A 230,686-nucleotide genomic window follows, 5' to 3' on the forward strand; every position below is an offset into this window, starting at 1 on the left:
GTTTCGCAGCAATATGGTATCCGGTTGGTGAGCCTTTTGAAATTCAACCGTACAACAAGCCGCAACTACCCTATTCAAACCGGCCAGGTACTGTTTCTGAACAAAAAGCGGCCTCGCAAGCAGCCTATCGAGATCGTTGCGCCGCCACAGCCGACTACGCCCGCCAAAAGGGATTCGATCATCGCCACGGCCGGCGCAACGGTCGTTCCCGAAAAAGCACCTGTTTCTGCTACCACATCGCCGACCGCCGCGAACAGTAATGTTCCGAGCAATCCATCCGGTCGCAAGAAATACACACCGGTTTTAGTGGAAAAAAATGAAAGCGGCGCAGCAAAGGAAACTGAACCCGCCGCGACGCCTGCCGGAACTGTCGCTTCTACCGGAAAAGCTACAACCAATGCAGCCGGCCTGTACAAACCGTCCGCTCCGGCTACCAAAACCCCTGTCGCAGGGACGCCTGTCGCAGTGACACCTGCCGCAGGGACGCCTGCCAATACCAACGACCGCGTGGTTATTATTACGCAGGATGATACCAACAGCACATTCAAATCAAACGATGAGGATAAATCGGCCGGTAAATCCAGCACAGCTAGCAAAGTTGTGACACCAAGTGCTACCCGTACGACCGCGTCCTCCGGCTCCGTATACACCCGGATGCGTTCGGAACGCGCCGAAGTCGAAAAAGAAACTCCTACGAAAAAAGAGACCGAGCCCGCCAAATGGAGCAGCGCCGGAGAAAAAGATGAGGTCACCGCTTCGGCGGCTACGAGTTACCATACGGTACAACCCGGCGACACCTATTTCGGCATTGCGAGCAAGTACAATCTCTCATTGCGTGAATTGCTGACCATCAACAACCGTTCCGCGCAAAGCCGCCTGGTATCGGGCCAACGACTGCTTGTATCAAAAACAGGTGAAGAAACGGCGCGTGCCGAGACTCCTGAGCCAAGCAAAGTAGCAGTAGAACGCCCAGCTCCTGCCTCAACTTTTAGAACACCGGAAGAGATTAAGGAGGAAACACGCCTTTCGGCAACGCCTGGGAGTGAATTCCATACCGTTCAAAGCGGACAGACTTATTACAGCATTTCAAAAGCTTACAATATTTCCATCAAGGAACTGCTCGAATTAAATAACCTGAATGATTCGGATCGCTTGAAATCTGGTCAGAAACTGCGTGTGCGAAGAGGAGAAGGAGGTGAAACAGAGGCTGGAAACCAGCCGTCAGCTGCACAAACACACACCGTCGCGCCAGGCGAAACGCTCTTCCGCATTGCTCAAAACTACCATACAAACGTGGAAGACATCAAGAAATTAAACAATATGTCCGGAAACAGTGTTATGGTGGGACAAAAACTTAAAATACCTCAGCAATAGGCTGTTCGATTATGATTCTCATTGAAAATACGTGCATTAGCGACGACATCGAAGACCAGGAGTTTGTCTGTAATCTAGACAAATGCAAAGGCGCATGCTGTGTGGAGGGGGATTCCGGCGCCCCGCTGGATGAGGGTGAACTCGCGATTCTCGATGAGATCTATCCCCAAGTCGCACCATACCTGACAGAGGCAGGCAAAGAGGTGATCGCCGCGGAAGGCACCTGGACCAAAGACTGGGACGGCGACTACGTGACCCCCGTCATTAATGGTCGTGAATGCGCCTACGCCATTTACGACCAGAAGGGCATTCTCAAATGCGGCATCGAGGAAGCTTACAACGATGGCAAGATCAGCTATAAAAAACCGATTTCCTGCCATTTGTATCCGATCCGGGTTACTAAATATGAGCAGTACCACGCGCTCAACTACGACCGCTGGGAAATATGCAGCCCCGCATGCAGCTTGGGTCAGCAACTGAAAGTCCCGGTTTACAAATTCCTGAAAGACCCGCTTATCCGCGCTTATGGTGAGGATTGGTACCGCCAGCTTTCACACGAAATCGACGAAAGACAACAGGCCCGCGTCAACGAGCATGAAAAAGGGAAATGACTTTTTCAATGACGTTTACGACGTGGTAAGGCAAATACCGCCGGGGCGTGCGACGTCGTATGGAGCCATAGCGGCATACCTCGGACAGAAACGCGGCGCCCGGCAGGTGGGCTGGGCAATGGGCGGCAGTTACCATGAAGAAGGACTTCCGGCCCACCGTGTGGTAAACAAAGCCGGCGAGCTCAGTGCCAGCCAGCTTTTCGAGACGCCAACCACCATGCAGGAGAGGCTCGAAAGCGAGGGCGTGAAAGTAGAAAACAACCGCATTGTAAACTGGGAGCAATGCTTCTGGGATCCCGAAAAAGAATTGCATTGACATAAAAAATCCCGGTCTTTTGTAGAGACCGGGATTTTTTATGGGCTTCGCGCTCATTGCAGCGAGATTACTTTGGAACTGGTGCTCTCGATGTTCACTTCCTTTACCTTTTTATCTTTCTTGTGGGATAGTTCAAAATAGTAAGTTCCGTCGTTCATTTCGTCGAGATTGAACACGCGACGGTACTTCGTATCATGATCGTTGAACACCTCCGAATAATAGATCTTACCGGCTTTGTCTTTCAACACCACGCGCAGTCTTTCATTTTCGCTTTTATCTACCGACAACCGCACTTTATTGCTGTCGCCGACTTTGTACAATGCAGCGTCAAAAGTCACCGCGCTGGCGGCTCCTTTTTCTTCTTTACTTTTCTTTTTGTCTGCCGCAAAAGAGGTGAAAGACAATGTGAGCGCGAAGGCGCTGGTCAGGATGGAAACAATGGAGATTTTCATGGCTATAAGTATTTAAAGTTTGGATCTGTACAATCGCACAGTTGACTTTAAATAAAAAAAGGATGTGCCAAACTTGGTTTCGATAACCAAACTTCGGCACATCCAACTATTAATACACTGATGATGAGCAGCTTACTATTATTTTCAAAAATTTTCCTTCTACTCCTTGTCGGATAGGAGGCTGTTCAGAACCGAACATTTGTGCCTGAAACCGAACGCTTTAAAGCGGCACGCAGGCGTGCGGCACGCCCACGTGGTTGCACGGGTTAAATTTTTCCTCTGCTTTCGTTCGCAATTTTCTGGATCATCGGCAGCCTGCTAGCGGGTATCGGATGGCGATAGTCCCAAAAAGCCGAAACGCATACGATCTTCCATTGCCCGCCGATTTTTTCCAGCAGCCTTACTTCCTTGCTATGGTGAAAATTCTTTTCTGACTTATCGCTGTTAAACTGGTCCCAGGTAAGATAGGCTACATCGTCGTCGTAGAACTTGAAAATCATATTCTTACGCTCCACGATCGGGTGGCTGGATACAGGTTCGGGATTATCCTGAATATATTTTCCAACCTGCTTGTTGATATCCGCCCAGCCTACATTGGAATCAAAGGTGCCATCATCATTGCTCCAAGCCTGAAAGGCATAGTCTGTCTGTGCATAATTCGCCTTCCAGGCAGCAAAGTCCCGGGCGAAGAATGACTTTGTTTCATTCTCTATGACTGCTTTAATTGCTTGTTTTTCCTTTTCAAGATTGGCTTGACGGCTAGCTTCCTCTTCTGCGGCTTTGTCCTTGCAGGATACACAGAATATCATGCACAACAACATAACTGACAGTGTTTTCATATTGCAAAAGTTTAGTTTGTTAAATAAATAACCGAACTCAATCTTTCAACAAAACATCCATCAGGTGGCATGAGATACACGCCTGATTTTATCAGAAAGTTAATATTTTTTTGAATATATGCAAGAAAAAGCCCTGAAAATGTGTAACCGTTTCCAGGGCCGATGCATTTTAACGCCTTTGATGTTGTAACCAGCTCTTCTCTACGCCTGCGGGACATAGCGCCGGGCGGTGCGGTCGTGCAATAACCAGAGACCTATAAAAGTGATTAACCCATTGATAATAAGCCGCTCAAATCCAAATTTATATCCATTAAACCATTCAGCTGAATGGTCATTGATAATGTAGGTCAATATGGGGGCGAGGATACACACGAAAGGAACGAAGCGGTCTTTCACCGGGCGTTTCAGGAAAGCTCCGAAAGAGAACAGCCCAAGTAATGGCCCGTAGGTATAACCGGCGAGGTCGAACACTGCCGTAATCACCTCTTTATTATTCATCCGGTTAAAAATCAGGATGACCAGATAGAAAACCACCGAAAAGCCTACGTGCACCCAGAACTTGATCGAGGAGCGTTTTGCTTCCGGCTGCTTCTCGATATTCATGAAATCGATACAGAATGCGGTAGTCAATGCGGTAAGGGCCGAATCGGAGCTGGCATAAGTAGCCGCCGTAATGCCCAGAAGGAAAGTAATACCGACAACCAATCCCAGGTGGTTCAACGCGAGCATCGGATAGAAATCGTCCGTTTTCGCAGGCGTGGGTATGCCTTGCGCCTCTGCATATACGTAAAGCAGCGCACCGAGCGACAGAAAAAGGAAGTTTACGATCACCAGCACCACCACAAACCAGAACATATTCTTCTGCGCTTCACCGATGTTTTTGCAGGTTAAATTTTTCTGCATTAAATCCTGGTCGAGGCCGGTCATGACAATCGCGATAAAAACCCCCGCGAAGAACTGCTTGAAGAAATTTTTAGGATCGTTGGTATCCCAATAAAATATTTTGGAATACCCGCTTTTCTGAACGCTGGTCCAGATATCGCCGATTCCATTCAGATTGAGCTCGCTGGATACGAGAATGATCGTCAGAATGACGGCGGTAATGAGGAAAAAGGTTTGCAGCGTGTCGGTAACGATGATCGTTTTGACCCCGCCTTTGAATGTATAAATCCAGATCAGGAAAATCGTAATGGCGACCGCCACCTCGAATGGAATGCCCAGCGGCTTGAACAATGCAAGCTGCAATACCTGCGCAGCCACGTACAAACGCACCGCAGACCCGATCGTACGTGAGAGCAGAAAGAAGCCGGAACCTGTCTTGTAAGACCAGAACCCAAAGCGCTGTTCGAGGTAAGAATAGATGGAAATCAGATTCAGCCGGTAGTACAGCGGCATGAGTACCGTGCCAATCACCAGGTATCCCAGAATATACCCTATTACCACCTGAAAGTAGGAAAACTGGATATTTACCACCGCGCCCGGGACAGACACAAACGTGACGCCCGACAGCGAAGTGCCGATCATACCAAACGCCACCAGGTACCACGGCGACTGCCGGTTGGCCGTGAAAAAAGTATTGGTATCCGCACCCCTGGAAGTAAAAATGGACACTGTGATCAGCATTCCAAAGTAAACGACCAATATCACCAGGGAAATGTAAGGGTTCATCAAAGTGGGTATTTGGGGATTCAGGAGTGGATTAAAAGGCGCTTAAAAGCTTCGGATAGTCTCCGTTTTTAATTAGATTTGCTAATCAAACAGAAATTTGGTTGTTATGCAAGCGCTCACAGAAACAGAGCTGGAAATTCTGGAAGAAACGGTAGATACGGACATTAAAAAGCTGGTAATCTACAATGACGACGTGAATACCTTCGATTGGGTGATCGATACACTGGTCGAAGTTTGTGGTCATAGCAATGAGCAGGCTGAACAATGCACGATAATTATCCATTATAAAGGCAAATGCTCCGTTAAGGAAGGATCTTTTGAGGAGCTGGCCGGGATGCGCAACGAAATATGCAGGAGAGGCATTTCAGCCGAGGTGCATTAGGCCCCCTACCGCATTGCCAGCATCAACAAAACGGGTTTTGATGTCCTTTCAAACCCCATCACTCAGCATCTTCTCATGAACTACCCCTCACGTCTTATTGAGGAAGCCGTTGCCGAAATTTCCCGTCTGCCGGGGATTGGCAAAAAAACAGCATTGCGCCTGGCATTACATTTGCTGAAAAGGGACGAGGAGCAAACACGCTCGCTGTCCGATGCGCTGCTGAACATGCGTACTAAAACTACTTACTGCACCCGCTGCCACAACATCGCCGACGACGTACTTTGCAATATTTGCAACAATAACAAGCGCGACCAGACGACCATATGCGTCGTGGTGGACACACGCGACGTGCTGGCTATCGAATCCACAAACCAGTACCGGGGCGTGTACCACGTGCTCGGCGGCATTATCTCCCCATTGGAGGGCATCGGCCCGTCGGACCTCGAAATTGATTCATTAATGTCGCGGGTGGGCGAGCGGGAAGGTGAAGACGCTGTTCAGGAAGTAATATTGGCATTGAGTCCGACGATGGAAGGCGACACCACCGCTTTTTACCTGCAAAAAAAGTTAAAGGCCACGGGAGTCAAAATAAGCACTATCGCAAGAGGTATCCCCATTGGCGGAGACCTGGAATATGCGGACGAGATCACACTCGGCCGCAGCATTGTAAGCCGGGTGGCTTACGATTAACACTAAACACTTATTGTACTGTTATGAATAGAACAGACTTTTTGAAAACACTCGCCGGCAGCGCACTCACTGTGAGCGCATTGGCTGAGCAGTCACTTGCCGGAGTGTCGCACGCAGGAACATCCAATACCATATTAGCGGAAACAGCTCCATTCAAACAAGCTCCGCTTCCTTACGATTTCGGCGCGTTGGAGCCCAGCATCGACAAGCTGACGATGGAAATTCACTACGGTAAACACCACGCGGCATACGTCAAAAATCTCAATGACGCTGTAAAAGGAACCGAATGGGAGAAAAAATCCCTGCAAGATATTATCAAATCGATCAGCAAAGCACCGGCTGCGGTGCGCAACAACGGCGGCGGCCACTGGAACCACACTTTCTTCTGGGAAGTAATGGGCCCTAAAAAGAGCGCTGCGCCAACCGGTGCTGTGGCCGATGCAATTAATGGCCAGTTCGGGTCATTCGATAAGTTCAAAGAAGAGTTCGGGAAAGCCGGAGCTACGCGTTTCGGTTCGGGCTGGGCATGGCTCGTTGCCAAAGGCGGAAAACTCGCCGTAGGTTCAACGCCCAACCAGGATAACCCATTAATGGATGTTTCCGATTTCAAAGGAACGCCAATCCTCGCCCTCGACGTTTGGGAGCACGCCTATTACCTGCATTACCAAAACAAACGCCCGGATTACATCAAGGCATTCTGGGATGTAGTGAACTGGGAAAAAGTCGCTGAGAATCTTAAAAAGGCTTAAATAGGGAGGAAGGGGAGAATGGAGGAAAGGGAGGATGGAATGCTGATCAAGTCATTCCGTCCTCCCTTTCGTTTTTATTTCAAAACCCTCCCCTTCTTCCCTTTCCTCCTTCCTCCCTTTCCTCCCTACAAAAACTAGTTACAATACGCCCCAATGACCTTATAAGCCTGCTGATAACCCAGCTCGCCTGCTTTACTCAGATCAAGACAGCCGTCGTTGATTTCCCCCAGGCTGTTTTTAACAATTCCTCTTAAATAATAAGCTTCCGGATAGTCGGAACGGAGTTTGATCGAGCTGGTAAAATCCAGCACAGCGCCCATTTGGTCGCCCGATGCCGAGCGGATCATTGCACGAGAGAAATAGGCATTGGAATAGGTAGGGTTGAGTTCAACGGCCGTGGTAAGATCGGCCAGAGCCCCTTTGAGCTCCCCTACTTTCGATTTCGCAAGCGCGCGCACGTAATATGCCTCTGCACGCTCGTTCGTGAGACTTTCGATCTTCAAGTGCGTCTGTACCTGGTCGCGCAGCTCGTCGAGTTTCTCTTTGTTGATCTTACCTGTGAATGCGTTCTTCTTGGGATCACCGGTATAGGCGTTTTTCACCTCAATGGCTTTGGAAAGATCGGCAATCGCACCACGAGGGTCGTTCAGCTTTCCTTTTGCGAATCCGCGGCCATAATAGGCATTGTAATTTTCAGGGTCAAGCTGGATGGTCTTGTCAAAGTCGATGATAGCACCCTGAAAATCATCGATTTTATTTTTAGCAAAACCGCGGTTGCTGTAATACTCGCTGTCATTCGGGCTCAACTCGATGGCACGGGTAAAATCGGCGGCAGCACCCTGATAATCCCCAAGTTCGAGTTTGGCCAGACCTCTGCCCGCATAGGCACCGGTGCGTTTTGGGCTAAGCTCAATTACGCGCGTGAAGTCCGCAAGGCTGCCGGCGTATTCCTGCAAATCCTGTTTGCAATTGCCTCTCGCATACAATGCCGCAAGCTCATCGGGGTTCAGCGCCAGCGCGTGGTCGAGATCGATAAGGGCATTTCTGTGGTTTTTCAATTTGGCGTAACTCACTCCCCGATTGTAGTAAGCCTTAGGCTCCTCGGGATTGAGTTCGATCGATTTGGAATAATCTTCGATGGCCGAACGGAAGTCTTCCTGCAAACTTTTGCTTACGCCCCGGCTTTGATAATAAAGCGCTTCCTTAGGATTCAGCTCGATGGCCTTGTCGTAATCCTGCATCGCACCCCGGTAGTCTTTGAGGTTGGCCTTGGCGAGCCCTCGGTTGAAATAGCTGGGCGCGTGGTCAGGACTCATGGAAATTACCGATGTATAGGCCTGCATTGCCCCATTGAAATCACCCGTCCCGGCTTTGGTATTACCGTCTTCGAAGTACTCGGCTGCTGAACGTTGGGCGAAAACGGGGCAATGGAAGATAAATGCAAAGAGAAATGAAATGCCCGTAAATTGAAGTCTCATGAATGTAAACCTTTTCCTCAAATCAATGTTTTTTAAATAGTGTATAAAAGTATTCAAAATCCGAGTCAGCATCAAAAAAAGAAAAGCCCTATTTTTGGAATGGCTCCGATCCCCATCTATTCACCAGAACCACACCAGTTATGTCGTCGACAACGAAGAAAATATCACTTGTTTTATTGCTCCTGATAGCCGGCGCGGCGGTTTATTTTGCGTTTTTCAAATCGCCCGTGCAGCAACGCAGCGACCTTGCCGAGTCCCCTGCTGCGCAGGAATCTGTTTACCTGCCGCTCACGGACCTTACGGGCAAAGAAGTAGCCATGGACGAGAACAAAATCGCCTTCGTGAACGTGTGGGCAACCTGGTGCGGGCCTTGTAACATGGAAATGCCAGGCATTCAGACGCTTTACAACAAATACAAAGATCACAGCAAAATCGCATTCTACATTATTTCCGACGAAGATGCGGAAACCGTGAACCCGTTCATCGCTCGAAAGGGATACCAATTGCCATTCTATCAATATGCAGGCCCCTACCCTTCGGCCCTCGACGGCAATGCAATTCCGAGGACGTACATTATATATAAAGGCAAAATTCTAGCGCAGGAAATAGGCGCTTCGCAGTGGGACCGACCAGAGGTGATCGAACTGATCGAGAAGCAGTTGGCCGAGATATAAAACAGAAAAGGCGTCACACAAATGCGTGACGCCTTTATATAAAATTTCAGGTTTGCTTATTCAACGATGAAGCTACCTTTCATCAGCGCGTAATGGCCTGGGAAGCTGCAAATGTAGGTGTAAGTTCCTTTTGCAGGAGCTGTGAATTCGATGGTATCGCTTTCGCCACCGCCTACCAGCTTGGTATTCGCCAGAATGCTGGCTTTTTCTGATGCAGGGATATAATCGGTTTCACGTGCAGCAGCAGCTTTCGAGCCGAACGCAGCTACGTCGGTACCTGGTTTCAGCAGAACCCAGTTGTGGCCCATAGCAGCTTTCGCAAGTTTACCTGAGTGAGTCAGCGTAAGTTTCACTTTTTGTCCAGCCTTCACTTTGATCTCTTTCAGGTCGAACTGCATTGCATCACTTCCTTTGATCACGATCGCCTTAGCTTGCTTCACATCGCTTGCTACTTCTTTTGCAGGAGATGTTTTAGCCGAAACAGGGTTCAATGTAACTGCTCCGAAAGCCAAAACTGAGGCAAGAAGCATTACGCCATACTTGGTCCTTTTCATATTCTGAGTATTAGTAAACTTGTGTTGGTTAAGATTAACTGGTGCAATTTACGACACGGGTTCTGAAAAATGCAATCCATTAACAATTGTTTGAACTTAAAAGAGGATCTTATATTGGTCGCGGACAGCCCTTCCGACGCAAATAACCGATAACACCATCATATAGTGGTTGATATCCACCGGATCCATCGGCAGTGGCAGCTTCCCCGACTTGGTCGAAAGCGCCAGCAACATCATGGAAAACAACGTCCATAATGCACTCTTCTGGCGGTTCGCGAGGCCGACGCAGGAGATCAGCAATGCTACCAGAATGCAAAATGCCTTGATGATCAATCCCACATATTCCACCCGGAACCAGGTAATGCAATAAAACAGCAGTGCCCCCAGACCGACGGTTGAATAGAACAGGTATTTACCGCTATCGTAGCGCATGATCAGGCACCATGACGCAGTGACCAGGCACATTGCACCGAGCGTCATTTCCCCAGCCCCGAATATTTCGCGCGCCATCTCCAATCCTTCTACACCGGCATAAAACAATAGGTCAGTCAGGGCGACCAGCGAAATACTCCCGAAGAAAATGCCCCAGAGCCACCTGATCAGAACGGGTTGCTGCCTGAAATACCGGAAGAAGACAAATAAACTGGTGATCGTTAGAACGAGGTTGGAAAATATATGCGGATTCAGAAATATGTTCATAAACAGCCATCCATGTAGTCAAAAAAGCAATTTACAAATTATGCCTACATTTTGCTACTTCGTGCTTTTCGTCCTACTTTTACCGAAAAAACTGATTTACCAACATGAGCGTTTTAGTTAATAAAAACTCCAAGATTATAGTTCAGGGATTTACCGGTTCGGAGGGCTCGTTCCACGCCCAGCAAATGATTGAATACGGTACGAATGTCGTAGGTGGTGTTACGCCTGGCAAAGGTGGGCTTTCTCATTTGGAAAGACCTGTTTTTAACACAGTTGACCTTGCCGTACGCGCTACCGGTGCAGACGTTTCGATCATTTTTGTTCCACCGGCTTTTGCCGCTGACGCGATCATGGAAGCTGCTGATGCTGGTATCGGCGTGATCGTTTGTATCACCGAGGGTATCCCAACCAAGGACATGATGCAGGCGAAAGAATATATCAAAGGGAAAAACACGCGCCTGATCGGCCCTAACTGCCCTGGAATTATCACTGCCGAAGAATGTAAAGTGGGTATCATGCCAGGCTTTATCTTCAAAAAAGGAACGATCGGTCTGGTATCGAAATCGGGTACGCTTACGTACGAAGCGGTAGATCAGTTGTCACGCGCAGGACTGGGCCAGACTACGGCGATCGGTATCGGCGGTGACCCTATCATCGGTACAACCACCAAAGAAGCGGTTGAGCTTTTGATGAACGACGACGAGACGGAAGCGATCGTTATGATCGGTGAAATCGGCGGAAGCATGGAAGCGGACGCTGCCGCATATATCAGATCAACCGGCAATAAAAAGCCCGTTGTAGGTTTCATCGCCGGCCAGACTGCTCCGAAAGGACGCCGTATGGGCCATGCGGGTGCGATCATCGGCGGCGCGGACGATACTGCGGAAGCGAAAATCAGAATTATGAAAGAGTCGGGCATCTTCGTAGCAGAATCACCTGCATTGATCGGCGAAACGATGCTTCTGGCACTTGGAAAGAAATAATCATTGCTAACTGACTTTGATCAAAGGGCTGGGGAAACCCAGCCTTTTTTGTACCGATGAAGTCCATATTTCCGGCTGTTTTTTGGGCTTTTTTCACGGCAGTAACCTTGGCAGGGTCATTGGCGGAGGGCGCGGCAAAGGTTAACCCGCCGAGCCAGTTCTTTCCGGTATACAATTACCAGGACGACTGGCTTGTATACAGTGAGCAGTACAAAAACTACGTCCCGTTTTCACAGGGCGTAAATGAAGGAACCCGCTTCGCAAGCATTTATATCGATCTGGTCAAAAACAGGAGGTATTCCCTGCTTGTCCATTCCGAAAGCGAGAGCTATCTTTTTCTCGAAGGCGCATTGCAAAACCGCATCGCGGCGGGCAAATGGCAAGAACTTAACCTCGATAGTCTGCACCGTCTGTACCGTAAAGACGAACTTCTTCTAACTATTTATGGCAGCCCCGGCATTGCCGACAAGACGGTATTTATCTGCAACAAGAAAAAGCTTACCGACTCCGAAACTATCTCACCGGCGCGATCCGGGTTCATTAATATCAAGCCGGTTACCTTTACGCCTTTCGGAACATTTGCGGGTATCGCATTGATCATTATTCTGATCTTGAATGCATGGATTTTCAATCTGAACCCGCTTTCTTTTATCCGTTTGATAAATCCTATTGAATTTTTCAACAACGACCCGCGCGACCAGCTATCGAAGATCAATAAGCCTTACAGCAACACCGTAATCTTCTTTGTCGCGATCAGTTCGATGATGATGGGCTTTACGGTGATTTATCTGTCTGCAAATAGGCTTAACCTCTTCTCCGTCAGTACAATTTTATCCGAAAAGGCAAACACGCTACAAATCCTGGGAGACTTTTGTATCCTTTCCCTGATCTTCTTCCTGCTTGTATACGCCAAGTACATATTCATGGTTCTGGCGGGCAATATGCTCAATCTGGACAAGCAAGTCGACATTATTTTCCTCAAAATCGTACAGTCGTCGTACCTCTTTTACGCACTGGTGTTTCTCGTCATTTTCGGCTTGTACTCCAACCACATCAACTGGCTGGAAGCAAGTAGGCCGTACGTGCTTCTGCCGTTCCTTTTTTTCTACATCGCCCGGTTTGTGGGATTATATGTTGTAGCCAAGCCGACCGGCTCGTTGATTAATCTCTATTTATTTTCTTACCTTTGTGTCATCGAAATAATCCCGCTCATCGTGAGTATGAAATTTGCTTTATAGTCAGGAAACATGAATTGGGAATAAACTAATGAGGATTATACATGAGTGATACCATCAATTTTGATCAGGACCGGCTTAAAAAAGTAACCAGTCTTTTGGTAAGTCAATCCCGACCAGCAGACGAGAATTCACCTTACTACGAATTAGCCAGAAAGTACAATATCAAGGTTGATTTCCGGCCCTTCATACAGGTCGACGGAGTTTCCTACAAAGACTTTCGCAAGCAAAAAGTCAACATCCTGGACCATACGGCCGTTATTTTCACAAGCCGTAACGCGATTGACCATTTTTTCCGTATTTGTAACGAAGGTCGGGTCGAAGTACCCGCTACGATGAAATATTTCTGTATCTCGGAGCAAACGGCTAATTATCTTCAGAAATACATTGTGATCCGCAAGAGAAAGATCTTTACAGGCACCAAAACCGCTGCCGAGCTGATCGAACTCATGCGCAAGCATAAGAAAGAGAAATTCCTGTACCCATGCTCCGATGTCAGAAAGAACGACATTCCCGAGTTTGCGGATACCGAAGAATTCCATTTCACGGAAGCAACTATGTATCAGACAGGTTCTGCTGATTTGTCGGACCTGGAAGATGTGTACTACGATATCATCGCATTTTTCAGTCCGTCGGGGATCAAATCGCTTTTTGACAACTTCCCGGACTTCAAACAGAACAACACCCGCATTGCCGCTTTTGGCCCCACGACTGCAAAAGCAGTAGAAGACGCCGGGCTCTTCCTGGACATTCAGGCTCCACTGCCGAATGCACCTTCGATGACAGGCGCACTCGACCTGTATATCCGCAAAGCGAACAACGTATAAACAGCATTACAAAGCCGCGAAAAGCCCCGGAAAAAATCCGGGGCTTTTTCATGTTTATATCAATTTTTTTAAGCAATATGCGTTATCAATCTAAATCCGAAAGCATATCAGCGTGATCCTTAAATCTATTCCTGCGGCATGATTTTGACTTTTACTACCCGAAGTACCAGATATATCCGGCCCTTTGCATTATTGCTTTTCTTACCGCTCTGCGCCATTGCCCAGAAAGACGCGCAATTCAGTTTGTTTTCGCTGAACCAGCTTTACCTGAACCCGGCAGCGGCAGGCTCCGATGGCCTGACTAAGTTTCAGCTCACGCACAGGACTCAATACGCAGGTTATCAAGGCACTAACATCGACGATGCAGGCGGAGCACTTTCAACGCAGCTTTTTTCATTCAGCATGCCGGTCAAGAATTTCGGCATCGGTTTCTACGCGCTGAACGACAAGAGCGGCCCCAGGACAGATCAGGACTTCAAACTTTCGGCTGCCTATCATATTCCGCTCGGCGGAGGGAAGCTCGGGGTGGGTGTCAGCGCAGGGTTGTTCCGTCAGGCGATCGATTATGGCAAACTAAGGGCCCGCGACCCGGACGATCCTTTGATACAGACTGGTACAATCTCTGAAATCAACCCGGATTTTTCAGTTGGAGCGCGTTATGAAAATGAGACATTCTATGCAGGTCTGTCACTTAACCACTTCCTGAAACCCAAATACCAGCTCGGCTCCGAAACCGGCACGAATCCGCTGCCGCGTACACTTTATTTTAATGCGGGCGTAAACCTCGAACTTGGCTACCTGCTGGATATTCAACCGATTGTGCTCGTCAAATCGGATATCAATACGGTGTCAGTAGAGGGCGGTGCCACACTCACTTATAACAAACGTTACTGGATTGGCGGTACCTACCGGCAACAGGATACCTACTTCATCATCATGGGCGGCATTTATCTGCTGGCAGATCAGTCTTTGCGGCTCTCGGGCGCGTATGACATGGTCGTAGGCGGCAATAAATCCAAGTCGCCTTCTTCCTTCGAGGTAATGCTTTCGTATGCCCTGCCTTCACCGAAATTTGGCAAAAAGGCCCCTATCCGCACGCCCCGGTTTCGCTTTTAGCAAATTCGCTTAAACGCTGTTGGATATAGTAATATTTTATCATCAAATTATTAAAAATCCAAGATTTGGATGTCAAATCGACATTTTTTGCAAACCTCTTGGTAAGTCGTGTGAATCAGTTTGCGAAACTTTGATTTATATTTGTAAAATGTTCGGCTTCCATACCAATTGCATTTTTCTTACGTTAAGTCGATAAACACCTGATTTAGTAATCGATCCGTGAAGATTTCAGTACTGAAATCAAGCAGCACTCAATCTGACAGGCGTTCACATTTTGTTTTATTTCAAGTATACTAGATATCATTCGTTGACGTTTTTAGGCTAGCATTTTATTATCAAAATTTACAAAACCACTATGAATGTGAAAGTGTTCTATCGGGATGGAGTCAAAAGCCTGCTTCTGGTAGCCGCATTGATGCTCTTGCAAAGCTGCGGTTTTCTTAAGAGCAAGTTTGGCAAGGGAGGAAAAGAAGAAAGCGGTATTCAAAACGGTGAAATCACTGCTACTGCCCGTAAAGGATTCAAGCAGACCACGCCCGCCGGGATGGTCGTGATCCCCTCAGGTTCTTTTGTAATGGGCCAGGCAGACGAAGACATCGCTTCCTCCATGAACAACATGAACCGTCGGGTGACTATCAGTTCATTTTTTATGGATGACACTGAGATCACCAACAACGAATATCGTCAGTTCGTGAACGCGCTGCTGGTTGACTCCGTATCTGTACTGGGCGAAGAAGAAATCATGGCCAAGTACTATCCTGATACAACCGTTTGGAAAAAAGACTTTGCTTACTCCAACGGAGATCCATTCGTAGAATATTATTACCAGCACCCAGGCTTCGACACCTATCCGGTGGTAGGAGTTAGCTGGATCGCCGCCACATACTTTTCCGCATGGCGCACCAACCTGCTCCATGACTTCCAGAACAAAGAAGGACAGTTCAACTCAACAGGCTTCCGCCTCCCGACCGAAGCTGAATGGGAGTGGGCTGCCAGAGGCGGACGAGCGGTTGCCAAATACCCCTGGGGTAACCCTTACACCATGAATGCGAAAGGTTGCTTCCTGGCAAACTTCAAACCGCAACGTGGTAACTACGACGCGGACGGTTATCCGTACACCGGCCCGGCCAATGCCTACAATCCGAACGATTTCGGGCTTTACAATATGGCAGGAAACGTGGCTGAATGGACGTCAGATGCTTACACCGACAATGCTACCGCGATTGTATGGGATATGAACCCGAAATACAGCGATCCTAACGAACCCCGCAAAGTGGTGAAAGGCGGTTCATGGAAAGACATTGCTTATTACCTGCAAACCGGTACACGTACCTACGAGTTTGAAACAGAAACCCGTGCATTCATCGGCTTCCGTTGCGTAATGGATAATGTAAACGACCGCGGAGGAGCTCGTGCCCGTCGTCGCTAGTCAAGACTTTCACATTCAGAGAAGCAGCGTTTTTACACTGCTTCTTTTTTACGATCTGACCGAATCAATCCAACACTTTACTTACTATAATTTTTTCACTGTAACCGATTTCAATTCACATGGCTAAGAGTAGCGGACCTAATTTTTTTTGGGATAAACTTGTACCAACAATATACAGTGCGGGTGCTGCCGTCGTAATTTTAGGAGCTTTGGCAAAAATTCAACACTGGGATTTTGGTGGCCCTCTTTTGACAGCAGGGTTGGGAACCGAGGTTCTGATATTTTTGCTTTACGCATTGCAAACTTTGACCCAGTCGACAGATAGAGATCCGGATTGGACCAGAGTTTACCCTGAACTTGCCGATGATTACAGCGGACCGGCCATCTCAAGAAGCTCAGCCCCTAGCAGCAATATCACTGCCAAACTGGATAACATGCTCGACAATGCTAAAATCTCTCCTGAGATTTTCGATAGTCTTGGCAAAGGTTTCAGAAATCTGTCTGAAACAGTAGGCAAAATCACCGACCTTACCGACGCGACCGTTGCTACAAACGACTACGCAAGAAATGTTAAGAGCGCTTCAACGGCGATCAATGACATGAATAAGTCTTACGGAATTGCCATCAACGCAATGTCTTCGATGGCTGATGCGACGAAAGATGCGCAATCCTACCGTGACCAGTTCCAGCAAATCACCAAAAACATGGGTGCATTGAACGCTGTGTACGAACTAGAATTGCAAGACACGACCAAACACCTGAAGGCTATGAACGCTTTCTACGGTAACCTGACGGCAGCTATGGAAAACATGGCTGATGCCACGAAGGAATCACAAGTATTTAAGAGCGAAATGGCGAGATTGACCAACAACATCTCATCATTGAACGGCATTTACGGAAACATGCTGACCGCGATGCGTGGTGGCAATGCGTAACAGCGCTCGGACGATGACTCTGTGATCCCGTTTAGGGTACAGAGTCATTGTTGTTAGTTAAATAATTCGATCACTGAAACTGATTACACAACAATATGGCAGGTGGAAAAGAAACACCCCGTCAAAAGATGATTGGAATGATGTATCTGGTACTTACGGCGATGCTCGCATTGCAGGTAAGTTCGGCTATCATCGAAAAATTCATCCTACTGAACAATTCCCTGGAATTATCCTCCGGAGCAGCTAACAAAATCAATCAGGAAACGGTACTTAAAATCAAGGCCGCGGTTGAAAAATCGGGTAACCGTTCAGCTGACGTCGCAGTGATCAAGCAAGCTGATGAAGTCCGTAAGCTTTCATCGGATATGACCAACCAACTGAATGCCCTGAAACAGGAGATCATTACAAGGGCTGGTGGAGGCTTTAACGAAGAAGGCGGCATCAAAAACCCGCAAGAAGAAGCCAAAGTGGCGGAACTGATGATTGGTGTAAGAAAAAATGGTAAAGCCTACCAATTGAAGCAAACACTGAACTCTTACTCGACATCGCTTAACAACTATTCTCCCAACAAATTCCCGGGACTCGCGTTGGACGGTCGCGAAGACCCTGTTGCAAAAGGGAATAAAGATCAGCGTAACAAAGACTTTGCAGAGCTGAATTTCGAATCTACACCTGTTGCAGCTGCATTGGCGGTACTGAGCCAGAAACAAACCGACATCCGTCGAATGGAAGGTGAAGTATTGAATTACCTTGCAAGTAAAGTAGGTGCTGCGGATATCAAATTCGACCGCGTATTGGCCATGGTAAGTGCCGATGCTAAGACCGTGGTAGCAGGTACTAAATTCAAAGGACAAATGTTCATAGCGGCGTCAGCTTCGGGTATTACCCCTCGCATGAGCCTGAACGGATCGCCTGTTAAAGTTGAGAACGGTGTAGGTATCATCGAATTCACTGCACAAGGCGGTGGCTATAATGCGGAAGGCCTTGCCAAGAGAGAGCTTCGCGGACAGATCACCATCCCTACCCCATCCGGCAAAGACACCACTTATACCATGACCCAGGAATACTTTGTGGTGAAGCCTTCCTACCAGATCGAAACAGGAACATTGCCTCCATTGTATTTGGGATGCGCCAACAAACTGAGCATCCAGAGCCCCGCGCTCGGTCCGCTTTGGGCGCCTAGCTTTTCGACTGACGGTGGTGAGATCATTCAAAGTGGCCAAAAAGGAAAATTCACGATCGTACCTAGCAAAGCAAGCTTGAATATCACGGTAAGCAATGCAGGTAGTGTATTGGGTTCTGAACCTTTCCGCGTAAACCGTGTACCAAAACCCTCTCTGGAAGTACGTGTAAATGGTGCTGTATTTGACGAACGTCGTGGAGCCCCTGCTTCTGGTGCAAGAAGCATCCAGATAGTTGCAGTTCCCGATGAAAGTTTCAAGAACTTCTCTCCTGAGGACGCGAAGTTCCGTGTATCACAGGTTGAGATTTCCCTGGCCCGGGGGGCAAGAAGAATTAACGGTGTGACGCTAAACGGCGGAGGTGGTTCTATTTCCTCCCTCGCTTCGCAAGCGCAGCCTGGCGACCGCTATGTAATTTCAATTCTGAAAGTGGAACGTCAGAACTTTAAGGGCGCTGTAAGCGAGGTAGAAATGGGTAACCAAACTCGCAGTGTGACGCTATACTAATCCAGCACTTTTAGTCGTTGATTGGACAATACAACTTTATGTATGATATGAGAAGAATGAACGGAAAAACGATTGCATGGTCTTTGCTGTCGCTGTCTCTTGCAAGTACTGCCGCATTTGCGCAGGAGAAAGAGGATTCGACTGCGAATCAGTTCTCGTCACGCCCGATCGCTGACGGTGACGTGATGATGAAAAGAACGCTCTGGAGACGGGTCGATTTGAAAGAAAAGCAGAACATTTCCATGTTCTCTAAAAACAATGAGATCACACGTTACTTGTTGGATGCGGCGAAAGCAGGTTTGATCGATGCTTATACAAATGATTCCTGCGCGACCAAAATCGGTGGTGACGATCTTCACAAACGCATCCTGATACCTAACCAGACGGCGGGTCTTTCCGAAGAGGAAATTGCGGCAGGTTTCGGAGAACCTGCCAAAGCAGATGGTTGGGATTCAAAAAAAGCCAAAACAGATCCTAGCAAACAAGCGGCTACGCCTGACGACGGCTGGGGCAATGCCAAAAAGGATACTAAAAAAGAAGCTGAACCGGTAGACGACGGCTGGGGTCCTCCTAAGAAAAAATCTTCGAAAAAAGGCGCTAAAACCGAGGTTGCTAAAGAAGAACCAAAGGTTGAAGCACCAAAACCTGACAGCACTTCTTTCGAAACGCAGCAGGTGGCTGCATCAGAAGAAGAATATTTCCCTGATCAGTTGAGCATACTCGAAGTAAAAGAAGACTGGGTTTTCGATAAGAAACGTTCACGCCTGTATAACGATATCCAGACAATCACGATCGTCCTTCCTTCTGATCAGACTGCCACAGGACTCGAATTGCCCGTAGCTTCCTTCCGCTGGAAAGATGTTGAAAGACTTTTCAGAAGCGATCCTAAGAAATATATCTGGTATAACACCCACAATACCGCCCAAAACAAGAACCTCGCGGATGCATTCGATCTTCGCTTGTTCTACGGACGGATCACCAAGTTCTCCAATGCCAACGATAAGGCTTTCCTCGACATCTACAACGGCGAAAAAGAGGCTCTTATCAAATCCCTGAACTACGAACAGGAACTGATGGAACTGGAACACGGTCTTTGGGAATACTAAGACAAACTCCTATCAAAAATGCGAAAGAGCTTCCGGTTGGAAGCTCTTTTTGTTTACGGGTACATTACCTCGGGTCGGTGCAGTGCTATAAATGCATTCGAATCGCTCATTGTTGCTCCTCGTATCCGGCAAGAAAAAAGGTCATTAGAGTGGACGTTCCCAATCTAATGACCCTATTCATTCAATTTCTTGCTAACCTGCTGAATTTGCTATTTTCTTTTCAAGCTCAATTTCAATTTGCCCGCTGTTTTTACTTGTGTGTCTGTCAGGCCCAGGGCGGCAATTGTTTTGTTGTAGTCTTTGAGAATTTCAGCGCTCAACCGGCCACCGGTTGCGATTTCACCTGGAATAATTACCACACGAATATCCTGGAAAGTTCTCTTAGGAGCAGTAGCCTGATTCTCGCTCCAATCTGTGGGTAACAGCTCGACAAAGAATGTCTTGTTTTGAACAGCGTGAACAAATGTGAATGAGCTCACCTTCCCACCGCCGAAGCTGATAAGACCCGGCATAGGCCAGTAAACGTCCACTGCTTTCAGGTATACTAACACCACAGAAGAACTCAAAGCGCTATCCAGGTCGGGGGTAAGGTTCTCCATACCTGTAATGAAACCTCCGGTACTGTCTGTATCAACTGGTCCGGTTGAAAGAATTAATGCCGAGCTGCTGGCTCCGTCATCTCCTTTATCACCTTTGGGGCCCGCCGCCCCGGCCGGTCCCTGAGCTCCGGCGGCACCAGCCGGACCAACGGCTCCGTCGTCGCCTTTGCAACTTACCATAGCAATCATCAACACCACAGAGGCAAATAGTAATAATTTTTTGAACATAACTCTTAAAGTTTAGAAAGTGATTAATTAGAAACTACACAGGTCAATACGCTGATAAATCCGGTTCTGATGAGGATAGACGCGTTTAACGCATAAATTATACAAAAAAAACTACTATTCCTTTCGGGTATCCAAAGAATCGATTTGTGCTTCCAGTGTACGGTAATGAGTCATCTCGCGAAGCATCGCCACATTACCATCCGGTAGCTTCATCTCTACCGACCAATTCATGGAGGCAGCCAGCTGGAAGATCATTAATTGTACCTGGTTGCCCGCTATGCGCGGCAAATCGCTTTCCATGGCTTTGTCGTTCATCGTTTGCTTGGCCTCATTCAGAATAGCGGTATAATCGTCGCTCTGGAAACGGTTCAGCCAGCCTTGCTCGATGTCGTAAAACTTGTAGTCGGTGTCGATCGACAGGATTTCAGGAGCGGGGAAGAAATCAATAACGAGTTTACGTTCGCCATCGGGACGATGGAATTTCATTTTACCAAAATCATAGCCTACCAACACTTTGGCTTTGGCGATAATCAGGGCTTTTTTCTTATCATTGATCAGGTTCCAGATATTCTTGTCATTCTGGTAATTGTAGATTTCGGTAAAATAGCCTTCGGCCATTACCACTTTAAATACTTTTTCGATCCGCTCGATCAGGACGGTAGCCTCCTGCGTAGACACATATTTCTTCGACCTCCTGTTCTGCAACCAGGTATTCAACGCAGCGCCGGCCAGGCCCCCGGCAATAAGGGTAATGATCAAAAAAAATAGTGTAGTGGAATCCATATCTCTATTTTTGTACTGATTAAAATTCAAATAAAAACGGCACAATGCCAAATAGCCCACAGAAATATCTGGTGACCGTGGCTGGTCCTACGGCGGTCGGAAAAACTGCATTGTCAATTAAACTTGCCCGGGACCTTGGTACCGAAATCATATCCGCTGATTCCCGCCAGTTCTTCCGTGAACTGAGCATCGGCACCGCCAAGCCAACACCGGATGAACTAGCGCAAGCGACGCATCATTTCATAGATTCCCATTCAATTTCGGAGGTATACAGCGCCGGCGACTTCGAACGCGACGCATTAACGCTGCTTGGGCAGCTTTTTCAGGAGCGTGATATTGTAGTCATGACGGGCGGTTCCGGCTTTTACGTCAAAGCCGTCCTCGATGGCCTCGACGACCTGCCCGCCCCTCTCCCCGGCTTGCGCGAGACGCTTATGCAGAAACTGAACGACAACGGACTTTCGCCGCTCCAAGAAGAAATACGCCTGGTCGACCCGGAATTCGCGGCTTCATCCGAGATAGCAAACCCTCAGCGCGTAGTTCGCGCGCTGGAAGTGTTTCACACCTCCGGTAAGCCCATCAGCCAGTTTAAAACAAATAACGCGCGCGGCAGGCCGTTTCAGCCCATTAATGTCGCCCTGGATCGCGATCGTGCGGAGCTCTATCAACGAATAGATCAGCGAATGGATATGATGCTGCAAGAAGGGTTGGTAGAAGAGGCAAAAAGCGTAATCGCGTACAGAGAGCACCACGCGCTTAAAACAGTAGGATACCGCGAAGTTTACAGCTATCTCGACGGTGAGTATAATGAGAAGGAAATGGTGCGGCTTTTAAAACAAAACTCGCGCCGGTATGCCAAGCGGCAGCTTACCTGGTTCAGGCATCAGGGGAATTTCGAATGGTTTCACCCCGACGAATATGACCGAATACTCCAATATGTACGGTCGCAGGCAGGTTTATTTTAAAAGCATTTGACGGAGCGCAGATTCCGTCAAATGCCGAGGGGTATCAGTCTTCGAGCTCGCGGTAGGCCAGAATACCTCCCAGGACATTGCGCACGTTCGAAAAGCCCTGAGATTCCAGGTAGCGGGCAGCTTTACCACTGCGGGCACCCGAGCGGCAATGAATGATGATCTCTTCATCCTTGATCGCTTCCAACTCATCCAGGTGATCAGGAAGTTCGCCCAGCGGGATCAAAATCGCGCCGAGGTTATCCTCTTCATATTCGTGTTCTTCGCGAACATCGTAAAAGTGCAGGTCTTCGCCCTTTTCAAGACGTTCTTTCAATTCTTCAACGGTAATATCCATATTTCAAAAATTTGTGACGACTCAGTCTATTTAGAGATTAACATTTTTTGTACAAAAGAACGTTTCCCGTCCATTGCCTTAAAGATATAAATACCCTGATTTAAATGTTCAACCGTAGCGGATTGCTGATTGCGTACGGGTTCCAGGGCGTGCACCAGGTTGCCGCCGGTACTGTAAACTTCGATCTTTTTAAGCGATCTATTGTTCCAGCGGACTTCACCTCTGGCCGGGTTCGGGTAAAAAATAGCATTCACGGCATCCACCGGCTCATTGCCTGTAATTATGCCCTGTGCTTTTTTGCCCAGGTAAGGACGGATCATGATCGAACCTTTCAATGAAGTCTCCTTCGCCCATTCGGTCCCGAGATTGTAATACACCGCGCTACTGCCCAAAAACGAATTGCGGTCGAAGCCCACGGTTACGGGCTGGTCGTTGATCTGTAACCAACCCACATAGAAAGTATCGGCCACCGCTACGGGAACCGCGAATGCATAATCGATAAAACCGTCGCGTGCAGCCGGGTACCGCACCGCGACAGAGCGCTGGGCGATAACCTGGTCGGGCTTGCCGCCTTTGCTGTTATAAATCTGGATCGTAAAGCCTTGTCCGGAAATGTCTTTGTTGAAAGAAACCATCGACATCCGTACCCCTCCGATGGTGTCGGCCTTGGCCAATACATACCGTACGGCTACGCGGCCGAGCTTCTGGTTCACTTGCACACCATATTCCGCACTGCCATCGTCGTAGGCGAAGTAGTCTGTCAATGCGGCCCTCACCGTAATGGTGTCGTTCGTTTTGAGGTTCGCCCCAGGGATGGTATCCGTCGTAGCCACGAAAAACTTGCTGATCAAATGCAGACTGTCGAGCTGAGCGGCTGCATTAACAGGCGCAATTTTAGCCCTCAAAGGCTGAGATTTCAATGCCTGAACAACAATAGAACGTTGCACAACGCGCGCGAACTCGGTCCCGCGTTGCGCGTCCGTGAGCGTGTAGGTGCTCGTAAGGACATTGAAGTTGTTGAAATGGTTAACGATATCGGTCTTCACGGAGTCGGCAGTGGCTGCTGCCGGGCTCACGCGGTATTGCCGCAAGGGCATTGCCGTGTATTTTTTCAGAATATTGGAAACCGGTTTCCGCATCGCGACATCGAACAGATAGGGCTGCTTGACCGATCTTTTTGTATTTAAATACACATAGTCCAAATGCCAGGTATCATAGGGGCCGGAGCTCCGGCCATAAGACCTGAACCGGAACTGGAATGCGTCGTGCAGGTAACTGGGGTCTTTGATGGCAACAAATTGCTGGTGAAACAGGGTATCTACCTTATATCCCTGCTGCGTCCAGACGGGCACCCATTCCTGTGTTTTACTAAAAAATTCCAGCTGTAAATAGTCGCTGGAATCAGGCAGCTCGCCAAGGCCTTTCGCAGCCCAGTAAAAACTGAGGTAGACGGAATCGGCAGCTGCCTTGCCGTTCAGATTGATCGGTTGAGACGTAAGTGTATCTGTGTAGCCTTGCGTTAGCGGGTTCACCAGGTTGTAGGGGAAACCATTGGCATTCAGTCCATCGAACGTTGCCACATTAACCGACGGATGGGAGTTGGTAAGTGTATTATTAATATAAACTCCGCTTCCCGGCAGCCAGTATCTCGTATTAGGTGAAAGGGTTTTGGTAGTAGAAAAATCATCGAAAAAGGGGAGGTTCAATGAGGCCTGGGTGCGGAGATTTTCTACGCCCGCCTCCTCGCTTCCCTCGCCGTACCTTGCCTGATCGATCGGTACGATGCGTAACTGAGCAAGCGCGACCTGGCTTTGCACCATGGCCAGCACACAAACCCAAATAAAAATCCTGTGTGTGAAGAACTTTTTACTGCTCCGGTTGATTCTCATTATCCGTCGTTTCAGGCGCCTGCGGGGTCACCCACAAGTCGATTACGTCCCCTATTCTTACCTTATTTCCCGCATCGGGGTTCTGCCGTACGATCGAGCCCGGCGCCTGGCCTTCCTCGGCCGGCACTTCCATTACCTGCCCTACCTTCAAACCCGCCCCCACAATCGCTATTTTCGCTTCATCGAGAGGCATCCCGATCACCGACGGCGTTTCAAACTGTGCTGTACCGAGCCCTTCCCCCAATTCCAGGTCGATTTTCGTTCCCTTAGCGATGGGCTGGCCCGGCAGGATCTCCTTCCCATTATATAATTGCCTCAAAACTGCATTCTGCGCCATATCCGGAACATAGGAAATATTCCCTTCTTCCAGGCCCACGCTTTTCAGCAACATCTGCGCACTGCGGTGCGTCATATCCGTGAGCTTCGGCATTTTGATCAAAGGCGCAGTGCGCGAAACCACTGTTACGTAGATTTTCCGGCCTTCCTTCACTTTCGAACCTGGCAATGGATATTGCGAGATAATGGTCAATGCAGGTACATTGGTCACAAAAGTACAATCGACCTCGTAGCGCAGGTCCCGGTCGCCAAGGAAATCTTCAAGGTCCTCCACACTCTTCTTTTTCAGGTCGGGCACAGTAATGGCCTCACCATGATTGGTTGTAAAAGGCAGATATACGAAGAAAAACCCCAGAAAAAGGACCAAAAGCAGCGAGACAATGATTCCGATGTGTATGAAAAGATCAGTTCTGGACTGTGTACTTATTTTGGCCATGAATGTATTTAGATGCGCTTTGGGATTTAAAACGGGTAAAAATAAACGTAATATTCCAAGATGCCAATATGCTAAACCGCATACGAACCGAGAATTCTCTTAATGTATTTGCCCAGAATATCGAATTCCAGGTTTACCGTGTCTCCCGCATTTAACGAATGAAAATTGGTAAAGTTATAGGTATAGGGGATAATAGCCACTCTGAACGTGTTTTCACCCGAGTTAAAAACCGTGAGACTCACACCATTAATGCAGATAGAACCCTTTTCAACAGTAATATTGCCGGTCGAAGCATCGTATTCAAAATCAAAAAGCCAGCTCCCGTCGCGCTCCTGCACCTGCGTACACCTGGCGGTCTGGTCCACATGGCCCTGCACGATATGCCCGTCGAAACGTCCGTTCGCGGGCATACAGCGTTCGAGATTTACTTTGCTACCCGACACAAGGTCGCCCAGGTTCGTTTTTAAAAGCGTTTCTTCGATAGCTGTTACCTGATATTGATCTCCTTCGACGGCTACTACTGTTAAACAAACGCCATTATGGCTGATGCTCTGATCTATTTTAAACTCGCTGGCAAGTGCTGACTGAAAGGTGAAGGTCTTATTGGTACCTTCCGTTTCGACTTTCAACACTTCCGCGGTCGTTTCGACGATTCCTGTAAACATTCCGATGTTGATTTAAAATGCAAAGTTACAATTTCTCAACCGCTCTCCCACCCGGTAAAATTCCCGCGATGGCATTATTCATGTCCAACTGCTTTTCAATTAGGCATTCTTTGCGAACTTTGCGGGAAATAAGCGCTGCGGAATTCCTGGTAAGGTGCTTGTAATCCAAATCTGTTAATGAAAAAAGTCCTATTTATTGATCGCGATGGAACGATCATCGTTGAGCCACCCACCGATTTTCAGGTAGATTCACTGGAAAAGCTCGAATTCCTGCCCAAAGCCATTTCCGCGTTGCGTAAAATCGCGGATGAAACCGATTATGAACTGGTCATGGTAACCAACCAGGACGGACTCGGCACCGATTCTTTCCCGGAAGACACTTTCTGGCCTGCTCAGAATAAGATGGTCAAGACGCTTGAAGGCGAAGACATCCGTTTCGCGGACGTGCATATCGACCGCAGCTTTCCCGAAGACAACCTTCCTACCCGCAAACCGGGCATCGGAATGCTTACTTCTTATTTTTCCAATGAATATGATCTGGCCAACAGCTACGTTATCGGCGACCGCCTTACCGACGTCCAACTGGCTGTAAATCTAGGTGCTAAGGCGATTCTTTTCCGCTCCGAATTGCCGGAGGAAGGCGTTAGCGATGAGATGAACCAAACTACCGCTTTGGTAACCAGCGACTGGGACGCGATTTACGAGCATTTAAAACTCCCTTCACGCAAAGCATCTGTTGAAAGAAATACCAAGGAAACACAGATTAAAGTCGACCTGAATCTCGATGGCAGCGGCCGCTCCGACATTCACACCGGCCTCGGCTTCTTCGACCATATGCTCGACCAGCTCGCCCGCCATTCCGGCGCCGATTTGTCGATCCACGTCGAAGGTGACCTCCACATCGATGAGCATCACACTATTGAGGACACTGCCCTTGCATTGGGTGAAGCCTACCGCCAGGCGATCGGCGACAAACGGGGAATCAGCCGCTACGGCTTCCTGCTGCCAATGGACGAAGCTTTGGCACAAGTAGCGATCGATTTCTCCGGCCGTCCGTGGATCGTGTGGGACGCCGAGTTCAAAAGAGAGAAGATCGGAGAAATGCCGACTGAGATGTTTTTTCACTTTTTCAAGTCATTCTCAGACACTTCACTTTCAAACCTGAACATCAAAGTGGAAGGCGACAACGAGCACCACAAGATCGAATCGATTTTCAAAGCGTTTGCCAAGGCGATTAAAATGGCTGTTAAACGCGATCTTAAAGCGCTGGATTTCATGCCATCGACGAAAGGAGTACTTTAATTTTTTGTAAATAGCGAGCCGAAATCGCATTTTTTAGCTATTTTTGCCCATCTTACGTTGCATTATAATCGAGTACAACTATGACAATGACCGTTATTATGATTGCCTTTTATATCGTTCTGTTGAGCAGCGCGTTCCTTGTGGGGCGTTGGTTGGAGAACAATGAAAAGCAATGGAAAACGAATAAGTAAGGGTTGTTTATACGACCCTTTTTTATTTGTTTCGCTTAAAAGCTCAACAGAAAAATCGTTTTAAGGTCACACTAAAAAGTGACCTGTCGAACGTTTTAGACGCGTTGAGTGTTACCTTGGTTCTTGAAAAACTGTTTTTCCCGTGTTCAGATCACTTTGTCTCATACTACTTACGGCCTTCCTCATCTGTAAAGCCACAGATGTTGCCAGCTTGCTGCTGGCCAAGGAAAAGGCATCTGTGGTTTGTGATTCAGAAACCTGTGACAATGAAGAAAAAACAGAGGTCGAAAAACTGAACGACGACCAGCTACTGATTTCACATAGCGTACAATTTGACCGCTCCGTTGCACTAATACCGGTCAAAAGCTCATTCTTCTACACCGCGAATTTCGATAACGAAATTTACCGCAATCTGCTTTCTCCGCCTCCGGAGCTCATCTGATTTCTTTGATCCAAACTCGTTTGAGTTCGTTACCGTCGTAACACGATGCGGTATTTCCGTGTCATTACGCACGTTTTCTCCTATTATTTATTCCATATTCTAATCAAGAAATCATGATCAGGGCTTATAAGCAGTTATTCGAAAACAACAAAAAATGGGCAGAAGAAACGACGAAGGAAAATCCGGAGTTCTTCTCAAACCTCGCGAAAGGACAATCTCCTAAATTCCTCTGGATCGGCTGCTCAGATAGCCGCGTGCCGGCCAACCAACTTACCGGCACCCAGCCCGGCGATATCTTCGTACATCGCAATATCGCCAACATGGTGATCCACACGGATATCAGCATGCTCAGCGTGCTCGACTACTCTGTGAACGTGCTTGGAGTAGAGCATATTCTGGTGTGCGGACATTACGGCTGCGGCGGGGTGATTACCGCAATGGGCAATAAGCAGGTAGGCCTGATCGATAACTGGTTGCGCCACATCAAAGACGTGTACCGTTTGCATGCGAAGGAACTGAACGAAATTGAAGATCCCAAAACGAGAGCCGACCGCTTCGTCGAAATCAACGTTCAGGAGCAGGTACGCGACCTTGCCAAAACGACCATCGTGCAAACTGCGTGGGCTAACGGCAAGCCGCTGCAACTCCACGGTGTCGTTTACGATATCGGCAACGGTATACTAAAGGACATGGACGTGACGATCGACGCCACCAACTTTGCCGACGACGTATACCGTCTTGACATACCGCAATTAGTATAATCAGCGGTTCTGCATTCCGAGTAGTCCAATTTATGATCCTTACTGACTCAATCGTATGTCATTGAATAATAAAAATTTGTTCGCCAATCTTAAATACGATTTACCTTCCGGGCTTGTCGTATCCCTGGTAGCGCTGCCGTTATGCCTCGGTATTGCGCTAGCCTCGACCGGCCGCTCCGATCTTCTTTTTTCGGGTGTTATTGCCGGAATCGTAGGCGGAATCGTAGTAGGCTCACTGAGCGGCTCCTCCCTGGGTGTGGCAGGTCCGGCAGCGGGTCTGGTTGTGATTGTACTCAATGCGCTCGATACACTGGGCAGCTTCGAGGCTTTTTTGCTCGCCGTTGTTTTTGCAGGTGCCATACAAATGATCGCCGGCTTGCTCAAAGCGGGTATTATCGGCTATTACTTCCCTTCATCGGTGATCAAGGGAATGCTGGCAGCCATTGGTATTACACTTATTTTAAAGGAAATACCACATGCATTCGGTTACGATGCCGACTTTATGGGTGATGAGGCGTTTGCACAAAGGGATGGCCGCAATACATTCTCCGAGGTATATTACTCACTCCGCTACAATAGCACCGGCGCGATCATCATCTCGTTGGTTTCGCTTGCCATGCTCATCTTGTTCGATAAGCCGTTCATGAAGAAAATACAGCTGTTCCGTTATATTCCGGGCGCTTTGTTCGTCGTATTGACCGGCGTTATCCTGAACCTTGTATTCGGTGCCGTGGCACCGCAATGGGTTTTGACAGGCGAACACATGGTACAGCTTCCGGTTGCTTCGAGCGCCTCCGAGTTTTTTAGTTTCTTTAAAACACCGGATTTCTCTGCAATCAGCAAGCCTGAGGTTTACACAGTGGCCTTAACATTAGCCATCGTGGCCAGCCTTGAAACATTGCTTTCGGTAGAAGCCACCGACCGCCTCGATCCGTTCAAGCGCAGCACGCCCACCAACCGCGAGTTGATGGCTCAGGGCGCAGGCAACATGATTTCCGGCCTGATCGGCGGGTTGCCTATTACCCAAGTAATCGTCCGCAGCTCCGCGAATATCGATTCGGGCGGCCGTACAAGAATGAGTACCATCATTCACGGTACCATTCTGCTTATTTCAGCGGTGTTTATTGCTCAATATCTCAACTACATCCCGCTTGCATCGCTGGCAGCGATCCTGTTGATGGTGGGCTACAAGCTGTCCAAATTCGAATTGTACAAAGGAATGTACAAGCTCGGCCTGGAACAGTTCATACCATTCGTTGTAACCATTATCGCCATCCTCAGCACCGACTTGCTGAAAGGGATTGGTATCGGTATGGTCGTCGCGATCTATTTTATTCTGAGAAAGAATTACAAGCATTCCTACCATTATATCAAGGAAGAGCACCGCGACGGCGAGGTGATCACGCTGCAACTTTCCGAAGAAGTAACCTTCCTGAACAAAGGCAGCATCAGCGCCACGCTGGATAACCTGCCCGACGGCGCTACCGTGGTGATCGACGGCTCCAAATCGATGAACATCGATTACGACGTACTCGAAATCATCCAGGATTTCAAAAAACACCAGGCGCCGCTACGCAATATCACTGTGGAAACACGAGGTGTAGGCGAAGTGGAAGCAGTGGGAGCTCATTAGCATTAACCATTTATAAAACGAAGGCCCGCCTCCTGACGGAAGCGGGCCTTTTCGTTTGTAATAAGTCGATAAGCAGGCTAACTCAATTTTTTTGCTTTAACCGCTGGATCAGCATATCGTTGAATGTACGTTCGGCCTTGTACAATTCGATTACCTGGCTCGCAGTGATTACCTTTAAAAACTTGCTCTGATATTCTTTTTCCAGATCGAGTTCCTTCTGGCGAAGTTCCTGAACCTCTTTCAGGTTACTCAGTACCGCTTCATCGTTCTGGCCCTCCGCTTTTTTGTCGTTGATGATCTTGCGCTGCGCCCGGTGAATTTCTCGCCTTTGCTGAGAATATTCATTGTACATCGGCCAAAAACCGGTGGACTGCTCGGGCGTGAGGTTGAGGCGGTTGGTAATGATTGCCACCTTAGCATCCTGAATTTTCTTTATTTCTTCCTCGGAACGGCGTTGGGCCTGCGCTGTCGTTGACATTGCGCCGAAGAATAGGAGTAAAAGAGCAAAAGTGTTCCGATACCGTTTGAATTCAAATTGTAAGTTCATTTCGATTGTTCGTTAGGGTCAAATCTTCTCCGGGGCAACCATAACCTCCTCCAACTGCTGGCGAAGAACATCGTCTTCCAGGCCATCCAGATAATTCAGCACCGTCGAATCCGATTCGAAGGCTTTCTGAACCACCTTGTGTTCGCTCAGATCGTAATAGCTAATGTCCTGATCTTCCAGGTAAGTGATGATAGAGGCATTACTGATGCCGCTCAAAGGCTCCTGCCCCAGCGATCCCTGGCGCTCCGGTACGGTTACCCACACGAGCACGAGAATCAGTGCAGATGCTGCGGCCAAGCCAACAGAACGTTGCCACGACCAGCTTACGAGGGGTTTGCGCACGGGCTCCGCGGGGATCCGGGACTGGATCATTTGCGGCAGCTTGTCAAAATAACCTTCCGGCACGGAAAAGGGCGTCTCCCTCTTCAGATCATCCAGCCGTATACGTTTTTTGTCCATGATTATTTATATTTCCTGTCTTGTGAAGGTTTGACCAATGAGAATGCAAATAGTTTAATCCGTGTCGTTCAAAAAATCCTCAATTTTTTTCGAAGCCCAATGATATGAAGCTTTTAATGCCCCTACCGACGTTCCGGTGATCTCCGAAATCTCTTCATAGGGTAAATCTTCAAAATATTTGAGGTTAAATACCAACCTTTGCTTTTCTGGTAATTTTAATATTGCTTTCTGCAATTTGAGCTGAATAGCGTCACCGCTTACTTCCGGATCCGCTTCCAGCTTTTCACTGAGTTCGTTCTCGACGTCGTAGATCGGGATGAAATATTTCCGTCGCTTTTTGTTGAGAAAATTAATGGCTTCGTTGCTCGCAATGCGGTAAAGCCAGGTATAAAGCTTGGCATCGCCGCGGAAATTCTCCAGAGCCGTCCACGCTTTTATAAATACATCCTGGGTAATGTCATTGGCATCATCATGATCGACCACCATCTTCCTTACCAGCCAATAAACTTTTTGCTGGTACTTCCGTACCAACTGATTGAAAGCGTTCCTCCGCGTTTCGGGATTTTGAAAAAGAGATAATAATTCTTCGTCGGACATTTAATCAGTGTTAACCTGATCTTTTTTATAGCAACCTGCTTGACCAATAATTGTACCTGAGCCCAAAGGCAACGCCGGTCAATAATAGTTTATTTTTTGATTCAGGACAAATAAAAAGAGCCCTGCCTTTCAGGCCGGGCTCTTTTTCCGTCGACCTAAGTCGACGGAGAGCGATGATATTACTTGCGTGCAATCGCGCGTTTTGCGGCTTCTACGATATGTTTTGCATCCAGGCCGTATTTTTCCAGCAACTGCGCTGGCGTGCCGCTTTCTCCGAAGCTGTCGTTCACCGCTACATATTCCTGCGGAACGAGCTTGTTTTTAACGATAACCTGCGCAACGCTGTCACCCAAACCACCGATGCGGTTGTGCTCTTCGGCAGTTACCACGCAGCCGGTTTTTTCAATCGATTTCAGGATCGCTTCTTCGTCCAGGGGTTTGATTGTGTGGATATTGATGATCTCGGCATTGATACCCTCGGCTTCAAGGATCTCCCCAGCCTGGATCGCTTCCCATACCATGTGACCGGTAGCGAAGATACTTACGTCGGTACCTTCGTTGACCATCCAAGCTTTTCCAATCTCAAATTTCTGATCGGCATCTGTAAAAATCGGGATTACCGGACGACCGAAACGCAGGTAAACCGGCCCGTCGTACTCAGCAATCGCGATGGTAGCCGCTTTCGTCTGGTTGTAATCGCAAGGGTTGATCACCGTCATGCCCGGAAGCATTTTCATCATCCCGATATCTTCGAGAATCTGGTGGGTTGCACCGTCTTCTCCCAACGTAAGACCTGCGTGTGAAGCACAGATTTTTACGTTTTTATTGGAATATGCTACGCTCTGACGAATCTGGTCATAAACGCGGCCTGTCGCGAAGTTCGCGAAAGTAGTAGCAAATGGAATTTTACCTCCGATAGTCAAACCAGCTGAAAGGCCGATCATATTTGCCTCGGAAATACCGCATTGAATAAAACGCTCAGGGTTTTCTTTGATAAACGGTTCGAGTTTCAAAGAACCAACGAGGTCGGCACAAAGCGCCACGACGTTGGGATTTTGCTGCCCCAGCACGTGCATTCCGGCACCGAAGCCCGAACGCGTATCTTTCTTCTCAGTGAAAGTGTATTTTTTCATTTTGAATATTGTCTGTTTATGAAACCGCGTGCATTGCTGCCGCTGGTCCGGATATTAATAATCTCCCAAAGTTTCGTCAAGCTGAGCCAGTGCCGCCGCCAATTGTTCGTCGTTAGGCGCAACACCGTGCCATTTGTGGCTGCCCATCATGAAGTCGACGCCGTAGCCCATGCCTGTGTGGAGCAATACCATGATCGGTCTGCCATGTCCCAGACGGCCTTTGGCTTCGTACAGGCCTTTCAGCACTGCCGCCATGTCGTTTCCTTCTTCGATAGAGATTACTTCCCATCCGAATGCCTCATATTTGGCACCCAAATCGCGGTTGTTCATTACCTTCACGGTAGGGCCATCGATTTGCTGACCGTTCAGGTCGATAAACGCTATCAGGTTGTCTACCTGGTGGTGTGGCGCGAAAGTAGCAGCCTCCCAAACCTGGCCTTCCTGCTGCTCGCCATCGCCCATCAGTACGTATACTATTCCTTTGTCGTTGTTCAGTTTCTTAGCTGTTGCCGCCCCCAATGCTACCGACAATCCCTGGCCCAGTGAGCCCGACGCGATACGGATACCTTCGAGGTGTTCGTGCGTGGTAGGGTGTCCTTGCAGGCGTGAATTCAGCTTGCGGAATGTAGCCAGCTCCGATACAGGGAAATATCCCTTGCGTGCCAATACGCTGTACCAAACCGGGGAAATGTGACCGTTCGAAAGGAAGAAAAGGTCTTCGTCCTTACCGTCCATATCGAATACGACTTTGCCGTCCTGCTCTTTAAGCTTCATACGCTCAAAGTACAATGCTACCAACAAGTCGGTGCATCCCAGCGACCCGCCAGGGTGCCCCGACTGACAACCATGTACCATTCGTACGATGTCCCTGCGAACCTGGGATGCTACTTTTTCTAATTGTTCAATTTCCATTTTTATTTATTTTCTATTGGACTGTCCTTAATCGGCTTACCCGAAGCGGGACCATTTAGGCGGCGTAAATGTCCTGCTATTCGGAATGTTAAAATGACTGATTATTATTCAGTTTTTCCAAGAATTTGATCAGTGTGTTTCGACGATTCCACTTTGGAAATAATCTCCTCAATGATCCCTTTTTTGTTGATGACGAAAGTTGTACGGAGTAAACCCATGTAGGTTCGTCCAAACGTTGTTTTTTCTCCCCAAACTCCGTAAGCCTCAATCATTTTATGCTCCGTGTCAGCCAGGAGAGGGAAGGGGAGGCCATGCTTTTTGATAAATCTCTGATGCGATTTTTCACTATCCGGGCTTACCCCGAACACCTTATAACCCTTTTTCAGGAGCGCTCCGTAGTTGTCGCGGATGTTGCAGGCCTGATTGGTGCAGGTAGGTGTGTTATCTTTGGGATAAAAGTACAAAACAACTTTCTCTCCCTTCAAATCCGACAGCTTTACTTGGTTTCCATCCTGATCTTTTACTGAAAATGCGGGTGCGGGGTCACCGACTTGTAGGCCCATAATTTATCTTTTGCGTTTTCTGGTTTTCTTAGGTTTAACAACCAGATCTACCAATTCGGTTTGCAAGATAGTACTATTTCCCGCCCTATCCGTCACTTCCAACACCAGTTCTCCTTCAAATGGCTGAGTATCATCCAGTTTTTCCGACCAGATATAGCCCTTTTTGAAATCATAATTCAACAAAACCCACTGACCGTTCACCAATGCCTTGAAATTCGCAATCCCCGACATGCCGTCGCCTACGTACCCGCGTATGCGATGCTTGCTATGCTCGACGAGCCGTACCCTTGGAGGTACCGTATCGCTCTGAACGACAAACGTGCCGAGCTCGCGCGTATCGAAACGGATCATGTCGCCGTCCCATTTCCCGCCCAGAAAGCGGTAATCGCCGTTCAGGTAGCGATACATGAAAGTCCGGGACTTATCCTCCGGCAGCTTTTCGGGCGTGAGAGCGACGTGAATGTAGTCGTTCAATGCAGTACCCCGGTTATTAATGGTTAACGCATTAAAATTCCGCTGCCCCATCAGGAACAGCGTGTCGAACAAGCTGGTATTCTCAAAATCCACAGACCATTTGGCCTCTTTGAATGACGAGACAATGCCCGGCATCACCTGACTCCGCAGAAAGGTCTTCACCGTGGTAGTGCCAATTTTCACGGAATCCGGCATTTCTTTCCTCAAATCAGTCAAAAAAACCGCTGATTCGCCTGCGTACAGGTTAGGCGCTTTCCTCTCTTCTTTTCCTTTAATATAAAATGTCGCCGACGGTTCCTGGCTGCGGTAGTATTTCGCTTTAACTACCAATGTATTCTCCCGGATTTCGGTTTGCACATATTCCGGGTTCACCTCGGTATTGAACACCGGCAGCGGGGGGTTTTGCGGCTCGCCCTTAATATTAAATATCAGCTCCGAGAAGTTTTCATAGGAATCCGAGATGCGCACTTTTACCTCGTGGCTCAGAGTATCTGCGATATTCAACTTCCCGTTGATCGCATTGGTTTTATATAAATTAAACTGATTCCCGTCGGGAACGTAGCATTTCAGAAAACGCTGGCCGGTCGCCTGCTCCGTTTCATAGTCGATGAGGTTGTTATAATCGCGGGTCGAGGCATTGGGGAATACTTCAATATTGTAAGAAAACACTTCCTGCCCGTCCATTTTAATTTCGATGCATTGTAACCCGTAACGAAAACCGGTGCCGGTCATCTGGTCGAACGCGATAAGATCCAGGCCGACAATGCCCGTGGCCGAAACCTGTTCGGGCAAACGCCAGGTGCCGTCTTTCAGTTTGACAGGCGCGTAAACCCTGCGATCAAACTGCCCGTTGACGCGCCCATTAATATCCATAGGACGAATGGCCAGGTTCACGAATTTCGGCGGGGTAACATCTTTGATTTCGTTAAACCCGAAATACAACGGATTGAGATAATTATCCTTCGAATCGCGAACCTCAAAGTGTAAGTGCGGCCCCGCTGAACCGCCCGTATTCCCGGAAAGTGCGATTACCTCCCCTTTCTTGAATACAAACTGGCCTGCTTCCGGGAAGAGGTCTATTTCAAATGTCTGCTTTTTATATTGTTCCTGCCGGACCCACGTCGCCAGCGGATCACTGAATTTCAGCAAATGTCCGTAAACCGTCGTTTGTCCATTCGGATGGCGCAAATAGATTACGTTACCATAGCCGGTGCGCTGCACAGCTACTTTGTAAATATAACCTTCTGCTGCCGCGTACACGGGCAAGCCCTCACGCTGCTGCGTACGAATGTCGAGCCCGGCGTGAAAGTGATTGCTGCGCAAATCACCCAGGCCGCCTGCCAGTGAGTTGGGCAACCCCGGACGGATCGGAAACTGGTAATAACCCTTTGGATACGATTGCTTTTGGGCCAAAGAATCCTTTGCAACACCTGCTAAACCCAATACAAACAACCCTGAACGGACAAATGCCCGAAAATAATGACGCATGAAAAAGTGCATGAATAGTCGGTAGCCCCGACCGGGTGATATGAAGAGTACGGTTTACTTAACGAACAGTTCGAGCATCTTCTTGCCTTCAATCGAGGCGGTCAGCTTGTCGCCGACCTTCACCGGACCAACGCCTTTGGGAGTGCCGGTGAAAATCAAGTCTCCTTTTTTGAGCATGAAGAACTTAGAAACAAAGGAAATCAGGTAATTGATGCGGTAGATCATCATCGACGAATTACCGTTCTGCCGCGTCTCATCATTCACATCGAGGCTAAAATTGACGTTCTGAATGTCCGCAAAATCCGAAACCGGAACAAATTCCGAAACCGGTGCCGAGCCGTTGAATGCCTTCGCGAGCTCCCAGGGAAGCCCTTTGGCCTTCAGCTCGGATTGCAGATCGCGGGCAGTGAAGTCGATCCCGATCCCGATTTCACTGTAATATTTATGAGCGAACTTCTCTTCGATGTTTTTCCCCACTTTATCGATCTTTACCACGAGCTCTACTTCATAATGAACATCTTTTGAGAAATCGGGATAATAAAAGTCATCTCCGAGGCGGATCTGTGCGGTTTCAGGTTTCAGAAATATGACCGGGGAATCGGGTGTCTGGTTGTTCAGTTCGGCGATATGCTCTGCGTAATTCCGGCCTACACAAATAATTTTCATCAGGGGTAAATGCTAATTTAAAAGGAATGAACATCAGGGACAAAGCTACTTACAAAGCCGGGGCCTCACAATATTTGTCACAATTTTTCAGCCCGAATGCAGTTAAAATAGAAATGCGACGGTTAGTGCCGACGTCTCGTCGGTGCACGCTAAGATCCGGCGTTCCGTCGGCGAAAACGCTCACAAAAAAAAATTAAGCTATTTTTGAACTCAGTAATCAGGCCATATTCCGCTTACGCATGAAGAAGTACCTTTCCCAATCCCTTTCCTGCACCATTTTTACAATCCTGATCACTACATTATTATTCTCCTGCGACGTATTCCGCACAACACCCGAACGCCATAGTTCATCACGCAGTACAACCTCACGAGGACGCACTTCTCCGTCCCGCAGGCCGCCTGCCCGCAAACCGGTGGCAAAAGCTCCCGCCAGAAAACCTGCGCCCACGCGAAGCACCACACCTACCTACTCCCGCCCCGGCTCTGTCAATACAGCGAACATCCCGGAGGTCGTGCAAATCGCGCGTACCTACACCGGCACACCCTACCGCTCGGGCGGCAACGACAAAGACGGTATCGACTGCTCCGGCCTGATCTGCCAGGTATATTCCGAAATGGGCGTTAAAGTGCCCCGCATTTCGTGGCAGCAATCCGAATTCGGACAGGAAGTGGGCAGCGTAGCCGAAATTAAACCCGGTGACTGGCTCTTTTTCGTACCTGAGGCTGGCAAGGAAGGTTACGTATCCCACGCAGGCATTGTCACCGACGTCCGCGGAAGGGACGAGATCATATTTATCCACGCCTCCACCTCGCGCGGCGTACGTGAGGACAACCTGTTTTCGACCTATTTTAAAGGGCGTTTCGTAAAAGCCATGCGGCCATTTTGAGTCCGGCCGGCCGTTCACTAACCCTGCCTGCGTAAAATTGAATACAACCATAGGGGTAGCATGGAATATGATTGTCCTTTTCGAAATTTGCAGTCATAACTCAGTTTCCTCTCCGCAACATGCAAAACCCCATTGCCCCTCCGCCTCAGTACGGCGACCGGACTTTAACCATGCAGGCCAGTCCGGGTATTCCCGTCTACATTTACGCCACCGTTTTTGCTTCATTTTGCGTAATCACCGGACTCATCTGGGACATTTGCTGGCACATGAGCATTGGCCGCGACGGGTTGCTATCGCCGCCGCACCTCGTTATTTACCTGGGCGCCGTAGTGGCAGGACTGTTTTCGGGTTATGAGATCTTGAGAAAAACATTTTGGGGAAGTGATATTGAAAAAGCGGCCAGCGTCAAAATCTGGGGCTTTTTTTACAGCTCGCTCGGGTCGCTGTTCTGCGTTTGGGGAGCGCTGTCCATGCTTACCTCCGCTCCTTTCGACGATTGGTGGCACAATACCTATGGTCTCGACGTAACGATCCTCTCCCCTCCGCATACTGTGCTCATTCTGGGCATTATCGGCATCCAGTTCGGCGCGATGATCAGTGTCATTGCAGTGAAGAACCAGATGAAATTGCTCGGCAGTTTTGGCCAGGGAAAGACGAAGGCATTAGACAAAACACTTTTCTGGCTATTTGCATTATCCGCCGGCTTTCTGCTAACCATCTGGTTCACGTTAATATCCGAGGAATTGGGTAGAATGCGCACGCACAAGTCGAGCTACTACATATTTGCCGGGGCTGCATTTCCACTGCTGCTGATAGCCGTTGGCAAGGCCGTTTCGCACAAATGGGCCGTTACAGCCGTCGCCGGCGTTTACACTGCATTAATGCTCGGCACACTATGGATCATTCCACTTTTCCCTGCCGAGCCCAAACTTGGGCCGATCCTGAACCATATTACCCACTATCAGGGCTTTCATTTCCCATTGCTGCTGCTCGCCCCGGCCGTTGTGATCGATATCCTTCGGTACCGCTTCGCGCATTGGAGTGATTGGAAACTCACTTTGCTGCTTGGCATCGGATTCCTGGCCGTATTTTTTGTGGTTCAATGGTTTTTCGGCGGATTTCTGATGGAATCGCCCTATGCGCGTAACTGGTTTTTCGGGAGCCATTACTGGTATTTCGGGAATGATCCGAACTGGGAGTACCGCTACAAATTCGGCCGCTGGATGGTCGAGGAAACGCCGGCACTGCTCAAAGGGTTGGGCATTGCACTGGTATTAACATTAATCTCAACCCGCATCGGATTGGCGTGGGGCAACTGGATGCACAAGATTCAACGATGAAAAAATATCTGTACCTCATTCTCTTATTGCTGCAAAGCGTAGCCACGTATGCCCACGTGGGCAGCGCGGGTGTACAAATGCAGGCGCAGGCCGGCTCGTACAAGGTGCTTGTAAGCATTACACCGCCGGATGTTATTCCGGGAACCGCGCAGGTTTCGGTTTTTATTGAATACGGCGAGGCTCGGAAAGTGTCGGTCCGGCCGATTTACTTTTACTCGGGCGACAAAGGCGCGCCTACTTCCGATCCGCTGGCGCCTGTTGCGGGCCAGAAGGGCCAGTTTCAGGGAGCGGTTTGGCTCATGGAACCAGGTTCGTCGAGCGCACAGATCAGCATTGAGGGTATCCAGGGAGATGCATCGTTGATCATCCCCATCGTTGCCGTTTCAACTGCGGAACGCGATATGCCCAAAGGGCTTGGTATTAGCCTCAGTATTCTCGGATTACTGCTTTTCCTGCTCATGATCACGACCATCGGTGCCAGTGTGAGCGACGGCCTTTTAAAGCCCGGCCAAAGCCTTACTCCGGCCCAGAAACGGAAGCGATGGATCAATATGGGCATCGCCACGGCCGTATGTTCATTGATTTTGTATGGCGGAAGCAGCTGGTGGGATAGCTGGGCAGCCGAGTACAAACAGTGGTTGTACAAGCCGTTGAAAGCCAAAACCGCGATCATCGAAGCAGATTCCCAACGGGTTTTCCAACTAAAAATCGACACCACCAACTGGGACCACCGGATGAAAAGAAGTATGCTGAGCACATTGATCCCCGATCATGGAAAGATCATGCATACATTCCTCGTGCGCACGCCTACACTCGATGCATTCGCGCACGTCCATCCCGACCGTAGGGATAGCCTGACATTTGAAGCTGTATTGCCGGATCTGCCGGCCGGAAAATACCTGGTTTACTCCGACATTGTACAGTACTCCGGTTTTGCCGAAACGATCGTCGATACGCTGGTGATCAATACCAAACCGTCAAAACGCATAAGTAAGGCACTGTCAGAAGACGATACCTATATCATTACAGATCCGCTAGATACGCCCGGCAAGGTGCCGATGGGCGAAAATGTTGTCATTTGTGGAAAACCCGGAACCAAAACCGTGTTCAAAGACGGCTCCTATGCTATCTGGGAGGGCAAGCCGGATAAGGCGCTCGAAGCGGGAAAACCTTATCAGCTTAATTTTGAAATATTCAACCCGGACAACAGTCCCTGCTTCCCGGAACCTTACCTGGGAATGCTTGGGCATGCGGTAATCGTACGCTCCGACGGTTCGGTTTATATTCACCTGCACCCTAGCGGCTCCTATTCGATGGCCGCCGGCCAATCGTTTGAAAACCGCATTTCGGATACTGCCCACGTAGCCAAATGGCCCCAAGCCAACGTTTTCCGTGATAGCATCGACCGGCACCTGGCCAATTTAAAAGCCATGCCGACCATAGACCGCGAAATATTCCTGATGAAGGAAATGGGCATGTATAACGTCACCGAAGGCGGCATGACCGGCATGGATCACGCTACCCGCATTTCGTTCCCCTACGCATTTCCGAAAGGCGGCCAGTACCGGATATTCCTTCAAATCAAAAGAAACGAAAAAGTGTTGACCGGCGCCTTCGATGTGAAAGTTACCGATCCTGTCACATTGTAGCGTTTCAGAAGAGCGCAGCGATCTTTTCGTAAGAGAGGTCGCTGTAATCGTTTATATACAGGTTGCAGGGCGGCAATTCCTCCCGCGTGTGCGAGCTTAGCACGCCTACCACACGCATACCTGCATTGAGTGCTGCCGAAACACCCGAGAATGAATCTTCAAATACAACACACTGGTCCGGACTAACTCCCAGGTTCCTGGCGGAGGTAAGGTATACTTCCGGATCGGGCTTGTGCTTTTTCACATCTTCGCTCGCCAAAACAGAGCCTAGCATCTCTTGAATAGGCACTTTACTCAGAATGAGGTCCAGGTTGGCCCGGGGTGCAGACGTAGCGACTCCGAGTACCGCCCCATTCGCTTTCAAATCGTGCATAAACCCGACAATGCCTGTGATAGGCTCCACATAAGGCTCATACAGTTCACGGAAAAGCCCTTCTTTTTCCTCTTCCATTTTCAACAACTCCTCTCCTTCAACCACTCGCTGCAAAAAGTGGCTTAAAATGTAGCTGTTACTTTTTCCGTACATGTGCTGGGCAAATTCCTCTTCAGTAGGAGAAAGGTTTCGTTTCGAAAAAAACTCGCGGAATGCGCGGGAGTGGTAGGGGTTTGTATGGACAATCACCCCGTCCATATCAAAAATGACTGCTAATTTCTCTTTCATCCCGCAAAGTTAACATCGGATAATCTTCCTGAAAATGAAATGCAGAACTAAAAATGAATACAATCATTGAAATAGTTTGATAACTTAAATTCAAACTTTTTATAACCAGGTGACATTTTTACTAACCATTCTATTAAATTTACCTGCAATGGCTCACACTACTTCTTCAAAACATCCTTAAATTCAACGTTATAATAAAGGCCTCCCGAATTACCCGATCCAATTTCCGATCAATTAATTGCGTATATGAATGAATTAGAACGAGCAGGCAATGGAGTCGATAGTCGTGCACTTTCGAAGCCAAAAACGCTCACTTCCCTTGAAGTGTATGATCAATTCGGGGCCATGGCGTATGGCATTATACTACAAATCCTGCCTCAGGTGCATTTGGCACAAGAAGTACTGGTAAGTGTATTTTCATCCCCGCAATTACAGTCCTGCAATAGTTACCCCTTTACTTTTGCCGCATGCGTGATCAAGCTGGCGCGGGCCAAAGCAGTGGAGGCGAAGCGCAAACTGACCGCTCTTGCACCCGCGGGAGCCGAGTATGCACACGGCGACGCCTCTCCGCAAATCATTTTTGACCTCGCATTCCGCCAGGGGTTCACACCCGATGAGGTGGCAGGCAAGTTGAACATATCGAAGGCCGAAGTGCTTCGTTCTTTTCACGAGTTTTTCAAATCATATCGCAACGCATAAATATTACACCCATTGAGCAAACAGGAATTTATCGAGAGCGGTATTCTCGAATCACATTTAATGGGACTCGCCAACGAAGAAGAACAGCAGCTCGTTGCGGAAATGATGCTGTCGGACCGTAAAATGTCCGAATATGTAAATGAACTTGAAGTAGATATCAAAAGCTACTTTGCGGAAGGGTCGGTGTCGCCGCCCGACGCTGTGAGGGAAATCATACTGCTGAGAAGCATCCGTGAGAAAAAGGGCCGGAGCAGCTACGATGTGGGAGAAACCGTCGATGCGAAGCAGTTCCTCGATGTAGAGGTGAACGACACGCACATAAAAGTGCACAAGTTTTGGCGCCCCGCATTTATTGCCGTTTTCATTCTTTCCAAAATATTCCTGATCGCCGGTTTGTATTTCTATTTCAAATCGGTAGCACAGCAGGAGGAGATCGAAAAGATCAAAACTGAAATGCAAGTGAACAATAAATAAAAAATATTAACCTGTACACACGAAAGCCGGCGGACATTGCGGTCCGACCGGCTTTTTCCATTCTCTGGCCATCCTATTTCAGGAATGCGCGAAGCATCCAGGCCATTTTCTCATGCTCTCTCAATAAGCCTGTTACGTAGTCGCTCGATCCGAGGTCTTTGTAGGTATCCGCGAACTCGGTTACCAACGGGCGAAGGAGGCGAATGATCGTCTCATGGTCGTCGAGCAAATTTTGCAGTTGGGTCTTCGGTTCGGTCGTGTATTCCGGTTCGAGCAAGTCGGTCAGTTTCAGAATATCCACCAGGCGGGCTTCCGAGTAGTGGCCGATGGCGCGGATACGCTCTGCGATGTCGTCCAGGATCACCTGCAATTGCTCGTATTGCCCTTCAAAAAGCTTGTGCAATTCGAAGAAATTCATCCCGCCGATATTCCAGTGGTAGTTACGGGTTTTGGTGTAAAGTACAAACTCATTGGCGAGCAACTTGTTCAACTGGTAGGCGACGGCCTGAGTATGCTCGTCCGATATTCCGATGTTGGTTTTCATGCGTCTTTATATTAGGTATAGTTGATTGTGTTGATTCATATACGTAACCAAAGCTAATCGGTAAAAAGTTGCTCTGCAATGTCAAAGATTGCGTTTTTAATGACTTTTTTAACCACAGGAAAATTGCTGCACGATATATCGTTACCAAAGCCCTGTTCTTCCGTATAGGTAGGAAAGAATTGTTATATTTGTTAACCTATCTTTTATGAAAGACAGCGAAAGAATCAGTAATCTGGAAGAGATGCTCGCCGAAATTCTCATGCGCCTCGACCGCGTCGACGCCGAACTTGTACAACTGGGTAAGGGACAATCTCAAACGATTGGCCGGATGGACACGTTGGAAGAAAACATGCGAGACCTGGACAAACACATGTTTCGGCTTAATGACCGGCAAACACTGGTTGAGGAGACCATGCGCGACATTTCAGCGACAAACAGAATTATCTTCGAAAGAATGGCCACCAAAGATGATCTGAGATCGATGGCCACCAAAGATGACCTGGCTAAACTTTTCGAATTCATGATGGATCGCTTCGATAAAACAGATGCCCGATTCGATGATATCCTTAAGCGCCTGGATGATCTTGGAAGGTAGAGAGACGGCGACAGGCCAGATAGTCTAAAACCATAGTTATTTATTAGTTTTCAGTATATTATGTTCCCATTCCGCGTAGGCCAGGGCTACGATGTTCATCAATTGGTAGAAGGCCGGCCGTTCTGGCTCGGCGGTATTTTGATCCCCCACACACATGGTGCCAAAGGGCATTCCGACGCCGACGTGGTTTGCCACGTGATGTGCGACGCGCTCCTCGGTGCAGCCAATCTCCGCAATATTGGTTACCATTTTTCCGACAAGGACCCGCAATGGAAGGGTGTCGACAGTAAAATTTTGCTGGCCAAAGTCCTGGAAATGATCCGGGAAAAAGGATATGAGGTCGGAAATGTAGATGTGACGATTGTTTTGCAAAATCCGAAGCTCAATCCGCATATTCCGGCCATGAAAAGCTGCCTGGCCGAGGTTACCCGCATTTCAGAAGAAGATATTTCGATCAAGGCAACCACCTCCGAGCATCTGGGTTTTGTAGGAAGGGAAGAGGGCATTGCCGCGCACTGTATTGCATTGATCTATAAACCCGGAGCATTTCCGGGTAATGCTTAGCCAACGATCCTGTTTAAAATAGATTTGCATGAAAAAAGTACTACTGTTCCTCTCTGTCGGCATGGGCATCACCTTCTCCGCCTGTGCACAGCAACAATCTGCGCCGCTTGCCGAGCAGCCGCTCGGTTTTGAAGAATACGACCCCATTTCCACGCTCAAAGTGGAAGAACACCCGCTGAAAAAAGCAAAATTCCCGTTTATCGACGTGCATAATCACCAGTATCAGATGCCCTCGCAAGATCTGAAAGCGCTGGTGAAGGAGATGGATGCGCTGAATATGGGCATAATGGTCAACCTCAGCGGTCGCGGCTGGTCGCAGGAATGGGCGGAGGGAACGGCTACATTGAAAGGCTCGCTGGAAAACGTGGCCAAAAATGAGCCGAAGCGCATTGCGGTATTTACGAACCTGCAATTCAAAGGCTTCGGCGAAAAAGATTGGTCGGCGAAGGCAGTAAGACAATTGGAGGAAGATGTAAAAATGGGCGCCAGAGGTTTAAAAATTTACAAAAGCCTTGGTTTTGCGGGTATTAAGGACGACAAAGGCAACCGCGTGCCGGTGAGTGACCCGAGGTTGCAGCCGGTTTGGCAGAAATGCGGCGAGCTGGGTATTCCGGTGCTGATCCACACTGCGGACGTGCCCTCTTTCTGGGACCCGATGGACCGCTATAACGAGCGCTGGCTGGAACTGAAAACCCACCCGGGCCGCAAGCGAGGCCTCAACGATCCCATCCCATTCGACTCGCTGATCGCCGAGCAGCACCACATTTTCAAGATGAACCCGAAAACGACGTTCATCAATGCACATATGGGTTGGTATCCCAACAACCTCAAAAAGCTCGACAGCCTGATGATCGCTTTCCCGAATATGTATGTGGAAATAGGTGCCGTAATAGCCGAGCTGGGCCGTCAGCCCAGGGCAGCGAAGAAGTTTTTTGATAAATACCAGGATCGCGTCCTTTTTGGAAAGGACAGCTGGGTACCCGCCGAGTATGCTACTTATTTCCGCGTGCTGGAAACCGAGGATGAATATTTCCCCTACCACAAAAAATACCACGCATTCTGGCGCATGTACGGCATGGGGCTGTCCGACGATGTATTGAAAAAGCTCTACTACAAAAATGCCCTGAGAATTATCCCAGGGCTAGACAAAAGCCTTTTTCCTAACTAGCAAGTCTCATTTGAATGCCTTGGCTTCGCGGATGACCGAGCGATATTCCGCTTTGCCAAGGCATTTTTTATAATACTCCCTGGCTTTGACCTTGTTACCCGCCCGCGCGGAGATGCGCGCAAGGCCTGCGTATGCAAATGCGTGATACTCTTTCGTGTATTGATCGTCGTGCGGTGTTTTGAGTGCAGCCAGGTACTCTTTCTGAGCAGCAGCGTCATTTTTTCGATCCTTTTCTTCTAAAATTCCCTGAAACGTCCGCCAGGCTGCGGGGTAAAAACCCGTATTTTGCCTGCGTAGAAGCTGCACACCTTCATGCGCCTCCTCGTATTTCCCCGAAAGCAATTGTGCTTCCAAATGTTTCATGAGATAAATAGGGTTTCGCGGATACAAATCCACAAGCTTTTCCATGTAAAAGGCCGCCCTTTCCGGCTTGGCTTCGTATTTCAGATAAATGTGTGAAATATAAAAGCAAGATTCTGCTTTGGTAATTGTACCCACCTTTGTGGCAGTATCGATCTGCTTTAAACCCAACGCTTTATCTCCGTTCTTGAAGAAAACCAGCAGCGGCTTCACGATCGGATGCTCTTCCGGGTATACTTCCACATAATAATTATACATTCCGGAAGTGAAGTAGAACTCCGGGTTTTTATTCAGTAATTTAAATCCCTCAACGAAAGCATTATACGCCTTTTTACCCTCTCCTGCCGCTGCCATCATTTCCCCGCGGTAATTGTATATCATCGCCATATAACCTCTCGCGACCATCGTGTAAAAGACCGCCTCCGGATCGAGGCTGTTCTTGCCGTAGCGCTTGTTGATCGCTTCCAGGCATTGGTCGAGTTTCTGGATGTACTCCTTCGATTTGGCGGGGTTATCCTTGATAGGCAGGTATTTCCAGTACAGGATGAACGAATCGAGGATGTAGGAAACCGGGTGATTGGGATACTTTTTCTCGACCTGGTCTATGATCTGGACCGCCTCATCGAACTCGTAATTATATATTTTATCGAGACTGTTCTGGATGTTTTTTAATGAAACGGGGTCATTAAGTATTTGTGCGTGGGTCTGGATCGAACATAAGGCAAGGAAAACCCATAGGCACAGGGAACGAAGTGTAATTTGCATGGCTTTCAACTCAAATTGGTTTGGTGGTATCCCAGCTGAACAGTAGCTTTGTTTATAACCCATAATTGAATGCGCGGGTTTCGGCCTCCGGTTTTATTTTGGCCAAATTATACCTATTCAACTTCCTTTTTTGACCATATGATTCGCTATAAGCAGTTTACACTGGGTAATGGCCTTCGGGTATTTGTCCACGAAGACTTTTCGACACCCATGGCTGCGGTTAATATCCTGTATAATGTAGGCTCCCGGGATGAAGACGAAGAACGCACCGGCTTTGCGCATTTGTTCGAACATTTGATGTTCGGCGGCTCCAAAAACATCCCCAGCTACGATATACCCGTACAGAATGTGGGCGGCGAAAACAATGCATTCACCTCCCCGGATATCACCAATTACTACATTACATTACCGGCAGATAATGTAGAAACGGCATTCTGGCTGGAATCGGACCGGATGCTGAGCCTGTCGTTCGACCCCAATGTGCTCGAAGTGCAGCGCAAGGTGGTGATCGAAGAATTCAAGCAACGGTACCTCAACCAGCCCTATGGTGATATGTGGCTGAAATTACGGCCATTAGCCTACAAAATACATCCTTACCGCTGGGCAACGATCGGTAAGGACATTGGTCATATCGAACGTGCTACGATGGACGATGTGCAGGATTTCTTCTTCCGCTTCTACCGCCCCAACAATGCAGTGATGGTGGTGGCAGGTGCGGTAACATTTGAAAAAGTGCGCGAACTGGCAGAAAAGTGGTTTGGAAGTATTCCCTCCGGGCCGGCTTATGTCCGCAACCTTCCCGCCGAACCGGTACAAACCGAAGCAAGGCACCTCGAAATTTCAGCCGCGGTCCCGCTCAACTCGCTGATCAAGGTTTTCCATATGCCCGGCCGGTATGAGCCCGGCTTTTATGGGGGGGATTTGCTGGGCGATGTGCTGGGAAGAGGTAAATCATCACGCTTATATCAAAAACTGCTGAAAGAACGCGCACTGTTCAACAGCATCGGTGCCAGCATCATTTCTTCCCTCGACCCCGGCCTGCTGATGATCAAAGGGAATCTGAATCCTGGCATCACATTAGAGGATGCCAATACCGCCGTGGATGAAGTTTTACAAGAAATCGTTGAAAATGGTGCTTCGGAAGAAGAAGTAACGAAGGTTAAGAACCAATCGGAAGCATCGATCGCATTTTCCGAAGTGGAGCTGCTCAACCGGGCGATGAACCTGGCATTTGCGGCGAATGCAGGCAATGTTGATTGGGCCAACAGCGATGCGGAAATCATCAGGGCGTTGACCACTAACGATATTAATAATGCGGCAAAAACCATTCTGAGGCCAGAAAATTCGTCAACGCTATATTATCGGGCGGAGGCGAAATAGCTTCAAGCATTATGAAAAAAGCGCTCCCATGCCAGGCGAGCGCTTTTTTCATTAAATAACTTTGAAACTTAATCCTCTGGCAGGAAGGTCAGATAGCTGAAATTTTGCTCGTCGAACAGTTCCATCGCGATTTCCTGCAATTGAGAGGCTGTGATCTGCTCTATTTCTCCAAAAATCTCCGGTAAGGAATCGACTTTCCCCGTATCCAGAATGCTTTTAGCCATCATAAGCATAAAACTCATATTGCTTTCTTCCGACATGGCCAGCTGGCCCATCAGCTGCACTTTCGTCTGATGCAGCTGCAGCGTCGTAAGTGGCACCTCCCTGATCCGCCTTAATTCTTTGTTGATCAGCGAAATACTTTTATTTAATTGTTTTTTCTCGGTACCAAAGAATATGCCCGTGAACCCGGTATCAAGGTAAGGCGTGTAATTCGCTTCGATGGAATATACAAAACCATACTTCTCGCGCAGCGATAGGTTGAACCGCGAGTTCATCCCCGGTCCGCCCAGCAGGTTCACCAGCATAAAAAACGGCAAACGACGCTCATCCAGCAATGAGTAAGCCGGCTGGCCCATTGCACATTGCGCCTGCTGGATCGGGCGCTCACGTTCCAGGCGAACAGGTGTGTAAATCACCGGTGCATTCCGTTTCCTGTCCGTAGTGCGATGAGGCACGCCGCCCAGGTACTTCTCTGCAATGCGAATCACCCTCGAAAACGGCAAACGGCTCACCGACGATACCACAATCCGCTCGGTATCGATATTATGGTTGATAAATTCGTACAAATGGTCCCGACCGAATGAATTGACCGTTTCGGCTGTCCCGAGAATATTATTTCCTAATGCATGGTCAGGGAAAATCAACTGGTCGAAATCGTCCTGAATGGCGTCCTCCGGCGAATCGACATACATTGACATCTCTTCGAGAATCACATTTCGCTCCCGCTCGATCTGCTTGTCGGGAAATACGGAATGGAAAGTGATATCGGCAAGCAAATCCATTGCCTTCTCGAAATGATCGTCGAGTACGGAGGCATGGAAGCAGATTTTCTCCTTGGTTGTATAGGCGTTCAGCTCGCCACCCACATTTTCGAGCCGGTTAATGACGTGGTAGGAGCTTCTTTTTTCGGTTCCCTTGAAAGCCATATGCTCCCAGAAGTGGGCCAGGCCTTGCTGATGCGGCAATTCATCGCGGCTGCCGATGTCGAGCATAATGCCGCAATGCGCAATTTGCGTGTAAGGAACCTGCTTATGTGCAATGCGAATCCCGTTGGCCAGCGTGTGTATCTGATATTCTTCGGCTAATGTAGGGGAGGATGCTTTGGGGTTACTCCGCTTGCGGACATTGTTTCTCTTCATTCCTTTTTAACACAAAATAGCCACCAATAATTTTCGGTGGTATCCGCAAAAATACGGACTTTTGCCCGGAAAGCCTTGCAGTTACACATTATGCGCATCGGATTCGACGCCAAAAGAGCGTTTGCCAATAAAACAGGTCTGGGAAATTACAGCCGCTTCGTTCTCGACGCACTAATGATGCATGAACCGGCCCACGAGTACCTTGCCTACACCCCTAAAAATAACCGGCATCTGTTCGACGGATTTCCATGCGAGTCAATTCACTATCCGAAAGGCTTCATTGATCAGAAGCTTTCCGCCTATTGGCGCTACACACGAATTACGGATCAACTGCGCGAGGACAATATAGACGTTTACCACGGCCTCAGCAACGAAATCCCGCAAGGCTTGCAGCAGGCTGGTATACGCTCGGTGGTAACTATCCACGACCTGATTTTCGAACGGCTACCACATCTTTTCAAACCCATCGACCGCGCTATTTACCGCCACAAATTCAAATCCGCCTGCCAACGAGCAGACTCCGTTGTAGCGGTAAGCGATCAGACACGCCGGGATTTGATCGAGTTGTATAGTGTGGACGAATCTAAAATTGAGGTAATTTATCAGGATTGTAACCCGGTATTCCAAAAGCAGCTTACCACGGAAGAAAGGATTCGCATTTGCGCTGAATATGGCATCGAAGGACCATTTGTCCTTTGTGTGGGCACTTTGGAGGAACGCAAAAACCAGCACCGGCTTGTCGAAGCATTTGCCCAATTAAAAAACCATGATTTCAAACTGGTACTGGTTGGAAAACCAACCGCCTATTTGCAAAAAATCACGGAAACCATTCAGCGGTTAAAATTGGAAGATAGGGTGCTTTTGCTGCATAATGTGTCGACACCGCATTTGCCCGCATTGTACCAGGCAGCGGAGGTGTTCGCCTACATTTCCATTTATGAAGGTTTTGGTATTCCAATTGTGGAAGCGTTGCACAGTGGCACGCCCGTATTAGCTGCAAAAGGATCTTGTCTGGAAGAAGCCGGCGGACCCGGCGGGCTTTATGTGGATCCCTATCAAACAGAAAACATCAGCGAACAGCTACAAAAACTGGTCACTGATGTTCATCTTCGGAATACTTTATCAGACGCGGGCAGGAAGCATGTCAAACAATTTGCGGGCGAGCAAATTGCCGCTCAGCTTATCCGGCTCTACGAAAGCTTGCATTAACTATTTTTCCCGGTATTGTTCGATAATGCGATACAATGCTTTTTGTTTTTCCAGATCAGGGAAGAAATCAAAAAGCTGCTCGTGTCCTTCATAATCTAGTGTCAGCCCTATTTCAAGGTTCACCAATGCTTCGCGATATTGTCCTGCGTGGATTTGATAAACTGTCATGCGATAATACAGATCCGCTTCTTCGGACATTTCATCGATCGCCGCTTGCAGCAGGTCGCAAGCACGGGCATAATTCCCCTGCTCGAACAGCACATACGACCATTTCAACCAGATATCCGGGTTGGAAGGTTCTATTTCCGCTGCTTTTTCAAATGCTTCGAATGCCGAAACGACATTACCCACTTTGAATTCGGTTTCTGCCAAAGCCAGCCAGTAATCCGGGTTCAATTCCGTGATCTGGATCGCCTTTCTCAGAAACCCAACGGCTTCATACCAGCGACCGAGTTCGCTGAAACAGATTCCGAGGCCGTACCAGCCGTCGTCCCACTGGCTATCCAGCTTTACAGTTTGGCGGTAATATTTAATGGCTGTTTCAAATTCACCCAATTTCTCGTAACAAGTACCGAGGCAGCAGCATGTTTCGGGCTGATCTCCTTCGAGCTCGATCGCCCGGAGATATTGCACTTTGGCATCTTCATACTTTTCCAGGTTCATGTAGGAGTTTCCCAACTGGAAAAAAGCAGATGCAAAATCGTCCTTGATCAGCGTCGCGTACTCGTACGCGTGCACTGCGTCCTCGTGGCGTTCCAGCTTGCTGAATGCAATTCCGAGATTATACCAGGCATGGTGCGAGAACGGGTCACGATCGACCAGATCATTGTAATATTCCAAATGGCTTTCCAGCTGCCCTACCAGATCGAGGCAGTGGGCCAGTTCGTAAAGCGCATTCTCGTTGTTCAGATTATTGCGGAGCGACCGTTTGTAGTACCTGATCGCATCCTCGTATTTCCCCCAGTTCTGGTAAGTCTGCCCGATCTGGAAATAGATTTCATCGCGGTCCTCCACCCTGCCCAGCAGGTTTTCGAGGATTTCAATCGCCTCTTCGTATTCTCCCATCATATTGGCTACCGCCACTTGCATGAAAGAAATTTCGATGTCGCCGGGATGAAACAGTGAGGCACGCTCCAATATTTCGAGGGCCAATTCGTGCTCGCCGCGGTTGGCGTGCAGCTGCACCATGCTGAGTAGCAGGTCGAGCGAATAGGGGTAGTCCGACAGGCCCATCTCACAAGCTTTAAAAGCTTTTTCCCAATCCCCTTTTTCAATGTAATGTACTGTAACCTTTTCGTAAGTATCCAAATCGAAAAAGACCGGCTCGCTGGTTTTCAGCATTCTTTCGAACCTGAGTAGTGTCTCCTTCATATAATCCTTCCTTTCACCGAAATTTTTCTCCATCATACGAACCGCTAGGTTAGAATCGAGGGCAAACGTACCACTATTAATGAAAGAAAGTTATAAAATAATTCCCCGGATTTCAAATCCTCCTGATCAAACTTTCACTAATGCGGGACACCGTTTCCTCAATAGACTGAAATTGAAAATCTAATGCTTGCCTGACTTTGGCATTGTCGTAAGTAATTTTCCTGGCCGCAGATTGTGCCGTTTCCCTGGTAATCAAAGGCTTTGTGCCCAATAACCAGGTCCGTACTGCCTCTATCCGCCAGATCACCCCCGCCAATCCCGGACCGACCTTGAAGGAGGGTCTTTTACGGTTCATTTTGTCCGCTATCATATTGAACAAATTATGATAGGAAATGCTCCCCGCATTGAGCAGGAATCGCTCGCCGGCAATGGCAGCGCCCGCCAAACGGTATACGATCTTTGCTACATCCTTCACATCCACGACGTTCGCGATGCCTTCGGTATAAAAGGGCTTTTCTCTGTATATGTACCTGAAAATCTGCGTACTGCTCTTCTCCCAGTCACCCTCGCCCAGAATGAGCGTCGGGTTCACAATCACTGCATTGAGCCCTTCTGCAATGCCGCGCCATACTTCCAGCTCGGCCATGTGCTTCGTTTTGGCATATTCCGAGTTTTCGGGGGAATCTTCCCAACGTTGCTCCTCATTCAGCACTACGGCATGTCCGCCGCCTTGTTTACGCTTATCGGGGCGGCCGATAGCAGCGATGCTGCTAACATGCACGAGCTTTTGTGTTTTGTATTTCAAACAAACATTTACCACGTTGGCAGTACCTTCCGCATTCACTTTGTACATCATTTTCCGGTCGCGCGGCACGAACGACACCACGGCTGCGGTGTGTACCACATAATCAACCTGTTCGATTACTTTTTCGAGCAAAAGCAGGTCGAGGATATCGCCTTCCACCCAGGTCAACTTCGGGTGCTCGTCCGCAAGCAGGCGCTTGTCCGCTCCCGGACGCACAAGGGCAAACACTTCATGATTTTCCGACAGGAATTTTTTGGCCACAGCACTGCCTACCAACCCCGTCGCTCCGGTAATGAGAACTTTCATTTGAGCAAAACAAATTGTTTGGGCCAAAGTTCGCAGTAAAAAAGTAGTTTGTCACACCATTGCAAGCCTTTTTACTAATTTTGCGCTCCGGCCACACCGGGGAGCACAGCGATGCTCCGATGATTGAACCAAATCCCTGATTACAAATGCCGATTTCAAATCCTGAAAGATATACCGTCACAGCAGCGCTGATCTACGCCAACGGCCCGATCCACATCGGCCATTTGGCTGGATGCTACGTACCGGCTGATATATACGTTCGCTATCTCCGGTCGTCCGGCAAGGAAGTGGCGTTCATCAGCGGCACCGACGAGCACGGCGTACCTATTACCATTCGCGCGAAAAAAGAAGGTCTCACACCGCAACAGGTGGTGGACAAATATTACGAGCAAATTGATACATCCTTCAAATCGCTGGGTATTTCCTTCGACGTCTATTCACGCACCAGCAAGCCTATTCATCACGAAACTTCCCGCGAGATTTTCAGGGATTTGTATGACAAAAAGGTATTCATAGAAGAAACAACCGAGCAATACTATGACGAAACTGCCCAGCAATTTCTTGCCGACCGGTACATTGTAGGGACCTGCCCGGTTTGTGCAAACCCCAACGCATACGGCGACCAATGCGAACGCTGCGGCTCTACACTGAGCCCGTTGGAACTGAAAGACCCGCGTTCGACGCTCTCAGGCGCGAAACCTGTGTTGAAGGCAACCAAAAACTGGTATCTGCCGCTCGACAAAATGCAGCCGGACATCGAAGCGTACGTCAACGGCCATTCCGAATGGAAGACTAATGTATTCGGGCAATGCCAGTCGTGGCTGAAAGACGGCCTCAAACCACGCGCCATGACGCGCGACCTCGATTGGGGCATTAAAGTACCCGTCGAAGACACTGACGGCAAAGTACTATATGTGTGGTTTGAAGCGCCGATCGGCTACATTTCGGCGACCAAGGACTGGCTTATCCAGAAAAACGGCTCGGATGAGGGCTGGAAAAAATGGTGGCAGCCCGCGAAAGACATTTCCGAAGGCCAAACAAAGCTGGTACACTTCATTGGAAAGGACAATATCGTTTTCCACTGCATCATTTTCCCGGCAATGCTGATGGCCGAGGGCAACTACATCCTCGCCGATAATGTCCCCGCCAATGAGTTTATGAACCTCGAAGGGGACAAAATTTCGACCTCACGCAACTGGGCGGTATGGCTGCACGAATACCTCGAAGAACTGCCCGACAAGCAGGATGTGCTTCGCTACGTACTCACGGCGAACGCCCCCGAAACCAAAGACAGCGAATTTACCTGGAAAGACTTCCAGACCCGCAATAACAGTGAATTGGTTGGCATTTACGGCAACTTCATCAACCGTGCGGTGGTGCTGACGCAAAAATTCTGCGAAGGGAAAGTACCACAACGCGGCGAATTGCAAGAGATCGACCGCAACGCGCTCGAAGAGCTGGCCAAGTTTCCCGGAAAAATAGCCGATTCTATGGAAAACTACCGCTTCCGCGAGGCGCTGGCACTCATTATGGATCTGGCAAGAACAGGAAATAAATACCTGGCAGACACCCAACCATGGCACGTGATCAAAACGGATCCCGAACGTGTGAACACTATTTTGAATATCGCCTTACAAATCTCGGCGTCCCTTTCCATTGTTTCTGAGCCCGTATTGCCATTTACAGCGGCTAAAATCCAGGAACAACTCGGTCTGTCGGGCAAAACCTGGCAAGACGCAGGCAATGCCGACCTGCTTACACCTGGCCAGCCCGTGTTGGAAGGAAAACTGCTTTTTGAAAAAATAGAAGACAGCGTGATCGAAAAGCAGGTTCAGAAACTGCATGATGCCAAGCGCCTGAATGAGCTGGAAGGCAAAACTGTGCTTCCTGTCAAACCTGAAATTCAATATGACGACTTCTCGAAAATGGATATCCGCATTGCGACCATCCTTGAAGCTGAAAATGTACCGAAAAGCAAGAAGCTGTTGAAGTTGCTGATCGATATCGGCTCAGAGCAGCGCACTGTGCTGAGTGGTATTTCAGAGCATTTCAAAGCGGAAGAAGTAATCGGCAAAAAGGTGCTATACCTCGCAAACCTGGCGCCGAGAAAGATGATGGGAATGGAGAGCCACGGAATGATACTGATGGCCGAAGACCGGGATGGCAGCCTGGCTTTCGTTCAGCCAGGGAAGGATGTCTGGAACGGCGGAACCGTCAACTAATGTACCGGCCCTGCAAGCGTTATCAAACCTTTGCAGGGCCCCTTTCTTTTATTGAAACTCCTTACGCACCGAATCGTAGATCGAATGGACCCGCTCCACCAATAACTGACACTCGTTATCGGTGAGATGATCGATTGTGTTGCTTACCGCATTCGAAACGACCCTGCCCTCTTCATTGACTTTGGCACCTTTCTGCTTGATCACGCTAAGGATACTCTCCCACTCGCCGATCAGCCCTTCCGAAAAATACCTGGGTTCAATAATATTAAAGTAGGCCGACTGAGATTTCAGTTTCTGCCTGAGTTTGGACTGGTCTACTTTGAGCTCTTCAACCAGCTTGGTCAATTCAATGAAAGCGAAAATATTAGACTTCTTCATAAACGTTGAGAATGAGGAGCACTGTGGGATTATAATGCAAGATACAGATATGAAATTCCTTTTTTAAAAAAGTGTAGAATCTTTACTCAATCTTAATGCAATCTATTAGAACCGTACAAACTCCGCACGGATTAATACCAAACTCAACTCATATTACTTCCTTCAACTACTCAAAAACCGGCTTAAAACACTTCCTGGGCAATAAAAAACCCGGCTGGTTGCCAGGTTTTTACTTTTCTTAAATTCTACCAACGTTCGATATCTACCTTCCGGTGATAATCCCCCTGCTCGTCCCCGAAAGGGAGAAACAGTACCAACTGACGATGGTCGTCGTCATATCTTGCCGATATATTATCTATATCCACTCCGTCCGGGATGACGAAAGTATTAATGAAACGAATTGTCTTCCACTGCTCTTCGTCGGACAAATTTTCCTGTGAAAATATAGGCAGTAAGTGGAAAAGCTTTAAGTTATTTGAGTTTCTCTTACCTTTCACAACTTCCAATTGCAGATCCTCAACCTCGATGCCTGGAATTTTCACAACTACCTCGAAACCGTCCGACCCTTTGTCAAGCTTGATAGAGGGCTCGCTCATTCCACCGTTTACAGTGTTGATAAAATCTATGTTCATCAACATCTCCCGTGGTATTTTTAGTTTGCTTTCCATAGCTATCGCGTTTTAGGTTCACAAGTTTTATGTATTAACGAAAAACTGCGTGCCAAAGATCGCTTTCCATCCAAAAACTGCACTGGTTTATGCTGTCGGGAAGCGCTTATGTGCTAAAAATCAGCAATTAGACTAAAACGGGGTATTTTCCTTACCACGTTGAAAAGCCGAAATTTAATAGTGCCAAAATTACAGTCGAACCTACTCCAGTGCGTCAAAATGGCACAAATCGTTACCGAACTTCTCATCGGTCACTATGCCCCAGATTACGGTCCGGTGCGATAATATCCCTTACCCGCTGCTTGATTTCCTTCGGTTCGGGAAAATGGCCTTCGCGCTTCCTATCCCACAGCAACTCATCTCCTAATGTTATGAGGTACCGTCCGGCTACCTCCGATGGTTTCAACTGGACGGCATGGAGGTCATCCGTAAAAGTGGTAAGCAGTTCCTGCGCCATCCAGGCCGCCCGGAGCAGCCAGCCGCATTTGGGGCAATACTCGATTTCTATGGTTGGTTTCATATGGGTACTCGCTTTAAATGCCAAAAATCGGCAATGCAGATAAAGAATCAAAAAAGCCGCGAAGGACATTCCCTCGTGGCTTTCGAATATAACCTAACCCTTTAATCTTGATGAGAAAGCTTTTGAAAAGACTTCCCTAACGCTTTACAAATGTACAGGTCTCTACACAAGCATTTTAGCGTGAAAAACCCTGATTTTTGGCACGGGTAGAGCTACAAGTGCTGCATCGTAAAATTGCCCGCAAACTATGCGTAAAATTACGTGATTTTTAATCGACTGGAACAAATTCTGCTGATTAACAATTAGTTACCTACAACCGTTAAATCAATTGCAAATGGTTGGCTTGTCCTTCGCTGGCTGCCTTTTTACATTTACATTGCTTAATTGTTACATTTTAACTAAAACTATGGACAGCAAGAGATTTACAGGTCAGGAAGGGCGGCTGATTTCAGCGTCGGAGGCCCAGGAACTTACTATTCCACATCAAAAGAAAGAGCGTTACTTCACCGAGAAAGGCGAAAACTACGTAAAGGCAGAGTTTTTCGGCATTCACACTTTTAACGAACTGATGAAGTTGCACGGCGACAACTGTGTGGGATTCAGAGTCTATTACGGTTTGAGAGACGAGGAAGAAGATGACGATAGCAAGGCAAAAAAATCAAAGAAACCGACGCCAAGGCTCGTTTTGGTACCTGTTGACACCGATGGCAAGGACATTATCAGAACTGCTCAATTGGGCGGACTGAAAGATATGCCGGCAAGCGGCGAAGCTATGACAGGCGGACCGCTTTGCCCACGCCAATGTTAAAGACGAAAGATCGTTAATCGATTAATGTATGTTCGATAGCTACTTTGCTTATATTGTCAATAATCCTATTTCTTCTATTGCAGTATTTGTCACAGTTTTACCACTAACACTCACTATTGTAAGAAGAGCATTTTTGGACCAGTCATTAAGACTGCTTTTCTGCTACCTGGTGGCGAAGTTTATAATCGACCTTGCGATGCTTCATTTTGCGGCGAACAGGACGAACAATATCATATTTTATAACCTGAGCATCCCGCTTTTCTACGCACTACTTGGTGGGATGTTTTATTTCAAATTTGCAGAGAGGCCACAGAAGCGATTTTTGATAGCGTCCATGATAGGACTTTTCTTTTTTTGTGCCTGGGATTTGGTCAACTCAAACGAAGATCTTCATAACATGCGGGAACACAGGGTTGTGCTATATTCCAAAACCGTTGAAGGCGTTCTAATGATCTTATTGATCCTGCTTTATTTTTATGAAATTATCAAATCCCTTCAAATACCCAATTTACTGACATTCCCGTTTTTTTGGATCTGTTCGGGACTGTTGCTTTATTATTCGAGTCTGATATTCATTGCACCGGTCATCCATTATGCATACACCTGGAACAATACGATGGATCTTGGGATCACAGAAGTCATCCCGAGTATTTTCGAAATTATCTGCGCCCTGCTTTTCAGCATAGGCATTTATCATTACCCACCAAAGAATTATGCAAAACAGTGAGGAACTAAAATGGGCACTTTTAATAGCTTCGCTGGCTATGCTTGCCATGGCGTTCTGCATGATTGCCTTTGTAATGTATTACCAAAAGCGAAGGTTCGAGGAAGAAAAGAGGATCAGCGACATCGAGAAAAACTACAACCGCCTGCTCCTGGATACCGCGCTCAATTCAGAGGAAACAGAACGGCGACGGATTGCCCAGGATCTGCATGATGATATCGGCACAATGCTGTCACTTACCAAGTTAAGTCTCAACCAATTGAGTAAATTAGTAGGAAATTCGGGAGACGAGAAGGAAGAGAGCATTATGAAAAAATCGCAGTCGCTCGTGGAGGAAACGATCCTGCATGTGCGACGCATTACGCGTGACCTCGTGCCGACTACCCTGGAACGGTTCGGGCTGATGGAGGCGATCGAAGAATTCATACACAAACTGGAAGAAGACAATAACCTGGTCATAGCCTTCCAATCGAATACCGAAGAATTTCCGCGTCAGGGCCAGAAACTGGAACTGACGCTTTACCGCATTATGCAGGAGCTCGTCAACAACGCGATCAAGCATGCGAGTTGCACAAAAATCGATATTGCGCTGGAAATCGACGAAGAAATGATAGGTTTGCGGGTAACCGACAATGGGGTCGGTTTCGACCCTGAAAAAATAAAAGAAAGCAACCTGGCTGGGCTAGGTTTGCTTGGAATTGAAAGCCGGTTGGCCATTGTAAATGGAACGGTCCAGTACGAACAGCCGGCCAAGGGCGGTTCCAGTGCCATCGCGAGGATTCCGGTTAACCCGGCATCCGGTAATAAACCTGAACCATTACATCCATTTCGCCGGGAACGAGTGAATATTTAATGCTATGAGCACCCTTAAACTAGGAATCGCCGACGACCACGAACTATTCAGAAAGGGGTTTATCTCCATGCTGAGCGGCATTCCCGACTTCGAATTTATACTGGAAGCCGGCAACGGCCAGGAACTGCTGGACCGCCTGCCGGCCAACACGCCCGACATCGTTTTCATGGACCTGCAAATGCCGGTCATGGATGGCATTCAAGCCACAGAAGCTGCATTCGAACGCTTTCCGAACATCAAGATCATCGTCGTCTCAATGTATAATGAGGACAGGTTTGTGATCCACATGCTTGAAAAGGGCGTACAGGGTTATCTGTTAAAAGATACCAGTCCCGACGAGGTCGAAAAAGCAATCAGAAGAGTTCACGAAGAAGGTTTCTACTACAACGACTTCGTTTCTAAGGCCATGCACCGCAAAATGGTGAACCGGCAGGTCAACAAGCACCCGTTTTTCCCGAACGCGTGTAATGTAGCGCTCTCGTCGCGCGAGAAAGAAGTGCTGCAATTAATTTGCGACGGACTTTCAACCACCGAAATCGGCGACAAGCTATTCATCAGCGTACGAACGGTCGAAGGGCACCGGTTGCGGGTTCTTGAAAAAACAGGTACCAAAAGCACTGCGGCGGCTGTTGCATTCGCTTACAAAAATCAGCTGCTGAATTAAGCACAATGCTTTCATAATGGAAACTTCCGGGGTTTATGTTATATTTCCCGGAGTCATTTCTATGTACAGCTATGAAAGTCCTGATCGTTTGCACCAACCATGAAACATACCCGGCCAAAACCTCCAAAACAGGTCTCTGGCTGAATGAGTTGACGCACTTTTATGATGTGTTGGCCAAAAGACGCATTATCATGGATTTCGTGAGCCCGCTGGGCGGCGCCATACCGGTAGACGAACGGAGCCTCGACCTCAAAGACGAATGTAACGCCCGGTATTGGGAGGAGACTTCATTCCGGGAAAAGCTGCAAAACTCATTCAAACCATCGGACGTTGTTCCGAACGATTACCGGCTGATCTATTTCGCAGGCGGCCATGGCGCAATGTGGGACTTCCCGGAAAATACCGAACTACAAAATCTGGCAAAAGCCATTTATGAAAAAAACGGTATGGTCACTGCCGTAGCCCACGGCGTTTGCGCATTGCTCAATATCAGGCTTTCGGACGGCACGTCATTGATCCGGGACAAATACGTAACCGGTTATTCGAATGTCGAAGAAGCACTGGTAAGCTTTGTTAGTGAAGTCCCCTTTTACCTCGAAGATAAATTGAAAGAACGCGGTGCGCATTATACCAAAGCCATGATCCCTTTTGTGGAATTCATAGAGATGGACGAAAGACTTATCACCGGACAGAATTCGCATTCAGCCCGGAAAGTAGCTACCAAAGCCCTGGAAGAGCTTTTTGAAAAGTAAGTTTATTTAGTCAATTCCCCGAAAAGTGCGCGAAAAGTAGGCAGGATCAGGTCTTTTTCCGAAACGATCGGGTCGGTAATCCCCCAGTCGATATTCAAATCCGGATCGTTCCACAGAATGCCCGATTCAGATGCTTTATTATATAGATTGGTGCATTTATAGCTAAAAATCGAGTCTTCCAAAGCCACAAACCCGTGCGCAAAACCCTCCGGAATGTAAGCGATGTTGTTTTGCTCTCCGCTTAATTCGAAGACTTCGTGCTTTCCGAAAGTCGGCGAATCGGGGCGGATATCTACCGCCACGTCCAGCACTCTGCCCGAGATCACCCGGACCAGCTTGCCTTGCGCGAAAGGCGCATTCTGGAAATGCAGCCCTCTGACCACCCCCTTTTTTGAAAACGACTGATTGTCCTGAACAAAGTTCACAGGCAGGCCGAGTTTGGAAAATATCTCCTCATTATACGATTCAAAGAACATCCCGCGGTCGTCACCGAAGACCCTGGGTAAAATTTCAACTAGATCGGCAATGGAAGTTTTTCGAATCTGCATATAGTCGTGATGTGTTGGTTGGAGCAAAGTTTAATGTTGCCGCAAATTTATGAATCTATTGGAAGAGGTTGTAATTTCGTCGCAATATTTACAAAATCATGACTTATCAAGAGCTCTTCCAGCAAATTTCGACTAAAAGGTCCTATTTGTGTGTGGGTTTGGACACCGATATCCAGAAAATCCCGGCGCATTTGTTGAAAACCGACGATCCGATTTTTGAATTTAATAAGCAGATCATCGACGCCACAGCCGATTACTGTGTTTCCTACAAACCGAATATCGCCTTTTACGAAGCCTTAGGGCCAAAAGGCTGGGAAAGCCTTCAAAAGACCGTCGAATACATTCCCAAAAGCCATTTCACGATTGCGGATGCCAAACGCGGTGATATCGGAAATACCTCCGGCTTGTACGCCCGGGCATTCTTCGATCCGGCCTCGTCCGGCCTCGACTTCGATTCCATCACCGTTGCGCCGTATATGGGCAGCGATTCCGTGACGCCATTCCTCGCATTCGAAGGTAAATGGGTGATATTGCTGGCATTGACCTCCAACCCGGGCAGCGCGGATTTCCAGCGGCTCGATGTGGAAGGCACCACATTATATGAAAATGTATTGCGTACCTCGCAAACGTGGGCGGGGGCGGAGCGTATGATGTATGTCGTAGGCGCCACGCAGGCATCCGATTTCGAGAAGATACGCACCATTATCCCGGATCACTTCCTGCTCGTGCCCGGCGTAGGCGCCCAGGGCGGTAATCTGGAAGAGGTTTCAAAGTTTGGTATGAACAAAAGCTGCGGACTGCTCGTAAATGCGTCGCGGAGCATTATCTACGCCGGCAACGGCACCGATTTCGCTGAAAAAGCCAAACAGGAGGCCTTCGCACTCCAAAAGGAAATGGCTGTTTACCTCGACAAATACTGTAATTAATCATTCCGGCGCCGATGCGCAATCCCCTATTTCCCAATGCAACTCTCTGACCATTATCCATATTCCATTCAGGGCATCGACCCTACTCAGTTAATCAATCAATACGGAAGTCCGTTGTACGTCTACGACGGTGCGACCATTCGCCGGAAGGCCGCGGAGCTTCAACACGCTTTTGCGGGCGTGAATATGAAGATCAAATATGCCTGCAAAGCCAATACCAACCTGGCTGTGTTGAAGCTGATGCGGGAAATCGGCGTAGAGCTGGATGTGGTATCTCCAGGAGAATTTGAAATGGGCAAACTGGCAGGTTATGATGCCAGCCAGATCACATTTACACCTAGCGGCGTGGATTTTGAAGAAGTACGCCAAGCCGTCGAAGCAGGAGCTATTGTGAATGTCGACAGCCTTCCGTTGCTCGAATGGTTTGGCCAGACATATGGCAATAGCAAGCCCTGCATGATCCGCATCAAGCCCAATGTGGCTGCCGGCGGGCATACCAAGATCATGACTGCGCATGCAGATTCCAAATTCGGAATTTCGGTATTGCTTTTGGATCAGATCCTGGAAGTGATCAAAAAATATGATATTAAAATAATCGGCTTGCACCAGCACACCGGCTCCGATATTAAGGACGCCGAGCCTTTCTTGAAAGTGGCCGATATCCTTTTCGAAACCGCAAAGCATTTCCCAGATCTGCAAGTAGTCGATTTGGGCGGCGGGTTCAAGGTTTCCTACCTGCCGGGCGATGCCATTACGGATATGGATTTGCTAGGCAAAAAAATTTCCAAGCGCTTTCAGACTTTTTGCCAGGAATATGGCCGCGAGTTGCAGCTCTGGTTCGAACCGGGCAAGTTTCTGGTAAGCGAATCGGGTTTTCTTTTTGTTACAACCAATGTGGTGAAAGAAGATCCGGCGCGTAATTTCGTACACGTGGATTCGGGCCTTAACCACCTCATCCGCCCGATGATGTACGGCTCTTACCACCATATCCTCAATATTTCTAACCCGAAAGGTGAGCCAAAGCATTATAATGTGGTAGGATACATTTGTGAAACCGACACATTTGCCACCGACCGCGAACTTCCGGAGGTACGCAAGGGCGATGTACTCGCGTTCCTGAATGCGGGTGCGTATGGGTTGACGATGAGCTCGAACTACAATGCCCGTTTCCGTCCGGCCGAAGTGCTGATCGACAACGGTCAGGCAAAACTGGTAAGGCGCCGCGAGACGATGGAGGATCTGCTCAAAACGCAAATGGATATCTGATATTAGTTGGAAAACTAAACGCAAGAAGCTGCACAGGATCGCCCGTGCAGCTTCTTGCGTTTTATGCATTCTTTTAAGTCAAAAATCAATACTTTTAACCATTAACCTCTAAATCGACTGACTATGAAATCCCTGTACATCACACTCGTGCTTTTCGCCTCAGTCATCGTCCCAAATCTCGGATATTCTCAATCCAACAATGCCGTTTACGATTCGACGCTCGCCAAAAAGCTCGGCGCGGATGAGTATGGCATGAAAAAATATGTAATGGTTTTCCTCAAAACCGGAAGCGCGACGAACGTCCCCAAAAGCAAGTCGGACAGTGCCTTTGCCGGTCATATGCAGAATATCAACCGTCTGGCGGAATCAGGAAAGTTGGTCGTAGCTGGTCCATTCTTTAAAAACGATAAATACCGTGGCATTTTCATCCTCAACGCCGATTCGATCGAGGAGGGTAAAAAGCTGGTAGAAAGCGATCCGGCTGTGCAGGCTAAGTTGCTGGACATGGAATTGCTGATGTGGTACGGATCGGCGGCCCTGGCCGAAACGCTCGAAATCCACAAGAAGATCGAGAAGAAAAGCCATTGATTTCTTGCCATTTTGTCCGAAACAATCCACTCATGTCACTCTTTTGAGACAAAATTTCCGATTTGACAGCTCGGCACACCCTTTTTCACGTTCAGTTGTATCATTAACAAAGCGATCAACGCCATGAACTTTAACCAATATACTATTAAGGCGCAGGAGGTGATCCAGCACGCGGCCCAGATGGTGCAGGGCAACCAGCAGCAGGCTATCGAAACGGGACACGTGTTGAAATCCATTTTGGAGGAAGACCCCAATACGTCGTTATTTTTACTGAACAAGCTCAATATCAGCGCAGAGATACTTAACAACCGCCTGCAAAAGATATTGGACGGCTACCCGCATGTGAGCGGAGGCCAGCCCTACCTGGGCAACGACATGGCCGCCGCCAGTGGCAAAGCACAGAACTATCTGAAAGAATTCGGGGACGAATTTATCAGTATCGAGCTGCTGGTACTGGGTATACTGAGCGGAAAAGACTCCACAGCCAACCTGATGAAGGAGCTGGGATTCAAGGAAAAAGAACTGATCAATGCTATCAAAGAACTTAGAGGAAAGAATAACCCTGTGAAAGATCAAAACGCAGAAGCCAAATACCGCTCCCTGGAACGGTACAGCAAAAATTTGAATGAGCTGGCCAAAGCCGGTAAAATCGACCCGGTAATCGGCCGCGACGAAGAAATCAGGCGGGTTTTGCAGATTCTCAGCCGCCGTACGAAAAACAACCCCATCCTGCTCGGCGAACCGGGGGTGGGTAAAACCGCCATTGTCGAGGGGCTCGCGCAGCGAATTGTGCAAGGCGACGTCCCCGAGAACCTGAAATCGAAAACCATTGTGTCGCTTGATATGGGGCTCTTGATCGCCGGTGCGAAATACAAAGGTGAATTTGAAGAAAGGCTGAAAGCGGTTATTAAAGAGGTAACCGACTCAGAAGGCGAGATCGTCCTGTTTATCGACGAAATACACACGCTGATCGGCGCGGGCGGCGGCGGCGAAAGTGCTATGGATGCCGCTAACCTGCTGAAACCGGCCCTCGCCCGGGGTGAACTGCACGCGATCGGCGCCACCACCCTGAAAGAATATCAGAAATACATGGAGAAAGACAAAGCTTTGGAACGTCGTTTCCAGGCTGTGATGGTGGATGAACCTACTATTCCCGACGCGATCAGCATCCTCAGGGGGATCAAAGAAAAATATGAATTACACCACGGTGTCCGCATTCAGGACGACGCGGTAATTGCGGCAGTGGAGCTTTCGAACCGATACATCAGCGACCGCTTTCTGCCCGACAAAGCCATTGACCTGATGGACGAGGCCGCTTCCAAGCTCCGTCTGGAAATGGACAGCGTACCCGAGGAGCTCGACGAACTGAATCGCAGGATCATGCAACTCGAAATCGAACGGGAGGCGATCCGTCGCGAGAATAATAAAGACAAAGAAACTGTCCTGAACAAGGAAATTGCCGACCTCAGCGAGCAACGCAATGCACTCAAAGCGCAATGGGAAAATGAAAAAGGCAAGGTCAACGAAGTTCGTGCATTAAAAGAGCAAAGCGAACAGTTACGCCTCGAAGCAGAGCAAGCAGAACGTGCGGGAGACTTCGGCAAGGTGGCGGAGATCCGTTACGGCCGCATTCCCGAGGTTCAGACCAAATTGGAAGAACTTCAAAAATCCGAGAATGCAGAAAGCCTCATGCAGGAAGAGATCACGCCGGAAGATATTGCGGAAGTGGTAGCGAAATGGACGGGCATACCTGTCAGCAAAATGCTGCAAAGCGACCGTGAAAAACTGCTGCAACTGGAAGAGCATTTGCACCAGCGGGTAGCAGGCCAGAACGAGGCGATCGAAGTCGTTTCCGACGCCGTACGCCGCAGCCGTGCAGGTTTGCAGGATGCGAAAAGGCCCATCGGCAGCTTTCTCTTCCTCGGCCCGACCGGTGTGGGTAAAACCGAACTGGCGAAAACTTTGGCGGAATACCTCTTCAATGACGAGAATGCCATGGTGCGGATCGATATGAGCGAGTACCAGGAGCGCCACGCGGTAAGCCGCCTCGTGGGTGCCCCTCCGGGATATGTAGGTTACGACGAAGGTGGCCAGCTCACAGAAGCCGTGCGGCGCAAGCCTTACAGTGTGATCCTGCTCGACGAGATCGAAAAAGCGCATCCGGATGTCTGGAATATCCTGCTGCAAGTGCTTGACGAAGGCAGGTTGACCGATAATAAAGGCCGTGTTGCGAATTTCAAGAACACGATCATTATTATGACGTCCAACATCGGCAGCCACATCATTCAGGAGAAGTTTGCGGAAGATGAAGGCTGGAACCACACACTGGTCATGGAGGAAGCCAAACAGGCCGTGCTCGATCTGCTGAAAGCATCGGTAAGGCCCGAGTTCCTGAACCGGATCGACGAGATCGTGCTGTTCGAACCATTGACCCTGAAAAACATCCGCAAAATTGTGGATATCCAGTTCAAAGGCATTCAAAATGTGCTGAAAGAACAGGGAATCACGCTGGATGCAACCGACGAGGCGCTTACCAAGCTCGGTGAAGACGGTTTCGATCCGGCATTCGGTGCGCGTCCGCTGAAACGAGTACTTCAAAGAAGAATCCTGAATGAATTGTCGAAAGGCATTCTGAGCGGACAAGTTGCGAAAGATTCGGTGATCATGATGGAGCTCGATGCAAAAGGTGAGCTGGTCTTCGAAAACGTCGGGAGCGTAGAAATATAATCAGGGAATAATGCTAATACAGAGGGCGGCAGCGATGCCGCTCTTTTTGTTTTCCCCAAATCGTGAATTGCCGCATGCCCCATTCCCACGTTGTGGAAGCTATGCATCGCCCGTTCACTGCGTGCTCGACCCAAACATAAGCCAACTTTTTGGCATAGTTTTTGTGCAATTAATTGTTCTTATAATCTAATCTTCTAATCTACACCTAAATCCATGGAACAATTGCTTAATATAATCAAAGTCGCTATACTGGTTGCCGATGGATTTGAGCAAGTGGAGATGACCTGTCCCAGAAAAGTCCTAAACCAGCATGGAGCGACCACCCACGTTATTTCGCCCAACAAAGACATTGTGAAAGGATGGAGCCATGTCGATTGGGGCGAAAACCACCGCGTGGACGTACCGCTCGAAATGGCACGTGCCGAATATTACGACGCGCTCCTGCTTCCGGGCGGGGTTATGGGACTCGATGCATTGCGGATCAATCAAAAGGCAGTTGACTTCGTCCGCTCATTCTTTTTTGCAGGGAAACCGGTAGCGGCAATCTGCCACGGCCCTCAAATCCTGATCGACGCAGACGTGGTACTGGGCCGCACGCTTACTTCGTATGCAGCCATCCGCCACGACCTCGAAAACGCAGGCGCAATATGGGTGGATCAGGAAGTTGTGACCAACAACGGCCTCATTACTAGCCGGAAAACCGACGATCTTTCTGCTTTCGTTGAGGCGATGATCAGGGAATTCAATATGGAATTGCATCATTGACCGCACCGGCCACTGATTCAAACGCTTAGCAAGGGCATCCGGCAACGGATGCTCTTTTTTTTCTTTTTAAGGCTAAAATTTTGGTATTTGCCCCTTCATTACCTGGTTTTCGCATGACACTCATTTCACTTCAAAACGTATCCGTCCGCAAATACGAATCAACGGTCCTTTCTGAAATCAACTGGAATATTGAACAAGGGAAAAACTGGGCGATAGTGGGCCCGAACGGCTCCGGAAAATCGGTGCTGTTGGAAGTAATAGCCGGGAAATGGCCAGTTCTATCCGGCAAAATCGCATACGACTGGACGACCCCCGTCCGCGAAAACATCGAACTCGTATCGAACGATTACTCGTTCAACCGTATCGTGAGCGCAGGTGCCGAATATTACCAGCAACGCTTCCACGCATATGAGTCCGAGCGCGCGCCCAGCGTGCGGGCGATCCTGACCGACCAGCTGAGGCCCGTAGGCACGGTGGATGATAAATCCGTGAAACTGGCCCCCTCGAAGGTCAGTGAGGAAGAACTGGCACGTGTGAGCGGGTTGTTATCCATTAGCCATCTGCTCGACCACCCGTTTGTGACACTTTCCAATGGTGAAACAAGGCGAATGCTTTTGGCAAAATCATTGTTGAAAAAGCCCAAGGTGCTCATGCTCGACAATGCATTCAGCGGCCTCGACGTGCATTCACGCGAGGTGCTCCGCAATGCACTGACTGAATTGACCAAACACGGGGTAACCATCATGATGGCTACCACTGCTACCGAAATCCCGCCCTGCATTACCGATGTACTGGAACTCGAAGCTGGTAAAATAGCGGCGAAAAAGCCGGTGGCCCGGTTCAAAACTGCCGGAGCCCATGCCGCCCACTTTCCACAGCCCGATCCGCAGAAGCTGGCGCATTTCGGTCATCCAGACTTCACTGACTTTCAATATGCACTGGATTTGAGGAATATCCGTGTCAAATATGGAGAAGATCAAATTCTTGATGGTGTAAACTGGAAAATCGCGAAGGGAGAGAAATGGGCATTATCCGGCGCTAATGGTTCCGGCAAATCAACCTTGCTGAGCGTTATCACCGCCGACAACCCGCAGCGGTTTGCGAATGATTATGATCTGTTTGACCAAAAACGGGGTGGCTCAGGCGCTTCCATTTGGGATATTAAGCAGAAAATCGGCCACGTTTCGCCCGAACTACATTTGTATTTCCCAAGAAATACGACAGTTTTCAAAACCATTGCATCCGGTTTTTTCGACGCTACCGGCGTGTTCTTTAAAAAACTCACCGAAACCCAGATCGAGCGCGTGCACGAAGTGGCCGAACTGCTTCACGTGCATGAACTGATCGAAAAAGATTTTTCACAACTCTCGAAAGGTCAGCAAAGAATGGTACTGCTGGCCAGGGCATTGGTAAAAAACCCGCCATTGCTCATCCTCGACGAGCCTTGCCAGGGTCTGGATAGCGAGGCGATCGACTATTTCAAATCCGTGGTAAATGCGATTTGCGATACCGATCAACGGACATTAATTTATGTTTCGCATTATCCTAATGAAATCCCGAGCTGTGTAACGCGGTATTTAAAACTCGAAAACGGGAAAGTGGCGAACGGTCAGGTATAGTCAGGTGTTGTCAAGTGTAGTCAAGTATTGTTTTAATTGACTAATGACTATTCCTGACCAAACATGACCATTCTTGACCTAACGACGACCAGTCCGCGGTGCGTCATTTCACAAACCCATTTTTCAAATTCATGACAATTGAAATGGAGCTGCTGCCAAAACCCGGCACATATTGGGCACGGCCGTAACCGATTTCAAACCTTTTAATACGTAACCAGGCGCCGAATGAGAAGCCTGCCAGCGCGCCACGATTTGCCAAACGGAGCTCCTGCCTTTTCAAATGGTCGTAGCCGAGGAGGATGCGGAAATTGGGATGCGCCAGTATTTCTGCTCCGAGTGAAAGGTGCCTGCCCAGTTTTTCGGCAATACCAACCTTTTTAGGAAGTTTGTTTCCATTAATATCATAGGTATAGAACAGGTTCGGATCATTGTAAACCATATCAAACCGATTTAAGTGATGCGCCGTTAGCGACACCCTGATTGGCATATATTCAGGCTTAAAAGTTACTCCGACCCTGATGTCCAACGGCAGCACCGGCTCGTTTCCGCCATTGTAATTCTGCTTTAAAAAGCCGAAGTTCTTGGCGACGAAACCGATCGTCAGGTCTTCCCGCGGGTGCCGGAATGTAGCGCCCCAGTCGAATGCCATTCCCCAGGTCTGGTAACTTTCGATAGACGCTCCTACGAATTTGGCTGTTGCACCTAATGTGAATGCGCCTAGTGTATGCCCATAGCCAGCAGATAACCCATAATCAGCCGCGCGAAACTCCCCTACCACGTTACCTATGTCGTCGGTTTCCTGCATCGTTCCGTAGTTCAGGTATTGCAGTCCTACCGCCCAGATGCCGCCGGTTTTGCGGAACCGGTTGGCATAACCCATATTCACAAATTTCGTATCGGCCAGGTAAGGCATCAGATTCAGCGATACATTATTGATTTTGGCGGAGTCGACCAATGCAGGATTTTGGAGAAATAATGTGGGATCGTTGCCTTGCGCGGTAATATGGTTGGAACCCAGCGCGGTACTGCGCGCCTGGGCGGGTAATTGCAGAAAATCGAGGCGGGTACGGCCGCCTGTAACCTGGGCAAATGAAGCATTCCACGACGAACAGAGCCATGTGATCAGAAAAAGCAAACCGCAGCCTGGCGACCTCATAAACATCCAATAATTTCCCGAATCATTAAAATGACGCTATATTTATAACCGTTCACCAACAAATGTAACCATATCCCCGCATTACATGGAATCCCGATCAGCCGCCGTTTCAAAAAAAGAACTTTTAGACCAAAAAAATGCTGAGGCGGAGCTGGGCGGGGGTGAAAATAGGATTCAGGCACAACACGCCAAGGGTAAGCTCACGGCCCGAGAACGCATTTCCATTCTGGTCGACAAAGGTTCTTTCGAAGAAATAGGCCGGTTCGTGATGCACCGCAGCAAGGATTTCGGGCTGGATAAGGAGCATTACCTCGGCGACGGCGTAGTCACCGGCTATGGCAAAGTGAACGGCCGGCTCGTATATGTTTTCGCCCAGGATTTCACGGTTTTCGGCGGGTCGCTTTCGGAAACCCATGCCGAGAAAATTTGCAAACTGATGGACCTGGCCATGAAAAACGGCGCGCCGCTTATCGGCTTGAACGACTCGGGTGGCGCCCGCATTCAGGAAGGTGTGCTTTCGCTCGCAGGCTACGCGGATATTTTTTATAAAAACACATTGGCTTCCGGCGTAATACCGCAAATCTCTGCCGTAATGGGTCCGTGCGCAGGTGGTGCCGTGTATTCGCCCGCAATTACCGACTTCATTTTAATGGTCGAGAATACCAGCTACATGTTTGTAACCGGCCCGAACGTCGTTAAAACCGTCACACACGAAGAAGTAACTTCCGAAGAGCTCGGCGGCGCCATGACGCACGCAACGAAATCGGGCGTGACGCATTTTGTTTCGGCCAACGAAGTCGAATGCCTGCTGTCCATCAAAAAATTGCTGAGCTACATGCCGCAGAACTGCGAAGACGATGCGCCGCGTTACCAGTACACGCCGGGCGACGAACTCCGTCCTGCGTTAAATACGCTGATTCCCGAGAATGCGAACCAGCCTTACGACATGCGGGAGGTGATTACAGAACTTTCTGATCCCGACAGTTTCTTCGAAGTACACGAGCATTTCGCCGAAAATATCGTCGTAGGCTTCTCGCGTATTGCCGGTCGGAGCATTGGCATTGTGGCGAACCAGCCCGCCGTACTCGCAGGCGTTCTCGATATTCATGCAAGCCAGAAGGCGGCCCGTTTTGTGCGGTTTTGCGATTGCTTCAACATACCATTATTGGTTTTGGAAGATGTTCCCGGATTTCTCCCCGGCACCGACCAGGAGTGGAATGCGATCATTACCAACGGCGCGAAACTGCTTTATGCATTCTGTGAGGCCACCGTTCCGCGCATCACGGTAATCACGCGCAAGGCATACGGGGGTGCGTATGATGTGATGAATTCCAAACACATTGGTGCGGATATGAATTTCGCATGGCCCTCCGCTGAAATCGCGGTGATGGGCGCAAGCGGCGCGGCTGAAATCATTTTCAAACGCGAGATTGCGCAGGCTGAAAATCCGGCAGAGAAGTTGCAGGAGAAAATCGACGATTACACCCAGAAGTTTACCAATCCCTACCGTGCCGCACACCGGGGTTATATCGATGAAGTGATCTACCCCGACCAGACCCGCGCGAAGCTGATCCGGGCCTTCGAAATGCTCGAAAACAAGGTTGATGTGCTACCAAAAAAGAAGCACGGAAACATCCCGCTGTAACGAGCACGCAGCGCGTATTCCCTGTTTTTCTCTGCTTTCTCTCCGTTTTCGCAGTCTTACTTCATTAATATCAGGTAATGCCGGGCAATACTTTGGCACATTCTGAATATTGTCCTAATTTCACAAGTACTTAACCATCATTTTTTCCTAAAAGAACCTTAACGAATGAAAGAAGAGAAAGGAACTTCGGCGCCCTCCCGGAGGAGCTTTATCAAAGGCTCACTGGCGACGCTGGCAACGTTTTCGATCGTTCCCCGCCATGTGCTGGGGAAAGGTTACCTCGCCCCGAGCGACACGCTCACCAAAGCCATCGTCGGCACCGGCTCCATGGGCCGTGGCCATATCCCTTACGCAGGCACCAAAGTGGTTGCATTGTGTGATGTGGATAAAAGGCACCTCGACATTGCGGTTAATATGGTCGATAAGGGCGTCAAAACCTTTTCCGACTACCGCGAGCTGATCCAACTCCCCGAGGTGGACATTGTGCATGTGGCCACTCCACCACATTGGCACGGCATTATCGCCGCCGACGCTGCCCGCGCCGGCAAGGATGTGTGGTGCGAAAAACCCATGACCCGTACAATCGGTGAAGGAAAACGCCTCGTCGAGGCCGTTCAACAGCATGGAAGGGTATTCCGGCTTAATACCTGGTTCCGTTTTGAAAGCAATTTCTACGGAATGAACACCACTGTCAAACCTATTAAGAAACTCGTTCAAAGCGGCTTGCTCGGCTGGCCATTGAAAGTGACCGTGAGCAAGCATACCGGTTTCGACTGGAAATTTTACTGGGTAGGTAAAACAAACAATGCACCTCAACCGGTACCGGCCGAGCTCGACTATGATATGTGGCTCGGACCTGCGCCTTACAAACCATACAGCGAACACCGCGTGCATCAGACCTTCCGCGGATACTGGGATTACGACGGCGGCGGCCTCGGCGATATGGGCCAGCATTATATCGACCCTATTCAATATTTCCTTGGGAAGGACGATACCAGTCCGGTGAGCGTGGAAGTGGATGCGCCTCAGCAGCATACCGAAGCCGTGGGTACGTGGCGCCGCATTACTTATACCTATGCCGATGGCTGCCAGATCGTGCTCGACGGTGAGGCTAAGGACGATAAAGTGGCCTACATCGAAGGCCCCAAAGGCAAGTTGTACCAGAATTTCAAATCAGATATCCCCGATCTGGAAAAGAAACTCGCCGCATTCCCCGATCCGGAGCCGCAGGTTACCGACTTCGTGGACGCTGTTAAAAACCGCAAAAAATTCGCATTGAACGAAGAAAACGGTCACCGCTCCTGCACGATCGTGAACATGGGCCTCATCGCACTACGCCTCGGCCGTTCGCTGAAATTTGACCCGGACAAGCAGGAATTTATCGACGACGAAGGTGCAAACCGGCTCATTAACCAGCCCATGCGCGCTCCCTGGACCATTTAAGAACTTAACAGCTAAGCTGCAAGCTGCGGCTCACAGCACCGGCATATCCGATGAAAAAAAGACTATACCCTATTTTAGCCCTTTGCCTGGCAACCTCCCAGCTGATGGCCCAAACCGACAATTCGCTAGACGCCAAAGTCAAGGCGGTTTTGTCGAAACTCCCGTCCCAGAATGAAACGGCATTAAAGAAAAACATGGAAGAACTCGCGCAGCTCGGCAAACCGGGCCTCGTGCAGATCGCTTCTATGCTCACGCCGCCCGGCAAAGGGGATAACACCAAAATCCAGTTCGCATTGGGCGGATTTACCTATTATGCCTCACAAGCTGGCAAAGAGGCATTGCGGAAAGACGCTGCCGAAGCCTATGGCGAAGCATTGTCCAAAGTAAATGACCCCGACGGCAAGAATTTTCTTATTTACCAGCTTCAAACCGTTGGCAAGGATGAATCGGTAGAGGTTTTGAAGGGTTATCTCAAAGACGAGCGACTTGCTCAGCCTGCCGCACGGACATTGTCGCGTATTGGCACACCGGCGGCCGGCGCTGCATTGCTGCAAGCATTGGGTAATGCCAGTGGAAGCGCGCAACTAGCCATTACCGAGGCATTGGGTGATGTTCATTATAAAGAAGCTGCACCCGCTATCGAAAAAACCGCAGCCAGTTCCGAGTTGAACCTGCGTAAGGTAAGTTTGTACGCGCTTTCGGAAATCGCTGCTCCTTCGTCGGAAGGCATTCTGGCGGGAGCTGCACAGAAAGCATCTTACGGTTACGACGAAGCCGATGCTACCGCCGTTTACCTGAAATACCTGGCGCGCCTGGCTGCGAACGGCAACAATGCCCCGGCCGAAAAAGCTACGCTGGCCTTAATCAAAGCTACGCCCGACGCAAAACAATCCGCCACGCGCTCTTCTGCCCTGACGATTTACTCGAATATCAAAAAGAGAGAATCCGTACCTGTGCTGGTAAGCGCCCTGCAAAGTACCGACGCGCAATACCGTGCTGCGGCATTGAAACTGGGGCAGAAATACCTGATGGCCGACGGCACAACACCCTGGCTGAATGCATATAAAAAGGCCAACCCGACGGTACAAGCCGAGATCATCACCATGATGGGCCGCGCGGAATCGAAAGATGCGCTGCCGGTAGTTTTGAAAGCGCTGACTTCGAAGGATAGCAAAGTAAAAACTGCTGCTATCTGGGCAGCTGGGAGAATCGGACAGGAGAGCAGTGTTGCCAAACTGATCCCGGTTTTAAAGACGGCTAATGCGGATGAAATCGCAGGAGTTAAAAGCAGCTTGCTTACGATCAAAGGTGCTTCGCTGGTGGACCAGGTAGCAACCGCCATTCCTACACTTCCTGCTCCCGCACAGGCTGCATTGATCGACGTGCTTGCGGCGCGTGAAGCAAGTTCAAAATTACCGGTTGTTTCGGCACAATTGAAGAATACAAACCCGGAAGTGCGGAAGGCGGCTTTCAGCGCATTGAAATCGTTGGCAACCGGCAATGATCTGCCCCAATTGTATTCGCTATTGAACAACGTTAACACAGCCGAAGAAGTAACGGCAACACAAATGGCGATCAACGCGGCCATTAAAGAAAGCGGCGATACCAACAGCCAGACAGAAGCGGTTTTGAGGCAAATACAGGCTTCTCCTGCCGATAAACAAGGCAACTATCTTGCGGTGCTGGCGGGTATTGGCGGCAAGAAAGCATTGGCATCGGTAGTTGAAGCTTCCACCAAAGGGGACGCAGCTAAAAAGAAATCGGCTATCGCGGCACTTTCCGCGTGGACTGATGCAAGTGCGGCGAAGGAGTTGCTTGCCATCGCAAGGAGCACCAATGATACCGACGATTTCAATTCGGCTTTGACAGGTTACGTGGCTGCAACGGCCAAATCGGGCAAGACAGCAGCCAATAAAGTGATTATGCTGCGCGAAGCGTTGGCTATCGCCAAAACGGATGTGCAGAAAGAAGCCATTCTGAAAGAATTGGGAAGAAACCGTACTTTCAATTCCCTGCTGTTGGCTGGCCAATACATGGATAATGCAGGTACGCAGCAGGCCGCAGCACAGGCGATAATGAACATTGCATTGGCTAACAAAAATCTGTACAGCGCTGAAATCCGCGAGCTTTTGACCAAAGCAGCTCCCATTCTGAAAGGCCAGGACGCCGATTACCAGAGAGAATCAATCCGCAAACATCTGGCGGAATTGCCTGCCGGGGAAGGCTTCGTTGCTCTGTTCAATGGCAAAGATCTTTCGGGATGGAAAGGTTTGGTGCAAAACCCGATCGCCCGGCGCAAAATGAGCGCCGACTCACTGGCTTTCAAACAGAAAAAAGCAGATGAGGCCGCATTCAAGGATTGGTTTGCCAAAGATGGCGAGCTGGTCTTCTCTGGTCATGGAGATAACCTTTGCACCGTGAAGCAATACGGCGATTTTGAAATGTACGTCGACTGGAAAATCCAGAAGGACGGCGACGCGGGCATTTACCTCCGCGGTACTCCGCAGGTACAGATCTGGGATACCTCACGCGTGAGCGTAGGTGCGCAGGTGGGCTCGGGAGGACTTTATAACAACCAGAAGAATCCAAGCAAACCTTCGAAAGTGGCCGATAATGCGATTGGTGAATGGAATACCTTCCATATTACCATGATCGGCGACCGCGTGTCGGTGGATTTGAATGGCGAAAATGTAGTGGATAATGTGGTGCTGGAAAACTACTGGGACCGTAACCTGCCTATTTTCGCCAAAGAACAGCTTGAATTGCAGGCGCACGGTAACGAAATCCATTACCGCGACATTTACGTCCGCGAAATCCCGCGTCCGGAATTTACACTACCCGAAGCGGAGCAGAAAGACGATTTCAAAGTGCTGTTCGATGGTACCAATATGTTTGAATGGGTGGGCAACAAAACCGACTATTTCATCCAGAATGGCGAGCTCGTCGTTGACCCCAAAAAAGGCGGAAAAGGCAACCTCTACACCAAAGACGAGTATAGCGACTTCGATTTCCGTTTCGAGTTCCAGCTTACGCCGGGTGCCAACAATGGTTTGGGTATCCGCACGCCCATGGAAGGCGATGCTGCTTACGTAGGAACCGAAATCCAGATCCTCGACAATGAGGCGGAGATTTACAAAGATTTGCATGAATATCAGTACCACGGCTCGGCCTATGGCATTATTCCTGCCAAAAGAGGCTATTTGAAACCACTTGGCGAATGGAACTATGAAGAAGTCCGGGTACAAGGCTCGAAAATTAAGGTGACCCTGAACGGAACGGTAATCCTCGACGGCGACCTCGCCGAAGCCAGCAAGAACGGCACCGTCGACCACAAAGAACACCCGGGACTGAAAAGGACCAGTGGTCACCTCGGATTCCTCGGACATGGTTCCGAACTCAAATTCAGGAACATCCGCATTAAGGATCTCACCAAAGTGGTGCCGGAACCTGTCGAGACAGGAAAGAAAAAAAGCAAGAAGAAAAAGTGATTTGAGAAATGCCCTGCTATTTGCGGGGCATTTTTACTTTCGTAGTGATTGGCGACGAATTCAATTATCTGCTCAACCCGCTATTCGTAGAGCCCGAGCGTATTCCATTCAATCGGATCGCGATTTCATTTACGATGTCAGATTAATTTATAGAAAAAAATTAAAAAATGTCCCCTTGGATCACTTTGGGCAATTTTATTTAGCTTTGATATAATAATCAGAAAATCAAGATCAAGAAAAGTAAATAAGCCCAATTTAGCCCTTGATATGAAAATGAATTGCTGTTCGTAACCGACAGATCTATTTTCAAAATCAAACTCTATGAAAACCAAACATTTCCTGCTCTCAACGCTCCTGGCCTCATTCTCAGCCCTATCAACTCAGGCCCAACATTCGCTTACCCAGCTGTGGTCTTCAGAAGCCACGCTGCCGGTTCCCGAGTCGGTGCTATACAGTGCGTCGGGCAAAGCGATTTATGTGGCACAGATTGACGGCAAGGCCGGTGAAAAGGATGGCAAAGGCGGGATCGCGAAAGTAGGCCTGGATGGCAAGATTATCGCGCAGGACTGGGTAACCGGCCTGAACGCACCGAAGGGAATGGGTATCAAAGGAGGCAAATTGTTTGTTGCGGACGTTACCGAGGTGGTGGAAATCGATATTAAATCGGGCAAGATCGACAAGAAACACGAGATCGAAGGCGCCAAATTCCTGAACGACCTTACCATCGATTCCAAAGGCACTATTTACGTCTCGGACTCGGATACCAAGAAAGTACACGCAATCAAGGACGGTAAGGTTTCGACCTATTTTGAAGATCTGACCCGCCCGAACGGTTTGCTGGCAGTAGGCAGTGACCTATTGATCGCCGATAGCGGCACTTTGAAAAAATTGACTCCTTCCAAACAAATTACAGTTGTAGCCGAGGGAATGGACAAAAGTACCGATGGTATTGAGCAGGTGAAACCGGGTGAATACATCGTTTCGTGCTGGGCTGGCGTGATTTATTACGTTAAATCCGATGGAACAACCGAGAAACTGCTCGATACGAGCGCTGAAAAAACAAACTCTGCGGACATCGGTTACGACCCCGCTAAGAAGATCGTCTACGTCCCGACGTTCATGAAAAACAATGTCGTGGCATATCAATTAAAGTAAATATATTTATTACATCTAAATCAATAAAAAACAAGGCGTTTCATGGACATTTTTGTTGGGAGTCTTTCTTTTAAGTTAAAGGAAAGCGAGCTGCGTGAAGCTTTCGAGAAGTACGGCAAAGTTAGCTCGGCGAAAATTATCATTGACAAGATCACGCGTCAAAGCAAAGGTTTCGGGTTTATAGAAATGCCCGATGAAGTGGAGGCCAGAGCCGCCATCAATGCATTGAATGGGGCAGACATGTATGGCAGACCACTGGTTGTGAATGAATCCCAAAAGAGAGAACCCAGAGGCGACAGCGGAGCTCCCCGCCCAGATACGCGCAGCCGGGAAGGCTTCAACCGGCCACGACCGGCGGGAAACGACGCACCAGGTAGCAGCAGAACGCCGTATTCGTCAGACAGGAGTATAGGAAGGGATTCAGCCCGGCCACTGTCGCTTGACGATGACGACCAGGACGACGACGACGCTCCAAGCACCCCGACCAGGCCCGCGGAACGCAGCTTTGGCGACCGGAGCTTTTCAGGTGGAGCCGGACCCAACTTCCGCCAGCCCGACAAGCCCCGCGACAAAGGACATCACGACCGCGGACATGACCACAACCGTCACCAGGGAGGAGGCAGGCCCAAAACAGAGGACCGCTACTCCACTAAAAAAGGCGGAGGCGGTTCTAAGGATTATGGCCGACGGTTCGGCAGCAGCGACGACGATTGGGATTGATAACATAAAAAGAGAGCCTGCAAGCGAAACTTGCAGGCTCTCTTTTTATTTCCTGAATATGAAGTAAACCGCCAGGACCAGAAAGACAAACCCGACGAAGTGGTTCCACCGGAAAGTCTCCGTTTTGAAAAAGACCAGTGTGAAAATCGTGAAAATCACCAACGTGATCACCTCCTGGATCACTTTCAGCTCGACCAGAGAAAATGGCCCGCCGTTCTCTTTAAAGCCTATCCTGTTGGCGGGTACCTGAAAGCAATATTCAAAAAGGGCTATTCCCCAACTAATGAGGATAATGGAGAACAACCCCAATTTGCTGAACCACCCCAACTCCTTGAACTTCAAATGTCCGTACCATGCCATCGTCATGAAGGCGTTGGACAATATCAGCAAGCCGATGGTCAGGAACGATTTCATGCAGCTGCCTTGACTTTGTTATCCCGGAAGAACAATACGAAAAGCACGAGCACTACCGCCGCAATACCCGCAGGTATCATCCAGATCGACGTCCAGTTCTTCACATTGTCGACCGTGTACATATCAGCCACCACACCGGAAATCCATGAACCGATACCCATACCGATACCGTAGGTAGCGATCGAGATCAGGCCTTGCGCAGAGGAGCGGTATTGTTCGCCAGCTTTGCTATCGGTATAAATCTGCCCCGTTACAAAAAAGAAGTCGTAGCAAACCCCGTGTAGCACAATTGCGAGGTAAAGCAGCCATTCGCTGGAAGCATCGCCGTAGCCGAAACCAATGAAACGGATGATCCACGCGATCAGACCTACTACCAGCATCCATTTCACACCGAAACGTGCGAATGCGAGGGGAATCAGCAACATGAATACTACTTCCGAAGCCTGGCCCAAAGACATTTTATTCTCTACGTTGGTCATACCCGAATCGGTTAGCGAGGGGTTAGCCATGGCGTAATAGAACGAAAGCGGGATACAGATCAGCAGGGAAGAAATGAAGAAGATTGCGAAAGAACGGTCTTTGAACAATTTAAATGCGTCCAAACCAAGAATATCCGAGAAAGAAGTATGTGAGCTTGGCTTTGGAGGGGTATTAGGCAAAAAGAACGAGTAGACGCCCAAAAATGCTGCCGTGAACATTGAAATTTTGAAGATCAGCGCAGTACCGCCGATTTCGTAGTAACCGATGATATTGGTCACCGCGATCCATGCTACTGTTCCCATTACGCGGATTGCGGGGAAGTCCTTTTCGGAGTTGGTAACCTGTTGCATCGCAATAGATGTCGTAAGCGACATGGCAGGTGCAAAAGTGATACAATAGGCCAATATCACCCAGAAAAACGTGTCGGGGTCTTTCACTTCCGACAGCACATACAGAATGGCGGCTCCCGCGAGGCTTAGTATCCCCAATACCTTTTGAGCTGCGAAGTACCGGTCGGCGATCATTCCTACGAAAAACGGTGCGATGATCATCGCGATAGAAAAGGCCGCGTAGGCATTTCCTACCTGGGTGCCGGTCGCACCCAATTCTGTAAACATATACTTGCTCATTTGCCCATACCACGAGCCCCATACAAAATAGAGGAGGAACATCATGGCCATCAACTGAAAGCGGGTCGAGTTTTTCATAAACTAGGTTAGCGGTTATAGGATATTGATTGGTATTACATTAAAGATAGATTTATTTCTTGACGAGCTTCTGAAACTCGTTCAGTTTCAGCAATGCTTCAATGGGTGATAATGTATTAACGTCCACCAGCAGGAGCTTTTCTTTCAATTCTTCCAGCCGCGGATCAGCAGGCTCGAAAATGCTTAACTGGAAGTTGTTTTTAGGGATTTCCTTCACGCGTTTCTTGTGCTCGTGCGAGACGTGGTCTTTTTCGAGGTGGTGCATGATCTCGCTCGCACGCAGCACGATCGGCTGCGGCATACCGGCGATCTGAGCCACGTGGATACCGAAGCTGTGCGCGCTACCGCCCGGCTTGAGCTTCCGCAGGAAAACCACCTTATTATCCACCTCCTTTACGGCCACATTGAAGTTTTTGATGCGCGGGAAATCCTCGGCGAGCTGGTTCAATTCGTGATAGTGCGTCGCGAAAAGCGTTTTGGGCCTGCAATTGGATTGGCTATGAAGGTATTCGGTAATAGCCCACGCAATGGAAACGCCGTCGTATGTACTCGTTCCACGACCGATTTCATCCATTAACACCAGGCTCTTGCTGCTGAGGTTGTTGAGAATGCTGGCCGTCTCGGTCATTTCGACCATGAATGTACTTTCCCCTTTGCTAAGGTTATCGCTCGCTCCTACTCTTGTAAAAACCTTGTCGACCAGCCCTATCGCGGCCGATTTGGCGGGAACGAAACTACCCATTTGCGCCATGAGCACGATGAGTGCCGTTTGGCGGAGCAATGCGGATTTACCGGCCATGTTCGGACCGGTGATGATGATGATCTGCTGGCTGGCATCGTCGAGATAAACGTCATTAGGTATGTAACTTTCGCCGACGGGCAGTTGCTGTTCGATCACCGGATGGCGACCTTCCTTGATATCCAACTCGTTACCATCGCTGATAACCGGCTTTACATATTTATTTTTTCTGGCTACCAACGCGAAGGAACTCAGCACGTCGAGCGCCGAGATCACCTGTGCATTCTGCTGAATGGCGCCTACATATTCGGAAGCCGTTTGAACAATTCCATTGAATATCCTGAACTCGATCGCCGAAATGCGGTCTTCCGCATTCAGGATTTTTTCCTCGTACTCTTTGAGTTCGGGGGTAATATACCTTTCCGCATTCACCAGCGTCTGCTTCCGGATCCAATCGGCAGGAACCTTGCTCTGGTGTGCGTGGGTAACTTCGAGGTAGTAGCCAAAAACCTTGTTATAGGCAATTTTAAGCGAACCGATGCCTGTCCGCTCAATCTCGCGGTTTTGAAGTTTGATGAGATAATCCTTGCCTTCGTACGAAATCGCGTGGAGTTCATCCAATTCACTGTCGACCCCGCTTTGGATCATCCGGCCCTGATTGGAAAGTACCGGTGCGTCGTCGCGGAGCTGATGTTCAATTTTTTCAACTAATGCCTGGCAGGCGTCGAGTCGGGCAGCGAATTTGTCGAGAATGGTGCCTGAGAGCAGTTTCTTTACCGGTTCAACCTGTTTCAGTGATTTTTTAAGTTGAACCAATTCCCGCGGATTGATGCGGCGAACAGCTACTTTGGAAATCAGGCGTTCCAGGTCACCGATCTGTTTGAAATATCCTACGAGCGACTCGTGCAGGTCTTCGTGTTCGAGCAAATGCGCAACCGCTTCGAGACGTTCATCGATGGGCGCCTTATCTTTCAGCGGCAGCACCATCCATTTCCGTAACTGCCTCGCGCCCATTGGCGTAACCGTATAATCCAAAATATCGATCAGCGGTACTCCACCCTCCTGCTGGGCATATACGAGTTCGAGGTTGCGTACGGTGAAACGATCGAGCCACACATATTTTTCCTCTTCCAGGCGTGTAATGCGGCTGATATGCGCCACTTCCTTATGCTCGGTTTCACGCAGGTAGTGCAGGATTACGCCCGCGGCAATGATCCCCAACGGCAGCGCTTCAATGCCGTAACCTTTTAAAGTAGTAGTCTGAAAATGCCCCGTAAGCTGCTCGTAACCATAATCATAGCCAAAACACCAGTCTTCCAGGTGAAAAGTATGGTATTTGCCTCCGAAGAGTTCGTTGAATTCCTGCTTATGCTTTTTGCAGTACAACACCTCGGCCGGGCCGAAGCCTTGCAGCATTTTGTCAATATAGGCCGCATTGCCCTGTGAGGCCATGAACTCGCCCGTCGAAATATCCAGGAAAGCGAGCCCGTAAAGACCGTCGGAACCGATGTGGATGGCCGCCAGGTAGTTATTTTTGCGAATATCGAGCACATTGTCGTTGAACGACACGCCAGGCGTTACCAGCTCAGTCACACCACGCTTGACGATGCCCTTTGCCGTTGCGGGATCTTCGAGCTGGTCGCAAATGGCCACGCGCTCGCCGGCACGGACGAGCTTGGGCAGGTAATTGTCCAGTGAATGGTGCGGAAAACCCGCCAGCTCTTCATGCGCCCCACCATTGTTACGGCGTGTGAGTACAATGCCCAGGATCTTCGAAGCCCTTACCGCATCCTCCCCGAAAGTCTCATAAAAATCACCAACCCTGAAGAGCAGGAGTGCTCCCGGGTATTTGGCTTTGATCTGATTGTATTGTTTATTAAGCGGAGTTTCTTTGTGTGCCTTTGCCAATTATCAGCCTAATTTTAAGAACAAGGATTTGTACAAAATTAAGCCTTCTCTCCGGTTTGGCAAGTCAGGGCAAATGATTTATACCCTCGTCAAAAACTCCTTTCGTAAAAAAGTCTGGCCTCTTTTGGCGTAACTTCCCATACGTCCCCCGGTTTAGGAAAATTTGCTTCCATATCCGCTAATGAAATTTTTCCGATAGACCACCGCACCAGCCGGAGCGTGGGAAAACCGACTGCCGCCGTCATCCGCCGGACCTGCCGGTTCTTGCCTTCATGCAATGTAAGCGCCAGCCAGGAAGTGGGGATATTCTTCCGGAAACGGATCGGCGGATCGCGTTCAGGAAGCTGCGGCTCTTCGATCATCGAGGCTTCCGCGGGCAATGTCTTATATTGTTTCCCATTGACTGAAATCGTCACGCCATTCACAAGCTGCCGGCAGGCCTCTTCGGTAACCTCGCCTTCCACTTGCACATAATACGTGCGCGTATGCCTGTTGCGAGGTTCAAGAAGTTTTGTTTTGAGGAAATTGTCGTTGGTCAGAAGCAAAAGCCCTTCGCTATCCGCATCGAGGCGGCCAACGGGATACATATCTTTTGCAAATGTAAAGTCAAGATCAGCCAACGTCTGATGATCACCCTCGCGGGTGAACTGCGAAAGCATTCCGAATGGCTTGTAAATGAGGAAGTACTGGAACAAAATGAGTTAATGTTAGAGGTAACGAACTGCTATTTGATCAGTTTACCGAGGTCCAGTAAAAAGCCAGGCAGCACATTTTCACCCGAAAGTACTGCATTAATCCCTACTATTTCAATGGACCCGTCGGCTCGGTAAATGTAAGCTTTCATCTATTTATTCAGGTAAAAATAAACAGACAATTCAGCTAGTAAAAACCGTATTCACACCAATGCCCTACTCAATTTCCAACCACACCGGACAATGATCCGAATGGACGGCGTCGTTGTACTGGCGGGCAGCGGTAATGCGATCTTTGAGCGGCTCGGCCACGGAAATGTAATCGATACGCCAGCCTTTGTTATTGCCGCGGGCGCCGGCGCGGTAGGTCCACCAGGAATATTGGCGTAGTGTTGGGTTCATGAAACGGAATGCGTCGGTGTAGCCGCTGGCAAACCATTCCGTCATCCAGGCGCGCTCTTCGGGCAGGAAGCCTGATGATTTCTGATTCCGTACCGGATCGTGGATGTCGATTTCGGTATGTGCGATATTATAGTCACCGCAAATGATGAGGTTCGGACGTTCTTTTCTCAATTCATTTACCCAAATATAAAAATCGGCCAGAAACCGCATTTTAACGCCCTGCCTTACGTCTCCACTGGTGCCTGATGGGAAATAGCAGTTCAGCACTGTAATGTCGCCGAAATCGGCTCGAATTACGCGGCCTTCCGAGTCGTAGGCCGGAATCCCGCAGCCTGAAACAACCTTCTCGGGTTTGATTTTGGAAAATATAGCTACGCCGCTGTAACCCTTCTTTTCGGCCGCATGCCAGCCCACGAGTTCGTAACCCAGCGCCTGAAAGCCCGACAGATCAACTACGTCGGGCGTGGCTTTCACTTCCTGAAAACAAAGGATATCGGCCGTTGTCGTTTCGAGCCAGGTGAGCAGTCCGTTTTTCAATGCGGCGCGGATTCCATTCAGATTGTAGGTAAGTATTTGCATAAATGAGGGTAGCCTTTGGGGCCTTAGTAAAACAGCACTTGCTTTCCGGTGTATAAAGATTCCCACTGGCCCGATTCACCGCGGGACATGATCCACGCCCGGTATTTTCCTTCGGGAAGCTTTGGTTTATAAACCGCGTACTGGTAACTATTACTGTAATATGAGGCTTTTTGTAAAAAATCAGAAACCATGTTGGGTACCGGAACCGCCGGGAGCACAATGCTATGCCGGGCTGATTGCAGCACCATGTAAAAAGTACCTTTTTGTTTCGATGCCGGTGTAACGTAAAATTTAAAATACTTCATATAGCGGTTGTAATCCCCGTTTCTGTATTGCGATTGCGCATCAAAATCTCCCGTAAAAATACCTTTCACAGCTGTCTTGCGGATTAATTCCTCCTGCGCAGGCATGTCATAAAACTGGTAGAAGTCAGTAATGCCCTGTGATTCCAGGCCGACGATCAGGTCGCGCATGCGTGTAGGATGGTTCCAGAACGGGATGTCGGTAAACAACTCCCCTACAGTGATAAATGTCTTATAGTTTTTCCAGAAATAGCTATCGATCACCAGTTCGTCGTGCAGCTTTCTAATCGATACTATGGACGTAAAATAGCTGACGAAGTTCAATCCCAGAAAGAACACCATAGCAACCACCACAGCAAGGTTTTTCCAATGTTTAAAATTCTTCAAAACCACAATCAGACACACATAGCAAATCGCCGCGAGCACCACGCCGAATATCATATACCGCCTCGAAAACGCCGTACCGCCGTACATGACATAGTTATTGATCGGCCTGCTGATGACGAACATCGCTCCGGTTCCCATGATGAACATCATAGCACCAAGGAGAAACCAGTCGATCCGGTCGGGCTTGCGGGCAAGCAATACCCGGATCGCCCAAATGGCAAACACCAGTGCAATACCGGCACCAAATGCCACACACGCGATAATGTCCTGGTGAAACACCGGCACCAGCGGATGGCGAACATCCAGGAACAGCGCATTACCCCAGAATGCCAACACGAAGATCACATTGAAAACGGGGTGGTTCCAGACCTTTTCGCCAGGTGAACTGATAAACTGGTAATCGAAAAAGAAATAGAACAGCAGTACGGCAATACTCCCCGCAACCCACCATAGCAAGTTTTTAAAACGCCTCTGAAAAGCCAGCAGCACCATTCCAACGATCCATGCAAGCAACCCGCTACCGCTCGTAAAAGTGGTGAGCAACGCGGCAATCAGCCCGATCCAAAAGCCTTTTTCATCCTCCCGAGCCAGTCCATAGGCGGTAAGCATGGCAAAAAAAATCAGCGGTGTGTTTTGCAGCGCCGCTATTCCCCAATAGGCGTTTTCAAAATAAACGAGATTGAACAGCATGTAGGGAACCGGGATAAACCAATACCACGAAACCTGTGCTCTTTTCAGGCTCAGGAAAAGTAAATAGCCGATCCCAAGCATAAAAAGATCGCCTATAATGATTTGCGTTTTGATATTGACCGTGCCTGTGAGCACAAACATGATCAGCATAACAATGCGCTCGAAACCAAACCGGTGTTGGTTCACCTGCTCGAAAAGCGCTTTCAGCATTTCTACAAAGCTCCCCGAGTTGCGCAGCTTCTGGACTGTTTCCAGCAGGTTGAAGTCGTCAGTGTAGGGAATGTTCACCAGGTGCGCGTCGAGCAGGATAAAGAAATAGACGACCGGTACCGCAACCAGGCCGATTCCCATCCATGGCCGCCAGCGTTTTATTGGATCAACCCAAAACGTAGCTCCGAAGAGCAGCAGCAAGGCTATGACGACGCTGTAATACCCAAACAAATGAGGATCTTCTAGAAATAGCTTCAAAACAGGTGGTATTTGGGGATTTACTGAGCCAACCGGGAATTACCGCGTTCCGGTGATCATCTTACTCGTTATTTCTTTTTCAAAGGTAATATAGCCCGGATAATTGATCTGTTTCCCGGCGATATCCAGGGTTGGCCGCACCTTAACGACGAATTTCGCCGGTTTAGCGTCCGACTTACCCGTCAATGCGAGGATCATATTGATGAACTGGTCGCGCGTCTGGTCGTTTGAAATGAGCTGATACGCATTCGTTTGCAGGCTCACGGGTACGCGAGTGGGCGTGGTACCAGGCAATACTTCGATCAGCTGGCTCAAATAGCCGTTAAATATCTCGCTCTCGGTAAGCAATACTTTGTATTCCAATTGATTAATCGCCGCGCGCTTGCGGGTTGGGTTGGTGATATCGACATTCACCCGAAGATTCAGCGGGACGTTCTTTCTTAACAACCCCATGGCAAGTCCCGGATATCTTGCCAGATCGAAATCGTTGAAACTTCTGATATTTCTGAATTCGCGGATATCGATTCCGGCGAGATAAACGCTGTCAACCGATGCGATATCGTATTTGCAGTCACCAAAAACCTTCGCTTCCGAAACCTGGCGGCTCACACCGCAACTTGTCATTATGGCCGCAACAAGTACGATTCCGGCCATCCAAATATGTTTTTTCATTCCAATGTATTTTACGCAAGTTAAACAGTAGGTATCAGAACGCATACCCCGGCCGGGGATTATTAGTTTCTGGCGTTATTTTTTTGCGTGCTTTCGAACCAGCATCTACATTTGCACACTCTAATTTTCACCCAATCAACACGAACAATGGCCAGCTGGTATTTAGGAAAAATTCGGTATCAAAAAGAAGATGAAGCAGGAAGGTTGAAAACGATCAATGAGACGTATCTGGTTGATGCCGTTTCATACACCGAGTCGGAAGCGAGGCTGTACAAGCAGATCGTCACCGACGCCAGCGATTTCAGCGTGACCGCCATCAGCAGAATGCGCCTGGCCGACCTTTTTGCCTATGAAGACGGCGAACAGTGGTTCAAAGCGAAAGTGATTTACTTCTCGGTCGACGAAAAAAGCGGCAAGGAGAAGAAAATCGTGAATTACATGCTGGTGAATTCCGAAGGCATTCAGCAAGCCCTCGACCGGATCAACGAAAGCATGCGCAACTTCCTGATCCCTTACGAGGTAACGGATATCAACCTCACACCGATCCTCGACGTGTTCCCATACTCGGCAGATGAAGACAAGGAACCGGAAATCCCGGCCAATATGCGTCCGTTAGCCGAAGTAATGGCCGAACGCGCGCAGGTTGAGGAGCCGGCAGCAGAAGTTGCGACAGCCGACGCTGCGTCAGCAGAGAATTCATAACTATTGTCAGTCTGAGCGGCACGGGGCCGCCCGGCGGCCCGGTCCGCTCAGACTGACATCTATCGCCATCAATCATTCACTTTCAACACCGCATACCCCTTTGCATTCGCCGTGTAGGGGTCTTTCCCGAAGCTTTTCAATTTCAACACCACATCCTTCGAGTTGATCTCCGATAGCAGCAAATCCGAAGGCAGCAGGTTCATATAATCAAACGAAACGGGCAGGCTTACGGCGCTTTCCACAAATTCGAGGCCATAAATTGGATATACGCTGAATGGCGTTTTGGTCAGCCAGATTTTCTCCTGACTGCCGGACGTGGCGTAAGTCAAGTCATACTCGGTGCTGGTCAGGCCAAACTCCTCTCTCTTGTTTTCCGTGGGAACAACATAGGTTTTGAAATCGTCCTGCTGTTGCTTTCTGGTATCCACGTCGGGTTTAAATTCCTTCACTACCTCGTTAATCCTCACCTTTTTGCCATCCTCGTCGGTACCGCAGAAGATATATTTCCCGTCGGGGAAGCCGATCACAAAATCGAAACTCTTCCCACCTTGTCCAAAACTGGTTTCTTTTACAAAGCACATCGCGCCGGTTACCGGGTCCAGGTGTATTTTGAGCGTTCCGGAGGTTTTGTCGGCCTTGTTCTGATAATCGAAAACCAGGGCATGGCTGAAATAGTATTGCCCTTTGTCGGGCTTCCAGAGCAATGCGCGCTGCTTGTCGGCAGGGATCTTTTTAGTAGCCTGGGCAAATGCCGGAGACAGTGCTGCCAACAGGCACACCGAAAGCATTAAAACAAATAGGTGACGTTTCATTTCGCAGGTTCTTTAAAATGGATGCAAGCTAGAAAGAGCCTGTTGAAAAACCATACCATCCCTACATTTTCACAAATTCGACACGCCGGTTCCCCGCTTTACCTTCCGCCGTAGTGTTGGGGGTGGCCGGCTCTACTTCGCCTTTACCATCGGTCTCCATCCGCGAACCATCAATTCCGAAATCACCGGACAACGCGGCTCTGACGGCCTCCGAACGCTTTTTGGACAAAACCAGATTTGCCGCATCGTCCCCGTCCGAATCGGTATGGCCGATGATCTTCACTCTTACACCGATATTTTCCGTCAGCACCACTGCAATTTCTTTCAGGGTACCATAAGATTCCGGCTTGATAGTCGCTGAATTGACATCGAAATGAATACCCGTGGTGGAGAATTTCCCTTCTGTGATGAGTTTGCTGCGTGTATCTGGCGCTCCAACGGCCAGCCTCAGATTGGAAACGAAATAACGATTCGCTTCTTCGTGGTAGCCCTGGTTGGAAAATGCGATGAAGTTATACTTGCGCGTCGCGTCGAAAGCGCGGGGCAAATCCCATACTTTGTAATCGTCGACATACACACGCAATCTTGTTTTCTGACGCCACACCGATACTTTCACCACATTATGGTCGGGCGTGTGAAATGCGGGAATGCTCTTTTCATTTTTCATCAGTGAAGATCCGTCCTCGCCAAATACGTTGAATGCAGCGAGTCCTTGGGTGCCGCCTGCATTATTGGGGTGCAGCGCTATTTCCAACCCGTTCTTTTTGCCGCCGTCAAATCCTTTCCAGTTCGTGAATTCCTTCGCTGGTGCCGCCACTTCCGCAATCACCGTTCTCAGATAACCGGAGTAGAAACTGAACTCGGTAGTGGTAGCGAGATTGAATTCCAATGTGAAGTTTTCCGGCAATGCCGTTATGAATTCCGGATGAAATACACCTTCCGGGCCAAGCATAAGCCATTTCCCCTCGGTGCCTTCAATCGTCACTATTTCGCCGGATGAATTCGTGTTCCATTTGGCGGGAAAATCACCGACGGCATCCTGCGAGAAGTCTTCGATCGCCACAATCTTTTCTCCCGGTATAAAGTCAAATTTACTGTACGATTTCAGCGTTGACTTACCTGGTTTTGCGGCGGTATCAGCGGTAGCTGCGTCGTCGCTGCTGCCTGCCGGGTCGTTGTCAGCATTACCCTTCGTATTAACTGGCTGCTCGCCCGGTTTTGACTGCGTTTCAGCTGCTTTTTTATCTTTCTTTTTAAATAAATTCCCAATTCCCTCTTCTACCGAATCTAAACCCTTGTCTACCGCCTGATCAATCTTCCGGTTCGCCCGGTTCTCAGCCTGTCTTTCAACCACCCGGCCCGGATCGTTGATCCTTACTTGCGCAACAGAAACTGCCGGGGTTGCAGCCAGCGCCAGAACGACGCACGTAACCCAGTTTGCTATCTTCTTCATGTGCATATTTGAATGGGGTGAACACTATACTAAATTTACACATTTACCGGAACTAGCTGATATTAATTGAGTTATTGGCTGACTTCCACTCCCATGCACTCATTTGACACGAACGTTGTAAATTGCACCGCATTTGTCATACCTACATGAGTCTTTCATTCCAGCAAAAAAACATTATCCTTGCCCCGGGGCGCCGCATTTACTTCGCGTCAGACTTTCATCTCGGAGTACCCACCGCAACCGCCAGCCGGGAGCGTGAAAAACGCATTGTGAGCTGGTTAGAGTCGATCCGGCACGATGCACAGGTCATTTTCCTGGTGGGTGATATTTTTGATTTCTGGTTTGAATACAACCGCGCGGTACCCAAAGGCTTCGTGCGCTTACTGGGTAAGCTGGCCGAGCTGGCCGACGACGGAATCGAGTTGGTCATTTTTACGGGAAACCACGATATGTGGATGTCGGGCTACCTCACCGAAGAACTCGGCGCGCCCATTTACCGCAATCCGGTGAGTTTTAATATTACTTCACAAACAGGGCAAAAAAAGTTATTGGTAGGCCACGGCGACGGTTTGGGCCCGGGCGACCATACTTACAAGTTTTTGAAGAGAGTTTTCGAAAACCGATTTTTCCAATGGCTTTTCCGCGTCGTGCACCCGGATGTGGGCATGTGGATCGCCTCCGAATGGTCGAAACGCAGTCGGCTGGCGAATGTAAATAAGGGTGAAGAGCGGTTTTTAGGTGCGGATAATGAGTGGTTGTTCCAATATTGCCGCGAGGTCGAGGCGTCTGAACATCACGATTACTACATTTTCGGGCACCGGCATTTGGTATTAGACATGCACGTCAGCGCACAATCGAAGTACATTAACCTCGGCGAATGGGTTACCCAGCAGCATTACGCCGCATTTGATGGAAATGATTTGCAGTTAAAAAAGTTTGAGCCGGCCGGCCTGATTTAGTTGCTGCTTCTTTTCTTCGCAGCTTCTGTTTCGCTGGGGCTTGGTAAAATGAAATCCTGCTTGGTAATATTCTCGCGCGGGGTCGCATTCAGCTCCTTGCTCCAATCCTTCTGCTTCAAATCTCCATTTTTCACAGATTTGATAAATTTTGCCCATGCAAATGGGTTCAGGAAAGGAAAGCTTGTGGCAAAACCTTTGTTCGCTGCCGATTCGCGACCGAACATTAGCTGATCCATCGAGTACCGGTAGTTGGTCTGCGCATTGTTGGGCATTTGAGCGGCAAGCCGGTTGATATAATCCGGGTCGGTACTTTTTGCCAACGCATCACGCTCGGCCTGATCGGGCAATTTGAGCGCGAGGAAGGCCTTTTTGAATTCTTCTTCAGTTGAATAGGGGTAAATAGTAACGCCGGAAAGGGTCACCACGTCCTCGCGCAAGGCAACAATCGCCGAATAGATATCGGAGTTATAACCTCTTGGAACAATGTGGTATTGCTTTTTATACCCGACATAACTGAACACAATGCTATCGCCCGGAAAAACAGGGATCTGAAACTCGCCATTAGCTTTTGCAAGCGTTCCCCGTCCCGCATTCACGATAAAGATAGTGGCGCCAGGCAAGCGTTCAGTGGTTTTACCTCCTACAACGACCCCTGAAAAGATAATCGCCTTCTGTTCACCCTGAGCGAATGCTTCCCGCCCACACAACATTCCCGCCAGCACGAGGAAAAATATTAAAAAACTCCGTTTCATTCCTTCCAGATTACGCCCCGGGAAAACACCCCGGAAACTTTGATTAGCACGATGATAAATTTCCCTTCAAATAGTGTCTGCCAAAAGCTTGTAAAAATTTCGTTCCTTATTTTACAAACGGCCTGAGTAACCGGTCATTGCCCTGCATTTCATACAAAGCGACTTTACTCAGGAAAATAACTTCAAAAACGTAACAATAAATGGCGCCGACAATAAAAGGCCGTCGAAACGATCGAGGAAGCCCCCATGGCCGGGAATACTGCTTCCCGAGTCCTTAATAGCGATGCTCCGCTTGAAAAGCGATTCAACCAGGTCACCGTAAGTACCCACTACCACGATAATCGCTCCGATGCAATACCATTTCCAGGGTTCGAAGGTACGGAAATAATACCCCAGGGCAAATGCGATAATGCCCGCAAAAACCGCACTGCCCATGGACCCTTCCCAGGACTTTTTGGGAGAAATACGCTCGAACAGCTTTCTCTTCCCAAATTTGGTCCCTGCAAAATACCCCCCGATATCCGACGCCCAAAGGAGCAGCAGGCTACCGAGCACGATTTCGTAATTGTAGGTCCCCCCGCGCAGCGCCATCACGATGATCAATGCGAACGGCAATGCCACGTAGATAATGCCCAGAAACGTAAAACCGATGTTTGTAAAGGGTTTCAGGTCGTTCTTTTTGTATAGTTTGATAAAAAAGATCATCGACAGCAACGGGCTGATGATGAAGTAATTTTCAAACTGTACGATGTCCTGCTCTATCAAATACGCAAGAAGTATCATGACTGTGCCACAGAACGTGCCATAATACGTGAGGGGCTGGTTGCCGTCGAGACCGAGTAGTTTGTAAAATTCAAGCTGTGTGAGCGAACTGATGGCGCAAAACAACAGCAGAAACGACCATTCGCTGTAAATAATGCAACCAATGATGACAAATACGCCCGCTAACCCGGTGATAGTCCTTTGCTGTAAGTTACTCAGGTTGTTTAAGCGCGTCTTCATTCATCAGTATTGTTTGGGCCTTTTCGAGATCGGCCGCGGGCACATGCACTTCAAAGTTTGCGAAAACCGGGTAGTTGCTGTCCTGTTTGTTCACAATCACCGCCGCAACCCCGTTCTGATCCAAAATTTCGCGGGCTATTTCTGCCCGGATCGCCTGTCCGCTCTGGTAGGCTTTCGCCCAGTTTTCCTCCATTATTTTTTAAAATGTTAAATTATCTTAAAAGTTGCGGGGAACACCTGTTCCTGCCCCTTGTCCGTTCTTTCTGATCGCGCCGAGTATAGCTGTCGAAACCAGCAGTGAAGCCAGAATAAGCACGAACGGCATCGATTTTGCCTCTTCGATATTGATCTCAATTATACCCACATTATGTAAGTACATCATTACCAGCACAAAGCCGTTATTGACGAAATGCGCAAGGATCGCCACCCACAAATTGCCGGTCCAATAATACAGATACCCGAACAATGCACCAAGCATCATCCGCGGCAAAAAACCATAAAACTGGAAATGGATAGCGCTGAAAATTGCAGCCGATACCCATATCGCGAGGTGAATATTGCGCGATTCCTGAAAAATCTTAGTCTGGATAACCCCACGAAAAAGCATCTCTTCGCCCAACGCAGGCAGGAGCGTAACCACGAACAACGCAATCAGCAGTTGACTGAAACTATTATAGCTCGTGAGAAACTCCGTCATCACCGAAAGCTGATCCTCCTTGTCGCGCATCCATTTTTCAAGCCCCGACAATGCATCGGGCAGGTCCATCGCAGCGTTCCATTCGATGAATTTGCTATTCGCCGGAATAAATGCCAATACCAACACAAAAGCCAGCACCCATATGTGCCATGCGGGTTTCCGGTTGGTACTCAGGTCACCGATCGTGCGCCGTTCGATATAAAACCAATAAATGAGTGTCGGTAGCAAATAGGAAAAGAAGTGGACGGTGCCTTGCATGATCATCAGGGCATTCCATCCATTTGGTATTTTTTCGGGTTGTGCAAAAAGCTGGGTGAGCAGTACCGTTACGCTCTCGGTGTCGGCACCGAGGTAAATGGCCAGCGCCATAACCGCCAGGACATTCCCCACGGCCATACCGATAAGCATGAAGCCGACCAACACCAACAAACTGCCCCATGTACCAGGTACGCGGGAAACAACCAGATTCGGGTTACTATTTTGCATAATTGGTGTAAATTTACAGTTTATTATCATATTACTGCGAAGTGGTGTTGAAGGATTATGGTTAAGATTGGAAATATAGAATTGAGCGATTTTCCGTTACTGCTCGCCCCGATGGAGGATGTGAGCGACCCGCCGTTCCGCGCGGTCTGCAAGGAAAACGGGGCGGATTTGATGTACACGGAGTTCGTTTCGTCGGAAGGGCTCATCCGGGATGCTGCTAAAAGTGTTCAAAAACTGGATATTTTCGAGTATGAAAGACCGGTCGGTATCCAGCTCTTTGGTAGTGATGTCGAAACGATGGGCTCGTGCGCGGAGATCGCGTCACGCGTAAACCCCGACCTGATCGATATCAATTACGGCTGTCCGGTGAAGAATGTCGCGTGTCGCGGTGCGGGCGCTGCATTGTTGCAGGATATTCCGAAAATGGTTAAAATGACCGAGTCGGTGATTAAATCGACGCATCTGCCGGTGACCGTAAAAACGCGTTTGGGCTGGGATGAAAACACCCGGAATGTGGAAGATGTGGCTGAGCGTTTACAGGACATTGGTATTAAAGCACTGTCCATCCACGGCCGCACACGCGTGCAGATGTATAAAGGCTCCGCCGACTGGTCGCTCATCGCCAAAATCAAGGAAAACCCGCGCATTACCATTCCGATCTTCGGGAATGGCGATATCGATACGCCCGAGAAGGCTTTGGAATACAAAAACCGCTACGGCGTCGACGGCATTATGATCGGCCGGGCGACAATCGGTAATCCATGGATTTTTAACGAAATCAAGCATTATCTCAAAACCGGAGAAAAACTCCCGCCGCCTACCATGGAACAACGCGTGGACGTCTGCCGCAGGCACCTCGAATTCTCGATCCGCTGGAAAGGCCCGATAGCAGGTGTTTTTGAAATGAGAAGGCACTATACCAATTATTTCAAAGGACTGGAACACTTCAAACCTTACAGAATGCGCCTCGTGGAAGCGCCTACATTTGACGAGCTGAGCAGCATCCTCAAAGAAATCTCAAACGATTACAGTGAAATGGTATGCTGAAAGTAAACGTGGGTAACAAGCCGCAAGGCGAACAGCCGGAACAGGGCAATACATTTGAAATCGATCAGCGCAAGGACGGCTGGTTTATCAATGGCAATGCTTTCGATGGCGACATCGCGGCCCTCGGCAACAACCGTTTCCACGTCATCTGGAATAACAAATCCTACAATATCGAAATCGTCGACCGCAACCCGGCCGAAAAGTCGACGCATTTGCTCATCAACGGCCAGCATTACCACACGACGGCCAAGGACGATCTCGACCTTCTGCTCGAAAAAATGGGCATGCAGAACGGCGCGTCCCAAAAGATCAACAACGTGAAAGCGCCTATGCCGGGCCTGATCCAGTCCATTGCCGTGGCCGAAGGCGACAGCATTGCCAAAGGCGACAACCTCCTGGTATTGGTAGCGATGAAAATGGAAAATGTGATCAAATCGTCGGGCAGCGGCATTATTAAAACGCTGAAAGTGATGCCCGGACAGATTGTGGAAAAAAACCAGGTATTATTGGAGTTTCACTAAATTACTTGTGAATCTGAACTTCGTCCGCTTATTTTTACGGATCAAAACACCACATCACAACCATGCCGGAACCAAAATATAAACGTTTATTACTGAAACTCAGCGGAGAAGCACTCAACGGTGGCGATAAAGGTCAGGTTATTGACTTTAACATTCTCGATAATTATGCCAAGGAAATCAAAAGGATTACCGAGGTCGGCGTGCAGGTTGCAATCGTAATTGGTGGTGGAAACATATTTCGCGGTGCATCCGTGGAAAAATCAGGGATCGACCGCGTTCAGGGCGATCATATGGGCATGCTGGCCACCGTGATCAACGGGATGGCCATCCAGAGCTCACTCGAAAAACACGGAATGAACACGCGCCTGATGTCGGCAATAAAAATGGAACAGGTTTGCGAGCCATTGATCCGCCGCAGGGCAGTTCGTCACCTCGAAAAAGGACGCGTGGTGATCTTCGGGGCAGGAACCGGTAACCCCTATTTTACCACCGACACTACCGCTGGCCTCCGTGCCATCGAGTCGGAATCCGAAGTGGTCTTGAAAGGCACACGTGTCGACGGCGTTTACACTGCCGACCCCGAGAAAGATCCTAATGCTACCAAATACTCAAAAATTACATTTGACGAGGCATTATCCAAAAACCTCAAGATCATGGACCTTACCGCATTCACATTGTGCAAGGAAAACGATCTGCCGATCATTGTATTCGATATGAACAAGCCCGGCAACCTTTATGATCTGGTAATGGGCGGCCAGGTGGGAACACTGATCTCGAACTAATAGAAAATACAGCTTATTATATAACAATGGAAGAAATAGAATTATATCTGGACGTCGCCAAGGATACCATGGACGGTGCGATCAAACACCTTATCATTGAATTAGGTAAAATCCGCGCCGGAAAAGCATCCCCTCAAATGCTGGAAGGTCTTCAGATCGATTACTATGGTTCAATGACGCCGATCCAGAACGTGGCGACGATTAACACGCCCGACGCACGGACGCTGGCGATCAAACCCTTCGAGAAGAAGATCATCAATGACATCGAAAAGGCGATCCGCAACAGCAACCTCGGCTTTTCGCCTTCCAATGACGGCGATATGATCCGGATTTCTGTCCCTCCATTGAATGAAGAGCGCCGTCGCGAACTCGTGAAACGGGCTAAAAACGAAATCGAAACGGCGAAGATCAATGTCCGCAACATCCGTCAGGATGCAAACAACTCGCTGCGTAAACTGACGAAGGACGGCGTTGCCGAAGACCTTGTTAAATCGAGCGAAGACCGTGTTCAGAAGCTGACTGACAGCTACGTTGCCAAGATCGAACAGATATTCTCCATCAAGGAAAAGGAGATCATGGAAGTATAGACTGATTCCCTACCTTAACCAACAAAAAACCCGCTTGATGCGGGTTTTTTGATTTATGGCCTCTCCGGCCGGGCTCTCCCCGGCTTTCAAGCCGGGGTTATATCTTCGCGCTGAATCCTTCGAAACCGCGGTGGTTTGACTCTTCGTACAAACGCTCTTTCGGCAGGCTGCGGAAATAGTCGTAAGTGATGCGTAAACCTTCTTCGCGGGACACTTTGGGTTCCCAGCCAAGAATTTCCTTCGCTTTCGAAATATCCGGCTGACGCTGTTTGGGGTCGTCTTGCGGAAGCGGCTTGTAAACCACTTTCTGATCCGTGCCCGTCAGCTTGATAATCTCTTCGGCAAACTGACCGATCGTGATCTCTTTGGGGTTACCGATGTTGACAGGCAACGAGTAGTCGCTCATCAGCAGGCGATAGATACCCTCCACCAAATCATCCACATAGCAGAATGCGCGCGTTTGCGTGCCATCACCGAACACGGTAATGTCCTCGCCACGCAATGCCTGGCCCATGAATGCAGGCAACACACGTCCGTCGTTGAGGCGCATTCTGGGTCCGTAGGTGTTGAAGATACGAACGATGCGGGTTTCGAGGCCGTGGTAACGGTGATAGGCCATCGTGATTGCCTCCTGGTAACGTTTTGCCTCGTCGTAGCAACCGCGCGGTCCGATCGGGTTCACGTGGCCCCAGTAATCCTCAGTTTGGGGGTGTACCAGCGGATCGCCGTATACTTCCGAAGTAGAAGCGATAATGAAACGTGATTTTTTGGCACGGGCCAGTCCCAGCAGGTTATGCGTTCCCATTGCCCCTACTTTGAGCGTCTGGATCGGAATTTTCAGATAGTCGATCGGACTGGCGGGAGATGCGAAGTGCATAATGTAATCGAGTTCACCCGGCACGTGCACATATTTGGTCACGTCGTGATGGTAAAACTCGAAATTCGGGTTTGGCATCAGGTGCTCGATATTACGCATATCGCCGGTGATCAGGTTATCCATCCCGATCACATACATTCCCTCCTTTAAAAAACGCTCGCAGAGGTGCGAACCCAGGAAACCTGCTGCTCCCGTAATTAAAACACGTTTCATTAAGATGAGTAATTTAGAGTATTTACTATTTTATGATCAGGCCGGCACCACCTTCTCGCGACCAATGCTGTAATAGGTATAACCCATTTCACGCATCTGATCGAGTTCGTACAGGTTCCTTCCGTCAAAAATCACTTTATTTTTCAGCAGTTTACCCATTTTCTCGAATTCCGGCGTGCGGAACTGGGGCCATTCGGTAAAGATCATCAATGCATCCGCATCGTCGAGCGCTGCGTAAGGCGTGTGGCAGAACGTAACCTTATCGCCCAAAACACCCTTCACGTTGTTCATCGCTTCGGGGTCATAAGCGGTCACCTTTGCACCCGCTGCCAACAATGCTTCGATGTTCTCCAACGCTGGTGCTTCGCGGATGTCGTCGGTATAAGGTTTGAATGCCAATCCCCAAACCGCGATCGTCTTACCTTTTAAACCGTCAGCAAAGAAATTATCCACCATCGGAAGCAATTTCTTCTTCTGGTCGTAATTCACATCCATCACCGATTTCAGGATGCGGAAGTCGTAATCGTAATCCAGTGAAGTTTTAGCCAAAGCCTGAACATCTTTTGGAAAACAGCTACCGCCATATCCGATACCCGCAAACAGGAAGCGCTTTCCGATACGGCTGTCGGTTCCGATACCACGACGAATATCGTCGACATTGGCACCTACTTTCTCGCAAAGGTTTGCGATTTCGTTCATGAAGGTGATCTTCATCGCCAGGAACGAGTTAGCCGCATATTTGGTCATTTCCGCCGAGCGCTCATCCATGAAGATAACAGGGTTACCCTGACGTACCAGCGGAGCGTACAGCTTCTCCATTACCTTTTTGGCTTTTTCCGAGGTTGTTCCTACTACCACGCGGTCGGGTTTCATGAAATCTTCCACGGCAACGCCTTCACGAAGGAATTCCGGATTGGATACCACGTCGAAGTCCACTTTCGCATTTTTAGCGATTGCTGCCCGTACTTTCTCAGCTGTTCCCACTGGAACTGTGCTTTTGTCGATGATCACCGCGTACTGATCCAGGATCGGTCCGAGATCGTCGGCAACTTTGAGAATATATTTAAGGTCGGCGGAGCCATCTTCACCCGGAGGCGTTGGCAATGCGAGGAATATCACCTGCGCATCCTTGATGCCCTCGACCAGGTTGGTGGTGAAAACCAGACGTCCCTCGGCCACGTTCCGGTCGAAAAGAACATCCAGACCTGGCTCGTAAATGGGTATTTCTCCTTTTTGAAGGCGTTCCACCTTTCTGACGTCGATATCGACGCAAGTCACCTGGTTGCCGGTCTCGGCAAAGCAGGTACCCGTCACCAAACCAACGTATCCTGTTCCTACTACTGCAATTTTCATAAACGGTTAATTATTATATAGCTGTTTTGGCACTTGTAAATAAAATCCGGGAATTGTACTTAACTAAGTCCAGTGCGTCAGGACGGTTGCAAAAGTAATTTTTTTAAATGAATGTTCACCGCTGCCATTTGGATTTGTTCGTTACTGGCTAGCGATTTTGTCGCATTCTCACTATCATTGGGTACTCACACAAATATAAGCATCAACATCTATGGACACACGAGCAAAAGACCTGACCAAGAACCCTTCCGACGAAATTTGTGACCTTATTAAACAAACCGTCAGGGATTTCGCAGCACTGCATATCAAGCCGCACATCCGCACCTGGGATGAGGAGCAGCATTTTCCGAAAGAACTTTTCAAAGCATTGGGAGAGCTCGGCCTCATGGGAATGCTCATTCCGGAAGATCTGGGCGGGGCCGGCCTCGGTTACCGTGAGTACGTCACGGCGATTGTCGAGCTGGCGAAAACAGATCCGTCGGTTGCACTATCCATGGCGGCACACAACTCTCTCTGCACCAATCATATATACATGTTTGGCAATGACGAACAGAAGCAAAAATACCTTCCCGGCCTCGCTACGGGCTCGCTCGTGGGCGCTTGGGGACTTACCGAACCCAACACCGGCTCCGATGCCGGCAATATGCAAACAGTGGCCGTGCGGGATGGCAACGACTGGGTAATTAACGGATCTAAAAATTTCATCACCAACGGCAAAAGCGCCGATGTGCTGGTAGTAATAACAAGAACCGGCGAACCCGGCGACAAACACGGCGCCACCGCATTTGTGCTCGACACCAAAACTCCGGGCTTCAGCCCGGGCCGCAAGGAAGACAAACTCGGAATGCGGGCTTCCGAAACCGTCGAACTGCTCTTTCAGGATTGCCGCATTCCCGACAGCCAGAGACTTGGCGAAATTGGCGACGGATTTATCCAGTCACTTAAAGTGCTCGACGGCGGCCGCATTTCCATCGCCGCATTGGGCGTAGGTACAGCCTGGGGCGCCTACGAGGCCGCATTAGCCTATTCCAAAGAGCGTAAACAATTTGGCAAAGCGATCTGCGACTTTCAAGCTATTGCATTTAAGCTGGCCGACATGTACACCGACGTCCAGGCCTCTTCATTACTGACCTTCCACGCCGCCGCATTGAAAGACGCAGGAGAAAAAGTAACGCTGGCGAGCTCCGTGGCCAAATACCACTCGTCCGAAACGGCCGTGCGTGTGTCTAATGAAGCGGTGCAGATTTTCGGCGGTTATGGCTTTGTCAAAGATTACCCCGCCGAAAAATTCTATCGCGACAGTAAACTCTGCACCATTGGCGAAGGCACGAGCGAAATACAAAAAATAGTGATTTCCAAGGAGATACTGAGGAACTAAGTCCCCGTTCAGAAAATCTCGTTCATTTTCCTGCCAGCATCATTTTCACTATTCCAACCGGCTGATAAATAAGCATCGCCGGTTGGGAGTTCCTATTCATTTTGCTGTTAAAACGGCACAGGTATAGCTGCTACCTCTTCCAAATCAAACATGAAATGTGATGGGAAGAGCGATTTTATTCATGATCATGCTGGTGGCCGGCAGCGCAAATGCCTGGCAAGCCGGCTCACTACCCGGAAGCCCGGCCATAACATCTGCACCGGTTTCCGACCGCGTTATTCTACTGACGATCAGCGAAAGATTCGATACCACAGGATGCCACAACACGAGCCGTTACTCGGCACATGCTACGAACGATCCTGACTATCAAACCACCGCCAATCCGGTTCTTATCGGCCTGCATAGTTTTGTCAAAGGTCTTTCATCTGCCGGCGAGCCCGATATTGTTTTTGAACTATACCTGATTTTTGGCAAACCATTCAAAAACGGTAAGGTCTATCGCCTGCAAGCCGATGCGATCCGTGATTCCGACGGCAACGAAACAGCAGTGGATATCACTTTTACATTCAGCGACACCGAAATCCGCGGCAATGTGAAGGCCAATCAGGTCGGATACCTGCCGGAAGGGCCGAAGTTAGGGAAATTAGGAAGGTTTCTGGGTGACGCCTGGTTTATGCCTGTCGATACTATTTCACCGCCGCCATTCCAGGTGATCGGGACCGACCAGCAACCTGTTTTCAGCGGAACATGTCAATATCTCAAACCAGACTCCGCATTCAGTGGCGAACGGGTACTTGAGATAGATTTTTCGTCATGGCAAACGCCCGGCCAATACTTCATTTACGTTCCCGGTTACGGCAGGTCGGAGGCCTTCACCATTTCCGCGGATTGCTACAATGAACTCTATTACAACACGACAAGGGCGTTGTATTACCAGCGTTCGGGGAAGCTCGAAGCGGCACAAGCCGGTGCATGGGCGCGTGAAGGTTTACCGTCCCAAACGGCGCAAATCCATACCTCGCATATCAATTCTCCATTACATTCATCTTCGGATTATCCGCCCGGAACTGACATTCCCATGCAATACGGATGGCTCGACGCAGGCGATTACGGGCGCTATGTCCCCACTGCAGCCAGCGCTTTGTTCATCCTGTTCACAGCATTTGAACTCTATCCTGAAAAATTCCCCGACAAGCATTTGAACCTTCCCGAAAGCGGCAACGGCATTCCCGACTGGCTCGATGAAGCCAGATATGAAACCAATTGGCTTATGCAAATGCAGGCCCCCGACGGCGGAGTGTATTTCCGGGTCGCCCCGGCGACATGGTCGCAGGGCCTGCCCGGCGATGAGCGTAACACATTGTATATTTCCGAAAAGACGACACAATCCACAGCGCTCTTCGCCGCGTCGATGGCTATGGCCGCCCGGAGTTTTAAGAAATACAATGCGACTTACGCGGCTTCCTGCCTCGAAAAAGCCCGCCAGGCATGGGCATTCCTGAAAGATCATCCCACTCCTACCCCGCCTGTCGATGTGCCTGGCATCAACGCAGGCCCGTACCCCGATCCGATCGATGCGGATAACCGGGCTTGGGCAGCCGCAGAGCTCTACAAAACAACCGGCGAAAACCTCTACAATACAGATTTCAACGAATGGTATTCCCAGATCCCACACCAGTTCCACGCGACCATGAGCTGGCAGCAGCATACTTTCAAAGCGGCCTGGGCCTATTCCACCACGTCTTTCCCAGTGAATACGGCATTCGTGGACGAATTCAAGGCCAGGCTGAATGGTGAAGTACTATTCAATTATTTCAACCGAACCATGAAAATCCACGCCTATCACGGCGCCTACCATCATTTCAAAGGCTATATCGGGTACGGTTCGTTCGGGATGGCACAGAGCTATGCATTCGATTATATTCTGTTTGCTTCCCTTCTCCAAAAACCCGAATTGCTGGATTATGCCAAAATTCAACTGGACATCCCGCTCGGCAACAATCCACTCTCGCAATGCTTCATTACCGGTGCCGGCAAGTATTCGCCTAAGTACCCGTTGCATTGGTCGACAGTGCCCGGCAAGTTCGCGGAGCCGGTCCCCGGTGTGCCGGTATTCGGGCCGGCGGCCTCGCTGTTGATGAACAGGCCATCCAGCTTCGCCATTCAGGACCCGCAGAACCGCTACCCGCTGGGTTATCGCAAAGAAGACCCTTACCCTGTGTTGCGGCGCTACACCGATGCGCGCCAGGCTGTGGAAATGGCAGAATTTACCGTGCAGGAAATGAGTGTTACTGCTGCGGCCTTTGCATTTTTCAGCAGCATTATCAATAAAGCGTTACCGGTACGGCTGGAAAAATTTGAAATAGAAACCCGGGAATGCAATGTCAGGCTGTGGTGGAGCACTTCCGAAGAAACCGACGCCGACTACTTTTCTATCGAGCGGAGTACAGACGGTAGGAATTTCAGGGAGATAGGCAAGGTAAATGCAGCCGGAACTTCCAAAACAACCCGGCATTACACCTTTGACGACCTTTCACCCAACCTGGCCAATTACTATCGCCTCAGGATCGTCGATACCGACAGCACATTCGAGAATTCGTCCATCCGGTTTGCGCGTCTGCGTTGCAGGCAGGTGAAGTGGTATGTTGTTCCGGCGAGCCGTCATATTTACCGGATTATATTTCAGAATGAAGCAGATAGTCGGGGCCCGCATTATTCCGCCAGGGTCTATAACGGACTGGGAATCGCGGTCAGGGCAACTTCCTCTCCCGGGCTCAGATTCGAAACCACCGGATTGCCTTCGGGCGTGTACGTTGTACGACTGTACGGAAAGAGAGGCGAAGACCTCGGCAGTCAAAGGATTTTGATCCCATAGCCAGGGAACCATTTATCCGGCTGTTCGACCGACGGGCACCGTTACCTTACATTAGTCCGAGACCGGTAGGAATGACGGTGCCTTCGTGTTATTTTCGCCATAGACCTTAAAACGACTTGTTATGACCCCTTTCATTGTTCTGCTCGTCCTGGTGGTACTCACCATTCTGATGACCGTTAAGGTTGTCCCACAGCAAAGTGCTTATATTCTGGAACGTTTGGGAAAGTTTTACGCCGTGCTTCAACCGGGCGTCAATTTCATCATCCCCTTTTTCGACCGGATCGCCTATAAGTACACGCTTAAAGAAGCCGCTGTGGATATTCCCGAGCAGATCTGTATCACCCGCGATAACGTGCAGGTGCGCATGGACGGGGTCATCTTTATTCAGGTAATCGATCCCAGAAAAGCAGCATACGGTATTTCGGACTACACTTTTGCTGTAATACAATTGGCTCAAACCACCATGCGGAGCGAGATCGGCAAGCTGGATCTGGACAAGACATTTGAAGAACGTATGACCATTAACCGTGCCGTAGTGGAATCCATAGACGAAGCGGCAACGGGCTGGGGCGTGAAAGTACTCCGCTATGAAATCAAGAACATTACCCCGCCCCAAAGCGTGTTGATAGCCATGGAAAAGCAAATGCAGGCCGAACGTGAACGGCGCGCGGTGATCCTGCAATCGGATGGTGAAAAACAGGCGGCAATCAATGTGGCCGAGGGGCAAAAGCAGAAGGTAGTACTGGAATCGGAAGGTATCCGTTTACGACAAATCAACGAGGCGGAAGGTGAGGCTTCTGCATTGAAATCGGTTGCAGAAGCTACTGCTGAGAGTATCCGGCTAGTGGCTCAGGCGATTCGCGAAGAAGGTGGCGCCGAGGCTGTGCAGTTGAAAGTAGCCGAAAACTATGTAGAGCAATTTGGTAAAATAGCCAAAGCCGGTAACACGCTGATCCTCCCCGCCAACCTGGCCGATATGGGCTCGCTCATAGCCACCGCATTAACCGTAGTCAAGTCATCAGAACAGAAGCACTAGTATCATGGATTTGACCTTACCACAGATTTGGCTCATCGTAGGACTGGTAATGCTTCTGGCAGAACTGGTCAGCGTGATGCTCGTGTTCGTATTTTTCGCGGCAGGCGCATTAATAACCTCCCTATTTACCTCAATCGGACTGCTGCCAAGCACCGAAAGCCAGATATTGGCCTTTTCAGCGATTTCACTGGTTTCGTTGCTCGTACTCCGCAAACACGCGCGCAAACTCCTCGAACGCCGGTCCGCAGCAGAATACAGCGAGTTTACCGGCGAAACAGCCATGGTCATTCGCGACATTCCCGACAATGGCGAAGGCCGTATCTATTACCGCGGTGCCGAATGGAAAGCCATTTCAGAAACTCATCACAACATTCCTGCCGGCAGCAAAGTTGTGATCAAGAAAACGGACGGTATTGTCCTGATAGTGGAAGAATCCTGAATTGAAATTATATCAAAACAAAAAGAGTTTGTATCAAATGTGATTAAGCTGTCACCCTGAGCGCAGTCGAAGGGCAAATGCGTGATGCAAATACCCTTCGACTGCGCTCAGGGTGACAACGAAGTGTGAAATTACTTTTTCAGCGCTTCCTCCACCGGAAGTCCGATATTCCCGCTGCCTGGCAGGATGTGCAACAACGCAGAAATGGTAGGCGCGATGTCGCAAACCGAAGTTCTCCTTACGGTCTCCCCTTTATTAATTCCCCATCCGAACATGACAAATGGCACCTGGGTGTCGTAGTTGTAAGGCGTGCCGTGTGAAGTTCCCGTGGAAGTGCCATAGAACCAGCCCGGCTGAGAAATCACCTGCAAATCACCGCTTCGTTTTGCATTTACATTGTTTTTATACAATTCCAACTGATAGCTGTTAAGTGGCGCCTTGCCCATGTCGGTCAGGTCGATCACATCCGCGATGCCCGGTACGGTCAAAGCCGCGTCACGTACCACGCTATACACGGCTGCGAGGGTAATGTTTTTCTTTCTTAAAAGGCTGTGGTCGAAATAGAGCTGGTTGTTGTCTGTCGCTACCACATACTTATCTTTCCCAAAAGCCGCATTCAGCGCATCGGTAACGGAGTTGGTCAGCAACTTGCGGTCGACAAGGCCAGCCGGCAGTTTATGCTCCTGCGCAAAACCGGGAACATCCACTACACCATGGTCCGCGGTGAGGAACACTGTATATTGACCTTTTCCTACCCAGCCATCCAGGAAGTTGAACAAATCCGCAAATTCACGGTCCAAACGCAGAAAATCGTCCTGCTGCTCAACCGAGTTCGGTCCAACCCGGTGCCCGATCTTGTCCGTCGAAGAAAAGCTGATCGCGAGAAAGTCGGTATCTTTTCCTTTTCCAAGTTGCTCGCCTTTGATAGCTTCGATGGCCATTTCTTTCGTGAGGGTGTTGCCCCAGGGCGTGTCGGTCACAATCCCGAAAGCGTCGCCCGACATGCCCATAAGCTCATAAGGGAACACCGGCCTCTTAGCGCCCGGCAATTTGCCTTCCCAGGCCACGTCATCGGGAGAACTTTGCGTGTAAGCATCCGCCGTCAGCAAAAGGTCCCAGCCTTTTTTGAGATATTCGGAAGGCATTTTCTTCGCATTATAATCCTTCGCCCATTGCGGCAGGTCGTCCATATAATAGGTACTGCTCACCCAGTTACCGGTTTTGGAATCAAACCAGTACGCTGCATTTGCCGCGTGACCGGCGGGAAGGATCGAACCACGGTCTTTAATGGCAACACCGATGGTTTTGGAGCGGAAGTTCGTCGCAATGCGGAGCTGATCGGTGACGGTGCTCACGAGCAGGTTTTTGGGCGACATTTTACCTACTGCCACATTGTTACTTCCCACAGTCTTTACAGTGCTGTCTTCCACACAATACACATCCTGCTTCGCAATGGGGTCGTACCATTCATTGCCGACGATCCCGTTGATTGCAGGAATAGAGCCCGTGTAGGCCGACGCGTGCCCGGCAGCGGTAACTGTAAGCGCGTAGCTGTAATGATTGTTGCGGCAGTTAAAACCCTCATTCATCATTCTTTTGAAACCGCCTTCGGTATACTGGTCATAATACCGGTACAGGTAATCGTAACGCATTTGGTCCACCACAATACCTACAACCAATTTTGGACGGGCAAGCGCAGTCGCCTTCGTGGCCGCGGTCTTTGGAGGGGTGACCTTCTTCGGGGTTTGCGCAGAAACGGCCGTAGTTGCCATTGCAGCCATTACCCAGCAAGCTAATTTTCTCACAATTAAGGGATTTAGGTAAAACAAAAAACTGCGGAACCCGGTATGGCCCCGCAGCGGATATCCTTTTTCAAATTACTTTTTCAATGCTTCCTGCACGGGATTGCCCACATTCCCGCTCGGCGGCAATATGTGCAGCAATGCCGAAATGGTTGGTGCAATATCGGCAATGGAAGTGCGGCGAAGCGTTTCGCCTTTGTTGATACCCCAGCCGTACAACAGGAAAGGAACGTGCGTATCGTAATTGTAAGGTGTGCCGTGATCCGTACCGGTGCTCATAGTCGAGGCAAACCAGCCCGGCTGCAACAATACCTGCAAGTCGCCGCTGCGTTTGGCATTGATATTGTTCTTAAACAATTCCAACTGGTAGGTGTTCAACGGTGCTTTGCCCATGTCGCGCAGGTTGATCACATCGGCCACGCCGTCCACGGCCAGCAATGCATCACGCAAAGTCTGATACACGTCCGTAACGGTGATCTTTTTCTCTTTCAGGATTGCCTTGTTGAGGTAAAGTTGGTAGTTTTCAAATGCAGAAACATATTCCGCCTCGCCATATGCGTCGTTCAAGGTTTTCACAATGGTGCGGGTCAGGGTGGTCGCATTCATGAGTCCCGCGGGCAACTTATGCTCTTGCCAGAATGCAGGCACATCCATCGCACCGTGGTCCGCGGTGAGGAACACGGTATAATTACCTTTTCCGGCCCAGCTATCGAGGAAGTTGAAGAAATCGGCAAATTCTCTGTCCAATTTCAGGTAGTCGTCCTCCTGCTCCACCGAGTTCGGGCCAAACATGTGGCCAATGCGGTCGGGAGACGAGAAGCTCACTGCCAGGAAATCCGTTTCCGCACCTTTTCCAAGATTTTCCCCCTTAATCGCCGCGATGGCCATTTCTTTGGTGATGGTATTGCCCCATGGCGAGGTAGTCAACGGACCATACGCATCGCCCGCATTGCCCGTAAGATCGTGCGGAAATACTGGCTTGGCTGCGTTTGAAAGCTTGCCTTCCCAGGGCACGTCGTCAGGCGAGCTTTGAGTATATTGTTCAATGGAGAGGAGCGTATTCCAGCCTTTTCCCATGTATTCGGCAGGCTTTTTCTGACTGTTAAAGTCGGTAGCCCATTGTGGCAGGCTATTCATATAATACGTACTCGTCACGAAATTTCCGGTTTTGGAATCGAACCAGTAAGCGCCTGATGCTGCGTGACCTGCCGGGAGAATGGACGCGCGGTCTTTAATCGCGACGCCGACGGTCTTGGAACGAAAATTCGTGGCAATGCGGAGCTGGTCGGTTACGGTGGTTACCAGCAGGTTTTTCGGCGACATTTTACCCACCGTCACATTGCTACTCCCTACCGTTGCCACCGTGTTGTCGTCCGTACAATATACATTTTTGGCCTGTGCGGCGTCATACCAGTCGTTGCCCACGATACCGTTCATGGCAGGCATCGAGCCGGTATAAACCGCCGAATGGCCCGCCGCCGTTACAGTCAATGCGTAGTGATAATGGTTATTCCGGCAGTTGAAGCCTTCATTGATGAGTCTTTTCAGACCGCCCTCCTTGTATTTGTCGTAATACCGGTACAGGTAATCGTAGCGCATTTGGTCAACAACCATACCGACCACCAATTTCGGCCTTTCCAGCCTGGTAGCCGAAGGACTGGTTTTAGGTTTGGTTTGACTAAAAACCGGTTGACTGAGAACAAGCCCGGCGAACAAAACTCTGAGAAGCGGATGGTAGATCAATTTCATGTCGATGCTATTGACAGCAGTAAGGTTCCTGTAAGTACTCGGCAAAGATAAAGATGTACTACGTTTAAAAGCAGAAAACCGGCGTGCTTTTCACGACCGGTTTTCTGAATCTTAATCTTATTCTAATCTTACTTTTTATCGCTTCCACCAAGCTGGGCCGGCGCTCCGGCCGCCGGGGCACCTTTTTTAGCTTTTTCAAAATCGCCCGCCTTGATGATCACGAGCTTGTTGTAATCGATATGCTTGTTGAATGCGGCCTTGATCTGATCCGGCGTCAGCGCGTCGATCTTTTTCTCGAAATCCGCATCCCATTGCATCGTGCGGTTCAAATAGAGGTTGCTGGTAAGCGTGTTCGTCAACGAGGCATCCTGTGAGCGAGCCACTTGCCGCGATTGCAGGTAACCCGATTTAGCAGCCTTCAATTCATCGGCTGTGAATCCTTCCTTCATTACTTTGTCGATCTCTTCCTTGAATGCGGCTTCCAGTTTTTCGGCATTCTGCGGGGCGTAAATGGCGTACGACATAAATGTTGCATTCTTATCCAGCGGACTAGCCGAGAACTGCGAACCTACGCCGTAGCTCAATCCCTCTTTTTGGCGGATGCGGGTAGCGAGGCGTGAGTTCAAAAACCCGCCTCCGAGCATGTAGTTACCCATGATCAACGCCGGATAATCGGGGTCGGTGTCCTGCAACGGCAAATTCAGCCCCGCAACAAACATCGCATTCGCCTTGTCGGGCGCTTCGATGGATTTGTTTTCCGACTTCACGACCTGATATGGCGATGCAATGCGTGTAAAGGGCTTAGCACTCTTCCAGCTTCCGAACTCATCGTTCAGGATTTTCTGGATCTCGTCTTTGTCGAAATCCCCTACAACTGTTGCAGATGCATTGTTAGCTCCATAAAAATCCTTGTGGAACTGACGGATCTGATCGATCGTGGTCGTTTTAATCCCTTCCACATCTTCATCGAAAGTGCCTACATAACGTACGTCGCTCTTTGGGTAAGGTGAGACAATGCGGCGGTACTGGTTGAATGCGATCGCCTGCGGTTCGCTTCGTTGCGATTCGATGCCTGCGAGCTCCTCCTGTTTCAGTTTTTCAAACTCGTTTTCGTCCAGCGCGGGGGTTTTCAAAACCTCGGCTACCAGTTTCATCACCGCCGGCAGGTTTTCTTTTGTTGTTTCAATGCTGGCCCCGGCCTGGTTTGCAGCACCAAAGAAACTCACGCGCGCTTTCAGGCGGTCGAACTCGTCTTTCACTTGTTGGCGGGTCTTGGTTTTGGTACCCTTGTCGAGCATCGATCCCGTGAGGTCGGAGATGGTCGCCTTGTTTTGCAGGCTTTTCTCGTCACCGTAACGCAATGTAATGCGCGCGGCTACTACGTTTCCACGGGTCTTTTTGGGCAACAATGCGGTTTCAATGGTATTGGCTTTCTCGACCCGCGCGGTGCGGCTTTCCACATTCGCCGGTGACGGGTCAAAAGCTTCGCCTTCGGCTACTACCGCTTCGCCTTTGTAGTCTTTTACGAGATCGGCTACTTTCGGCGCTTCGGGGATTTCGGCCCTTACCGAATTAGCTTCCGGCGTAAATGTACCGAGTGTACGGTTGGATGGTTTGAGATAGTATTGCGCAACGCGGGCCACATCCTCCGGCGTTACCTTACGGATATTGTCACGGAACAGGAATGCAAGCCGCCAGTCGCCGGTCGCGATCGCTTCGCTGATGCTCAACCCTACCCTTTCGGAGTTACGGAATTCCAGGTCCCAGTTTTTGAGAATGGTCGTTTTGGCACGTTCGACGTCTTCTTTCGACGGTTTCACGATCGCCGCCGAGTCGAGCGTGGCTACAAATGCTTTTCTGGCTTCATCCAGCGACTTTTCCTTCAAAATTTCAGCCCCGAACAACACGAATCCCGGGTCGTACAGCTGGAAACTGTAACCGAATTGCGAAGATGCTTTCTTGGTATCGACCAGGTTTTTGTACAATCTACCGTTCGGCTCGGTAGTCAGCACTTCGGTGAACACTTCCATGGCGGGGTAATCTGCGTGTGAGCCGGGCATGATGTGGTACATCGCCATGAGCATTTGCACGTCGCCGGTCCTTTTGAGTTCTACAAAACGCTCGCCGTCCTGCGTAGGCTCTACGGTGTAGGATTTAGGCAGGACGCGGGTGGGTTTTGGGATTTTCCCAAAATATTCGTTGATCAACGCCAGCGTTTTGGCTTCGTCGATCTTGCCTGCAACGGTCAGTACCGCATTGTCGGGCTGGTAGTATCTTTTGTAAAAGGCTTGCAAGTTTTCAATGGGTACACGTTCGATATCGGACCGGTTACCGATCGTCGATTTGCCATAGTTATGCCAGAGGTAGCCGCCCGAAATCACGCGCTGCATCAGCACACGTCCAGGGTCGTTTTCACCGGATTCGAATTCGTTGCGTACCACGCTGAATTCGCTGTCGAGGTCTTTCTTTGCGATGAACGAGTTCACCATCCGGTCCGATTCGAGGTCGAGCGCCCATTTGAGGTTTTCGTCCGAGGCCGAAAAGGTTTCGAAATAGTTGGTACGGTCATACCATGTTGTACCGTTGGGCCGTGCGCCGTGCTCAGTGAGCTCCTGCGGGATGTTGGTATGCTTTGGAGAGCCTTTGAATACAAGGTGTTCCAAAAGGTGGGCCATACCGGTTTCTCCATAACCTTCGTGACGGGATCCCACGAGGTAAGTGACGTTCACCGTAACGGTCGGCTTCGAAGGATCGGGAAACATCAGCACTTTCAGACCGTTTTCGAGATTATATTCCGTGATCCCTTCAACGGATGTCACCTTCGTAATCCCTTTCGGCAATTGCTGCGCTTCGGAAGGCATTGCCAGCATTGCAGCAAGCATCATTCCGACGAGCGAGGCCTGCCTGAACAAATTTGTTCTTCTAGATTTCATGACCATATTAAAATCAATTAGTTTAGATTTATAATCCTTGAAAATAATGCACAATATCACATTTAACAATGGATTGGTGACAAATGGCAAAATAATATACGTTGCAACATAATGTCGTGCCTGGTGTGTATGGGTTGCATGCAAGCCGCCAACAGTTTTTAAATATGTCCCCCATTGAAAGAGAATGATCAAGATTAAAAAAGCCCCCCTTTTGTTTTCCTTCCTGGCAGCCGTTGCGCTGTCCGCCTGTGCCGGCACCGGCATACCGATTTCATCCAATACCAAATACCCTATCGAGGTCCTGTACGACAACCAGCCGCTGGAACGCCCCTATTCCGAACTCGCGGTGGTGGAGATAGGCAGCGAGGATTCGCTGACGGCCGATCAGACGAAGGATAAAAGAATGATGTTCCGGGGCAATGATGCCAAAACCAAAGAGCTCCTTACCGCGCGCCTGGTGATGAAGGCCCAGAAGATCGGGGCCGATGCGATTATCAATGTCAAATACAAATATTATACAAGCGTGAATAAGGAAGGCTATATGCTGAGCGGGCTGGCCGTGCGCTACCGTGGAGAATAACACTTCTAACAAGATAAACTAAAAACCATGCTGTTTACTGCCAAACTGTCCGACATGCCCGTAGAGGCGGAATCGAGGGTGATCATCCGGTTCCAGGATTGCGACCCGCTGATGCATTTGAACAACTCCAAATATTTCGATTACTTTTTCAACGCGCGGGAAGACCAGGTTTCCAAATTGTATGGTTTCAGTTTTGAAGCAATGTTCCGCGAGCTGCGTACCAGCTGGGTCGTGTACCAGCACCAGATCGCGTACGTAAGGCCCGCACGCATCAGCGAGTGGGTGCGCATTACCTCGCGTGTGATATATTATAACGAGGACACGATGGTGACCGAATATTTCATGACCAACGACCTCCGTACCGAGCTCAAAACCGTACTCTGGACCACTTCGAAGCATATTAATGTCGCCACAGGCCAGCGCGTACCGCATCCGCAGGAAGTGATGGATTACCTGCGTGCCACCTGCGTACGGGGGCTTGATTTCCCAACCTTGCATTTCAACGACCGCATTCACGCGATCAAGCAGGAACTGGCGGTAGGCGCTAGCGCGTAGATTCTTTTTCTGAAATCAATTTCCTCGTCGTGTCCTGTCGCGTAGAGTCCGCTGGCAGGAAAGGGATCCGCACACCCGGTTTCGGAGCGCGGGTGAAGCGGTTGAAGCTATGGGTAAATTGCATGCTCACACCGCCGGTCGTGAAGGTGCCTGTATTGCTCAACAAGTTGTTCTGGATATTCCGGTTATAGGCTTTCACACGCACCGAGCCCTTTGCATTCAACCAGTATTCCAATGTCCATTCACCAAGCAGACTCGCCGCGTCGTACTGCGAAGAGCCTGTCTGCGATTGTGTGCCGGAGGTAAAACGTCCGTCACGCGTTACACGGAAGCGATCGTTCAGAAAGCGGTACGAAAAGCGTAGTTGCAGGTTGTTCAAGGCATTCTGGTCGAGTGAGAGGCCCGACACCCCGACTTCGAGATTCTCATTAATACCCGAAGCCCAGCGGCTGATCTGGTTCGATACGAGCTCGCTGATACTGCTACCGAGGAAGTTCTGGCTGCCAACCGTTGCGAGGCTGCTTTCAGGTAGCAGCTGGTTCACTACTAGCAGACTACTCACCTGTCGGCTCAGCTCCTGTTCATCGGATTTCAGCTTGTTTTGAAATGCTTCCAGCTGGCCCCGGTAAGTGCTCAATGACGGGTTATCGAGGATTTTGAGATCATACCGGATGGTAGGCGACATCAGCCGCTCCGACAACCCGATGGTCACTTCCACCGGATACCTCCTCGACAATGCATCGCCGCTCCCCGTTCCCAGGTTACTGGTGTTCGGTAATACGCCCGCCAGTGACACCATCTGCGTGTACCCTGCTTTTACATCCAGCTGCGCGCCGTAGGGATCACCCGCCCATATGATCTTACTTCCCGGCTTGATATTGAACTTTTTGTTAATGACGTTTTGCAATGTAAAGTTGTACTCGCCCTTATCAATCTCATACGTACCCGCCATCGTAAAATCTCCCTGCGTATCGATGTTCAGGTTGAGACGTCCGCTGCCGTTTCCACGCAGCACGTCGCCGGTTTGCCTGTCGAAAATAATCTCGCAGGTTGCATCGGGTGTGAGGTTGAAGTTGAAATCCATTTTGATCCCGCCGGCGATCTGGCTCCGGGCGGCGGAATCGGCCGGAGTGCCTGTGGTACTGTCGGCCGGCGCCATTTTACTAACAAATTGGATATAATCCTGCGTTACCACTTCGGTAGCTCCGTCCAGCGGAATGTGAATGCGGGTGCCTTTGTTACTCGTCACATTGGCTTCGATATTGAGGTTGTCGATCGGGCCATACACTGCCACCGGGCCGGTGACATAGGCCGTTCCGTAGAATGTATCATTATCTTTTGCACTGGTATTTAATATCTTGAAGTTCCGGAGGTCGGCATTGAAACCGAGGGAAAAGTACTTGAAACCGTCATGAAAAACCCCGCCGCGCAACGTGGCCGTATTGCCATCGGAGTCAGTGACGAGGATATTATTGCCCGTGATCTCGCTTTCCGTAAAATTGATTTTATCACTGAACGTAAATACCGATTGGAGGTAATCGAATTTCATCCGACCCTTGTCGACCGTCAGCGAACCTTCCAAAACCGGCGCGTCGACAACGCCCCTGATCGATACCACGCCTTGTGCCGTACCGCTGATGTCGGACACGAGGCCTTCGGCGAAAGGTTCGAGCGCTTTGAAATCCGCCTGGTTGAAAATAGCTTTCAGGTTCAGCGTATTCGTTTCAAGTTTCGGGCGATATGAACCCACCAGGCTGAAAACACGCCTCGCATTCTTATTAAGCTGGGCATCGACCTGCAACTCGCTGGTCGTCTGGTCCCAGTCGCCGGTACCGAGCAGGTTTCCGAACTCGTACTGGGCGTAGCCGAGGCCTTCAATGGCAAAGTTCGCATCGAGGATCACACTGTTATAAATGTCCTTCACCTTCGCCGAGCCGTCCATAATCCCCGACAGTTTGGTATTGAAAACGGGGTTCAAACTGGCCAGTTTGAAGTTCTTGATATCCAGCAATAAGCTCTTTTCCGGGTCTTCGGAAGCAGTACCACTCAGGAAGATACGCTGCTTGCCGTTCACCAATCCGAGGTTCGACATCGTAAAGTCATTGCCGACAATCGAAATAAGGCTTTCCGAAGGCACATTCCATTCCTCGTCGAGCAGATTGAGTTTTGAATTTTTAAAACCAATATCGAGGCCCGCCGGCAAGAACCGTATCTCACCCGCGAGATTAGCCAGGTTGGTACTTTTGACCTGGTGAATGGCTCCATTGAAATCGATATGGTCGACATCCCAGGTTCCTTCCAGCTCCATTTTTTCCGTAGGCACCATCTTGCTGATCTGCTGCTTGTCGGAAGTGACGAGAATGGATGCGAGTACTTCGGCGCTGTTCACGAATTTCGAGGTAGTAACATCCACCTCCGCTTTCATAAAGTGGTTTTTACCGTAGCTCACTGTATCCGATACCGCGTTCAAAGTCAATATCGCCGTATTATCCATCTTAAAAATCCCCTCCACTTTGGCCCCGCGGGAGACGTAAATATCCGGACTGAGAAATGCCAGGAAGCGCGATAGGTTGTGGGTTTCCACTGAATAGTCGATCTCGTACCTGCGCGACAGCATCTTTAAGGGCTTTCTGGCGTAGTACTCATTCCTGCTGGCCTCATTTTCAAAGAAATACAATTTATATTCTCCCAAAACCTGGCTCACATCGTTCCATGCCTGCGTCGGCAGGAAATTGCCTTCCACTTTGGCTGTCAGGAACTCGCTATTGAGCTGCAACCGGCGCTTGCCGAGCTCGTTTCTCGAAGAAAAAACGAGCGTATCCACCACCAGGTTTCGCTCCTTATTGGTCATAACCAGGTAAGTATTGAGTAATCTGGCATCTCCTACCAGTTCGTCGACCGTATTCCCGGTCACATTCACATTCAGCTGCGTGCGGAGTGTAATCGGGTCCTCGCTGAAACCGAGTTCTTTCAGATTGGCCTTTTCGATCACTCCCTTGACGTCGAACATGTTCTGCTGTTTGGAAAGGTCGAACTCGCCGTCGAGGCTCACCACCAGGTTGCTGTCGCGGGAGCTAACAAGGCCATTGAAATATTGGTTTTGTAAATTCCCTTTCAACCGGATGTTTTTATAGTCGTAATTGCGAAAACCAACACGATGCACGACCGCATTCATATCGGCGGAAGCGAAAGAAAGTTCTAATCCTTTTCCGTACACCTTCCCTTCAAAATCGAGCTCCTGCCAGTTGTCCTCATCTTCCAATAAAGTTCCCAGCCCGAAAGACGCCGTTTTAACCTCGCCGGAATAAGTGGTAGTTTTGGCATCCGCGATGTGAAAAACGAGATCGCCGGACACTTCGCCGAGCTCCGACGAGGCCGACGCATTCACTGCAAAATCTTCGAGTGTTCCTTTGAATGTACCATCCAACAACGTGTAACCGAACTTTTGCAGATCGGGGTGCATGTCCCATTCGGGATAATACTGCACCAGGTCCACAGGATCGATTTTGGAGACCGACAGCCGGATATCCATCAGCACGCCCTCGATCTTAGGAAGTCCCTTGAAACCAATATCGCCGATGAGCCTGCTGTTTTTCCCAAAACGCAGATCCGTATTCGAGAGCACAAAGTCATCGACCTTACCGTTGAAATCACCGGATATCAGCCAGGTTTCATTCAAAGCATCGATATAACTTGAAAATAACCCCAAGTCCTGCGAATCCACCCGGCTCCCGATCAGGTGCCCTTTCATGCGGATCTTATGGTTAAAATCGCCCAGTTCGCCCGAACGGTTGTAGTAGAATATCACTTCGTCTTTCAGGTGCGAATTGCCGATGTGTGCGTCGAGCTCCTTCAACTCCATTTTTTTCTGGCAAAAAAGGAATTTCGTATCGAGATCATGCATTTCCAGGCCGGTCTGCTTATCGACCGTTTTCAGGTTTTTGGCACGAAATGCAATGGTATCCCCCTGAACGAGGAAATCGCTGAGCTCTCCGTAGAGGTGTTTGAGGCTGAAATGCGAGTAATCGAACACCCGTGCACCACGGTCGCGGGGCTGGCGGGGATCGTCATAACCGAAAGTACCGTCGATTACCTTCGCTTTTCCGATGATGAAAGGGGTGTTGTTCTCGGGCGCGTTGGGCGGCCGGGGTACGGCCGGGGCGGTGAGTTCATTAATGCGGGCGATGAATCCGTCGATATTAAGATCGCCCGATTTGGGAACGATAACTAAATGGACATTCGGCTGGAAAACATTGACCTCGTCGAGAAAAATCTCCGTGGCCGAATCACGGATGATGTTGTTGAGATTCAGGTTCACATCGAGCCGGCCGACGTCGATCATGTCTGCGCCTGAGGTATCTTTGACCGAAACCCCTTCGAGCGAAACCACGTCGAACCATTTGATATTGACCTTTCCTATGCTGATAGGATACCCGAGTTTGCCGGAAATATCAGCCGTAAGGTACCCGACGGCCCAGGTTTGAACCGAAGGCAGCTGCAATGCCGTAGTAGCAATCCCAAGCGCCAGCAGCACGAAGATGACAACTACGATCAGACCATTACCAAGCGCCTTCAGGAATTTTAACATATACAGCTTCGCAGCAGGATACTGCTTATCTTATTGTTAATGCTTAATTTTGCGAATATTTTCCACAGTATGAATATCCTCGCAATTGAATCGTCGTGTGACGAAACCTCCGCAGCTGTTATAACAAACGGGAATATCCGCTCCAATGTTGTTGCTACGCAACTCATCCACACCCAGTACGGCGGCGTCGTTCCCGAGCTCGCCTCGCGGGCGCATCAGCAACATATTCTGCCTGTGGTGGACAAAGCATTGAATGACGCAAAAATAGCAAAAAAAGACCTGGATGCCATTGCTTTTACCAAGGGACCGGGTTTGCTGGGTGCTTTGCTGGTGGGCACCTCGTTCGCGAAATCGATGGCGCTCGGGCTGGACATTCCGCTGATCGAGATCAACCACATGCAGGCGCACGTGCTGGCGCACTTCATCGACGCCCCCAAACCGGCCTTCCCGTTCCTGTGCCTTACCGTGAGCGGCGGACACACGCAGATTGTGAAAGTGACCGGCCCGCTGGACATGGAAATCATCGGAGAAACCCGCGACGACGCCGTGGGTGAGGCTTTTGATAAAACTGCCAAGCTACTCGACCTGCCATATCCCGGAGGCCCGCTGATCGATAAATATGCCGCGCAGGGGAATCCCCAAGCCTATCCTTTCCCGCTTCCGGAAATACCCGGGCTGGACTTTTCATTCAGCGGCATCAAAACTTCGTTTCTGTATTTTCTCCAAAAGCAGGTCCGCCTGAACCCGGAGTTTATCAGGGAAAATATAGCCGACATTTGTGCCAGCATTCAGTTTACATTGATTGATATTCTCCTGAAAAAACTGAAAAAGGCATCCCGCGAAACCGGTATCAAAGAGATCGCGATCGCTGGTGGTGTTTCCGCTAACTCAGGTTTACGTAAATCGCTGCAGGAACTCGGCGACCAGCTCGGCTGGAATGTGTATATTCCTGCTTTCGAGTATTGTACCGACAATGCGGCGATGATCGCCATTGCAGCGCACTACAAGTTCGAAGCAGGCGAGTTCTGCGACCAGACGGTGAGCCCGCTTGCGAGAATGGAGTTTTAAAGCAATATGAAACCTTAACAGGATGGTATGAAACACTTTTGCCTGGGCATTCTATTTCTATCAATCCTGGCGGGCATAGCAAATCCCCTTTTTGCACAAACGGCCCGGGTGCTTCGCAACGACCTAACGATCAAACCATTCTTCCGCATCGAAGGCACCGACACCCAAACCAGGATCGCTTACGACGCTTCCGACAAGTCGTTTTACACCATTGCCTGGAATGGCGACCTGTTTCACATTACCACGAACGTGTCGGGAAGTCATACCATTGAAAGGTTGGCTTCGGCACAGGACCATGGTATTAATTATCTTCAAGGGCTCGCATTGCACGAAGGAAGCGTTTACCTGGTGGGTAATGTCGTTATCGCTCAGGGTGTTTCGGGGTACGGAAAGGCCGTTAAAGCGAAGCTAACCGATAGCAAGCTCGGTTGGACCGAGGTATTCAAAACTTCGGAACACGCTTCCTCCAAAACACTCTTCGACCACGCTTTCAGTGCTATCTGCTTTTCGCCCGATGGCAAGGATATGTACATCGCCAGCGGCTCACGCACCGATCATGGTGAAGTAAAGGACAATGAAGGCCGCTACCCCGGTCTCCGCGAAGTGGCATTGACCAGCTGCATTTTCAAAATACCTGCTAATACCGAAAACCTGCTGCTGCCCAACGACTCGGTCGCGCTCGCACCTTACGTACATGTGCGCGGCGTACGCAATGCATTCAGCCTCGCATTCGCGGCCAATGGCGATCTGTTTAGCGTTGAAAATTCCGGCGACCGCGACGACCCCGAGGAAATGAACTGGATCAGGCCCGGCGCGCATTATGGTTTTCCCTGGGAAATGGGCGGGAATGATACGCCTATGCAGTTTGCAGGATACAAGCCGGGCGACGACAGGCTCATCAACCGCAATTACACCGCCTACCAGATCGGCGCATTTCATGACGACAAACAATACCCCAAAAAGCCGCAGAACCTGACTTTCCGCAAACCAATCCTGAATGCCGGTCCGGATGCCGACATGTACCGCGACGCTGCTACCGGCAAGGTGATGGACGCCAGCGAAAGCGGAACTACTATCAGCACGTTCACCGCTCACAGGTCTCCGCTGGGTTTGGTTTTTGATATAAAATCAGGATTTGGGGGTGAATACAAAGGCAAAGGGTTTGTTTTGAACTTTCAGGAAGGCTCTGCTACTTACGGACCGATGCAAGATCCGGGCCAAGACCTGCTGATGCTCGATTTGAAGAAAAACGCAGCCGGCGACAACTATACATTGAATGCCCACCGCATTGCCGCCGACTTTTTCCAGCCTACCGATGCAGAAATCGTGGACAACAAATTATACGTGTTGGAAGGCCAGGGGCAGATTTGGGAGATCAGCTTTCCGAGGGAAGTGGTGACAGGCTTGGAGCCATCACGCAATGCTTTCAGCGTATACCCGAATCCGATCCGCGGCAAAATGCAGATCGAGGGGCCATTAACCCAACAGAATGTACAAATGACCGTTACCGACATGACCGGCCGCGCGCTGATCCTTGAAAAAAGGCAGGTGAACGGCAAAACAGAGCTGGATGTTTCCAAACTTCCGGCAGGCGCTTATGTGCTTCAACTTGAATCGCAGCAACAACAGGGTACCACCCGATTTATCATTAACCCGTGAAAGCATTCCTATTATTTACATTAATAACCGTTTCGGCGATCTGGCTATCGTGCGGCGACGCTCCGTCGCCAACGCCGCCCGTTACCGGCGGTAAGGAGGCCCCCGAATTGAGCGGCTTCTCTCCGCTTTCAGGCAAAAAGGGTACTGTTATTAAAATACAAGGCAAGCATTTCGGAAGCGATGCGTCAAAAGTATCGCTGCAAATCAATGGATTGAAAGCAACGATCAATGCGGTCACCGATACTGAAATTACCGCCGTCGTACCCGAGAAATGTGGTTTAGCGAAGCTGGTATTAACCGTGAACAGCAAAGAAGTCACTTCGGCTGCAGCATTCCGCTACCTCTATACCGTCACTACGAGCTACTTCTCGGGCAGCGGGAAGGGCGACGACGGCAAAGACGGCGGCTACAAGGACGGTACGCCGCAACAATCGGAATTCAGGACGTTGTACAACATTGCAACCGACAGCAAGGGCGTCATGTTCGCCGCCGATCTTGGCAATTGCATGGTAAGGCGCATTGAAACCGATGGCAGCACTTCCACCCTGGCTGGCGCAGAGCAGGGAGGCTTTAAGGACGGCAAAGGCAACCAGGCATTGATGAAGTTCCCTATCGGCATCGAACTCGCTCCCGACGGGTCCATTTACGTAGCCGACCAGGAAAACCACGCCATCAGAAGGGTATTTTCCGACGGCACGCTGGTGACCGTAGCCGGCGAGCCCGACAAGCCCGGCACAGCGGATGGCGGCCTGGCGTCAGCCCAATTCAAAAGGCCCTATGGCGTAAAACTGGACAAAACAGGCGTGCTCTGGATTTGCGATACCGAGAATGGCCTGATCAGGAAATTGGCGGACAGCCAGGTTACCACTTTCGCCGGCAGTACGCCCGGTTATGCGGACGGCAAACTTAGGGACGCAAAGTTTTATATGCCTTCTTACCTCAATTTCGACCAAAATGGGAACATTTTCGTCGCCGATAAACACAACCATTGCATTCGTAAAATCACCCAGGACGGCCTGGTAACCACCTTCTCCGGGACGCCCACCAAAAGCGGTTACCGCGACGGCGAAGCCGGCCAGGCGATGTTCAATCAGCCCTGCAATATTCAGATCGATAAAATCGGAAATCTTTACGTGAACGATTTATGGAACCATTGCATCCGCCTCGTATACCCCGACGGGTACGTTGCAACGCTCGCGGGCAAGGGCGGAACGGGAGGGTACAAGGAAGGCCCGGGAGAAAATGCACTTTTTAAACATCCGCAAGGGTGTACTTTGGACAAAGACGGAAATCTTTTTGTTACGGATTCAGCCAACCAACGTATACGCAAGCTGACTATCGAATAATCATGGCCATGATATTATCAGAAATCTGGGTCTACCCTGTCAAATCGCTTGGCGGGATCAGGCTCAGCAAAGCATTAACCGAAGAAAGAGGACTTCAATACGATCGCCGGTGGATGATCATCGATGAAGAAAACGTTTTTATCACCCAGCGGGCCTACCCAAAAATGGCGCTGATCGACGTCGCTTTACTTGAAGAGGGATTGAAAATATTCCTTCGCGCCGATCCGCATGACTTTGTGCTGGTAGCCTACAAACCAGCCACCGCGTTGCCCGTCACCGTCAAAGTCTGGGATGATACCACCGAGGCTGTCACCGTTTCCGACGATGCCGACGCCTGGCTCAGCCGGCAGCTTGGCCTTGACCTTCGGCTGGTAGTGATGCCCGATTCGACCGAAAGAAAGGCTGATCCGCGTTACGCGCAGCATGACGAGAACGTAAGCTTTGCCGATGGCTTCCCCTATCTGGTCATTTCGCAGGCCTCGCTGGACGATCTGAATGGTCGCCTGGCGCAGCCGATCGAAATGCGGCGTTTCCGGCCTAATTTCGTCGTCAGCGGCACCGAGCCGTTTGCCGAAGATCAATGGAAGCAGATCACGATCGGCAACCTGCGTTTTGAAGTAGTAAAACCATGCGCGCGTTGCGTGCTCACAACTATTGATCCGGAAACCTCGGAAAAAGGCGCAGAGCCGCTAAAAACCCTGGCAACCTATCGGCGGAACGGCAACAAGATTTTGTTTGGACAGAATGTAACTGTACAGGATTTTGGAGAACTGAAGGTGGGCGACCGGGTCACGGTCCTGGAATAGCAAAAAAGGTCCGCTAGCGGACCTTTTTTGCTATTTAACTAATGCTTTATCAAGACTGAGCTTCCGTCTCACTGGTGCCGGTTGTCTGGAAAGGACTTTTCATAATACCTCTTTCCGAGTTGCGGATAAAGTTAATGATCTCGTCGCGCTCGTTCGAAGGCGGCATTTCCAGTTCGATTTTTTGAAGTGCTTCGGCATTGTTGTAGCCCTTCATATAGATGTAACGGTAGATATTCTGGATATCGACAATTTTTTCGTTGCTATACCCTCTTCTCCGCAAACCAACCGAGTTGATACCTACGTAAGATATAGGCTCACGGGCAGCTTTTGTAAAAGGCGGAACGTCCTTCCGAACGAGCGACGCACCTGAAACGAATGCATGGATGCCGATCTTGACAAACTGGTGTACCGCGCTCAACGCACTTACAATAGCCCAGTCGCCCACATGAACGTGGCCTGCCATTTGCACATTGTTACCGATAATGCAGTTGCTTCCTACCCGGCAATCGTGCGCCACGTGCGCGTAAGCCATGATCAGGCAGTCGGAGCCTACTACGGTCTTCCAATGCTCTTCGGTACCACGGCTGATCGTTGCGTACTCCCGGATGGTCGTATTGTCGCCGACGACGGTCAGGGTGTATTCATTATTGTATTTCAAATCCTGAGGCGTGGCCGAAACGACGGCCCCCGGATAGATTTTACAGTTTTTACCAATCCGTGCTCCCGAATTGATTACAGCGTGTGATCCTATCCAAGATCCCTCCCCGATTTCAACATCGGCATGGATCATTGCAAAGGGTTCGATCTCTACATTCTGAGCAATCTTAGCGTCAGGATGGATATATGCTAATGATTGAGTCATTTTTTCTTTACCAGGCTTGCTATCATATCGGCTTCACACACCAGCTGTCCGGCTACGTATCCCCGGCCACTCATTTTGACAATCCCCCGTTTCATCGGAGACGTGAATTCACATTTAAAAATAACCGTATCACCGGGAAATACATTGCGTCGGAAGCGGCATGCGTCGATTCCGATCAGGTAAGGCCAGTAATTGTCCGGGTCGGGCACGCTGGAAAGCACGAGAATCCCGCCGGTCTGCGCCATCGCTTCCAATTGCAGGACGCCAGGCATTACCGGGTTACCCGGAAAGTGGCCCAGAAAAAACTGTTCGTTGATCGTCACGTTTTTCACGCCCACCACGCTGTTTTCATCCAGCGCGATGATCTTATCGATCATTTGGAACGGATAACGGTGAGCCAGCAGCTGGCCTATCTGATTAATATCGAAGACCGGAGCCTTGTTAGGGTCGTATTGCGGAATATCTCCTTTGCCGGATTTGATCAGCTTTTTGATCTTTTTAGCTAATGCCACATTCGCCGCGTGTCCCGGCCGTGCAGCAAGGATTTGTGCTTTAATAGGCCTTCCCACCAATGCAAGGTCTCCAATAAGATCGAGCAACTTATGGCGCGCCATTTCATTGGAATAATGCAGGTCTACATTATTAAGTATTCCCTTAGACTTGTCGACGCTTACTTTCGGCTTGTTCAAAAGCTGCGACAAATGATCTAATTCACCATCCTGCACCTCGCGATCCACGATCACGATCGCGTTCGTAAGGTCACCGCCTTTAATGAGGTTTTGCTTGTAAAGTGCTTCCAGCTCGTGCAGGAACACGAATGTCCGGCAGGATGCGATGTCGTCTTTAAAAAGCGTGATATCGTTTAAAGAAGCGTGCTGACTGCTAATGACCGTTGAATTGTAATCAACCATCACCGTGAGGCGGTAGTCCGAAAGCGGCAGCGCCACCAGCTCGGTATCCTTGTCCTTATTCTTATAATGTACGTATTCCGGAACCTCGAAGTAGTTGCGGTAGGCATTCTGCTCTTCAATACCTGCATCAAGCAATGCATCGACGAACTTGATGGAGCTGCCGTCCATGATCGGCGGCTCAGGGCCGTCGAGTTGGATCAGCACGTTGTCGATCTGCAAACCTACAAGGGCGGCAAGTGTGTGTTCAACCGTATGAATCCTCGCGCCGTTCTGCTCGATGGTAGTACCGCGGGAAAGATCCACTACATTATCGACATCTGCATCAACAATCGGCTGGTCGGGTAAATCAACACGTTGGAACTTGTATCCGTGGTTCGCTGGTGCCGGCACGAATGTCATCGTCGCCACAACACCGGTATGTAAACCCACTCCAGTTACGGATACAGACTTAGAAATGGTTTGTTGTTTTTCGTTCATTATATCTATTTCCTTTTCTAAATAAGGTGCGATCGGGATTGACGGAGATTACTGAAAATCAGAGGTTTCTTGCTTACGTTCCAGATCCTTCAGCCGTTCTTCCATTTCAGGCAACCTTCGCACCAATGCCATGGACCGTAAATGTTCGTTCAGGTCCCTGGCCGGGGAGCCGGAAAGCGACAGGCCTTCCTTTTTAATGGATTTGCCCAAACCGCTTTGTGCCCCAATCTTGGTATTGTTTGCTACCGTAATATGGCCCACTATCCCAACCTGACCAGCAATAACGCATTGCTCGCCGATGGTAGTGGAACCAGACACTCCTGACTGGGCCGCAATTACGGTATTTTTTCCTATCTCTACATTATGTGCGATCTGAACCAGGTTATCTATTTTCGCTCCCTGACGGATAATGGTCGAACCCATCGTCGCACAGTCGATTGTCGCGTTGGAACCGATGCTGACGTTATCCTCGATGATCACATTTCCGAGCTGCGGTATTGTTTTATAGCTGCCATCGGCCTGCGGTGCAAAACCGAAACCGTCGCCGCCGATCACTGTGTTGGCAAAAATGGTGACGTTTTTTCCAATCACCGTGTTGTCGTAAATTTTTACTCCTGGGTGGATCACCGAGTAATCTCCCACTTCCACCCCATCGCCCAGCCAGGCTTGCGGATAGATCTTCACCTCTTTTCCGATCACACAATTTTTCCCGATATACGAAAACGCACCGCGGTAACAGTTCTCGCCCGTCTGGCTGTTATCACCGATGAAACTGGGTTGCTCCACCCCCGACTTACTACCGGCCAGGCGTTTCTGGTATTCTTCGAGCAGGATTGTGAAGGCGGTATAGGCATTCTCGACGTAGATCAACGTCGCGGAAATATCTTTTTTGGGAGTAAAATCTTTATTGACAATTACTGCCGAAGACTGTGTGGAGTAGATATAATGCTCATATTTGCTGTTGGCCAGAAAAGATATACAACCCGGCAGGCCCTCTTCAATTTTTGCAGCCGAATTAATTGTAATCTGATCATTCCCAACAACACTTCCATTCAGCATTTGAGCAATCTCGCTGACAGTAAATTTCATATTTTATCGGCTAATTTCGGGTAATAGTATTCGAGAACGTCGTAAAAAATTATTAAATGGGCTTTTCTTTTTAGGGTCGTAATTAACCACGCAAAGATACATTTTTACCCCAACATACATAGTACTTGCGTACAATCTTAGTGAGGGCTTCGATGGTCGGAATGTCGGATGCATCGGCAATATCCACCAAATTCCCTTTTTTCATTTTCACACGGATCGGGTCCTGCTCCTTTTCGTAGGCCCAATTGGTGGTTTCTCCGGTGACCAGAAAGTACTGCATGTCGCGCTCGGAGACGCCTGCAGCTACCAGTCGCTCCCGGAGCGGCGCCAGTAATTCTTCACCCGGTGGTTCGTTAAAAAAGCTGATTTTAAATAGATTTCGGTTCAAAAGCATCTCACAAAGTGTCGACAAAACGGGGTCCCGATGCGTCTTCCAACCTTTCACAGATGCCCATACGTCGTTATCGTCCAATCCGTTGAATGCGGCCAGCAAATCGGGCTCTCTATCGAAATCCGCGAGTGTGAACCGATTGTATAGAAAACGGGCGAAATCGGGCGTGGCGAAGAGCTGCTCTCCCGCTGCGGCAAGCTCGCGGGCGCGGTGCATGATCTGCGTGAGCATCGCCTGTGCGCTCAGGAGCGTTTTATGCAGGTACACCTGCCAGTACATAAGCCTGCGTGCATGCAGGAAGTTTTCGATACTCAAAAGCCCTTTCTCCTCCACCACCAACTGATCGTGGCTGATATCCAGCATTTTAATCAACCGGTCGGCGCCGATCGAGCCTTCGATCACCCCTGTGTAGAAACTGTCACGGTTGAGGTAGTCCATCCGGTCCATATCCAGCTGGCTGGAAATCATCTGGTGGTAAAACTTGCGTGGATAGGTCCCTTCGAACATTTGAATGGCAATATCAAGCCGTCCGTTCAACTGGCGGTTGAGATCCTTCATCATCGTCAATGTAATGGACTCATGCGGAACGCCGGGTATTACTACGCTTTCGAGCACGTGGGAAAACGGCCCATGCCCCAGGTCATGCAAGAGAATCGCCGCCTGCGCGCCCTCCTGCTCCGGCTCCCAGATCATATGCCCTTTTTCCTGTAAAGTCCGTAACGCCTGACTCATCAGGTGCATCGCACCGAGCGCGTGGTGAAAACGTGTGTGAAGAGCGCCGGGATAGACGATATCGGCCAGGCCAAGCTGCCTGATACGCCTTAGCCGCTGAAAGTAAGGGTGATCGACCAGATCGTAGAGTAGATCCGAGGCGATCGAAATAAATCCGTAGACCGGATCATTGATGATTTTCCTTTTATTCAAAATCAATTTTTTGGCAAAAGTAATAAACAACCAACGGACAAAAGAAGCTAATCTTGTTGTATTCATTTGGAGAATTGAACCGTTTCGCTAATTTTGCACTCCAAACAAGCGCTGGAAAAGGGCCTATAGCTCATTCGGTTAGAGCAACTGACTCATAATCAGTAGGTGCCTGGTTCGATTCCAGGTGGGCCCACTTGAAAATCAAGGACTTAGCAAAAAAAGCTAAGTCCTTTTTCTTTTTGTTGCAATAAAAGTTGCAATAGTTTTGAAGGGTGAAATTCAACAAGGATCATTGTTTGATATTGGCTAGACATTTGCAAATGTTCTACCTTGTACCTCCTGAAGACCACGTCTAACTAGATATTGATCAAATGGGAAGACAACAAATTTTGGCAACATGCAGACAGCACCGACAATTGCTCCCACTATTGTTGTTGGCAGCGTATTGTATCAACGCCATTGTTGCAGCAGTTAATGGGACAGTTGTTATGGCAGGTGATATGTACAACTTTGAGTTGACAACAAAACATTATGCCGCATTTGGTGCTATCGGGCTAAATTTCGTAACCTACTGGTTCTTTCCTCCATATTACAAATACACTTTGGGGCTAACTATTGCTGGGGGACTTTTTAACCTCATGACATTTCCTGCTTTGGAGACGACACAAAGCTTTGCTTTAAGCAGCTTAAAAGTAAGTTTTCAGCCGGCGGCGTTTTTAGCAGGACTGGTTGCGTACATTATCAATTTCAAGAGAGCAAACCAGTTTGTTATCGACAACTTGACGAATAAGCCAACACCGGAGGAACAGGATAAAATAGAGAAGGCAGGTTTCCAAGAAAGCGTCGGAAAGTTTAAAGAAAAATACAGCAGCTATTCAGAAGAGATCCTGACTGAGATTGTAATTGAAAAAAAGTTCGTCCCAGAAGCACTTGAAGCGGCAAGACAGTTACTCAAAGAACGACAGCATAATGAAAACTCCATTTAGCTTGACATCATTATACAAAAGACTATTTACCCAGTGCGGAATACGTGTTTTTGACCAATTTGGTGCACATGACCGACTAATGAACCCGATGATTGACTAAGCTTTCGGCAATCAGATCATCGCCGGACGGATACGAGGGTTGTTAATAACTGTGTACGACAGCGGCGCCAAGTTTTGTGTATAGGGATAAGGTCCAGTTTACATATGAGTAATCTCTATTTCATGCCGTCACCTTATCCGCATATACTTGAATTGATTTTGCTGTGATGAAGTCATTATCTCGATCGTTGATCTGATCACTTTCATCGAACGGGTCAAACGAGCAATAATAACCACACTCATTGACAAACATCTTACAGAACGTTATGTTGTAGAAGTGATGACTTGAATCCCAGCAAAATTGGTATTCGGTAACTACACCGAATCTAAGCAGGACCCTAGAAATGTCAACGAGGTGTGCTAACCTAATATGTACGTCAATGGTTAAGCCTTCGGCGGAATAGTTGATTTGAAAAGCCGTGATAGATGAGCTAATTAAGTTCATTCTATCCAGAAGGAGCAAAATTGCCTTTTCATTTTCTGCTAACAGTTCCATTTGTAATCGGCCAGCTGAGTAAGGATTCAGCAAATGTACAGTTTCTACATGGTTTTCTTTGTACGTCCATCATGACTCCAAAATGCATTACGCCTTCATAATTTGACTACCGTGGTTGTAAATCAATTCAAAGTCGATAACTAATCAAACCATGCTCTTAATGCTCCTTACTGCGGCGAGCTTATGATGGCATGCAAGAGGTCGTCGGTTCGAATCCGATATTCTCCACTTGATAATCAGCCACTTACAAAAAAATGTAAGTGGCTTTTTTATTTAGGTCGAACATAGGTCGAACATTTTTAGTCATTTTTGTTCAGTTTTTGCCTGCTTTGGTCGGCTCAGCCTCTATGAATTCTGTGTTTTTTTAGCTCATAATTTCACAGAAGTATAGGCGCAATATTCCAAGTTATGGATTCGAATTAAGGGTCACGTTCACATAAAACTCAGAATATCGGTTGTTTCATCTTCACCTACATATGGCTGATTCTTCTGTAACTGACTGGATTCAAAGCGTAATTGCTTTTTTTCAGTTAATTCTATCAGGATTCGGTATCTACTATGTAATCAAAGCCTTTCAACAGGGCGCTCGAAACCTCGAAATAGCCAATCAGAATATCGTTCTGGCAAATGAAAACAACAAAATGCAGGCAGATGCATTCAGGAATAGTATCCGTCCTCACTTCGAAATAGTTCTACCAACAGCTACCGAAATCCCGTATGGAGACCGTTTTTGGCATGTTTTCGCTTTCACAGTCACGCATCACGACGCCATTGATGTAAAATTTCTCGCATTTAGTACTGAATACATCGATTTCTATGATGTTCAAACCCGAAGAATTACTAACCAGTGGCAGTTGACCAGAATGAAAATTGGCGACCGCCTAGCTATCTACATTAAAGTAGACAGCGTAAATCTAACTGATGAACAGATGTATCTCCTTAAAAAACGGAAACCATTTGAATTTAAGATCGAAATACATATCACTTTTTCCGATGCGTCGGGGAACACCTATTTGCAGTCAGTATTAACAACCCTAGATGACGTTTCAAAGGCTGGATTGAATACCCCACAACTTGTTAACTGGGATGGCAGCCCAAGGGAATAACCCTAACTTAACCTATAATAAACATGGAAGAGAACATAAACCTATGCAGCAAACAGCACTTGCCACCGTTGTAATGGGACTAGAAGGTATAAATAAAGGTTAATGATTGTCGATGCTCTCTCTGGCCGTCAACCGGCAACACCTATGTAATTGAAAAATTCGTATTTTGCAATCCACTCAAACACTGATAGAGGAGGGTTTACGACAAAAAGCTTGGTTGTTGTGCAACCAAGCTTTTTCATTTTTATAGCTCCTATTTATAAGATAACTTATATAACAACTGAAAAATGTAAATATTCAATGCTGAATTCGGCTAATGTACCACCACAATTGAAATATTTCGCTTTAATGGTAATACGATAAATATCGTATTGATGCCTTTTGGCGACTTTAATTTCTTCTTTTGTTTTGTTGAAAATCTGCTTATAAAAAGTTTTTGTACAAATTATTGTAAAAATAGTTTTATATCATAACTTTGAGTAACCGCCGGATTCAATTTTTGGAATCACCCAGCTCAAAGCGCCCCCAATAAGAATTTATCGCGTTGGCGACACACCATTACGGTGTTTCGACCTCACTATGAAAGCAAAGTGCCAAATGTTTTCATAGCAAATCGTGTTGCGTCTTATCGAGACCACTAAGCGCAAAAGCGCACCGAACCATAAAATATTCAATGATCATGAAAGCGATTTTAACATTTGTTATAGCTCTTGTACTGCTTGGCTGTCACAAAGATGAAGTAGACCCCCGTCAGGAAATCTTGGGTAAATGGGAACCCTTCTATTTAGGTAATGGTGAATACCAACCACCCGTTGAGAAACCGGGTGCATACTGGCATTTTCTCCCTGATAGTGTACTGCTTGAATATGAGTATGCTACACAAAAAACTTTCACAAAAAAATACTGGATTGATACGCTGTTAAATGTAGCAGCAACTTATGATGACGGATATCAACTTAGGTTTTATTATACCCCCAAATTTTATGGGGATACAATGGAGCTTCACATGGAAAATGCTTCGCCAATATTCTCGATATCGAAATGGAAACGAATCAACTAAACTAATGTAAAATATGAAAACACAAGTACTCTTCGCAATGACTTCAGTTTTCCCATTTTTTGCAAGTGCGCAAAACTCGGAGACTCCGACTGTTCTCAAAGACAGGAAGGGCATTATCCAGGCAATGGAGTTTACAGATTCGGATAAAGGCACCACTTTCTCTGAACAGGATTTTATGAAGGAGTATCTTAAAACAACTGCCGATGACGGTTTCGTAAAAGCAAAAGATAAACAGCGTAGCCAGGAATTTATTGACGATCACTTTGATCAGTTTTACAAAGGTGTGAAAGTAGACGGTGCAGGGTATAACTTCCACTATAAAGCCGGGAAGATGTTTTATGCTCATGGCCATTTTGTAAAATTGGAAGGCCTTGATGTTCGTCCGAAAATTACGGATAAGATAGCGAAGGACTCATTTGCGAATTTCAAACAAATACCTAGCTCTGATGTTTCAGATTTTACCTCAGAATTGCTGATTAAGGAAATTGCATCTTTGGACAGTACTGCCCTTTTGGTTTATAAGATTTACCTACGCAGCAATCATCCGGCAAATGATGCGATCGGTTTTGTTGACGCGCAAACGGGTAACATTTTGGCGACTGAGCCAATATTTTCACATGGCTCAGCAAGTAGCACAAATGAGGAAATGATGACCCGGAGCACTCCAAAAAAAGTGCCAACGATGCGTACATATGCATTACCGCCTGCAACAGGCACTTTCTCTACAAGGTATAGCGGAACTCAAACCGCAAGCGCCTTCGACGATGTCTCTGTAACCCCGCGATATCGCTTATTTGACAACACAAGAGGCGCTACTATTCACACTCGCAATTTGCAAGGCAGCACAAATATTACAACTAGTATCGAGTTAAGGGATAACAATAACACATGGACTGCGGCAGAGCATACTCCTGGGGAAAACGACATGGCACTGGATGTGCACTGGGCCTTGCAGCGTATATATGACAGGATGAATACCGCACATGCTATCAATAGTTTTAACAATCCAGTCTCCGGCGCAGGACAACCTATTAATGCCCATATCAGATATGGAACGGCTCAGCCTGATCGAGATAATGCTCTTTGGAACAACGTGGATCACTATTTAGCCTTCGGTGACGGAGATGTGGTTTTTAGTCCTGTGGCTAGTGTAGATGTGGTCGCTCATGAATATGGACATGGTATTACTAATTTTCAGATAGGATGGGGCAATACGGGCGACCAAGGGTCATTTAATGAAGGTCTTAGTGATGTTTGGGGGGCTATTATGCAGCACAGAATCACCGGCGGCAACATTTGGCAAATTGCTGAACAACTTACCGTTTTCAATACTTGTTTGAGAGACTTACAAAATACAAATTCAGCAGGCGTCAACCGTACAATGGCTGACACATACAACGGAGCACAGTATAATGGAAGTTCTGATAAGTACGAACGGAGTGGTGTTTTGTCCCATTGGGCTTATCTATTGGCTAGCGGCGGGTCGGGAACCAATGATGTAGGAGGTTTTTATAACGTATACGGTGTAGGGATGGATCTGTTAGAGAATTTAATAGTCAGGGCAGTCTTTGGAAATTTCCTTGACAATACTACAACTTATGCGCAAGTCAGAACCGGGATGGTAAATGCTGCCAGGGCGTTATGTGGTAATCAAAACGGTGTTTTGGTTCAGCAAGTTGAAAATGCATGGAAGGCCGTTAATGTGGGAACGGCAACACAGTCTAGTATCTCCGGAGTTGACCACCTTTGCCCTAGCTCAACTTATTCTGTTGCGAACCTTCCGCAAGGTTCTACTGTGGCGTGGTCAAGTAGTAATACTAGCGCAGTAACGATAAATAGCAGCGGTGTTGCAACAAGAATGGGCAGCTTCCACGGAAGCGTTACACTTACGGCTACCGTGTCCGGTGGTTGTGGAACACTCGTATTGACAAAAACAATCAGCGTAGGTAAGCCTATCGCGACCAATATATCTATTAGCGCACCAAACAACTGCGCGGGTACCAGTCAGCTTGTAGTTGCTACTATGACTGGCAACCCAACAAGTTCGGTTTGGTCGATCACCAGCGGAAATGCTTCGAATGCCTCTTTAAGCGATTTTGGAAACGGTAGTGCCTCCTTTTATACAAATGTGCCAGATTGTTACGGATTGACGCTGAACATGTCCAATTCTTGCGGTTCTGCCAGTGCTGGCACAACTATATGCATCGATAATTGCTCGGCCCGATACACAGTATTTCCAAATCCAGCAAAAGATCAATTATTTGTACAGTTCGAACACTACGAAACTACCGCTTCCATGCCGGATCAAATTTCCTTATTTAGCGAAAAAACACAAGAGGCTGTTTATAGTATAAAATCTGACGGGATTCATTCGAAAGTTGGCTCAGACGGAGTTTTCAAAATTGATGTAAGCTCACTGCCGCGTGGTACTTATTATTTGCATGTGACTTATAGTAAAAATGGTGAAACAACGACAGATAGAACAAGAGTTCTTTTACAATAAATAAAAACGCTCAATTCTAGTTATGTTGATAGCCGGGCTACTCGCCCGGTTATTTTTTTGCTACAACTCAGTCAGTCTGGTTTTGAGAATGGATGCCGACTGGCCAGCTCGATTTCATTTTGAATGAATTCTGGATTGATCGATTGCAGCGTGAATTTGCTTGCGATAACGTTTCACGCTGGACATGCTAATACCGGTCAGACTAACGGTTTCGGCCACCAAGGCGCTGAACCTCGTTAACAATCTCCCCTGCGCTTTATTCTTCGTTGTCAAATCCAATAGATAATGAGAATAATTGGACGATTCAGCGTGGTTTTACAATAGGTAGCGAGAAAATATACAGAAGATGGTGAGAATAGTTCGGGATTTTACAAAAGATGATGAGAATAGTTTGGTTGGGCTATTGAAGATAATATGTTGATGATTAGTATTCTAACTTATTTTTCGAACAGGGTGGACATCCAGATTCTCACCAAGTTCTGTAAATTCTCATCTTCTTTTGAATTTGACAGTCGGAAACAGGACAGAAGCCAGAAAATGCCCGAGGATTTCGGATAACGGATTTTATGTTAAATGAGGAAACACAGAACAAGCGGCGAAGCCTGGGATCGGTGAAGTTCTTCGTTTTGTACAAGGAGATGCGACTTTTGCGTTAACGAGGAAATCAACGAACATTCATATGAAACAAACAGTACTGTTATGCTTGATGGTTGCCGCTCTGACTGGCTGCGAAGACTTGGGCTTAAAGTCTGAAAAATTCAATCATCAGGTAAGCGACGTAAAAAAGGATGACTACTTCATCATCGAAAACAAGAAGAAGCCTGTATTTGCATATTTTACGATTGAGGGAGAGCTTAGCCATGATGCGAAAATCCTTTGGTCCGGAAGCGAGCCAGATGCGGACACGGTATTCTCTTTTCCCAATGAGATATTAATACCAAAGGGAAAAGTGAAAATTGTGGACGACAGGGGAGACTATTATGGCCAAAAGCTTTACGTGAAGTACGTTTCGTTAAATGATTCCACCTCAGGAAATTTGCAAATCAAAATTAGGATGTAATTGAGCATGGCTCAAATAATGCCCGGTTTTGAGCGATATCACGCGCCGGCCGTAAGGCCGGCTAAATTTACCTAAGTTTTGAATGATGAATGACCCAGGAAAATGGAAAGGAACCCTTTACAGCCTTTCTTTTGAGAAGAAGGTCAAACAGCCAGATCGAGTAAGGCAAAAGGGGAGGTGATCACAGTCAATCCGGAGAATGTATGGGAAAGCATTAAATCCGGATCGTAGCAGCACAGCATGGAGAGCTATTTGGTTTCAAGACGATCGCATTTTTATCCGGACGGCATCAGGCGAAGAGCGGAGTATGCCGTTGGAGTGGTTTCCCAGGCTTTACAATGCTTCCCAGGCAGAGTGCGAGCAGTTCGAGCTTTCCCCCTTCGAAATTCACTGGCCAGCACTGGACGAAGATTTGAGCTTTGAATTACAAATTAAGGACAGGCAGTGTAGGCAATATTTATTTGTAACTCATACAACGATCGATGTTACCTTTGGCCTCTTTGTGCTGAATCCCAGCCCTTATTTGAAAAATCGATGCGGCAATTTTTTCGTGTATTCATGCTACCGCTGGCGTTTGCCACGCATGCACTTGCCCAAGACACTACTTCCGTCACATTCTCGGAAGAGACCAGCTTGATCACCGAGCAGCGCTTCATCGATCGTTATGAAAATGTTTTCATGACCAAAATACCCACGCGCAAGATGTTCAAGCTGGGGTATCTGGCGACTACTTATAACGGAATTGGCTTGAATGCTGCATTTGAATATAAGGTATTGCCTGCCTGGTCATTAGAGGCGACACTCACGTCACGGGCAATCATTGACGGGAATTCACTGACCATCAATCGTTTCCAACGGCAGTTAAGCGGAAGGAATTTGTTTGCGAGTATTGGAAGCCGATGGTATTTTGAAATGAACAAGCGGATAGCCCGCCAGCAAAGTGCGAACAATTTTAGCGGGAGTTATCTGGCGATTTCTTACGAAAGATCGCTGTCTGCTATTCAGAGTCACCGGTCGAGGCAACATTTTAGCCTCACATATGGGCTTCAAAGTCGGTTTCTCTCGAATGGATTTCTAGATTTCTCGCTAGGCCTTTACTACGTGAGCCCGTACCTGTCAGTGTATCGGACCGACTACCCCGAGGTGCCAGGCTTTACTGCCCGAAACTTTGCGATAGCCTCGCGTTCCTTGCTTGGGATCGCATTTGGTGATTGGAAAAGAAATCATAAAGGCCCGTTATGTGATGTTCTGCATTGCGACTATTTCGTGAAACAACATTTTAAAATCCGATTGCCTGAGCTGAATATAGGGATCGAAAGCCAATCAATCAGAGGGGAAGTCGGTTATGAGCGGAAGTTGGGGAAGAGTCCGTTGTCTGTCAATCTGAGTGTTTGGAATGAAACCACCAATTCTTCGTCTGGGGGCAGTTCGTTCGTTGTAGTCGGGGAAGCACAATTCCGTTGGTACTATCTGCAAAAACGCCAGGTGAGAAAGGGAAAAGCCTCGGATAACCTGTCTGGATTGTACGTCGGCTCCCGTTTTGCGTACAACTATTACCGGTCTGTTATTCGCTTTATTGTACCGGTTGACCCTCAGCGTGCTGTTTTCAGTTCCTGGGATACCTCGGCGGGAATTTTGACAGGATATCAACAGCGTTTGTTTCAAAAGTTGTATTTCGACGCCACGGTCAGCTATTCCGGGGCGAGCGTTCAGAAAAGATTCTTAAAAGTAAACAGGGCGGAATTGCAAGCAAAAGCTGGGATCGGCTTCGCCTTCTGAAACTTGGAACCTAGCCTTTTCGAGAGTTGCGGAAGCCTCTCGTGCGTGTGTGTACAGGTAATGCGAGTCCGGATGGCGCGGGTTCTTTTTCAGCAGGCTTTCTAGTAAGGTTACGAGTTCCAGTGTCCAGGATTTGGGCGCCTTGGTTTTTTGTCGTATAAAACGACTTGTCGCAAGTAACGCTGCTTTGCCTATACGGACCCAAACGGCGTTACAATATTTGGTTTTTGCCCCGGATTTCAGAGTTTGATCTGCTGGCCCCTCGATTTTTTCTTCCCTTTTTTTCTCAGATATTCTGGAACCAGGTCAGTTCCGGCAGGATAGCAGGGCTCGAGCAATATTTTCAGAAAATCTGCTGTTGATTTGCCTGTTTCAGCTAGCATATCAGCCGTGTTAACAAACAAGCGTTGGGAAACACCCAGCGCCAGCTCGTTGGCCACTGATCTGCTCTTGTAATTTTTCGAAGCAGCTTTGATCAGAACGTTCAACTGCTCCCGCTGCATCAGTTTGCCGTTTTTCTGGACGTTAGCATAGGCAAGCGTCTCTTTAAGCTGCCTGTCAAACCCGAACTTGCGATCAAAAAGGCTCTCTCCACTCTGTTTGAAAGCCACCCGATCAAATTGGCCCATCTTTTTGGAATGCTCCGCATTCCTGCCCTGGGAGGTGTTCATAGGGCTAAGCTTGATCTTGTTTGTGGCATCCTTCCTGCTGACGATTACCTGTACGTGCATCTGCTCACCCTCCTTCCGCTCGCCTCTCATCTTGATACCTTGTTTGACTTCGGGATCATTATGGCCATAGTAACGGTAGTTTTCCAGCTTAGCAAACCAGATCAGGTCTTGATGCCTGCCGATACCATCACGATTAAAGTTCCGGGCATATTCATCCATCACGCTGGCAGCAAATTCTTTCATTTGCTCTTTCGCGCCCTCCTCGCCGTACTGCTTTTTCAGGAACGCAATTTCTTTCTGGCTCGGACTGATATTGACCAAAAAGAATTTCGCATCCCCCCTGCCGAGCTTGGCGATATTGTTATCGATCTTGGTGATGACCTCATAGGGCCGGATTTCGGACCGCTGCCCATTAAACCAGTGCTCTATTTTTTGCTTGGGGGCAAGCCGATTCTCTTTTTCCAGATAATGCACCAGTCCGCCACTGCTCCCTTTATTGTTGGCTTCCTTGCTGTCGGTGATGTTAATGAACATGACTTGTGATCTGTTGTTTACTTTGCTTACAATAAATTGACCTGCATCTTGGTGGCAGCAATCAGCTCTTCTTTCTCGCGGGCTAGTGTCATCATGCCAAACGAGTCCCTGGATTTGATATAGCTGTCCAGGATATATAGAAACTGCGCTTTCAAGAGCTCCTTGCTCCGTTGGGTTTTCCTGATTGTTTCCATCAGCGCATCGGTTTCCCTGAACCGGCGCGCCAGTTCATTTTGATTGTTGAGAAGGTCCGAGTTGGCTTTGGCTATTTGGCTGTTGAACCGCTGAACAATCTCGTCCTGCGATTCAGCTACCCGTTCCATTTCGGTCTTGATCGGGATGAGCAGGATCTCTTCCTGCTTTCGGATAAAGCCGATGTAATCCTTGTGGCTTTTCATCAAGGCATTCTTCAAAAGTTCATCATTCAAATCCGAAGGATCTTTCTTGCTTTTATAGAAATAGTCCACCATCTGGATGAAGACTTGCCGTTTTGTCCGCCCCAGCTTAAGGGCGATCTTCTCAAACTTCTCGTCGACAGTGGCAGGGTACCTGACCGATTTTACATTGATATCTTCCATATGTTGGCTTTGTTGATGGCAAAAGGCCGAACAGGCCCAAATGCCTTAATTTGTGTATCAGGAATACCGTCTGGTATCCTGTTTTCTTTTCATTCACCAGCAAAAACAGATCGGCGTATCCCCGGAGGATACGCAAAACCCCATTTGCAGCGCAAATGGCAAGCAAAGTAGGGCTCTGCCCAACTTCCGCTTGCTCCTTTTCTTTGACAAGAAAAGGACACGGTTGCCGGCTATCGTCACTGCTTAAACTGCGGCCGTTTTTGGGAAACTGCTAGAAATAGAATTCACATGCCCAGTCCCTGCGACCGTTTGGGCCGCTGTTGCCGGGCCTGGTCTTCAGACGCTTTGATTGCAACCAGCATCTGGTTCAGATCCTTGTAATTTTGATAAATGCCGGAAGCATCAACGAAGTTGATCCCGGCATGCTCGAACTTTTCCAGCAGCCTGGTGCCGGCTGCATCGTGGTCTGGATACACGAAAACCGTCCGGTAACTTCTGAGGATATCCAGGCTTCGATCCGCCAGGCTGACCGAGTTTAAAACAACAAAGTCGCTGCGGACAGGCTCCGATTTTCGTAACGCGAGAAGGGAGAGAAAATCAGTGAAGCCTTCCATTACGCAGACGGATTTGTGGCCGAGCTGGATATGAGTGATGTCCTTGGGGGAAGAGCTGCCTTTGAAGTACTCACTTCTGAGCTCATAGCCGCCTGACCGGGTTTCAAAACCGGCGGCGAAATAGTTAAAACCCCCGATCTTATAGTAGACCTCCTTGCAATATGGAAGGGCAACTTCAAGTGGAATTCCCCGGGTTGCCAGATAACTGCTAATCGCGGGATTGTTTCCCAGGGGCTTAATATCACGGATGATAATAGCAGGAATACTTGGCTGCTTTTCCGTAACGCTTTGCCTTATAGGTTGCGACAGAATTGTTACCGGATGATTTTGCCGTTCAAAAAGAAAAAGGCCATTTATTTTTTCCACCACACTGGAAGCATCCAGATTTGGAAACAGCCGTTCGGCCAGATCGAATAACTCACCACCTTTCAGCAGGGCGTAGTCGTACCATCTGTTAATCGACGTATTTACCCGAAACGACGCAGAACGCTCCGGGTCACGGATAGGGGATAAATACCAGTAGTTTTCTCCCTTGGTATAACTAGGTTCAACACCGATTTTACTGAGAAAATCAGTGATTGGTAGCTCGTTTAACTGCTTGATGTTCATGATTTTATTTATTTGATAAGCAAACCTCTTTTTGTGCGGGCTGGTAGACGTGTATTTTTCGATGAGATGATGAGAAGTAGATATAAGGACTTGATAGCAAATAAGATAAGCGCTCATCATAGCCTCATCATCCATTTCAGCCTTGATGAGTTTTCTCATCGTACTCATCAAACCTCATCATAAATAGGAATATCTTGATGAGTGTGTTATGCGCTGAAAATTAACGAGTTGGACTCCAATTAAAAGCTCTCATCAAACTTTGCCCGGATCCAATCAGTAGTGATGCTGTAATACCTACCGGTTGAATGAACTGCGGCCAGGTCATTGCAGCCGTTGTATAGGTAGGTCTGATAATTCAGGCTATTGGCGGCCGGTTTCAATCCCCAGTCGTTCTGTAACACATTGGAAACCTGCTGACGGGTGAGCCTGGGCATATTCCGCTTCAATAGTTCAAGCATATCCTTATTGGTGAATTCAAGCTTGTCGATGCCTGTATTTTCGAAGATTTCTCTCACAATAAATAGCATTTCGGTTTCCAGCCGGTTACGGTTGTTACGAATGACGCGCATTAATGCTTCGGTACGTATCTGTCTTTCCGAAAACCACATTCTGGTTTGGGCGATCGGCACCGAGAGGTTGCGCGAGAGCAAATAATGCAGAAATGCGGGAAGCTCGCAGGCCATTGAGTCGAGAAGGTGAATATTTTCGGATTGGAGCACTGGTACCTTTCGTATCCAGTAGCGCGTTTCGGCAGGGTCGATCACAATGAAGTTTTCTTCATTGTTAGAGCACAGTACAAACTTTCCAAAGAACTCGGTTTCCTTACGGTCCTTCCCTTTGGCTTCAACCTTGGAATTTCTTGCAGTGCTGAGATTCTTGATTTTCTCCGAATCTTCCCGCCGGTCGAGCAGCACTTCATCCACAGCAATGATCAGGGTGTTCATCCAATCGGAATTAAATTGAGACCTGAAATCACTGTTGCCATTGAAGGTCATGTTCTTGCCAAAGATCAATTTTAGAAAATTCAGGAAGGTAGTTTTCCCGGTTTTCCGCTCCTTCGAGACCAGGCATAATACAGGAAGCTTCTGTGTCGGCCTTTGATAAAGCAGGCTTAAATAATCTAAGCCCAATTCATATTGCTCTCCGAATATGTGCTTGATAAATCCGAGTGTAATTACCGGGTCGCCTGGTTCTGGCTTCGCTTCCAGCCGATGATAGAGATTGTAAAAGTTCCCGACGGTCTCTTTGTAGTCTAAATGATCTGGGACGCAACAGAAACCATCGAATTTCCGGATCTTTTTGATCTGGCTAGGTTCAAGGTCTTGTCTGAGCATCTCAGCCGACCATGGGATCCACATTTCGACAAATTCCTTACTGACGGTCGGCTGCATACATTTTTTGTAATAGCCAGTCTGAACCCGTATGTAGCTGCCTGGCAGATTCAACGGATAATTGCTGCTTGTCATGATACAGGAATTAGCTTAGCGAAGTTTGCTCTTGGCAGGCCCTCCCAGAGATGGAATTTGCTCTCGCAGCTCAGCCATGGTTTTTTTCTTTCCTGATTTAATCCAGTCTTCTAATTCAGACTTGTAGAAGTAGAGCCGCTTGCCTTTCTTGCTTACAGGAATCTCCCTGTGGCACACTTTCCCGTATAGCGTCTGCACCGAAAGGTTAAGAAACTCGGCCGCCTGGGAAATGGTCATTAGTTCGGCTGCTTCTGGAAGGGGCTGCCGGGATTCCATTAACAGGTCTTGAAGATTGTCAAGCTTCTGGTGAAGCTCTGAAACCGCACGCGGGAGTTGGTCGAATGAATATTGCTCCATAACAATTGGTGTTTTTGTTTGATACCGCAATGTTATGTCGTTGTTTTGGAGGGTTACAAGTAGGCAGTGGTGTCACCTTACTTTTACCTACTGACATTTTTTGATTTTTGTAGATAGTAATGAAAAAAGTTTTTTGGTCTATTCTGTTTAGCCTGTTCTTTTGCTCGAACGCGAAATCGCAAAAAATACCTTTCGAGCAAATCGAAAGCATGTTTTCCAAGATGAAGGCGGATGGCGTTAATACGGATAAGACAATGTTATGGGGATATTTTTTTGTAGCACTCAAGCGACATAGTTTTGAGCAGATTAAAAGCGAACTGGTTGTCGAAAACTTTGTGTTCGTCAAGACTTACCGTGGTGATAAGAAGGATTATTGGTTGCATCTGGAAAGAAAGGAAATTCACAATGCGAAAAGCCTGTTCGAGCTCAATGAGAAGTTATACAGGTTAGCCGAGAAATATGAAATAACTTACGATGGGTTTGATGTAGGCAATGTGGATCCAAGCAAAGCAATTGAGCGGGACAAAAATATTGTTCCCTAGTAATCCAAAACCGCCAGGTCTTCAAGATCTATATCGATTATTTCTAAGGCTATGAATTGAAAACTGTCTAGCAAGTTATGAGATTTGATCCATACTGATCCTCTTCTTTTATTGAAACAATGTCGCAATTTGATAACTCCACCCACACGTTTTCTTTAAGGAAGGTACTGTCGATTGCAGTACCCTGCTCGTTTGGTTGGGCCTGCACGTATTTTAGCACCGATATTCTAAGGGCGTACTCTTACGGATTGTTCCTATGGCTCCCTTTTGTAATTGGAGCGACTTCCACACTAATGTACGGCCATAAAAAGCAGGAGCCGGATAAAAAGATCCGAAATAATGCATATCTAACTTTGCTAATTTTCTGCATTGGACTGCTGATTTTCGCTTGGGAAGGTATCATCTGCCTGATAATGGCAGCACCGATAGGCCTTCTGCTTACATACTTAGGGTACTTGGTTGCACGAATCTTTCTTCCCAATATGTCTAATAATGGGACCCGGGCTGCTGGTACTCTGCTGTTATTATCCGTTCCTGCGTTAATGGCATTTGAAGGAAAAGCCGTCAAGGACGATGATTTAAGGTCGGTAACAAGCTCTGTCAAAATAAACGCCACGCCAGAGAAAGTCTGGGACAATGTCATCGCATTTCCAAGATTAGGTGAGCCGACTGAGCTCATTTTCAAGACTGGTATTGCTTACCCTATTGACGCAACGATCAAAGGAAGCGGTGTAGGAGCTGTTAGGCGCTGTAATTTTTCAACGGGAAGTTTTGTGGAGCCTATCACGGTTTGGGATGAACCCAGGCTGTTGAAGTTTTCTGTCGAGGAGCAACCAGCATCCATGAAGGAAGTCAGCTTTTATGATGTCCGCCCTAATCACTTGCATGGTTATTGGATTTCGAAGGAAGGGCAGTTTAAGCTTACAAAGCTTCCGGATGGTCATACTTTATTGGAAGGGACTACTTGGTACGTCAACAAAATCCGCCCAGGGTTTTACTGGACAATGTGGAGTGACTTTATCGTGCACAAAATTCACAATCGGGTTTTGCAACACATCAAAGAGCAGGTTGAGGTACAAGAAGAGTACAAGAAATGAGCTTTACAAACACCAATAAAAAGAGAATCAGAGGCTGGAAAAGAAAGGTTAAGAAAATAGATCGATGGTTCGAGGCCAACAAAATGCCTGATCTAAGCTACTTCGAAGTGAAGGGCGAAGAATATGTCAAAATAAGAATTGATCCTTGGACACGGGTAACTGAAAGGGTACCACCAGATTGGTATTTTCGTTTAATAATCCAAAAACTGGTCGTAATCCATAATCTTTGGCAAGAGATTTTTGATCGCCAGAAGATTCCCTACGACCTTCAAATCTGGCTGAACTATCCGAATACTATCAGAAGCGAAGTTGTGTGTGCAAAGGTTGATAGTTTTGGCGGAGCTAGGGACAACTATTACAAAAAGAGTTCAAAAAATAAGTCGCTACCCCTCTGTTGGGCAAAAAGCATCCCAGAATTGCAACTATTCACTTGGCAGGTGCACGATGATGAAGATTTGTGCTTCAAACAAATTGAAGAGCTAGATGAAGATGACATTAACAATCTCCTAAGAAAGGGTTTCATCGAAGAGAAAGACGTACTTGAAGGTCGGGACGAGACAATGTATAGCAAAAAAGTTGGCCACGTATGGATTGGTCGGGTAAGCAAGGTCTAATGATTTAGTCCCCGCTCCGCTTTTTCGTCCTGCCGACGGGAACCAATATCAAACCAGAACTTTTCCTGTTCACAGTCAAAATTGGAGACTTACAGATTTTAGCGTCGGAGGAGATAATTCCATTCAGGTAGCCAGCTGTGAAGGATTTCGCATGACCATTTGAGACATACCGGAAGTGCGCAATAATCCAGCTTTCAAGTTCCGCCTTGTTGCAGGAAACGATCAGATTCCCTTCGATCAGCTGTTTGAAAGCGTCTGCTAGCTGATTACCATTGCTGTTGAAAAGTAGCTTTCTTTTGGGAGAAGCGTTAGTTGTCAGAAGTGAGAATAGGGACGGCTGTTCCTGTATGTCGAAATATTCCTTAAAAATTCGGAAAAATTGCTCGGCTATACCTTCCGTAAAAACAGGGAAACGGCGAACACGTAATGGTTTGGGGTTCACTTCGACTGTCCGAAGGTCGGTATCATGTTCCTCCGTATTTTCAAGCGCGTTGATCTCCTCGAAAAACTGGGCGAGGCTTTCCTCCCTTTCCCGGACGGAGTCGCACAAGTCGTCAACGAATTCGGGCGTAACGATGACATCCATTTTGCCTGGCTCCAATATCGTGGTGCAAAAAATTTCACCGAGTTCGATTATCAGCAGAAAATCATCCCGGTATACTTCACCCGCGGTCGGATTGTTGTTGAAGTAATTCTCCCAGAACCGATTGAACTGGATCAGCAGCTTCCTGGTCTGACCGAGATATGCGTTTCTGTTTTTCCGGTCGACGCCAAAGATGTCAATTAAGGCGAGCTCTTTCAAAATCCGCAGCCGCTGACGAAACTCAAACGAGAAGTACGGGTTCTGGTGTTTGATGCTATATCCCAGGCCTGTGATGGGCCCGGCTTTGGACGATTTCCGCTTGTCCCGCATTTCAGAAAGGCGCAAATCAAATTTTTGGATAAAAGTGAAATACTCTTTGAAATGATCCATGCCTGGGATTTAGTTTCGGCGCACTGGTATTTTTTGGAATTCAGACTGCCCTGAGATACTACAACAACGCGCTCAGGTATTTCTTTGTTTTTTCATCATCGAAGCTTCCCAGGTAACTTTCTGTCGTAGAAATCGATGTGTGACCAAGCGCCTGACTAATGAAGGCCAGCGGAGCTTCGGATTGAAGAAGGATTGTGGCAAAGGAGTGTCTGGCACTGTACGTATTCACATCGCTTTGAATTTCAAGCTCTTTGGCAATTCCCCTCATATATTGATTGGTAATCTTAATGACCTGACTGATTACAATCCTTTCTCTCTCCGCTGTCATATCATTCATAAGAAATGGGAATACGTGTTTCGTCGGCTTCCGGTCTTCACTGGCCCATCTTTCGATGATCTCCACTGTTTCAGGTAGTAAAGTCACTTTAATTCGTGACTGATTGCTCTTCCTGCTTCGCGCCGTTTTTTGTCGCACAAACGTCAAGCTTCCGGATTGAACATCTTCCCATTTTAGCCGACATATATCGTTCATATTCATTCCATTACATAGGTACGAAAAAACCCACAAGTCCCGACTGCGCTGCTCCATACCTGGCTTACATTCGTAAGCAATAATACTTAGCACCTCGGCTTTCGTCAACGCCTTTTTTGTGTTGGTACCTGCCGGAATGGTATAACGATTTTTTGTAAAGGGGTACAAATCACGATTTACAACCCCATTCTCGATGGCATCATTAAACACGGATCTAATATGGCGGCCATAAATACCCACCGTGGTAATGGAAGCTGGAACTGCTTTTCCTTTTTTGCTTTTTGCTGCTTTTCCATGTTTAAGCATCCATTTCTCATACATAGTAAGCAGCTTCGACGTCAGGTGTTCAAATTTTATAACCAGGTCCTCTGCGGCAACAACCTTTCCTTTTGGGGCAATAAAATGCAAATATTCATATCGCTGTTCAACCGTGAGAGAGCCCACGAAACGGGCAAGAGAAGCAGCAGCCGAGTGATAACTGGTTGCGTTACCGATTCTACCTTGCAGCGTCATTGACTCCGCTTTCGATTTCAGCGCCGTGATAACGTTATTTTGATCCTTCCGGTCTTCCAACGGCTTCCTCTCCTGACCATACATACTTATTTCATATGCGAACACTTCAAAACTAAAATCACCACGAAGGTTGGAGATAACGGTTTTCGCTCGGGCCATATAACTCTCCACTTCCTTGCCGGTTTGATCCTCTACAAAATAGGTTCCGTATAGCATGTTCCACAACTTCCGACGATAGTCATTTTTAACTTGCCCTGGAATTCCATTTCTGTGCTTTTTCAGAAATGCCCAATCTTCATCCAGCACCTTAATACCGGTGGTGAAAAGTCTCTGCTTCCCGTTGAAGGAGACCAACCATTTCACTATGCCTTCACCCTCTTTTGAAGTCCGCTTATCGAGGAATAAATTGATTGTAACGGGGCCCATGATTTCTTGTCATTTGGTAGTGGTTGCAATACACTTGCAATACAAACATATGAAAACATCCAAAACAAACGACAAGTATATCAAAAAATAAAAATCACAAAACCCTAATTAACAGACAATTAAATAAATAATCAAAAATATGAAAAATTAAAAAAGTACAATTTCGACGTGACTCATAATCAGTAGGTGCCTGGTTCGATTCCAGGTGGGCCCACTTGACAATCAAGCACTTACGAGATAAAACTCGATAAGTGCTTTTTTATTTGCAAACAATTTGAGGATTTTTCACTGTGAGTCCAGTGACTCAATCAGACTAATGACACATCGCCCTTGCGCTCTCACCATCTTAACCGACGAGACCGCCTTATCAGGTCATCCGAGAATAAAGTAATTGAAAAACAAGCATTTAATTTAGATCCAATTAGTTATAACCGTTTATGTTTCCTATCTTCCAAGATGGAAAACAAACATATGATAGGGGGGTTGGTCTCGTTGCTAACAGACCCCCGGAAGCGGTTGACGATCAAAAAGTATTTGAAGCGTATTTACTATTGTGAAGAAATTGGCGACAGTGACAAAAAGATGCAGGCCTTTTTCGAAAGGGAGTTGATCCCTATTCCAGTGAACTGATTGATGCAATAAGATGATGTCCGGCGAGCCCTAGTGTAATATGCTAGGGCTCGCTTTTTTTCTGAAAGTCTATCCAAACCTGTATGTGCAGACTAATCCGAGCCGCTCCATGTGCGAAGGCAACAACTTTTCCATGTTCACGGACACTCAAAAAGTCAGGTTTTAACGGCCATCGAGCAGGCTTCGCATCACCGGCGTGAGATGTATTAAAGCGTTTTTTGAAAGCGGATCATTCTCCAAGAAATGAAATATTATTCTAAATATTTCTTAATTGATTTTTATTTACAAAATTTTATTCTAAATTTGGTAAATATTTTAAAATAATGTTATGAATAAAGGAACAGTTAAGTTTTTTAATGATACCAAAGGGTTTGGGTTCATTGCTCCGGAAAATGGCGGAGATGATATTTTTGTACACACTAGTGGTCTCAATCACGATATCCGTGAGAATGACAGTGTATCTTACGAAGTAGAAGAAGGGAGAAAAGGCCTGAACGCAGTTAATGTAACTATTATCTAAGCGACCGGACATACAAAGTATAACAGAATCCTCCCGGTGTGGAGGATTTTTTGTTTTAGACCATATATTATGAAAACCAGCATCGAGCAACACCGGAGATCGTTACGGCAGATTGTGGCATCGCTATTAACAGAGCTGCCTGCTACGCTTTTTGGTAAAGTTTTGCTTTGCTCGACTGCGTTCCTTTCTATCCTGCTTTCCTTTTTGCTTCGGTTTGTACTGCAATACCGGAAATCGGTTATTCGAAAAAATTTGACAAGCTCTTTCCCGACCAAACCTTCCCGCGAGATTCGTAAGCTTATGAGCGCTTATTACCGTCACATGAGCGATCTGCTACTTGAACCTTTTTTGTTTTACCTGGCACCCGAGCGACTCAGAAAGCGTCTGGCCAACTACATAAATCCGGAAGTTCTGGAGTTGCTCTATACAGACCGTCGGCCAGTAATAGTATTCGCATCACATTACGGAAACTGGGAGTACCTGATAAATCTTCCGCAAGTGACGGACTACCCGGTCTATTCAGCGTATTCGCCGATCAAAAATAGTTTGCTCGACAGCTTGATGATCAGACTGCGGTCATTTTTGGGAGTCAAACTTATCCCCAAAAAGGGATTCTACCGACAGGCGTTGTCACTACTGCGGCAAACTGCTATACCCAACTTGCTGGTTGTCATTGCGGATCAGCGGCCTGCGCCGGGAAACGACAAATTCCATATTTCTTTTCTGGACCAGGATACTGCCGTTCAAACGGGAGGGGAAAGGATGGCGGCATCATCGCATGCAGCAGTCGTCTATGTTGAATCCCAAAAAAGATCCCGTTTCAGCTACGAGTTTACATTTCGGCTGATGGAACATCCCGACCGATCCACACCCCTAAGCATTACAAAGGCCTACTACCATTTTCTCGAAAAGAGCATCAGCCGCGCGCCATCTTACTGGCTGTGGTCACACAACCGTTGGAAGATTCCGGCAGCCAATGCAATTCACGCATCTTAAATACTTACTATGGCCGCACATCTTATTCGGAAGGACACTGTTTTTCAACCTGATTCCAGCCGTGTAATTGCACGATTTCTATACAACGGAGACGATCGGAGCAGGCAGTTAATCTCGCTTATTCTCACCCTCGATACAAGCACCCAGGTACGGCAATTAAACAACGTCCTGAGAAAATACGCTAAACGGCACCGGAATATCCTGAAAGTGTTTGAGCGGCATTTCCGAAAGCTGGACTCCTTGCTAGAGACCATGAAAATCAACCCGCAGGACCTGGAAACAAAGCAGCGTCTGCTAATCGGTGCCTATTTCACGATGGAATACTCCATCGAAGCCGCCGCGTTCTTCAATCCGTCCATTGTGGCCGACCCGGACCAGTCCGGTACCGAGCCCGGTGAAACCCGGATTATCCTCAGCTTCCGTGCTACGGGGGAAGGCCATATATCTTCGATCGTATTCCGGTCTGCACTCATTGACCAAAATAATGATATCACCATCGATACACCGGGGCGATTGCTCGACTCTCCCGAGCATGTCCGGAACCACATATATAAGAAAAAGTCGTTTTTGTCGAAACTTGGCGAAATGCAGGACTTGGATAATCTTGCGTACCCGGCTATTGAAGGAAAACTAACGGAGACCTTCACTTACGAAGAGCTTAAAAGGTATGTGGAAGAAACCAGCAGTTTGCCGGGAATGGATATTCCGGGCGCGCTATTTCTCCGGGAGGTAATGTGGCTGGCCTCGTCGCATTACGAAATGGATTTCTCCCTGGACACCGACATTTCTGAACGCGTGATCTTTCCCATCGCCGATACGGAAAAGCGGGGTATCGAAGATGCAAGGTTTGTCTGTTTTACAGATGACAAGCAACAGCAGACCTACTATGCTACTTACACCGCATACGACGGCGCCAATATACTGCCCAAGCTGTTGACTACCCGCGACTTTTACCATTTCAAAGTACTGCCACTTCACGGAGAAATTGCGCAGAACAAGGGCATGGCACTGTTTCCCCGCAAAATCAACGGCAAATACGCCATGCTTTGCCGTATCGATGGCGTCAACAATTACATTGCTTACTCAGAAAATATCAGTGTTTGGCGAAAGGCAACTTTGATCCAAACACCAAAGTTCCCCTGGGAATTTGTTCAAATTGGAAATTGTGGCTCGCCCATAGAAACGCGGGCCGGATGGCTGGTAATGACCCACGGAGTGGGACCGATGCGCGAGTACGTGCTTGGTGCCTCGCTGTTTGAACTGGAAAACCCTGAAAATGAAATCGGACGCCTGACTGATCCTTTGCTAATCCCCAACGCAAGCGAGCGCGACGGCTATGTACCGAACGTAGTGTATTCCTGCGGTGCCTTTGTGCACAATCAGAGTCTGATTATTCCTTACGCCACCTCCGACTATGCTTCTACCTACGCCGCAGTCAATTTGGAAGAATTGTTGGAAGACCTTCTCCGGGACAAAAGTTAACGACCAAGTATTTGTTCATATACCGTCAGATAATTGTCAACCATCTTTTCTTTCGAAAACATGGCTTTCGCCCATTGGCGGCATTCCTGTCTGTCAAGTTGCCATATCTTTTCAACAGCCTCAACCGCGTCACCGATTGTCTGAACCAGGAAACCGGTTTTTCCGTCGACGACCAGCTCGCACATCGAGCCACGGTTGAAGGCGATTACAGGCGTGCCGCAGAACATCGATTCAGCGACACTTAAACCAAAGGGTTCGTCGAACTGAATCGGATGAAGCAGGGCGAGAGCCTTTCCCAGCAACGTTTTGCGCTCGGATGGCCCTACATTTCCAATATAATAAACGGATCTTTCGTCGATACAGGGTTTGATTTTTTGCTCAAAATAGGCGTCGTCCTGGATCAGCCCCGCGATCAACAGGATCTTTCCCGACTCCCTGGCTATCTGAATCGCTTCCATTGTTCCCTTCTCGGGATGGATACGCCCGAAAAACAGTAGATAATCCTGCGGACTTGTCTCGAAAGGAAAATCCTTGCCATCAACACCGTTATATACTGTTGCGATGTAATCCAGCTCGATGCTGCGGTCGGCATTGCTGATTGATGCGTACGAGCATGAGTCATTATACTTCCGGTACACATCCATAATTTTGGGAGAGGAAAAACCATGGATCGTCGTCAGCATCGGCGTGTGGATCAGTTTTGAGTAGGTCAATGGGAGAAAATCGAAATGATTGTGGATCAGATCAAACCGCCCGGCATTTTCCATTAAGTGACTGATATGCAAGCACTCTGCCACCTTCGGGTCGATATTCCTGTCTTCGGCGTAAGGTACCTCGCAAGTTCCCTCCAGAGTTGCCGCAGTTACCGAATCGGTTGTGGCAAAAAGCGTCACATCGATCCCCTTCTCGACGAGCCCTTCCGTCAGATACGAAGCCACCTGCTCCCAGGGGCCGTACTGCCGGGGCGGCGTACGCCAGGCGATCGATGACAATATAGCGACCTTCATACCAGTTCCGCATCCATTTTGGTGATCTCTTCAAACGCTTCAAGCACGCTCAAATGTGAGATCAGATAGGCCAATGTGCTTTCAGCCCCCTGGTTTCGGTTCACCCCTGAGCTTTCCAACCCGTCGCAACAACCTTTTGTTTCAAAATCGTAGAGGCTTACCCGGAGGTCGTTTTCTCCCAAAAACCACATGAAACAGGTGTAAAGCTTCTGAATGTAAGACTGATCTTTGGTAAGCCGGAAAGCCTGATGGAACATCAATACCATGGCAAGCGCATCCAGCGGCTGCTGGGCAAACATCGATTGCTCGCGGTCTCTGCTGTACCAATCCTGGTTGCCCACAACGGATAAATAGCCGTTACGAAGCGTCACATCCGAAAGGAAATCCATACTCTCTCTGGCTACTTCTAAAACGCGGGGATCGTGTAAAAACTCTGCCGCATGCAAGAGCGCCAAAGGCAAAAATGCATTGTCGTAGGCCAGCAGGGATTCAAACCATTGCCAGTCATCGCTGCGGTGGATGTCGTAATCCGCAAGGAGCCTGTTGGTCAGGGTCTCCAGTATTTTGATCATCCCTTCGTCAGTCGGGTTGCTTTTGAGGTAATGGCACACCCCGACAATGGTGTTGGCAATACTTCGGATAGATTTTAGACTGGTAAAATTGGGAACGGCGGCGAAGAAAATCTCGCGGCCCGTCTGGTAATAGGCGTCATTAGGCGCATTACCGAGCAGATAACCCAAAGACCAGATCGTACGACCGAAAGAGTCCTCCGACCCAACTTCATCCAGGAAGTTTCGGTTGAAACTTAGGAAGTTCCGGAACATACCGTCCTGGGTCTGCATGTAATTGATGTAGCTCAAATAGGTGGGCGACAGTTTTAGGGCGAGCGGATGCTTATTTCTTTTGTAGGTCATCAAAACCATCAGCAAAGCCCTCGCATTGTCATCCAGGCAATACCCTTCTTTCAGGTTTGGGATCCCGTATTTGGCGTGCTGAATAATGCCCGTGTCGTCGGTGAGCCGCTGCACATGATCGAGCAGGAATGGCGGAAGCGTAAGCGGGTCAAGAATCATCGGATTGCCCGATTCAATATCCAGCCCGATTTCCACTATTGACTCCGCCAATTCCAGGTATTTCTCCCCAATTTTCGGCCAGGTTATTTCGCGACCATAATCAAATGCATTTTTTCTGAGCTGCCACATTTGCTCGGGATGATCGAGCAATTCAAGGAGTATTTCGGTAAGTGCCGGCGAATCGTGGAAATTGAACAGGCGCCCCCTGCCATCGGCGAGCAGTTCTGCCGCATGCCAGTAGGGCGTAGAGATCACCGCATTACCGGCGCCGATCGCATAGGAAAGTGTCCCACTGGTGATCTGGGCCTCGCTGGTATAAGGGGTGATGTAGATATCGGAGGCCGAAAGGTATTTGAAAAGCTCGGCCTGACCGATGAACTCGTTCAGAAACACGACGTGCTTTTCAATTCCCAGTTGTTTGACCAGGCCTGCAAGGAAGACGCGGTATTCTTCCCCGGCATGTCTGACTACGTTGGGGTGTGTTTTACCAAGCACAATGTAGACAAGTTGCGGGTACTTCTTAACTACCTCGGGCAAGGCCCTCAGGACTGTCTCAATCCCTTTGTTCCGCCCGATAAAGCCGAAGGTTAGCAGAACCTGTTTGGAGGAAAGCTTGAACTCTTTCTTCGCCAGAAGCTGGTCAAACTGTATATCTGGCACACCATGAGCGATCCGGGCGATCTTGTCGGCTGGCACCTGATACACCTCCGAAAGCATATCGACCGCCGTCTGGCTCATGACGACAACTGACTGCGCTATTTTGCATATCTCTGTCATAACAGCCTTCTGATTGTATGAAGGTGTTTTTAAAACGGTATGCAACGTCACTATCAACGGAATTTTTAATCGGTACAAAAGAGGCAGGATATAAATGCCGTTCTGCCCCCCGAATATGCCGAATTCGTGTTCGAGAATACATACATCCGCCCCGCTCAGGTCAATGACATTGGCCGCTTCGAGGTAATCGGTCTGCTCTTCCTGCCGGATAGTAAGCTTCACCTCTTTGGGATAATCGTAATGCAGGCCATTGTCGTCTATGGCGACCACAAAACCCTCAGAACCACTGACCAGGGCATCCGCTCCGACGGTAGAATGAAATAAGTTTTGGGTAAATGTGCCAATTCCGCACTCCCGGGGTGGGTAGGTTCCTATAAACGCAATTTTCATTTTTGCCGTTTGTTGATTTCTCCTAAGATAACCTAATTAAACGGCATTATCCGCGACTATTTCAGCAGCAGTCAAATACTTCCGCGAATCACCATGAATTAATGAAAAGTGTTGAATATCAAGCAAAAGAACCTACCTTACAACAAAACTAAAAACCATGTCAACAGAAAAAAACCAGCAGAAAACCGACAAGAAAAAGCCCGCCAAAAACCTGAAAGAAAAGCGCGCGGACAAAAAGGAGAAACGGGATACTAAGTCGAAGGACGAATAGATGACGTGCGTTTCCGTCAAGCAAACAACTCAAAATGATATGGCCGGCCAGCACTAAGTCTGGCTAGCTCTTTGACCGATTGCTATTTTATGGCTGCGACGCCCTTTACCGCACTCGGAAACCGCTCAAACACACGCGAGTCGTGCCCCGGCAAAATGTATTTGGGATCGCCGACGAGCGTTTTCATTCGCCTGATAGCATCCACGTAGCCTTTCGGGTCATGCGTACCGCCGGGAGAAGGCGGGGCGAGGTGATCCAGGCTGTAATAAATCCAGATGTTGTCGGATGCTATGATGACATTCTCCTTTCCATTGTTGACCAGCACATATTGAGAGTCATAAGTGTGCTTTGAACCCGTAAAAACCTTGATACCGGGCAATATCTCTTTGTTGTCTCCATCGATAAGATTGAGCTTGCCTACCAGATTCAACTCCACCACCGAGCGAACATCCTCCTTTGCAAGGCCTCCTTTGTTTCCATCCTTTTGCCATGCAGTACCCACGAAACCCTGGAAATCGAGCCGCTGCATCCATACCTGGGCATTGGGAAACAGGCCTAATCCTCCTATGTGGTCCCAATGCGGATGAGAAATGATCATGTCGGTAATGTCCCCGGCTTTTAAACCCACTTTCAGCAATGCCGAATCTGGCCGGATATAACCTGCAATTTTGAAAAATGCTTCTTCCTTCACTTTCTCAGGAAGAAACCCCGCATCTACCAGCACATTTTTGCCATTGCTTCCTTTCAGTACCCAAAACATGAAGCTGATCGGCACCGGTACATCCTTGGGTGCCCCGTCGGCCCACTCTCCTTCATAAAACGGCTGGTCGGTTCCCGCAAATTTTATTGCAAAAACCTCGTATGCATTGTTCTGCTGGGCGTTTGCTGAAAACGCGATACAGAAAAGAAACCATAGCATAGCGATGCGGGCGGGCCTGATGCCTAGCGATTGTCTGTAAATTCGAAGCATAGGTTTGAGATAAAAATGTTTAGGTAAAAAACAGCGGATACTTGATCAGGCCGCTTATATCTGAAAACTTGAAGAAGACGAATATAAGGACTTCCAAGAGGAGAAATGGCAGCCGGGAGCACTTTCGGAACGGTAGTTGATGTGGTTTTAACTTATAAACAATCCATAAATGAAATCGATTCTCCTCTATTCTTTCCTTTTGTTCTCCGCAATTCAGGCATCTGCGCAGGCAAAACGAGAGATTTTCTTTGCTGATGTAACCATATATGTTGAGGGAAGCAAGTATTACCTTACCGGATCAAAAGGAGGAAGCGACGGGCCGCAAGGCTTTGCTTTCTTGGAATCCAAGGATCTGAAAACATGGGCAGTACCTGCAAAATCACAAGATTCGTTGGGTACTATTTTAACCAAAGGCGACCACACCTTCGGCACCAAGGGCTTCTGGGCTCCACAAATATTCAAAGATAAGGGCACCTATTACATTACCTACACAGCCGATGAACAAACGGTATTGGCGGAGTCGAAATCGTTATTGGGCCCGTACAGGCAAAGAGAAATCGGGCCTATTGATGGGTCCGAGAAAAATATCGACTCATATGTTTTCAAGGATACAGATGGCAAGTATTACCTCTACTGTGTACGCTTTGATAAAGGCAATTATTTGTATGTAGCAGAGTTCGACATGAATACGGGAAAGATAAAACCTCAGACCCTTAAAAGATGTTTCGAACGAACAGAACCCTGGGAATCAACGCCTAACTACAAATCAGGCCCCATTATGGAGGGCCCGACCGTGACAAAATTGAAAAATAAATATTACCTGTTTTATTCGGCCAACCATTTCCAAAACATCGATTACGCTATTGGCTACGCCGTCGCCGATTCACCCTACGGGCCCTGGGTAAAATATAAGAATAACCCTATCATTCACCGCTCGATAGTTGGCGAGAACGGTTCCGGGCATGGTGACCTGTTTGAGGGGCTGGACAAGCAATTGTATTATGTATACCACATTCACAACTCCCCCAACAAGGTGGGCCCGCGCAGGACGCGCATAGTACCGGTAGTAAAGCATTGGGACGAGCGGGCCGGTGTTTATACTTTCAGTGTAAAAGGGAATGAGGTAATTGTGCCCGTATTGGCTGGCGAATAGGGAATCTACTTATGGGCCTTCTCCATGTCGAGTAGCCATTGCTTGCGCCATATTCCGCCACCGTAACCGGTTAGGCTGCCATCCGCGCCAACGACCCTGTGACAGGGTACAAGAATTGATATTTTGTTCATGCCATTGGCATTAGCTACCGCTCGAATTGCATTCGGGCTTGTAATCATCGCCGCCTGCTGCTGATAGCTCCGGGTTTCACCGTACGGTACAGTCTGCAATGCTTGCCAGACCTTGTTTTGAAAGTCAGAACCCACTTTATGAATGGGGACAGAAAATTCCTTCCTTGTCCCGGCAAAATACTCCCCAAGCTCTTTTTTCAGCAATGCGAAGTGCTCATTTTCGCCCTGAACGATAATGGCATTCATGGATTTTGAAAGAAAACGGAACTCGGTTTCCAGCATTTTCCTGTCCGTGAACTCCAATAGGCACAAACCCTCCTTTGTTGCGCAGGCAAACATGGTGCCCAAAGGTGTTTCGAGCCTTGTCAGGTCTATCACTTGCCGTGTTTTCCCCCCTAACGGCGAAAACCCGAAAATGCTCTTAAACGAGTCTCCGAAGCCGCTAAGGGAATTGAAACCGGAGTCAAAAGCCGCTGCTGTAACTGATTGGCCCTGCTGAATGTGTTTGAACGCGGAATTAATTCGGTACATTCTTTGGTATGCCTGAAAAGTCATCTGATGATTCTTCAGAAACCAGCGCCGGACCGAATGCGGTTCAAGCCCGAGGACACGCAGATCAGCGTCTTTAAATTTGAGGGATGGATCGTCGGTCAGCTTGTCCAAAAGCGAGCGGATAACTTCCGGCGTCTGATGTGCGTGTTCCAACGGTCTGCAAACCTTGCAAGGCCGGTACCCTTTCTGAAATGCCTCCTTTGCAGAAAAGACAAATTCGACATTTTCAATTTTAGGTTTTCGGGCGGTGCAGGTTGGGCGGCAAAAAATACCGGTTGTTTTTACGGCTGTAAAGAAAACACCTTCAAATTGGCTATCCTTTTCTATAATAGCCTGATACATCCTTTCTTTTGAAAGATTCATAGGTCCGATTTTGATTTGATAGCCAAAATTAGGACAGCTATAACAGGCCGACAACCGGAAAATTAACAAGTATTTTTTTGGCAACAACAGTGCTTTGCTGGCTATTTAGAGGATTACCATGATGTCCGGGTTGGGCCGGTCTCTTTTATCGAGATATTCCCAAGACACAATATCTTCTTCCGGGTAAATGTTGCCGGTATCCTCGGGTCCTTCGTCTCCAATGGCTTCCACAAATGCTTTCGAAGCCTTTTTATAGGTGCCTTCACGAGGAACGCCGTTCATATCTGTAAACAAAACCTGTGATTGGTCTTCCGGGAGCTTTCTGTCTTTCATTATTGTCGCATTTTGTAATAAAAAAAGGCATTTCTGCCCTCTTTTACTGCATTACCTCAAATTTTATGCCTGCATGCCGGATTAATGACCCAACACAATGCCAAGTGTCAGTTCTAGCCTGGCCAGGCTTTCATATTCTTCTTTTTCAAGCTTTACGGTTTCCTTCCGTCCACCACTTTCTACATTTACCTTGGTAATGGTCCCACTCAGCAGCGAAAGGTTCAGGTATAATTTCGAACCATGGCTCATCCTCATCCCGTAACCGACTTCCAATCCCACCCCCGCCGTACCACCGGTAATGCCGACGGGAGCTCCGTTGGCGCTCACCTGATCTTTATAGGCCTGGTAGCCGATATTCCCTCCCATATATACTTCGCTTCCGGTCCTGAGAATAAACCTGTTCAGCCCGGACACTGCGAAGTAATTGAGATTGACCTTGTCTTCGAAACCGGTAGTTTTATACTGATAATGGCTATGATTGTACTTCACACCTAGTCCGAACGGCTCCGAAATGAAGTAATGGATATCCCCTCCCAACGTGTAGCCCGATTTCATTTTATTGATGTAGCTCCTGGCGCCCGAGGGAACCTGGTCGCTGGTACGAGCGATACGCCGCGAATAACCTCCCTGAAATCGGTACTGCCAGCGGCTGAATGTTGGTTTTGAAACGATTTCGACGGGAGTATCATAGAAGTCGGTACGTTTACTGGCGATGCTGCTGGCGGCCATCAGGGTTTTGGCAGGCACACCGAGTTTTTTGTAAGTAAAATACACATAGCCACCCTGCTCGCGCGTGATTTTGCACGGAATAGAATCCCCGGCAGTGGTTACAATAAGATCCTGGGCATACATGGCCCCGGCCCCGACCAGGCTGATCAGGAATGTTAAAAGAATGTTTTTCATCGGAAGGGCTTATTTACGTTTTTTGCCAATATATTCGATCTTGCCCGTCCGGCGATCAACCAGATCAAGGGTTGGGCGGCCTACTACCACGCCCATTCCGACACCGCAGCGTATGTAATAGGTGCGGCCTTTTTTAATGTCGATGGGTATCGACGCTTTCGACTCGGTTTTAGCCCAAAGTTCCTGCGCGCCCTCCTTCCGTATTTCGATTTTCTGGCGGAATTTATTCGTGACACGGCATATTATCGAATCACCCAGACTCAGATTGTAGCTGACCAACGCCCCGGCACCGCCGTTACGGTAAACATAGAGAATAGCATGATCGATCAGCGAATCGGCTTCCGTTTCGACTTGTTTCAGTGCGGCAATCTGGTCCGTGTTGATCCTCAGAACCTCCGCGGTGATGCGGTGACAGGAACTCATAAAGTCCGGAGTTTTATGCTCGATGACCCGCACTGCATTACCGCCCGACTTTCTGGCCTCTTCTTTGGCTTTTTCCAGCACCACGGTATAGCTGCAATTGGTTGTCATGCCTGCATCACCAACCTTCACCGTCCCCAGCACTTCTGCCAGGCCCACACCGGTAGAGTCATTCGGCAGCACCCAAACCTCTTCCCTGAAATCGAGCGGCTCGTACTTTTGAGAAATTTTTGTTTTGATTTTCGGGGCACAGCCCGCAATGAGCAATAAACCGAACAGCGAAGTGATCGTAAACTTTTGAAACATAAATACTGACAGTAAATAGAGGGGAATAGAGATACATCGGTTACTTAGAGCCAAATCTAATTCAAACCGTTGCACTTAACCCATATCAACTATCAGAAACTTTAGAATTTTTTTGCAAACCGGATAAAATTCCCCCAATCGTAGGCTGTCATATTATGCTCGCCTTCCCGGTTATGGTAGCCGAAGTGCGGACCGATAGTGGGCTTATCGATCCCGGGCGGGTCTTTGGGTAATTCCGACTTGATCCCATACAAGGCATACACCGGTTCGGCGGCTTTCAATGCCAGAAATGTACCCCTGGGGTCGGCCCAAAGGTCTTTGGAAGCATTAGTCGCATACACTGGCCGCGGCGCGATGAGTGCGATGAGCATATGCTGGTCCACAGGCAGGGCATTTTCCTTGTCGTTATATTTCTTGTAATTATTGTTAAACCAATGCGGGAAGGTCGTATTGATACGGCTGATCCGCTCGCCGAACTGACGCCGGGCAAGGGCCGCACCCGTATTTCCTGAGCAGTTGGTGACGCAAGCGGCAAAGCGCCGGTCCTGCGCGGCCGCCCACAAAGACGTTTTTCCTCCCCGCGAATGTCCTACTACAATGACCTTTTTGGCATCTATATCCTTGTCCGTCTCAAAATAATCCATCACGCGGCTCGCACCCCACGCCCACGCCCCGATGGCCTTCATGCCATTGTCCATTTTCAATTGCTCGGGATAGAGTTTTTGCAAAACGCCCGTCATATAGGTATCCTTATTATCAGGCGCAAGATCGCTCACATGGAACGCCGCGATCGCAAAGCCACTGTCGATCACCATTTCAGCAGGCCAGAACTCGCTCTTTTTCACCCTTGTCGGGTCGGTATTCTCTTTTCCCCGGTTATTGATCAGCAAAAAAACCGGTACCGGCTTCTTCACCTGCGTGGGCACGAAAAGCACAACATTAATCTGTACTGAATTCTTTTTTTTGAAAACCGTGACCCCCACCTGTTTCAAAACCGCTTTCCCGTCCATGACCGGGCGGTCGTCTTCCGTCAATGCGTAGCGGATACTGTCGTAACCGGTCGGCATTTTCCCGTAAATGTGGTCTTCGAAAAGCCTTAGCACTTCCGGCCTTCTCGATTTCTCCCATTTTTCGTCACTACGGATTTTCTTTCCCGAAGTGGTTTTCAGTACATCGGGCAGCGTGTAATGCGGAACTTTCGCCTCGTCGTAGTTCTGGGCAAATACCGGACAGGAAATTAGCAGGAGACAGAAAAGTGCTATTTGTTTCATGAAAAGTAATTGGGGTATTCATTTCAAAATAAAACGCGCAAATAACTGGTATTTACTGACAAAGCGCATATTAATCGGCTTTCCGAATATTTTTTTCCTAAACCACCCAACCTCCCGGCCACCCATTGTAGTTTATTTTATTGGAAGCGCTTCTCCTGATTTATTATTCTAATAATTTAAACACTGATGGTCATGAGAACAGAAAAATGGCTGGTATTGTGCATTGCATTGCTGCTGATCCAGCTGGTCGCCTGCGAACGGGGAAAAATGGAAGAGAATGCGCCGGTGCCGGTTTCGGCGAGGACGGGGACGGATAGTACCGATACGGCAGGAACCGTGAAGCCGTATATCGTACTCGACAATCCCGACACGATCCGTGCCAGGCAGCCTGCTACATTTAAATTTGTCGGCGGGAAAAAACAGAAAGTAGTGTGGCGTACCGTTCCGTTCGAATTTGTGCTAAACAACCACGGAACCAGCGCCGTTGTAACGTTTCAAAACCCGGGCAATTACCGTGTACTGGCGGTCGATAGCCTCGGTACCGACACAGCGTACCTGGATGTGGTCGTCAAAGGGAGCATCAATACCATCCCGAACTACGATCAGGCGATCCAGGAAGGCGACCAGCTCTACCTGACACCGACATCCAATCCCGACACGGCCAATTTCCTGGGAATCAGAATAGCCACTGCCAAACAGTACGAATGCAGCAATAGCTACCTGCAAATCCACTGGCCCGAACCAGGCAACGGCCTTACTGTGGATGTAAAAGGTGTGGTCGCAGGAAATCGGTGCGATTCAGGCAAAACCACGGCGAAAGCTTTCCTTACTGCGGGCTATATCAATGTAGAAAATTACACGAAGAACTTCGAAATCCGTTTCCAGAACAAAACTTACAGGGGCTCGTTTAAGAAAACCGGTAAACATTTCGAATTTACGTGGCCTTACGACAGTGGCGTGGTGTTCACAACCAAAACGTTATAAAGTTTCTCATTGAAATAAACCAGCCTGACCGGCCCGCATAATGCCGGTCAGGCATTTCAATACAATTTGGATTCATTAAACCAGATATTGGCGGGTTGCAGGCGGCGGGAGCGCCAGAGTCAGGAAAAATTGTACCGGCAATTTTACCCTGTCCTGTTTGCGCTTTGTAAAAACTTTTTTGAGGACAAACACGACATCATAACGGCGATCAACAACGGTATGCTGAAAGTGTTCGCGAACATCGATCAGTACGACGCGGCAAAGGGTGAGTTTTTCAGCTGGATGTACACCACCGTCCGCAATGCCGCCCTCACCCTGCTCCGCGACCGGAAGACACAGGCATTCGACTACGTGGAAATTGAGGATAGCATGGGCTTTGAATCCCAGGAAAACCCGTTTGAACAACTCTCGGCGAACGACATCCACGTGTACCTCATGCAATTGCCCGTTGCCACACGCCGGATTTGTAGTTTGTATTATATGGATGGATTCCCGGTGAAAGAGATAGCGAGCTCGCTGGCCATCAGCGAAGGCACCGTCAAGTGGCATTTAAGCGAGAGCAGGAACCGGCTGAAAGTAATTTTCGAAAACCTCCTCTGATGAAAAGGAACGACAAACATATCAACAAATTTCTCAACGAGCCGTTGCCGGACCCCGAAATCCCGGCGGACGATGCGTGGGCAAGTATGAGCGATATGCTGGCGACCGGTCCAGTCGAGGGAGCTAACGATCAAAGCCAGCTTTCGAATGTCTGGAAAGCGATAGCCAGGTTCAAAGGATTGCTTATTGGTGCTTCGGTCGTAGTCACATCCGCGGTAGTTGCATTGATTGTCTTAAATGCGGAAACAAAAAATCAAAAACACACTGAAAATCAATCCATTAATTCCAACATTCATGACTCTGCGTCAGATCATACGGATTTAAAAACAAATGCTTTGAAACCCGGCACGGAACATACCGGCATTAGCACAACCAGTCCATCCGAGACATCGCCGTCCGAAGCACTAACTTCCGAAACACCGTCGTCCCAAAAAATACCGTCTACGACTACATCGCCCGAAACTATTCCGTCAAAAATTACCCACGCGCCAGGAGCCGTCGGAGCAGCGGGTCGGGATGCTTCAAATGTTGCCCCTGAGAATCCCGCCATTTCCGGAAATCGGCGCATTGAAGACAAAAGCAAACGTTCGGTAACCCCTCCGGCCAGTTCTCCCCGCATGCGTACGGGTGCCGCACAAGCCCGCACCACGCGCCCGCGAGATACAAGCGTCGCAGCGGGCGTACGCGAGGACCAGCAGGACGCATTTCCCGGCCGTGCTGCCCACGAAAACAGAAATGAACCCGGCGCATTCTCCGGCCGCGTTACCCGGGAAACCGAAAATAGCGTATTTCCCGGCCATATTACCAGACAAAACAGCACCGCCCCTCCGGCAAACAAACTGAGCTCCGGACAGGCAGTGCAAGAAACTATTCCATCTTTTAGCCTTGAAAAAAATACCCCTGCGGCACCTGCACAAATATCGCTCAACAACCTGGCATCGCTTTCCGGCCGTTTTGAGAGCAAGTACAATGGGCTGGGCAGGCTTGTGAAAAAGCCTGTTTTTCCAAATACGCCGCAACCACCGGTCAAATCCCGCAGTTCGATATGGCAGGACGTCCATTTCGGGCCCGAATGGAACATTAACCGATCTATTGTTTCGACGAACTACATGCTCACCGGCGCCGACAGTATCAAGCATCCGCTCCGACTGGCGGTCCCAAGTGTTTTTGTCTCAAAAAGCTGGAACAAGCACACCGCGACTTTTATATTTAACCCGATGCATTCCTATTTTGGCGATAAACAGGTAGTCGCCCAACGGGTAGATACATTGCGTATCACAGATTCGACCTTCAACCCGGTTTACCGTAATACCAATTTCATCAAGGCATTGGGAATAAACTTTTCCCTTCAATATCAATATCAGGCAACCTACGGGCTTGCTTTGGTAGGTGGAATGTCCTATGCCAGGTACACGGCCGCATTGCTACGAAAAGAAATCGAGTTCCAGGGGAATGTCTCTCCCGAAGCGCATTTAACGGTCAAAGGCCGGGATGCGCTGCAATCGTACATTCGCCCGCAACAATGGAACATCCGTGCCGGGATACTATTCCGGTCACGGACGGTATTCAAGGGTCGGTTGCAGGCCGGCATTACGTTCATTATCCCCGTATCAAACCTGTCTGCGAATGACCTCGAAAGTGTTAAATCTACCAATGTTCAGGGTTCGATCAGGTTTCTGCTTAAATAGCCAAGCTCAGGCTGCCCCTTTCAGCTTCGCTACCGGCATATCCGGGTCATATTTCCCGAAAATCACCGGGACTTGACCTTTATCTTCCGGTCCGCTTTTAGGAAGCGACGCCAGGTGCAGGTACAGGTAGTCAAATGCCTCTTTGATCGTCACCAACTCGTCCTTATTCTTGTCAGCGCCGCCTTGCAGGCCGTCCACCAGAAACTTCGTAAAGTATCCATGCCCAATGCTGACATTCTCGCTGGAATACTGATACGATCTCGCCGCCATCAGCACTACCAGACCCGACTCTTCGTCTTCAAACGACCGCACCGATACCGGCACCGGTTTCATTTCCACAACTTCCCGTGCCCGGTTTTTCATACTGCCCGACATGCACGCGTCTGCAAAACACAGCCTTGTTTTCGCACGGCATTTCCTGAAAACCTCCTTCACCTCTTTATGTTTAAGGCTGGTATTCATGTTGCGCATATCGATATCGTAAGTCGCGAAGAAGCCATTGGCACCGTGACCGGCGAAGTAAAAGATAACGCGGTCGTCGGGGCCGGATTTTGCAAAAAACACCTCCATTTGATTGATAATCTGCAACTTACTTGCCTGATTATCGATAAGCAGTGCGATATTTTCGGCCGGCACCGACCCTCCCGCAGGGCTTCTGAGAAAATCATAGAATATACGCGCGTCGTCGTCGCAATACCGTAGGTCGTTGAGCTGGGCCTGTACACCGCTCTGCGGATCGGAGCCATTGAGGTAGTCGGAGATTCCGACAACAACGGCGTAGGTATTGCCTTCATTTCCCGAGAAATCGGCGCCTTTCAGCCATTTGTACCCGTAGAATATCCCGGCGGCAACGGCTATGAAAATCAGGATGTTGGTTATATTTTTCATTGTAGTAAAGGTCAAAAATATTCGATTTGGTTTAGATGCAATCATCTCCTTGACGCTTCTTTGAAAAGCTCGGTACCCACTTTTTCCCAGAATGTCCCGGCATTGGTTTTAGGGCGTTGCTGTTTCGGTTTGGCAACGGGCTGATAGGGGCTCGATGCGTGCGCAAATGCTTCGTTAGAGCGGCCACGGTTGAGATTATTCAAAGCCTGTTGGGCATTGCGGTTGCCCTGGCCGGCCGACAGGCCGTAATAATATTTGGCGCGGGCTTCGTTCACAGGCATCCCGAGCCCCATCTGGTACATTTTGCCAAGCTCAAATTGCGAGTAGCTCGAATTGCCCGCTACCGCTTTTTCAAACCAGTTTTTGGCCAGAGCGTAATCCTTGGTAACACCGTAGCCGCCTTCTTCATAAATGTATCCCAGGTAATCGGCAGCGCCGGTGAGCTGCTTTTTATCATAAGCTTCTTTGAAATACTCCGCAGCAGTTTCGAAGTTTTTAAGCGTTCCTTTGCCCCAGAAATGGAGATAGCCGATATTGTATTTCGCCCATTCAAAATCACCGCCTCTTTCATAGAAATCCATTGCTTTCTCATAATCCTGCACCGCCCCTCCCCGGCCATTCTGGTAAAATATGCCCAGGATGTTGTTGGTAGTGTCGTCCATCGCGAACGTACCGGCGTATTTGTCAAGTATTTGAAACATCTGCTGGTAAGTGTTCGCAGAATCGGCCGCAAGGATGTTCGAATAGTTTGTAGACTTCGCCCAAGCCAGCTCTTTACGGGCAGTAGAGCGCCATAAAAAAAAATACACCAGGCCCATTCCGACCATCACCGCCGCAGCTGCGATCATTCCTTTTTTTGAAAGTATCCTCGGTATTTTGAATCCCGTTTTCTGTTTCAGCTTGATGCTGCATTCGCCGATCTGGTACCGTGCGTGCATATGTGCCGGGTCGAGCCGGAGAATTTCTTCATACAACCCAATCGCATCGCGTAAAGTCTGTTCTTTTTCAAAACCTGTTTTCGATGCGGCGAGCTGCACGAGGTGATCGGCGCGCACCGTCAGCTCCCTGGTATTGGCGAAAGGCTCGTCAAGCCGGATCGTGCCTTCGTCGTTGACGGGTCTTTTCTCCTGAGGCTGGATGGAAGGGCTGCCCAGGATCTCGAGCAATTCCTCGGCACGCTGCACGCGTTTCGCATTATCGGGCACGAGGCATTTCTTGATCATGGTCCTGAACGGCTCCGGCACCTGGCTGATCTTATCAGAAACCTTGCCTTTTACAATCAGCTTGCTCACTTCCAGATTCCAGCTTTCCTGGCTCATCGAGCGCGAAGCATCGAACGGCAAATCGCCTGCGAACATCTGGTAAGCGATGATGCCCACCGCCCACAAGTCCACATTATGCCTGATCTCGCGGTTTTGGATTTGTTCGGGGGCAGCATAGGCGATGGAGAGCCCGATCGACGAATTTTCTACCGAGCGCGTATTGGTGTCGGCGAGCTTGCTCAATCCGAAATCGGTCAGTTTGGGCACCCAGCGATCGCCCTGCCGGTCCATGAGCACATTCTGCGGCTTCATATCACGGTGGATAATGTGGTGTTTGTGCAAATGTCCCACGCCTTTGAGGATGCCTTCGAGAATCTGGTGTTTTTGGGGAACGGTTAATGCGTATTTCTTCAAAACATCGGCCAGATTGCCTTCCTGATAAAAGGTAAGGACCGCGAAATCGTAACGGACAGGCATAAACTGGAACCGGTAGCAATTGCCGTAGCGCGCCACATTCTCATGCGAATCGAGCTCGTCGACGATTTGTTTCTCGTAAAGCAAATTAAATTTCTCATGCTTCACCTCAGCCACTTTAATAGCCACAAACCGTTTCTGCACCGAATCGAAGGCTTTATAAACCGAGCCGAAACCTCCTGCGCCGAGCATTGCCTTCTGGTCCTGGGTATCGAACTCGTATCGTTTTAAAAATTCGTCGTAAGTCATGATCGTAGGGTTTTGAAGTTCATTTGCCCTTTGTCGGAGGTTCCGGCAGGAGGTCACCGCATTTTTTTATCTTTTTTTGAATGTCCTTTTTGTTTCCCCTGCTTGACCGATTTCGATGGTTTCACCGGGTGCAATACAATCACCGAATCCTTGGCGACGGCCACCTGCACAGGCTTGGGTTTTACCGGCTCGGGCGTGCGGTGGTGCCAGAAGTACCAGCCCGACGAGAACATGAGCACCGCGAAAACGATCCACACGTTCGTGCCGAAGGGTTTTCGTGCAGAATCCTTTTTCCCAACCGTTTTTTGAGCCATTGCTTCGGAAGGCAGCAACTCCACCATCGGCATTTCCACCGATTGGATCGGCACGAGGTAGGCGGTAAAATTATCGTTACTAAATTGCTCGCAAAGCTTCCGCACCTGCTCCATTTTGGCATGATCCGACGTGGGTGCCGAAAGGACTTCCAGCAATGCATGCTCATCTAAACTTTCGAGAATACCGTCCGAGCAAAGAAAGAAATAGTCGCCCGCTGCGAGGTCTGTAATGTGGTGGATATCGGCTTGGGTACCCGGGTCGCCACCTTGCAACGCACGCATGATCACGTTCCTGCGGGGGTGCGTGCGGGCCTGTTCCTCGGTGATCACGCCCGCTTTTACAAGGTCGTTCACATAACTATGGTCACGCGTGCACCAGAGCACCTTTCCATTTCGCACGTGATACACGCGGCTGTCTCCAATGTGCGCTACTGTGGCCCCGCGCTCGTGCAGGTGCAGGAACGTGAGCGTAGTCGCCATTCCCTGCGAACCGGGATTTTCTCTACCATATCTTTCCATTTCCGCCTGGGCAAATGCGATGGCATTGTGGACCGCGGTATCATCGCTCACCGTAATGCGGTGGCGCTGATAATAAGTTGAAAGGGAGCGACAAGCGAGATCACTCGCGATTTCACCCTTTTCGCTGCCTCCTACCCCGTCGCAAACCATAAACAATGTATCGGCGGTAGTAGCCGCCCCGGGCGGGGGGAAAAGGTTGTCTTCATTATTGGCCCGTTTGCCCAGTCCATGAACCGGAACGGGCTGATTTATCTGGATTTTCATAGCGTCGTCAGAAAAGTACTGTTTTGGCAAAATCAGTATTAGCCACGGTTTCGGCGGCCTTGTGAGCAGTTCCGGCAGCGGCGGCGGTCTTCAATGCCACTTTGGTTTTACCCAATTGCATAATGACCCCATCGACCAGTTCGACGGTCGTGCCGCGTTTGAGTGGATAGGTATCGATGAATGTAGGATTGGTACAATCGGGATGTTCGGAAACCCAGTATTTGTACACCCCTTCCTTACTTTTCACAACCTCGATCACCAGATGCCGCCGGCTCATATACCGATCCTGCGATTGGATCATCACTTCGCAAGGCTTACTCTCCGAAAACCGGCCCACAATCTGCAAGCCGGGTTTCAGGGGAAGCGTTTGTGATTCGGTGTATTCATCGTGGACGATCACCCAGCCTACCTCGGCGGGCTCGAAAATGAGGGTAGCCTCTTCAAATGCCGGGCGCTCCGCCGCAGGCAGTTCAATGCGGATGGGCGACTGGCAGCGAACGCAGGAAATCACGGGGTTCTGCGGCGACAATGCCTTTTCATTGACCCTCAGCCTAGCCTGGCACGATGGACAAACAACGATCATAGTTGTTGCGGTTAAATGTGGCTATTACGCGATGTCTTCCGGGTTCACCCACTCGTCCAGCCCGTCGAAATCACTGTCGTAATCCTCCTGGGTGTACACAATGTCGTATTCGTCGGTGTCCATGCTCACGCTGTCCTCTTCGGCGACCACGGTCGAATCTGTTGCAGTGGAATCAGTAGTTGAGTCGGTCGCTACGGATGGGTCTGTTACTTCCTCCACCGCAGGCTCCACCTCGTAGTCATAGCTCACCATGGAGCCTTCGGCAGGCAGTTCGGCAAAACCGAACGCATTATCCAGCCACATATCCTGGAAAATCTCCTTCATTTCCTGCGGTAATGCAGCATACTCGTTGGGATGGCAGGTGTGATACAACTCTCCTTTCCATTCAAAAAGCTGCGCCGGGCCGGCTTTCTCGCGCGACCATGCGAAAGCCTCGTTGAAACTCATATCATCCGGCGCATTCACAATGCTGAGGTGGTCGGGTATGAGAAACACATTGGGCTGGCCGGCGGGGATCGAATCCTGTACCGGATTGTTTTCCGCAACGACCGTATCGGCAGGGGCAGTGGATTCGGTACTGTCCGACTTCGCTTCATCATCGCCAGCCGGAACGCCGCCCGGCGTGGTTTCATCCTTTTTAGAATCGTCGCCCGTATGCACGTCGCCCGTATGCACGTCGCCCGCATACGCGTCGTACGCGATCGCGCCCATACCCGCGGCAGCGCCCGCGGCGATGGCTGTACCGGCTTTGCCTTTTGATTTTTTAGGGGTAACGGTTGCTTCCCGCAACAGCTCGCTGTCTTCTTCGATAATCTGGGTTTGCTCTGACATGGTCGTAGATTTTAGAAGTTTTCATTCATTTGAACCTTTATCGGAGCCGCTTTCAGAAGGTCACCGATTTTTTTGAAAAAAATTCTAAAACCATCTTGCTTTGCATTTCGGGCACTTTTTGAGGTGCTCGCAATCGTTCCATGTCAGCCAGTCGTAGTCGCGGAGCGGTTGTTGGCAGGCCGGGCATACCCACAGGCGGCGTATATCTTCCTTCCATTTCACACGCCGGTTTTCCAACCCGTAATGTCTGTTCATCAACAAAATGATCACCCGCCCGATGTACGGAATGGCGAGCATCACGTCGATCTTTTTCTGAATGTCGATCATCGCCACGCGCTCGTCTTCAAGCTTTTGCCAGACCGGGCGCATTTCTCCAAACTCGAAGGTGTAATCGTCGGGCTGCTTGTCGAAGCGGAATATCTTGCTGGCCTCAAAAGGCATTTTGCCCAGCAGAATGCTGCTGCGCGGGGTAAACTGCGTCTTCCGGATGCGAACGCCGTCCACAAATGTGCCGTTCGACGAGTTGTTGTCTTCCAGAATCCCCGAATGGTCGGGGCCGAGGGTTGCCAGGGCGTGGTAGCCGCTCACGCTCGGATGGTCCACCACAATATCATTATCCGGCTTGCGGCCAATGCGTAATTTCTGCGGACTCATGGTAGAAATGGGCTATAATGTTCTCAGGGCTGGGTCAATGGCGTGATCTGCTCCGTTTTGCGGATGGGGTAACTGTTATTTCCGATATGGAGGCGGTATTGCTTCGTGTCCACATCGTACGCGATGCTGATCTTCTGCTGCTTTTCAGTCAGCTTGTCGGAGTATATTTCAAGAATGTCGTTGAAGCGGTAATGTGAGCGGTATTCCCTGCTTCTGATGATCGTAGCGTCGATCAGCTGCTTGTCTTGCAAAACAGGCTTGAAATCAACGGTTTTCCAGCTTAGCAAAGGCACGCGGAACACCTCGTTGCGTTCGTCCACGCGGATTTCCTGGTTACCAGTTGCAATATTACCCGCCGGGTTTATGTTATTCCAAACAGTCCACACGCCAATGATCAGGATCGCAACAGAAGCTGCAATGGCTGAATATGACCAGTTGCTCCATTGCAGTTTACGCAGAATGCCTTTTTTCTTCTTCGAACTGCTTTCGTCCGCAGCGATCGGTAGGGCATCCAATTCATGATGAAATGTTGTGAACATTCGGCGGAGGTCTTCTTTTTCTGCCTGGCTGCTGATGAGGTTTCGTACGGCTTCCTGCGCTTCCATTTCGAACCGAAAATCGGGATTGGCGGCCATTTCTGCTTCGAATGCGATCTTTTCCTCAGGCGTCAGCATGTCGTCGAGGTAGCGGTCAATGCGTTCGGTTTTGTCTTCGTTTTCCATGGGGTCAGCTGTAATGTTGTTTCAGCACATTTTTTCCCAGAAACCGCGCTTTGTCCATACACTTGTTCTTCTGGCTTTTGGCAGAATTTTCATCCGCAAAACCAAGCTTCGAAGCGATCTGCGTCATCGTCAGCTTTTCGTAGTAAAAGGCTTTCAGCAGCAGCATGCATTTTTCACCTATTTGTGCCAGCACTTTTTCAAGCGCGGGCAGGTAGGGTGTGCTGTCGTCCTCCTCTTCAATCACCGCCGTTTCCAGGTCCTCGTCGAAACCCGTCTGCATTTGTTTTCCCTTCTGCCGCAGCCGGTCGATCCACTTGTAATAGCAAACCGAGTACAAATAGGTAGAAAGCCTGCTGCTCAACTGGTCCAGCCGACCACCCCTGATCTGCAAAACGACCTCCATCATACAATCCTGGTACACGTCGCGCGCGTCGTCATCGCTTCCGCTGTTTTTCAGTACCAGGTGCAGGATTTTACCAAAATTATCCTTGTAAAAAAGCCCGAGGGCCTTTTCATTGCCATTCTTGATAGCCTGGATCAATGGAAAATCCGGAGAACCGATTTCTGTTGTCATAGGTAAGTCGTGAAGAAGAGGGAAACGTCACTATTAATTTAAAATATTTTCCTTTTAATCTTCATAACAAACTGATTATAAAATCATTAGACAACAATCAGATACATCATCGGTTACAAAAAGCGAACGAGGAATGCGCGAAGCTCCGCTTCGTGCTTAATATTCGCAGGCCTCTGGCCGGTCGTGCACACGTGACCGGCCAGAGGCCTGCGAATAACGTGCGCGAACGTCTACGTTCGCGCTATCGCTTAAATCTTGACCGCGAACGAAACCCCTAGGCTGCGGCCGTCTGAGCTCCAAACCCCGGCGCCGGGGTACATCGTAGGACGTTTGGTGAAGTATTGCTTGTTGGTGATGTTGTTCATACCGAAACGCAGCTTGTAATGCTGACCGAGGTAAAGCGTCGCATTCAGGTCGAGCAGACCGTAACCCGGCACTTTGCCGATAGTACCATTTGCAGAAGGTTCCACGGTGTTCAGCGGGTTAGCGAAGTTGGAGCTTACGTAACTATATTGAGCAGTTACCGAGAGTTTTTTATATTGAAATTGAATACCGTTTCTTGAAATCCAGGTAGGAACGCCTTCCACACGATTGCCGGATACGCTTTTGTTCTCACCGCCAGACACGGCTGTTCCGCGAACGTATCTGGCATCGAAATAGGATGTGGAAGTGAAAAACGAGAGTTCTGTCTGGGCTTCGCCACCATTGTATTGCCTGAATGCTGTGTATTCAAGATAAGCCTCTACGCCGCGGGTTCTGCTGTCGCCGGTGGTGGTGCGGTACAGGTAGGCGGTCCCGTTTTCGTCCTTCATCGACACAGTGCCCATCCGGTGGTTGATCATCACCTGGAACAGCCCGATATCATATTTCAAAACATCTCTGATATTACCGCCGACACCCGCTTCCAGGTTGTAGCCCGTCGCATCTTTCAGGTTTTTGTCCACCTTTTCCAAAACCGACCCGGGAATAATGTCCTTGAAAACCACCGGGCGGTAAGCCTGCGAGAAGCCTGCATAAGCCCTGCTATGCTCCCCGATCTTGTATTGCGAGCTAAGCCCGAAGAGCGGGAAGCTGTGCCTGATGGTATTGGGCAGGTTCTGCGGATCGTAGTAAGTGATCTTGCCCGTCATGTCGGTACCGCCTTTCTCCACACGTACACCTGGCGAAACGCTCAGTCGCGGGGTAATGAAAATGAGGTTTTCTACAAAAACGGCGATGTTATCGGTGGTCAGGTACATATCGCGGCCGAACTGAGGGTCGGTTAGCGACAGGTCGAAATCACTGCCCGTCGTGCCTTTGCCCAATTGCCGGCGACGGAGCTTGTTGTGCATGTACTGAACGCCTCCCGAAACCACATGGCGGAAACCGAGGAAATCGTACTGATGCACAAGGCGCAGCTCGGAGGTGAAGCTTTTGAAATGATCAATATCCACCTGGCGCGTGCGGTAGGCATGGGTAACGCGGCTGATCGTGTCGGGAACATTGGCGAATGCATCGAACATCACGCTGTTCCGCGCGCCGTAAACGCCCGAGGTGGTCAGTTTCAATTGCGTATTCGGGTTGATTTTCCAGTCCAGGACGATCGATGGCACATAAATGTCCGGATTGAAATAGTTACGCGAGCGGGTCGACTGGCGCGGGTCTTCTTTAAACATCGCGTCGGTCAGCGGCCCCGGGATTTGGTATACATATTCCGAGCGACCCAGCTCTGCTTTGATGCGGAACGATTTGCTGAATTCGTACATCAGGCTCACATACTGCGACTCAGCGTCGGACTTCGCATTCTTCCGGTAGCCGTTGGAATGGCGCTTCTGGTAATAGGCTGAGTAGGTCAGCTTGCCCACCTTGCCGCCAATGGCATTGTAGGAGCTGAAAAGCCCGAAAGAACCTGCCGAATTAACGGTTTCGAACGTGAATGCTTTGGTCGTATCCGGGCTTTTAGTCACGTAGTTGATCATCCCGCCGAACTGCGCGCCGTATTGCAATGAGGATGTTCCCCTTACCAGCTCCACGCGCTGGATCGATTCCATAGCCGGACTGTAGTGGCTCGCGGGATAGCCGTACATGTCGGAGTTGGTGATAATGCCGTTCTGCCGGATGTTGTATTCCCAGGATCGGTGCGGGTCGAGGCCCCGGGTGGAAATATTGACCTGGTTGCCGCTGCCGTCCATATCGTACACGAATACGCCCGGGATTTTGGCAAAAATCTGCCGGCCCGTTTTCTCCGCGATATTGCCGTTCACGCCGTCGATCTGGACCACTTCGCTCTTTTTACCGGCGGTAATGTAAGTGTTATGGACGTCGGGGAGGCGTTCTGTGTGGATAGTATTCTTGCGTTCGCCTACGGTAACTTCGTTGAGGTCAAGCACTTTGTCGTAATCCTTCGTTTTGTCGGTTTGCGCCTGGGCACTTGGGAGAAGCGTGCAGAGAATGAGGATAATTAAGTAAAGTTGTTTCATTAGCGTTTGTACTTTCTGATGCCACGGCGGCGGCCAGCCGTGAAGACACCGTTGCGGCCGACCGCCAATTTAGTATTGTTCGGTACCAGGGTGGAAAGTGCGCCAGCTGTGCCAAAACTCCTGGTAGGCGTTAATGCGTTTCAGGTCATTGCCGGTGCCGGTGAGGCGTCTGCCGAGTAGGTCGTGGGAGCCGGTTTTGGTAAAAATGGTGTCGTTTCTGAATGTGAATGGCTCATTGATTGCTTTATCGAATGCGAAAAAGCTGTTGTTGTCGGCACCGAGTACCAAAGCAACGGCGGCCGGCCCTACCTGGCTGTTGATGATGCGCTCCTTTTTGAGGCGGTTCCAGTCGAATGCTTTGGCTGCGCCGCCGGCCTGAATGCCCACTACCCACGATTTTTCTTTCCACGGAAGCGTGTCGGTTTTAGTGAGTGCCGACTTCCCGCGACCAGATTCGTAGCGGCTCATGGAGTCGTATATGGCCTTATAAACCGGGTCGGGCTGCATTACCTTGCTATTTGGATGCAGTTTCAGCCATTGGCTCAATGAAGTTTGGGTACTGGCAAGCTCGGGAAGCATTTTGCCTTTCAGCGGACCGGCGATCGCCTCGCCGTTGACCTGCCGCCACCAGCTGCCGGTTTCGCCGTCTTCGAACATCGCATTGAAATGGTCCATTCCCACGAGCCTGAAAACCTCCGGTTTGCCATCGACCATTGGCTCAAAAACCCGGCCTGTACGGCATACGGTACAATAGGTTACCATGATGGGCTTCCCGCCGAGCACGTCGCGCACCTGATGATGGTAGCCGATATATTGGATCGGATAGGCCTTTGCTTCGCCATTATGCTCCACGCCGATCACCAGTCGGTCCATATCTACTTTATTAGTAGCCGCATCGTGCTGGATTACCTGCGAAGGTTGGTAAAACATCGTATCCGCAGCCATTTCGAAGTTCGTCGTGTAAGTAATGCCTGCCGCCAATAGTAGAAAAATGGCAGGCAGCCATTTCATTTTACCCGAAAAAACTGAAAACCCACCGACCACAACCATTGCCCAGAACAATATCCGTAGCGGCCAGCGCCATGTATGGAGTATATAGGCGGCATCAATGCTATTCATCTGCTGGCTGCCCGGCATGGGCATAATGAAGTAGACCTTCGCGATTTCGTAGAGGATAACACCGAGAATTCCGAGGTAAAAGAGCTTCTTCATATAGGATATTTCGAAAAAGAATCAGTGGAAGAGGCGCAGCGCGCCAAAAGAATTGTAGCAATTGTAAGAAATGGGTCCGCCAAGCGGCGAACCCGTTTGCCCAATATATTAACCTATGATAATACGCAAAACCACGTTCATTTGCTTCTGAATGTGACAAACAGCGCGACCAGGAAAGGCAGCGAGAATACCAGCAGGGCATTCCCGAAACCACCCAGCACCGTCACCAGGGAGCCAATGAAAAACACCGCCGTCGCGGTAAAGAACCGCCCGACGTTAAAACAAAAACCTGTGGCCGTGCCACGCACCGCAACCGGAAACAGCTCGGGAATGTAGCTGGACAATGCGCCCTGGCTGATCCCGAAGCAGAATGCCAGCATCGCCGTTTCGATGTAAATGATGCTGGAAAATGTGCGGTTGGTGATAAACAGCACGCCGCATAGCACTACGCAGCCAGTGAATGTGGCTATCAGTGTATTTTTCTTGCCAAACCGGTTTATCAGAATGCCGGAAAAAATACCGCCGGTGATGCCGCCCATTCCGAGGAGGATCATCAGCAACCCGCGCTCCTTCTGGCCGTCCTGCCCGCTCGCGAGCAACGACTGCGCCCACGTAGGCAACCACGAGAATATCCCCCAAAGTCCAATAAGCACCGCACCGAAAATCAGTGAGCCTTTAATGACATTAGGCCGGTTTTCAGCGTCGAAAATCCCCTCACTACCTTTCTGACCATCCCTCACTTGCTTTATACCTTTCCACCTATCCGATTCCGGCAAAAGCAGGAAGATCAGCAATGCCGCCACAACCGGGATCAATCCGATGCCGAATGCCGTCCGCCAGTCCGAAAACAGCAGGTTCAGACTGCCGGTGGTTACGATCCCGATGGGGAAGCAAACCGCCAGAATGCCGAGGATTACGGCCTTGCTACGCACATCCCATATTTCGGAAATATACACGGTCGTGATCAGCAGCACGCCGCCCACGCCCATTCCGGCTGCGAAACGAATGGCAAGCAAGGAATACCAATCGGGCACGATGGTAACGAGGCAGGTGGAAACGCCGTACAATGCGGTCACCAGCGTCAGCGATTTCTTCCGGCCGATCCGGTCGCTTACGACGCCGAACAGCAATCCGCCACACATCCATCCGTAGAGAAATATCGCGTTCACATACGCCCCTATCTCGCCCAGCTCCGCCTCACTCACCGCCGCACCTTTCAGCTCGGGAATGGCTACCGGCAGGTATACCGACATCAGCGTCGAGACAGTGCCGCTTAATGTATAGGCGACCACACAAAGCGCGAATGCAAGCCATTTCCGGCTTACGCTGGTGGATTCTACGCGGGTTATTTCCAGAGTTTCCATAGCGGTTTAGCGGAAAAGTTGGTCGAAATTCAGACTGATATAATACAACCCTCCCACAGCCGGTGAGCCGTATGCCTGTACGATGTATTTGTTGGTGATATTGGAACCACCCAGTTTTACAACCGTTTTCAGGCTGGGAATGCGATAGCTAACCTGCGCATCGAGCAAATTATAGGCATTCACGCGCCCCGGACGCATTTCGGTAAATGTGCCGTACCAATCGAATGCTTCCTGCCAGTGCCAGGCCACATTGAAACCGATGCGATCTGTCAGGCGTGAATTGCCGAAAATCACATTGGACTTCCATTTCGGTGTGTTGAATGCCGGGATATTATTCGGATCGGCCTCGCCCATGTTGAAATCGATCCAGGTCGCATTCGCCGATACTTTGTAGTTTTTAGGTAAAGAGTAGGTAAAACCGGCGCTTACACCCTGGATCGACACTTTGTCTTTGGCATTGGTATATAACTGGTACAACTGCCGTCCCGCTCCCAGCAACTGCATAGCGGCCTCCTGGTTCACCGAGCCGTCGGCAGCCAAAATATTGGATGGCGCCGCAGCTACCACCGTGTTGATAATAAAATCAGTATACCGGCTGTAATAATAGTTCACATCAAATAACAGTTGTTTCGCAATCAGCCCCTTATACCCAATCTCATAGCTTTTCACTTTCTCCGATTTGATATAAGGCACATTCGATTTCACCAGCTTGTCCTTGTTGTTCGCAACGGCCTGGGGGAACGGGACTCCTTTTTGCATATCGGCTCCGAATGCCGCCGCAAATTGTGAGAACGAAGCAATCGTCACCGAGTTGGAATAGGCATTCAAACCCACAGAATTGACGGGCGCACCGCCGAGAATGATGATCGGGCCAACATTCAGCTTGATATACTGATCGCCGATCGTCGGGTTGCGAAAGCCGGTTTGGTAAGATGCGCGGAAATGGTGGTTTTCGCTGGGGGAGAAAACGGCGGAAGCACGCGGCGTGAAACGGCCATCGAAGTTCTCGTTCTTGTCGTAACGGCCCGAAACGGTCAGTTTCAAACGGTCTTTCCAAAACGATTTCGAAGCCTGGGCAAAAACGCCGTACTCTTCGTTGGTCAGGTTTTTATCCTTGTCGTCGAAAAGCGTCCCGCCCGTGTTGAGAAAATACTTCCGGTAGTTGGCGCCGACCTGGAAATTGACCACTCTCAAAAGTGAACTGAAATCGTACATTCCTTCCACGTGATTCAGGCTGCACTGGCTGAGAATACCGGCACCTGCCAATCCGCGTGTTTTAATCAACTGGTCTTTGGCTGTATTAAATGCGTCGGAACCCGGCGCAATGCGCCCCTGATCGGCGAAGCCGCGTGCGGCGGTATGGTTCTGCTGCGCGACACCGGTAACCGCGCCATTATAAGCTGCCGCATACCTCGCAAACCAGGTCGAATCGGCTTTGTTGGGAGCGACGGTGTTGCCCGCGAGGTCTTTCACCCAGCTACGGTTGATCTGCTGGCCCAAGGCCCGGGTATTGTAGGAATTGGTGGAATACTCGTGGTTGGTATAGGCACGCACGTAGAAATTACTTCCCCGGAGTTCCAGCCTGTGCTGCACGAATTTGAAATCGTTGATCACAAACCGGTTTGAACCGGTATACTGAGCCGTTCCCTGGTTGAAGTTGCCCTGGTAAATGGCTTCCAGCTTGTCGGTGATGCGGTAATGCAGCGCACCGCTCAGTTTCAGGCTGTAAACACCATAGGTAGCGAGGTCTTTTTCCTCGTAACCCGTGCGCGACACGCGGCCGATGTTCGGCAATGTCTGCGCCACTTCGTCGCCGTAGATGTTCAACGCATTCCGGCCGGGGTTGTTGGGACCGCGATTTTCCGGGTTGGTATTCGGATCAATGTCGGTGTAATCGTTGGCATACCAGTCGGTCCCTTTCAGATAAGATGCATTTACTTTGAATGCGAGTTTGTTGTTGAAGGCTTTCGCGTAACGGATAGCCAGGTCGTAAAGCGGCTTCGCTCCAAGGCCGGTACCATCGCCGAGGTGATTGATACCAAACTTCGTCTGGGCGCTCAGTCCCTGGTATTCAAATGGATTTTTGGTGCGTGTATTGAGCATTCCGTTGAATGCGATTGGGCCGTACAATGCGGAGGCTGCGCCGGGAATCAGTTCCGCACTTTCGACATCGATATCGTGCGGCCCGAAAAGATTGCCCATCGCAAACCCAAGGCCGGACGGCTGGTTATCAACTCCATCCACGAGTTGCAAAAAGCGGCTGTTGCCCGTTGTATTGAACCCGCGGGTGTTGATTTGCTTGTAAGTCAGGCTGCTCGTTACCATATCGAGCGATTTCAGGTTTACCAAACCATCATAAAAATTGGCGGATGGCGTCTGCTGAATTGCGCGGGAATCCATTTTTTCGATGCTCACCGGCGACCGCAAAATGCTCTCTTCTACCCGTGAAGCCGTTACCACCACCTGGTTCAGCTCTTCGATGGACGGTACCAGGTTGATCCGCAACGCTTCCGAAGAAGCCACTTCTTTTTCCTGCCTCGCATAGCCCACGAGCGAGATGATCAATGTAGCGGGGATATTGGTTTTTAATTCAAAATAACCCTCAGTATTGGTAACGGCACCGGTATTCTTGCCCTTGACAGAAACCGAAACGCCCGAAACCGGCTTTTGCGACTCATTGTCAAAGATATGGCCCGAAATTTTCGTGTTCTGCGCTTCCACAATCTGCGCGGCGGCGCCCGGCGTGAAGCACAAAGCACTGATGATGTATAGAAGAGGTAAAATTCTTTTCATAGGTTCGATTTAAATAGATCAGGAAGGTTGGTTCTGTTTTTTCAAATGGTCGTAACCGTTGGTCAGCCGGTTGTAACCGTGGTCCACTAAACGTTGGCCAAGGCCGGTATAAAATTGGGGGTCAGCCGGCGCCACGGTAGCCATACCGTCGACGTACCGGTTGTAAAGACAAAAAAGGCCTGCGATTAGTACCGTATCGTGGATTTCCAAGTCCGTAGCACCCTCCGCCTTAGCATTCGCTATCGATTCGGCCGTTACTGCCTTGCCGCTCACCTGCACCTGCTTCGCGATTTTCAACAAAGCTTTCATTTTACTGCTCACCGGGGCTGCGTCGATATCCTGTTTCATGATCTCACAAGTTTCGGTTTCCCCCAGCAGCAGATCCGCGGCAGCTGTGTGTGCAGCAGTGCAAAACCGGCATTCATTGTTATGCGATACGATGGTCGCGATCAGTTCACGCTCCGCGGGCGTCAGCGAATTCTCGCCACGCAAAATAAATTGCGTCAGCTGACGTATAGGCTCGGCAGTTACCCGGCTGTATTCCAGCAATCCGGTAATGCCGGGCAAGTGCTCCGGTAGTGGGATATGTGGCATGAGTGCTTTTGCTTAATGATTATGCCTCGATGGCATCTTGCTTGATCGGATACCGCACATAACCCGTAAACGCCATACGTTGCCCCATTTCGCGGTAGGCTTCGTTGTCTTGCGGTGCCCAGGTACCCAGTCCGTCCACATAGCGGTTGAACATGCAGAATGCTGCGGCAATGAGTACCGTATCGTGGATCTCCTTGTCGGCGGCACCTTCGGCTCGGGCCGCAGCAACGTCGGCGTCGGTCACTTCCTTACCGCTTTTTTGCACTTTGGCAGCGATATTGAGCAATGCGCGAAGTTTGGAGGACACCTCAATCACCTGGAAACCCTGTTTGATGTCGTCGATCAAACTGAGGTCACAGCCTAAATGCGCCATCGCAGCCGAAGCGTGCGACGTATGGCAGAAATGGCAGTTGTTGAGGTACGATACGTGTGCCGCGATCAGTTCGCGCTCACCACTTGTGAGCGGCGATTCGCCGCGAAGCAGCGTTTCAGCCAATAATTGCAGCGGGCCAGCCGTTTCAGGCCGGAAGTTAAACAGTCCGACAATGCCAGGCAGCGATTCATCGGGTAGAGCAATATGCGCCATTGTGAGGGAAGATTTCTGGGTTAGTAAATCGGTCTTTCCTCCTGTGTGCGGCATTCACATGTGCAGCCGGGAGCATATACGCATCCACACATACGCGCGGGGAACGCAAGGCTCTTTACAGGAAGGATGAGAGGGGATGAACTAGGCCAGATCCGGCGGCGGGGATGGTATAGAAGAGTATCTTTCAGGCAGAATAGATCTGACGGGAAATTGCAGGGCCATATCATCGGATGGCTCCCATTCCAGCACATAAAACGTATGCTGGCGACCAGCGGTCATGTATTCTTTAAGGAAATTCTTTAAAATGCTCGAATGCGCGTCTTTTTGTGGATCTGATGCCTGGCCGGTAACCTGATCGTTGATCTTCGAAACGAGGTCAGAAAAGCGGTCGCGGGCGTTCTGGTCAAACTCACAATGCACATATAACGTATCGTTGATGAGCTGCTGGCTTTTCATCTGGTAAAACTGCCCTTCGTGCTCGATCTGCCCCTGGACAGGCTCCGGTGCGTCCCAGTCATTCTGGTAAGGGACAGCCACGGGCACTTTGATCACAATATCCACAGAACCTGCCGCCTGCTCCACCAGGCCCTTTCCCTCAGAACTGATGGTATAGCGCTCCTCCGACAGGTAGACTATCGAATAGCCCACCATATTGTAAAGCAGCAGCCCCAGCAACAATATGGAAATGATCCTGCGCAATGTTGAAATATTGAAATTTTATGCTGTATGTACAAATGTATGGAAATGGTGTTGAAATTTATGGAAGTAATTTAAAATTTTTGGTGTTTAGCTCCCCGCGGCACATCGTTGGTAAGGGGGTCGCCCCCAAGTACTACATTTGTTCTGAACAATTCCTTATTAAACCAACACAATACCTTTCGTCAGCCATTCTGACTCAGAGCCTCACCCCGGTGGTCCCGCCTTTTTCCATCGAAATGTCAATAGGCGCATTGGTTTTCCAGGCGCCGCGGGTGAAGTCCGGGACATCGATGGAGTTGGAGCGGTGCGCTACCGACCATTCGCTGAGCGGACCAATGGAACTCCACAGCGCGGCGTCGTACACGTCCTGATCGAGCGGCAGGCCGTTGCGGAGGCAGTCGATGGTGCGCCAGTCCATGAGGAAATCCATGCCGCCGTGGCCGCCGACTTGTTTGGCAACCTCGCCTATTTTCTTCACAATAGGCGGTGTATGCGCCGTTTCGAGCGCTTTGTATTCTTCGGGTGAAAGCCATTCATGGCCTTTGGAAATCCGTGCCGGTTCGGGGTATTTTAATGCGGCGCCTTTGGTACCGCTCACAAGCTGAATGCGGGAGTACGGCCTCGGCGACGCGACGTCGAACTGCACCACAATCGTTTTACCCTTTTTGGTCCGGATCGTCGAAGTATTCATCATCCCGTTAAATGGCTTCCCTACGAACGGTTTGAAATCCGGATCACTTACAGCCAGGCGTTTAGCAGTATCGCCCATCACAAAATCGTTGTTCGACATCGACACCAGGTAGTCCATCGCGTCGCCGCGGTTGATGTTCATTACCTGACAAATGGGCCCCAAGCCATGCGTGGGATAGAGATTACCAGTCCTTTGCGAAAGTTCTTTCAGCTCCCAAAACTGGTAAAAGCGCTCCTTGTCAAATACATATTCCTGCAAATTGTGAATATAGGCGCCCTCCGCATGGACGATCTCCCCAAAGAACCCGTTGCGTGCCAGATTTAATGTGAGCAGCTCCGAAAAGTCGTAGCAACAGTTTTCGGTCATCATGCAATGCCTGCGCGTTTTTTCCGAAGTCTCTACGAGTTCCCAGCATTCATCGATCGTCTTGGCCGCAGGCACTTCCACACACACGTGCTTGCCGTGGTTCATCGAAAACACGGCCATCGGCGTATGCAATGCCCATGGTGTCAGAATGTAAACAAGATCCAAGTCGCCTCGCTCGCTCAGCTTTTTCCAGGCATCTGCGTGGGTATGGTAGCCCTGCGGCTTGTGGCCATTACCGGCCACCAATTGAATAGCTTCGCTTACTTTCCCTTCCCGCAAATCACAAACCGCCCTGATTTCCACGCCTGCGATCTTGTTCAGGCGCTCCACCGCCGCCATTCCGCGGTTTCCCAGGCCGATAAAGCCTACCCGCACCGTTTCAAGTTTCGGGGCAGCGAAATTGCACATATTGAATTGCTGCGGACTCGTCGCGTTTGCCAGCGGCATTCCGGTCGCCCCTGACGGCAATGCCGCCGAGGCAAGTCCGAGACCGGTCATTTTAATAAAATCTCTGCGATGCTGATTCATCGGCGGCGCGGGTTATGCATTTGAAATGGATTCGCTCAAAAACTGCGGTGTATAACCATTTTCTTTCGCCCAGCGGACTGCGGTGAGAATTTTGTTCCGAAAATCGGGCTGGTAGTTGAAATAGGACGGATAGAAATATTGCTCATGTACCAGCAAATCGAGGTAGGGTGGCTTGGAACCGCTCTTTTCATGCGCGTCGAGGTGCGGTTTGATATCTTCCAGCTTTTTGGTATCGATCACGATGCTGGCACGCACGAAAGTGATATCCTCTGCCGTATCGCGCCATACAAAGCGCTTTTTGAGATGCCTCCGCTGCTGGGCTGTGAGGTAGTATGACGCAGATGGCAGGTTATCGTCCACATTGAAATACCCTACCTGCCCCACGTAACCCGCATCACGCATGGCCCGCGAGCCTTCGACAGTCGCTTCGCCCCAGTGAATGGTCGTCACCGAATGCATAACTTCCTGACCGGCAAACCTTCGGATTTCATTCATAATAAGGTCACAATCGCGTTTCACCTCCTCATAACCAGCATTCACATACGGCATGTCGGGAAACTCCTGCAATGCATGGAAGCTAAGCCGAAGCCAGTCTGCATTCGCTTTCCATTCATTTTTGTATTGGTCTGTAAAATCAGAGAGGTTGAATCCGTCGGTCTGGTAAAATAAGTTTAGGTGGATTTTGGTCCCGTATTCCGCATTGACCTGTTTCAAAAAACCGAGATAGGGGTTATCGAAAAGGGAGTGATAGTGCTCTTTATTCTGCTGAAGGTCACGCAAAAACCAGATATTATCGTCAATCGACAACCGGTAATGCCCGGCGAAATCACTAAGCCAAAAAACATGAATGCCGATTTTTTCGCCGCTCACCCGATCTACCGCTTCCAGCCGGTTTTTATGTCCTTCTAAAAACACCTCTGCCTCGAAATGGCCGTCGGCACGCTCGGCTTGCACGCCATTTACAAAGATTTCAGCGTCTTCCGGCGCGGCAACTTTTACCGTAATTTTCAGTTTACCATCTAAAAAACGGCCGTCGAAGGCATGGAGCACGTCTCCTTCAATGGGAGCAATGAAGTTTAGTGGGTTATTCTGCATGATGAAAGTCGTTAGTAAGTCGCCCTGCCGCCCGAGAGATCGAATGTAAAGCCGGTTGTAAAACTATTCTCCGGTGAAACAATGAATGCGGCCATGTTAGCAGCTTCTTCGAGCGTGCCGCAACGTTTCATGGGAATTTTGTCGGTCATGTATTTAACCTGCGCTTCGGGCATTGCGTCCACCAGGGGTGTCCGGATCACCGCCGGCGCCAATGCATTCACAGTGATGCCAGTCTCGGCATATTCTTTCCCCTGCACTTTGGTCATCCCGATCACCGCCGCTTTCGAGGCCGAATAGGCCAGCATACCGGCGTTTCCTTCCTTTCCGGCAATGGACGCAATGTGTAGGATCCGGCCGTAGTTGTTTTCAAGCATGTACGGAAGCACCGCCTTCGCCGTATAAAAGCTAGCCATGAAATTGATATTGAACACCTTCTGCAAATTGACCGTATCTACCTCGTGACTTTTGATGTTGGTAGCACCCGTAATCCCGGCACAGTTGATCAGGATATCGATTTTACCAAAACGCTTCGCCACGCGCGCCACCGCCGCCGCAACCAGCTGCTCGTCGGTAACATCCACGCCGATGAGCTCCTCGCGCTCCTCATTACCTACGAATTCGTCATCCAATGCCTGCTCGTTCAAGTCGAGCAAACCTATTCTGGCGCCTTCATTCAGTAACTTATGGGCGATTACAAGCCCCAGACCGGAAGCAGCACCCGTAATGACGGCCACCTGATTCTCGAAAGTGTTCATTTTACCAGCGCGTTTAGTGGTGTATTTAGTTTTGCTGGTTTTAAAAATACTCTTTTCTTTGTTTCTAATCACGCTTTCGATAAGGTTGTTTCCAATGACCTGATTTCCCACGTTTCGTCGTTTAACACATCCAATACCCTCTGATTTAATTCCTTAATATAGGAAACCGATGATGGATCGGGTATATACGCCGCCTTGCGTGCAATGCTGTTTTTAAGGATGCCGCGGGCCATTAGCAGCTCCTTCTCCGCATAATGGAACAGTTCCATGTTTTGGAGGGAGAAAAATATCTGGGGCATCACCTTTTCGAACAGGTCAAAAGCCTTTTGGTGTGCGCCCTGGTTGCGCAGCGTGAACACTTTCTGCAAAATGTCCGATACCGCCAGCCCCGGCATTACACCGCGGATACCCAGCGGAATCAATTCGAGCATATACAATCCTCCCCAGCCTTCAAAAAGCCCGATTTTCCCGCCGGTTTCTCTGATAATACCTTCAAACTTGGGCGCGCAAAGCGGCTCTTCGAGTTTGAGGTATTTAAAATTCAGGTTTTCAGCCATTAATTCAGTGATAAAACCAACGCTGATAGATGAACCGCCGGGATTGAAATCCTGAATTAACACCGGGGTATCGGGTATGGACTGCAAAAACTCGGAAAGGTAGATTTTGAGCGACTCCTCCGGCAGGCTGAAAATCCGGGGCACCGCAAGCGATACCACATCCGCACCCGCAGCCACATTCGCCTGCGCCAGCCTGATCGCCTGTTTCAATGACGGGTGATTCGACTGCGCGACGATCTTCACGCGCCCGGCCGCATGCTCCACGGCTACGCGCACGACCTGCAATTTTTCGTCGTCGGTCAGCTTGTAGAATTCACTGGCATAAGCAGGCAGGCATACCGCCTCGATGCCGCTCGAAACGGCAAAATCGATCAGGTCGCGCAGGGCTGCTTCGTCAATCTCTTCGTTTTCCGTAAATGGCGTCGGGATAATAGGCACGACGCCGAACAATTCGCTATCTGCATTCATACTCTTTGTTTTTTTATGGATTGACATTAACCAGTTCTTCCTCCTTCTTTTGCCGTGCCGCCTTGCTATCTACAATCGTGAGGATCAATGTGGAAGCGAGTACCAGCGCACCGCCGATAATGGCTTGGGTCTTCAATGTTTCACCCAAAACGAAAGCGGCGATAGGCAATCCCATGAACGTTATGAGGTAATTGGACAATGCGACCTGCGTGGCATCGAGATATCTGAGCACTTTAAAAAACAGCAGCATCGACAGGAAGTTGTGAAAGAGCGTGAGCGCGATCATGCCGGTCCAGGTTCTGGCGGTATAATCCGGTATCACGGAAAACATTTCCGGCTCGTAATACCACACCAGCGGCGCCAGCAGGATCACCATCACGAGGTAGGTGTAAAACACCATTTCCATCTCGGTGTATTGCTCGGCAACCTTTTTACAGCCTACATTATAATAGCCATTGCCCAGGATTGCGAGGAATATGAGCAGGTTACCCACCGCATATTGCGAGCTCATGTCCATGTTACGGATATCGTCCGTCGAGCAAAGCAGCACGCCTACGATCGCGATCCCGAAGCTGATCCACCGAATGCGGTTCATTTTTTCTTTTAATATAAAAAATGCGAAAACTGCCGTCACGACCGGCAATGCGAGGATCAGGATGGCTGCATTGCTTGCAAGAGAATATTGCGTGCCCCAGGTCATCAGTACCTGAGAGGGAAATGCGCCTATGGCAGCCAGTTGCACGAAAATAAGAACGTCCCTGATTCTCTTATTTCCCTTTTTGAAGTCTCTCCATGCATAGGGCGCGAGAAAAATCGTAGCCAGCAACATCGGCAGCCACACCGTAAAATATGGCCCCACCTGATCCTGCGTAAGTTTAATGCACGTAAAATGGAACGACCAGATCAGGTTGCAGAAGAACAGGATAGTCCACGATAAAAAGGCTTTCTTCATAAGTGCGCCGTTAGGATTTTTCCGGTTTGATATTTTTTGAGCGCTTCGCAATCGAGCGCGACGCCGAGACCATCTCCCTGCGGCACTTTCGCGGCTCCGTTTTCGAATGCAATGGGTTCGGCCAGCAGGTCGTCTACCCGCACCAGCTCCCCAAAAATGTCCGACGGGATAGTACAATTAATGCTCGCCGCCGCGATATGTAGGCCCATTGCTTCCGAAACCCCCAAATCCACCTCCGACCCGCGCCAGCAGGGCTTGCCTTCCAGATGTGCGATCTCAGCCAGCAGCACACAATTGTATGCCGAGCCATTGAAATTGTAGCCATCGGCCGCGTCGGCACGTACGAACGTGATCATGTCGCGAATGTCCTGCGTGTACGGGAGCGAAATGTGCCGGTATAATGGTATACCAAGATGTTTTTTGAGGTATTTAAAACCTTCGACATCCGCATGCCTGACAGGGTCTTCCAACCCCAACATCACCTCCATTTCGACTCCTTCCATCAATTTCATCGTCGTGCCTACATCGTCCCAGCGCTGGTTCGGATCGAGCAGGACTTTAATACCGTCACCGCATTTCTTTTTGATCTCTTCAGTCCAAAGTCGCACCGGGTCTTCGTCAGAGCATTTGAATTTGAACACCTTATGGCCCTTCTGCATCGCTTCGAACGCCTTCTGAGCGGCATCTTCCGGTGTTCGCCGGCCCGTCCAGCCCATGCAATCGACCGTTTCGCGGTAACCGCCTCCGAGTAACTGGTACACCGGCACATGCAACAGCTTTCCGGCCAGGTCGAGCACACAGCTTTCGAATGCCTCGTAAATACGCTGGTCGGTCACAGGCAGCCGGCGCCAGTTCAGTTTCAATATATCCTTGCCTACGAATTCCTGCATACTTTCGCGAATGAGGTCGCCGGAAGCGCTGCGATAGGTCTCGCCTATGCCTGTAAGCCCGTCCGCGAGGGTCATTTCGACGATCCATTTCGGCTGGTTGGCAAACTCCGTCCAGCTTTCGCCAGTCAGGAATTTCTGTGCGAATGCGCTGTCCTTGTCGAGTACCGTTTCCGAATTGAGGCTTCCCGGCCTGGCCGGCACGATTACTTCCGTGGCGCGGACCGATACGATTGTTGTCATTCCTGCGGGTATTTTTCTGCCAGCTTCCGAATGTCGTAGCTGAATTCGCTAAATGCCTTTTCCCATGCTTCGGCGCTTTCTTTGGTGTAGGGATAAAATCCCTGCGCATTGCCCACGCCCCTCGCACCCGAGGCTACCAATTTTTCCATCATTTCAGGGGTAGTCTGCCGGTTATCGAGGTCAGGGAACAGATCCTTCATTACCGTCAGATAAGCCGGAATGCCCGTCAGGTCCATGAAACGGAACGGCCCGGCGAATGTGATCCAGTAGCCCAGGTCGTTGCGCAGCGAGCGGTCGACGTCCTCGACCGTCGCATAGCCGTTTTCCACCAGATTGAATGCCTCTCGCAGCATTGCATACATAATTCGGTTGGTAATAAACCCGCGAATATCCTTCCGAAGCAGAGAAGGTTGCTTCCCCCAGCTTTCGGCCAGCTTCACCATCTCCCCGGCGTATTTCACATCCGAATCCTTTCCGCAAATCACCTCCATAAACCGGGTAATATGCGCCGGCTCCGCCCAGTGAATGCCCAGCAGCCTTTCGGGATGCCATAAACCGGCCTGCAAAACCGAAACCGGGATGGCCGAAGTGTTGCTGCCGATAATGGCGGTGTTTGAAAGCACATTTTCCAATGCCTTGTAAACGGCCTTTTTAGCCTCCACATCCTCGGTAATCGACTCGATTACCACTTCATGGTCGACCAGGTGTGCTATGTTGGTAGTAATGGTTAAACGTCCGACCGCCGTTTCGGGTAATTCTTTCAGCAGGCCTTCGTTGTGAAGTTCTACCAGGAAGCCCAGAATACGTTTACGGGCAGGTTCTATCTCACTTTCGTCCCTGACCAGCGAGGTAACTTTATGCCCCGCCGCCAGGATACAAGTCGCGATGCTACTGCCCATTAACCCAAGTCCTACTGTGCCGATGCGTTCTTTTAAGCTCATTGTGATTAATGCAAAAACCAAGTGCGTAAACTAGCCGATCAGCGCAATGGCGTCGATCTCGATTTTGATCCCGTCAGCCAATACCGACTGAACGGTCGTCCGGGCGGGCAGAATACCTTTGAAAAACGAGGCGTAAGCGACATTATAGCGGTCAAAATCATTGATATCCTCCAAATGCACCGTGCATTTCATAATATCGTCGACCGTGCCGCCCGCCGCCTCCACGACCTTCTTCACGTGTTCGAGCGTAAGCAATGTCTCTTCCTCGATGGTGCCATGTTTTACCTCGCCCGTCGCCAGGTCCAGCGGCCCCTGCCCGCTCACGAACAGTAAGCCGTTTTTCAAAACACCGGCTGAATACGCGCCGGTGCTGACATTTTTATCCGGGTGCTTAATTTCTTGTTTGGGCATGGTGTGGGGCGTTTGCCGGGTTTTGTGAACGATTGGGCTGTTTGACCGCCGACCATGGACTGCCAACCGCCGATTACTTGTCGTTTATCTGATAAGATATTTTACTTCAACTGACTATCTCTCACTCATTCTGGCCATCCCTGACAACACCTGACTACAACCGCCCACCTATCTCCCACCCTGCGAAAGCCTGCATAAACGTCACCAACGCTTCCGTTGCCTTACCGATCAAATGCGCGCCCTTTTCCGCGGTGGCTTTTTGAGGCTCTCCGCTGCTGCCATTGCTGGAAATGTACGTCGTTTGTTTAAAGAGTGTTACGCCCCGGTAAGGCTCATCGTCTTCCCAGGGAATGTAGCCATTGCTGGGTGGTCGTTCGGCGCGCGCAGCTTTCTCCATCCATACTTTTTCAGGAAAGAGGTGAAGCATCATGCTTGTTTCGTACTCGCAGGCGTGGCTCAGCGCGGGACTTTCCATCGGCGCTTCGCCGGCGAACGGCCTTCCGGCCAGCTCCCAATACGTCACCAGGGCAATATTGACAGCATTTGCCTGCTCAAAATCGGCACTGAGGACCGCCAGGGCCTGTTTCACCGGGGTAATGTTACCGCCATGGCCATTCAACAGCACGATCCTTCGAAAGCCATTTTGCAGCAAAGAGCCCACCATATCCACAATTACCTGTGTGTATAATGCCGGATTGATGCTGATCGTCCCGCCGAACGACAAATGATGGTGACTGGAACCATACGGCAATGCCGGGCAAAGCAATATGCGATCAGGCAACGATGCCTCCGCGGCACCTGCAAGGTGCGCAACGATATCCGTATCCGTCGACACCGTCATGTGCGGCCCGTGCTGCTCGATCGCGCCGAGTGGAAGTATTACTACCACGTCTTCAATCAAGGTCCGGATCGACGGATAATTCAGATTCGCGAATAACATAACGGAAGTTCAGGACAGGCTGTTGATCAAAAGTATTGATTAATTTTTTGTTTACAAAATTTATATAAAATAGTTTACAAAAAACTTTGGCAATCATTTTACCACTAATTCTTCATGGCAAATTCATAAAGCAGCCGCAGCAATCCAGCCAGCTATTTTCTCTCGAAACCTAAAAATCAGGCTTGAATAACACTTCAAATGGCTGGTCAGCGACGTGATCGGACCTGTTTTCAATGCGATAGCTAACCACCTTAAGGTAAAGCTTTTGCCATAATCCGTACTCCACGTCGAATCGGCCGAGCATCGTATTGAGGCGATAGGGCATGTACTCCGAACGCCAGGCCTCGGAATAGGCCGTTTTGAGCTCGCCGGCTTCATCCATCACATCCACAAGCAGGCCATGACATGGATATGCGAGGTCATAAACCACGAAATCGTTCTTCTTCCGCACCAGCATCGACTCGTTCCACCTGTCGCACACCGTTTTAGCCCACAGAAAACGCGTCGCCGTGTAGGCCATCAACCTTGCCGTAACGATCATGGAGTGAATGAATGCGGTATCTTGCGAGCTGCATTTAGCCAATGCCCCGATCAGCTCTGCCTGCGCCGCCTCGCCTGATTTACGTGCATTCCGGAAATCGGCGGCATGTTCGTTCGTGTTTTTGAGGTAGTAAGGCAAAAACGGATTCGACCAACTTTCGATGATCGTTCCGCGCGGCATGCCGTTCGTATTACGCCCGAGGCATTTATCGAGGGAAGCATTCGCAGCAGCAAGATGATCAAACGCCTTTTGCATTTCCCCGGCCACTTTCGGATACATCACGCGACTGTACATTTCTGTAAAATGCTTTTTTTTCGGCACCGATCCTTGCCATGCCCCGATGCAGCCGTAAGCCATAAACAGCCACGAAGCCCGCACAAACGGCTCCACCGGGTCCGTCCACACCGAATGGATGAACCCGAGTGCATGATGCTTCACCCCGGCTTGCAGGAAGAGATCTATATTGTCGTAGGTATAGGCGGCATCGGGATAGATATGGCCCCAGCCAGATACGGCAGGCTGGATAAAAAACGGCTTTTTCTCCCTCAAAATCGGGTTAAGATACCGGTTGATCTCCACCGTGTCCGGCTTGTATTCCCACAATACGGGGATTACTCCCTCCGGGATCTTTTTAATAATATCCGGATAGTAATTGTTCATATCCGTCCACGCAAGCACGGCTTTACCATACTTTTTCAACTCCCCCTCTACGAATGCAAGCTGCTGCACCCAAAGGTCTTCGGCATTGATACGCACGTCTTTATCGTCGGCAATACGCTTCGTTTCCCAGGTTTCGTCAAACCCGACATGAATAAATGGCCCCGGAAAAAGTTCGGCATATTGGCTGATCCAGTCTTTCAGCACCGCATTTGTTGCCGGCTTGCGCGGGTCGAGCTCATGGCCGTACTGCCCGATCGCCAGATCTGCATATTGTTCATTCCTCAGCAGTTCGTGCAAATGCCCGTATAAATTCAGGAACGGCACCACGTCCATGTGCCGCTGCTTTCCATAGGCAATAATGTCGCGGATTTGCGCCTGGGTGTAACCCGAACGGTACCCGATTGCCGGATAGCCTTTCAATTCAATACTAACCTCATTATAAAAATAGTATTGGTTGGTCTTCCACCGTGCCAGAAAGTCGATCTGCCGTTTGATTTCCGCGACAGTCGGCAGGCCGCCGTGGGCGAAATCCATCATCACTCCCCGGTAGGTGAGCGCAGGCCGGTCTTCGATCACTACTCCGGGGATAAATGCAGTTTTGCCCTGGCCGGTTATCAGCTGTCGCAATGTCTGCACGGCATAGTACAATCCCGCGGAAGTACGCGCATCCACACGTACACCCCTGCCCGAGATGGTCAGCTTGTAATGCTCCCTTTCACTCTTGCCGTTCATTTCAGAAACTTCCGGCAATGCACCACCTGGCTCCCGTACAACCCATTGAAATGTTGCCAGGGCAGCAGACGGCGCTTTTTTTATACTTTCCCCGGCAGACTCACCAAGCATGGCCTTCAACTCCTCCAGAGCAAATCGTACCTCACTAGGCGCCGAAGCGGGAATCCAAACGGTCAGCCTCGATACCGGCAGTTTTTCGTCCGTATAGCGTACCGTTTCCGGCTGCGGGAGAAGTACAGGTGTGTTTTGCGCAAAAGCACGGGTAATGAGCAGGCAGGCAATGAAAAGGCGGTTGAGCATTTGTTTAGTGTTCAGTTTTTATCCCACCAAAGCGGTGTCGCTGCATTGTCGGGCCCGCCGAGCATTTTAACGGCCTTTTCAACCTCAGCGGCATTGGTTTGTTTTTCAGTATCCAAAAAAGGCATCCGGCGAATGAATGTACCTTCCGGCAAATCTGAATTTTCACTGTGAACGACCGGATACAGCTTCGGAAGCCCTGTTCTTCTTACCTCAGCCCAGCCTTCCATGCCGTCCGGGAACAACGCGAGCCATTTCTGCTGTGCTACCTGCTTACGCTGCATGCTTTCCGAGGTACTCCATTTCACGGGATAGTCGTTTACCGCAGGCGAATTCATCCCATCCTTTGGCGCAATGGGCAGGGCTGTATTCGAGATGTATTTCGCAATAGCCGCCTGGTCGGCGACACCCCATTGTGCCATGGAAGTTTGAATGCCTTTTTTGTAAAAATCTTCGGCCGTCCCACCCATATTCCAGCCATTAAGGGCACCTTCCGCCCGAAGGAAATAGGCCTCAGCCGCGTGCAGGATGTTTTGCGGCACGTTGTAAGTGGTTTTCCAATCGTTTCCTACCCAGGTGGCCCAGCGGGTTCCCATATTGGAATTGAAAAGCCGGGAGTTGATATCGACGATTTTTTCCGACGTGAACAATCCGTTACGGACACCCTCGTAAGTCCCCGTCGAAACGGACGGTTGGAAATAAATCGGCAGCCGCGGATCTCCATACCCTTTCAGAATCGATTCCATCGAAGCACTCATGCGCACATCGTCCCAGCCGGCCGTAACGGCTAAACCATTGTACTCGGCATAAGTAGTGGTCGATTTCGGCATATATGCATCATCGGCGATGTCGGTGATCACGCCTGCCGCAACAGCCGCTTCCGCCTGCTGCTTAGCCATTTCCGGGTTCACTTTCGAGATCCGCAATGCCAAACGCAAGCGAAGGGTGTTGGCAAATTTCATCCAGGCCGTCGCCGGCGCTGCATTTTTGTTATAAACCAGGTCGTAAGTACCGAACGGCTTGTCGCCTGAACGCGATTTGAGAACTGCCGAAGCTGCGTCCAGCCGTTTAAAAAAGTCGTAATAAACCGAGTCCTGCGGCGTGTAGGAAACATACCGCTTACCCGAAGCGGCATCGGAGTAGGGAATCGGCCCGAAGTAATCGGTAACGCGGTGAAACATCCAAACCCACCAGATGTTCGCCAGCGCATTCTCGGCGCTTTGCGTTTCCGTTCCGGCAATAATCGTTTTCAGTTGCGGTGCAGCAGCCGTGTACACCGGGTTCCAGCACGCGGGCATCCAATCCTGCCGGATCACGTAGCGGTCGGTCGGGAACGAATGCGCGGCTTGCGACAAAAACTGGGAGTACACCGAGGCGATCGTCCCCTCACCCACCTCGAAGTTGTCGGGACTGAGTGTCGGGCTCATTAACGCATAGGCGAACATGAACGGATATTCCTTGCTACCCACGCTGCTGATCTTGGTAGCGTCGGTATTCAGCGAATCGAAATTGTCGGTACAGCCCGCCAGGATAGCCACAATGGCCACTGGCAGCATTTTCGTGAGTCCCCGACCTATATTTTTAATCCTGGTCAACATAATGAGCTGTTTTTAGAATGATAGTTTGAGGTTCAATCCTATGTTCCTGGTCGATGGCAAATTGAAATACTCGATACCCTGATAATTGCTGTTACCGAAACTCATTTCAGGGTCGAAATCCATCTTCCGCTTGCCAATGCCGGGAATGTCGAGTATCGCATTGCCGCGGTAAATGAAGAATAGGTTGCGGGCGACCACCGATAACCTTGCCGAACTGAGCAAACCAGGCAGGTTTTTGAAATCATAACCAAGCGATAATTCGCGTACGCGAACGTTGGTGGCATGGTAAGTGAAAAACTCTCCCCAGGAATAATCACCCTGCGCGACCGTCTGCCAGAATGCTTCCGCATTAACCGGTTTGGTATTCGGAGCTCCCTCAGCCGTTACACCTTCGACTACCCACGATCCCGCGTCGCGGAATTTTTCGGTATCTATACCCGTACCGTTAGCGGCCATTTGCGCGGCAGTACCCGATGTGATCACACCTCCAAACTTGCCGTCCACGAGCACATTAAGCGCCCAGTTCTTGTAGCTGAAATTATTGCTAAAACCGGCTGAGAATTTCGGGTTATAGTTACCCAGTTTCTCGACCGCGTCCGTTTTGACAGGCACACCTTTGTCGCTCACCACATATTTACCGTTCAGTGTTTTCCATTTATAGCCGTACAAATCCCCGAAAGCGCCGCCTTCCTTAATCAATGGCGTTGCCGTACGCACGCTCGTGGACGACCCCAGGTACAACTGGCTAACGCCGTCGTAGAGCTCCACAACTTTGCTGTTATTCACCGCGTAGTTCAGCCCGATATTCCAGTTAAAATCCTTTCCAACAACCGGTTTTACCGAAAGCACTGCTTCAAATCCTTTGTTCTGAATATTCCCGGCATTCACATTCAACGTCGAATAGCCCGAAGAAGCCGGTGACGCTACGCGCAGTAGTTGGTTTTTAGAATTGGTTTTGTAGTAGGTCAAATCGATGCCCAGGCGATTGTTATAGAACCGCCATTCGGTCCCCAATTCAATCGACTGAGTCAATTCCGGTTTCAGATTCGCAATTGCTTTGGTGCTGCTGCTGGCTATGTAGCCCCCAAAACCCCCACGGATATAAGTATACGTCTGACCCAGCAGGTAAGGATCCGCGTCATTACCGACCTTCGTAAACGACCCCCGTACTTTACCCAAATTCACCCATTGCGGCAACTTCACCATCTCGGAAATGACTGCCGACAGACCTACGGACGGATAGAAATAGGAATAGGGCGATGGCAGTGTGCTCGACCAATCGTTGCGGGCGGTCAGGTCCAGGAAGAGGTAATCCTTGTAGCCGAACTGAACTGTTCCATACAGCGACTGCAATTGTCTTCTCGCCGTAGCAGTTTCCGTTTTAAGTGTTGTGGCATAGCTCAGGTCATATTTGTTGGCGAAGCCAAGCCCGTCGGCTGCATTGATCCGGTGCCGCATACTCCGGTTGAGAATTGAACCACCCAGGTTATACGTCAGTTTCAAATCCGGCGCAATGTGGTTTGTACCGGTCAGCAAAAGGTCGGCATTACGCTCGGCGATGTAATCATTGCCTTCGGAATAATATCCACCCGGCTGGCGGGCATAGTTGACGGTATTGTTGGCGTATTTCTGGCTGATAAAATCATTGTAACTATCCGAACTCACCCTTCCCTGGATGTTCAGCCAGTCGGTCAGTTTGTATCTCAAAACAAACAATCCTGTTACGCGGCTGCGGTTTTCGTCGCGATGGGTATTGTTGATCGTCCAGTATGGATTCATATAAACCGCGTCGGGGGTGGTCCAGAAAGTAGGTGTTTCCACGCCGGTAACATCTACTTTTTTATAAGACTTAAGGGTTTCGGGATCAACGCTGCGCGGCATCCGGTATGTATTGGCCACCACCATACCGTCGCCTCCCACGCCGGGCTTGTTGAAAATATTCTGCAGCATATAGGTCACTTTGGCATCCGCAGAAAGCCGGCTCGTGATATCGAAGCTCAACCTTGCATTGAAAGTATTCCTGGACAGCCTGTTGTGGGGCACGATTCCATTGATATAATTATTGGCATAAGAAAAATAGGACTGCACTTTCTCCGAGCCGCCGCTCACTCCCACCGAGTTATTTGTGGACACCGCAGTCTTGAAAAAATCCCTGACATTGTCGGGATATGCTTTCAATGAAACGGTATTACCCGTCCAATCCTGCACGCTCTGGCCGGTAATGGGAGCACCCCAGCTTCCGTTAGTAAGTGTTGAGTAAACGCCGCCCGATCCCTGGCTGTAAGTATTCTGCAGAGACGGTGTAACAAGTGCCTTATCAATGGTCACGCCGGAATTGACATTCACATTAATTTTCCCGCTTTTTCCCTTTTTGGTCGTGATCATAATCACCCCGTTTGCAGCGCGGCTACCGTAAAGTGCGGCTCCCGCGGCACCTTTGAGCACATTGATCGACTCAATATCGTCGGGATTGATGCTCGATGCCCCGTCGCTCCCGCTATGCCCGCCCGCGTCGTAGCCTACCTGGCCTGCGGGCGTGGAGTTATCGATAGCCACGCCATCCACGACGATCAGCGCATTGTTAGAGCCTTGGATCGACCGGTTTCCCCGCAAAACGATCCTGGTGGCACCACCGGGGCCGTTCGCAGAAGGCGTAATGGTGAGCCCGGCGATTTTTCCTGAAAGTGTGTTGGTAAAATTGGCATCCCGGACCTCATTTACCTGATCGCCACCTATTTTCTGGGTTGCGTAGGTGAGCGTCTTGGCTGCCCGCTCGATCCCCAGCGCCGTTACCACCACTTCCTGCAAGCCCATGGCGTCGTCCGCCAGCGTAATTTCTCCCAGTGCGCTCTGGTTCCCAATCGGCACCTCCTGCGTCTTCATGCCGATATACGAAACCACGACGGAGGCGGCGCTTTCCGGCACCGAAATGTCGAACATGCCATCCTTGTCGGCAATGGCCCCCAAAGTAGAATGCTTTACCACGATAGACGCCCCGGGCACCGGCGCGCCCTTCTGGTCGATGACTTTCCCTGTGATCTTTTTACTCTGCTGTGCATAGGTCTCACTGACGTGGGCTGCTACCGCCAGCACACATATCAGCAGCGAGAGAACCCGAAAACGGTTACGTATACGAAACCGCAGCAAAGGAATCTCAGAAGGAAGAGATTCCGGGAATTTTAGAGATTTTTTCATAAACGAAGATTTCGGAACAGTAATGGGTTTAACAGGGCAACGAAAAACGCCTATCCCCGGACGAGGTGGGCGCACAAGAGGCTATCTAAATTATGTTAACAAATATATTATTTTTTTGTCAACAAAAAAATTTAGAAAAAATTATTGTTTGTCACTAAAAGCAAACGATCTATCGAGAATACGACAGCCAGCCAAATACGCGTCGACCGCAATCCTTTTGAACAGAAATTCCTTTGGCAAAAAAAAAGCCGGTTTCAAGAGCAGAAACCGGCCTGTGGAACACAAAATGTATTATTGATCTGTCACGCCAGATCCATTGACGCGACTTCACCGCGTATGAGATGTTTTAAAAGTGCTTCCTCCGCGCGCTTGATATCACGATCCTTAATTCCCGCAACGATCTCACGATGCTCCTGGTCCGTCAGCTCGTAGTCGTCCATATGCGTTTGGGTTTTACCCAGTTTCTGGTGAAACAAAGGAATATTACTGGCCTGGTACAAATCAACAAGCCTCTCATTACCAGCACATTCTATCAATGTCTCATGAAATTTAACATCCGCCTCACATGCACCGCCAAAATACCCGCGCTCAACCATCGAGGAGAAGTCATCGCAAATACGGTCGAGTTCGGAAATCTGCCCGGCTGTGATTTTCTGGATCAGCAACCGCAATGCACCCACTTCCAGGATCTCGCGAAGCTCGCGGATCTTGTGGCTGTCTTCAAGCGTTAGCGTCTTCACAAAAAAGCCTCCTTTTTCCCCTTGCACAATCAGCTGTTCACCTAAAAGCCGCGTCAGCGCCTCCCGGATTGCCATTCTATTGACATCCAACTTCTTAGACCATTCATCTTCTTTGAGCCGCGTACCCGAAGTGAGCTGGTTCGAAAGTATCTTTTTCCGCAATTCTGTGTAGGCCCTGTTCGAAAGTGAGTCTTCTTTCATTCCAATGTAAACAATAATTCAAAATTTAGTAAACCAAAACTTTTCATATAAAGGTAAGCAATAATCATAAACTTCTGTATCGGTGTAAGATCAACACTCTGAGACTTAACTCGAAAAGCATTTCAGTTTTAAGTCATTTTTACCGTATTTTACTCTGGGAATATCGCCCGGTTACAAATACCCACTACCTTGTCTACCCGTATTCAATCACTGCTGCTGCTAGCTTTGACACTTTCAACTATATTGTCGGGCTGTTTGCGCAAAAAACAACCAAACCAATCGGCCAAGGTGTACATCGACGAGCGCGATGGCCACTACAAGGTGGTGAGAAACGGAGTACCCTACGACATCAGGGGTGCCGGAGGCTATTCCCATTTCCGCGAACTACGCGATGCCGGCGGAAATACCCTGCGTACCTGGGATACCACAAACCTTGCTCAAATTCTCGACAGCGCGCAAAGACACGATCTGGCGGTAATCGTAGGCCTTCCGCTACCTAATAGCGGCGATATCCCTTTTTATACTAATCCTCAAATTACCAAAACCCGTTACAGCGCATTGCAATCCGTTATCAAACGGTACAGAAACCATCCTGCGGTGCTAATGTGGTGCCTGGGGAACGAATTGGACTTCCCTTACAAATGGACATACGGAAATTTTTACGACTCGTTCAACGCGCTTACCGACATGATCCACCGGGAAGATCCCGACCATCCGGTCACAACCACCGTTTTGAACTTCAATAAAAAATACATTTTCAATATCCTATTGCGTTGCGACATCGACGTGATCTCTTTCAACATTTTCAGTAATTTACCCTTGCTGCGCAACGACCTCGACGATCTTGCCTGGCTCTGGAAAGGCCCTTACATGCTGCTTGAATGGGGTATCAACGGACCATGGAAGGGAACTGAGCAAACCGCCTGGGGTGCATACATCGAGGACACCAGTAAAAAGAAGGCCGAGATTTACCAGGAGCAATACCAGCGGTACATGCCGCTCGAAGATCCCCGTTTTTTGGGCGCCTGTATTTTCTTCTGGGGTAACAAGCAGGAAACGACCCATACGTGGTTCAGTATATTCGATGAAAACGGCAATGCTTCGGAGGCTGTCGGTACAATGCAGAGGCTTTGGACGGGCAAACCATCGCCGGTCATCTACCCCGAGGTAAAATATATGTTGCTAAATGGCCAGGGCGCGCGCGACAATGTGCTGCTGAACCCGGCTGTACCGGCATCGGCGGAAGTGCTGCTTTTTAAAGGGCACGACCGCATCCGATCGATCCGTTGGCAGGTCTTTCGGGAAGACTGGTATCGCAAAAACGGGATCAACAGCACGCGGAAGCTAATGCCGGTCGCAACGGCAGAAAACTCCGGCCAAAACCTCCGCCTCACATTTCCAACACCGAAGGAGGAAGGGCCCTACCGGATTTTTGCAACGATTTATGACAATGAGGGGAATTTCGCTTCATGCAACACCCCATTTTATGTTGTAGGAGCACCATGAAGCAAGCATTATACGTAAAACCTCCCTCCCGGAAGCAGCTGATCATGCTGCGGCTGATGATCTTCTTCGGATTGGTCTCGATGGGATTTTTTCTTTCCAGTATTCTCTCCGAGGCGGTCAGGGGCTTTGCACCACTATACTGGATGCTAGTGGTGACGTTTGTTTTCACCTGCCTGAAGGTGCTGCACGAGTGGTATCATTACCTGTTCATCACCGTTCCTGCGACACCGACGCTCACACGCCGGTATACGGTTGACATTTTCACGACTTTTTGCGCAGGCGAGCCTTACGAAATGATCGTAGAGACACTGACTGCGATACAGGCCATTACCTATCCGCATGAAACTTACCTGTGCGACGAAGCTGATGATCCTTACCTGCGGGAGGTCTGCGCGCGACTGGGTGTGCATCACGTAACGCGCACTGACAAACGGAACGCCAAAGCCGGGAACATTAATAATGCATTGCGCATTTCAAAAGGAGAACTTTGTGTGGTGCTCGACCCTGACCACGTCCCTTTCCCCGACTTCCTCGACCCGATTGTCTCGCATTTCGACAACCCTGAAATCGGCTACGTGCAAATTGTGCAGGCCTACAAAAATCATGACGAGGGCCTTATAGCCAAAGGTGCCGCTCAGCAAACCTACCAGTTTTACGGCCCGATGATGATGACCATGAACCACTATGGAACGGTGCTCGCAATCGGCGCGAACTGTACTTTCCGCCGCACCGCGCTGGAATCCATTGGCGGACATGCGGCTGGGCTGGCGGAGGACATGCATACCTCCATGCAACTGCATGCGAAGGGGTGGAAGTCGATGTATGTGCCCGCCGTGCTGGCTCGCGGGCTGGTGCCTTCGACCCTATCAGCCTATTACAAACAACAGTTGAAATGGTCGCGCGGGGTGTTTGACCTGTTTGTGCACGTTTATCCGAAGCTTTTCTCCAAGTTTACGTGGAGCCAGCGCATCCATTACGGGACGATCCCCTTGCATTATTTGTCGGGCTTCATTTTCCTGATCAACTTCCTGATTCCCATCCTGGCGCTGATATTCGACGTCAGCCCGATGCATTTCGACCTTACAGATTTCCTGCTGGTCAGTCTGCCGATGGTTTCCTGCATTATCCTCATCCGGCATTTTGTGCAATGGTGGGTAATGGAGGATGAGGAACGCGGATTTCACGTGATAGGGGGCCTGCTGATGATCGGGACCTGGTGGGTTTTCATTCTGGGTGTCCTTTACACGATTTCAGGCAAGAAAATCCCTTACGTACCTACGCCAAAGGATGGCAACGAAGCCAACAACTGGCCGCTGAACGTCCCGAACCTGGCAGTACTCGGCATATCCTTAATGGCCATCGCTTACGGCCTGTATCAGGACCTGAACCCATACAATCTTATTATGGCCGGGTTTGCAGGCCTGAACTGCTTCTTCATGTGCTTCAATATCGCCGCAAGCCGACAACAGCAAATCCGTCAATTTTCCGGCTCTTCTCGCTTCCTGAGTACTGCATTTGGGGCAATTAAGGAACTGAAGGGCAATTTCTGGATTCTGCGCAGACGCATTTACAGTGGTGTGAGGACTTCGGCTTTTCTGATCACCGTGCTGCTTATCAGCTTCATCGTATATTTCAGACGTTTCAATCCCCAACTCGAACAAAACCTGGCCATCTCGATTGAGAACCAGGTATATGCCCTCAGCCTGACAAAGCGAAAACCTCCACGGCAGCCTGATGTTCCCGCACTTTTCCGCGCGATGGGCGTTCGTGAGCCTAATGCAAAAGGCACACAAAAATCCGTTGCATTTTTTAAAGGGACGCGTGGGGTGAACTACACCAAAGGCCATAACTGGTCGCGCCGGTACCCGGCATTCACAAAGCACGAGCTTGAAGCCGACCTCGCGCAAATGAGCCAGGCGGGCATCAATGCGATCCGGCATTTCGGTCCCGGCATTTATGATTACAATATAATGAAGGCAACGGGGCGGGCGGGAATCCGGGTGCATTATACTTTCTGGGTACCCGAAACGCTTGATTTCGTAGCGGATAAAAGCGGTGCCGACGACCTTGCCAGTGAAATACTGGCCACCGTGAGCCGGCTCCAATATCAAAAACACATTGTGTCCTGGAACATCGGCAATGCCGCCATTCAGCGCCACCGCCGTTCAGAAAGTACCGAGGAGCAAAAGCAATATCTGTATTGGTTAAAAAAAACCAGCGAAGCCATTAAGAAAATCGACGGTTCACGTCCGGTTACAGTAGATCTTGAAATAAATGCCGAAACTCAAAAGCTCGCCTATCTGATCAAGCAGGTTGCACCCGCGATTGATGCATTCGGGCTGGTGTTGACGGACGTGGGGGAAAAACCCGTAGAAGGGACCCTTCGGAAGATTACAGTTCCTTACTATTTCAGCTACATCGGCGCAGATGGACTGGCAAGCTCCCGGGAACGGCAGGCCGGAACATTTATTTCCAACTGGCAGGACGAAAAGATTGTCGAGCACGTAAGTTTTGATGGCCTGCACGACTATGCCGGCAGGCCGAAGCATTCATTGCAAATACTGAAGTCGATATGGAGCGGCGGAGAAGCTCCCCTACCTGTCCCACATTTCAAAATTCTTAAACCAGCCATCGCTACATTCGAAGGTACCCTGCTGGATTACCACGCGATTATCCTCCAAAATGGCCAATGGAAAGTTCTTAATGGACCAATAAATGGCATTCAGCTTGAATGGAAACTTGTCAGAACGGACGGCTTCAACAATCCTGTTGAAATGACCGATGCCGGAAACGGGCCCCGGTTGACTTTGACCATTCCGAAACATCCGTCCTTGTATCAATTGTACCTGTACGTCCTGCGGGGCGAAACGGTAAGTGCCATCGTCAAATCAGAATTGAATACGCCGCTGGAACCTGCGAAAAAAGCCTGGGACCGTTAACGTCCGGATTTCAATGCCCCTACGAAGCGATCGAAAGTAGATTGGGTGATACCCCAGTCAGGCGGAGGGATATCACCCCAGACCTCCGGGTTATCGGCAAGATTGAAATAAGATACACCGACCACTTCCCCGTGGGCAGCTAATACCGCCCCGGCTTTTTCCAACCATTCGGCCTGGAAGTCTTCCGGGCCTTTCACACCAAATTCCGTTATAAAAATTGGTTTGGAGGTCCAACGCATGCGCCATACCTTGCGGTTGAAAATCGTTTCGAAAGATTCCTGTTTCGTCGGATCGGTAATATTTTTATCCGGTAAGCCGTAGATGGCGATACTGACGAAGTCGACCGCGTCGTCACCCGGATACCATTCCATAGAACCTCTGTCCCCGGCAGGGCCCCACACTTTATTAACATTTTTCACTCCCTTCCCCAGCTCCATAAAATGCCGGTAAGCCTTGATGTACAAAACAGGGTCCTGGCTTTGCCAGGAATACCTATGTATGGGTATTTCCATTTCGTGTGCAAAACGGACGTAAACCGGAAGATTAGTCTTCGAAATCGTGTAAAAGAGCGATTTGAACTCCTCATCGTAAACGCCCAGAATAGTATTTTGCAACACCGAAGAATCCTTTCGGACCTTGCCGTCGCGCCAGGGCTCTACGGACACGATCGCCTGGTGCCCACGCCCCACGATTGCCTCGAAATCCCTCGCAAAACTGCCTGTTTGAATATTCACCAGGTCGACAAACAAATGCTCTGCCTGCACGGCTTTGGCACCCGCAAGCGTCTGCTTCGGATCATACACGCCCAAAAGCGGCGGAGCATTGGCTGGTCTGCCCTTCGGCGGGTTAATCGCGTATTCCTGAAAAAGCCATGCAGAATCACGTTTGAGCTCCTTTGCCGCCTCCCTTAAATCACTTTGCAATGCATTAACAAGACTGTCGTTACCGGTAGCAAACACCCAAACCGGTTTGTTCATCAACCGCGTCCGAATTAACTTTCTCCGGAGCGAGGTCCTTAGGTCAGGATCCCGTGGAAAAGCCGTCGCCGCCAGCTCGCTTGGGCCATTCACCGAGATTCCAATCGCGTCTACCACATCGCCTCCCGGCCAGTACTCTTCCGTCCCCGGGTAACCGGCCGGTGACCACATAATTTGCAAAGCGGGCTTTGTATTCCGGCAAGTTTTAGCCACATGCCTGAATGCCCCGATATAATCGACCGGAGATTGGTATTGCCACGAATAGCGTTGCACGGGCACTTCCATATCGGGGTCCCAGCGAAGGTAAACGCGTTTTGCGTCAGGCAATAGCCGGCAGAGGGAACGCAGTGCATCGTCGAATGCACCGTCGGTCACCATACCTAACGCCCCGTCCTGGCCGGCCACTACTGTCAGAAGTAAGTCCTTGTCGGCAACGAGCCCTTTTAGCGCAGCAGCAAGCGGCGCCTCTGTCGTATTTGGATGAAGTTGAATTGAAATGTGTTGGAGGTCCGGGTTGGCCACGCCTATGGAATCGGCCCTGTTGATATATCCAACAGGCTGCTCTGCAAAGGCGGCGTTCAGCACGTCAGCAGAATGGCCATCCGATTTAAAAAGTGGAGAGAACCTTATTACATAGCCTGCGGTTACCGCGGTCAATGTCAGCGCGGCAATGAGTAAAACACCTTTAAACTTCATAGAGGCCCGAAAAAATGCATGACGGGCTTAAATTAGTAAATTCAATGACGTCGAAGCGTAGAAGGTAGCTAATATATGTACAAAAAAGAACCGGGCAATGATTAGACTCTGCGGTGTCCAACCATGCCCGGTATTAGTGTGCGTTATTTAATTCTATTCAGTGCCTGATGTGAAAATTTAACCGTTGCTTAAACCAGCTCGCTTTCATAGAGCATCCCGATGTGTGCTGGCGGGTAACTGAGAATCCGGTTAAATTCGGTAATGGCCTGGTTGATCTGGCGCTGCGTGATCCCGCTGTATTCCATCAGGATCACCTTGGCTTGTTGTGCGCTGGAACGCTTCATTTTCCAGTATTGAGGGTGGTTGACCCCGATCGGTGTGCGAAAGTGTTTCTCTTTGGGTTCGCGGATTAAAATCTCGCAATCCGTGTCGCGCTGCGGATTATCATGGAGGAAGTAACTTTTTACAACGACTTTGACCTCCCTGCCGCTTTTTAGTTGAAAAATTTTCTCGTGAATCATGACTTGTCTTTTAAGAATTAAGGATCGGTGAATATGCTGAACTGCTGACCAAGCTTGGGCTCCCCTAAAACTTTCATACCAGCAGCACTTGTAAAACCTGTACAAACTTCGCTGCTGCCATGGACATTTCAGCAAATTGATTAGTAAACGGTCGATTCAATGATCCTTCGGTAACATTCTGATTTATAGGCAAGTAAATTTACGTACTACATTAGTCAACTACGTGCCCCACAAATTGTGCCGTGTTGTCCAATATCTTCCCACCCCTTCTGAACCCCAGCCCACAGGCTTCCCCCGCATAGAATACACCGGCCTGGTAAGTACGGCCATCGGCGTCCGTGGGAAGGGCAACGTATTCCTGGTAAATGCGCGATTGCCCATCGTATTCCCCTGCCGCAGTTTCCAGCACCTCGCCCCCCTTGTCGTGGATGGTAACATTCGCACCTTCGCGTCCCAGCAACACCTTGCTCACCGATTTTTTATGTGGCAGCACGTAACGCTCGGTTTGTAGCAGCAAGGGATGATATGGGTAAAGGTCCCACAGAATTTTTAAAATGTATTTGGATTGAAATAACAACGTATAGGCGGGGTTCAGAACGACCGCCTTCCTGTTCTTCACGATCTCAGTGAGCATGGCGACCAGTTCCGGCTCGTCGGTTCCAATGTGTTCCCAGGGCACCAGCCTAAACCAGAAATCAAACCGGACAAAATGCCCGTGTTCTGCCTCCTGGCTGAATATTCCCTCACCGTTTGAAAATTCCACATCGTCGATGTACGCGAATTCGACATCGAAACCCGCTTCTTTCGCCGCTTCCATTAACACGGCCACATTGGTGTCGTCTTCGGGGTAACCGCGCATGGCCGAGAACAACATCGACGGTGTGAGATCGCTGTTTTCTTCCTTTAAATAAACAAACTGGCCTACCAGTGTTTCAAACACCGTATTGAACTGCTTCGATTCGTCCATCCCGTTCATACGCAAATGCGCCCATTGCACAACGGCCGTTTCGGGAATGCAGGTGGCAGTATCGGCATTAAACTCGATCAGTTTGACCGGCTCATCGTTAAACCCTCCGGCGAAGTCAAACCGGCCGTACAGGTGGATTTGCCTGTCGTCGCTCCAAGAAAATTTGATTAGCTCGATGAGGTTCTCCGGGATACCCATTTCCTTGAAAAGGTCTTGATCGATGGCATATTGCCCCGCTTCGACCAGCATATCGTATAATGTACCCGCAGCTTCATAGTAGCTCTCGGCCTGTTGTTCGCTAACGACTACCATATCATTGACAACGTAGGGCGACGTGTCGGTGCCCAGAGCCCAATCCCAGCCGGCTTTTTGCAACGCATCTTGCGGCGGATTGGGCAGTGATTTCAGTTTTACCATTGTTGGAGTATAAAGTTTATGAGTAACTCCTCAGCCGCCACTTCGGCTGGACGACCTCCCGAAGAACCCTTTGCGACCTCCCGCGGGCCTTGTTGTGACTGTCCGCACCGAACGGGAAGTTTCCACGCCCAACGCCGCGCTGCGCGAGCTTGCCCATGCGCCCGGGTTGGCGTAGTAGGACCTGCTGCGTTCGGCGCCCATTCTGTCGCGGTAGTTGTTCATGTAAGAATAGGAAGAATTGCGGCCGAGCAGATAACCCATTCCGCCGTAAAGCAACATGCTCGAAAGCCCGCTATGATGGCTCATGTTGGGATTCGATCGGATTTCTTCGTCGATCAGCGCCTTCGCTGCCATCGGGTTCAGCGTGTCTTTGTGGCCGTCGAGGTACGAGACGATCGCCTGGGAACTATCGGCCGGGACGTTTTCTTCGCTGATAATCTTGAACTCACCCGGGCTTACCTCCCTGATGAAGGAGCGGATACCTTTGCCGTACGATGTCTCTTCGTAACTGTACTCCGATTCATCGTCATTTGAAGAACAGGAGACGAGCGCCGTGCCGGACAGCAATGCCAGCGCCAATGCACCGCCCATACTGATGTCTTTTACCTTCCTGATAAAAGATCCTTTTCGTAAATGTGACATAGTATTAATTTTCTGTTGAGGATTTTTCAAAAGTAATGCATGAAAACCGGCCCCGACGAATGAATCGTGCCAGTGGTTTTTCCGGTGGATATCGCAACCTGTGGACTTACAGACGGCAAAAAAATTGAGCATAACCGGTAGCTAACCCAGCTATGCTCAATGTACATTAACAAATAAGAATATCAGGCCTTTTTCGCGATTTTCTCGATGGCACCGACCAGTTTATCCAAATCGCTCAGCTTCGTGTACACGTGTGGCGTCACGCGTACGCAATGGATATTTTCCCAGTTTATCCCCACCGTATGGATCTGATAATCTTTCATCAGCTTGCCGTCCAGCTCCTCCGGTTTCATGCCTTCGATGCTTACACCGGCTATGGCGCAGGAGAATTCAGGTTTAAGTGAAGTATGGATTTTCACGCCGGGAATTTGTGCGGCCTTTTCTGCCCAATATTTTTTGAGATAATGAATCCTGTCCTGTTTACGTTTGCTGCCGATCCCTTCCTGAAAATTAATCGCTTCGCCTATGGCCTGTTCGATCGGAAAGCTACGGGTGCCAAGCGTTTCAAACTTGCGGATATTGCCGCTTTTTGGCTCGCCATTGCAAAGCAGCGGCCATATTTTCTCGATTTTATCCTTTTTGATCCACATCATCCCGCTGCCCACCGGTGCGCTGAGGAACTTGTGCAGGCTCGTGCCAAAGTAGTCGCATTCGAGGTCGGGAATTTTATAATCAAGCAAACCAAATGTGTGCGCGCCGTCGCAAACCACCTCGATACCTTTGGCATGTGCCATTTGGGCGATCTTCTTCACGGGCATGATTTGGCCCACCCAGTTGATAATGTGGGTTACATGAATGATTTTGGTTCTGGGAGTGATCGCGTCGGCATAAGCCTTTACGATCTGTTCGTCGTTTTCAATGGGAAAATCGAAGGAGAGCTGCTTGTAGACCAGGCCATCTCGCATTTGGCGCTGTTTCCAGGCTTGCACCATGTTCGGATAATCCTGCAAAGTGCCGATGATTTCATCGCCTTTTTCGAGCGGCAAGCCGAAAATGATGGTATTCAACGCCTCCGTCGCATTGCGGTTAATCGCGATTTCCTCGGCATCGGTACCCGCCAGCTTGGCCAGGCGCTGGCGGAGCGGCTCGCGACCTTTATCCATAATCCGCCACATATAATAGGAAGGCCCTTGCGCAGCGGCTTTGTTGTATTTATCCAGAGCCTCCTGCACGACGATCGGCGAGGGCGAAACGCCTCCATTGTTAAGGATAATGATTTCGCTTTTGCTGGCACTGTAGGCATCCTGAATGACCGACCAGTATTCCTCGTTGCTTGCGCTGGTTGGTTTCCAAAGGCTTTCTGCTTCGAGGAATTGCTCCGCGTGGAGCTCGTTGAAAAGGCTGTTGATTCCGAAAGCACCCATACTGAGGGCAGCACTCTTCCGGAAAAAAGAACGGCGGTTGTTCATAAAATTTCGTTTAAGGAATAGTAATGGAGTGAAGTACAATATATTGAATATCTACTTCAAACCCAATTACTCAGCCCCTAAACCGTCCTTCACGGCGGCTTCTTTCAGCCATTCGTAGGTATTGGCGGGCATGGGAAGCCCGTCAGCGTCAAGTTGGAGAAACATCAGATGCAAATGTGTGGGCGACCGTTTCTGGTAGGCATTGTAACCCGAGCGGCCCATCTCCGAGATCTTGTCCCCGGCATTCACCCACTGCCCTGGCTGCACTTCCACGATGTTGTTATGGGCATAATAGAAAAGACCGTCGAGGCAGGGGTCGTAGATCCATATCCAGTTCCCGCCACGGTACTCACTGTCGTATTTCCAGCTCGTTTCAGTGGCTACCACCAGGCCGGAAGTGAACGCAAGAACATCGATCGGCTGCCAGGTACGGTCGTCCAGCACGTCCTGGTCTTTGTCTCGTACGAAAAGATCATGGGCAGGATGGCTGCCGGTGACATTCATATCGAAAAGGTCGAAACCATCGGGCCGGTAACCGCGGCCTCTTGCCCCTACCGACTCTCTGGCCGAGTAAGATTTTACAGGAAAAACGAAATACGAGGAGTCAATGGACCTGCAAGTATCTCTTCTGAATTCAGCCCTGAGGTTCCGCATGACGGCCCCGAATGCCGCACGGGCCGAATCGGGAGAGATCACATTATCGCGGATATCCATCTGTATCTGATGGAAAGTCCGGCAGTATTCTGCAATTTTATCGGAAGATTCGCTCTGGTTCGTCAAACCGGCCATACAGATCACCAACACAATCCCGGCAATTCTTTTAAATGTCATCAACAATGCGTTAATCAACCCCTTTTCTTTCACTTAAACCCTGTTTTTAAAGAACGATAGCGAAATGGCTCACTAATAAAAAAGTCTTGCAAAGGTATCCGTTCTATATTAAATAAATGCAGAGAAGTTCTTTATTGGTCAAACACTAAAATCAGATTACAATGCAAAAACGTCGTTTTGGACGCACTGGCTGGGAAATCAGCGAAGTAGGTTATGGCATGTGGGGACTGGCAGGTTGGACTGGCTCCGACCGCAAGGAAACGGACGACTCCCTCAACCTGGCCGTTGAATCGGGTGTCAATTTCTTCGATACGGCCTGGGGCTATGGCGAAGGCCTGAGCGAGCGCATCCTGGGCGAGCTGATCAAACGCTATCCCGATAAGAAGTTGTACGCCGCTACCAAAATACCGCCTAAAAACCGCCAATGGCCATCGCGCCCGGAATTTGCGTTGAAAGACGTGTTCCCCGCCGACTACATTGTCGAATACACCGAAAAAAGCCTTCAAAACCTGGGTACCGAGCAGATAGACCTGCTGCAATTCCACGTTTGGGAAGATGCGTGGGCAGAAGAAGACGAATGGAAAGAAGCCATTCAAAAATTGACGAAAGAAGGAAAAGTAGGGGCCTGGGGCATCAGTATCAACCGCTGGGAGCCAAATAACGCTTTGAAAACGCTTGAAACCGGCTTGATCGACGCGGTTCAGGTGATTTACAACATTTTCGACCAGGCACCGGAGGATAATCTATTCCCCCTTTGCCGGAAACTGGATATCGGCGTCATCGCCCGCGTGCCGTTCGACGAAGGTACGCTCACCGGCACGTTGACCAAGGAAACTACATTCCCGGCCGACGACTGGCGCTCTACCTATTTCGTCCCCGAAAACCTGAATAAGAGCGTGGACCACGCCGAAGCATTGCGCGCCGACATTCCCGCAGGGATGACGATGGCAGAACTTGCGCTGCGTTTCATCCTCAACAATCCCGACGTACATACGACGATTCCGGGCATGCGGAGGCTTCAAAATGTACGCGCAAACGTAGCCGTGAGCGACGGCGTGAGACTCGATACAGCAGTGGCCGAAAAAATGAAAGCCCACCGCTGGGACCGCCAGCCTACCAAGTGGTCGCAATAGCTATTTAAAACGAATGCCTTCCCAACCAGGAAGGCATTCGTTTTTTTAATCAACCAATTTTAACGGTATAACTTGCTATCGACCGAGAACCGCCCTGGTCCGGTAAGCAGCAATGCGATGTACACGAACAGAAATGAAAGGCCGTGTTCCTGCTTATCGATCCCATCCGGCGCGTGAACGATAAATATGACCACGAGCATCGTGAAGATAAGTGGCAAAAGCGCCGCGCGGGTCACCAACCCGAGAATCACCAGAATAGAACAGCCGAACTCGGCACAGATCGTCAGCAGATAGGAAAGCTCCTCACCTATTCCGATCGGGTCAGCAAATGAATGATCGCCGCCCAGGAAATTCGTCAGTTTGGCATAGCCGTGGATGAGCATGAGACATGAAATGCCAACCCGAAGGATCAGCACCGCCCAATCCACCGACACAGGCAGTTTGATTGGTTTCAAAAATCGTTTGAGCATAGTGGGTTAAATTGGTTTATAAAACTGGATTCGCAAAGGCTAAACCAATGCCATGGCGAAGATAGTTTCGCAATCGACCCCATGTAACCGAATTTTTAATTTCCTTATATCAAGTTTTATTTTTAGGTTTGTCTAAATTTATATTAAGATGAAAGTAAATTAATAATTCGACCATACTATGATGCTACGCATACTCTTACTGTTCAGTTGCTTGCCATTTACCGCCTGGGCGCAGTTTTCACTTTCCGGAAAAATCTCCCTGGAAGGTCAGGCCGACCCGGCATTCGGTGCGTCGGTTTATATTAATGAGTTAAAAACCGGAACAACTGCCGATACTGCGGGCTATTTTCGCCTGGCGGGCATTCCGAGAGGCAGCTATACCATTCGCGTGAGCTACATTTCGCTGCCTACGATCACCGAAAAAAATGTACGGATTGACCGGGACATCAAGAAGGATTTTGTAATGAAATCGGGTGCCAATGCATTGGAAGAAGTGGTTGTAACAGGTACAATGAAGGAAGTTTCGAAGCTCGACAGCCCTGTGCCGGTCGATATCATTACCTCTAAATTCCTTTATAAAAACCCCGTCCCCAGCATATTCGAAGGATTAAGTTATGTAAATGGGGTGCGACCACAGCTCAATTGCAATGTCTGCAACACGGGCGATATCCATATTAACGGGCTCGAAGGCCCCTACACAATGGTCCTCATCGACGGCATGCCGATGGTGAGCGGGCTTTCCACGGTATATGGGCTTTCAGGCATTCCAAACAGCCTGATCGAGCGCGTTGAGATCGTCAAAGGACCTGCGTCTACACTGTATGGTTCGGAGGCCGTGGGTGGTTTGATCAATATTATCACCAAAAATCCCTCTAAGGCGCCGCGGTTTTCCGCCGACGCATTCAGCACTGCCTGGCGAGACTACAATGTGGACCTGGGCGTTAAATTCACTCCCGGCGAAAAAAGCAGTTCATTGCTGGGCATCAACTATTTCAATTACCAAAACCCCATTGACAATAACAAAGACGGGTTTACCGACATGACCCTGCAAAACCGCATTTCGATCTTCAACAAATGGTCGTTCGATCTGAAAAACAACAGGCAGGCCAATATAGCTGCGCGCTACTATTACGAAGACCGCTGGGGCGGCCAAATGCAATGGAACCGATCGTACCGCGGTGGCGATCAGGTTTATGGTGAAAGTATTTATACCAAACGTTTTGAGGTACTTGGAAACTACCAGCTACCGATGCCGGAAAAGGTAACGCTGCAATACTCTTTCAGCTCACACAACCAGAATTCGGCATACGGCCATGTGCCATTCAATGCCGACCAAAAAATCGTGTTTGCACAGTTTTTGTGGGACAAAGAGATCGGCAAGCACAGCCTCTTGATGGGAACGCCGTTCCGTTATACATTCTACAACGACAATACGCCTGCTACCCGCTACGCCGACGGCCAGGACCACGCCGACAAGATTTACCTACCGGGAATATTTATCCAGGACGAGATCAAAAGCGGGCCGCATTCTATTCTTTTGGGCGCGCGCTACGACTATAACAGCCGCCACGGGAGCATTTTTACACCAAGAGCTGCGTACAAATACAAGTTTAACCAGACAGACGTGGTCCGTTTGAATATCGGCCGCGGCTTCCGGATCGTGAACCTGTTTACCGAAGATCATGCCGCATTGACCGGCTCGCGCGAGGTAATTTTAAAAGAAGCACTGAAACCCGAGCAAAGCTGGAATGGAAATATCAACTTCGTCAAGAAGATCGTGACGGGTAATTCGTTCATCGGAATCGACGCTTCGGTGTTTTATACCTACTTCACAAACCGAATCCTGCCCGACTACGATACGAATCCCAACGAAATTATTTACGACAATCTTGACGGTTATGCAGTATCGAAAGGCATTAGTATCAACCTCGATTTCAACTTTCCATTCCCTCTGAAAATCATCGCCGGCGGTACCTACATGGATAATTTCCAGAAGGAAAACGGCGTGCGTTTCAGGCCGGTACTCACCGAAAAGTTCACAGGTACCTGGTCGGTTTCCTACGAAATTCAAAAGGCGGGGCTCTCGATCGATTACACGGGAAACATTTATGGCCCGATGCGCCTGCCGATCCTGAGCGAGGACGATCCGCGCGCCGCGAACTCGCCGGTATGGTCTTTGCAGAATATCCAGATGACCAAAAAGTTTGACAATGGACTGGAAATTTACGGGGGTGTCAAAAATCTGCTCAACTTCACCCCCCCCGCCAATTCGATCGCCCGCGCGAACGATCCGTTCGACAAGAACGTCAAATTTGACGGGCAGGGACAGGTTATTGCAACGCCTGAGAATCCTTACCGGCTGACATTCGACCCATCGTATGTTTTTGCCCCAAATCAGGGCATCAGGGCGTTTTTGGGGATGAGATACACGCTCAGATGAGGTTAATGCTCTTTGTTAAAAAATGTCGAATGAAATGTTATTATATAACTTTTCAAAGATCACAAACATTTAGCATGTTGATATTCATTGATTTGAATAATTTTTGATTGTATCTTTGAGTCATCAACCAATTAACACTACAAGTTATGGCATTAGCAAAACAGTTTGTAAAAAGTAAATCTGTTTACAAAGTGACGTTTACAGTTCCCGCCGAGGCAGCCTCGGAAGCGAAGAAAGTTGCCCTCGTAGGCGAGTTCAATGGCTGGAACCCGGAAGAAGCAATCGCATTGAAAAAACAGAAAGACGGTTCATTCAAAGCCAGTCTCGAGCTGGGTGCCGGAGAATATCAGTTCCGCTATATACTCGACGGTGACAAGTGGGAAAACGACTGGGAAGCAGACAAATATGTCCCTGCAGGTGTAGATGCTACCGAAAATTCAGTAGTAGTTCTTTAATCGATCAGGAATCAATAAAAAACCGGAAAGCAGCGACGCTTTCCGGTTTTTTTATAGGTTAAATACAAATAGCGGTTATCAAATCGCGAAGCTGTCACTCTCCACGTAGGCCTTGATCAGCGCTTCTTCTCCTTCTTTGCCTTGCTGTGAATTGCCGTGTTCCATACCCATGATGAATGACTTACCTTCTTTCTTGCTACGGTCGTAGATGTATTTGAAGATATTTTTATAGTTGATTTCGCCAGTTGTCGGTTCTTTACGGCCCGGTTCGTCCCCAATCTGGAAGTAGTCGATCTCGCTCCACGTCCGGTCGATATTATAAATCAGGCGGCCTTCATTTTTCTGCATGTGGTAAATATCGTACAGGATCTTGCAGGACTTGCTGTTCACACCGCGGCAAATTTCGTAAGTCTGATCAGAAGTTCTCAGGAACAGGTTCGGTGAATCGCTCAGCGGTTCGAGCACCATTACCAGCCCGTGCGGTTCGAGGATTTCGGCACCCCGGCGCAATGCGTCGATCACATGGCCGGTTTGTACGCCTATCGGCAGGTTTCTTTCAAAATCGCCCGGAACGACCGTCATCCATTTTGCATTCACGCGTTTTGCCACTTCAACAGCCTTTTTACAGCCATTGAGGAAGATATCGATATATTCCTTTTTGCCAGCCGCTAATGTATTGGCCCCGTTACCACCTTTATCAACCACAAATACGCCCATTTCCATACCCAAGCGGCTCATTTCTTTGGCGATCGCCTCCTGTTGCTCCACAGGACGACCCATCATACCGTTGTCTTCCAGCGCCATAAACCCCTGGTCTGCCATAAATTTAAGCTGGTCGAACACATCCTTCCCGGCGCTGTTCTGGAACATGCCGAAGTGAGAAGCATATTTAAGCTTAAACTTGTTTTTGGCCATCGGGGCGGTGGCAAATGCATCTCCTGCTGCGATTGCGGCACCAGCCAAACCAAGCGTAGATTTTACAAAATTTCTGCGGAGCATAAATGTTTCGATGTTATTTGTTTCAGATTGTAAAGCTGTACAGTTCGGAAATATACCCCAAAATCGCCCTTGAATCTTCGTCCTACTCGCTTTTTCTGCGTTTGCGACGCTCTTTTTTACCACTTTTCGGCTGTTCTTCGGGTGTGGTCACCACTTCCTCCACGGGAGGTTTAGGCAAATAGGGAGCCAATTGAGCTTTAATCTCCTCCCGGAATGCATTCTTTACCCCTTCCAATGCGGCCTCCTTCACTTCTCCGCTGATCTGGTCGGATCTCAGCAATTTCACGACCGCCTCCTCTCCCGGCCAGCTCCCGCCGAGGTAACGCGCGGCATTCTTACGGACGCTCATGGGTTCGCCTGCATCTAGCAATGTCGATCGTAACAGGTACACCGATTCGGCACTCCCAACCGTCTGAATAGAAGCCAGCAGCGCCGATTTATTCACCTCGCTCATACCCGACAGTTTCTGCGTAACATAAGAGATACCGGCTTGTTCCAGCAGCAATGCACCCGCATCGCGACCGATTACTTCATCGGATTTGCCCAATGCAAGTTTCAACAACCGGCCATTCTCCGATTCCAGCTCGTAGCGTGTCATCAGATCGATGTAATGCTCGGTACCGTAAGTTTCGTCGAGGAGCTTGTTCAGCGCGGTCAACCCCTGTTGAGAGTTTGTTACAAATGATTTATCCAAGTGTAGCAGCGCCAGTTTGCTTACTTCGATGCGATCTGACGAAGGAACATTTAAGACACTCAAAAGTGCCTGCGTTTTCTCGTAACCCGCGTGGAAAAAGTCGAAAGACCGGAAGTAGCGGAGCCGGCTTTTGAAACTCACCGACGTGTCGGCTGCCAGTTCGCTTAAATAGGGAATGGCCTTGCGTGTACGTGCGAGCCAGATAATGTCCTTGCCGGCGTCGGTCATCCACGGTTTTGTGCCTGCTCTTTCGAGCCACGCGGGGAAAAGGCGCTCCCACTGGTCGTAAGCACCGATGCTGAGTGCTTCCACGGTCCAGCGGTCGTTGCCTTTGTATTGTTTTGCCAATTGCAACCACACATCCAGGGCTTCGTAGGTGTGGTTATGGTTGATGGCCAACGCACATTCGCGGCGCACCTGCGGGTCGCGGTCGGAAGTAAGGCGTTTGATATATTCGGTCGGGTCGCTGTTACGCTGACGCACGGCGCGCAATGCGGTAATGCGCAGGTTTGGGTTCAGTTCGCGGAAACCAATATCAAGATTTCGGTAGTTGAAGCCTTCAATGCGATTTAATACCCACAATGCGCGGGCACGAAGCTTCGGATTGCCATTATAAAGCCTGAAAAGCTCTTCCAAAAACGGCTCGGCAGCCCAGCCGTGCTTTACACATGCATTCCAGGCCAGGTAGCGCTGCGACAGATTCGGGCTTTGCAATGCCTTTACCGCCTGCTCGGGAATTGTAAGGTCAAAAACGGGTATTTTATAAGGCGTGCCGGTTGGCGCGACGCGGAAAATGCGGCCACGGCTGCGGTCTTTCATTTTGTTGGAGCCTATAACAGGGTCATACCAATCGGAAATGATAAGTGAGCCGTCCGGCGCGACGCAAACATCCGTCGGCCGGAACCATTTGTCTCGCTTGCCTTCGAGAATAGGCAGAATACCCGTGGATTTATAGCCGGCACCCTCATTTTGGACCGGAAATGCGCTCACGTAGCCTTGCCCGGCATCGGCAAGCAAGATCTGGTCCCAATAGCGTCGTGGCAACAGATCTCCTTCGTAGATGGTCATACCCATTGGAAAGCCGGAACCGGTTTCCAGCAAATCAGGCACTACGCCAGGGTCATTCTGGTGCCAGTGGCGGCGTGGAATTTCGTCTTCCAGATTGGTACGGTTGAGACGCCAGCTTGCACTGGTCATTTCATCGATATAGCCAAAATTACCATTCTCCATCACATACGACACCCTGTCGGCCCCATTACCCGGTTCCTCCTGGTCCGACTGCCACATGGTGCCATAGCTATCCACAGCCACTTCCCAGCCATTGCGGAAGTTTTCGGCCATAACCTCGACTTTGGTAAAATCCTGCTCGCAGCGGAACACCACGCCTTGTTTATATTGCCTGAAATCAATCGGTCTTTCGTATTTGTCAAGCAGCGGGCGATCCTGGCCATCGACCAATTGCCGACCTGCATTACCGAAGTTAAAGTAAAACTTGCCGTCCGGCCCGAACACAAACGAATGCACACCCGCATCGTGCTGCGTGCCGCCGATTCCTTTAAAAAGAATTTCCTTTGTATCTGCCTTATCATCGCCATTAACATCCGTAAAAAGCCAAACATAGGGGCTCTGCGAAACCACCGCTTTATTGCCCATCACCCAAATACCCAGCGGCGCATTAAGCTCCGGTCCCTGGTAAAATACTTTGGTAACATCCGCCTTTCCGTCACCATCCTTATCCTCCATGATCACAATGCGATCGCCCTGCCCGAGCTCCGATTTACCGTTCACGGCCGGCCGGTAATTGTACGACTCGCATGCCCACACGCGCCCGCGATGGTCGACATCGATATTAATCGGGTTGATCACATTCGGTTCCGAGGCAAAGAGCGTAGCTTCCAGCCCGTCCGCTGCCTGTACGCCCGCCACTGCATTACGCGAGAAGCGCCGCTCGGTCTCCGACAGCGCCGCATAGGCACTATCCGGATCAACAACTACCAATGAATCAACAACTTGACTAAAACCTTGAAAAGAAAGGGAAAGAAAAAGGCACGCAGCACACCACGCAGATCTCACGATAAAGAATTGTTTCAAAACGAATTTTTGATGATGCAGATAATTTCCAAAACGATATAAAAATACCTTATGTTTTGGGAATTACGAAATGGAGTTTTGGAAAGTTGTAACCTTTCGGCGATTTGAAGTGGCTTGATTCAGAAGTGAAAGGTGATTAAATTTCTTTAAGAATTACATTGCACTATCAGTATTTATGAAGGAAAAATCAGGCATTTGCTAAACAAAAAGAGGAGCCCTTCGGCTCCTCTTTCATTTCTATTTCTTCTTCAAACTACTCAGGTAATCCACCAAACTCACCAACTCGTCCGTACTCATCGCATCCTGCAAGCCCGACGGCATCATTGAATCTTTGAGTTGTTTAATGGATTTAACTTGCGACATTTTGAATTCCTGGGTCGAGCCGCCGGGAAATTTGAGAATCAGGTCGGTTTCAGTTTTGCTTGAAATGATTCCTGAAACGGCGGTACCGTCTTTTAATGTCACCTCAAAACCTTCGTAACCAAAACCAATACCCGCGCTCGGATCGAAAATGGCTGCATATTGTGCCTCTTTTGGGAGCTTACTTCCGATTTCAGAGAGTTTCGGGCCGAAATCCATGCCTTCTCCGTTTACCTGGTGGCAAACCGAGCAATAGGATGTAAATACCTGCTTGCCTTTCGCGATATCACCTTTCATACCTACGAGTTCTTTCACCTCAGGGTGCTTTTTGGCAGCTACGGCCGGTCCATCCAGGTATTTGGCAGCTTCCAGCTTGACCGATTTTCGCCATGCACCATTCAGGCCTTGTACCGCGGCGGTTTTTGCCTCACCGTTTAGTTTTCCTTCTTTCAGTAACACCAGCACCTGGTCTTCACCGCTCATTGTTCCACCCAACGATTTGGCCGCGATCGTACGCAGGTCCTCCGCATAACTATCCTCAGTAGCAACGGTTTTCAATATTTCGAGCGCGTCCTTACTTCCTACGGATCTCAGCGACGCCAGCGCGTTTGCACTCTTACTTTTATCCGAACCTTTCACCACATTCCAAACCAGCGGTGCACCACCTTGTTTAATCAATTGCGAAGCCGCGGCTGATCCGGCGCGACTGGCCGATTGCTCCAATGCCATCGAAAGAAGCCGCTGATTTTCAGATGAAAGCTCATATTTTGCAACAAGTTCCAGGTAGGCTTGTGTGCCGTAGGTCGCGTCGAGCATCTTTTTCAACGCCGCCATTGCCTCAGGCGTTTGCTTCACAAATGCGGGATCAAGATGGCGCATGACAAGTTCATTCACTTTGTCCTGGTCTTTACCGGATCCGTTCGTGAGTTTCAGCAATGCCATTGATTTTTCGCGACCAGCCGAATTGAAGTCGAATGCCCGGAAATAACGAAGCCTGCTTTTCAAATCGACTGTCGGATCTCCGGCAAGCGAGGCCAGCAACGGAACCGATTCCTTACCGCGCGAGCGCCATACGATGTCCTTACCTGCCTGCGTAGCTACCGGATTTGCACCCGCTTTGGCAAGCCAGGCTTTAAAAAACGAATCCCACTGCCCATCAGCGCCGATCCCGAGGGCTTCGAGATACCAGCGGTCTTTTCCATCATACTGCTGCGCAATCGATGCCCACAACGCGGGGGCATCGGGCGACGGGTTATGGTGCAATAGCAACACGCATTCGCGGCGAACCTGTGGCTCGGCGTCTTTGGACAATGTTTTGATGTAAGGAATCACATCCAGGTGTTTCGATTCGGAAGCTGCGCGAAGGCCCGCAATGCGGATGTCCGCATTAGCATCTTTAATTGCCAGATCAACTGCTTTTTTCGCAGTTAACGGCCATTTGCTAAGCAGCCAAAGCGCCCGGGCACGCATGCGTGGCTCGGCATTTTTGTTGGTAAATAGCTTTTCAAGTGCAGGAGCTGCTTTTACACCCATCCCATTTAATGCAGTCCAGGCCTGGTAACGAATGGATAAGTTTGGATTCTGCAATGCTTCCACAGCACCTGGTACCGTTGTAAAATCAGCTTTTTGAATGCGGTAGGGTGTATTTAAAGGTGCAACACGGTAAATACGGCCTTTCCCCTGGTCACCGGCCTGGTGACCACCCACGCCCGGATCGTACCAGTCGGAAACCAGCAGCGAGCCGTCGGGCGCTACGCAGACGTCAGATGGACGAAACCACTGGTCACGCTTACCGTCTACCACGTTTACGATTTTGGCTGAATAACCTGCACCTGCTTTCTCGACGGGATACGAGCGTACCACATTATGGCCCGGTTCGCAATGGATCATTTGTCCCCAAAATTCCTTTGGAAGCAATTTCCCCTCGTAAACGACCATACCAGTCGGTGAACCCGAGCCGGTCTGCAACAGGTTTGGCACCACGCCCGGGTCGTTCAAATGCCAGTGGCGGTAAGGGATCGAGTCTTCCATATTGGTGCGGTTCGCACGCCAGCCAGCACCGGTCATTTCGTCGGTATAGCCGTAGTTACCGTATTGCATGACGTAATTGATGCGCACACCCTTGTTACCATCGTCGTCGTTGTCCGACTGCCACATTGTACCATAGCTATCGACCGCCACTTCGAAATTGTTCCGGAAGTTGTTGCCGAGTACTTCAATATTGGTAAAGTCAGGATCGCAGCGAAAAACCATACCCTGTCTCAACTTTGAGAAATCGATAGGCTTGCCATCTTTTCCCACGACAGGATTGCCCTTTCCGTCGAGCAGATGGTCACCTTCATTTCCAAAATTGAAATACAATTTACCGTCCGGCCCAAATACGAATGCATGCATACCGTGATCGTGCTGATCACCGCCGATGCCTTCGAAAATGACTTCTTTTTTATCCGCTTTCAAATCGCCGTTCTCGTCGGTGAAGAGCCATACATACGGACTTTGGGAAACAATTACCTTATTACCCATCACCCAAACGCCCAGTGGCGCATTGATTTCTGCCCCTTGATAAAAGACCGTCGATTTATCGGACTTGCCATCACCATTGGTGTCTTCCAGTACCATAATGCGGTCGCCCTCATTTTTCGTAGGATTCCCGTTGATTGCCGGACGATAGTTATACGCTTCGCAGACCCACACCCTCCCGAGGTGGTCCACATCGATGTTCGTCGGGTTAGTGATCGCCGGTTCCGATGCGAAAAGGGTTGCTTCCAGACCATTGGCAGTCGTCAGGCCGGCTACGGCATACTTCGACGACCGTTTTTGGGCATCGGTGAGGTCTTTGTAAAGCGTGTCCGCCGAAGCGGCGTCAATCGTACTCGGATTCGAACGCTGATAAGAGGCGACCATCAAACCGGCCAGCATGCAGCCCGCGGGGAAGAGGATAAGCGATTTTTTGAAGTTCATGGGTAAATCGAGCGCTTTTTGGCCTTGAATCAGAAAGCATTAGCCTAATTCAGCGCCTATACGTGTCATTTTTACAATAATAATTTTAATTACGTGTATAAGAGACCACCTACTTATATTTACTATCATGAAAAAGACTTTTTTTTCCTGCATTGCACTTTGCATTGCTGCTGAAATTTCAGCCCAAAATATTCCATCGCCGGATATTCAGATCAAAACAGCGGTAATGGCCGCCCCTTCGGACAAACAGGCTGGTGCCAAAGTTTATGGTTACGGCACCGACGGTACGTTCAAGATCCTGCGCGAGGGCAGCAACGATTTCGTTTGCCTCGCCGACGACCCTAAAAAAGAAGACATCGGCGTATCGTGCTACCTTGCCGAGCTGGATGCATTTATGGAGCGCGGGCGTGTGCTGGCCAAAGAGGGTAAGAATCAAAAGGAGATTTTTGACATCCGCGAAAAAGAAGTGAAAGAAGGCACATTAAAAATGCCGAAGCAATCATCGACACTATACGTTCTGTCCGGCTCGAAGGATAATTACGACGCCGCCACCGGTTCGCTCAAAAATGGTTACCTGCGCTATGTCGTTTATATTCCGTTCGCCACAGCCGAAAGTACGGGACTCCCCCTGAAACCCGATGTTCCGGGTATGCCGTGGATCATGGACCCGGGCACGCACCGCGCGCATATCATGATCAATCCGCCGAAACCGTAGACGCTTGACGGGCATTTTGAGGGTATATTACGTCAGCGCGCGTCTTTTCGAGGAAAAGCAACGAGAAATCGATGAAAAAAACTGCACGTATACTTACCGTTTTGAGCCTGCTCGCGTTATCAAGTCCATCTATGGCACAAACTGAGACCATTAACCTTTGGCCGGAAGGCAAAATCCCCAATTTTAAAACGAGTGACATTGAAGAAAAATCGGTAACCGACGCGCAGGGAATCCTGCGGATCAGCGGCGTTACCGTTCCGACCATTGCAGCCTATATTGTACCGAAAGAGAAGGCGACAGGCGCTGCGGTGATGATCTGCCCGGGTGGCGGCTATGGCATACTCGCTGCTTCGCACGAGGGAAGTGACTTTGCCAAATGGTTTAATGACCGGGGTATTTCCGCATTTGTCCTTAAATACCGGCTGCCCAACGAGAAAGCGATGGCGCATCAGCACGAAGTACCGCTGATGGACGCGATGCAAGGCATGAAACTGATCCGGCAGAATGCCACCAAATGGGGTATTGATGTGAACAAGATCGGCGTAATGGGCTTTTCGGCCGGGGGGCACCTTGCAGCAACGCTTTCGACCCATCACAATATGGGTGAAAAAGCGTCCGCCGACGGCAAACCGAATTTTTCGATATTGATTTACCCGGTAATCTCGTTTCAGCCGGCGATCTCGCACGGAGGCTCTCGCGACAACCTGCTTGGACCGGAAAAATCGGACGAATTGATTAAATATTACTCCAACGAATTGCAGGTTTCGGATCAGACGCCGCCCGCATTTCTTGTTCATGCGATGGACGATACGGGCGTGCCGGTCGAGAACAGCATCGAATATTATCTGGCGCTAAAAAAGAAAAAAATCCCTGCTGAGATGCATTTGTACCCAAAAGGCGGGCACGGTTACGGCATGCGCACCGAAGGAAAAGGCTCACTTGCCAACTGGCCTGCGGCCATGGAAGGCTGGCTGAAAGCAATGGGATACCAGAAAAATTGACCGCGACGATGAATTAATCCCTAGTTTTGAAGAAAAATCAACGCTAGGGATTAGTCATTTTATGAATGCTTTTAACCGTCTGGTGATCAATAAGCGATCGCTCCTCTTTATTGTATTGGCTATTGCTGCCTTTGCCACGCTTCAATCGGTATTCTCCCACCCGAAAACCTTTGCGAACCAGCCGCAACTTTACACTACTTATAATAATTATGTCATCTTCAAGCAATCCTTCTTCCATTTGATAGAAGGGAAAAACCTGTATAGATGGCATGTCAACGAGCATTGGGATCTGTTCAAGTACAGCCCGGCATTCGCGCTTGTTTTTGGTATACTCTCCATTATGCCAACGTTTGTCGGCCTCTTCTTCTGGAATCTGATCAATGTGGCCGTACTCTTCTTCTCGGTGTATTTTCTTCCAAGAATCGACCTCCGAACAAAGGGACTTATGGTCGCTTTTATGCTGGTAGAGTTGCTTACAGCCACGCAAAACGAACAAAGCAATGCATTAATCGCCGGCTTGCTGCTATTTGCGTTCGGATTCCTCGAAAGGGATAAATACTGGATGGCATCGCTGTGTATCGTTAGCACAATCTTTATTAAACTGTTCGGTATTGTAGCGCTGGCATTGTACCTGCTGTATCCGAACAAGTTCAAGCTGGCCTATACGACCGCGGCCTGGGTAATTTTGCTTACGATACTCCCGATCGTCGTGGTAAGTCCCGAGCAATTTGTGGTCCTCTACAAAACCTGGTGGAAGCTGCTTGCGGCCGACCGTGACTTTTCTGATGGCTTATCGGTAATAGGCTGGCTGAAAATCTGGTTTTCCATGAATGTGAACAAAACTTACGTCAATTTAATAGGTGTTGCACTGTTCTGCCTACCCTTACTTAAAATCAAATCGTACGGCAATTTCGTTTTCCGGGCATTGATGCTGGCTTCGGTACTGGTATGGGTGGTCATTTTCAACCACCGCGCCGAATCTCCGACCTTTATCATCGCTATTGCCGGAGTGGCAGTGTGGTATTATTTGCAGGCACCTACCAAACTCAATTACGTCCTGCTCGTGCTCGCGTTTGTGTTTACCACACTATCGCCTACCGATCTGTTTCCTCCTTTTATCCGCAATCAGTACTTCTGGCCGTATGTTGTAAAAGCGGTACCCTGCATTATTATCTGGGGCAAGATCATCTATGACCTCCTTTTCACCGAGTTACTTCCACGACCAACCGAAGCAGAGATAGCGCAATAAAATCAGCGCAATAAAATGCGTTACAGGAGTGCTGCGGCTGCATCCTGTAACGCGTAAAAATTATTGATACTGAATTAATTCACACCCAAAAGCGTACGGTTTACTTCCCGCACTTCTTTGGTAGACAGGTAAATACTTTTGACGATCTTCTCATTGTCGTTGGAAATTTCGAGGGTATAAACGCCGTCACCCATTTCGTCGAAACTTATTTTCCGCCCGGTTTTGGTGATATACTTGGGCACAAATTCCTCATGAATCAGCTTTCCTTTGCTGTCCATCAGGCGAATAGCTACTTTTTCACCCTTTTCTTTTTCCATCATCACATTCATCGACATGGTGTTACGCACACGATACATGCCTACACGAAATTTCTCACAAGTGTTGTTTTTGCATTCCGCCTTGGGTGAAACGATTGGGCCCGCTTGTACCTGGGCAGCAACGGTAAACAATGCGAATGTAGCAGCAACGGCGGTTTTTAAGATGTTCCTCATGGCTCTTGAAGGTTAACTGATTGGTTCATTAAAGTTGATTTCGAGCCAATGAGGTAACCGCCCGGGCCATTGTTGCATACAAAGTTTGGACGGCAAAATAGGTGGTTAAGCGGAGTCAGCCCCCGATCGCGATCATCTCCCGATTCTGCTCATACTCCGATTTGGCTTGTTGCTCGGAGAAGCTGGCGTGGCCGCCGTGAGCGAAGTGTTTTTTCTGGAAATGCGCGTAAATGAGTTGGCGGACATCATCGCCTCTACGCAATGGCGTAAGGAGATCTACTTCGGCTGTATCGAAAAGGCAGTTCTTCAACTTGCCGTCGGCGGTGAGGCGGATCCGGTTGCACCCTTCGCAAAATGGATGGGTTACAGTGCCAATGATCCCGAAAGTCCCTAGGCCATCATTTACCTGAAATCGCCGGGCAGTGTCGTGCAATTCCCCAGCGACAGGCTGAAATTCATACTCCTGACCAATCGCTGACAATAAATCGGCATAGGAGACGATTTTCGACATATCCCACTGATTGCCTTTGAAAGGCATGAATTCAATGAAACGCACATGAAGATTAGGCTCGGCCAGCGTCATTTTCACGAAATCGTTCACTTCGTCATCGTTCGTTCCGCGCATTACTACCATGTTGAGTTTCACAACAAACCCTTCATTTAAAAGCAGTCGAATGTGGTCAAGTGTTTTGACGAAGTGGTCCCTTTTCGTGATCGACTTGAACCGTTCCTCCTGAAGAGTGTCCAGGCTGACGTTCAGGGAAGTAACCCCGGCCGTCTTCAATTGCGGAATAAACTGATCGATATAAACCGCATTGGTAGTCAACGTGAGTGAGGCGGGAAGTTTTCCCAGCTCGGAAATGATTTCGGCGGCATCTTTACGGACCAACGGCTCTCCTCCGGTAAGCCGGATTTTCTCAACACCCATTTCAACAAACAAACCGGCCAGGTAGGAAATCTCATCGGCTTGCATAAGCCATTTGGACGGCATGAATTGCATATCCTCCTGCGGCATACAATAGGTACAACGAAGATTGCACTTATCCGTCAGTGAAATACGCAGATAAGTGTGCTTGCGACCAAATGTGTCCAGAATAGGCAGTGCCATCGTTTGTTGTTAATCGTGTTTCTTTCCTTCTAAAACATTAAAAACGTGTAAAACATGCGGGAAAAGCGCGTCAATATATTCAGTTACGCCGCCTGTGCTTCCCGGCATGGTGATTACCAGCATTTCGCCAATAAAACCGGCCGCAGATCTCGACAACATAGAGGTCGGAACCCGCTCCTGGCCATACTGGCGGGCGGTCTCGGCAATACCCGGAATTTCACGGTCAAGCAGTTCGGAAACCGCTTCGGGCGTCACGTCACGGGGTGACAAACCAGTACCGCCGGTGAGCAATACCATGTTGTAGCCCGCACTTTGTAATGAAAGCAATTTGCTTTGAATACCCGCCCGGTCGTCTGCGATAATGCCGTAATCGCCTACTTCCAGGCTAAAAGCAGCTAGTTTTTCAATAATCTTCTTACCGGATCTGTCTTCACCGATCCCTTTCGAAATACTGTCGGAGCAAACTACCACAGCTACTTTCAAACCTTCCGGCGCTGCCTTGCGGTCACTTTTTCCACCTTTTTTCTCCAACAACCGAATATTCCGTATTTCGACGCCCTTATCAATCGGTTTGAGCATGTCGTACATCGTCAGTGCCACCACCGACGCGCCGTGCATGGCCTCTACTTCTACGCCCGTCTTATATATTGTCTTGACAGTCAACTCAATGACAATCGTCAAACCTTCGATCCTATATTGAACGCCGGTATATTCCACCGGGATCGGATGGCAGTCGGGCAGCAAATCGGGCGTTTTCTTGACTGCCAGAAAGCCGGCTGCTTTTGCCATTTCAAAAACATCGCCTTTCGGCACAGTCCTGTTTTGAATCGCCTCCACCGTCTCCGGCTTGCTTACCTGCACAATTGCCTGTGCGGTGGCAATGCGGAGTGTGTTGGTCTTATGGGTAATGTCAACCATTAATAATCTTATTTATTCTCCTTCCAGACATGCTGCCCCGCCTCACCTATCAGCTCTTTGCCAAAAATGGGCACGTTGGCCTTAATCTCTTCCACAATATATTCCGAAGCCTCAAATGCCGCCCTGCGATGGGGGGATGACACGAATACGAAAAGGCTGATCTCGCCTGTCGGAACAAGGCCCAGGCTGTGGTAAATATGCATACACGTGAGCTCGAATTTCGCAAACGCGGCCTCACGGATGTCGTAAAATGCCTGTTCGGCCATTTCCTCATAGGCCGTATAGTCGATTCCCGTTACCGGTCCGCCTTCCTTCTGATCCGCGCGAATCTGCCCGAGAAAGATCGCATGAGCACCAATCCCCGTTTTGGATTGATGGCTTGCGATCGACTTCGCGACAAAATCAGGGCTGATAGGCCCTTGAATAAAAACCTTTTTGGGTTTATGTGCTTTTTCCATGTCCTCCTGTTATCCTCCTGCAAACGGCGGCAGCAATGCAATCTCGGCCGGGGTTTCTATCAATAAAAAATCCTCCGAAATTCGCTGATTGACCGCTATTTTGAATTTTTTCTCCCGCATAGCCGGGTATTTGTCCAGTATTTCTTCACGGAACTGCCCCACCGTCAGGCCACCGGCTGCGTTCCAGACTTCGTCCGAAAGCCCGGCGATCTCGGCCAGCATTCCGAAATATTTGACTTGAAAACTCATTGGTATCTTATCATCATTCAATCCAATAACCCGCAACTGGTTCCCCGGGTTCAGAACGGAAGCAAATGTACTTCTACGAGCTCGCCCGCTTCCACACGATTCTGCCCGACAGGTAAATAGATAATCGCATTCGAAACTGCGAACGAGCCTATCACAAACGATTCCTGCCCGTCGAGCGAGACGACTTCGCTACCTTCAACCCTTGCTTTCAGAAACTCGTCGCGCTCTCCGTCGAAACGGTAAGCATCCCGCAAGGGCAACCGCACAGACCTTAAAAACGGCTCCCTGCTCCCCATTATTTTTTTCAATGCGGGCAGCACATATTCATAATAGCAAACCAGCGATGACGCCGGGTTACCCGGCAACGCAAAGATCAACTTTTCCTCTTTTTTGGCAAAAAGAAGCGGCTTGCCGGGTTTTTGCCTTACTTTATAAAAGATCGTTTCGGCGCCCAATGCCTCCAACGCCTTTCCTACGAAATCATAATCTCCCACCGAAATGCCCCCAGAGGCCAGAACGACGTCGTGTTCCTCTAATAACACTTCAAGCGCTGCGATGGTAGCATCCAGATCATCGGACGCATAGCTTATCGAAAAGTCCCCGATGCCGGCTTGCGCCAGTGCGGCTTGCAGCATGGCAGAATTAGATTCATATATCTTTCCCGGCACCAACGCTTCGCCCGCTTTCAGCAACTCGTCACCGGTAACGAGGAGGCCAACCTTCGGCTTGGAATAGACCGTCACCTCATTTACATTCATTCCCTTCAAAAAACCGACAGCACCCGGCGAAACGAGCGCTCCTGCACGTAATGCGACTGCTCCCTGTGCGATCTGCTGTCCTGCCCGGCGGACATTCTTACCTTCCGCAACCGGAAATTCATGAATTTGAACAGACCGATCACTCAATGACGTATTTTCCTGCATCACTACGGCCGTGGCCCCCTCAGGCACCGGTGCGCCGGTGAATATGCGCACGGCCGTACCCGCGCTCACAACCGGCAAATCGGCCTGCCCGGCTTTCGACTCTCCTGCGAGGCGCAGCGCTATGCCCGGTTCCGTAACATCCGAATGCAGGATAGCATAACCGTCCATCGACGACTGCCTGAACGGCGGAAGCGCTATCGGCGAGATCACATCTTCCGACAGATAACTCCCTATGGCCTCTGATAAGGGCATTTGCACCGCTGGCAATGTTCCGGTGTTGGCAATAATTCTCTGTTTCGCCTCGTTGACTGTGACCATATTATGAAAAATACCATGCAGAGGTGCAAGTTAACACATTGCGGATGCAAATGGAGAAGCTTAAAAATGTCTCCCGAATACCGGTTTTTGCTTACAATTGACGACATTTTCCACAATAATACCATTATCCCCACAAAACACATTTTGTAACCAACTGACCATCAACTGTTAAAACTTCTATCCAAAAACCGCTCTCTTACTATAATTACATTCAATGCAAGATTTCACATTTTGTGCTTAGCGCTTTTTACCAATTAAAATTTCACGTTCCGTTAGCCTGGCGCGGTTTTTATTCAGCATCACTAGCCGGATGCAGAATGTAGCGATCTTATTTTTATCCTAGAATTACTTTTACCAAACCCCTATAAATCAGTTTTTTACCCCAAATTGAAATTTTATTTATTCAATACCGTTATCTTTGCACTTCGGCCATGTGCCTAAAATGATGTTTCACGAAATACAAAATGCATGATTAGACTTATCTTTATGGCCTTCTCAATCGCAATATTCGGCAAAAGTCCGGTGAACGAGGTGGGGGTGGAAAAGAAGGAACTGAAAGAAACTAACATTATTGATTCAGATCTTCTTGCTATTGACTTCTGTGGCGAAGCCATTCCTTTATCAGAGCTTCGAATCGCCGAGCGATATCAAAACACGATCAGAAATTACGACAATCCCACTTTTCGTAAGCTGATGACCACAACAAGAAAGAGGATGCGGGTCATAGAACCCATTCTCAGGAAGTACGGAGTACCAGCCGATTTTAAATATATTCCATTGATAGAGAGTGCCATGAAGGACGAGGTAACATCCCGTCGCGGCGCAGGCGGATACTGGCAACTGATGCCTTCTACTGCCAAATCTCTCGGGCTGGTTGTAAACGAAACCAGGGACGACCGCAAACATTTGGTCAAATCGACCCACGCCGCAGGAAAATACCTGCGTGACTTGTATAAACAACTGGGTTCCTGGACATTAGTAGCTGCTGCTTACAATGCAGGCCCGACGCACATCCAGAACAGGATGGATTCGCAGAACAAAGATGATTATTTCAAGCTCCGTCTCAATTCCGAGACTGCGCGGTACATCTATAAGATCCTTGCCGTAAAAGAATGGTTCTCCAATCCCGAAAGAAGCCGCGAATGGGGAAGCGGTGACGTGGTAGACCGTATTTCTGCATTCAAGATTGCGCAGAAAAAAGCCGCAGCATTGGCCAAAGCCGAGATCTCGTCCGAGACCGGATCATAATCCCCACTATTTTATTTGAAAGTTGATAAGAAGAAAAGGATACATTATCCTTTTCTTTGTGTTGTTATGGCATGGGCCAAAACGTCCCCGGTAATACGTTCTTTAATTTTTAATACTCACTTTCAGACATGACAAAAGCGGAAATGATCACCGATAAGGGTACGATGCTTATCGAATTCTACGATGAGGATGCTCCCAATACGGTGAAAAACTTTGTTGATCTTTCTAAAAAAGGCTTTTACGATGGTGTAATCTTCCACCGCGTAATCCCTGACTTCATGATCCAGGGTGGTGACCCTACCGGCACCGGCCGTGGAGGACCTGGCTACAAAATTGATTGCGAACTGACAGGCGGCAACCAGTACCACGATCGTGGCGTGCTTTCTATGGCACACGCTGGCCGCAATACAGGAGGTTCACAGTTCTTCATCTGCCACAGCCGCAACAACACCGCACACCTCGACAGAAACCATACCTGCTTCGGCCGCGTGGTAGAGGGTGTTGAAACGGTTGACGCGATCCGTCAGGGTGACAAGATCCAGAAGATCACGATCATCGAAGAACAGGCGTAAGCTTTTCTGAATTATACAAAAAGGGGCCGGAAGTTGATTCCGGCCCCTTTTTGTATGTATATGTTGGCTATCTCACCAGAAATGCCCGTACAAGTATGAAATGATAGCGATCACGACTACCGCGCCGATTACAAACGTACGGTGTGGCATGAACATCGACGCATCGATGGCAAGGCCTTTCTTTTCGTCGGGCATGATCAAACCGAGAATTACCATTACCGCCACGCATATCAGGAACACTAGGCCCATGCGGTCGAGGAAAGGAACTTGCGTCCAATCGGCGAATGGGAAGTAGTTGTTGTGCATCGCCAATGCGATCAGGAACCCGCCCACGATCGCGAACAATGCGCCCGCGGAGTTGGTGCGTTTCCAGAAGAAACCCATGATGAAGGACGCGAAGATCCCCGGCGACAACAGACCTGTCATTTCCTGAATAAACTGGAAACCACCTTTTTTATCGATGCCCATATAAGGAGAAACGATGATCGCGAGGATCATTGAAATCACAACCACCGCACGGCCGATACGCACGAGCGTTTTCTCGTCGGCATTCTTGCCAATGTAGTTTTTGAAAATATCCAGTGTGAAAATCGTCGAAATACTGTTCGCTTTACCTGCCAGCGACGCCACTACTGCGGCTGTCAACGCTGCGAACGAAAGCCCCTTTAATCCGGTAGGAAGCAGGTTCAGGAGCACAGGATAGGCCTTATCTGCATTAATCACGCCGTCCTCACCGAGCATTTCCGCCTGGAACATGCCTTTGCTGTACAATGCATAAGCCGCAATACCCGGCAATACCACGATCACCGGCATCAGTAATTTCAGGAACGCAGCGAAAAGGATACCGTTACGCGCAGTTTTCAAATCAGCTCCCAATGCCCGCTGGGTAATGTATTGGTTACAGCCCCAGTAGTTCAGGTTCACGATCCACATACCGCCCAGCAATACCGCCAGACCCGGCAGCTGCATATAGAACGGGCTCGATTTTGGGAAAATCATGTGGAAGTGGTCGTCGTGATTGTCGCGCATTACTTTGAAACCCTGCACAATTCCTTCAACACCTGCATTATCGGATACCAGATTGATGGCCAGATAAGTGGTAGCCAACCCGCCGATTACAAGGAAAAACACCTGAATTACGTCAGTAAAACCGATTACCTTCATTCCGCCGATCGTAATGATAATAGCAAATGTCGCCAACGCGATCATACAGAACTGAAAATCAAGCCCTGAAATACCTGAAACGGCCAATGCGCCCAGATACAGGATCGAAGTAAGGTTAACAAGAATGTAAAGCGCCAGCCAGAAGACCGCCATAATCAAGCTCACCGATTGGTTGTATCGCTGGCTGAGGAACTGGGGCATTGTGTAAATTTTGTTTTTGAGATAGATAGGCATAAAAAAGACGGCCACTATCACGAGTGTTGCCGCCGCCATCCATTCGTAGGTGGAAATTCCTAGCCCCATTGAGAAACCATTTCCGGACATTCCGATAAACTGTTCTGCTGAAATGTTCGACGCGATCAGCGAAGCACCAATCGCCCACCAGGTAAGCGAGCCCTCCGCCAGGAAGAAGTCCTTTGTAGATTCAACTTTTGATTTTTTCCGCTGATAAATCCAATAACCGTAACCGGAGACTACAATGAAGTAAAAGAAGAAAACGACATAATCCAGGGTTTGTAATTGTTGCATTTCAAATAATAAAATAGATGAATGAATGAAATTGATCAGCTTAGATTGAAACGTACAGTATATTCAAAAAATAATACAAAATCTGAACAAACATGCCAATATTCGCTCCTCTTTTGAAAAGGAGCGCATAAATATAGCCTACAAGCACATATTCATAATGCTTTACTCTGATATTTTCTTTGAATCTTTAAAATGGTGCGGGCTCATGGGGCCATAGGCATCTTCAAAAGAGTTGCCTTGCCGCATACTCGCGATAAAACGCTGCAAACCAGCATCTCTGCGAAGCAAAAGCCAGTAGGAAACCTCCATTCCGGCTGTCATATAGGCAGTCATAACATGCTTCTGATCGCCGAGAAAGAACTCGCGCATAGTAGAAATATCTTTGAGCAAAAGCAGGTCGCGACCGTTGCGCGTGTAGTAACGCCACTCGTAACGGTAGGCCCGGTAACGCTCACGCGGCGTGGCTTCACTCACGAAACGCCGGTCGAGCATGAGCGCCAGGCCTTCGTTGAACCATTGGGGAATGTCATTAGTAGTGCGCCACCATCCAATGCGCTTCAACAATTCGATATGGCTCATTTCGTGCGCGATTACATCGGTGTTCATTCCCTGGGCATTCAGGATCACGTACGAACTTCCCCACGGCGTGCCAATACTGCATCCGGCACCCTCGTTGCTGCTGCAATACTTTTTGTATTGCTGCGCCGTCAGGCAGATGATGATTTTAGGATTGGATTTTTTACCCTGATAAAAAGAGTCAA

At 49.2% G+C, this 230,686-nt stretch carries 204 protein-coding genes and 1 tRNA gene (2 of these 205 cut by a window edge); 90 read left to right on the forward strand and 115 right to left on the reverse strand.

Annotated elements, in window-relative coordinates; genetic code table 11:
• The 3 genes in view from ACTJJJ_RS23990 to ACTJJJ_RS24000 are tightly spaced (at most 11 nt apart) and all read left to right on the forward strand, a layout consistent with a single transcriptional unit that may run on beyond the window.
• Positions 1 to 1,374 carry the 3' portion of a LysM peptidoglycan-binding domain-containing protein gene (locus ACTJJJ_RS23990; protein WP_440703241.1) on the forward strand. 1,179 nt of this gene lie to the left of the window's left edge, so only the last 1,374 of its 2,553 coding nucleotides appear in the window; its start codon lies beyond the left edge, outside the window; its stop codon occupies positions 1,372 to 1,374.
• An 11-nt stretch (positions 1,375 to 1,385) separates the two neighbouring features.
• A complete protein-coding gene (locus ACTJJJ_RS23995; protein ID WP_188936361.1) occupies positions 1,386 to 1,985 on the forward strand; it encodes a DUF3109 family protein in 600 nt (199 codons plus the stop codon).
• On the forward strand, positions 1,969 to 2,301 hold the full coding sequence (locus ACTJJJ_RS24000) for an MGMT family protein (protein ID WP_188936363.1): 333 nt from the start codon (positions 1,969 to 1,971) through the stop codon (positions 2,299 to 2,301). The genes ACTJJJ_RS23995 and ACTJJJ_RS24000 overlap by 17 nt, the downstream gene beginning before the upstream one ends.
• Positions 2,302 to 2,354: 53 nt before the next feature.
• On the opposite strand, the gene ACTJJJ_RS24005 is transcribed toward ACTJJJ_RS24000, so the two are convergent.
• The 3 genes from ACTJJJ_RS24005 to ACTJJJ_RS24015 form a co-directional block, all read right to left on the reverse strand.
• Positions 2,355 to 2,753, reverse strand: a complete 399-nt coding sequence (locus ACTJJJ_RS24005) for a hypothetical protein (protein ID WP_440703242.1) — start codon at positions 2,751 to 2,753, stop codon at positions 2,355 to 2,357.
• Positions 2,754 to 3,019: 266 nt separating this feature from the next.
• On the reverse strand, positions 3,020 to 3,592 hold the full coding sequence (locus ACTJJJ_RS24010) for a hypothetical protein (protein ID WP_440703243.1): 573 nt from the start codon (positions 3,590 to 3,592) through the stop codon (positions 3,020 to 3,022).
• A gap of 201 nt (positions 3,593 to 3,793) precedes the next feature.
• Positions 3,794 to 5,260: a sodium:solute symporter gene (locus ACTJJJ_RS24015; RefSeq protein ID WP_426291796.1), complete on the reverse strand. Its 1,467-nt coding sequence runs from the start codon at positions 5,258 to 5,260 to the stop codon at positions 3,794 to 3,796.
• Positions 5,261 to 5,366: 106 nt separating this feature from the next.
• Here ACTJJJ_RS24015 and ACTJJJ_RS24020 point away from each other — a divergent pair, with 106 nt between their 5' ends.
• The 3 genes from ACTJJJ_RS24020 to ACTJJJ_RS24030 all read left to right on the forward strand — a co-directional run bounded on the left by ACTJJJ_RS24020 (position 5,367) and on the right by ACTJJJ_RS24030 (position 7,081).
• Positions 5,367 to 5,642: an ATP-dependent Clp protease adaptor ClpS gene (locus ACTJJJ_RS24020; RefSeq protein ID WP_188936377.1), complete on the forward strand. Its 276-nt coding sequence runs from the start codon at positions 5,367 to 5,369 to the stop codon at positions 5,640 to 5,642.
• A 75-nt stretch (positions 5,643 to 5,717) separates the two neighbouring features.
• Positions 5,718 to 6,332 carry a recombination mediator RecR gene (gene recR, locus ACTJJJ_RS24025; RefSeq protein ID WP_188936379.1) on the forward strand — a complete coding sequence of 205 codons (615 nt, stop codon included), beginning with the start codon at positions 5,718 to 5,720 and terminating at the stop codon, positions 6,330 to 6,332.
• Between the two features lie 23 nt (positions 6,333 to 6,355).
• Positions 6,356 to 7,081, forward strand: a complete 726-nt coding sequence (locus ACTJJJ_RS24030; protein ID WP_440703244.1) for a superoxide dismutase — start codon at positions 6,356 to 6,358, stop codon at positions 7,079 to 7,081.
• Positions 7,082 to 7,215: 134 nt separating this feature from the next.
• Here ACTJJJ_RS24030 and ACTJJJ_RS24035 read toward each other — a convergent pair whose 3' ends face one another.
• On the reverse strand, positions 7,216 to 8,559 hold the full coding sequence (locus ACTJJJ_RS24035; protein ID WP_308420626.1) for a tetratricopeptide repeat protein: 1,344 nt from the start codon (positions 8,557 to 8,559) through the stop codon (positions 7,216 to 7,218).
• Positions 8,560 to 8,699: 140 nt separating this feature from the next.
• On the opposite strand from ACTJJJ_RS24035, the gene ACTJJJ_RS24040 reads away from it, so the two are divergent.
• Positions 8,700 to 9,233 carry a TlpA family protein disulfide reductase gene (locus tag ACTJJJ_RS24040; RefSeq protein WP_188936381.1) on the forward strand — a complete coding sequence of 178 codons (534 nt, stop codon included), beginning with the start codon at positions 8,700 to 8,702 and terminating at the stop codon, positions 9,231 to 9,233.
• Between the two features lie 56 nt (positions 9,234 to 9,289).
• On the opposite strand, the gene azu is transcribed toward ACTJJJ_RS24040, so the two are convergent.
• Positions 9,290 to 9,787, reverse strand: a complete 498-nt coding sequence (gene azu, locus ACTJJJ_RS24045; protein WP_188936382.1) for an azurin — start codon at positions 9,785 to 9,787, stop codon at positions 9,290 to 9,292.
• A 96-nt stretch (positions 9,788 to 9,883) separates the two neighbouring features.
• Complete coding sequence (locus ACTJJJ_RS24050) at positions 9,884 to 10,486, reverse strand: hypothetical protein (RefSeq protein ID WP_188936384.1); 603 nt, start codon at positions 10,484 to 10,486, stop codon at positions 9,884 to 9,886.
• A gap of 104 nt (positions 10,487 to 10,590) precedes the next feature.
• Between ACTJJJ_RS24050 and sucD the strand changes: the two genes are divergently transcribed.
• From sucD to gldN, 8 genes are all read left to right on the forward strand, one after another.
• Positions 10,591 to 11,469: a succinate--CoA ligase subunit alpha gene (gene sucD / locus ACTJJJ_RS24055; protein WP_090374873.1), complete on the forward strand. Its 879-nt coding sequence runs from the start codon at positions 10,591 to 10,593 to the stop codon at positions 11,467 to 11,469.
• 56 nt (positions 11,470 to 11,525) lie between these two features.
• Complete coding sequence (locus ACTJJJ_RS24060) at positions 11,526 to 12,707, forward strand: DUF4271 domain-containing protein (protein ID WP_188936386.1); 1,182 nt, start codon at positions 11,526 to 11,528, stop codon at positions 12,705 to 12,707.
• A gap of 41 nt (positions 12,708 to 12,748) precedes the next feature.
• Positions 12,749 to 13,531 (forward strand): uroporphyrinogen-III synthase, encoded by a 783-nt coding sequence (locus ACTJJJ_RS24065; RefSeq protein ID WP_090374871.1) that lies wholly within the window; start codon positions 12,749 to 12,751, stop codon positions 13,529 to 13,531.
• A 138-nt stretch (positions 13,532 to 13,669) separates the two neighbouring features.
• Positions 13,670 to 14,647 carry a PorP/SprF family type IX secretion system membrane protein gene (locus ACTJJJ_RS24070; protein ID WP_188936395.1) on the forward strand — a complete coding sequence of 326 codons (978 nt, stop codon included), beginning with the start codon at positions 13,670 to 13,672 and terminating at the stop codon, positions 14,645 to 14,647.
• A gap of 355 nt (positions 14,648 to 15,002) precedes the next feature.
• Positions 15,003 to 16,076: an SUMF1/EgtB/PvdO family nonheme iron enzyme gene (locus tag ACTJJJ_RS24075; protein ID WP_090374870.1), complete on the forward strand. Its 1,074-nt coding sequence runs from the start codon at positions 15,003 to 15,005 to the stop codon at positions 16,074 to 16,076.
• 119 nt (positions 16,077 to 16,195) lie between these two features.
• Complete coding sequence (gene gldL / locus ACTJJJ_RS24080; protein WP_188936397.1) at positions 16,196 to 17,011, forward strand: gliding motility protein GldL; 816 nt, start codon at positions 16,196 to 16,198, stop codon at positions 17,009 to 17,011.
• Positions 17,012 to 17,106: 95 nt separating this feature from the next.
• The gene (gene gldM, locus ACTJJJ_RS24085) at positions 17,107 to 18,699 is read left to right on the forward strand and encodes a gliding motility protein GldM (RefSeq protein WP_188936399.1); all 1,593 of its coding nucleotides are present in this window, start codon (positions 17,107 to 17,109) and stop codon (positions 18,697 to 18,699) included.
• Between the two features lie 38 nt (positions 18,700 to 18,737).
• Positions 18,738 to 19,805 carry a gliding motility protein GldN gene (gldN, locus tag ACTJJJ_RS24090; protein WP_440703245.1) on the forward strand — a complete coding sequence of 356 codons (1,068 nt, stop codon included), beginning with the start codon at positions 18,738 to 18,740 and terminating at the stop codon, positions 19,803 to 19,805.
• A gap of 209 nt (positions 19,806 to 20,014) precedes the next feature.
• On the opposite strand, the gene ACTJJJ_RS24095 is transcribed toward gldN, so the two are convergent.
• A complete protein-coding gene (locus ACTJJJ_RS24095; protein WP_440703246.1) occupies positions 20,015 to 20,632 on the reverse strand; it encodes a hypothetical protein in 618 nt (205 codons plus the stop codon).
• Positions 20,633 to 20,746: 114 nt separating this feature from the next.
• Positions 20,747 to 21,415 (reverse strand): DUF4230 domain-containing protein, encoded by a 669-nt coding sequence (locus ACTJJJ_RS24100; protein WP_188936406.1) that lies wholly within the window; start codon positions 21,413 to 21,415, stop codon positions 20,747 to 20,749.
• Positions 21,416 to 21,459: 44 nt separating this feature from the next.
• On the opposite strand from ACTJJJ_RS24100, the gene miaA reads away from it, so the two are divergent.
• Positions 21,460 to 22,380: a tRNA (adenosine(37)-N6)-dimethylallyltransferase MiaA gene (gene miaA, locus ACTJJJ_RS24105; RefSeq protein ID WP_440703247.1), complete on the forward strand. Its 921-nt coding sequence runs from the start codon at positions 21,460 to 21,462 to the stop codon at positions 22,378 to 22,380.
• A 43-nt stretch (positions 22,381 to 22,423) separates the two neighbouring features.
• Here miaA and ACTJJJ_RS24110 read toward each other — a convergent pair whose 3' ends face one another.
• The 4 genes from ACTJJJ_RS24110 to ACTJJJ_RS24125 form a co-directional block, all read right to left on the reverse strand.
• On the reverse strand, positions 22,424 to 22,723 hold the full coding sequence (locus ACTJJJ_RS24110; RefSeq protein ID WP_188936410.1) for a rhodanese-like domain-containing protein: 300 nt from the start codon (positions 22,721 to 22,723) through the stop codon (positions 22,424 to 22,426).
• A 26-nt stretch (positions 22,724 to 22,749) separates the two neighbouring features.
• On the reverse strand, positions 22,750 to 24,612 hold the full coding sequence (locus tag ACTJJJ_RS24115) for a T9SS type A sorting domain-containing protein (RefSeq protein WP_440703248.1): 1,863 nt from the start codon (positions 24,610 to 24,612) through the stop codon (positions 22,750 to 22,752).
• Positions 24,590 to 25,384 (reverse strand): PASTA domain-containing protein, encoded by a 795-nt coding sequence (locus ACTJJJ_RS24120; RefSeq protein WP_426291802.1) that lies wholly within the window; start codon positions 25,382 to 25,384, stop codon positions 24,590 to 24,592. Before ACTJJJ_RS24120 ends, ACTJJJ_RS24115 begins: the two co-directional genes overlap by 23 nt.
• A 71-nt stretch (positions 25,385 to 25,455) precedes the next feature.
• A complete protein-coding gene (locus tag ACTJJJ_RS24125) occupies positions 25,456 to 26,049 on the reverse strand; it encodes a riboflavin synthase (protein ID WP_188936416.1) in 594 nt (197 codons plus the stop codon).
• Positions 26,050 to 26,226: 177 nt separating this feature from the next.
• On the opposite strand from ACTJJJ_RS24125, the gene hisB reads away from it, so the two are divergent.
• From hisB to ACTJJJ_RS24145, 4 genes are all read left to right on the forward strand, one after another.
• Positions 26,227 to 27,351, forward strand: coding sequence for a bifunctional histidinol-phosphatase/imidazoleglycerol-phosphate dehydratase HisB (hisB, locus tag ACTJJJ_RS24130; protein WP_440703249.1), 1,125 nt, complete (start codon positions 26,227 to 26,229; stop codon positions 27,349 to 27,351).
• 333 nt (positions 27,352 to 27,684) lie between these two features.
• Entirely contained in the window at positions 27,685 to 27,984 is a 300-nt protein-coding gene (locus ACTJJJ_RS24135; RefSeq protein ID WP_188936420.1) for a hypothetical protein, read from the forward strand.
• 113 nt (positions 27,985 to 28,097) lie between these two features.
• Positions 28,098 to 28,745 carry a carbonate dehydratase gene (can, locus tag ACTJJJ_RS24140; protein ID WP_188936422.1) on the forward strand — a complete coding sequence of 216 codons (648 nt, stop codon included), beginning with the start codon at positions 28,098 to 28,100 and terminating at the stop codon, positions 28,743 to 28,745.
• 55 nt (positions 28,746 to 28,800) lie between these two features.
• Positions 28,801 to 30,378, forward strand: a complete 1,578-nt coding sequence (locus ACTJJJ_RS24145) for a SulP family inorganic anion transporter (RefSeq protein ID WP_188936424.1) — start codon at positions 28,801 to 28,803, stop codon at positions 30,376 to 30,378.
• A gap of 82 nt (positions 30,379 to 30,460) precedes the next feature.
• On the opposite strand, the gene ACTJJJ_RS24150 is transcribed toward ACTJJJ_RS24145, so the two are convergent.
• The 8 genes from ACTJJJ_RS24150 to ACTJJJ_RS24185 all read right to left on the reverse strand — a co-directional run bounded on the left by ACTJJJ_RS24150 (position 30,461) and on the right by ACTJJJ_RS24185 (position 37,217).
• Entirely contained in the window at positions 30,461 to 30,856 is a 396-nt protein-coding gene (locus ACTJJJ_RS24150; RefSeq protein ID WP_426291805.1) for a hypothetical protein, read from the reverse strand.
• Positions 30,857 to 30,943: 87 nt separating this feature from the next.
• On the reverse strand, positions 30,944 to 31,384 hold the full coding sequence (locus ACTJJJ_RS24155; protein WP_188936428.1) for a hypothetical protein: 441 nt from the start codon (positions 31,382 to 31,384) through the stop codon (positions 30,944 to 30,946).
• A gap of 54 nt (positions 31,385 to 31,438) precedes the next feature.
• Positions 31,439 to 31,981 (reverse strand): RNA polymerase sigma factor, encoded by a 543-nt coding sequence (locus ACTJJJ_RS24160; protein WP_188936430.1) that lies wholly within the window; start codon positions 31,979 to 31,981, stop codon positions 31,439 to 31,441.
• A 179-nt stretch (positions 31,982 to 32,160) separates the two neighbouring features.
• Positions 32,161 to 33,114 (reverse strand): transketolase family protein, encoded by a 954-nt coding sequence (locus tag ACTJJJ_RS24165; RefSeq protein ID WP_188936432.1) that lies wholly within the window; start codon positions 33,112 to 33,114, stop codon positions 32,161 to 32,163.
• Positions 33,115 to 33,168: 54 nt separating this feature from the next.
• Positions 33,169 to 34,026, reverse strand: a complete 858-nt coding sequence (locus ACTJJJ_RS24170) for a transketolase (protein WP_188936434.1) — start codon at positions 34,024 to 34,026, stop codon at positions 33,169 to 33,171.
• Between the two features lie 104 nt (positions 34,027 to 34,130).
• The gene (bcp, locus tag ACTJJJ_RS24175) at positions 34,131 to 34,589 is read right to left on the reverse strand and encodes a thioredoxin-dependent thiol peroxidase (RefSeq protein WP_188936436.1); all 459 of its coding nucleotides are present in this window, start codon (positions 34,587 to 34,589) and stop codon (positions 34,131 to 34,133) included.
• Between the two features lie 3 nt (positions 34,590 to 34,592).
• On the reverse strand, positions 34,593 to 36,551 hold the full coding sequence (locus tag ACTJJJ_RS24180) for a M23 family metallopeptidase (RefSeq protein WP_229222910.1): 1,959 nt from the start codon (positions 36,549 to 36,551) through the stop codon (positions 34,593 to 34,595).
• Between the two features lie 54 nt (positions 36,552 to 36,605).
• On the reverse strand, positions 36,606 to 37,217 hold the full coding sequence (locus ACTJJJ_RS24185; protein WP_426291808.1) for a fumarylacetoacetate hydrolase family protein: 612 nt from the start codon (positions 37,215 to 37,217) through the stop codon (positions 36,606 to 36,608).
• 239 nt (positions 37,218 to 37,456) lie between these two features.
• Here ACTJJJ_RS24185 and ACTJJJ_RS24190 point away from each other — a divergent pair, with 239 nt between their 5' ends.
• The 3 genes from ACTJJJ_RS24190 to ACTJJJ_RS24200 all read left to right on the forward strand — a co-directional run bounded on the left by ACTJJJ_RS24190 (position 37,457) and on the right by ACTJJJ_RS24200 (position 41,093).
• Positions 37,457 to 38,104 carry a C40 family peptidase gene (locus tag ACTJJJ_RS24190; RefSeq protein WP_440703250.1) on the forward strand — a complete coding sequence of 216 codons (648 nt, stop codon included), beginning with the start codon at positions 37,457 to 37,459 and terminating at the stop codon, positions 38,102 to 38,104.
• A 119-nt stretch (positions 38,105 to 38,223) separates the two neighbouring features.
• A complete protein-coding gene (locus tag ACTJJJ_RS24195) occupies positions 38,224 to 39,444 on the forward strand; it encodes a hypothetical protein (protein WP_440703251.1) in 1,221 nt (406 codons plus the stop codon).
• A complete protein-coding gene (locus tag ACTJJJ_RS24200; RefSeq protein WP_440703252.1) occupies positions 39,441 to 41,093 on the forward strand; it encodes a hypothetical protein in 1,653 nt (550 codons plus the stop codon). Before ACTJJJ_RS24195 ends, ACTJJJ_RS24200 begins: the two co-directional genes overlap by 4 nt.
• A 4-nt stretch (positions 41,094 to 41,097) precedes the next feature.
• Here the strand turns inward: ACTJJJ_RS24200 and ACTJJJ_RS24205 are convergent, their stop codons facing one another.
• Positions 41,098 to 41,754, reverse strand: coding sequence for an HAD family hydrolase (locus ACTJJJ_RS24205; RefSeq protein ID WP_188936448.1), 657 nt, complete (start codon positions 41,752 to 41,754; stop codon positions 41,098 to 41,100).
• 246 nt (positions 41,755 to 42,000) lie between these two features.
• Here ACTJJJ_RS24205 and ACTJJJ_RS24210 point away from each other — a divergent pair, with 246 nt between their 5' ends.
• Positions 42,001 to 42,453, forward strand: coding sequence for a hypothetical protein (locus ACTJJJ_RS24210; protein ID WP_188936450.1), 453 nt, complete (start codon positions 42,001 to 42,003; stop codon positions 42,451 to 42,453).
• 12 nt (positions 42,454 to 42,465) lie between these two features.
• A complete protein-coding gene (locus ACTJJJ_RS24215) occupies positions 42,466 to 42,927 on the forward strand; it encodes a hypothetical protein (RefSeq protein ID WP_440703253.1) in 462 nt (153 codons plus the stop codon).
• A gap of 73 nt (positions 42,928 to 43,000) precedes the next feature.
• Here ACTJJJ_RS24215 and ACTJJJ_RS24220 read toward each other — a convergent pair whose 3' ends face one another.
• Complete coding sequence (locus tag ACTJJJ_RS24220) at positions 43,001 to 43,471, reverse strand: Dps family protein (RefSeq protein ID WP_188936452.1); 471 nt, start codon at positions 43,469 to 43,471, stop codon at positions 43,001 to 43,003.
• A 205-nt stretch (positions 43,472 to 43,676) separates the two neighbouring features.
• On the opposite strand from ACTJJJ_RS24220, the gene ACTJJJ_RS24225 reads away from it, so the two are divergent.
• The 3 genes from ACTJJJ_RS24225 to ACTJJJ_RS24235 are packed head-to-tail and all read left to right on the forward strand — an operon-like array spanning position 43,677 to position 45,798.
• Positions 43,677 to 44,066 (forward strand): hypothetical protein, encoded by a 390-nt coding sequence (locus ACTJJJ_RS24225; protein ID WP_440703254.1) that lies wholly within the window; start codon positions 43,677 to 43,679, stop codon positions 44,064 to 44,066.
• Between the two features lie 60 nt (positions 44,067 to 44,126).
• Positions 44,127 to 44,630: a 2-C-methyl-D-erythritol 2,4-cyclodiphosphate synthase gene (ispF, locus tag ACTJJJ_RS24230; protein ID WP_426291812.1), complete on the forward strand. Its 504-nt coding sequence runs from the start codon at positions 44,127 to 44,129 to the stop codon at positions 44,628 to 44,630.
• A gap of 28 nt (positions 44,631 to 44,658) precedes the next feature.
• Positions 44,659 to 45,798, forward strand: a complete 1,140-nt coding sequence (locus ACTJJJ_RS24235; protein ID WP_440703255.1) for an amidohydrolase family protein — start codon at positions 44,659 to 44,661, stop codon at positions 45,796 to 45,798.
• 6 nt (positions 45,799 to 45,804) lie between these two features.
• On the opposite strand, the gene ACTJJJ_RS24240 is transcribed toward ACTJJJ_RS24235, so the two are convergent.
• Positions 45,805 to 46,923: a tetratricopeptide repeat protein gene (locus ACTJJJ_RS24240; RefSeq protein ID WP_440703256.1), complete on the reverse strand. Its 1,119-nt coding sequence runs from the start codon at positions 46,921 to 46,923 to the stop codon at positions 45,805 to 45,807.
• Positions 46,924 to 47,061: 138 nt separating this feature from the next.
• On the opposite strand from ACTJJJ_RS24240, the gene ACTJJJ_RS24245 reads away from it, so the two are divergent.
• A complete protein-coding gene (locus ACTJJJ_RS24245; protein WP_440703257.1) occupies positions 47,062 to 48,303 on the forward strand; it encodes a M16 family metallopeptidase in 1,242 nt (413 codons plus the stop codon).
• A 68-nt stretch (positions 48,304 to 48,371) separates the two neighbouring features.
• On the opposite strand, the gene ACTJJJ_RS24250 is transcribed toward ACTJJJ_RS24245, so the two are convergent.
• Entirely contained in the window at positions 48,372 to 49,664 is a 1,293-nt protein-coding gene (locus ACTJJJ_RS24250; protein WP_426291817.1) for a M16 family metallopeptidase, read from the reverse strand.
• Between the two features lie 90 nt (positions 49,665 to 49,754).
• Here ACTJJJ_RS24250 and ACTJJJ_RS24255 point away from each other — a divergent pair, with 90 nt between their 5' ends.
• Positions 49,755 to 50,873, forward strand: coding sequence for a glycosyltransferase family 4 protein (locus ACTJJJ_RS24255; RefSeq protein WP_440703258.1), 1,119 nt, complete (start codon positions 49,755 to 49,757; stop codon positions 50,871 to 50,873).
• Here the strand turns inward: ACTJJJ_RS24255 and ACTJJJ_RS24260 are convergent, their stop codons facing one another.
• Both ACTJJJ_RS24260 and ACTJJJ_RS24265 read right to left on the reverse strand, forming a co-directional pair.
• Positions 50,874 to 52,280, reverse strand: a complete 1,407-nt coding sequence (locus ACTJJJ_RS24260) for a tetratricopeptide repeat protein (RefSeq protein WP_188936468.1) — start codon at positions 52,278 to 52,280, stop codon at positions 50,874 to 50,876.
• A 76-nt stretch (positions 52,281 to 52,356) separates the two neighbouring features.
• Entirely contained in the window at positions 52,357 to 53,355 is a 999-nt protein-coding gene (locus ACTJJJ_RS24265; RefSeq protein WP_440703259.1) for an NAD-dependent epimerase/dehydratase family protein, read from the reverse strand.
• Between the two features lie 146 nt (positions 53,356 to 53,501).
• On the opposite strand from ACTJJJ_RS24265, the gene metG reads away from it, so the two are divergent.
• Positions 53,502 to 55,577 (forward strand): methionine--tRNA ligase, encoded by a 2,076-nt coding sequence (metG, locus tag ACTJJJ_RS24270; protein ID WP_440703260.1) that lies wholly within the window; start codon positions 53,502 to 53,504, stop codon positions 55,575 to 55,577.
• A gap of 48 nt (positions 55,578 to 55,625) precedes the next feature.
• Here metG and ACTJJJ_RS24275 read toward each other — a convergent pair whose 3' ends face one another.
• The 3 genes from ACTJJJ_RS24275 to ACTJJJ_RS24285 form a co-directional block, all read right to left on the reverse strand.
• Complete coding sequence (locus ACTJJJ_RS24275; protein ID WP_188936481.1) at positions 55,626 to 55,955, reverse strand: hypothetical protein; 330 nt, start codon at positions 55,953 to 55,955, stop codon at positions 55,626 to 55,628.
• Between the two features lie 245 nt (positions 55,956 to 56,200).
• Entirely contained in the window at positions 56,201 to 56,623 is a 423-nt protein-coding gene (locus ACTJJJ_RS24280; RefSeq protein WP_188936483.1) for an Hsp20/alpha crystallin family protein, read from the reverse strand.
• A gap of 244 nt (positions 56,624 to 56,867) precedes the next feature.
• Positions 56,868 to 57,143: a SelT/SelW/SelH family protein gene (locus tag ACTJJJ_RS24285; protein WP_426291821.1), complete on the reverse strand. Its 276-nt coding sequence runs from the start codon at positions 57,141 to 57,143 to the stop codon at positions 56,868 to 56,870.
• A gap of 406 nt (positions 57,144 to 57,549) precedes the next feature.
• Between ACTJJJ_RS24285 and ACTJJJ_RS24290 the strand changes: the two genes are divergently transcribed.
• The 4 genes from ACTJJJ_RS24290 (at position 57,550) to ACTJJJ_RS24305 (ending at position 60,944) form a co-directional block, all read left to right on the forward strand.
• A complete protein-coding gene (locus tag ACTJJJ_RS24290) occupies positions 57,550 to 57,951 on the forward strand; it encodes a hypothetical protein (RefSeq protein WP_440703261.1) in 402 nt (133 codons plus the stop codon).
• Positions 57,952 to 58,664: 713 nt separating this feature from the next.
• Complete coding sequence (locus ACTJJJ_RS24295) at positions 58,665 to 59,528, forward strand: sensor histidine kinase (protein WP_229222914.1); 864 nt, start codon at positions 58,665 to 58,667, stop codon at positions 59,526 to 59,528.
• Between the two features lie 4 nt (positions 59,529 to 59,532).
• Complete coding sequence (locus ACTJJJ_RS24300) at positions 59,533 to 60,192, forward strand: response regulator transcription factor (RefSeq protein ID WP_188936497.1); 660 nt, start codon at positions 59,533 to 59,535, stop codon at positions 60,190 to 60,192.
• Between the two features lie 71 nt (positions 60,193 to 60,263).
• Positions 60,264 to 60,944 carry a type 1 glutamine amidotransferase domain-containing protein gene (locus ACTJJJ_RS24305; RefSeq protein ID WP_440703262.1) on the forward strand — a complete coding sequence of 227 codons (681 nt, stop codon included), beginning with the start codon at positions 60,264 to 60,266 and terminating at the stop codon, positions 60,942 to 60,944.
• Positions 60,945 to 60,946: 2 nt separating this feature from the next.
• Here the strand turns inward: ACTJJJ_RS24305 and rfbC are convergent, their stop codons facing one another.
• Positions 60,947 to 61,492 (reverse strand): dTDP-4-dehydrorhamnose 3,5-epimerase, encoded by a 546-nt coding sequence (gene rfbC, locus ACTJJJ_RS24310; protein ID WP_188936502.1) that lies wholly within the window; start codon positions 61,490 to 61,492, stop codon positions 60,947 to 60,949.
• 98 nt (positions 61,493 to 61,590) lie between these two features.
• On the opposite strand from rfbC, the gene pyrF reads away from it, so the two are divergent.
• The 6 genes from pyrF (at position 61,591) to ACTJJJ_RS24340 (ending at position 69,383) form a co-directional block, all read left to right on the forward strand.
• Positions 61,591 to 62,418: an orotidine-5'-phosphate decarboxylase gene (gene pyrF / locus ACTJJJ_RS24315; RefSeq protein WP_440703263.1), complete on the forward strand. Its 828-nt coding sequence runs from the start codon at positions 61,591 to 61,593 to the stop codon at positions 62,416 to 62,418.
• A 36-nt stretch (positions 62,419 to 62,454) separates the two neighbouring features.
• Positions 62,455 to 63,684, forward strand: coding sequence for a diaminopimelate decarboxylase (gene lysA, locus ACTJJJ_RS24320; protein WP_440703264.1), 1,230 nt, complete (start codon positions 62,455 to 62,457; stop codon positions 63,682 to 63,684).
• A gap of 123 nt (positions 63,685 to 63,807) precedes the next feature.
• Entirely contained in the window at positions 63,808 to 64,272 is a 465-nt protein-coding gene (locus tag ACTJJJ_RS24325) for a YciI family protein (RefSeq protein ID WP_188936508.1), read from the forward strand.
• 123 nt (positions 64,273 to 64,395) lie between these two features.
• On the forward strand, positions 64,396 to 66,999 hold the full coding sequence (clpB, locus tag ACTJJJ_RS24330; RefSeq protein WP_440703265.1) for an ATP-dependent chaperone ClpB: 2,604 nt from the start codon (positions 64,396 to 64,398) through the stop codon (positions 66,997 to 66,999).
• 213 nt (positions 67,000 to 67,212) lie between these two features.
• The gene (locus ACTJJJ_RS24335) at positions 67,213 to 67,764 is read left to right on the forward strand and encodes a type 1 glutamine amidotransferase domain-containing protein (RefSeq protein ID WP_188936518.1); all 552 of its coding nucleotides are present in this window, start codon (positions 67,213 to 67,215) and stop codon (positions 67,762 to 67,764) included.
• Between the two features lie 113 nt (positions 67,765 to 67,877).
• On the forward strand, positions 67,878 to 69,383 hold the full coding sequence (locus ACTJJJ_RS24340) for an ATP-binding cassette domain-containing protein (protein WP_440703266.1): 1,506 nt from the start codon (positions 67,878 to 67,880) through the stop codon (positions 69,381 to 69,383).
• 103 nt (positions 69,384 to 69,486) lie between these two features.
• Here ACTJJJ_RS24340 and porQ read toward each other — a convergent pair whose 3' ends face one another.
• Positions 69,487 to 70,539: a type IX secretion system protein PorQ gene (gene porQ / locus ACTJJJ_RS24345; RefSeq protein WP_440703267.1), complete on the reverse strand. Its 1,053-nt coding sequence runs from the start codon at positions 70,537 to 70,539 to the stop codon at positions 69,487 to 69,489.
• An 85-nt stretch (positions 70,540 to 70,624) separates the two neighbouring features.
• Here porQ and ACTJJJ_RS24350 point away from each other — a divergent pair, with 85 nt between their 5' ends.
• From ACTJJJ_RS24350 to ACTJJJ_RS24370, 5 genes are all read left to right on the forward strand, one after another.
• On the forward strand, positions 70,625 to 72,184 hold the full coding sequence (locus ACTJJJ_RS24350; protein WP_440703268.1) for an acyl-CoA carboxylase subunit beta: 1,560 nt from the start codon (positions 70,625 to 70,627) through the stop codon (positions 72,182 to 72,184).
• Between the two features lie 165 nt (positions 72,185 to 72,349).
• The gene (locus ACTJJJ_RS24355; RefSeq protein WP_440703269.1) at positions 72,350 to 73,627 is read left to right on the forward strand and encodes a Gfo/Idh/MocA family oxidoreductase; all 1,278 of its coding nucleotides are present in this window, start codon (positions 72,350 to 72,352) and stop codon (positions 73,625 to 73,627) included.
• A 50-nt stretch (positions 73,628 to 73,677) separates the two neighbouring features.
• On the forward strand, positions 73,678 to 77,115 hold the full coding sequence (locus tag ACTJJJ_RS24360) for a family 16 glycoside hydrolase (RefSeq protein WP_440703270.1): 3,438 nt from the start codon (positions 73,678 to 73,680) through the stop codon (positions 77,113 to 77,115).
• 321 nt (positions 77,116 to 77,436) lie between these two features.
• On the forward strand, positions 77,437 to 78,270 hold the full coding sequence (locus tag ACTJJJ_RS24365) for an ATP/GTP-binding protein (RefSeq protein ID WP_188936538.1): 834 nt from the start codon (positions 77,437 to 77,439) through the stop codon (positions 78,268 to 78,270).
• Positions 78,271 to 78,312: 42 nt separating this feature from the next.
• Positions 78,313 to 78,990, forward strand: a complete 678-nt coding sequence (locus tag ACTJJJ_RS24370; RefSeq protein ID WP_188936540.1) for an RNA-binding protein — start codon at positions 78,313 to 78,315, stop codon at positions 78,988 to 78,990.
• A gap of 45 nt (positions 78,991 to 79,035) precedes the next feature.
• Here ACTJJJ_RS24370 and ACTJJJ_RS24375 read toward each other — a convergent pair whose 3' ends face one another.
• From ACTJJJ_RS24375 to ACTJJJ_RS24405, 7 genes are all read right to left on the reverse strand, one after another.
• Complete coding sequence (locus ACTJJJ_RS24375) at positions 79,036 to 79,404, reverse strand: DMT family protein (RefSeq protein WP_188936542.1); 369 nt, start codon at positions 79,402 to 79,404, stop codon at positions 79,036 to 79,038.
• Positions 79,401 to 80,591, reverse strand: coding sequence for an MFS transporter (locus ACTJJJ_RS24380; protein ID WP_188936545.1), 1,191 nt, complete (start codon positions 80,589 to 80,591; stop codon positions 79,401 to 79,403). The genes ACTJJJ_RS24375 and ACTJJJ_RS24380 overlap by 4 nt, the downstream gene beginning before the upstream one ends.
• Positions 80,592 to 80,643: 52 nt before the next feature.
• On the reverse strand, positions 80,644 to 83,238 hold the full coding sequence (gene mutS / locus ACTJJJ_RS24385) for a DNA mismatch repair protein MutS (protein ID WP_440703271.1): 2,595 nt from the start codon (positions 83,236 to 83,238) through the stop codon (positions 80,644 to 80,646).
• Positions 83,239 to 83,327: 89 nt separating this feature from the next.
• Positions 83,328 to 83,933, reverse strand: a complete 606-nt coding sequence (locus ACTJJJ_RS24390; protein WP_440703272.1) for a pseudouridine synthase — start codon at positions 83,931 to 83,933, stop codon at positions 83,328 to 83,330.
• Between the two features lie 213 nt (positions 83,934 to 84,146).
• Positions 84,147 to 84,911 carry an exodeoxyribonuclease III gene (locus tag ACTJJJ_RS24395; RefSeq protein WP_188936559.1) on the reverse strand — a complete coding sequence of 255 codons (765 nt, stop codon included), beginning with the start codon at positions 84,909 to 84,911 and terminating at the stop codon, positions 84,147 to 84,149.
• Between the two features lie 23 nt (positions 84,912 to 84,934).
• Positions 84,935 to 86,758: a hypothetical protein gene (locus tag ACTJJJ_RS24400; protein ID WP_440703273.1), complete on the reverse strand. Its 1,824-nt coding sequence runs from the start codon at positions 86,756 to 86,758 to the stop codon at positions 84,935 to 84,937.
• Positions 86,759 to 86,797: 39 nt separating this feature from the next.
• Positions 86,798 to 87,430: a hypothetical protein gene (locus ACTJJJ_RS24405; protein WP_188936562.1), complete on the reverse strand. Its 633-nt coding sequence runs from the start codon at positions 87,428 to 87,430 to the stop codon at positions 86,798 to 86,800.
• Positions 87,431 to 87,577: 147 nt separating this feature from the next.
• Here ACTJJJ_RS24405 and ACTJJJ_RS24410 point away from each other — a divergent pair, with 147 nt between their 5' ends.
• Positions 87,578 to 88,132, forward strand: coding sequence for a DUF4494 domain-containing protein (locus tag ACTJJJ_RS24410; protein ID WP_440703274.1), 555 nt, complete (start codon positions 87,578 to 87,580; stop codon positions 88,130 to 88,132).
• Positions 88,133 to 88,200: 68 nt separating this feature from the next.
• On the opposite strand, the gene ACTJJJ_RS24415 is transcribed toward ACTJJJ_RS24410, so the two are convergent.
• Together ACTJJJ_RS24415 and ACTJJJ_RS24420 are read right to left on the reverse strand one after the other, a co-directional pair.
• Positions 88,201 to 88,944 (reverse strand): hypothetical protein, encoded by a 744-nt coding sequence (locus ACTJJJ_RS24415; protein WP_440703275.1) that lies wholly within the window; start codon positions 88,942 to 88,944, stop codon positions 88,201 to 88,203.
• 61 nt (positions 88,945 to 89,005) lie between these two features.
• Entirely contained in the window at positions 89,006 to 90,397 is a 1,392-nt protein-coding gene (locus ACTJJJ_RS24420) for an OmpA family protein (RefSeq protein WP_440703276.1), read from the reverse strand.
• Positions 90,398 to 90,543: 146 nt separating this feature from the next.
• On the opposite strand from ACTJJJ_RS24420, the gene ACTJJJ_RS24425 reads away from it, so the two are divergent.
• On the forward strand, positions 90,544 to 91,356 hold the full coding sequence (locus ACTJJJ_RS24425; protein ID WP_440703277.1) for a UDP-2,3-diacylglucosamine diphosphatase: 813 nt from the start codon (positions 90,544 to 90,546) through the stop codon (positions 91,354 to 91,356).
• Here ACTJJJ_RS24425 and ACTJJJ_RS24430 read toward each other — a convergent pair.
• The 4 genes from ACTJJJ_RS24430 to ACTJJJ_RS24445 form a co-directional block, all read right to left on the reverse strand.
• Complete coding sequence (locus ACTJJJ_RS24430; RefSeq protein WP_426291838.1) at positions 91,353 to 92,108, reverse strand: carboxypeptidase-like regulatory domain-containing protein; 756 nt, start codon at positions 92,106 to 92,108, stop codon at positions 91,353 to 91,355. The two genes, ACTJJJ_RS24425 and ACTJJJ_RS24430, sit on opposite strands and share 4 nt — an antisense overlap.
• Before the next feature lie 168 nt (positions 92,109 to 92,276).
• Positions 92,277 to 93,110: a phosphatidate cytidylyltransferase gene (locus tag ACTJJJ_RS24435; RefSeq protein WP_188936576.1), complete on the reverse strand. Its 834-nt coding sequence runs from the start codon at positions 93,108 to 93,110 to the stop codon at positions 92,277 to 92,279.
• Positions 93,082 to 93,303, reverse strand: coding sequence for a putative signal transducing protein (locus ACTJJJ_RS24440; RefSeq protein WP_188936578.1), 222 nt, complete (start codon positions 93,301 to 93,303; stop codon positions 93,082 to 93,084). The genes ACTJJJ_RS24435 and ACTJJJ_RS24440 overlap by 29 nt, the downstream gene beginning before the upstream one ends.
• 24 nt (positions 93,304 to 93,327) lie before the next feature.
• Positions 93,328 to 94,293: a CPBP family intramembrane glutamic endopeptidase gene (locus ACTJJJ_RS24445; protein WP_188936580.1), complete on the reverse strand. Its 966-nt coding sequence runs from the start codon at positions 94,291 to 94,293 to the stop codon at positions 93,328 to 93,330.
• Between the two features lie 57 nt (positions 94,294 to 94,350).
• On the opposite strand from ACTJJJ_RS24445, the gene dusB reads away from it, so the two are divergent.
• The 4 genes from dusB (at position 94,351) to frr (ending at position 97,230) form a co-directional block, all read left to right on the forward strand.
• Positions 94,351 to 95,340 (forward strand): tRNA dihydrouridine synthase DusB, encoded by a 990-nt coding sequence (dusB, locus tag ACTJJJ_RS24450; RefSeq protein WP_440703278.1) that lies wholly within the window; start codon positions 94,351 to 94,353, stop codon positions 95,338 to 95,340.
• Positions 95,334 to 95,861, forward strand: a complete 528-nt coding sequence (locus ACTJJJ_RS24455) for a biotin/lipoyl-containing protein (RefSeq protein WP_440703279.1) — start codon at positions 95,334 to 95,336, stop codon at positions 95,859 to 95,861. The genes dusB and ACTJJJ_RS24455 overlap by 7 nt, the downstream gene beginning before the upstream one ends.
• Positions 95,862 to 95,923: 62 nt before the next feature.
• Positions 95,924 to 96,643, forward strand: coding sequence for a UMP kinase (gene pyrH / locus ACTJJJ_RS24460; protein WP_440703280.1), 720 nt, complete (start codon positions 95,924 to 95,926; stop codon positions 96,641 to 96,643).
• Between the two features lie 26 nt (positions 96,644 to 96,669).
• A complete protein-coding gene (gene frr, locus ACTJJJ_RS24465; RefSeq protein ID WP_188936588.1) occupies positions 96,670 to 97,230 on the forward strand; it encodes a ribosome recycling factor in 561 nt (186 codons plus the stop codon).
• 97 nt (positions 97,231 to 97,327) lie between these two features.
• Here the strand turns inward: frr and ACTJJJ_RS24470 are convergent, their stop codons facing one another.
• The gene (locus ACTJJJ_RS24470; RefSeq protein ID WP_188936590.1) at positions 97,328 to 98,320 is read right to left on the reverse strand and encodes a UDP-glucuronic acid decarboxylase family protein; all 993 of its coding nucleotides are present in this window, start codon (positions 98,318 to 98,320) and stop codon (positions 97,328 to 97,330) included.
• Between the two features lie 36 nt (positions 98,321 to 98,356).
• A complete protein-coding gene (locus ACTJJJ_RS24475) occupies positions 98,357 to 99,673 on the reverse strand; it encodes a UDP-glucose dehydrogenase family protein (protein WP_440703281.1) in 1,317 nt (438 codons plus the stop codon).
• Between the two features lie 211 nt (positions 99,674 to 99,884).
• On the opposite strand from ACTJJJ_RS24475, the gene ACTJJJ_RS24480 reads away from it, so the two are divergent.
• The 4 genes from ACTJJJ_RS24480 (at position 99,885) to ACTJJJ_RS24495 (ending at position 105,401) form a co-directional block, all read left to right on the forward strand.
• Positions 99,885 to 101,051: an acyl-CoA dehydrogenase family protein gene (locus ACTJJJ_RS24480; RefSeq protein ID WP_188936601.1), complete on the forward strand. Its 1,167-nt coding sequence runs from the start codon at positions 99,885 to 99,887 to the stop codon at positions 101,049 to 101,051.
• A gap of 160 nt (positions 101,052 to 101,211) precedes the next feature.
• Positions 101,212 to 103,926 carry a glycoside hydrolase family 9 protein gene (locus ACTJJJ_RS24485; RefSeq protein WP_440703282.1) on the forward strand — a complete coding sequence of 905 codons (2,715 nt, stop codon included), beginning with the start codon at positions 101,212 to 101,214 and terminating at the stop codon, positions 103,924 to 103,926.
• Positions 103,927 to 104,047: 121 nt separating this feature from the next.
• Positions 104,048 to 104,962: an SPFH domain-containing protein gene (locus ACTJJJ_RS24490; RefSeq protein ID WP_188936603.1), complete on the forward strand. Its 915-nt coding sequence runs from the start codon at positions 104,048 to 104,050 to the stop codon at positions 104,960 to 104,962.
• A gap of 4 nt (positions 104,963 to 104,966) precedes the next feature.
• On the forward strand, positions 104,967 to 105,401 hold the full coding sequence (locus ACTJJJ_RS24495; protein WP_440703283.1) for an NfeD family protein: 435 nt from the start codon (positions 104,967 to 104,969) through the stop codon (positions 105,399 to 105,401).
• 131 nt (positions 105,402 to 105,532) lie between these two features.
• Here ACTJJJ_RS24495 and pafA (ACTJJJ_RS24500) read toward each other — a convergent pair whose 3' ends face one another.
• The 3 genes from pafA (ACTJJJ_RS24500) to ACTJJJ_RS24510 all read right to left on the reverse strand — a co-directional run bounded on the left by pafA (ACTJJJ_RS24500) (position 105,533) and on the right by ACTJJJ_RS24510 (position 111,891).
• Positions 105,533 to 107,173 (reverse strand): alkaline phosphatase PafA, encoded by a 1,641-nt coding sequence (pafA, locus tag ACTJJJ_RS24500; protein ID WP_440703486.1) that lies wholly within the window; start codon positions 107,171 to 107,173, stop codon positions 105,533 to 105,535.
• 105 nt (positions 107,174 to 107,278) lie between these two features.
• Complete coding sequence (pafA, locus tag ACTJJJ_RS24505) at positions 107,279 to 108,952, reverse strand: alkaline phosphatase PafA (protein WP_440703284.1); 1,674 nt, start codon at positions 108,950 to 108,952, stop codon at positions 107,279 to 107,281.
• A 128-nt stretch (positions 108,953 to 109,080) separates the two neighbouring features.
• A complete protein-coding gene (locus ACTJJJ_RS24510) occupies positions 109,081 to 111,891 on the reverse strand; it encodes a M16 family metallopeptidase (protein WP_440703285.1) in 2,811 nt (936 codons plus the stop codon).
• A gap of 178 nt (positions 111,892 to 112,069) precedes the next feature.
• Here ACTJJJ_RS24510 and ACTJJJ_RS24515 point away from each other — a divergent pair, with 178 nt between their 5' ends.
• On the forward strand, positions 112,070 to 112,465 hold the full coding sequence (locus tag ACTJJJ_RS24515; RefSeq protein ID WP_426291847.1) for a hypothetical protein: 396 nt from the start codon (positions 112,070 to 112,072) through the stop codon (positions 112,463 to 112,465).
• 27 nt (positions 112,466 to 112,492) lie between these two features.
• Positions 112,493 to 113,020 carry an acyl-CoA thioesterase gene (locus ACTJJJ_RS24520; RefSeq protein WP_440703286.1) on the forward strand — a complete coding sequence of 176 codons (528 nt, stop codon included), beginning with the start codon at positions 112,493 to 112,495 and terminating at the stop codon, positions 113,018 to 113,020.
• Here ACTJJJ_RS24520 and ACTJJJ_RS24525 read toward each other — a convergent pair.
• Complete coding sequence (locus ACTJJJ_RS24525) at positions 113,010 to 117,608, reverse strand: translocation/assembly module TamB domain-containing protein (RefSeq protein WP_440703287.1); 4,599 nt, start codon at positions 117,606 to 117,608, stop codon at positions 113,010 to 113,012. The genes ACTJJJ_RS24520 and ACTJJJ_RS24525 overlap by 11 nt on opposite strands.
• 69 nt (positions 117,609 to 117,677) lie before the next feature.
• On the opposite strand from ACTJJJ_RS24525, the gene tsaD reads away from it, so the two are divergent.
• From tsaD to ACTJJJ_RS24545, 4 genes are read left to right on the forward strand one after another with little or no spacing between them, the layout of a single operon-like run.
• On the forward strand, positions 117,678 to 118,676 hold the full coding sequence (gene tsaD / locus ACTJJJ_RS24530) for a tRNA (adenosine(37)-N6)-threonylcarbamoyltransferase complex transferase subunit TsaD (protein WP_188936622.1): 999 nt from the start codon (positions 117,678 to 117,680) through the stop codon (positions 118,674 to 118,676).
• A 27-nt stretch (positions 118,677 to 118,703) separates the two neighbouring features.
• Entirely contained in the window at positions 118,704 to 120,335 is a 1,632-nt protein-coding gene (locus ACTJJJ_RS24535; protein WP_440703288.1) for a T9SS type A sorting domain-containing protein, read from the forward strand.
• Positions 120,332 to 121,681, forward strand: coding sequence for an IPT/TIG domain-containing protein (locus tag ACTJJJ_RS24540; RefSeq protein ID WP_440703289.1), 1,350 nt, complete (start codon positions 120,332 to 120,334; stop codon positions 121,679 to 121,681). The genes ACTJJJ_RS24535 and ACTJJJ_RS24540 overlap by 4 nt, the downstream gene beginning before the upstream one ends.
• Positions 121,682 to 121,683: 2 nt before the next feature.
• Positions 121,684 to 122,487: an MOSC domain-containing protein gene (locus ACTJJJ_RS24545; RefSeq protein WP_440703290.1), complete on the forward strand. Its 804-nt coding sequence runs from the start codon at positions 121,684 to 121,686 to the stop codon at positions 122,485 to 122,487.
• Between the two features lie 49 nt (positions 122,488 to 122,536).
• Here the strand turns inward: ACTJJJ_RS24545 and lpxA are convergent, their stop codons facing one another.
• From lpxA to ACTJJJ_RS24565, 4 genes are all read right to left on the reverse strand, one after another.
• Positions 122,537 to 123,349: an acyl-ACP--UDP-N-acetylglucosamine O-acyltransferase gene (lpxA, locus tag ACTJJJ_RS24550; RefSeq protein WP_188936631.1), complete on the reverse strand. Its 813-nt coding sequence runs from the start codon at positions 123,347 to 123,349 to the stop codon at positions 122,537 to 122,539.
• Entirely contained in the window at positions 123,346 to 124,737 is a 1,392-nt protein-coding gene (locus ACTJJJ_RS24555; protein ID WP_090148197.1) for a bifunctional UDP-3-O-[3-hydroxymyristoyl] N-acetylglucosamine deacetylase/3-hydroxyacyl-ACP dehydratase, read from the reverse strand. The genes lpxA and ACTJJJ_RS24555 overlap by 4 nt, the downstream gene beginning before the upstream one ends.
• A 48-nt stretch (positions 124,738 to 124,785) precedes the next feature.
• Positions 124,786 to 125,826, reverse strand: a complete 1,041-nt coding sequence (gene lpxD, locus ACTJJJ_RS24560) for a UDP-3-O-(3-hydroxymyristoyl)glucosamine N-acyltransferase (RefSeq protein WP_188936633.1) — start codon at positions 125,824 to 125,826, stop codon at positions 124,786 to 124,788.
• A gap of 82 nt (positions 125,827 to 125,908) precedes the next feature.
• On the reverse strand, positions 125,909 to 127,141 hold the full coding sequence (locus ACTJJJ_RS24565) for an HD domain-containing protein (RefSeq protein ID WP_440703291.1): 1,233 nt from the start codon (positions 127,139 to 127,141) through the stop codon (positions 125,909 to 125,911).
• A gap of 119 nt (positions 127,142 to 127,260) precedes the next feature.
• On the opposite strand from ACTJJJ_RS24565, the gene ACTJJJ_RS24570 reads away from it, so the two are divergent.
• The 8 genes from ACTJJJ_RS24570 (at position 127,261) to ACTJJJ_RS24605 (ending at position 136,230) form a co-directional block, all read left to right on the forward strand.
• A tRNA-Ile gene (locus tag ACTJJJ_RS24570) sits at positions 127,261 to 127,334 on the forward strand.
• Between the two features lie 178 nt (positions 127,335 to 127,512).
• On the forward strand, positions 127,513 to 128,127 hold the full coding sequence (locus ACTJJJ_RS24575; protein ID WP_440703292.1) for a hypothetical protein: 615 nt from the start codon (positions 127,513 to 127,515) through the stop codon (positions 128,125 to 128,127).
• 1,071 nt (positions 128,128 to 129,198) lie between these two features.
• The gene (locus ACTJJJ_RS24580; protein WP_440703293.1) at positions 129,199 to 129,828 is read left to right on the forward strand and encodes a hypothetical protein; all 630 of its coding nucleotides are present in this window, start codon (positions 129,199 to 129,201) and stop codon (positions 129,826 to 129,828) included.
• Between the two features lie 679 nt (positions 129,829 to 130,507).
• The gene (locus ACTJJJ_RS24585; protein ID WP_440703294.1) at positions 130,508 to 130,888 is read left to right on the forward strand and encodes a hypothetical protein; all 381 of its coding nucleotides are present in this window, start codon (positions 130,508 to 130,510) and stop codon (positions 130,886 to 130,888) included.
• A gap of 13 nt (positions 130,889 to 130,901) precedes the next feature.
• Positions 130,902 to 133,391 (forward strand): M4 family metallopeptidase, encoded by a 2,490-nt coding sequence (locus ACTJJJ_RS24590; protein ID WP_440703295.1) that lies wholly within the window; start codon positions 130,902 to 130,904, stop codon positions 133,389 to 133,391.
• 679 nt (positions 133,392 to 134,070) lie between these two features.
• Positions 134,071 to 134,451 carry a hypothetical protein gene (locus ACTJJJ_RS24595; protein ID WP_440703296.1) on the forward strand — a complete coding sequence of 127 codons (381 nt, stop codon included), beginning with the start codon at positions 134,071 to 134,073 and terminating at the stop codon, positions 134,449 to 134,451.
• Between the two features lie 199 nt (positions 134,452 to 134,650).
• Positions 134,651 to 135,088 carry a DUF2442 domain-containing protein gene (locus tag ACTJJJ_RS24600; protein WP_440703297.1) on the forward strand — a complete coding sequence of 146 codons (438 nt, stop codon included), beginning with the start codon at positions 134,651 to 134,653 and terminating at the stop codon, positions 135,086 to 135,088.
• Complete coding sequence (locus ACTJJJ_RS24605; protein ID WP_440703298.1) at positions 134,986 to 136,230, forward strand: hypothetical protein; 1,245 nt, start codon at positions 134,986 to 134,988, stop codon at positions 136,228 to 136,230. Before ACTJJJ_RS24600 ends, ACTJJJ_RS24605 begins: the two co-directional genes overlap by 103 nt.
• Before the next feature lie 239 nt (positions 136,231 to 136,469).
• On the opposite strand, the gene ACTJJJ_RS24610 is transcribed toward ACTJJJ_RS24605, so the two are convergent.
• The 5 genes from ACTJJJ_RS24610 to ACTJJJ_RS24630 all read right to left on the reverse strand — a co-directional run bounded on the left by ACTJJJ_RS24610 (position 136,470) and on the right by ACTJJJ_RS24630 (position 141,059).
• Positions 136,470 to 137,435, reverse strand: a complete 966-nt coding sequence (locus ACTJJJ_RS24610; protein WP_440703299.1) for a DUF5712 family protein — start codon at positions 137,433 to 137,435, stop codon at positions 136,470 to 136,472.
• Between the two features lie 26 nt (positions 137,436 to 137,461).
• Positions 137,462 to 138,013, reverse strand: a complete 552-nt coding sequence (locus ACTJJJ_RS24615; RefSeq protein ID WP_440703300.1) for a BfmA/BtgA family mobilization protein — start codon at positions 138,011 to 138,013, stop codon at positions 137,462 to 137,464.
• 284 nt (positions 138,014 to 138,297) lie between these two features.
• Positions 138,298 to 139,395 carry a toprim domain-containing protein gene (locus tag ACTJJJ_RS24620; protein WP_440703301.1) on the reverse strand — a complete coding sequence of 366 codons (1,098 nt, stop codon included), beginning with the start codon at positions 139,393 to 139,395 and terminating at the stop codon, positions 138,298 to 138,300.
• Between the two features lie 80 nt (positions 139,396 to 139,475).
• A complete protein-coding gene (locus tag ACTJJJ_RS24625; RefSeq protein ID WP_440703302.1) occupies positions 139,476 to 140,702 on the reverse strand; it encodes a primase-helicase family protein in 1,227 nt (408 codons plus the stop codon).
• 15 nt (positions 140,703 to 140,717) lie between these two features.
• The gene (locus ACTJJJ_RS24630) at positions 140,718 to 141,059 is read right to left on the reverse strand and encodes a helix-turn-helix domain-containing protein (protein ID WP_440703303.1); all 342 of its coding nucleotides are present in this window, start codon (positions 141,057 to 141,059) and stop codon (positions 140,718 to 140,720) included.
• Positions 141,060 to 141,178: 119 nt separating this feature from the next.
• On the opposite strand from ACTJJJ_RS24630, the gene ACTJJJ_RS24635 reads away from it, so the two are divergent.
• From ACTJJJ_RS24635 to ACTJJJ_RS24645, 3 genes are all read left to right on the forward strand, one after another.
• Entirely contained in the window at positions 141,179 to 141,601 is a 423-nt protein-coding gene (locus tag ACTJJJ_RS24635) for a ribonuclease E inhibitor RraB (protein WP_440703304.1), read from the forward strand.
• Positions 141,602 to 141,720: 119 nt separating this feature from the next.
• On the forward strand, positions 141,721 to 142,698 hold the full coding sequence (locus ACTJJJ_RS24640; RefSeq protein ID WP_440703305.1) for a hypothetical protein: 978 nt from the start codon (positions 141,721 to 141,723) through the stop codon (positions 142,696 to 142,698).
• On the forward strand, positions 142,695 to 143,312 hold the full coding sequence (locus ACTJJJ_RS24645) for a hypothetical protein (protein ID WP_440703306.1): 618 nt from the start codon (positions 142,695 to 142,697) through the stop codon (positions 143,310 to 143,312). Before ACTJJJ_RS24640 ends, ACTJJJ_RS24645 begins: the two co-directional genes overlap by 4 nt.
• 4 nt (positions 143,313 to 143,316) lie before the next feature.
• On the opposite strand, the gene ACTJJJ_RS24650 is transcribed toward ACTJJJ_RS24645, so the two are convergent.
• The gene (locus tag ACTJJJ_RS24650) at positions 143,317 to 144,285 is read right to left on the reverse strand and encodes a hypothetical protein (RefSeq protein WP_440703307.1); all 969 of its coding nucleotides are present in this window, start codon (positions 144,283 to 144,285) and stop codon (positions 143,317 to 143,319) included.
• 58 nt (positions 144,286 to 144,343) lie between these two features.
• The gene (locus tag ACTJJJ_RS24655; RefSeq protein ID WP_440703308.1) at positions 144,344 to 145,756 is read right to left on the reverse strand and encodes a tyrosine-type recombinase/integrase; all 1,413 of its coding nucleotides are present in this window, start codon (positions 145,754 to 145,756) and stop codon (positions 144,344 to 144,346) included.
• A 958-nt stretch (positions 145,757 to 146,714) separates the two neighbouring features.
• Here ACTJJJ_RS24655 and ACTJJJ_RS24660 point away from each other — a divergent pair.
• The 3 genes from ACTJJJ_RS24660 to ACTJJJ_RS24670 all read left to right on the forward strand — a co-directional run bounded on the left by ACTJJJ_RS24660 (position 146,715) and on the right by ACTJJJ_RS24670 (position 149,384).
• Entirely contained in the window at positions 146,715 to 146,906 is a 192-nt protein-coding gene (locus tag ACTJJJ_RS24660) for a cold-shock protein (protein WP_188936635.1), read from the forward strand.
• A gap of 69 nt (positions 146,907 to 146,975) precedes the next feature.
• On the forward strand, positions 146,976 to 147,902 hold the full coding sequence (locus ACTJJJ_RS24665; protein ID WP_426291874.1) for a lysophospholipid acyltransferase family protein: 927 nt from the start codon (positions 146,976 to 146,978) through the stop codon (positions 147,900 to 147,902).
• 9 nt (positions 147,903 to 147,911) lie between these two features.
• Positions 147,912 to 149,384, forward strand: a complete 1,473-nt coding sequence (locus tag ACTJJJ_RS24670) for a glycoside hydrolase family 130 protein (RefSeq protein ID WP_440703309.1) — start codon at positions 147,912 to 147,914, stop codon at positions 149,382 to 149,384.
• Here ACTJJJ_RS24670 and ACTJJJ_RS24675 read toward each other — a convergent pair.
• The 3 genes from ACTJJJ_RS24675 to ACTJJJ_RS24685 all read right to left on the reverse strand — a co-directional run bounded on the left by ACTJJJ_RS24675 (position 149,381) and on the right by ACTJJJ_RS24685 (position 153,872).
• Positions 149,381 to 150,391: a glycosyltransferase family 4 protein gene (locus ACTJJJ_RS24675; RefSeq protein ID WP_440703310.1), complete on the reverse strand. Its 1,011-nt coding sequence runs from the start codon at positions 150,389 to 150,391 to the stop codon at positions 149,381 to 149,383. The genes ACTJJJ_RS24670 and ACTJJJ_RS24675 overlap by 4 nt on opposite strands.
• Positions 150,388 to 152,631 (reverse strand): glycosyltransferase family 4 protein, encoded by a 2,244-nt coding sequence (locus ACTJJJ_RS24680; RefSeq protein ID WP_188936643.1) that lies wholly within the window; start codon positions 152,629 to 152,631, stop codon positions 150,388 to 150,390. The genes ACTJJJ_RS24675 and ACTJJJ_RS24680 overlap by 4 nt, the downstream gene beginning before the upstream one ends.
• A gap of 353 nt (positions 152,632 to 152,984) precedes the next feature.
• Entirely contained in the window at positions 152,985 to 153,872 is an 888-nt protein-coding gene (locus ACTJJJ_RS24685) for an N-acyl homoserine lactonase family protein (RefSeq protein ID WP_440703311.1), read from the reverse strand.
• Between the two features lie 169 nt (positions 153,873 to 154,041).
• Between ACTJJJ_RS24685 and ACTJJJ_RS24690 the strand changes: the two genes are divergently transcribed.
• Positions 154,042 to 155,025 (forward strand): glycoside hydrolase family 43 protein, encoded by a 984-nt coding sequence (locus ACTJJJ_RS24690; RefSeq protein WP_440703312.1) that lies wholly within the window; start codon positions 154,042 to 154,044, stop codon positions 155,023 to 155,025.
• 5 nt (positions 155,026 to 155,030) lie between these two features.
• On the opposite strand, the gene ACTJJJ_RS24695 is transcribed toward ACTJJJ_RS24690, so the two are convergent.
• The 5 genes from ACTJJJ_RS24695 to ACTJJJ_RS24715 all read right to left on the reverse strand — a co-directional run bounded on the left by ACTJJJ_RS24695 (position 155,031) and on the right by ACTJJJ_RS24715 (position 159,304).
• A complete protein-coding gene (locus tag ACTJJJ_RS24695) occupies positions 155,031 to 156,071 on the reverse strand; it encodes a bifunctional transcriptional activator/DNA repair enzyme AdaA (protein ID WP_440703313.1) in 1,041 nt (346 codons plus the stop codon).
• Positions 156,072 to 156,176: 105 nt separating this feature from the next.
• A complete protein-coding gene (locus ACTJJJ_RS24700; RefSeq protein ID WP_188936649.1) occupies positions 156,177 to 156,404 on the reverse strand; it encodes a hypothetical protein in 228 nt (75 codons plus the stop codon).
• An 81-nt stretch (positions 156,405 to 156,485) separates the two neighbouring features.
• Complete coding sequence (locus tag ACTJJJ_RS24705) at positions 156,486 to 157,307, reverse strand: hypothetical protein (RefSeq protein WP_440703314.1); 822 nt, start codon at positions 157,305 to 157,307, stop codon at positions 156,486 to 156,488.
• Positions 157,308 to 157,316: 9 nt separating this feature from the next.
• On the reverse strand, positions 157,317 to 158,033 hold the full coding sequence (locus ACTJJJ_RS24710) for a hypothetical protein (protein ID WP_188936654.1): 717 nt from the start codon (positions 158,031 to 158,033) through the stop codon (positions 157,317 to 157,319).
• Between the two features lie 101 nt (positions 158,034 to 158,134).
• Positions 158,135 to 159,304 carry a glucuronyl esterase domain-containing protein gene (locus ACTJJJ_RS24715; protein ID WP_440703315.1) on the reverse strand — a complete coding sequence of 390 codons (1,170 nt, stop codon included), beginning with the start codon at positions 159,302 to 159,304 and terminating at the stop codon, positions 158,135 to 158,137.
• Positions 159,305 to 159,496: 192 nt separating this feature from the next.
• On the opposite strand from ACTJJJ_RS24715, the gene ACTJJJ_RS24720 reads away from it, so the two are divergent.
• The 3 genes from ACTJJJ_RS24720 (at position 159,497) to ACTJJJ_RS24730 (ending at position 162,576) form a co-directional block, all read left to right on the forward strand.
• A complete protein-coding gene (locus ACTJJJ_RS24720) occupies positions 159,497 to 160,288 on the forward strand; it encodes a hypothetical protein (protein ID WP_440703316.1) in 792 nt (263 codons plus the stop codon).
• A gap of 66 nt (positions 160,289 to 160,354) precedes the next feature.
• Positions 160,355 to 160,888 (forward strand): RNA polymerase sigma factor, encoded by a 534-nt coding sequence (locus tag ACTJJJ_RS24725; protein ID WP_188936660.1) that lies wholly within the window; start codon positions 160,355 to 160,357, stop codon positions 160,886 to 160,888.
• Positions 160,888 to 162,576, forward strand: a complete 1,689-nt coding sequence (locus ACTJJJ_RS24730) for a hypothetical protein (RefSeq protein ID WP_440703317.1) — start codon at positions 160,888 to 160,890, stop codon at positions 162,574 to 162,576. The genes ACTJJJ_RS24725 and ACTJJJ_RS24730 overlap by 1 nt, the downstream gene beginning before the upstream one ends.
• A 6-nt stretch (positions 162,577 to 162,582) precedes the next feature.
• On the opposite strand, the gene ACTJJJ_RS24735 is transcribed toward ACTJJJ_RS24730, so the two are convergent.
• From ACTJJJ_RS24735 to ACTJJJ_RS24870, 28 genes are all read right to left on the reverse strand, one after another.
• The gene (locus tag ACTJJJ_RS24735) at positions 162,583 to 163,464 is read right to left on the reverse strand and encodes a caspase family protein (protein WP_440703318.1); all 882 of its coding nucleotides are present in this window, start codon (positions 163,462 to 163,464) and stop codon (positions 162,583 to 162,585) included.
• A 41-nt stretch (positions 163,465 to 163,505) separates the two neighbouring features.
• Positions 163,506 to 165,449: a serine/threonine-protein kinase gene (locus ACTJJJ_RS24740; RefSeq protein WP_440703319.1), complete on the reverse strand. Its 1,944-nt coding sequence runs from the start codon at positions 165,447 to 165,449 to the stop codon at positions 163,506 to 163,508.
• Positions 165,450 to 165,502: 53 nt separating this feature from the next.
• The gene (locus tag ACTJJJ_RS24745; RefSeq protein ID WP_440703320.1) at positions 165,503 to 166,546 is read right to left on the reverse strand and encodes a PP2C family protein-serine/threonine phosphatase; all 1,044 of its coding nucleotides are present in this window, start codon (positions 166,544 to 166,546) and stop codon (positions 165,503 to 165,505) included.
• Positions 166,547 to 166,553: 7 nt separating this feature from the next.
• A complete protein-coding gene (locus ACTJJJ_RS24750) occupies positions 166,554 to 167,129 on the reverse strand; it encodes an FHA domain-containing protein (RefSeq protein WP_440703321.1) in 576 nt (191 codons plus the stop codon).
• A 24-nt stretch (positions 167,130 to 167,153) separates the two neighbouring features.
• On the reverse strand, positions 167,154 to 167,960 hold the full coding sequence (locus tag ACTJJJ_RS24755; protein ID WP_440703322.1) for a hypothetical protein: 807 nt from the start codon (positions 167,958 to 167,960) through the stop codon (positions 167,154 to 167,156).
• 84 nt (positions 167,961 to 168,044) lie between these two features.
• Entirely contained in the window at positions 168,045 to 168,614 is a 570-nt protein-coding gene (locus tag ACTJJJ_RS24760) for an FHA domain-containing protein (RefSeq protein ID WP_440703323.1), read from the reverse strand.
• A 23-nt stretch (positions 168,615 to 168,637) separates the two neighbouring features.
• Positions 168,638 to 169,336, reverse strand: a complete 699-nt coding sequence (locus ACTJJJ_RS24765; protein WP_440703324.1) for an anti-sigma factor family protein — start codon at positions 169,334 to 169,336, stop codon at positions 168,638 to 168,640.
• Between the two features lie 4 nt (positions 169,337 to 169,340).
• The gene (locus ACTJJJ_RS24770) at positions 169,341 to 169,910 is read right to left on the reverse strand and encodes an RNA polymerase sigma factor (protein ID WP_188936686.1); all 570 of its coding nucleotides are present in this window, start codon (positions 169,908 to 169,910) and stop codon (positions 169,341 to 169,343) included.
• A gap of 248 nt (positions 169,911 to 170,158) precedes the next feature.
• A complete protein-coding gene (locus ACTJJJ_RS24775; protein WP_440703325.1) occupies positions 170,159 to 172,369 on the reverse strand; it encodes a TonB-dependent receptor family protein in 2,211 nt (736 codons plus the stop codon).
• Between the two features lie 69 nt (positions 172,370 to 172,438).
• The gene (locus ACTJJJ_RS24780; RefSeq protein WP_440703326.1) at positions 172,439 to 173,581 is read right to left on the reverse strand and encodes a DUF3179 domain-containing (seleno)protein; all 1,143 of its coding nucleotides are present in this window, start codon (positions 173,579 to 173,581) and stop codon (positions 172,439 to 172,441) included.
• Between the two features lie 137 nt (positions 173,582 to 173,718).
• A complete protein-coding gene (locus ACTJJJ_RS24785; protein ID WP_440703327.1) occupies positions 173,719 to 174,945 on the reverse strand; it encodes an MFS transporter in 1,227 nt (408 codons plus the stop codon).
• A 6-nt stretch (positions 174,946 to 174,951) separates the two neighbouring features.
• Positions 174,952 to 177,738, reverse strand: a complete 2,787-nt coding sequence (locus ACTJJJ_RS24790) for a TonB-dependent receptor (RefSeq protein ID WP_440703328.1) — start codon at positions 177,736 to 177,738, stop codon at positions 174,952 to 174,954.
• 18 nt (positions 177,739 to 177,756) lie between these two features.
• Positions 177,757 to 178,332: a carboxymuconolactone decarboxylase family protein gene (locus tag ACTJJJ_RS24795; protein WP_440703329.1), complete on the reverse strand. Its 576-nt coding sequence runs from the start codon at positions 178,330 to 178,332 to the stop codon at positions 177,757 to 177,759.
• A gap of 19 nt (positions 178,333 to 178,351) precedes the next feature.
• Positions 178,352 to 178,918 (reverse strand): carboxymuconolactone decarboxylase family protein, encoded by a 567-nt coding sequence (locus ACTJJJ_RS24800; RefSeq protein WP_440703330.1) that lies wholly within the window; start codon positions 178,916 to 178,918, stop codon positions 178,352 to 178,354.
• A 141-nt stretch (positions 178,919 to 179,059) separates the two neighbouring features.
• Positions 179,060 to 179,617: a hypothetical protein gene (locus ACTJJJ_RS24805; protein WP_440703331.1), complete on the reverse strand. Its 558-nt coding sequence runs from the start codon at positions 179,615 to 179,617 to the stop codon at positions 179,060 to 179,062.
• Positions 179,618 to 179,813: 196 nt separating this feature from the next.
• On the reverse strand, positions 179,814 to 181,202 hold the full coding sequence (locus ACTJJJ_RS24810; RefSeq protein ID WP_440703332.1) for a Gfo/Idh/MocA family protein: 1,389 nt from the start codon (positions 181,200 to 181,202) through the stop codon (positions 179,814 to 179,816).
• A gap of 12 nt (positions 181,203 to 181,214) precedes the next feature.
• Positions 181,215 to 182,297 (reverse strand): hypothetical protein, encoded by a 1,083-nt coding sequence (locus tag ACTJJJ_RS24815; RefSeq protein ID WP_440703333.1) that lies wholly within the window; start codon positions 182,295 to 182,297, stop codon positions 181,215 to 181,217.
• Positions 182,298 to 182,308: 11 nt separating this feature from the next.
• Entirely contained in the window at positions 182,309 to 183,052 is a 744-nt protein-coding gene (locus ACTJJJ_RS24820) for an SDR family NAD(P)-dependent oxidoreductase (RefSeq protein ID WP_188936714.1), read from the reverse strand.
• Between the two features lie 68 nt (positions 183,053 to 183,120).
• Positions 183,121 to 184,077: a dihydrodipicolinate synthase family protein gene (locus ACTJJJ_RS24825; RefSeq protein ID WP_188936715.1), complete on the reverse strand. Its 957-nt coding sequence runs from the start codon at positions 184,075 to 184,077 to the stop codon at positions 183,121 to 183,123.
• Between the two features lie 13 nt (positions 184,078 to 184,090).
• Positions 184,091 to 185,029 (reverse strand): DMT family transporter, encoded by a 939-nt coding sequence (locus tag ACTJJJ_RS24830; protein ID WP_188936716.1) that lies wholly within the window; start codon positions 185,027 to 185,029, stop codon positions 184,091 to 184,093.
• Positions 185,026 to 186,159, reverse strand: a complete 1,134-nt coding sequence (locus ACTJJJ_RS24835; RefSeq protein ID WP_440703334.1) for a mandelate racemase/muconate lactonizing enzyme family protein — start codon at positions 186,157 to 186,159, stop codon at positions 185,026 to 185,028. The genes ACTJJJ_RS24830 and ACTJJJ_RS24835 overlap by 4 nt, the downstream gene beginning before the upstream one ends.
• Positions 186,156 to 187,100 carry a 3-hydroxyacyl-CoA dehydrogenase family protein gene (locus ACTJJJ_RS24840; protein WP_440703335.1) on the reverse strand — a complete coding sequence of 315 codons (945 nt, stop codon included), beginning with the start codon at positions 187,098 to 187,100 and terminating at the stop codon, positions 186,156 to 186,158. Before ACTJJJ_RS24840 ends, ACTJJJ_RS24835 begins: the two co-directional genes overlap by 4 nt.
• A gap of 30 nt (positions 187,101 to 187,130) precedes the next feature.
• Positions 187,131 to 187,511 carry a RidA family protein gene (locus tag ACTJJJ_RS24845; RefSeq protein WP_188936723.1) on the reverse strand — a complete coding sequence of 127 codons (381 nt, stop codon included), beginning with the start codon at positions 187,509 to 187,511 and terminating at the stop codon, positions 187,131 to 187,133.
• Between the two features lie 154 nt (positions 187,512 to 187,665).
• Complete coding sequence (locus ACTJJJ_RS24850; RefSeq protein WP_440703336.1) at positions 187,666 to 188,451, reverse strand: creatininase family protein; 786 nt, start codon at positions 188,449 to 188,451, stop codon at positions 187,666 to 187,668.
• A 169-nt stretch (positions 188,452 to 188,620) separates the two neighbouring features.
• The gene (locus tag ACTJJJ_RS24855; RefSeq protein WP_440703337.1) at positions 188,621 to 190,684 is read right to left on the reverse strand and encodes a glycoside hydrolase family 20 zincin-like fold domain-containing protein; all 2,064 of its coding nucleotides are present in this window, start codon (positions 190,682 to 190,684) and stop codon (positions 188,621 to 188,623) included.
• Positions 190,685 to 190,695: 11 nt separating this feature from the next.
• Entirely contained in the window at positions 190,696 to 192,279 is a 1,584-nt protein-coding gene (locus ACTJJJ_RS24860) for a SusD/RagB family nutrient-binding outer membrane lipoprotein (RefSeq protein WP_188936730.1), read from the reverse strand.
• 12 nt (positions 192,280 to 192,291) lie between these two features.
• Positions 192,292 to 195,474, reverse strand: a complete 3,183-nt coding sequence (locus ACTJJJ_RS24865; RefSeq protein ID WP_440703338.1) for a SusC/RagA family TonB-linked outer membrane protein — start codon at positions 195,472 to 195,474, stop codon at positions 192,292 to 192,294.
• A 302-nt stretch (positions 195,475 to 195,776) separates the two neighbouring features.
• A complete protein-coding gene (locus tag ACTJJJ_RS24870; protein WP_188936732.1) occupies positions 195,777 to 196,415 on the reverse strand; it encodes a GntR family transcriptional regulator in 639 nt (212 codons plus the stop codon).
• A gap of 255 nt (positions 196,416 to 196,670) precedes the next feature.
• Between ACTJJJ_RS24870 and ACTJJJ_RS24875 the strand changes: the two genes are divergently transcribed.
• Together ACTJJJ_RS24875 and ACTJJJ_RS24880 are read left to right on the forward strand one after the other, a co-directional pair.
• Positions 196,671 to 197,921, forward strand: coding sequence for a glycoside hydrolase family 2 TIM barrel-domain containing protein (locus tag ACTJJJ_RS24875; RefSeq protein WP_440703339.1), 1,251 nt, complete (start codon positions 196,671 to 196,673; stop codon positions 197,919 to 197,921).
• Positions 197,918 to 200,860, forward strand: a complete 2,943-nt coding sequence (locus ACTJJJ_RS24880) for a glycosyltransferase family 2 protein (protein WP_440703340.1) — start codon at positions 197,918 to 197,920, stop codon at positions 200,858 to 200,860. The genes ACTJJJ_RS24875 and ACTJJJ_RS24880 overlap by 4 nt, the downstream gene beginning before the upstream one ends.
• Here the strand turns inward: ACTJJJ_RS24880 and ACTJJJ_RS24885 are convergent.
• The 6 genes from ACTJJJ_RS24885 to ACTJJJ_RS24910 form a co-directional block, all read right to left on the reverse strand.
• Entirely contained in the window at positions 200,857 to 202,533 is a 1,677-nt protein-coding gene (locus ACTJJJ_RS24885) for a glycosyl hydrolase (protein WP_440703341.1), read from the reverse strand. The genes ACTJJJ_RS24880 and ACTJJJ_RS24885 overlap by 4 nt on opposite strands.
• A gap of 188 nt (positions 202,534 to 202,721) precedes the next feature.
• Complete coding sequence (locus ACTJJJ_RS24890) at positions 202,722 to 203,054, reverse strand: hypothetical protein (protein ID WP_426291906.1); 333 nt, start codon at positions 203,052 to 203,054, stop codon at positions 202,722 to 202,724.
• Between the two features lie 211 nt (positions 203,055 to 203,265).
• Complete coding sequence (locus ACTJJJ_RS24895; RefSeq protein ID WP_440703342.1) at positions 203,266 to 204,438, reverse strand: glutathionylspermidine synthase family protein; 1,173 nt, start codon at positions 204,436 to 204,438, stop codon at positions 203,266 to 203,268.
• A 30-nt stretch (positions 204,439 to 204,468) separates the two neighbouring features.
• Positions 204,469 to 205,080, reverse strand: a complete 612-nt coding sequence (locus tag ACTJJJ_RS24900) for a hypothetical protein (RefSeq protein ID WP_440703343.1) — start codon at positions 205,078 to 205,080, stop codon at positions 204,469 to 204,471.
• 182 nt (positions 205,081 to 205,262) lie between these two features.
• Positions 205,263 to 206,549 carry an aminotransferase class V-fold PLP-dependent enzyme gene (locus tag ACTJJJ_RS24905; protein WP_440703344.1) on the reverse strand — a complete coding sequence of 429 codons (1,287 nt, stop codon included), beginning with the start codon at positions 206,547 to 206,549 and terminating at the stop codon, positions 205,263 to 205,265.
• Between the two features lie 66 nt (positions 206,550 to 206,615).
• Positions 206,616 to 207,380, reverse strand: a complete 765-nt coding sequence (locus ACTJJJ_RS24910) for a M23 family metallopeptidase (RefSeq protein WP_188936748.1) — start codon at positions 207,378 to 207,380, stop codon at positions 206,616 to 206,618.
• A gap of 161 nt (positions 207,381 to 207,541) precedes the next feature.
• Between ACTJJJ_RS24910 and ACTJJJ_RS24915 the strand changes: the two genes are divergently transcribed.
• On the forward strand, positions 207,542 to 208,513 hold the full coding sequence (locus tag ACTJJJ_RS24915) for an aldo/keto reductase (protein WP_440703345.1): 972 nt from the start codon (positions 207,542 to 207,544) through the stop codon (positions 208,511 to 208,513).
• Positions 208,514 to 208,572: 59 nt separating this feature from the next.
• Here ACTJJJ_RS24915 and ACTJJJ_RS24920 read toward each other — a convergent pair whose 3' ends face one another.
• Entirely contained in the window at positions 208,573 to 208,983 is a 411-nt protein-coding gene (locus tag ACTJJJ_RS24920) for a DoxX family protein (RefSeq protein ID WP_188936754.1), read from the reverse strand.
• 178 nt (positions 208,984 to 209,161) lie between these two features.
• Between ACTJJJ_RS24920 and ACTJJJ_RS24925 the strand changes: the two genes are divergently transcribed.
• Together ACTJJJ_RS24925 and ACTJJJ_RS24930 are read left to right on the forward strand one after the other, a co-directional pair.
• Positions 209,162 to 211,423, forward strand: a complete 2,262-nt coding sequence (locus ACTJJJ_RS24925; RefSeq protein ID WP_440703346.1) for a TonB-dependent receptor — start codon at positions 209,162 to 209,164, stop codon at positions 211,421 to 211,423.
• Between the two features lie 146 nt (positions 211,424 to 211,569).
• Entirely contained in the window at positions 211,570 to 211,878 is a 309-nt protein-coding gene (locus ACTJJJ_RS24930; RefSeq protein ID WP_188936760.1) for an isoamylase early set domain-containing protein, read from the forward strand.
• Between the two features lie 78 nt (positions 211,879 to 211,956).
• Here ACTJJJ_RS24930 and ACTJJJ_RS24935 read toward each other — a convergent pair whose 3' ends face one another.
• The 3 genes from ACTJJJ_RS24935 to ACTJJJ_RS24945 all read right to left on the reverse strand — a co-directional run bounded on the left by ACTJJJ_RS24935 (position 211,957) and on the right by ACTJJJ_RS24945 (position 218,983).
• Entirely contained in the window at positions 211,957 to 212,877 is a 921-nt protein-coding gene (locus tag ACTJJJ_RS24935; protein ID WP_440703347.1) for a hydroxypyruvate isomerase family protein, read from the reverse strand.
• Positions 212,878 to 212,959: 82 nt separating this feature from the next.
• Complete coding sequence (locus tag ACTJJJ_RS24940) at positions 212,960 to 215,569, reverse strand: PVC-type heme-binding CxxCH protein (RefSeq protein ID WP_440703348.1); 2,610 nt, start codon at positions 215,567 to 215,569, stop codon at positions 212,960 to 212,962.
• Positions 215,570 to 215,899: 330 nt separating this feature from the next.
• Positions 215,900 to 218,983 carry a PVC-type heme-binding CxxCH protein gene (locus tag ACTJJJ_RS24945; RefSeq protein ID WP_440703349.1) on the reverse strand — a complete coding sequence of 1,028 codons (3,084 nt, stop codon included), beginning with the start codon at positions 218,981 to 218,983 and terminating at the stop codon, positions 215,900 to 215,902.
• 127 nt (positions 218,984 to 219,110) lie between these two features.
• Here ACTJJJ_RS24945 and ACTJJJ_RS24950 point away from each other — a divergent pair, with 127 nt between their 5' ends.
• The 3 genes from ACTJJJ_RS24950 (at position 219,111) to ACTJJJ_RS24960 (ending at position 221,948) form a co-directional block, all read left to right on the forward strand.
• The gene (locus tag ACTJJJ_RS24950) at positions 219,111 to 219,698 is read left to right on the forward strand and encodes a hypothetical protein (protein ID WP_188936768.1); all 588 of its coding nucleotides are present in this window, start codon (positions 219,111 to 219,113) and stop codon (positions 219,696 to 219,698) included.
• A gap of 131 nt (positions 219,699 to 219,829) precedes the next feature.
• Positions 219,830 to 220,699, forward strand: a complete 870-nt coding sequence (locus ACTJJJ_RS24955; protein WP_440703350.1) for an alpha/beta hydrolase — start codon at positions 219,830 to 219,832, stop codon at positions 220,697 to 220,699.
• A gap of 61 nt (positions 220,700 to 220,760) precedes the next feature.
• Positions 220,761 to 221,948 carry a glycosyltransferase family 87 protein gene (locus ACTJJJ_RS24960; RefSeq protein ID WP_440703351.1) on the forward strand — a complete coding sequence of 396 codons (1,188 nt, stop codon included), beginning with the start codon at positions 220,761 to 220,763 and terminating at the stop codon, positions 221,946 to 221,948.
• Positions 221,949 to 222,022: 74 nt separating this feature from the next.
• Here ACTJJJ_RS24960 and ACTJJJ_RS24965 read toward each other — a convergent pair whose 3' ends face one another.
• The 6 genes from ACTJJJ_RS24965 to ACTJJJ_RS24990 all read right to left on the reverse strand — a co-directional run bounded on the left by ACTJJJ_RS24965 (position 222,023) and on the right by ACTJJJ_RS24990 (position 226,413).
• Entirely contained in the window at positions 222,023 to 222,439 is a 417-nt protein-coding gene (locus tag ACTJJJ_RS24965; RefSeq protein ID WP_440703352.1) for a T9SS type A sorting domain-containing protein, read from the reverse strand.
• Positions 222,440 to 222,554: 115 nt separating this feature from the next.
• Entirely contained in the window at positions 222,555 to 223,547 is a 993-nt protein-coding gene (moaA, locus tag ACTJJJ_RS24970; protein ID WP_440703353.1) for a GTP 3',8-cyclase MoaA, read from the reverse strand.
• Between the two features lie 9 nt (positions 223,548 to 223,556).
• A complete protein-coding gene (gene moaCB, locus ACTJJJ_RS24975; RefSeq protein ID WP_440703354.1) occupies positions 223,557 to 224,465 on the reverse strand; it encodes a bifunctional molybdenum cofactor biosynthesis protein MoaC/MoaB in 909 nt (302 codons plus the stop codon).
• An 8-nt stretch (positions 224,466 to 224,473) separates the two neighbouring features.
• Positions 224,474 to 224,923, reverse strand: a complete 450-nt coding sequence (locus ACTJJJ_RS24980) for a molybdenum cofactor biosynthesis protein MoaE (protein WP_188936778.1) — start codon at positions 224,921 to 224,923, stop codon at positions 224,474 to 224,476.
• Between the two features lie 9 nt (positions 224,924 to 224,932).
• Positions 224,933 to 225,172 (reverse strand): MoaD/ThiS family protein, encoded by a 240-nt coding sequence (locus ACTJJJ_RS24985; RefSeq protein ID WP_440703355.1) that lies wholly within the window; start codon positions 225,170 to 225,172, stop codon positions 224,933 to 224,935.
• A gap of 50 nt (positions 225,173 to 225,222) precedes the next feature.
• The gene (locus ACTJJJ_RS24990) at positions 225,223 to 226,413 is read right to left on the reverse strand and encodes a molybdopterin molybdotransferase MoeA (RefSeq protein ID WP_440703356.1); all 1,191 of its coding nucleotides are present in this window, start codon (positions 226,411 to 226,413) and stop codon (positions 225,223 to 225,225) included.
• Between the two features lie 468 nt (positions 226,414 to 226,881).
• Between ACTJJJ_RS24990 and ACTJJJ_RS24995 the strand changes: the two genes are divergently transcribed.
• Both ACTJJJ_RS24995 and ACTJJJ_RS25000 read left to right on the forward strand, forming a co-directional pair.
• Positions 226,882 to 227,661: a lytic transglycosylase domain-containing protein gene (locus tag ACTJJJ_RS24995; RefSeq protein ID WP_440703357.1), complete on the forward strand. Its 780-nt coding sequence runs from the start codon at positions 226,882 to 226,884 to the stop codon at positions 227,659 to 227,661.
• A gap of 128 nt (positions 227,662 to 227,789) precedes the next feature.
• A complete protein-coding gene (locus tag ACTJJJ_RS25000) occupies positions 227,790 to 228,233 on the forward strand; it encodes a peptidylprolyl isomerase (protein WP_188936787.1) in 444 nt (147 codons plus the stop codon).
• A 72-nt stretch (positions 228,234 to 228,305) separates the two neighbouring features.
• On the opposite strand, the gene ACTJJJ_RS25005 is transcribed toward ACTJJJ_RS25000, so the two are convergent.
• Positions 228,306 to 229,925: a sodium:solute symporter family transporter gene (locus tag ACTJJJ_RS25005; RefSeq protein WP_188936789.1), complete on the reverse strand. Its 1,620-nt coding sequence runs from the start codon at positions 229,923 to 229,925 to the stop codon at positions 228,306 to 228,308.
• A 162-nt stretch (positions 229,926 to 230,087) separates the two neighbouring features.
• Positions 230,088 to 230,686, reverse strand: the 3' portion of a protein-coding gene (locus tag ACTJJJ_RS25010; RefSeq protein WP_440703358.1) for a hypothetical protein. The gene runs 220 nt beyond the window's last position; the window shows 599 of its 819 coding nt (coding positions 221-819); the start codon falls outside the window, past its right edge; it ends in the stop codon at positions 230,088 to 230,090.

The organism is Dyadobacter sp. 22481 (assembly GCF_052044875.1).
Classification (GTDB): domain Bacteria; phylum Bacteroidota; class Bacteroidia; order Cytophagales; family Spirosomataceae; genus Dyadobacter; species Dyadobacter endophyticus.

Coding starts and splice junctions, on each gene's coding strand:
- ACTJJJ_RS23995 (WP_188936361.1), top strand. CDS start 1,386: ATGATTCTCATTGAAAATACGTGCATTAGCGACGACATCGAAGACCAG.
- ACTJJJ_RS24000 (WP_188936363.1), top strand. CDS start 1,969: ATGAAAAAGGGAAATGACTTTTTCAATGACGTTTACGACGTGGTAAGG.
- ACTJJJ_RS24005 (WP_440703242.1), bottom strand. CDS start 2,753: ATGAAAATCTCCATTGTTTCCATCCTGACCAGCGCCTTCGCGCTCACA.
- ACTJJJ_RS24010 (WP_440703243.1), bottom strand. CDS start 3,592: ATGAAAACACTGTCAGTTATGTTGTTGTGCATGATATTCTGTGTATCC.
- ACTJJJ_RS24015 (WP_426291796.1), bottom strand. CDS start 5,260: ATGAACCCTTACATTTCCCTGGTGATATTGGTCGTTTACTTTGGAATG.
- ACTJJJ_RS24020 (WP_188936377.1), top strand. CDS start 5,367: ATGCAAGCGCTCACAGAAACAGAGCTGGAAATTCTGGAAGAAACGGTA.
- recR (WP_188936379.1), top strand. CDS start 5,718: ATGAACTACCCCTCACGTCTTATTGAGGAAGCCGTTGCCGAAATTTCC.
- ACTJJJ_RS24030 (WP_440703244.1), top strand. CDS start 6,356: ATGAATAGAACAGACTTTTTGAAAACACTCGCCGGCAGCGCACTCACT.
- ACTJJJ_RS24035 (WP_308420626.1), bottom strand. CDS start 8,559: ATGAGACTTCAATTTACGGGCATTTCATTTCTCTTTGCATTTATCTTC.
- ACTJJJ_RS24040 (WP_188936381.1), top strand. CDS start 8,700: ATGTCGTCGACAACGAAGAAAATATCACTTGTTTTATTGCTCCTGATA.
- azu (WP_188936382.1), bottom strand. CDS start 9,787: ATGAAAAGGACCAAGTATGGCGTAATGCTTCTTGCCTCAGTTTTGGCT.
- ACTJJJ_RS24050 (WP_188936384.1), bottom strand. CDS start 10,486: ATGAACATATTTCTGAATCCGCATATATTTTCCAACCTCGTTCTAACG.
- sucD (WP_090374873.1), top strand. CDS start 10,591: ATGAGCGTTTTAGTTAATAAAAACTCCAAGATTATAGTTCAGGGATTT.
- ACTJJJ_RS24060 (WP_188936386.1), top strand. CDS start 11,526: ATGAAGTCCATATTTCCGGCTGTTTTTTGGGCTTTTTTCACGGCAGTA.
- ACTJJJ_RS24065 (WP_090374871.1), top strand. CDS start 12,749: ATGAGTGATACCATCAATTTTGATCAGGACCGGCTTAAAAAAGTAACC.
- ACTJJJ_RS24070 (WP_188936395.1), top strand. CDS start 13,670: ATGATTTTGACTTTTACTACCCGAAGTACCAGATATATCCGGCCCTTT.
- ACTJJJ_RS24075 (WP_090374870.1), top strand. CDS start 15,003: ATGAATGTGAAAGTGTTCTATCGGGATGGAGTCAAAAGCCTGCTTCTG.
- gldL (WP_188936397.1), top strand. CDS start 16,196: ATGGCTAAGAGTAGCGGACCTAATTTTTTTTGGGATAAACTTGTACCA.
- gldM (WP_188936399.1), top strand. CDS start 17,107: ATGGCAGGTGGAAAAGAAACACCCCGTCAAAAGATGATTGGAATGATG.
- gldN (WP_440703245.1), top strand. CDS start 18,738: ATGTATGATATGAGAAGAATGAACGGAAAAACGATTGCATGGTCTTTG.
- ACTJJJ_RS24095 (WP_440703246.1), bottom strand. CDS start 20,632: ATGTTCAAAAAATTATTACTATTTGCCTCTGTGGTGTTGATGATTGCT.
- ACTJJJ_RS24100 (WP_188936406.1), bottom strand. CDS start 21,415: ATGGATTCCACTACACTATTTTTTTTGATCATTACCCTTATTGCCGGG.
- miaA (WP_440703247.1), top strand. CDS start 21,460: ATGCCAAATAGCCCACAGAAATATCTGGTGACCGTGGCTGGTCCTACG.
- ACTJJJ_RS24110 (WP_188936410.1), bottom strand. CDS start 22,723: ATGGATATTACCGTTGAAGAATTGAAAGAACGTCTTGAAAAGGGCGAA.
- ACTJJJ_RS24115 (WP_440703248.1), bottom strand. CDS start 24,612: ATGAGAATCAACCGGAGCAGTAAAAAGTTCTTCACACACAGGATTTTT.
- ACTJJJ_RS24120 (WP_426291802.1), bottom strand. CDS start 25,384: ATGGCCAAAATAAGTACACAGTCCAGAACTGATCTTTTCATACACATC.
- ACTJJJ_RS24125 (WP_188936416.1), bottom strand. CDS start 26,049: ATGTTTACAGGAATCGTCGAAACGACCGCGGAAGTGTTGAAAGTCGAA.
- hisB (WP_440703249.1), top strand. CDS start 26,227: ATGAAAAAAGTCCTATTTATTGATCGCGATGGAACGATCATCGTTGAG.
- can (WP_188936422.1), top strand. CDS start 28,098: ATGATCAGGGCTTATAAGCAGTTATTCGAAAACAACAAAAAATGGGCA.
- ACTJJJ_RS24145 (WP_188936424.1), top strand. CDS start 28,801: ATGTCATTGAATAATAAAAATTTGTTCGCCAATCTTAAATACGATTTA.
- ACTJJJ_RS24150 (WP_426291805.1), bottom strand. CDS start 30,856: ATGTCAACGACAGCGCAGGCCCAACGCCGTTCCGAGGAAGAAATAAAG.
- ACTJJJ_RS24155 (WP_188936428.1), bottom strand. CDS start 31,384: ATGGACAAAAAACGTATACGGCTGGATGATCTGAAGAGGGAGACGCCC.
- ACTJJJ_RS24160 (WP_188936430.1), bottom strand. CDS start 31,981: ATGTCCGACGAAGAATTATTATCTCTTTTTCAAAATCCCGAAACGCGG.
- ACTJJJ_RS24165 (WP_188936432.1), bottom strand. CDS start 33,114: ATGAAAAAATACACTTTCACTGAGAAGAAAGATACGCGTTCGGGCTTC.
- ACTJJJ_RS24170 (WP_188936434.1), bottom strand. CDS start 34,026: ATGGAAATTGAACAATTAGAAAAAGTAGCATCCCAGGTTCGCAGGGAC.
- bcp (WP_188936436.1), bottom strand. CDS start 34,589: ATGGGCCTACAAGTCGGTGACCCCGCACCCGCATTTTCAGTAAAAGAT.
- ACTJJJ_RS24180 (WP_229222910.1), bottom strand. CDS start 36,551: ATGCGTCATTATTTTCGGGCATTTGTCCGTTCAGGGTTGTTTGTATTG.
- ACTJJJ_RS24185 (WP_426291808.1), bottom strand. CDS start 37,217: ATGAAAATTATTTGTGTAGGCCGGAATTACGCAGAGCATATCGCCGAA.
- ACTJJJ_RS24190 (WP_440703250.1), top strand. CDS start 37,457: ATGAAGAAGTACCTTTCCCAATCCCTTTCCTGCACCATTTTTACAATC.
- ACTJJJ_RS24195 (WP_440703251.1), top strand. CDS start 38,224: ATGCAAAACCCCATTGCCCCTCCGCCTCAGTACGGCGACCGGACTTTA.
- ACTJJJ_RS24200 (WP_440703252.1), top strand. CDS start 39,441: ATGAAAAAATATCTGTACCTCATTCTCTTATTGCTGCAAAGCGTAGCC.
- ACTJJJ_RS24205 (WP_188936448.1), bottom strand. CDS start 41,754: ATGAAAGAGAAATTAGCAGTCATTTTTGATATGGACGGGGTGATTGTC.
- ACTJJJ_RS24210 (WP_188936450.1), top strand. CDS start 42,001: ATGAATGAATTAGAACGAGCAGGCAATGGAGTCGATAGTCGTGCACTT.
- ACTJJJ_RS24220 (WP_188936452.1), bottom strand. CDS start 43,471: ATGAAAACCAACATCGGAATATCGGACGAGCATACTCAGGCCGTCGCC.
- ACTJJJ_RS24225 (WP_440703254.1), top strand. CDS start 43,677: ATGAAAGACAGCGAAAGAATCAGTAATCTGGAAGAGATGCTCGCCGAA.
- ispF (WP_426291812.1), top strand. CDS start 44,127: ATGTTCCCATTCCGCGTAGGCCAGGGCTACGATGTTCATCAATTGGTA.
- ACTJJJ_RS24235 (WP_440703255.1), top strand. CDS start 44,659: ATGAAAAAAGTACTACTGTTCCTCTCTGTCGGCATGGGCATCACCTTC.
- ACTJJJ_RS24240 (WP_440703256.1), bottom strand. CDS start 46,923: ATGCAAATTACACTTCGTTCCCTGTGCCTATGGGTTTTCCTTGCCTTA.
- ACTJJJ_RS24245 (WP_440703257.1), top strand. CDS start 47,062: ATGATTCGCTATAAGCAGTTTACACTGGGTAATGGCCTTCGGGTATTT.
- ACTJJJ_RS24250 (WP_426291817.1), bottom strand. CDS start 49,664: ATGAAGAGAAACAATGTCCGCAAGCGGAGTAACCCCAAAGCATCCTCC.
- ACTJJJ_RS24255 (WP_440703258.1), top strand. CDS start 49,755: ATGCGCATCGGATTCGACGCCAAAAGAGCGTTTGCCAATAAAACAGGT.
- ACTJJJ_RS24260 (WP_188936468.1), bottom strand. CDS start 52,280: ATGATGGAGAAAAATTTCGGTGAAAGGAAGGATTATATGAAGGAGACA.
- ACTJJJ_RS24265 (WP_440703259.1), bottom strand. CDS start 53,355: ATGAAAGTTCTCATTACCGGAGCGACGGGGTTGGTAGGCAGTGCTGTG.
- metG (WP_440703260.1), top strand. CDS start 53,502: ATGCCGATTTCAAATCCTGAAAGATATACCGTCACAGCAGCGCTGATC.
- ACTJJJ_RS24275 (WP_188936481.1), bottom strand. CDS start 55,955: ATGAAGAAGTCTAATATTTTCGCTTTCATTGAATTGACCAAGCTGGTT.
- ACTJJJ_RS24280 (WP_188936483.1), bottom strand. CDS start 56,623: ATGGAAAGCAAACTAAAAATACCACGGGAGATGTTGATGAACATAGAT.
- ACTJJJ_RS24285 (WP_426291821.1), bottom strand. CDS start 57,143: ATGAAACCAACCATAGAAATCGAGTATTGCCCCAAATGCGGCTGGCTG.
- ACTJJJ_RS24290 (WP_440703261.1), top strand. CDS start 57,550: ATGGACAGCAAGAGATTTACAGGTCAGGAAGGGCGGCTGATTTCAGCG.
- ACTJJJ_RS24295 (WP_229222914.1), top strand. CDS start 58,665: ATGCAAAACAGTGAGGAACTAAAATGGGCACTTTTAATAGCTTCGCTG.
- ACTJJJ_RS24300 (WP_188936497.1), top strand. CDS start 59,533: ATGAGCACCCTTAAACTAGGAATCGCCGACGACCACGAACTATTCAGA.
- ACTJJJ_RS24305 (WP_440703262.1), top strand. CDS start 60,264: ATGAAAGTCCTGATCGTTTGCACCAACCATGAAACATACCCGGCCAAA.
- rfbC (WP_188936502.1), bottom strand. CDS start 61,492: ATGCAGATTCGAAAAACTTCCATTGCCGATCTAGTTGAAATTTTACCC.
- pyrF (WP_440703263.1), top strand. CDS start 61,591: ATGACTTATCAAGAGCTCTTCCAGCAAATTTCGACTAAAAGGTCCTAT.
- lysA (WP_440703264.1), top strand. CDS start 62,455: ATGCAACTCTCTGACCATTATCCATATTCCATTCAGGGCATCGACCCT.
- ACTJJJ_RS24325 (WP_188936508.1), top strand. CDS start 63,808: ATGAAATCCCTGTACATCACACTCGTGCTTTTCGCCTCAGTCATCGTC.
- clpB (WP_440703265.1), top strand. CDS start 64,396: ATGAACTTTAACCAATATACTATTAAGGCGCAGGAGGTGATCCAGCAC.
- ACTJJJ_RS24335 (WP_188936518.1), top strand. CDS start 67,213: ATGGAACAATTGCTTAATATAATCAAAGTCGCTATACTGGTTGCCGAT.
- ACTJJJ_RS24340 (WP_440703266.1), top strand. CDS start 67,878: ATGACACTCATTTCACTTCAAAACGTATCCGTCCGCAAATACGAATCA.
- porQ (WP_440703267.1), bottom strand. CDS start 70,539: ATGAGGTCGCCAGGCTGCGGTTTGCTTTTTCTGATCACATGGCTCTGT.
- ACTJJJ_RS24350 (WP_440703268.1), top strand. CDS start 70,625: ATGGAATCCCGATCAGCCGCCGTTTCAAAAAAAGAACTTTTAGACCAA.
- ACTJJJ_RS24355 (WP_440703269.1), top strand. CDS start 72,350: ATGAAAGAAGAGAAAGGAACTTCGGCGCCCTCCCGGAGGAGCTTTATC.
- ACTJJJ_RS24360 (WP_440703270.1), top strand. CDS start 73,678: ATGAAAAAAAGACTATACCCTATTTTAGCCCTTTGCCTGGCAACCTCC.
- ACTJJJ_RS24365 (WP_188936538.1), top strand. CDS start 77,437: ATGAAAACCAAACATTTCCTGCTCTCAACGCTCCTGGCCTCATTCTCA.
- ACTJJJ_RS24370 (WP_188936540.1), top strand. CDS start 78,313: ATGGACATTTTTGTTGGGAGTCTTTCTTTTAAGTTAAAGGAAAGCGAG.
- ACTJJJ_RS24375 (WP_188936542.1), bottom strand. CDS start 79,404: ATGAAATCGTTCCTGACCATCGGCTTGCTGATATTGTCCAACGCCTTC.
- ACTJJJ_RS24380 (WP_188936545.1), bottom strand. CDS start 80,591: ATGAAAAACTCGACCCGCTTTCAGTTGATGGCCATGATGTTCCTCCTC.
- ACTJJJ_RS24395 (WP_188936559.1), bottom strand. CDS start 84,911: ATGCAAATACTTACCTACAATCTGAATGGAATCCGCGCCGCATTGAAA.
- ACTJJJ_RS24405 (WP_188936562.1), bottom strand. CDS start 87,430: ATGAAAAAACATATTTGGATGGCCGGAATCGTACTTGTTGCGGCCATA.
- ACTJJJ_RS24410 (WP_440703274.1), top strand. CDS start 87,578: ATGGCCAGCTGGTATTTAGGAAAAATTCGGTATCAAAAAGAAGATGAA.
- ACTJJJ_RS24415 (WP_440703275.1), bottom strand. CDS start 88,944: ATGAAACGTCACCTATTTGTTTTAATGCTTTCGGTGTGCCTGTTGGCA.
- ACTJJJ_RS24420 (WP_440703276.1), bottom strand. CDS start 90,397: ATGAAGAAGATAGCAAACTGGGTTACGTGCGTCGTTCTGGCGCTGGCT.
- ACTJJJ_RS24425 (WP_440703277.1), top strand. CDS start 90,544: ATGAGTCTTTCATTCCAGCAAAAAAACATTATCCTTGCCCCGGGGCGC.
- ACTJJJ_RS24430 (WP_426291838.1), bottom strand. CDS start 92,108: ATGAAACGGAGTTTTTTAATATTTTTCCTCGTGCTGGCGGGAATGTTG.
- ACTJJJ_RS24435 (WP_188936576.1), bottom strand. CDS start 93,110: ATGAAGACGCGCTTAAACAACCTGAGTAACTTACAGCAAAGGACTATC.
- ACTJJJ_RS24440 (WP_188936578.1), bottom strand. CDS start 93,303: ATGGAGGAAAACTGGGCGAAAGCCTACCAGAGCGGACAGGCGATCCGG.
- ACTJJJ_RS24445 (WP_188936580.1), bottom strand. CDS start 94,293: ATGCAAAATAGTAACCCGAATCTGGTTGTTTCCCGCGTACCTGGTACA.
- dusB (WP_440703278.1), top strand. CDS start 94,351: ATGGTTAAGATTGGAAATATAGAATTGAGCGATTTTCCGTTACTGCTC.
- ACTJJJ_RS24455 (WP_440703279.1), top strand. CDS start 95,334: ATGCTGAAAGTAAACGTGGGTAACAAGCCGCAAGGCGAACAGCCGGAA.
- pyrH (WP_440703280.1), top strand. CDS start 95,924: ATGCCGGAACCAAAATATAAACGTTTATTACTGAAACTCAGCGGAGAA.
- frr (WP_188936588.1), top strand. CDS start 96,670: ATGGAAGAAATAGAATTATATCTGGACGTCGCCAAGGATACCATGGAC.
- ACTJJJ_RS24470 (WP_188936590.1), bottom strand. CDS start 98,320: ATGAAACGTGTTTTAATTACGGGAGCAGCAGGTTTCCTGGGTTCGCAC.
- ACTJJJ_RS24475 (WP_440703281.1), bottom strand. CDS start 99,673: ATGAAAATTGCAGTAGTAGGAACAGGATACGTTGGTTTGGTGACGGGT.
- ACTJJJ_RS24480 (WP_188936601.1), top strand. CDS start 99,885: ATGGACACACGAGCAAAAGACCTGACCAAGAACCCTTCCGACGAAATT.
- ACTJJJ_RS24485 (WP_440703282.1), top strand. CDS start 101,212: ATGGGAAGAGCGATTTTATTCATGATCATGCTGGTGGCCGGCAGCGCA.
- ACTJJJ_RS24490 (WP_188936603.1), top strand. CDS start 104,048: ATGACCCCTTTCATTGTTCTGCTCGTCCTGGTGGTACTCACCATTCTG.
- ACTJJJ_RS24495 (WP_440703283.1), top strand. CDS start 104,967: ATGGATTTGACCTTACCACAGATTTGGCTCATCGTAGGACTGGTAATG.
- pafA (WP_440703486.1), bottom strand. CDS start 107,173: ATGGCAACTACGGCCGTTTCTGCGCAAACCCCGAAGAAGGTCACCCCT.
- pafA (WP_440703284.1), bottom strand. CDS start 108,952: ATGAAATTGATCTACCATCCGCTTCTCAGAGTTTTGTTCGCCGGGCTT.
- ACTJJJ_RS24510 (WP_440703285.1), bottom strand. CDS start 111,891: ATGGTCATGAAATCTAGAAGAACAAATTTGTTCAGGCAGGCCTCGCTC.
- ACTJJJ_RS24515 (WP_426291847.1), top strand. CDS start 112,070: ATGATCAAGATTAAAAAAGCCCCCCTTTTGTTTTCCTTCCTGGCAGCC.
- ACTJJJ_RS24520 (WP_440703286.1), top strand. CDS start 112,493: ATGCTGTTTACTGCCAAACTGTCCGACATGCCCGTAGAGGCGGAATCG.
- ACTJJJ_RS24525 (WP_440703287.1), bottom strand. CDS start 117,608: ATGTTAAAATTCCTGAAGGCGCTTGGTAATGGTCTGATCGTAGTTGTC.
- tsaD (WP_188936622.1), top strand. CDS start 117,678: ATGAATATCCTCGCAATTGAATCGTCGTGTGACGAAACCTCCGCAGCT.
- ACTJJJ_RS24535 (WP_440703288.1), top strand. CDS start 118,704: ATGAAACACTTTTGCCTGGGCATTCTATTTCTATCAATCCTGGCGGGC.
- ACTJJJ_RS24545 (WP_440703290.1), top strand. CDS start 121,684: ATGGCCATGATATTATCAGAAATCTGGGTCTACCCTGTCAAATCGCTT.
- lpxA (WP_188936631.1), bottom strand. CDS start 123,349: ATGACTCAATCATTAGCATATATCCATCCTGACGCTAAGATTGCTCAG.
- ACTJJJ_RS24555 (WP_090148197.1), bottom strand. CDS start 124,737: ATGAACGAAAAACAACAAACCATTTCTAAGTCTGTATCCGTAACTGGA.
- lpxD (WP_188936633.1), bottom strand. CDS start 125,826: ATGAAATTTACTGTCAGCGAGATTGCTCAAATGCTGAATGGAAGTGTT.
- ACTJJJ_RS24575 (WP_440703292.1), top strand. CDS start 127,513: ATGGGAAGACAACAAATTTTGGCAACATGCAGACAGCACCGACAATTG.
- ACTJJJ_RS24580 (WP_440703293.1), top strand. CDS start 129,199: ATGGCTGATTCTTCTGTAACTGACTGGATTCAAAGCGTAATTGCTTTT.
- ACTJJJ_RS24585 (WP_440703294.1), top strand. CDS start 130,508: ATGAAAGCGATTTTAACATTTGTTATAGCTCTTGTACTGCTTGGCTGT.
- ACTJJJ_RS24590 (WP_440703295.1), top strand. CDS start 130,902: ATGAAAACACAAGTACTCTTCGCAATGACTTCAGTTTTCCCATTTTTT.
- ACTJJJ_RS24595 (WP_440703296.1), top strand. CDS start 134,071: ATGAAACAAACAGTACTGTTATGCTTGATGGTTGCCGCTCTGACTGGC.
- ACTJJJ_RS24600 (WP_440703297.1), top strand. CDS start 134,651: ATGTATGGGAAAGCATTAAATCCGGATCGTAGCAGCACAGCATGGAGA.
- ACTJJJ_RS24605 (WP_440703298.1), top strand. CDS start 134,986: ATGCGGCAATTTTTTCGTGTATTCATGCTACCGCTGGCGTTTGCCACG.
- ACTJJJ_RS24610 (WP_440703299.1), bottom strand. CDS start 137,435: ATGTTCATTAACATCACCGACAGCAAGGAAGCCAACAATAAAGGGAGC.
- ACTJJJ_RS24615 (WP_440703300.1), bottom strand. CDS start 138,013: ATGGAAGATATCAATGTAAAATCGGTCAGGTACCCTGCCACTGTCGAC.
- ACTJJJ_RS24620 (WP_440703301.1), bottom strand. CDS start 139,395: ATGAGAAAACTCATCAAGGCTGAAATGGATGATGAGGCTATGATGAGC.
- ACTJJJ_RS24625 (WP_440703302.1), bottom strand. CDS start 140,702: ATGACAAGCAGCAATTATCCGTTGAATCTGCCAGGCAGCTACATACGG.
- ACTJJJ_RS24630 (WP_440703303.1), bottom strand. CDS start 141,059: ATGGAGCAATATTCATTCGACCAACTCCCGCGTGCGGTTTCAGAGCTT.
- ACTJJJ_RS24635 (WP_440703304.1), top strand. CDS start 141,179: ATGAAAAAAGTTTTTTGGTCTATTCTGTTTAGCCTGTTCTTTTGCTCG.
- ACTJJJ_RS24640 (WP_440703305.1), top strand. CDS start 141,721: ATGTCGCAATTTGATAACTCCACCCACACGTTTTCTTTAAGGAAGGTA.
- ACTJJJ_RS24645 (WP_440703306.1), top strand. CDS start 142,695: ATGAGCTTTACAAACACCAATAAAAAGAGAATCAGAGGCTGGAAAAGA.
- ACTJJJ_RS24650 (WP_440703307.1), bottom strand. CDS start 144,285: ATGGATCATTTCAAAGAGTATTTCACTTTTATCCAAAAATTTGATTTG.
- ACTJJJ_RS24655 (WP_440703308.1), bottom strand. CDS start 145,756: ATGGGCCCCGTTACAATCAATTTATTCCTCGATAAGCGGACTTCAAAA.
- ACTJJJ_RS24660 (WP_188936635.1), top strand. CDS start 146,715: ATGAATAAAGGAACAGTTAAGTTTTTTAATGATACCAAAGGGTTTGGG.
- ACTJJJ_RS24665 (WP_426291874.1), top strand. CDS start 146,976: ATGAAAACCAGCATCGAGCAACACCGGAGATCGTTACGGCAGATTGTG.
- ACTJJJ_RS24670 (WP_440703309.1), top strand. CDS start 147,912: ATGGCCGCACATCTTATTCGGAAGGACACTGTTTTTCAACCTGATTCC.
- ACTJJJ_RS24675 (WP_440703310.1), bottom strand. CDS start 150,391: ATGAAGGTCGCTATATTGTCATCGATCGCCTGGCGTACGCCGCCCCGG.
- ACTJJJ_RS24680 (WP_188936643.1), bottom strand. CDS start 152,631: ATGAAAATTGCGTTTATAGGAACCTACCCACCCCGGGAGTGCGGAATT.
- ACTJJJ_RS24685 (WP_440703311.1), bottom strand. CDS start 153,872: ATGCTTCGAATTTACAGACAATCGCTAGGCATCAGGCCCGCCCGCATC.
- ACTJJJ_RS24690 (WP_440703312.1), top strand. CDS start 154,042: ATGAAATCGATTCTCCTCTATTCTTTCCTTTTGTTCTCCGCAATTCAG.
- ACTJJJ_RS24695 (WP_440703313.1), bottom strand. CDS start 156,071: ATGAATCTTTCAAAAGAAAGGATGTATCAGGCTATTATAGAAAAGGAT.
- ACTJJJ_RS24700 (WP_188936649.1), bottom strand. CDS start 156,404: ATGAAAGACAGAAAGCTCCCGGAAGACCAATCACAGGTTTTGTTTACA.
- ACTJJJ_RS24705 (WP_440703314.1), bottom strand. CDS start 157,307: ATGAAAAACATTCTTTTAACATTCCTGATCAGCCTGGTCGGGGCCGGG.
- ACTJJJ_RS24710 (WP_188936654.1), bottom strand. CDS start 158,033: ATGTTTCAAAAGTTTACGATCACTTCGCTGTTCGGTTTATTGCTCATT.
- ACTJJJ_RS24715 (WP_440703315.1), bottom strand. CDS start 159,304: ATGAAACAAATAGCACTTTTCTGTCTCCTGCTAATTTCCTGTCCGGTA.
- ACTJJJ_RS24720 (WP_440703316.1), top strand. CDS start 159,497: ATGAGAACAGAAAAATGGCTGGTATTGTGCATTGCATTGCTGCTGATC.
- ACTJJJ_RS24730 (WP_440703317.1), top strand. CDS start 160,888: ATGAAAAGGAACGACAAACATATCAACAAATTTCTCAACGAGCCGTTG.
- ACTJJJ_RS24735 (WP_440703318.1), bottom strand. CDS start 163,464: ATGAAAAATATAACCAACATCCTGATTTTCATAGCCGTTGCCGCCGGG.
- ACTJJJ_RS24740 (WP_440703319.1), bottom strand. CDS start 165,449: ATGACTTACGACGAATTTTTAAAACGATACGAGTTCGATACCCAGGAC.
- ACTJJJ_RS24745 (WP_440703320.1), bottom strand. CDS start 166,546: ATGAAAATCCAGATAAATCAGCCCGTTCCGGTTCATGGACTGGGCAAA.
- ACTJJJ_RS24750 (WP_440703321.1), bottom strand. CDS start 167,129: ATGATCGTTGTTTGTCCATCGTGCCAGGCTAGGCTGAGGGTCAATGAA.
- ACTJJJ_RS24755 (WP_440703322.1), bottom strand. CDS start 167,960: ATGTCAGAGCAAACCCAGATTATCGAAGAAGACAGCGAGCTGTTGCGG.
- ACTJJJ_RS24760 (WP_440703323.1), bottom strand. CDS start 168,614: ATGAGTCCGCAGAAATTACGCATTGGCCGCAAGCCGGATAATGATATT.
- ACTJJJ_RS24765 (WP_440703324.1), bottom strand. CDS start 169,336: ATGGAAAACGAAGACAAAACCGAACGCATTGACCGCTACCTCGACGAC.
- ACTJJJ_RS24770 (WP_188936686.1), bottom strand. CDS start 169,910: ATGACAACAGAAATCGGTTCTCCGGATTTTCCATTGATCCAGGCTATC.
- ACTJJJ_RS24775 (WP_440703325.1), bottom strand. CDS start 172,369: ATGAAACAACTTTACTTAATTATCCTCATTCTCTGCACGCTTCTCCCA.
- ACTJJJ_RS24780 (WP_440703326.1), bottom strand. CDS start 173,581: ATGAAGAAGCTCTTTTACCTCGGAATTCTCGGTGTTATCCTCTACGAA.
- ACTJJJ_RS24785 (WP_440703327.1), bottom strand. CDS start 174,945: ATGGAAACTCTGGAAATAACCCGCGTAGAATCCACCAGCGTAAGCCGG.
- ACTJJJ_RS24790 (WP_440703328.1), bottom strand. CDS start 177,738: ATGAAAAGAATTTTACCTCTTCTATACATCATCAGTGCTTTGTGCTTC.
- ACTJJJ_RS24795 (WP_440703329.1), bottom strand. CDS start 178,332: ATGCCACATATCCCACTACCGGAGCACTTGCCCGGCATTACCGGATTG.
- ACTJJJ_RS24800 (WP_440703330.1), bottom strand. CDS start 178,918: ATGGCGCATATTGCTCTACCCGATGAATCGCTGCCTGGCATTGTCGGA.
- ACTJJJ_RS24810 (WP_440703332.1), bottom strand. CDS start 181,202: ATGAATCAGCATCGCAGAGATTTTATTAAAATGACCGGTCTCGGACTT.
- ACTJJJ_RS24815 (WP_440703333.1), bottom strand. CDS start 182,297: ATGCAGAATAACCCACTAAACTTCATTGCTCCCATTGAAGGAGACGTG.
- ACTJJJ_RS24820 (WP_188936714.1), bottom strand. CDS start 183,052: ATGAACACTTTCGAGAATCAGGTGGCCGTCATTACGGGTGCTGCTTCC.
- ACTJJJ_RS24825 (WP_188936715.1), bottom strand. CDS start 184,077: ATGAATGCAGATAGCGAATTGTTCGGCGTCGTGCCTATTATCCCGACG.
- ACTJJJ_RS24830 (WP_188936716.1), bottom strand. CDS start 185,029: ATGAAGAAAGCCTTTTTATCGTGGACTATCCTGTTCTTCTGCAACCTG.
- ACTJJJ_RS24835 (WP_440703334.1), bottom strand. CDS start 186,159: ATGACAACAATCGTATCGGTCCGCGCCACGGAAGTAATCGTGCCGGCC.
- ACTJJJ_RS24840 (WP_440703335.1), bottom strand. CDS start 187,100: ATGAGCTTAAAAGAACGCATCGGCACAGTAGGACTTGGGTTAATGGGC.
- ACTJJJ_RS24845 (WP_188936723.1), bottom strand. CDS start 187,511: ATGCCCAAACAAGAAATTAAGCACCCGGATAAAAATGTCAGCACCGGC.
- ACTJJJ_RS24850 (WP_440703336.1), bottom strand. CDS start 188,451: ATGTTATTCGCGAATCTGAATTATCCGTCGATCCGGACCTTGATTGAA.
- ACTJJJ_RS24855 (WP_440703337.1), bottom strand. CDS start 190,684: ATGCTCAACCGCCTTTTCATTGCCTGCCTGCTCATTACCCGTGCTTTT.
- ACTJJJ_RS24860 (WP_188936730.1), bottom strand. CDS start 192,279: ATGTTGACCAGGATTAAAAATATAGGTCGGGGACTCACGAAAATGCTG.
- ACTJJJ_RS24865 (WP_440703338.1), bottom strand. CDS start 195,474: ATGAAAAAATCTCTAAAATTCCCGGAATCTCTTCCTTCTGAGATTCCT.
- ACTJJJ_RS24870 (WP_188936732.1), bottom strand. CDS start 196,415: ATGAAAGAAGACTCACTTTCGAACAGGGCCTACACAGAATTGCGGAAA.
- ACTJJJ_RS24880 (WP_440703340.1), top strand. CDS start 197,918: ATGAAGCAAGCATTATACGTAAAACCTCCCTCCCGGAAGCAGCTGATC.
- ACTJJJ_RS24885 (WP_440703341.1), bottom strand. CDS start 202,533: ATGAAGTTTAAAGGTGTTTTACTCATTGCCGCGCTGACATTGACCGCG.
- ACTJJJ_RS24890 (WP_426291906.1), bottom strand. CDS start 203,054: ATGATTCACGAGAAAATTTTTCAACTAAAAAGCGGCAGGGAGGTCAAA.
- ACTJJJ_RS24895 (WP_440703342.1), bottom strand. CDS start 204,438: ATGGTAAAACTGAAATCACTGCCCAATCCGCCGCAAGATGCGTTGCAA.
- ACTJJJ_RS24900 (WP_440703343.1), bottom strand. CDS start 205,080: ATGTCACATTTACGAAAAGGATCTTTTATCAGGAAGGTAAAAGACATC.
- ACTJJJ_RS24905 (WP_440703344.1), bottom strand. CDS start 206,549: ATGAACAACCGCCGTTCTTTTTTCCGGAAGAGTGCTGCCCTCAGTATG.
- ACTJJJ_RS24910 (WP_188936748.1), bottom strand. CDS start 207,380: ATGACATTTAAAAGAATTGCCGGGATTGTGTTGGTGATCTGTATGGCC.
- ACTJJJ_RS24915 (WP_440703345.1), top strand. CDS start 207,542: ATGCAAAAACGTCGTTTTGGACGCACTGGCTGGGAAATCAGCGAAGTA.
- ACTJJJ_RS24920 (WP_188936754.1), bottom strand. CDS start 208,983: ATGCTCAAACGATTTTTGAAACCAATCAAACTGCCTGTGTCGGTGGAT.
- ACTJJJ_RS24925 (WP_440703346.1), top strand. CDS start 209,162: ATGATGCTACGCATACTCTTACTGTTCAGTTGCTTGCCATTTACCGCC.
- ACTJJJ_RS24930 (WP_188936760.1), top strand. CDS start 211,570: ATGGCATTAGCAAAACAGTTTGTAAAAAGTAAATCTGTTTACAAAGTG.
- ACTJJJ_RS24935 (WP_440703347.1), bottom strand. CDS start 212,877: ATGCTCCGCAGAAATTTTGTAAAATCTACGCTTGGTTTGGCTGGTGCC.
- ACTJJJ_RS24945 (WP_440703349.1), bottom strand. CDS start 218,983: ATGAACTTCAAAAAATCGCTTATCCTCTTCCCCGCGGGCTGCATGCTG.
- ACTJJJ_RS24950 (WP_188936768.1), top strand. CDS start 219,111: ATGAAAAAGACTTTTTTTTCCTGCATTGCACTTTGCATTGCTGCTGAA.
- ACTJJJ_RS24955 (WP_440703350.1), top strand. CDS start 219,830: ATGGCACAAACTGAGACCATTAACCTTTGGCCGGAAGGCAAAATCCCC.
- ACTJJJ_RS24960 (WP_440703351.1), top strand. CDS start 220,761: ATGAATGCTTTTAACCGTCTGGTGATCAATAAGCGATCGCTCCTCTTT.
- ACTJJJ_RS24965 (WP_440703352.1), bottom strand. CDS start 222,439: ATGAGGAACATCTTAAAAACCGCCGTTGCTGCTACATTCGCATTGTTT.
- moaA (WP_440703353.1), bottom strand. CDS start 223,547: ATGGCACTGCCTATTCTGGACACATTTGGTCGCAAGCACACTTATCTG.
- moaCB (WP_440703354.1), bottom strand. CDS start 224,465: ATGGTTGACATTACCCATAAGACCAACACACTCCGCATTGCCACCGCA.
- ACTJJJ_RS24980 (WP_188936778.1), bottom strand. CDS start 224,923: ATGGAAAAAGCACATAAACCCAAAAAGGTTTTTATTCAAGGGCCTATC.
- ACTJJJ_RS24985 (WP_440703355.1), bottom strand. CDS start 225,172: ATGAGTTTTCAAGTCAAATATTTCGGAATGCTGGCCGAGATCGCCGGG.
- ACTJJJ_RS24990 (WP_440703356.1), bottom strand. CDS start 226,413: ATGGTCACAGTCAACGAGGCGAAACAGAGAATTATTGCCAACACCGGA.
- ACTJJJ_RS24995 (WP_440703357.1), top strand. CDS start 226,882: ATGATTAGACTTATCTTTATGGCCTTCTCAATCGCAATATTCGGCAAA.
- ACTJJJ_RS25000 (WP_188936787.1), top strand. CDS start 227,790: ATGACAAAAGCGGAAATGATCACCGATAAGGGTACGATGCTTATCGAA.
- ACTJJJ_RS25005 (WP_188936789.1), bottom strand. CDS start 229,925: ATGCAACAATTACAAACCCTGGATTATGTCGTTTTCTTCTTTTACTTC.